Raw genomic sequence first — 230,686 nt, 5'->3', positions numbered from 1 at the left:
TGATCAAAGCGTATTTAGAAAGAATGACTCGTTCTGAAATACTTTTGGTTATGGTTGGAGGAATGGCTACAGTAGCTGGTGGAGTCTTGGCAGCTTATATAGGGTTTTTAGGAGGGGATGACCCTGTTTTAAGATTAGAGTTTGCGAAACATTTATTAGCAGCATCTGTAATGGCGGCACCAGGAGCGATAGTTATTTCGAAATTGCTTTATCCTCAGCAGGAATCAATTAATACAAATATTGAGGTTTCTTCGGAGAAAATTGGGTCTAATATACTCGATGCTATAGCTAATGGAACAACTGAAGGATTAAAATTAGCAGCTAATGTAGGCGCAATGTTATTGGTGTTTGTGGCTTTTATAGCTATGATTAATTTTTGTTTTGATAAACTAGGACATTTTACAGGGTTTAATCAGTTTCTTGCTGAAAACACACCGTATGATACATTTTCTTTAGAATCTATTTTAGGAACTATTTTTGCACCATTGATGTGGTTAATTGGAGTGGCTAAAGAAGATATGATGTTAATGGGGCAACTTTTAGGAATAAAATTAGCGGCTAGTGAGTTTGTGGGATACATACAGCTTGCAGAGCTAAAGAATACAGCAAATACTCTTCATTTTACATATAATAAGTCAGTAATTATGGCTACCTACATGTTATGTGGTTTTGCTAATTTTGCTTCTATCGGCATACAAATAGGTGGTATAGGATCTCTTGCTCCTGGACAACGAAAAACATTGTCGGAGTTTGGGATGAAGGCACTAATTGGGGGTACGATAGCTTCACTTTTGTCTGCTACAATCGCAGGAATGATTATTGGTTAATAGAAAGGGATTTTTTTTGCTGAAACTTCAATGCTAGAATAACTTTTACAAGTATTTCATAATCTAGCTATTAAAAGATTGCTCAATACCTATTTTTCGTATATTTGACGGAATTAGTAGAACTTTAACAAACTCAAAAGAAAGTCAGAAAGGGAATATGAAGCAATATTTGGATCTGGTACGTCACGTACTGGAGAATGGAAATGAAAAAGGAGATAGAACGGGAACAGGAACAAAAAGTGTTTTTGGGTATCAAATGCGATTTGATTTGAGCGAAGGGTTTCCAATGGTAACTACCAAAAAACTTCATTTAAAATCTATAATACATGAGTTATTATGGTTTTTGAAAGGAGATACCAACGTTAAGTATTTGCAGGATAATGGTGTTCGGATTTGGAATGAATGGGCAGATGAAAATGGAGATCTGGGACCTGTATATGGATATCAATGGAGAAACTGGAACGGAGATGAAATTGATCAGATTCAAGAAATTGTAGAAGCTTTAAAAAAGAACCCAGATAGTAGGAGAATGTTGGTTTCTGCATGGAATCCAAGTGTCTTGCCAGATACGTCTAAATCATTTTCTGAGAATGTGGCTAATGGCAAAGCTGCGCTACCACCTTGTCATGCATTTTTTCAGTTTTATGTAGCTAATGGGAAATTATCTTGTCAGTTGTATCAAAGAAGTGCAGATATATTTTTAGGAGTACCTTTTAATATAGCGTCATATGCATTATTTACAATGATGATGGCACAGGTAACTGGATATGAAGCTGGCGAGTTTATACATACATTTGGAGACGCACATATTTATAATAATCATAAAGAGCAATTAGAATTACAGTTGTCTAGAACACCGAGAAATTTACCTACCATAAAGATTAATCCAGAGGTAAAAGATATTTTTGGCTTCGTTTTTGATGACTTCACATTGGAAGACTATAATCCGCACCCACATATTAAAGGTGCAGTTGCAGTTTAACCCCCAAATTTAAACTGAATTACTATGAAGAAACTATTACTTATTATTACAATTTTATGTTCCACCTTCTTGTTTGCTCAGGATAATATTATTCTTTCCAAAGAAAATGCAAATGAAAAGGGGATTACGCCAATATGGCCAAAATGCGATAAATCCAGACAAACACCTATTAAGTGTTTTGATAATAACCTGCGAAAGCATATCATCTCTAATTTTAGATATCCAGAAATTGCCGCTAAAGAAGGCTTGGAAGGTACAGTTACTGTAGAATTTATTATTAATAATAAAGGTAAAGCAGAGGTGATTGATGTAAAAGGTGGGCACAGACACTTGCAGAGAGAAGCTGTTAGGATCGTTAGAGCAATTCCTAAAATGAAACCCGGAAAGTGGGGAAAAAAGCCGATAGCTATAGCATATGAAGTGCCAATTACCTTTATAAAACCTAGTAATTAATATTCCATATTTAACAATGGATTAACTCCTTTATTAGGTAGATACAGCTTAAAAATTATTAAATTTGAGTGTATTCGTAAATCGAATACACTCTTTTTTTATGGTAATTACTGATAATTTGCTTTCTTCCTTGTTAGAGACAAGAGCTCATACAGAAGAAATTTGTTCCCCGCTTCAGATCGAAGATTACGTTGTGCAACCCATCGTTGATGTATCTCCACCGAAATGGCATCTAGGTCATACTACTTGGTTTTTCGAAGAATTTATTCTTACAAGATATTATGCTGATTATAAAAGGTTTCATGAAGACTTTGCCTTTGTATTTAATAGCTATTATGAAAGTATCGGAAAACGAGTAGTGAGAACCAATCGAGGTAATTTATCTCGTCCCACAGTCAATGAGGTATATCAATATAGAGATTATGTCACCAATCACTTGCAGGTACTTCTAGAAAGTATGGAGGATGAAGAATTGAGATCTCTTGTAGAAATTGGAATACATCATGAGAAACAGCACCAAGAGTTATTGCTAACGGATATTAAATTTATTTTAGGTAATAATCCTTTACTTCCAAAATACAGTAGCACTTTTGATGAAAATCCGAATAGCAGTGCTTCTGATAAATATCACCTTATTGCCGAAGGTATTTATGAAATTGGTTATAAAGGAGAAGATTTTTGTTACGATAATGAGTTGGGAGTTCATAAAGTATTTCTAGAAGCATATAAAATAGCACATAATCTAGTTACTAATAAAGAGTACTTGGATTTTATCAATGATAAAGGATATGAGGATAGCCTTTTGTGGCATGCCGAAGCGTGGGACTGGCTTAACACCGAAAAAGTAAAAACCCCTTTGTATTGGCATAAGATTAATGGAGAATATCATCAATATACTTTGCAAGGACTGCAACAATTGGATTTAAATGCTCCAGTGACACATTTATCTTATTATGAAGCTTTTGCGTATGCACAATGGAAAGGAGAACGTTTGCCGACAGAATTCGAATGGGAAGTTGCCCATAAATTATTTGATTGGGGATTGCGATGGGAATGGACAGAAAGCGCCTATTTACCATACCCTAATTATGCTAAAGCTCCAGGAGCACTCGGAGAATATAACGGAAAGTTCATGGTTAATCAAAAAGTACTCCGAGGAGGTTCCATAGCAACTCCTAAAAATCATACAAGACCAACATATCGTAATTTTTTTCACCCACAACTAAGATGGCAATTTAACGGATTGCGATTAGTAAAAAGTAAGTAATTCCCCTTTTACATGAGTTCAAAAGATCAAAGCGTTTTAATGTGTACTTTCGGAAAAGAAGTACACGAAGGATTAACTAGTTTTCCAAAATATCTTTCATCTAAATATTTTTATGATGAAGTTGGTGATAAGCTTTTTCAGAAAATTATGGAATTGCCAGAATATTATCTTACCAATGCCGAGTATGATATTTTTAAATTACATAAAACGAATATTTTAAAGAGTTTTGATCCTTCTAAAAAAGGGTTTGATTTAATTGAACTTGGCGCTGGAGATGGAAAAAAAACTAAAGTGTTATTAAAAGAATTATTGAAAGAGAATTATGATGTAACATATCATCCGATTGATATTAGTAAGCATGCTGTTGATGGATTGGTAGAAAATCTTTCTTTAGAAATACCAGAACTTCAGGTAAAAGGTCAAATAGGAGAGTACTTTGAAGTATTGGATAGGTTGAAACACATAAGTGTACGTAAGAAGGTGATTATGGTTTTAGGTTCTAATATTGGTAATCTCTTGCATCCAAGAGCAATTCAGTTTTTGAAAAAATTGAACGCGGTAATGAATGCTGATGACGAAGTTTTTATTGGATTTGATCAAAAAAAACATCCGCAGAAAGTTTTAGATGCTTATAACGACCAAACAGGTGTAACAGCTGCTTTTAATAAAAATGTCTTAACAAGAATTAATAAGGAACTTGGAGGTAATTTTGATGTTGATGCTTTTATGCATTGGGAAGTATATGATCCCGAAAGTGGTACCGCAAAAAGTTATTTGGTAAGTAAAAAGAAGCAAACAGTAGATATTGATTGTTTAGAACTACAAGTGCATTTTGAAGCTTGGGAAAGTATACATACAGAGATTTCTCAGAAATATGATGATGATACTGTGAAATGGCTAGCAAAAGAATCAGGCTTTGTTATTACTAATGATTTTACGGACGAAAATGAATATTATAAGAACTATGTGTTCAAAAAGTCAGAATAAAAAAAATATAAAATAAGAAAGCTATGAAAGCCATATGGAATAATGAAATAATTGCAGAAAGCAATGACACTAAAGTAATCGAGAACAATCACTACTTTCCTCCTGAGGCAATAAAGAAAGAGTTTTTTAAGCCTAGTGACACACATACCAACTGTCCATGGAAGGGTGTAGCATCTTATTATACCGTTTCTGTAAATGGTAAAGAAAATAAAGATGCCGCTTGGTATTATCCTGAAACTAGTGATTTAGCTAAGCAAATCAAAGGATATGTAGCATTTTGGAAAGGTATTGAGGTTGTAGAGTAATACAACCTCAATTTTATATATTTTAGCTTAAAGTACTAATATGCTATTTTCAGCAGCAGCAAAATCGTTCCACTGATATCCATCAGCTTCTGTTTCATTTGTCCACTCTCCGTCAACCACGTATTTAAATTCAAATTTTTGATCTTTAGGAAGATTTAAAGTTCCTTTAAACGTACCATTTTTCAATTTTTTCAATACAGTAGCTTCTGTGTTCCACTCGTTAAATTCCCCAGCTACAGAAACGCTTGATGCTTCTTTTGCAGGGACAGAAAAAGTAACTTTGCAAATTGGTTTTGACTTTAAGTATTGTTTGGTTATAGCCATAATTCTTGTTTATAATTAATTCTTAGTTAATAAAATTATCTGTTAAATTAATACAAAACATTAAAAAACAAAAGTGTGAAGAGTCAGATTTTCAATAATTTAATCAACAATTAACAATTAAATATTAACGATAACGATGTAGTATTCCGACAAGCTTGTCAATGTCTTCTTTATTATTATAAAAATGAAGACTTATTCTAATACCATTTCCTCTTAGTGAGGTAATGATGTTTTTTTCTTTAAGAGTGTTGTGTAGTTTCTGGTCTCCTTTAATGTTGAAAATCGCACTATTATCATTTCGTTGCTTAGCAACTTTGTCTAATACTCCAAGATCGGTAAAATTATGCTTTGCATAAGTAGATAATTCCTTGATTTTTTCTTCAATTTCTGAAAGTCCAATTTTAGAAAGAAACTGAATTGAATGTTGCAAACTCCCGAAGTTGAATGTGTCTAAATGACCACATTCGTATCTTGATCTAATATTAGTATATGATGGGTCATATGATGAGTTTAACGAAGTTTTTAAATAACTATTTGGGGTTAATTGTTTCAGAACTCCTTCTTTAAAAAGTAAAAAACCATTACCATAGCCTCCTAAAAGCCATTTGTAACCACTACAACCTAAAATATCAACTCCAGATTGTTCAAAATTGAAAACTTTTGTTCCACAAAACTGCGTGCCGTCTGCTATGATAAGAAGGTTTGGATGTTTAATTTTTAGATTTTTTAAAAAATCTAGATCTATGGTAATTCCGTTTATATATTGTACTAAGCTAAAAGCAAAAATATCAGGTGAATATTGAGCAATTGCTTCAGAAATATTTTCTTCTAAAGAGGCATTTATCTCCGCATAGCATACTTCGAATTCTTTACTTTTTACAGAAAAATTAATCGAAGGATAATCTTCATCTAATAACAAAATCTTTTTGTTTTTCTCTAATCCGTTTAAGATAGTATTAAAACCGATAGAAAAATTAGGAGTTAGCACAGTATTTTCTGAAGTGCCACCACAAAAATCTGCAATGGATTTCCTTACGGTATTTAGAAATTGTTCTTGATGATCACGAAACATACTTCCTCCGATCAAAAAATCTAAATCATGCTCCTGTCTATAATCGAGTAAAGAATCATAGAGCAACCCAGAGGAAGCTGTGTTTAAGTAAGTGTTTTGAGATAGTACGGGAAATTCTTTTTGTAAATTCTTCATAAGTTCGTTTAGGGCTTTTTACCAAAACCTTTATATTTACTTTGATATTAATCAAGTGTCACTAAGGTACCATTAAAATGTTTTCAAAAAGAAAAGATACTCCACAAATTGATCCTGTTCAAAAAGAATTATATGAGCATGCGCGTAAAAGAGTTGTTCAAAAGAAAAGACTGTTTCAACACTTTATTGTGTTCTTGGTTGGTTCATTATTTTTAGTGGTATTGAATCTATTAATTGGATTTGGTAAAGAGTATACCTTTTTTGGAATTAACTGGTCCATCGTAGCAGTTATTTGTTGGGCATTCTTATTTGTACTCCATTTTTGTAATGTTTGGTTGTTTCATAAGTTTATGGGAGCTGATTGGACAAGTAATCAAATGGAGCGCTTGATTGCGAAACAAAAAGCAGAAATTGAATTGATTCAAAAAGATGTGGACAAGATGTATCCTAAAGACGAACTGTTGAAAAAGAAAGATGATTTTATTAAACAAGGACAACAAGCTACTATGACCAAAACTATTAGTGCAGAAAAACTTAGTCAAAATATAACAATGATTGCAGCTGCGGGAGAAAATGATGCGCTGGGTAAGGATAATGACTTGGTTTGGCATTTGCCAAATGATTTTAAACGTTTCAAGCAATTAACAACGGGACACCATATTATCATGGGACGAAAAACGTTTGAGTCGTTTCCGAAACTGCTACCAAATCGTGTTCATGTAGTGATTACAAGAAATCCAGAATATAAGCCAGAAGGTGTTATCGTTGTGCATTCTATGGAGGAAGCATTAAAGGTTTCAAAAGATGATCCACAACCATTTATTATTGGTGGAGGAGAGATTTATAAGATAGGATTAGATTATGCAGACAGTATTGAGCTTACACGAGTTCATGGCAAATTTGATGCTGATGCTTTCTTTCCTGAAATAGATCCTGAAATATGGGTTCTAGAAAATAAGGAGCTTCATGGAGCAGATGATCGTCATGAATATGGGTTTACTTACTTAACGTATAAAAAGAAGTAACTCTAACTTGTTTTCCATCCATTTCATAAAGTATATTGAAGATTTACTAGAAGAAGAGGTAAAAGAAAAAAAACCACTCACTGGCGGTGATATTAATCAAGTTTTTTTCCTAGAAACTGGTACGAGAAAACTGGTGCTTAAGCTTAATAGTCTATCCGATTTTCCAAAGATGTTCGAGGCTGAGGCGATCGGACTACAAGAATTAGAAAAAGCAAAAATTTTTAGAGTTCCTAATGTAATACAACATGGATATTATGAGAATACTGCATTTTTATTGCTAGAGTATATTCCAATTGGAAGACCAGTTAAAAGTTTTTGGATGAATTTTGGTGAGCAGTTAGCGTTAATGCACCAAAAAAGTAGACCGTTTTTTGGTTTCGAAAGTGATAATTATATTGGAAGTCTACCTCAGTGTAATACTGATTGTAATTCTGCTGCAGAATTTTATATTACTCAACGATTATATCCACAATTTACCTTAGCATTCCAAAAGGGTTTTTCTTTTCAGAATTTAGATGCTTTCTGTAGCAATATTGAAAAAGAGATTCCAAAACAAGGTTCAAGTCTTATACATGGAGATTTGTGGAATGGAAATTATATAGTGGATTCTGATGGAAATCCATGTTTGATTGATCCTGCAGTTTCGTATGCGCCTAGAGAAATGGATATTGCCATGATGCATCTGTTTGGTGGTTTTGATTCACAATTGTTTCAAACTTATAATGATGTTTTTCCACTTCAGCCAAATTGGAAAGATAGAATACATCTTTGGCAATTGTACTATTTGCTAGTACATCTAAATATTTTTGGAAGTTCTTATTATGATAGAGTGCAACAAATCCTGAAAGTTTATACTTAATTACAATATATTTTACAGAGGTGGTTATAGTTGGTTTGCCTAAAATTATAGATGTTTACTAATAACCACTATTAACATTATACTTACTTTTGTCAAAATTTTAAAATACACAATACATGAACGCATATGTTTTTCCAGGTCAAGGGGCTCAGTTTTCAGGAATGGGGCTGGATTTATATGAAAATTCAGAAGTTGCAAAAGAACTTTTTCATAAAGCCAATGATATTTTAGGTTTTGAGATCACAAAAATCATGTTCGAAGGAACAGCAGAAGAGTTAAAAGAAACGAAAGTGACGCAACCTGCTATTTTTTTACATTCTGTAATTCTTAGTAAGGTGTTAGGTGATGCATTCAAGCCTGATATGGTTGCAGGACATTCTTTAGGTGAGTTTTCAGCATTGGTAGCTAGTGGAGCTCTGAATTTTGAAGATGCATTGCAATTGGTTTCTAAAAGAGCGTTAGCTATGCAAAAGGCTTGTGAATTAAAACCTTCTACTATGGCAGCAGTTTTGGGATTAGAAGATGAGGTTGTAGAAAAAGTATGTGAAGAAATTGAAGGAATTGTAGTCGCAGCAAATTATAACTGTCCAGGTCAATTAGTTATTTCGGGAGAAGTAGAAGCAATAGAAAAGGCTTGTGAAGTACTCAAAGAAAAAGGTGCTAGAAGAGCGTTGGTGTTGCCTGTTGGTGGTGCATTTCACTCACCATTAATGGAACCGGCTAGAGAAGAATTGGCAGCAGCAATTGAAGCTACTAATTTTAGTACACCAACGTGTCCAATTTATCAAAATGTGACTACAACAGCAGTTACAGATCCAGAAGAGATTAAAAAGAATCTGATTGCACAATTAACAGCTCCAGTAAAGTGGACACAAAGTGTAAAGAATATGATGAAAGATGGTGCTACCTCATTTACAGAAGTAGGACCAGGAAAAGTATTGTCTGGGTTAGTAAAAAAAGTAGATCGATCTATGGAAACCATTTCTGCTACGATCTAAAAGAAAAGTTTGAACAAATTCTTAATAAAAACCTCAAAGAGTGACTTTGAGGTTTTTTATTTGATAATAGAATGCTATAGAGAAATCGCTTTGAATTGTGTTTCTAAGTATACTTGTTTCCAGGTACCATTTTCGTATGAACCAACTTTGAAGTTATAGGTATTGTCATCTACATATTCCCACATATCAGTTACCAAAGAATCTCCATATTTATACTGATATAGAATATTTTTCCCATCGATTATTACTGTTCCTTCAGTAAGTCCCCCAAAAACATCAAATTCCCAAAACTTTATAGTCTTGGAAGTCTTATCAAACTTTCTGATACCATGATTCCGCCATCCATATTCGGTTTGTTCTTGGTTTGTAAATCCTTTAGATCTGGCTATCACTAGAGTATTATGTAAATCATACTTAAAAGTTGTTTCCTGTTTAAAAACGCTTCCGTTTCCCCATTTTCCTTCCGCTTTCCACTCCTTGTTTACAAGGTTTTTAAAGGCATCAAGATTAGGTTCTTGTGCTAAAACTAATTGGGGTAGAAAAATGCTACATATAGTAAATAGAATAATTTGATACTTCATAATTAAAAGAGATTTCTAGTACAATATAAATAATTGCTGGGATACTATCTATTAATATGTTTTTAGAGTTTAATCAGGTTATATGCTATTTTAAATTAAAGTAGAAATATGGGTATTAAAGGTTCATCGATTCATGAGAACCATTCGTCTATATTTATTTCGATAAACGGTAAAATGACGGTTAAACGGTGGAATTTTCCCATTCGAAGGTAATAATTGTTGTTCTGTCCAGAGTCGATGATAACATGGGTTTTAAGAATTTACTTTTACATCAACAAAAACCATAAAGCCCTAATAAGATGTCAAATTTCAAATCAATATTCACCTTTATTTTAATAGCCGTTAGCTTCTTAGGATTTGCACAAGACGCTTTTCATAATTTTGGAAATGCACAAATTCATGGTGCTGGAAAAGTGGGATTTCATATAGATGTTATCAACGATGGTGAGTTTAATGATAATAAGGGAAAGGTTGGTTTTTATAGTGAAAATAATTTAACGGTTTCTGGTGACAATAATCCTGTTTTTTATGATGTAGAAATCGATACGAAAGAAGGTTTGTTTTTGGATGTAGCTGTAGGGGTTACTAATTTTCAGGAATTTGTGAATGGTAGAGTCATAACAGATAGAGAGCAGAAAAATATCTCATTGGATTATATAGGAGATGCTCCGTATTTAGGTGAAAGCGATGAACGATATGTTGATGGATATGCTACTTTAAGTGGATTATTAGATTTTTCCTTTCCAGTGGGTGATGATTTTAGATTAAGACCAATAAAAATAGAAAGTGGTGCTGCAACAAATACTTCGAGAGCTGCGTACTTTTTTGAAAATCCAAATACACCTAATTTTTTTACTGAGAGATTTAATACAGAGCAGTATGAAGAATTATTATACGGAGTTAGTATTTTCGAATTTTGGGATTTAGATGGAAATCAAAGTACTAAGGTTACTTTAACATGGGATAGTAATAGTAATATTCCTACTCTTGTAGAAGATGTAGAAGACTTAAGAGTGGTAGGTTGGAGTAAATCACTTAAGAAATGGGTAAACTTAGGGAATACTAATGTGATTGGAGATTTGGATAATGGAGAGATTTCTTCAGACGTAATTATTCCAGATGATTATGAAGTATTAACCTTTGGTTCGTCTAACAGATTACTAGATGGAGATTTAGAAGTTTTTACTGCGGTGTCGCCTAATGGAGATGGATACAATGATACTTTTAGAATTCAGGGTTTATCTCAATTCCCAAATAATGAAGTGTCTATATATAATAGATGGGGAGTATTAGTGTTTCAAAAGAAAGCATATCACGAAAATCAAAACTTTGCTGGTATTTCTGAGGGTAGAGCAACGGTATCGAAAGAATCAAAATTACCAGAAGGAACGTATTACTATGTATTAACTATTGAAGGAGCAAAAGATAGAGCTGGGTATCTGTACATTAATAGATAAGATAATATTTAATTCTACCTTTTATTGTTAAGTATTTTATCGATTTCTTTGAAAGAGTAATTCCCTAAGAGTGTACCATCTGGAGCAATTAAAAACTTGGAAGGTATTTCGGAAACACCGTATTTTCTGGCAATATCTGATAAGAGTACAAAACGATTTTGATTTACAATCTGATGCTTCCAAGTATATCCATATTTATTAGTAACCTTTTCCCAAGACTTTAGATTTTTCTCAAGAGCTACTGTAACTACGGTAAGATCCTTAGAATGTTTGTTATGTAGCGCCACTAGTTCTGGACTTTCTCTTAAGCACGGCGCACACCACGATCCCCAAAAATCCAATAGTACATATTTACCTTGAAGATTTGATAATTTAAAAGGTGTTCCATCTATTAGTTCAGCTTCAAAATCTGGAGCTATATTTCCATTAGAAGCAGCTGTTAATTTGGTGTATGTGTAAAATACCCCAAAAAGTAGGATTCCTCCTAAAAGAATATAGTTGAGCGTCTTTTTCATGAGCTTATCATTTTTTTGGAATCGGATAGCATGTACTATAAATCTTTTATTCAATTTATTTAATAGTGTATACTATCTTTTTTTAACTCTTAAAACAGCATTAGAAATTATAATAACTAATGCTGTTTTTTTAGGTTAGTCTGAAGTATTTAGAATTCCTTAATTTAATTTTCTTTCTTTTAGGATTTCTTCAAGTTCTTTATTGTTTTTAGAATTTTTGATGATTCTATAAATCAAAAAAGCTAAAATAAACATTGGGATCAGTCCCAATGGTTTTTTAGCAAGACTCCATCCTACAATTCCGACTACAAAAATTCCTGCCATAAATCCAATCAATAGGGCATGGAATATTTTAGAATTCTTTAATTTCTTTTTTTCGATTAAAAGTTCTTCATCTGTTAATTTAGAAAGCTCAGTTTTGGTCATTGATAATTTTATGTTTGAATAATCGATATTTCAATTAGAAAATGTATAAAGCAAAATTATTGCTTGTATATTTTTCCGTTTTTCATCACAAAAACTACATTCTCCATTGTTTTGATATCATCTCTAGGATCTTCGTCTACCGCTACAATATCTGCAATAAAATCTGGAGCTATTTGTCCTAATTCTTTGCTCATATTTAATACTTTGGCATTAACAATGGTGGCACATTGAATAGCTGTGATTGCAGGCATACCAGCTTCAACCATATATCCAAATTCTTTTCCATTTTGTCCATGTTTAAAAACTCCTGCATCGGTACCAAATGCAATTTGCACTCCTCGTTTATAAGCTTTTTTAAAGGTATCCTGAATTTTAGGACCTATCTCTAATGCTTTTGGAACAATAATAGCAGGATAATACCCGTCTATTTCTGCTTTTTCGGTTACTTCTTTGCCGGCAGTAATTGTAGGGACCAAATAAGCTTTCTTTTTTTTCATAAGATCCATGGTTTTAGTGCTCATCAGAGTTCCATGTTCTATGGTAGTTACTCCGCCATTCAAGGCACGTTGCATACCCTCATCTCCATGTGCGTGTGCCGCTACATGAAATCCATAATCCTTAGCAGTTTGGCAAATGGCTTTTATTTCTTCTAGTTTAAATTGTGGATTAGAACCACTTTTTGCCACACTTAACACACCTCCTGTAGCAGTAATTTTAATAAGATCTGCTCCATTTTTATAACGTTGTCTCACAGCTTTTTTTGCATCTTCTATACCATTTACAACTCCATCTTTAGGTCCTGGATCTCCCATAATAGTTTTTTTGCTTCCATTCGTGGGATCTCCATGACCACCTGTACTGGAGATAATTTTTCCAGCAGTAAAAATTCGTGGTCCTATAATTTTTTCCTGAGCAATTGCTTTTTTTAAGGAAATATTTACGCCGCTTCCTCCAAGATCTCTTACGGTGGTAAATCCTGCTAACAATGTAGCTTCTGCAAATCCTACCGAGTTGTAAGCAACATCTGCATCATTGTTCGTATAACGCTCTAGATAGGCTTTAGGATTCGATTCACTCTCCATGTGTACGTGCATGTCGATAAGTCCAGGCATTACTGTTTTGTCCTTTAGATTTATAACAATGTCATTGCCTTCTCCTTCTGTATATCCTGTTTCTATTTTGCTGATTTTATTTCCAGATACGATAATAGTTTTTTCGGTAAGTATTTTTCCAGTTTTGGTATCAATTAGTTTTCCACATTGGATATAAGTGTCTTGTGAAAATAGGGTAGTACTTATTATTGCTAAAAGCAATGTGTAAATGAGTTTCATAATCTAAATATGTATAAAAGTTGTTCGTGTATTTATAAGGCAAACAATTTAAAATAAATTAATTTAACCAATATCTAGATTATGATTTCTTTTAGAATTATTGCAGCTCTAAACAGTTATCTCCCATGGAATTCCATGTCGGGTAATGGAGTGTCTTCTTTTAGATAGGTGTTGAACCAGTGAATTACATCTTGATCTCTTTCTTCTCTAAACTGGCTGATACCATGATCTGCTCCTTCATACACTTTTAATCTGTATGGAATTCTGTATTTTTCTAATTCTAGTGCTAATTGTAAGGAGTTTGTGGATTTTACTCTCCAATCAGCATTGCCATGTAATAATAGGATTGGAACTTTAGGAGAAAATTTATCTGCCCATAAAACTGCAGATCTTTTTTCTAGTTCCTCTTTTTTGTTTTGAAGGTAGTTAGGAATTAATTCTTCATACACTCCTTTTTCCATATTAGGACGATCAATAGTTCGTAAATCAGACTTTGCACCTCCTACTACTGCTGCTTTAATGATGTCTGTTTTAGTCAAAGCAATATATGTCATCATTCCACCTCGACTCCAGCCATACATACCTATTCGATTGGTGTCTGCTTTTGGTAATTCTTCGACTACTTTGGTAAGGTTTAAAATATCATTTACATCGCTACCACCAAATTCTTCCATGCCTTCGCTTTTACCAGATCCTCTATAGTTGCATCCGATCACAATATAACCTTCGTTTGCTAATTGGGAGAATATGTAAGCGGCAGGGAGTTTCATTTCACCTCTAAATAACTGTAATGCTCCAAAGTCTCTATTGCCACCACGATTGTAGATAATCACAGGATATTTCCCTTCTTTTTTAGGAATCGCAGCAAAAGCCTGGATTTTTAATCCATCACTGAGATAAGTGATTTCATGCATATCTATATTTTCAAGAAAGTGAACCCTATCTTTGAATGTAGACTTGGTATTGTCAGAATATAAATGAGGATAATCCTGCCAACTGATTTTTTGTTGCTCTATTATTATTGATTCCTGAGAAGAACAGGAGCCAAAATTGAAAACAATTATAAGTAAGGCTAAAATGTATTTTATATTCAAATTATATATCATGTTTTTCTTTAATGACAGATGAAAAGAAATAATATTACAACAAATCCTTACTACTGCAAAAAATAAAAATTGCCATGATTATATTTTTCAAAGTCTAAATCTATTTCAATAATTCTTCCAGATCATTTTCTATATAGTCTGGGATGGTATTAATATCGATGATTTCTTCAGAAAGATGTTGTTTTCTTTCTTGTAGTTGTAATATCTTTTCTTCGATAGTATTTTTGGTAATAAAGCGAGTGACCATTACGTTATTTTTTTGTCCAATACGATGTGCTCGTGCTACTGCTTGTTTTTCGATAAAAGGATTCCACCAAGGATCTAATAGTAACACGTAGGATGCTTTGGTGAGGTTTAACCCAACACCTCCTGCTTTTAGAGAAATAAAGAATAGAGAGATCGAATCATTTTCCTGGAAATCGCAAACTATTTTTTCTCTATCCGAACTTTTGGTCTGACCGGTAAGGCTAACAAAAGAAATGTTTTGAGCCTTACTCCATTCTTTATAAATATCTAAATGGGAAACAAAAGAGCTAAAAATTAATACTTTTTTATTTGATTTTATCAAAGTATCTAGATAGGATATAACATCTTTAAACTTTCCAGAAGGATTTTCGGTTTGAGAATCCACAAGTTTTGGGTGATTAGCTAATTGTCTTAAATTGGTAAGTGTATTGAGTATATGTATTTTGTTTGTTCCCTCGGTATCTATGCCTAATAATAAATTTCTGGCGGCAGATTTCTGAGCTTCATACGCTTTCTCTTGAGCAGGTAACATTTCTGTATAAATAACTTGTTCTGATAGTTCTGGTAAATCTTTAGCAACCTGTTCTTTGGTTCTTCTTAAAATAAATGGTTCTATTAGTAATTTAAGTTCTTCAATTCGTTCTTGGTTTTGATGTTTTTCTATAGGTGTTTTAAAATGATCTTTAAAAAACGGAAAACTACCGAGCATACCAGGATTAATAAATTCCATTTGTGACCAAAGATCGGATAGAGAGTTTTCTATAGGTGTACCGCTTAACGAGATTTTATGTGTTGCTTGTATTTCATTTATAGCTTTAAAGATTTTAGACTCTTTGTTTTTTATTTGCTGACTTTCATCTGTAATGATGTAGTTAAACTGTGTTTTTTGGAGTATGTTAATATCCTTAGATAAAGTTGTATAGGTGGTTAAAATAACATCATAGGTTTCTAAATACGGTGCAACCTTTTTTCGATCACTGCCGGTGTATTTTGTAATGGTTAAGTGAGGTGCGAACTTTAATATTTCCTGAGCCCAATTAAAAACAAGTGATGAGGGCAAAACGATTAAAGCTTTTAGATATGTTTTTATTTCCAAAGGATCACTAAATAAATCTAAACGAACGGTTTGTACAGCATTTGGTTCTGGAGTTAGAAGCTCCTTAGTGAATACTAAGGTTGCTATTGTTTGCAAGGTTTTTCCAAGTCCCATATCATCAGCAAGACAAGCACCTAATTGGTTTTGTTGATGTTTTACCAACCATTTTACGCCTTCTTCTTGGTACGGTCGTAAGGTAGCTTTTAGTTTGGATGATGGTTGATACGTTTCGTCCGGAATTGTATCGATTTCTAATTCTGAAGGAGGAATAATCTCTGTTAATAAGGTATAATTACCCTTGTTTACGAGAATAGTTTCATCTTTTATGGTACTAAAATTCGCTATCTTTTTATATCTGGTCATCCATTCTAAAGGAATGATAAATACAGAAGAATTACTTTCTAATGGGAAAAAGCGATTATTAGCTTTGATGTAAGGAATAAATCTTGAAAAAGGAATCTCTTGATTCCCAATCTGAACTATTCCTTTGATATCGAACCAGTCATTTTTTTTTTATGTTGCAATTCTAATTGATGCGAATCTAGAGTAACCTTTTTGTCGTCGAAATCAGGAAGAGTAATATCGAATCCTTCTAACTCTAACTCCTTATGATTTTTTTGTATCCAATTAAAAATAGCTAAAGGATCATCAGAATTGTCTGTTTCTAATAAGAGATTAGAATTTAGGGTTAATCCTTTTGCAGTCAATCGCGCAATAACTTCTTTTTCTGCTTCTGCATCTCTTTTGGTCTGAGTAATCTGAATTTCTTCATTTGCTCCAAAATGCACATCAGAAGAGGTTTTTTTATTACTATGATAGTCAAAAGCTGCTTCTCCATAATCGAAAACAACTTTCGCAACAAAATTTTCAGTAATAAAATCTTGGATCACTTCTATTTTGTAGGAAGCTATGTTTTTGTGTATCAGTATCTCAAAACCATTTGCAATTACATCTACATTTTTAATTACAGGAAGAATAACTTTATCCAAATACGTTTTAATGTGTTTTTTTGCAATGGTTATTTTTTCTTTACTAAAAAACGGTTTTAATTTATTAGCATTTAAGTTATTGATGTGATAAACCGTTTTGTCAATAGAAATCCAAGAAGGTTCATTTAACAATATTTGAATGCTATGATTTTGCGGAACTATGACACGTTCTTCTTCCTTAAGCGTAAATGCGTAATCGATACCATCTTCTGTTTTCGTGAATTCTAGAATAGGATGTAATGTATTAGCTCCTATCGATAGTCGATGTACTTCAAATGGATCTTTTCTTTGCGCATTATGAATGATTGGATACTCATTTTCAATAACTAAAGCATAGAAAGAGGTAAGCTTATCATGTATGTGGTTAATAACCACATCTTTAATCTTAGGTTCTTTTAGGATATCCGCCAATCCAAAAGTTTTTCTTTTTTTAGCGGGTCTAAATTTTTGTTCTAAAACTGCAACTTTTAAACTGGAGCAGATTTCCAGTAACTGTTCATGAGCCGTTTCTAAATAAGGAATACCAAAGCTGTCTAGAATTGCAGGAGTTGCTTGTTTTTCTACGTACCCAAGACCATTAGGTTTTATAGGTACGATATATGCTTCTGGTAATGGGGGAATTCCTGGTAGATTGGCATGATCAACCAGATTATAACAGATACAAAGTGAATCCATTTTGGGTGGTTTATATGGTTGTATTTAGTTGTTTAAACTAAGGGTGTTGTTATCGTTGGTAGCATAGAATGAAATTTACGCTCCATTCTATCCTACAAGTTAAGTTTATTTTGAGACAAAATCAATTACTGTTTTAGTAATGAAGTCAATTTGTTCGTCATCCAATTCTGTATGCATTGGTAACGAAATTACTTCTTGTACTAACTGATTCGTTACAGGGAAATCATCTTCATTATAGCGATCGTCTAGATAAGCTTTTTGCTTATGTAATGGTATTGGATAATATACACCACAAGGAATTCCAGCTTCGTTTAAATGGTTTACTAAAGCATCACGATCTGCATGGAGCACACGAAGGGTATATTGATGAAATACGTGGCAATTACAAGTATCACAAATAGTATCAACTCCAGTTCCACAGCTATTTCCTTTTACTTTTGGGGTTACGATGTTTTCGATACCTTCAAAAGCTTTACTATATTTTCTAGCAGCTGCTCTTCTTGCATTATTATAAGAGTCTAGATTAGGTAGTTTAGCTCTTAGTACAGTGGCTTGTATAGAATCCAAACGAGAGTTTACTCCAACTACATCATGATGATATCGTTTGTACATACCATGATTTACAATACCTCTTATGGTATGAGCTAATTCATCATCATTGGTAAAGATAGCGCCTCCATCTCCGTAACATCCTAAATTTTTAGAAGGGAAAAAAGAAGTAGAAGAAACATGTCCAATAGTTCCTGTTTTGGCAACTTTTCCATCAGCAAACTTATAACTAGAACCTATCCCTTGGGCGTTATCTTCAATCACATAAAGATTATGTTCATTGGCAATAGCCATAATTTCATCCATATTAGCAGCTTGCCCAAATAAATGAACGGGTACAATTGCTTTTGTATTCGGTGTTATTGCCTTACGAATAGCTTCTGGATTTATATTAAAAGAATCTTCTTCTACATCAACTAAAACAGGTGTAAGCTGCAATAAAGCAATTACTTCTACTGTGGCTGCGAAAGTAAAATCAGCAGTGATTACTTCATCTCCAGGTTTTAAACCTAGTCCCATCATTGCTATTTGCAATGCATCCGTACCATTAGCACAAGGAATTACGTGTTTTACAGCTAAATATTCTTCTAATTCCTTCTGAAAACTATGGACTTCGGGACCATTTATAAAGGCTGCAGATGAGATTACTTCCTGAATCGATGCATCTACACGTTCTTTTATTTGTTCGTATTGACCCTTTAGGTCAACCATTTGAATCTTCTTCATGAGATGTGTTTTGTAACTGGACGAAAGTACAAAATAATGAAGCCACTGCCAATGTGATCATACATTTTGATCCGTTTTTTATTAACGAATAAGCTCAAAATTGAATCCCACTGGCAATAGTCTTTGTATGAATGGCTTACATTTTTACTCCTTTACAAATTTTACTACTTTTTCCTTGTTGACTTGTAATAGATAGATACCTCTGGATAGTGATTGAAGATTATTAGAGATATCATATTTCGAATTTTGATTGGTAGGAATTACAAAATCCTTAATTCTTTTTCCACTTATATCATAAATTGCTAATGTAATTTGATCACTATTGTTGGGATATCCTGTTAGTGTTAAAATAGCGTTGTCTTTAACAGAGTTTGGAGTAATTGTTAAAGATTTTTCTGTTGTTATTGGTGTATTTATTTCTTCAGTATTCATAGATTTATAGACATCTCCAACTACAAATCCAGAAATAATACTTCTTTTAAAATTACCTTCGCTTTCAGAATTTAAAAATAAACTGTAAACCCCATCTTCTAGTCCTTTAGTATTAAAGTAAAAGCTTCCATTCTTTTTGCTAAAGCTAATTAATCGTGGATCATTTTCTTGCGCTACGCCATTTATTTCTGAAGTTTTTATAATCACACCACGAACTTCGGTATTTCTTGGTACTTGTTTGTCTTTTTGCTCTGCGATAATGTCAACTTTTAATATCGGAAATATACCTTTAGGTTGATGTTCTAACTTCATGGTAATTCCATTATTTTGTTTTATGAATGCGGCAAAGCGAGAATCACTTTTTAATTGTTGTTTGTTATTAGCTACAGTGATGATGGTCTTGTGCTCTTCCTGTTGTTGAGGCTTTAATAGTTCAGTCTTTTTTTGATTTTCTGAAGTACTGGTAAATTGAGCCTCAGCGTTTTCGTGAATGATCTCTGCCACTGCAAATGTTGAATTTTTATCAAGTACAATTTGGTCATACTCATTTTCGGAATGGATAATATAGTAATTACTGGTAGTAATATAATTATTAGAGATAGTCGAGTTAAGTGTATTGGGACTTCTTTGGGATCTATTTTGCAAATAGGATTTTACATAAGGCCAACTAAACTGTCCAAAGCTAACATCTAGATGATCAAAAAATGCACGATAATCATTTTTACGGAATACGTATTCTCCACCAGGCCTTAGGGTACTCGAATAAGGTGCCACGCCATCATTAGCTCCTTGTACAGGTAATAAAACACCTCCAGTTAAAGTAAAAGCTGCTCTAGCCAATAGATTAGATCCAGTGAAATATCCAGAAGCACCTAAGATGACAAATTTATCTGGTTCATTATTTTCATTATTGTCTAAATATGGTCGAACCACATCTCTACAATAATAAGTGGTAGAGGTTCTTGCTCCTTCATTAAGCCCTGTTAATCGCCAAGCCCAGTTTAGCCAAGGCATTTGAGAGATATCTGCCAAATATGTTCCCCAATAGGGCGTCCCTAAAGCAAAAACCTGAGATACTTGATTTTTCTTACCATATGCTATCATAGCTGCTTCTGCAGCTTTTCCTCCATTACTATGAGCAATGATAGTTACATCAGAAACATTGTACTTTGCAGTAACGATATCTATGGATTCTGCAAGTAATTCTCCATTAACCCATATACCACCTCCTCTTGTTGTAGCTACAAAAACGGCTTGATAACCTTCTTTATAGGTTTCTTTATAAAAAGAATTATCAAATAAAAATTGATTTTGATTCAGATCAATATAACCATGATTAAATAGGAGAACTTTTCCATTATAATTTGGTGGAGTAGCACCATAATGAATAGTGGATTTAAAAAGAGGTCCTATAAAAAAAGGATTTAGTTGATCTGGTTTTGGTAATTGTACTTCGGTAAAGCTTTGAGCAAATAACAAGGTACTGGTCAATAAGGTAATGAGCGTAATTTTTAATTTCATGGAGTTTGAGTTTGTGTGAATATTAATGTTAAATTAATAAAATTAGATTAATAATATTAACAAAAAATTAATTAAATTATTAAAAAATTAAATTAAATGTATTTTGTAATGATTTATGAAGAATTTCTATTACACTTTTTTGAAAATAGGATTTGACTATTTTTTTATAGGAAAGAGCTGTATTTTAGCAGCAGATAAAAACCTAGACTCTTGAATTTTTTATACAATGTTTTCATAGCTGTATTTAACAGTTTGCTTCCGATCATTGGATTGTTAAGCCCCAAACTCAAATTATTTGTTCAAGGCAGAAAAACAATTTTTGAGGTTTTAGAAAAACGTATAGAATCTGAAGATCAAATTATTTGGTTTCATTGCGCTTCTTTAGGAGAATATGAACAAGGAGTACCTGTTATGGAGGAATTAAAAAAGAAGCACCCAAACTATAAACTTTTGATTACTTTTTTCTCTCCTTCTGGATATGAAATTAAAAAGAATAGTACGTTGGCAGATATTATCACGTATCTACCGATAGATACTAAAAGAAATGCGAAACGGTTCGTTCAATTGGTAAATCCGAAACTTGCTGTTTTTGTGAAGTATGAGTTTTGGCCAAATTATCTGAACGCATTAAAAGTTAATGATACTCCTATTAGTATTATTTCTGCAGCGTTTAGAGAAGATCAGTCATTTTTTAAATGGTATGGAGGTTTTATGAGAAATGCCTTGCAAAAAGTAGAGCACTTTTTTGTGCAAGATACAACATCTAAAAATTTACTTGAAACAGTTGGGTTTACTAATGTTACCATAAGCGGAGATACACGTTTTGATAGAGTTTCTCATCAGATTGAAATGGATAATAAGGTAGATTTTATCTCCAATTTTATTGATAATAGAATTTGTATCGTTATTGGAAGTTCTTGGCCGGAAGATGAGGAAGTGTTTGTTGATTTTATAAATCAAGCTCCAAAAGATGTTTGTTTTATTGTTGCTCCGCACGAAATCAAGGATAGCGGTGTACAGAAATTGAGACAAAAGCTTACATCAAAGACTGTTCTTTTTTCCGAAAAAGAGGGGAAGAGCCTGAAAGAATATTCGATATTTATAATGAATACTATTGGGTATTTATCACGTGTGTATAGTTATGGTGATATCGCTTATGTAGGTGGAGCCATGGGTACTTCAGGATTACATAATATTTTGGAACCTGCTACATTTGGAATACCGATTATAATCGGACAAAATTTTGATAAGTTTAGAGAAGCAAAACAACTTCAGAAATTAGCTGGATTGTTCTCAGTTACAAACACTACAGAGTTTACCAGAATTATGAATGAGCTGATTGATAATAAAAAATTCAGACAGCAAACAGGAATGATCGCTGGTCATTTTATTAATAGTAATACAGGTGCTACTCATACCATAATAGAATACTTAAGTAAGAAACTAGAACAGGCTTAAACCGTTACTGCTTGGCGTAAGTATCTTCTAAACGGAAGCATTTCTTGATACACTTCGATTACTTTTTCTGTAAAACCTGGTTGTAGTACTTCATCTTGTTCCAGTTCATAGGCTACTGCAAATGTTTTCTTCTGCAATAGATTGATATATTCATGATCCATCGCATAACCTTTGGGTGCTTTGGTAAGGTTATTACCGTCATCATATAAATCACCAAACATGTTTTTAAAGCTTTTTTTATTGATAATTTTAATCAATTCTTCTCCATTGTAATCAATCGCTTCTCTAATACTATTTAAAACTTTAGTATCAGGACGCCAAAATCCTCCTGCCAGGACACATTGTGAAAGACCAATCTCTATATAAAAATCTCCTTGTTTAGAAAGCTGATCCAATCCAGCGCCAAAATGATCTTTATAAACAGGCTTGTTAGGATGAAAAAGAAGATTATTATTAATACGGCTAATACCTTTTTTACCAGAAGTCGGAAAATAATCTGGATCAATTTTTATAAGTTTTACTTCTACATCATCCAGCCAATTGATGAAAAAATTTCGTACTTCTTGATACCATTTTCGGTTAGCATCCATCCATTCTTTGTGATTGTTTTTTTGTAATTCTGAAAGAAAATGAAATAAGTCGCTGAAATTCATTATGTTAAAAAAATTAAGAATTTTTGTGAAAACATTACCAAGGTAATAGAAATAGTGGGATTAGAATACCGTTATACCCATATAATAACAACTAAAATTTTTTTATTATGAAAAAAGTAATGTTAGCCTTAGCGTTTTTATTTACTTTAAATGTAATGTTTGTTTCTTGTAGAGATACAAATAAAGAAACAGAAACTACGACTGAAGAAACCAGCGAAGTACAAAAAGAGGTAGAAACTTCTATAGAAGAAGCTAAAAAAGACGCTGCCGAAGTTGAAAAAGAAGTAGAGCAAGCAGTAAAAGAAGCTGGAGAAGAAGTAGAAAAGTCTTTAGAAAAAGCAGTTAAAGAAGACGATTCAAATACAGAAAATGAAGGTGGTGAACAAACATCTTAAAACCTGTTAGAATAAAAGAGACTTACTGAAGTAAGCTAAAAAAGAAAGACCTTTCTAATCGAAAGGTCTTTTTTTATTTTTAGAATAAACCGTTTAATTCTGCATCAATACGGTTAATAATATTTCCGAGATCTTCAGGATTATCTACAAAGTTTAGATGGTCAACATCTACAATAAGTAAATTTCCTTTGTCATAACCATGTGCCCAAGCCTCATAACGCTCATTAAGACGACTTAAATAGTCAATGCTGATAGTGTTTTCGTATTCGCGTCCTCGTTTATGAATTTGGGCCACTAGGTTTGGTATGCTACTTCTTAGATAAATCAACAAGTCTGGACCTTCAACAACACTTTCCATAAGGTCAAATAGTGATCTGTAATTTTCAAAATCACGATTGGTCATTAATCCCATGGCATGAAGGTTAGGTGCAAAGATATATGCATCTTCATAGATCGTTCTGTCTTGTATGATATCTTTTCCGCTTTCTCGTATTTCAAGAATTTGTCTAAAACGACTGTTTAAGAAATAGATTTGTAGGTTAAAAGACCAACGCTCCATTTTGTTGTAAAAATCTTCTAAATAAGGATTTTCTAAAACATCTTCGAATTGAGGTTCCCATCGATAATGTTTGGCCAATAATTTAGTTAGTGTTGTCTTTCCGGCACCAATATTTCCTGCAATGGCTACATGCATAGTTGATTAATTTTTTCGGGGTGTTAGGTCAAAACTGTAAATCGTACTTTGTTGGTAAATATAAAGGATTTCATTAGTAACATGAAACTGTTTTATATGAATTTCTGGAAGATTTATTTTTTCGATTTCTTCCGTCTTCGTGCGATAATAATACAAACCATCTTCTTTTTGAAGAATTAAATCGTTATTAATAATCTTTATATTTTGATATCCTTCGTTTTGTATCTGACGTAATAAGCTTCCATAAATATTATACTGAGTTAAGGTTTGATCCGTAAGAACCCAGCAGTAATTAAAGGTGCTTTGTAACGATTTTGGAAGTTCATTTAGAGGTTGTGTCGTAACCAATGTTTTTTCAGAAACAGTATTGAAAATATCCAGTTGTTGTGTGTTATTATCAAAAATCCAAACACTGTTATCATTGGCTGGAGTCATTAAAGAAACATTTTTAAACTCTGCGATAGTATTAAAATTTACACGATCGATTTCTGATAGATACTTGTCTACTGTAACTAATGTATTCGAGGTTTCATAGAATAATACAATTTTTAAAGGATTTAAAATAGATACTTGGGTAAGTTCACCCAAAATAAAATCACCAAATTGCCATTCTTGATTGTTCCATTTTTTATAAAAAATATTTTCTTTTTGATAATAAATAGCACCAAAAGAATCTACACCTAAAAATATATCCGCATTTAAAGAAATAGAATCGTTAAGGGTGACATTTCTTTGTGCGAAACTGATTTGTATAGATGCAACTAGAATAAAATACAGAAGAATTTTTTTCATGAATCAGCAAAGTACAAAAATAAGACCAGTTTTAACAAACTAACTTATACCCAAAACCTCGTACATTAATAATCTGAATAGCATCATCCTGTTTTAATTTCTTTCTAAGCTTAGTGATAAATACGTCCATGCTTCTACCATTAAAGAAATCATCATCTCCCCATAATTTCTTCAAAATCATAGAACGATCCAATACCTGATTTTTGTTTTTGATTAAATGGAAAAGTAAATGCGCTTCTCTATGAGTTAGCTGATGAGATTCATCCTCGAAAGTGAGTGTTTGTTTCGGGAAATCAAAAGTATACTTACCTACAGTTAGCGCTTCCGAATTTTGTTGTGTTCTGGTTCTGTGCAACAGATTATTAATGCGAACAATTAACTCTTCCATGCTAAAGGGTTTTTTAAGATAATCATTACCGCCAATCGTAAATCCTTCTACCACATCTTGCGTTTGCGATTTTGCAGTAAGAAAAATGATGGGAATCGTATCGTCCTCCAATCTAATTTCTTTTGCCAAAGTAAATCCATCTTTTTTGGGCATCATCACATCTAACACCAATAATTTAGGGGAAATAGAAGAATATAAAGCGTAGGCTTCTTCACCATTTTTAGCGAGATGTACTTTAAAGTTTCTTGTTTCCAAACTTTCCTTTATGATCTGACCTAAAGAAGGTTCATCTTCTGCCAGTACGATTTCAACAATATTATCCATTGGGTAGTGTTATCTTAAAATTAGTATGACCTTGATCTAGTAGTAAAGCAATGGTTCCTTCGTGTTTTTCGATAATGGTTTTCGTATAAAATAAACCAATACCAAATCCTTTTACATCATGGGTATTCCCTTTAGGAACTCGATAAAATTTTTCAAAGATTCTATCTTTCTGAGATTTCGTAAGAGAAGTACCATTATCTTTTATCTCTAAAATAATATTAGGATTGGTGTTTTGTAAAGAAACTTCAATATGATCACCACCATATTTAATAGCATTGTCAATAATATTATTAATAGCATTTTCAAAATGAAATGGATCTACCTTTTTCCAAATATTGTTATGTGAACTCTCAAAATTTATTTCCTTTTCACTAGTATTAGCTTGATATCGACTAATAATAGTTTGCGTTAAATCCACTAAGTTGATTTCTTCAAGGTTTAGTTCCAACTCATCACTATTAAGAGTAGCAGTTTCTAATATTTTTTCTACCATAGTGTTCAGTTTTCCTAACTGATCAGAAGACATTTCTACATATTTTTTTGTTTTTTGTGGATCATTTTCTGTATTAAAATTTTGAATCCCCTCTAGTGCTGCGCTAATAGTAGCGATTGGCGTTTTAAATTCATGAGTAATATTACTAATCAAATCATTTTTTAGTTCTGCCAATTGCTTTTGATGATTAATAATTCTGAGTAGATATAATAAGCATCCAATAACAGCCGCTACCAGAAGAAAAGATAATACGATACCAATCAGGTTTTTCTTTAGGATAGGAAGTGTCGTATTTGTAAAAGACATTTCTAAAGAACTTCCTCTGGGTAAGTAAGAAGATTTCGTTTTGGTAGTTAGATCTGACCTACTTATGATGTCAGGATTGAACACATATGAAGCTCCTCTTTTATCCTGAAATGTAATGCCGTAAGAGATGCCTAGTTTTTTGCGCTGTAATTGATCTGCAATTATAGTATCTAAAGTTTTTAAGTTTAACGAATCTTCACTAATCGAGATAATGATTTTTGAGGTTAATTGTTCGAAAGCTTTTTGTCTGGATGTAAATATCTTAGGTAGGTTTAGCGTATCTGTATATTCTAAAATCTCTAAAGTATCTGGACAAGGACTGTTTTTACAAGGGTTGATACTATTCAAACGATCCATGCTATCTACAGAAATACCTCTGTAAATTTTAATGTCGCTATGATCTAATCCTTCAGAAAAAGTATAACTCTTAAAGTCAACGGTGCCCGAATCTATTTCTTTAAGCAAACTTCTAAAACTATTTTGTTTGAGGAAAGAATTGATATTAGAGGAATCTGAAGAAAACCCAATAGTATTTTTCTCTGCTAAGTCTGTGTAATATTGATCTACAGCATGATCCAAACTTATTTGTACTTCATTGATTAATTGTTGTTTACCAGCAACATAGTTTTTAAAATTCCAGTAAACCTGGATACTTAATGTAACCAGAATTACAAAGACAATAAAGTATAAGATATTTTTATAACGATTCTTTTGCATACCCCAAAAATAGGATTCTTAAATGATATAAAATGAATCGGTTAACACTCGTTAACACTGGTTAACGGTTTTGTTTGCATTAGGTTTTCATCTTTGTGATGTACAAATCATATAAAACTAAAATGTAAATGAAAAAACCGATCGTACTCTTTATTGCGATATTGACGTCAGTAATGATTCAAGCGCAATCCAATTATTATAGAAATGCCAATGGAGATTTGTTTAATGAAGCTGAATTAAAAGAAGCAGAACAAAAAATAGCTGATAAAATTCATAAAATCAGTGAAAAAGCAATTGTGGAAATTGAAATTAAAGATACTAGTTTCAAGAAAGATTCCATTATCCATGATTTTGGTTTTCATGTGAATCTTAATGGTTCGACAACAACGAAAAGTAAGTTACATTCATTAAAGAATAAAAAACTACCATACGCTTCTTTAGTAGGATTATCCGGAGATCGATTGTATACCAATGAATTAGAAGGGAAGCCTACCTTATTAAATTTTTGGTTTACGAAATGCAAACCATGTATTGATGAGATGCCAGAACTAAACCAATTAAAAAAAGAGTACGGAGATCGCATCAATTTTGTAGCGGTTACTTATGAACCTAAAGAAAAAGTTGAAGCATTTTTACAAAAGCACAACTTTGATTTTATTCAGGTAGTTGACGCTCAGGAATATATTGATACTTTAGAAATACAAGCTTTTCCTAAGAATGTACTCCTAGATAAAAACGGAGCTATTAGTCATATCGCAAATGGAATTCCCTATATCAGAGATGAAAATGGAGGGATGAAAATGGGAGAAGCCACAGAATTAAAAAATAAATTAGAAACCCTTTTAAAATAAATAGACATGATAAGACTTATCATTATTATTACCTTATCCGTAATCGGAAGTGTTACTGCTCAAGATTTTCAAGGCATTGCTACCTACAGTACCGATAGGAAATTAGAAATACAATTAGACAGTACGCAAATAAACTCTGAAATGCAGAAGCAAATTCATGAAATGATGCGCAAACAGTTTCAGAAGGAATATACTTTGCGATTTAATAAATCTGCTTCGGTTTATAAAGAAGAAGAAAGTTTAGGAGCACCACAGCCAGCTTCAGGAATGCAAATAATGGTTGCAGGGTCAGGAGCTTCAGATATCTTATATAAGAATACAAAAGATGAAAAGTTTGTTGCGCAGCGAGATATGCTCGGTAAGATGTTTTTGGTAAAAGATACCTTAACTCATTATAACTGGAAACTTGCTAATGAAAACAAAAAAATAGGAAATTATAATTGCTATAAAGCTACAATGACCAGAACTCAGGAAATTATAAGAGAGTTAAGAGTAAATGACGATGAAGAAAAGTCCGAACCAGAAACAAAAGAGATTGAAGTAGTGGTTTGGTATACACCAGAGATTCCTGTGAATAATGGTCCGTCTAATTATTGGGGATTACCAGGATTAATTATGGAAGTGAATGATGGTGATTTACGAATTTTGTGTAATAAAATAGTACTTAATCCCAATAAAAAAATAGAAATTGAAGCACCAACCAAAGGTAAAGAAGTCACCGAAACCAGATTTGAAGAAATCATGAGTAAGAAAATGAAAGAAATGCAAGACAGATTGCCAAGGCGAGATGACGGTAATAGTATAGAAATTAGAATAGGAGGATAATCATATAACATCAATCAAAACAATCAAAAAATGAACAGGATTTCTTTTCTAATGGTTTTATTATACACGTTTTGCGTTCAAGCTCAGGTAACAACCATACCGTTTGAAGAAGACGGACTCGTTTTTATCAAGGTAAAAGTAAATGAGCACGAAGAATATTTGGATTTTGTGTTTGACACAGGAGCGTCTATTGGAGTTTTGGACAGTACTGTAGCAAAATCCCTGAACATAAAATCCAACTATTCTCAGAGCGCACAAGGAGCCAATGGTTCACAAACCTATCATATTGCTACTAATCAAAGCTTAAAGGTAGGGGATGTGGTATTTTCAAATTCAAATCTGGTTCTGGTGGATTTACAAAAGCTTTCTCAGCGATCAGGTAGAAAAATTCAAGGAATTATAGGTTACGATGTTCTAAAACGGTATCAAACGCGTTTCGATTTTCAGGCAAATACAATTATATTATATAAGCAAGAGGATCAAATTTCTGAATTGGATACGTTTACCAAAATTCCAATGAGATTTGATGGTACTCCGATACCACAAATGGAGCTTACTTTTACGCTAAGAGATGGAAGTACGAAAACTGGGAACTTCTTATTCGATAGTGGTGCTAATATGAGCTTATTGTTTAATACACCGTATGCATTACAGCATGATCTTAAAAATCGAACCGGTAAAACAATAAAAGGTAAAGCAAGAGGACTAAATAAATCTACTACTTATACCAAAGGGACTATTGAAAACTTGTCTTTAGAGGATTTTGAGTTCACTGATATTCCGATTGATATTTCAGAAGGAAAGGAAGGTGTTTCTGCTTCTTCTAGTTATACTGGGATTTTAGGAGCCAAAATCATCAACCGATTCGATATGATCTTAGATTATAAAAATCAACTATTCTATCTAAAACCCAATTCAAAATTTAATACACCTTTTGAGTTCCCTACCAGTGGAATTGGCGTTGAAAAAGTGTCGGATAAAATCCTAGTGAGTTATGTGGCAAAGGAAAGTGAGGCATATCAAAAAGGTATTAGAGAAGGTGATGAATTAATCAAGATAGATGGATATGACGGTAAAGAATTGAATGAATGGAAAAAGCATTTAAAACAAGATCAGAAAAAAACAACCATCCAAGTAAAAGATGCAAAAGGCAAAATGTATCAGGTAGTGATTTTACTAAAGCGAATGATCTAAAAGTGAGTAGTTGTTTTTTAGGATTTAATTAACTTTTATGGATTAAACCGTGTAGAGATATCATAGTCTTATCATTTTAAAACTGCCTATTATGAAGACAATAAGTACACTGGTTGCCGTCTTAGTAACCTCATTAACAATCGCACAAGACTTTCAGGGAAAAGCGTATTATTTTAGTAAAACAGGGATGGATATGAATTTTGGCGGACGCCAACTTTCGGAAGATCAGAAAAAAGCAATCGCCGAAAGAATGAAATCTGCTTTCGAAAAAACATTCATACTCACCTTCGATAAAAGTGCTGCTACTTATAAAGAAGAAGCACAATTAGAGACCACAGGTGGAGGTGGAAGATGGGGAGCTATGCTATCAGGTTTTACTTCTAATAATTATTATAAGGATGTAAAAAAAGGAGAGTATTATGATCAAAGAGAATTTTATGGTAAAAACTTCTTGATCAAAGATTCCTTGCAAACCTACCAATGGACCATGGTAAATGAAACCAAAAAAATTGGGAATTATATTTGTTTTAAAGCTGTTACAACTAAGAAGGTTAGTGAAGTTATGGATTGGAGAGCGATGAGACGAAAGGCTAGAGAACTTAGAGATCAAAGAGAAAAGGGATCTGGTGATCAGGCAAATGCAGGTGATGCTCCAGAACGACCAGAAATACCTGATGAGATCGAAGTAGTAGCTTGGTATACTCCCGAAATCCCTATCAGTCAAGGTCCAGGATTGTACTGGGGATTGCCGGGTTTAATTTTAGAAATTCAGGAAGGTAGAACCACATTATTATGTAATAAAATAGTGCTAAATGCAGAGGAAAGAGAAGAAATAAAAGCACCAACAAAAGGGAAAGAAGTTTCGCAAGCCGAGTTTGATGAAATCACGAAAAAGAAAGTCGAAGAAATGATCGAACAATTTAGTACACAACGACCCGGAAGAGGAGGATTTGGCGGAGGAAGAAGAAACTAAATTCTTTAAAAATTAATCAAAAAACATGAAACAAAAGATACTGTTTACCATCTTTTTGGTAGGGATGACTATGTCCGCTCAAAAAGTACAAATCACAGGATTTGTAAAAGATTCTGTGGGAAATCCATTAGAAATGGCTAATGTAATTGCCTACAAAAAATCAGACAATGCCATGACAGCTTATGGTATTACCAATAGTAAAGGAAAATATAGTTTATCCGTACCAGTCAATCAAACCTATCTATTAAAAGTTAGTTTTATAGGGCTTTCTGCAAAAGACAGAACAATTACGATTACTACAGAAGATGAGCAGATAGATTTTCAGATGACTTCCGACGAAAACAGTTTGGATGAGGTAGAAATTGTATATGAAATTCCGGTAGTAGTTAAGGGTGATACGCTGGTGTATAATACCGATTCATTTACTAATGGAAACGAAAAAAAATTAGGAGATGTATTGGATAAGCTTCCTGGAATAGAAGTCAATGATGACGGAGAAATTGAAGTAGAGGGTAAGACAGTGTCTAAAGTAATGGTAGAAGGCAAAGATTTTTTTGATGGTGATTCTAAGCTAGCTACTAAAAACATACCAGCAGATGCATTGGATAAAGTAGAAGTATTACGTAATTATGAAGATGTAGGGCAATTACGTGGATTGAGAAATAACCAAGACCAGGTAGCAATTAACATAAAGCTTAAAGAAGGGAAAAAGAACTTTTGGTTCGGAGATATAACTGCCGGAGCAGGAGTAGGCGACACAGAACGTTATCTGATTAAACCAAAGCTGTTTTATTACAGTCCTAATTACAGTATTAATATACTCACAGATTTTAATGATATCGGAGAAGTTCCTTTTACACGAAGAGATTACTTTAATTTCACAGGTGGATTTAGAAATTTAGGAAGAGTAGGAACATCCTTTAATATTACCAGTGACGATCTAGCTTTTGCTGTTTTACAAAATGATCGGGCAAATGAAATTAATACTAAGTTTGGAGCTGCTAATTTTAGCATGTCCGCTAGTAAAAAATTAGATATCAGTGGATATGGTATTGTGAGTAACACCAAAACGGATCTGATTACTAATACACGAAGAACCTATATTGACGATACACCAGATCCTACAGATAATACGATCGAAGAAACATCCGATGTGGCACAACAAAGAAGTACATTAGGATTATTAAAGCTTAGTGCTAGTTATAAGCCTAGCGAAAATTTTAGATTGGATTATGATATATTCGGAAAATTATCAGATCAGCAAGAAGATGATACCTTTATTTCAGAAAGGGATAATATTTCTGAAGATATCAATGAGCGTTTAGAAAATACTCCTTTTTCGGTACAACAAAACCTAAATGCATATTATACGTTGGATGCTAAAAATATTTTTTCTTTTGAAGCGCAACATTTATTCCAAGAAGAAGATCCTTTTTATAATGCCATACGATCTGAAATACCTTTTAGAGGAGTTTTTACGGCAATCAATGATCCTTTAGATCCAACCTCAGATACTTTTGATCCGCTAGAAGAATCAGACCGATACAATATCAATCAGCAAAAAACTGTACAAACCAATAAGCTAGATGCTAAACTGGATTATTATTATGTACTAAATAAAAAGAGTAATCTAAATTTTACCTTAGGATCTACGCTAAGTACTCAGAATTTTGATTCCTCTATTTTTCAAATCTTAGATAATGGTGATCAGAATACTTTCGATACTGAAGAGTTTTCGAATGATGTAACGTATAACTTTAGAGATATTTTCGCAAGTGCTCATTATAAGTTTATTACTGGTATTTTTACCTTCAATCCAGGAGTGAGTCTTCATAATTATAATCTTAGAGATGAGCAATTAGGTACCACCATTGATCAAAATGAATGGCTGGTGTTACCCGACTTTTTCGCATTGGTGCAGTTTAAGAAAAGTGAAAGCCTTCGTTTTAATTATTCTATTACAGCTAACTATACGGATATTAATAATCTGGCAGAAGGATATGTGTTTAATAATTATAATTCCTTATCACAAGGAAACAGAAATTTAGAGAATGCTTTGTATGATAACTATTCGCTAAACTACTTTAGTTTCAATATGTTTAATTACACCAATATTTTTGCTCGATTGAGTTATAGCAATAGACGAAATCCGATTAAAAATACAAGTGTAATTACTGGAATTAATAGAGTAAATACACCAATTAATTCTAATCTTGCTGATCAGATTCTAACAGCCAATGGTAATTTTACCAGAACTTTTGGTAAGATCAAAGGAAATCTGAGTGCGGTTCTAAGTTGGTCTAGTTTTAATAATATTGTCAATGCGTTGCCTAGTGAGAGTATTAGTCTCACTCAAACCTATCAAACAGAATGGTCTACTAACTTTAGAAAAGGGCCTAACTTTGATTTAGGATATAGTATTACTGTGAATGATTATGATAACAATGGAGCCGAAAGTACTTTCTATACGAGCCGACCATTTGCTCGATTAGATTGGACGTTTGCCAAAGGGTTTTTACTAAAATCATCCTACAGTTATTACAATTATAGCGATACACAAACTACCTTAAATGAATATAGCTTTTGGGATGCAGAATTGTTCTATCAAAAACCCGATAGCAAATGGGAGTATAAGTTTTGGGTAACAAATATTCTTAATACCGAAAGTATCAATCGTGATAGTTTCAACGAACTGTTTAACAGTACTTCTAGCTACGTTGTGCAACCTAGATATTGGTTGCTTAGCGTAAAATATAATTTGTAATCAAATTACTTTAATCATTGTATATGTTGTGCTATGGGTTATCAATTTCCCATAGTACTTCGTATATGTATATCATCATTAATATCATCATCAAAAAACACAAAATCATGAATTTACAAGCATGCACATTACTTCTATTTTTAGGAGTTTCAATAGTTGGTTTTACTCAGGAAACAGCCACTATGACGATTGAACCAGGATTTGAAAATAAGGATCTGCAAGGACTGGTTAACTTTGAAAATCTCTTTTTGGATAAACTTATTTTTGAAGGGAAGCCTATTAAAGGTAAATCATATAGTATCGAAATTATTGAGTATATCAATGGTAAAGAAAGTTCCAGAGAAATACTTTTTGACGGAAGAGAATCTGATATTTTCAATATAAAATCAGAGAAGGAAACATTAAGCTTTTATGCAAAGCTAGATCAAGGAAAACTTAAAGTACAAATGCATGGGAATAGATTTAGAAGTAAAAAAATGTATTATGATCTCAAGGGCAATGCAGACATCTATACGCTTAAGGATTTTTTAGGAAGTAAAGAAACCACAACTATAGACTTAGAAAAGAAACATCCTGTATTGGCTATAATCACTCCAACAGTTCATAAAGATGGTTCTAGTTCCTATTGCGAAGTAGTGCAGTGTGATATTGCTACAGACGAATTGGGGAAACGTTTTAAAATCCCTCATTATTTTATCATGAGTATACAGTTTAGGTAGCATATTGATCTCCTCACACATTTAAAAGATAAAGGTCAGTTGGGTTGAGTATTTTTTGACATGTAAAGGAAGAAAATGTATTGAGATTTTTTGAATCAAAAGAAATTTACGTTTCTTTAAAAAGTGTTTATATAAACATATCTAAGATCACTAAAATCATCATCTCATAAACCATCAACAACATGAAAAAAACTCACCGCGTGTATCCAAATGTATTTTGGGTAGCTATTTTGTTTAGTATCTCATTTTTTTTCTCGTGCACTACTAATAATAACAATATTGATAGTGCTACCGCAGAGATTCAGGTTTCCTTTACTTCAGAACAGTATGAAGAGGCATTGGACGGTAGGCTAATTGTTTTGATTTCAGAACAGATAGAAAAAGAGCCTCGATTTCAGCTAAGAGATGATTCTAAAACCTGTCAAGCTTTTGGGATGGATGTGAATAATTGGAAAGCAGGTGAACCAATGTCTTTTGATACGAAAGCTTTTGGATATCCAATTCGTAGCTTTGCAGAATTACCGTCTGGAGAGTTTTATGTGCAAGTATTATTTCATAAATACGAAACTTTTAACAGGGCAGATGGTCATACGGTTAAATTACCAATGGATAGAGGAGAAGGACAGCAATGGAACAAAGCGCCAGGGAATCTCTATTCCACTCCTCAGAAAATTACGATTACCGATGGGCAATTTCCTGCAATTAGTATACAGTTGGATCAAAAGATACCTCCAATCAAAGCACCAGAGGATACCAAGTATGTAAAACATATAAAAATTAAGAGCAAATTATTAAGTGAGTTTTGGGGTAGAGATATGTATTTGGGAGCACATGTATTGTTACCTGAAGGATGGGAAACACATCCTGATGTAAAATATCCATTGGCGATTATGCACGGGCATTTTCCGAATGATTTTGGAGGATTTCGAATGACTCCTCCCGATGCTGATTTAAAACCAGAATATAGCGAGCGTTTTGATGTCGAAGGCTATAATGTGATGGTACAGCAAGAAGCCTATGATTTTTATAAAACCTGGACAGGTCCTGATTTTCCTAGAGTTATTGCTATTAAAATACAACATCCTACACCGTATTATGACGATTCGTATGCGGTGAATAGCGAAGCACAAGGACCTTATGGAGATGCGATTACCTACGAATTGATCCCACATATCGAAAAACAGTTTAGAGGAATCGGAGAAGGTTGGTCTCGATTTGTGTACGGCGGAAGTACAGGAGGATGGGAATCGCTGGCGGTACAGGTAAAATATCCTAAAGAATATGGAATGTGTTTTGCTGCTTGTCCAGATCCTATCGATTTTAGAGCGTATTGTTTGGTAAATATCTATGAAGACAAAAATGCATATTATAAAGAAGGTGTTTTCAGAAAAACATTAGTGCCCGGTCATCGTGATTATTTGGGTAATGTAGATGCAAGTCTTCGTGATATGAATTATCGAGAACTGGTATTAGGAACTAAAGGTAGATCAGGACAGCAATGGGATATTTGGGAAGCTACCTATTCGCCAATAGATGAGGAAGGCTATCCGAAAAGAATCTGGGATCGTCTTACTGGTGAAATCGATGCTGAAGTTGCTGCGTATTGGAAAGAGAACTTTGATCTGGCGTATATTCTGAAACGAGATTGGGCAAAACACGGTAAAGATTGGGAGAATAAAATTCATTTGTACTGCGGGGATATGGATAATTATTATCTCAATAATGCGGTATATCTAGCCGAGGAAATCTTATCAGAAACAACCGCTCCTTATTATAATGGGGTTGTAGATTATGGAGATAGAGCCGAACATTGCTGGAATGGCGATCACGAAAATGGTAATCATATCAGTAGATTACGATACCATCGCATGTTTATTAAAAAATATGTCGAGAAAGTTGCCAAAGTGGCTCCCAAAGATGCAGATTTAAAAAGTTGGAGGTATTAATCTCTATAAGAATGGTGACGTCAGATCGAGTGTTTTCTGAAATGTAATGGAAGAAAATGTATCGAGATCTTTTCAAAGCTTGGAATTTAACTTTTTCTTGAATAGCGTCTCGATACAATTTTTGCTTCACTATCGTTACTCAAAAACCACTCGACGTGACGAGGTATGTTGATTGATTATTTCCCCAGATCGAATATTCTTAGAATTCAAATCCGTCAATTCGAGTATCCACCAAAAGTTGATGTATCGAGAATAGGATTTGAGTTGAGGTGAATTGAGGCTTTTTGAGTCTTAAAAACTTCTTCTTTGCCAAGTTAGGAAGTTGCTCATAATCGCCATTAATTAAGGCTGTTTTTTTAGCTCTTGACCATTTTTTAATTTGTTTTTCGACGTCAATAGCTAATTGTATGTCTGTAAACTCACAGCTATATACTAACTCTAAAGGTCTTCTATCATGGGTAAAACAACCTTTGTAATAACCAGAATGATGATGAAACAATCTTTGATCCAGATTTGATGTTACTCCTGTATAATATAAGTCATCATTACATTTAAGTATGTATACGTAAGATAGTTTCATGCTATAAATATATACTTTTCGCTTTTTATAACGTCTCGATAGTCCTCCTGAGTCTATCGAAGTATAATTTTTGCTCCACTATTGCTACTCAAAAACCACTCAGCGTGATGTATGGTATACTTTTATATTTTATATGCACTTCACGGAAAACGGGGTAGAGGAGATTATGATAAAGGTATAATTTAGCAACTAAAAATGAACAACCAAATTACAGATCAGATAAAAGCAGACCTTTTAGAGTCTTTTGAGTTTTATGCGAACCCAAAGTATACTGGCTATGATCCGGTACGACCAGTGGCAAAAATTATTTTTTCGGCTCAAGGAGAAATTACATCACCGCCAGACTTAGAGTTTATGGGGTATGGTGGAGGTTCTGAAGGAGAAGCCTTTGATGCCTGTGGAGGATTTAATTTAGAACCATTTTTTCCATTGGATACAGATGGAGAATATTTCGAAGATGATGATGAAGAATTTATTAGTAAATGTTTGCAAAAAGCAGGTGAAGCAGTGTTGGAAAGTTTACAATCTATAGCAACAAGCGAGGCATTTTTAGATATTCCTAAAGAAGGTCCTATTGTGTTTGTACTGAATATAGTAGATCAAAAAAGCAAGGTGATTTGCAGAATCCATCCAGATGGACAAGTAGAATTACCTCCAAAAAAGAACTAAGTTCTTAAGATTGAGTAATACATCTTGCTATATGAATTAATGCAACGTTTCAAAGCAGTGCTTTGAAATCTTTTCACTAATTTTTAATCAATAAGATAGGATGGGAGTGGCCTATCAAAAAGAAATTTGAAAATCAAACCAGCAGCGAGGGCTTGGGGATGAAAAACTGTTTGAGCGGTAGTGAGTTTTTTTCATTCTTGGATGTGGGTGGTGTAGTATTTTCTTAGGTTCTTTTTGTAAGTCTAGACTTTTTTGTTTCTTTTTTTGGCAATGAAAAAAAGAAAAGAAACTATATCAAAGCGTATCGGCGAAAACTTTAGTTAGTAACTTTTTATTTCTTAGCTTCTCAATACATCAGAGGATAAGATCCTTTAAATAGTTAAGTAAGTTACAATTAACTCGGTATTAACGTATTGTTTTGGATCGTCCGTATACATTTGGATGTATAACATTAAATGTGTTTTTTAGATGATTTCAAAAGCAACTTCCATATTTCGATTGATACTTTTCTTATTGGTTACAAGCGCTATGCATAGTCAGGAGGCTAAAAAAGCTCATAAAGATTCCTTGGATGCGGTAGTGAAAAAATACTATGAATTAAATATTAAAATTTTTCAGGCTAATTCGACTCCAAAAGATATTGATAATGTATTCGAGCTTTTTACCGAGGATTTCACCTATGTACATCCAAAATATGGTGGTACGTATACACGCCAAAAACTCTATGACGGATACCTTAAGAATCAAAAAAGTGGAAGATATTTAGGGACCATAGAAGATATAGAAATCTTAAATAAAATTATAGGGCTTAATGCCGTTGTAACTCAAAAGAGATTTGTTGAAAATAAAGATGGTGAAATAAAAAAGGGAAAGCCAGAAATGACGCTTTTTGAATTTAAGAACGGAAAAATTTCTCGAATTTTTGAATATTGGTAATAGGAAACTATGGTAATAACAAATAGTATAGTTAGCTCTAGTATTTTCTAAAATATTATAGAAGAATATAAATTGAATAATGAATAAAGACTAGAGCAAATTATAATCTTTTGCTTAAATGACGGATCAGGAAATTAAAAATAATATTATAGAAAAGGCATTGGAGTATGGAGCACCTTCTGCATATGCTGCCTTGTTTGATGATATGTCTGATACTTTTAGGAATAAATTTATGAACCATATTTCGGATAGAGATTTTGGTCTTCCTATTGTCAAATATGGACATCCGAATGGGTGTTGGGTACTTATAGGAACTAAAGAAATTGCTTGGCAAAATGAACGGTTGTACTTCTTACCAATTGATCAAATAGTAAGATTCTCCATTCCTAAAAAAGAAAAGGAGAAAGCTGCGGAGATTCAACCCAATCGAATGATGAGAAAGTTCGAATTTGAAATTCTTACCATACATACATTAGATGGTGATTCGTATGATATTTGGTTGCATAAAGGGAAGGAGTATTACGGATTTTGGCATATGATGATTCGCTTTTTTGGTTGGAGAAGGAATGATACTAGTCAATCAGTTTGAATATAAAACTAGTTATTTATAAAGAAGTCATAAGTTTCATGTTTAGTTAGATTATTTAGATGCAACCATGTATACGGGATTGGCATAATGTTTGTTGCCAAAAAAGTATTGCTATTGAATTAAATAAACAAAGCATAAAAGGGTGTTTTATTTCAATAGCTTCACTAACCATTATCAAAAACGTATCATGCAGATTATAACAAAAAGGCTAATATGTATTAGCTTTTTGATGCTTTTCTTTGTAATAGAAGGAAGAACTCAGGTTTTAGAACCTTTAGATGAAAAAGATTTTTTTAAAAATCATCAGAAAGAATCCCAAAATCCTATAAAGCTATTAACTTATGAGGATTATTTTTTTAAAACTAAGAAATACTACTGTGCATTTGACAAAATAGAAAAAACAGAAAACTGTTTGAACTCTATCACCTCTAAACAGCTCAAGTTTTATAGAGATTCGAAACGATTACCGATTGCTATCGCAAATAATCATGTTTACTATAAAAAAATCGATAGTCATTCTTCTAGGCAAGTAATTACTTTAGAACCAATAGATAAGAATAGTCTCAAAGAAGTGAAGTTTGAGAATGATAGTATAGAAATGGGGTTTTACCATGATGAAGTAGTTACGAGATCAGGAGATATAATTGTTTTTGAAGGGTATGAAGGTGGAGGAATAGATAAGGTAATACGGTATACTAAGAATCTATCTGTAGCTTATAGTTTTGATACGTATAAAGATATTAATGATGACTATAATGTGTTTTATGATGAAAATGATGATTTGGTCATTTATATTTCTCAAGCTCGGTCTACAAGTAATACGATCATAAAAAAATATACATCTTTAAATAATCAATTGATTATAGATTCGGAAACAGATTTTGGTCAAGGTTGTAATATTTATGATGCGAAAATTGTTGGTGAAAATATCGTATTACTTATCTATGATGATTTAGGCAATAGAAGTTTTATGGTTCTTGATAAGCAACTGAATGCTATAAGTTATTTTGATCTTTCAAAAGGGATTTCGAACGGAGAGTTCATTGTCTTAAAAGATATGGTTTTCTTCAATGCTGGAATGCTAGTTTTTGCATATGATGTATCCAACAATAAGTTTGTTTGGGAGAAAAAACAAAATAATTCCTCAACAGATATTATAAAAACTAAAAATCCTGAAGAATTCAGAGGAGGTAAACTTTTTAATTTAGATAATAATCATATCATATTTTTAGAAGGAGATTATAAAGTAGAACCTTTAAAAAATATTCAAGATATAAAAAATTGTACGTTAACTGTGTTAAATGTTGATAATGGAGATATAAAACAGAAAATACAGTTAGGAGATTTTTCCGGTCAATTAAATGTTATCAATAATTCCAAGAACGTAGCAATCTATGGACATGAAAAAGTAAAGGTTTTTAGAAAAATTTCATTGTTTAAGTGATTTTTTATTTTCTTAATAAAAGAAAATGTTTTAAAGTAACATTTTGCACTAAAAAGATACATATAAAAAGTAAAATACCATTAATATTTAGCATTTCCGAAATAACTCGAAAACACAAATCAATGAAAAAAATACTAATAACGTCACTTGCGATACTGTTCTTGCATTTTTCATATGCTCAGACAAAGGAGAAGTATAATCTTGGATTTGAGGATCATGCTAAAGGCAAATCACTTTCTGATGGATGGATAAAATGGGGTAATTATGAATTGGTAATTGATGCAGATGCTCATTCTGGAAAAAAATCAGGTAAAATTATATCCGATGAATCTGGTAGTTCATTTGGTAGTATAGCATATAGAATTCCCGCAAATTATGAAGGTAAAAAGATAAAGTTGGAAGGCTTTATGAAAATTAGGAATGTCGAAAAAGGATTTGCTGGATTATTGTTACGTGTTGATGGGGATGGATCGTCGTTAGCATTTGATAATATGCAAAACCAGCAAATAACAGGAACTAAAGAATGGGCAAAATATAGCATAACTCTTGATTATCCGAAAGAGGCTGAAAAAATATTCATTGCAGGAATTCTTTCTGGAAGAGGAGAGGCTTGGTTTGATGATTTTACGCTTTCTATAGATGGAAAAAATGTTCAAACACTAAAAGAAGTAGAAAAAGAGTTGCCAAAAGCTAAGCTCGATAAAGAGTTTGATAAAGGTTCTTTGATAGATATCTCTTATGTATCTCCAGAGAAGGTTGATGATTTAGCATTATTAGGAAGAGTTTGGGGGTTTCTAAAATATCATCACCCAGAAATAGCCAAAGGAAACCATAATTGGGATTATGAGCTTTTCAGGTTTTTACCTAAATATATCAAAGCGCAAAATAATTCTGAAAGAGATCAACTTATAATTGACTGGATAGAGTCATTGGGAAAAATAGAATTATGTAAAAAATGCAAGCCTACAAATGAAATAGCAGCACTAAAGCCAGATTTAAAATGGGTGTATAATCAGAGCGATGCCTTAAAAGAAAAACTGTTTTATGTGTATAATAATCGTGCTCAAGGTAAACAATACTATGTGCAAGTTGATCCGAATATTGGAAACGCTATTTTTAAAAATGAAAATCCGTATACAAAAATGACATACCCAGATCAGGGTTTTAGATTGTTATCTGTATATAGATATTGGAATATGATTCATTATTTCTTCCCAAACAAACATTTAATGGATGATGATTGGAATACAAAGCTAGCAGATTATATTCCTAAATTTCTAAATGCAAAAGATGAGTTAGCATATGAGCTGGTAGCTATTCAATTAATTGGAGATATACAGGATACTCATGCAAATATTTGGCGTGGCGCGGATAAGATTAATGAGTGGAAAGGAAATAATTTTTCACCGTTAGCTGTACGTTTTGTAGAAGATAATTTAGTGGTAACTGATTATTATAATCCAGAGCTAAAAGGAGAAACTGGTTTGCAAATAGGAGATATTATCAATAAAATTAATGGTAAGTCGATAAAAGAACTAATTAAAGAAAAATCGAAATATTATCCAGCATCTAATGTTGCCAGTATGCTTAGAGATATATCTGCAGATTTATTACGTTCAAATAAAAATCAGCTTAACGTTGAATTTACAACCGCAGATTCTAAAACGGTTAGCAAATCGATAAAGTTATATCCAAGTGATAGTCTTAATCTCTATCACTGGTATAAACCAAGTAAAGAGAAATCCTATAAAATGCTCGAAAATAATATAGGTTACATAACACTTCAGAATATAAAAGAAGAGGATATACCAGTTATAAAAAGTGAGTTCATTGATACAAAAGGAATTATTATAGATATTAGAAACTATCCTTCCACCTTTGTTCCGTTTAGTTTAGGATCTTATTTTGTTTCTTCTCCTACACCTTTTGTGAAATTTACAAGTGTAAATATTGATAATCCTGGAGAATTTACTTTCACAGATAACTTAAAAGTAGCTAATAGCGGAAAAACATATAAAGGGAAATTGGTAGTGTTGGTAAATGAATTATCACAGAGTCAAGCTGAGTATACTTCAATGGCATTTAGAGCAGGAGATAATACTACTGTTATAGGAAGTACAACAGCAGGAGCTGATGGAAATGTATCTTCGATATTTCTTCCTGGAGGTTTGAAAACTATGATTTCTGGTATCGGAATTCTCTATCCAGATGGAAAAGAAACACAAAGAATTGGCATCGTTCCTGATATAGAGGTAAAACCAACTATCAAAGGGATTAGAGCGGGCAAGGATGAATTGCTAGAAAAAGCGATCGAAGTAATATTAAAACAATAAGTTTATTGTGCTGTGTAGATAATGTCTGATATTGGTAATAATAAAGAATCAAAAAACAAACTTGCAATAAAAGATAAAATCCAGATATTCTTTTTTGGTATGGTTTGGGTTGTGGTATTTGGATATCAATATTTCTATAATTTACCAGGAAAGGAAAAGGACAAAAGGGAGTTTATTCGGTTATATTATGGTGGCATTGTATTTTGGGCTCTTTTCGTAATAGGAGTTATTTATATAATATCAAAAATGTAATGGGAAGTTTGTTTGAAGAAAATAAAAAAGCACTGGAAAAGACCGTTATTTATTTTTCAAGATCACGCAGTCTATTTATAATTATCTTTTGTGTTTTGCTTATTTGTTTCGGCATCTATGTTTTTTTTAAAATCAATTACTTTCTTGCACTAGCACTTTTTATAGGAGCAGCCATAGGAATTCATAGAAATTTAAAATTATATAAAGACCAAAGACCACAACTGATTATTTCTGACAAAGGGATAACAGATAATAAAGGGAAGTTTAAAAGCTGGTCGGCTATTAAAAATGAAGAGATAGTTCCTAAAGCTAGGTTTTATAACGATAGTAGTGGTGACTACCTAACATATGATTATCATAATAGGAACGAGAAAATATCGATTGACGAATTGGATATTGGTATAGGGAAACTAAATTATTTGCTGAGGATTTATAGAAAAAGAAGTCAGAAAAGTTAGAATTAAAAGCTTTGAAAGGTTTTCTATAAATGGAGTAAAAAATAACTTGTGGAACTAAATACAACCTTTTATTCAGAATTATTCTTAGCATAACTTCTTCGTTTATAAATTACATTTCCGATATATCAGCGAATAAAAATAATCGAATTCAAACGTAGATCTGAATCTTTTAGAAAGGGTATGTAGTCTTTGTAAGTTAATAAAGAAAACAAGTTTGATGTAGTCAATATTTTCGTCAAAATGATTTTTTAGAAACTTTGATCATTGAGAGTTATAATAAAATTATAATTGGATCAATTCTGTTTTAACAATATGTTAATCTCCTTCCAAATTAGAAAATGTTTTGGTTTTCTAGTATCTTAGTATAAAAAGTAAGGAATGCTTAGAAATATCGTAGTATTATTTCTGGTAGTAATATGTAGCTCTTGTAATCGGGGAAAACAACAAGAAGAACCTACAAATGAATCAAAGGGATGGCAAGTCGTGTATGTCAATGACGATCAAGGAAATCCTCTATCAGGAAATATTAATGACCTAAAAAAAGCCGTTCGACAAGGATGTGTTGTTCGTGTGGGTTGGGGAATAAAAAATGAGTACAAAAAAGATCGTTTGCGTAGAACTTTTGAAGTAGAACATACTGCAGAAGCACAATTTTTAACGATTTCTGAAGGCCATGTATTTGCGCAACTGGACCGAATTATGGGACAAGCACCTTCTCGAGAGCGTCCTAAAATAAATCTTGTAAAGACTCATTATTGGCATTCTGTACTTGGAACCACAGGAGAAATGACTCAGGTATACCAAGATCATCATGATATAGATAAAAGTGATGAATTTATAGAAGATGTAAAAATGACTTGGTATGTAAATGCAAATGATTGCGACTATAAAGGTAATCCTAATCAATCTTTATATTAAAATCAGAATGCTATGGAAATGATTGTTAGCAAATTCCATCTGATAATTGAAGAAAAAATAAAATATAAGCAGATGAAACAATCGATCATTTTTACGCTTTGTGCTTTCATGTTGTTTTCGTGTAATCAAGCAACAAAAGATACGTCTAATACCACGAAAAATACAGAAGAAGAAAGTATGGAAATCACTTCAAAACAAGGTTTAATTATTAAGAAAAGCACTCAAAGTTTTGATGAAACCTATTCAAAATTAGTAGATATCATAGAAAATAATCCTAACCTTAAGATTATCGCACAATTAGATCATCAGGCAAATGCTGCGTCTGTGGGCTTAACTCTAAATCCAACAAAAATTATCATGTTTGGCAATCCAAAACTAGGCACGCCTCTGATGCAGAGTGCGCAATCTACTGGACTAGATCTTCCGCAGAAAATATTAGTATCGCAAGATGATCATGGTATTGTACAGATATCGTATAACGACCCTCAATACCTACGACAACGTCATGGAATAGAACAGAAAGACGAGGTACTTACTAAAATAAGTGGAGCACTGGATAAAATAACATCTGCAGCAGCAGGATTATAATTTAATTCTGAAGTTTTACTTTAATAGGACCTCCGCTAGAAACGTAGCTTCCTCCAACTTCATCTAGATTGACATTTAGCTCTTCGCTTGTACTTATTTTATTAATATCTACTCGCAATTGATCATAAGTGCTTACTCCTTTGATGTTTACATCAATTTCATCGGATGTATCTAGCTTTACAGTAATGGTTCCGTCATCATTAAGAGGTACTAGTCCATAATTTAATGGTGTGGAAGATTCGCTAGCATATGCTTTCGGGATAATATTGATGTCTTTGATTACAATTATAGATAAGGCAATGGCGATAATGGTAAGAACTACTTTGGTATAAGTATCAGTTTTCATAATTGATATATTTTGTAAGAAAATCATCAAAAACCACACCGAGACGTGGTTTTTGATGATTTATAATACGGTTAGATTAGTAATATACTATTCTCGTAGTAATTTTTTGTCTAAAGATTCGGTTTGTTCTTTAAAATACCATCCTTCTTGTCCATTTGATAGTTTTTGTAAATCAATTTCTAATAATGGATTTACATGATAATTAATGTTTTTTAGTGAATAATGTAAAGAGGTATTTTCATCATTAATAGATGGTTTTATCAATGGAAGATTGAATTTATCCAATCGCATTTCTATGATAATATCTTTATAGTTATTTTCGATAGCAATACGTTTACGTTTAGGATATAAATTACCATCAATATCGTTGGGCATTTGTACCTTGTCTGATAGTGATAAACCAAGTCGATCGATTTCTATGGAGTCTATTTTTAGGAAATCTGCGTTTTGTGAAGTAGCATTGGTTCTTAAGATATTTTGCTGTTTTATATATTCTAAAAGTGATACTTGGAAATAGTACTGATACCTCTTTTTGTTTCCTGAAATTTTAATAACATGCTCAACAGCCTTTCCTTTTTTTATAGTATCATCTGCACAACGAAACATAAGTTTTTTATTGAGCTGTATATCACTAAGAATAGAAATAGTAACCGGTTCCAAGGGCATATAATTTATTTGATCAACTCCTTTACGTATAAGATTTTTTAAAATATTTGATCCTCGCCAAGGTGATTTTTTAAAAATCGAAGAAACAAACAATCCAGCGGATACAATAGGCATTGCTAGAGTACCTAATAATGATGTTGCTACGAACGGTATTTTTAATAAAATAAATTTCAAATATTTATTACTTAATAGTACTCCTTTTAATCGTGTAACAGAAGGATTGAAAAGGTTTTGTTCTAATGCCGCTGCATAAGTACCCTTATTATTAAAAAAGTCAATTTCTTCGATTTGATCGGTGAGTTTTTTTTCAAAATTCAGGAAGTTATCGCTTGCAATAAAAGGTCTGTTGGGTCTAAAGCCGCCTAAACTTTCTTTTAAAGATATTAAAGTACTTAAACGTGCAAAGGCAAAGGAATAGTTTCTTGCTTTCTCTGAGGCAAACCCACCAAAAGCTTCAATTTCACTTCCAGGGAGTTCTATCGTATTAAGAGTTTTGTTAATCGGAAGGATGGCAGCACGATATGCATTCTCATTTTTACCATCCGTATTTAGTGCAAAATCAGCGATCACTTTAAAAACGGTCTGCGCAAATACGTTTTGATTCTCTTTTTTAGTAAGTTTTAGAGTGTTATATACGGTTGCAATATCTAAGGATTTAGATGTTGCTATAGTATTGTCGATTAATTTTTTCAGTTTTTCCAGATCATCTAATTCCAAGTGGATACAAGCTTCGTGATTTAAAGATGAATCTTTGCAATTTTTTTCAATTTCAGCAAGAAAATAGATCATAGGATCTCGAGTTCCTAGAGATATCATGCCATTTTGAAGATTTTTGGTAATCTTATTAAAAGCGGTTGCAATGATTTCTACAGTTAGGTTATGACTCATATCTGTATTAGCATCCAAATATTTGAAGATGGTTTTCCTAAGCTCGAAATTTTCTTGTATATCAATTATTTTATGCTCTTCTTTAATGCTTCCCTGATTGGTGAGTACTCCTAATATACTAGATACATTGCCAAAAAGCTTGCCCAATTCTTTCTTGAAAGAAACTTCGTTTCCCGATTTTTTTACTGGTGAAAAGGCGGATATTTTAAAAGAATGATATTGTTCTTTTCGTACAATAGGATCTACAAATAGGATTAGTCTTTCTTCATTGTTTGTTATTCGTCCAAAATCCTGAAAAGTTCCTATTTTAAAAGCTTCTCGAATGGGTTCGTTATTAAAAGTACCTCCGTCGATATATGGGAAATTAAAAGATTCATAATCTAAAGTATTGTTGTTCTCTTCAGCAAAGTAGCTGTTCTGTGTAAAGGTGTTGTTGTTCTTATGCTGATGACCTACGATTTCCTGTTGTATTTTGCTAAAAGAAGAAGGCCAACTAGTATGCTTTTCGGAATCACCAAATTCTGCTTTGTATCGTTTTAAGATCACGGGTTCAAAGGCAATAGGAAAGGCTCCACAACCAAGTGCTGAAGCCGATATAGTAGCCCACGCACTCCTGTCTGTCATTTTGAAGTGTGTGGGCTGGTTTGGTTTTGGGTTACTGCAAAATTTTAGCCAACGCGAATCGGTTTCTTTGCCGTCTTTTTCAATTGCTGTTTCATCGAAAACAAAATCTATAACTCGCAGTTCTGAGTGATTTTCTGATCCTACAGATTTTAAAAAGTTCTGTTGTAATCGATCCTTATCAGAATTTCCACTGGTATTACCTTTAGAAAAGTCAATTTCAATAGGCAATAAGTTAGTAAGAGAACAAGCAAAAATGACTCTCTTAGGATCTAATAACTGCCTTCTGGAAACATCAACTCCATCAGAAGTCATTAAATAGTTCTTCGTAAGATCTTCTAATAATTTTCGGTCTAATAAAGAGAAAGACTCGTTTGGTTTTATAGGGTTTTTAGAGCGATTTTCGTTATTATATAGTTTTACAGAATCTACTTCTTTAACCCATAGTTTATGCTGGATTTTTTGTGCTAGTTGAAGCGCTTTTAAGGTTTCAAACTTACTTTTGTGTTTTTCTGCTTTAGCGACATCATCGGAGAAGTATTCTTTGATAATTTCATTTAATAAATCCTGTTCGGTAAGCTGGTTATTTACCAATGGAATCATAGAGCGATAATCTATAAGACATTTAAGCATTATTGTTAAAGCAATAGCTCCTGCACTTGCTCCACTCATACCATCTACGATTACCTGATCATAGTCATTATTGTCATTGTCTTTACCATAAAGAACTAATAATTTTAGTGCTTCTGTTAACGCCGCACCAGAAAAAGAGCCTAATGAAACTCCTCCTCCCATCGCTAAACATACACGAAGTGTTTTTCCCATGATTTCTTATGTTATTTGTTATACAAACATTTTATTTTATCACAGATTCGGTGACAAAATTTTCTAGGGGATGTTTAGCAAAAAAAAGCTTACTTAATCTCGATTCATATATCTCGATTTACTAATCTTTTGTTGCATTTGCGGAGCAGGTGGGGTTGTAGGGATATTTACTGGGGATGTTTCAGAGGTGTCTTCATTAGAATGTATATCCGTACTTACATCATCATTATCATTTGGATTGCTAGGGTCAGGAGCTGTATCTGGTGCTTCGGGACTAACAGGAGTGCCTAGTTTCCCTGAGGTTTCGGTAGGAGTAATACCAAATAGCGTACCTGCTGCGGCTTTTAATCTTTCAGTAAATTCCTGAGAGGCAAAACCAGAAATAATAGCAAGACTCATAAAAGATACCATTCCTCTAAATGAAATATATTCATTGTCATAACTTGGATTAGCAGTAGAAGAAATGATAAGATGTGATATAAAAAAGATTAATAATCCAGATATGGCAGCCGTTAAAGGTCTAATAAGATAGGGAATAAATAAATTATCTGGAAAAGATTGTTCTTCTCGGTAAAATTCAAAAATACCTCTTAGATTCGCTAATACACCTCCTAACATTCCTGCTAGAAACATTACAACAAGCATGTCTAGAAAATTAACGTGCTCAACATCTTTCGCGATCTCTTCTTCTTCTTCTTCTTGTTCATCTGGTGTAAGTTTATTCTTCTTTGCATCGGTAGAAACTGCTAAATTTACCCGTGTTTTAGATATGGCTGCTTTGGTAGTATCTCTAATGATTGTATCTATTTCAATGGGTTTCGATGGCATAGGTTGCACAGCAACGGTAGAGGAATCCACAGCATTGTTGTTTGCATTTATTGCTTCTTGTTTGTCTGCCTTCTTATTTTCTTCCTCATCAAAAAAATCTTTATCATATACCAGCACATAAAAGTAACTATACAAAAGTAACACTGAGGTAATAGCTAGTACAACATTGTATAAGATGGTTATTGTCGGTTTCATGAGTATTGGATCAGTATTGAATTTTTACTTAGATTATTTGTGTCTTTTATACTTCATTTTTTTGCTTGACTAAAATTCCATTTAATTCCTGGTTTTAGAATAACATCTTCGTCACCAGTAATTGCGTTAGTTTCTTTCTTTAGGGATACAAAAAGAGTAATACTCGGAATTAAATATGCCTCAGCATATCCACCAAAATCTATACTTTCTGTTATACTATTATGATACGCTTCTGCAGATAAAATTAGTTTTTGTTCATATTTTCTAAGTGCAATTCCACTAATGAATCCGTCATTATCCGTAGCTTGCGGTGTTTGTTCATAACGATACATAATCATTCCATTAATACTCATTCCACTTTTACCGAAATCATATTGACCTACAAGCCAAGCTTGATGTCTATAGGTAACAATGCTGTCGGTTTTAAAAGAGTTATCTCTTGCTCTACCAGCAATAGCATATCCTAGGGCTAGAGAACCTCCAGCTTTTTCCATGTAGCGAGTTTTTGCATTTATGTATGCTTGTTTTAGAGCAGGATTATCTACAACGGTTCCCGCATCATCGGAATTCATAGGTCCTGGATCTGTATCGGGGAGTAGCGCATTATCAATATCTTTTCCTAGTTCTTCATCGAATATAAGATCTTTACTGTCAAATAGTGTAGCTCTTAGTCCTCCAGAAAATAACAAATCGTCAGGGAAATCCATAGAATTTATAGTAGCGATAGAAAATTGGAGATTTGCAAGAAATCTTTTCCCATAACTATTTCTGTATTCTTTTACACTTTTTAGTCTGCCACCAAAAGCGAAATATGGATTGAAATCAAAAGCCAATCCAGGGCTTACTTCATTACCGCTTAAAAAATTACTAGCCAGTTGCGTAATAATTTCTTGAGGAGTACTAGCTCTCATGATAGTTGTAGGATTGGCATCTAGCACCGCGAAAGCAGGACTCTCAGGAACATTGTAATCCAGCTTAAAAGCGTAGGCACCTTGATTATCACCAGGTAATTCGGAATCTTGCGAATACCCAACAAGTGTAATAAAACTTATTAGTAGTAGATAACTTATTCTGTGTCTTTCCATAGGTCAGAAGTTGAAAAGTTATCATTGATAAGATGTTTGAAAATCACATGATTCCCAAATTTTAATTGTTTTCCATCAGAACATTTAGGAACAAGACGCGATGATTGCTTTGTCCATCGATTTTTTCCATCTTGTATCACAGTAATACTAAATTCTCCTCGTAACACATTTGGTATAGAAGAACAAGCATTGATAGACCATGCAAGAGAATCATTTTCTATTTCGTTCGGTTTTTCTAATAGAATAAATTCATCTACACCATCATCACCAGTAATAACATTAAATTTCTCTTTCTTTTCCCATTTCCCGTTTTGAAGTTCCCACAGAACAAAAATTGATCCGGATCTAATTCCGTTATTGGCGGTTACTCTAACTTTTAAAGAGCCACCGTCTGGATCAATTAAACAATAATTTGATTTCGGCATGATGGGTATGGTTTTAAGTTTTTGATATTTTTAAGCGTATTTAGATTTTAAAAAGAAAGAATGCTGTCAATAGTTTTGGTTAAGATGGCAATCTATTGTATCCAAATAGGATAAAGTTATCTTTATAAATCTTACTCTAAAAATACATTAAAACCTTGATATCAGTCACAGGTTAATACCCCTTTTTTTGGTAAAATCCCGTTTTTAATAGTAAAGTTCATTTTGAAGTCAATTAAGCAGATGATTACTACCACTCCGTGATCTGAGTATTGACTTTTGATACCTTTATTTCCACAAATATTGTGTCTACAGTTTTATAACTATGAATACCGTCTTTGCTCTTAGCTATTCTTCTTTTATTTCGTCTAATTTCTCTTTTTATTTTTCTCCATTCTCTATCAGCATCCTTCAATGCTTTCTTGTTGTTAGCTTTCTTGTTTTTATCATTTTCAGTGTTAGAAGAATACGTTGATGTAGTATTTGTATTCTCCATAGTAGTAGCTTGTCCAATAAGATTTTGACCAGACCAAATCAAAGCGATAGTTAATAATATTCTCAGTCTCATAATAGATGGGTTTTTAATTACTTGATTTACAGTTGCTAAATTAATTTATATTATCATTCCAAAACAGAGGGAAAATGTCCCTTTTTGATCAGGAATTATCCCCTAGCACTATAGAACATCTTTAATTTATGTGTATAAACAAAAAAGGATGTCAACTTCTTGACATCCTTTTTTAACTATAATGAATTATTTTTTTACCAACCTGATAGTTGCGATTTATCACTTGTTGTAGGTGGAATTAATACAAAAACTGTATCTACTAATTTAGAAGCAAAGATTTCTTTCTGGTCTTTCATTCTTTGTTTAGTAGTTAGCATCTGCTTTTTGATATCTGCCCATTCTTCATCAGAATATGGTCTCGATGAAATATCTTTTGATGCTGATTCGGACTCCTCTGGAGTTTTTATAATAAGTCTATCTGCAGAAACAGAGTTGTCTTCATTATAAGATCCTTCTTCAATTTTAAGATCAACTTCTTTAATTGATTTTGTGTTGTTTTTGTAATCTTGTCCAAAAGAAAAACCAAAAACACAAAGCATTATAAAAGTAACAGCAATTTTTATTTTCATTTTAATACTTTTTGAAAAATTGATTATCAAGACTAAATATATTTTAAAATGATAACCTTTATTTTAATAATTTAGTATTCGTAGGTCTTCTTATAGTATCCGAAAATATGATCAATTAAAAATGATATAATTCCAAATATATAAAGTGTTGGAGGCTATAAAGTTACGTGAAAATTACGATATAGTTATATCTGAAAAACTTTTTTTACCTGATCTACATAATCAAGCTTTTCCCAAGTAAATAATTCTACCTCTTTTTCAACCTTCCCAGAATAAGGACTTTCAAATACTTTTGTTACAAGTTTAGGTTGCTTACCCATATGTCCGTATGCTGCAGTTTCTTTATAAATTGGATTACGTAGTTTTAAGCGTTCTTCAATAGCAGCCGGTCTCATATCAAAAATGTTAGCTACTTTTTCAGCGATTTCTCCATCAGTAATACCTAAAGTACTAGTTCCGTAGGTGTCAACAAAAATCGAAGTTGGTTCCACCACACCAATAGCATAAGAAACCTGTACTAATACTTCACTAGCTACGCCTGCTGCTACTAAGTTTTTTGCAATATGTCTAGAAGCATACGCTGCAGAACGATCTACTTTACTAGGGTCCTTTCCAGAAAAAGCACCTCCACCATGAGCTCCTTTTCCACCATAGGTATCTACTATGATTTTTCTTCCAGTAAGACCAGTATCTCCATGTGGTCCACCAATTACGAACTTACCTGTTGGATTTATATGATACGTGATCTGATCATTAAATAAATCTTGAACATATTTTGGTAGTTGAGCGATTACTCTAGGAATCAAAATAGATACAATATCATTTTTAATTTTTGCTAGCATCACTTCATCGTCAATATCAAAATCATCGTGTTGAGTAGATACAACAATTGCTACAATACGTTGAGGTACATTGTCATCACTATACTCTATAGTAACCTGACTTTTAGAGTCTGGTCGCAGATAAGGAATTTCAGTGCCTTCTCTTCTTAATTTTGCTAGTTCGATTAAGATTTTGTGTGAAATATCTAAAGCCAACGGCATATAATTTTCCGTTTCCTTAGTAGCGTATCCAAACATCATTCCTTGATCACCTGCACCTTGCTCTTCTTTCGTTTCTCTATCTACTCCTTGGTTAATATCCTGCGATTGTTCATGTATTAAAGAAATAACACCACAAGAATCACCGCTGAACTGATATGCTCCTTTAGTGTATCCTATATCATTAATTACTTCTCTTGCTATTTGTTGTACATCAAGATATGTTTTAGATTTTACCTCTCCAGCAAGAACTACTTGTCCAGTTGTTACTAAAGTTTCACAAGCTACCTTGGAATCCTTATCAAAAGCTAGAAAATTATCTAATAAAGCATCACTAATTTGATCTGCTACTTTATCCGGATGTCCTTCAGATACACTTTCTGAAGTAAATAAATACGCCATTTTTTGTTGTTTTTATAGAATAAACTATAATAAATAAGAAGGATTGCAAGTAAAGAAGCTTTCGATTTGAAATAATATTATATCGAACTGCTTTAGCATTTATTCACTGAATTGATCTAGTCATAGTACAATGTCAGCTCTTTAGGGTTGCAATCAGTCAAATCTATCCCTTTTTTTATTAATTCGGCAAAGGTAAAAAAAATGATAATATTCGAAAGTATTTAACGTATCATTAATTTATTTACAAGAAGAAAAACTTTTAGAGGGTGTTTTTTTAGATCAAAATAATTTTTAAGACAAATTGTTTCTAGTTGAAAAATAATTCTTAGTTTTGCTTCGAAGTTTCTTATACATGTTAGTAAGTTATTAAGAAAGGTGGAGGGAATAGACCCTATGAAACCTTAGCAACCCTTTAGTCATAAAGAAGGTGCTAAATTCTATTCGTCATTTGACGAAAAAGATAACTCAATGCAATTACTATTCTTGTAATTGTTATTTCCTTTCTTTTTAATTTTCCATGCAGCCACTTTAAGTGACTGATGTATTTGAATTTTATCAATTATTTAAAATTTAAAAATAGAAAATTATGAGTGCACAAAAATTTGCAACAGAAGCTTTACACGCAGGTCACGATGTTAAAACTAACGGCGGAACCAGAGCAGTTCCGATCTACCAAACAACATCTTACGTTTTTAATGATGCAGATCATGCTGCTAATTTATTTAACTTATCAGAGCCAGGATTTATTTATACAAGACTAAATAATCCTACAAATGATATTTTAGAACAACGATTGGCAGCTTTAGAAGGAGGTATCGCAGCAGTTGTTACTGCATCAGGAACCGCTGCCATAAATACTACCTTACTTACGCTTCTTAAATCAGGAGATCATATAGTAGCTTCTAGTAGTCTATATGGAGGAACCTATAATCTATTAAATGTAACATTACCAAGATTTGGAATTACTACCACTTTTGTGGATCCTTCGGATGCTGAAAACTTTAAAAATGCCGTTCAGGAAAATACCAGAGTATTCTTTGTAGAATCCTTGGGTAATCCTAAACTAGATGTTCTGGATCTTAAAGCTATTTCTAAAGAAGCAAAAGCTTACAAAGTGCCTTTAATTGTGGATAACACAGTGGCTACACCAGCATTATTAAACCCAATTGAACACGGTGCCAATATTGTAATCCATTCGTTAACAAAATATATCAGTGGTAATGGAACTTCTCTTGGAGGTGTTGTCATAGATGCAGGAACTTTTGATTGGTCAAGTGGGAAATTTCCAGAATTTACCGAGCCTTCCGCAGGATATCATGGTTTAGTATATCATGATACATTGGGAGCTGCAGCTTTTATTGCTAAAATTAGAATAGAAGGCTTGAGGGATCATGGTGCTGCTTTAAGTCCTTTTAACGCATTCCAAATTTTACAAGGTTTAGAAACACTTGAGATTAGAATTAAAAAGCACAGCGAAAATGCATTAGCATTAGCTAAATGGTTACAAGAGCAAGATGAAGTGACTTGGGTAAAATATCCAGGATTGGAGAGCGATACCTATCATGAGCTTGCTAATAAATATCTTCCAAAAGGACAGAGTGGTATTATTACTTTTGGTGTAAAAGGAGGGTTTGATTCTGCTAAAACTGTAGCGAATGAGACTGAGATTTTCTCTTTATTGGCAAATATTGGAGATTCTAAATCTTTAATTATCCATCCAGCAAGCACTACACATCAACAGCTTACTCCAGAACAGCAAGAATCAACAGGAGTTACACAGGATTTGATTAGACTTTCTGTAGGGTTAGAAAATGTAGAAGATTTAAAAACAGATTTAAAAGGAGCCTTTGCAAAAGTAGCTCAAAAAGTTAATTAAGAATCATATATCAGGTTGATGGTTAATTCTTATTCTTTTGAAGATGAATAAGGGTTAGCCATATCAGATGAAGTTACATAATTCTATGCTTCAAAAAGTTCAAATAACGGATTTTATAACAGTAAATGGGCAAAAAGTAGCACAATTTCCTTTGTTCTATGAAGTGTTTGGAAAACCATTGAATACAGCTCCTATAGTTTTAGTAAATCATGCTTTGACTGGGAATTCTAATGTCTGTGGAACAAATGGTTGGTGGAATGGGCTTATAGGATCTGGTAAATGTATCGATATCAATAAATATACAATAATTGCTTTTAATATTCCGGGTAACGGTTATGATGGGGATGAAGATAATTTGATTTCCGATTATCAATTGTTTACTGCGAGAGATATCGCCAGGATTTTTGCTGAAGGGTTAGAACAATTAGATATAAAAACATTGTACGCCGCCATTGGTGGGTCTGTCGGTGGGGGAATAGCATGGGAATTAGCAGCATTGAAGCCAAAGCTGATTAAACATTTAATTCCAGTAGCTACGGATTGGAAATCTACAGATTGGTTAAAAGCAAATTGCTTGGTACAACTACAAATTTTGCAGAATTCTAAGAATCCTGTTTATGATGCTAGATTACATGCCATGTTGATTTATAGATCTCCGGAATCTTTTAAACAGAAATTTGATAGAAGTTTTAATGATGAACAGAAGATGTATAATGTAGAAAGTTGGCTGTTACATCATGGAGAAAAATTAAAGGAACGGTTTACACTTTCAGCATATAAGCAACTCAATTATATTCTAGCTAATATCGATATAACAGAGGGAAGAGGAAGCTTTAGCGATGTGGTAGCTACAATAGCATCTGATATTCATATCATAAGTGTGAATTCAGATGGTTTTTTTACTGCTAGTGAAGATATGGCCACTTTTGAAGAACTTAAAAAGGTGAAAACAAATATTGCACATCACATGATAGATTCAGTGCATGGACATGATGCTTTTTTAATAGAATTTGATCAGCTAGGTGAATTGTTATCTGATGTATTTTAAAATTAATTAGAAAATGAAAATTCTAAAATTTGGAGGAAAATCACTTGCCAATGGAAAAGGAATCCATAAAGTGGTAGATATAATAGAAGATAAGGCAAAGAGTGGAGAAGCTTTGGCTGTTGTACTTTCTGCTAGAGGGAAGTCCACTGATGAGTTGGAAGAAATTTTGGAAAAAGCAGTAAATAATGAAAGCTACCAAGAACAGCTTGCTGCATTCAAAAAATATCAATTGGCAGAGTATGCTAATTTCAATGCAGATATAGAATTTGAAACCTTGGATAAATTATTTGAAGGAGTTTCTTTATTAGGTGATTATAGTAAAAGAATCAAGGATCAAGTATTATCTCAAGGAGAAGTGATTTCTGCTAAATTGCTTACCCATCTGCTGCAGGAAAGAGGTGTAAATGCTAATTTTACAGATAGTAGAGCTTTAATTAAAACGGATGCTACCTTTGGAGAAGCACAACCGCTAGAGAAGTTATCTAAAGAAAATGTGGTGAATCATTTTAAAAAGTATAACGGAGATACAGTAAATATAGTAACTGGTTTTATAGCTTCGAATACGAAGAATGAAACAACTACTTTGGGTAGAAATGGAAGTAATTATACGGCTGCATTATTAGCAAACTATTTAGATGCAGAGGAGTTGCAAAACTTCACCCACGTAAATGGTATTTATACAGCGAACCCAGATCTGGTAGCTGATGCCAAAAAAATAGAAAAGCTATCTTTTACAGAGGCTAATGAATTAGCTTATTTTGGAGCTAATATTTTACATGCAAAAACCATTATTCCTTTAATCGAGAAGGATATTCCATTACGAATTTTAAACACCTTTGATCATAATGATAATGGGACATTAATTACTTCTGAAGCAAGTAAAAAAGGAATTAAATCTTTGTCTGTTTTAGAAAATGTGTCTTTAATTAATTTAGAAGGAAGGGGACTTCTTGGAAAAGTAGGAGTAGATGCTAGAATATTTACAGCGCTTGCTTACAAGAATATAAGTGTAAGTATTATTTCCCAAGGTTCTTCAGAAAGAGGGATAGGATTAGTGGTAGCTTCAGAAAAAGCAGATGAAGCCAAAAAAGTCCTGGAACAAGAATTCGAAGTGGATTTTCAGACACAAGATGTAAATACGATTACGGTAGAGGATGAGGTTTCTGTAATTTCTATTATCGGACAGGATTTAAGTACGTTTCATAGACCATATAATGCACTCATTAAAAATCAGGTTATTCCGTTACTTTTTAATAATACTGTTTCTGGCAATAATGTGAGTCTGGTCGTTTATAAAAAGCAGCTTAATAAGGCTTTAAATGTAATTCATGGAGAGATTTTCGGAGTAACGAAAAAAATTAATATTGCCATTTTTGGTCATGGATTGGTTGGAGGAACCTTAATCAATCAAATTTTAGAGTCTGCGGAGAAAATTAAAAAAAGAAAAAAAATCGACCTTAATATTTTTGCAGTAGCAAATTCCAGAAAGGTGCTTTTGGATCCAAAAGGAGTGGATGCTAATTGGCAATCAAATATAAATGAAGGAATAGCTTATAGTATTCAGGATATAATTGATTTTGCCAACCAATACCATTTAGAAAACTTAATTGCAGTGGATAATACAGCAAGCAAGGAGTTTACTGATAATTACCTGAAGTTAGTAGAGAATGGTTTTGATATCGTGTCTTCTAATAAGATTGCGAATACTTTAAGTTTTGATTTTTATAAAAATTTACGAAGTAAATTAGAACAGTATCAGAAACAATATTTATACGAAACTAATGTAGGGGCAGGTTTGCCTTTAATTGATACGATAAAACTGCTACATTTATCGGGTGAAAATATTACCAGAATTAAAGGTGTTTTTTCGGGATCTCTTAGTTATTTATTTAATACGTTTTCTAAAGAGGATGGAGTATTCAGTGAAGTATTACAAGAGGCAATGGATAAAGGGTTTACAGAGCCAGATCCAAGAGAAGATTTATGTGGAAATGATGTAGGTAGAAAGCTATTGATTTTGGCAAGAGAGTTAGACCTAAGTAATGAGTTTGTAGATATCAATATTCATAATTTGATTCCTGAAAACTTACAAGGCGGTGATGCGAGCAGTTTTTTGAATAAGATAGAAGAGTTAAACCCTGTTTATCAAAAAATAAAAGACGAGCAGCAGCCTAACCATGTTTTACGCTATATTGGTGATTTACATGGTGATTTATTCGAAGAGAAAGGAATTTTAGATGTTACGTTAGTATCCGTACCAGAAAGTAGCGCGTTAGGTCAGGTAAAAGGATCCGACTCTATATTCGAAATTTACACAGAATCTTATGGAGATCAACCGATCGTAATTCAGGGAGCAGGAGCGGGAGCAGCTGTTACTGCTAGAGGAGTTTTTGGTGATATTTTGAGATTAACAGAAAAAGGATAAACTTAGCGAATAAAGAAACTTAAAAATAAAATGAAAATACAACTCAAAAGAATAGATAGCGATTACCATTTCGAATTAAAGAATGAAAGAGGTCATGTGACCTATATTGATAGTAAAGCCGAAGTGGGTGGACATGATCTTGCGCCAAGCCCAATGGAATATGTGTTGATGGGAGTAGCAGGATGTAGTGCTATTGATGTGATTTCTATATTAAAAAAACAACGACAAGAGATTACAGAGTACAGGGCAGAAGTAGATGGAACACGTGTAGCAATAGACGGTGCAAAACCTTTTAAAGAAATTTCGGTAACTGTATTTTTAGAAGGAGAAATCTCGCCAGAAAAGGCAAAAAGAGCTGCTCAGTTATCATTTGAAAAATATTGTTCAGTTTCTAAAACACTAGAACCAACAGCTACAATCAATTATAAAGTTGTAGTGAATAACGAAGAAGTATGAGCTTAAAAAGCCACAATTTTGAAACCCAAGCAATAAGGACTCAAACCGAAAAAACTCAGTTCTTAGAGCATTCTACTCCAATGTATATGACATCGGGATTTGTTTTTGAAGATTCCGAAGAAATGAGAGCTGCATTTGCTGAAGAAAAAGATAGAAACCTATATAGTAGATTTAGTAATCCTAACACAACAGAATTTGTAGATAAAATTTGCAAGCTGGAAGGAGCAGAAGATGGATATGCATTTGCAACTGGAATGGCAGCTGTATTTTCTACGTTTGCAGCATTATTAAATGCTGGCGATCATATCATTTCAGCAAGATCAGTGTTTGGGTCTACCCATTCTCTTTTTACAAAATATCTTCCTAAATGGAATATAGAAACTAGTTATTTTAAGGTTAATGAAGTAAATACGATAGAGGGTCTGATACAGTCTAATACCAAGATTATTTATGCAGAATCTCCAACGAATCCAGGAGTGGACGTTTTGGATTTAGAAGTTTTAGGGGTAATTGCTAAAAAGCATAATTTATTATTGATAATTGATAATTGCTTTGCAACACCTTACTTACAAAACCCAATAAAATTTGGAGCGGATTTAGTAATTCATTCTGCCACAAAATTGATTGATGGTCAAGGTAGAGTTTTAGGTGGTGTAACTGTTGGTAAAAAGGAATTGATTCGGGAGATCTATCTTTTTTCGAGGAATACAGGACCTGCTTTATCTCCTTTTAATGCTTGGGTGTTGTCTAAAAGTCTAGAAACACTAGCGGTTAGAGCGGATCGTCATTGTGGGAATGCATTGAAATTAGCAGAATTCTTAGAAGAACATCCAAAGGTGAATTGGGTGAAGTATCCTTTTTTGAAATCACATCCGCAATATGAAGTAGCCAAAAAACAAATGAAACTTGGAGGCAATATCGTAGCCTTTGAAGTTACGAATGGAGTAGAAGGAGGGAAAACTTTTTTCGACAGTATTCAAATGTGTTCGTTATCTGCGAATTTAGGAGATACTAGAACCATTGTTACCCATCCAGCATCTACTACACATAGTAAATTAGCAACGGAGGATAAACTTTCTGTAGGGATAACAGATGGAATGGTAAGGTGTTCAGTTGGTTTAGAACATATTGATGATATTATCGCGGATATAGAACAAGCCTTGGAAAAGATATAATGGTATAATATTTGGATATTCCAACACTAAAAATATAGTACATTTAACAGATGCTTTTGTGTAATTTAATTTGTTTTCAAAAGAATTTAGTTGGTGTAATTAATTTAGTATGAATAGACTAAATGTTATTAGTTTTTGCTTCCTTGCAGTTCATTTTGTTGCATTATGCACCGGAAGGATGGATGCATTAGCACATGCGAATCTGCAACAACCTTCATTCCAAGAAGCATCTAAAATTCCATTATCGAACTCAGTTTTAACAACAGGAAATTGGTATAAGTTTTATGTGGCTAAGACAGGAGTTCATAAAATCTCATATCAATTTTTGATAGATTTAGGGTTGGATGTTTCTAATATAGATCCAGCCACTATAAAAGTTTATGGTAATGGTGGTTCTATGTTACCGTTAAGAAACAAAGAGAATACTACTTTTGATTTAATAGAGAATCCAATAAAAATTGTTGGAATTAAAGATGGTAAATTATCTAAAGATGCTTACATCTTATTTTATGGTCGTGGTACTAATGAATATAATTCTGATAGTAAAACCCACGTAAATTTATATGATGATAGATCATTTTATTTTATCACTGCAGATGGTAAAAAAGGAAAGCGTATTTCTGAAGCTAAGAATTCAATTAAAAAAGGTGATACGCTCATTACATCTTTTATAGATTATCAGTTTCATGAAATTGATGATTTTAACCTTGGTTTAATGGGGCGAAGATGGTTTGGTAATAAAATGAAAGAAAATGAAGAAAAAAGCTTTTCTTTCCATTTTCCTAATAAAGTAGATACAGCATCTATCCACTATACGTTGATTGCTGCTAACCAGTCCTATAAACCTTCTATACTAGAAATTGAAATTAATGAGAGAGATCTGGAGAAGATTAGCTTTCCATCATCTTCTAATAATGTATTCGCCAGAGAAGGTCGATTGCAAAAAAACTTTAGCACAGATTCAGATTCTATACGTTTTGGTTTAAAGTACTTTGTTAATGAAAAAGCCTTAGGAAAAGCCTTTATAGACTATATAAGTGTGTCTACAGAAAGACTATTGATAAATACGGATAAACCTTTAGAATTTGGAACGCCGCTTTCTCGAAATATAGATAAAATAGCAACAGTACAGCTATCAAATGCTGGTAAGATTGAAGAAGTGTGGGATGTTACAAATCTTTCGGAGCTTACTGCCTATAAAAACCATTCGCTTCAAAATACATTTGATTTTAATATTCGAATGAATCAAGAAAGAAAGTTCGTCTCTGTCTTTTTTAATCATTTTTACACTCCTTTGCTACTAAAAGAATCGAAAGTAGAAAATCAGAATTTAAAAGGGACCATTTTTTTGGATGATACAGGCAAGTTCTTAGATATTGATTATTTGATTATTACCACACACGAGATGTTAGGAGCAGCAAACAAATTAGCAAATTTTCATAGAGTTCATAATGGTCTTAAAGTAAAAGTAGTTTCATTACAAAAAATTTATAATGAGTTTAGTAGTGGAAAAAAAGACATAGGCGCCATTCGGAATTTTATTAGGTATGTGTATAGTAATGCTTCTGAAGAAAATAAAAGAGTTTCTTATGTCTGCCTCATGGGTAATGCTACGATAGATTACAAAAATAAGTTAGAAGGAGTTTCACCTCTTGGAACTTTTAAAAAAAATGATGTTCCTAGTTTTATAAGCTACAATAGTTTTTCTAATACAAGATCATATATTTCAGATGATTTTTTTGTTATGATGGATCCCGAAGAAGGAACGATGCAGTTAAAAGATGACTTGGATATTGTAATAGGGAGAATATTGGTAAACGATGCAAAGGAAGCAGATGAGTTTGTCAATAAATTTATAGGATACCATCAAAAGAGTTCTTTAGGGGATTGGCGAAATGATATACTATTACTTTCTGATGATATCGATAAAAGATGGGAAAGAGGGATTCAGGAAAATCTGGATAAATTGTCGGATTCAATAGTTGTGAAATATCCTTTTTTGAATATTTCGAAGATGTATAGTGATTCATATCTGCAACATACCTCTTTCAGTGGCCAAAAATATCCTAAAGTCACTTCAGATCTAGTGAAAAGAATTCACAGAGGTGCAGCAGTAGTTGATTATTTCGGGCATGCAGAAGAAGAAGGTTTTGGAATTGAATTCTTTTTTACTAAAAAAGAAGCCAGGGAATTAAAAAATATCAATCGACTTCCTTTGTTTATTACTGTTACTTGCTTGGCTACCCGTTTTGATAATCCGCATACAACTTCTGTGGGAGAGTATCTTTTTAAGAATCCGGAAGGAGGAGCAATAGGTTTAATTGCAACAACAAGAGAGATTTTTTTGAGTAGTGGGATTAGAATAAATAATAAAGTTATAAGGTCTTTGTTTTCAGAGAATGGAGCATCATTAAAACCAGCAGAAGCAGTCTTGAAGTTAAAAAATAGTTCACGATTTCATGATAAAAGAAATGTGTTTTTTATTGGTGATCCAGCAATGTCGCTTCAATTGCCTTCTGCTGGAGTTCAAATAACTCATGTTAATAACATACCGATCGATAAGTTTAAAGATACGTTGAAGGTGTTAGATAAAGTAAAAATATCCGGGCAATTGATAAATGATAAAGGAAGAGTTAAGAAAGATTTTAAAGGTAATATACAACTTACAGTTTTCGATAGAGAAAAAGATAGGGAAACATTGGCAAATGATCGAATTAAAGATGCAAAAGGTGATTTGATAAGGATGAATTATAAGAGTCAAGATAAGGTTGTTGTTCGAAGTAATGCAAGAGTTAAAAAAGGACGATTTGATATCAGTTTTGTGTTGCCAAAAGATATGGATGTTGCTGTGGGAACTAGAAAAATAAGTTTATATGCTCAAGAGGATAATACTACAAAAGACTTATTTGGTGTATATGACAAAGTTTTAATGGGAGGTATAAATAATGCTGTAGCAAAAGATGTCAAAAGCCCTAAGGTTAAAATGCTTTTAGGAGGTAAAGAGATTAAAGATATTAATGTTATTACCTCTAATACGAAAATGGAAGTATTTATTAGTGATGAAAGTGGTATAAATCTTTCAGAAGGTCTTGGGCATCAGATAGAATTGATCATTAATGGTGATGAAGAAAAGAGGGTTATTCTTAATAATTCTTTCAAAAATCAAAACGACACTTATAAAAACGGCGTAATAGAATACGCGTTAGAAGATATAAATCCTGGATATCATAGTCTTCGTTTTAAAATATGGGACAACTTCAACAATAGTACCACTATAAAAACAGATATTATTATGATTGATTCAGAGGATTTAAGATAATTTGGTTAATAATCTACTAATCTACTAGGGTTTTTATTAATAATATCATAATTATTTCATTTCTAGTAATTTTTTAAAGTTTTTTGGACTTAATAATAGAATTTTATATCTACATTTGTTTAGTAATCTACTATTCCGATAGGGTAATAGGTTTTAATTAAAAAATGGTTGTAGATCAAATGATATTAGATAAAGTAGCTACGAAAAAAACATCGTACGAAACTGATAGAGCTTCAGAAAAGCCTTTGCGCAGTGTTGCAAAAGCTATTAGCTGGAGAATCGTTGGTACGTTGGATACATTGATAGTTTCTTATGTGTTAACAGGAGAGATCGCTCTAGCTACATCTATCGCATCAATTGATTTTGTGACAAAGATGATATTGTATTTCTTTCATGAAAGAATTTGGAATCGAATCAAATGGGGAAAATAATTGCTATTACAGGAAAAGAGAAATTAAAGATGAACTTTACAGAAAAAGACATAGAAAGATTGAATAATACTTTAAAGGATAAGAGTCCTTTAGAAATTGTTCAATGGGCTGTTTTAAATGCAAAAACACCTGTGGTAACAACTAACTTTAGACCTTATGAAGCCGCCATATTAAATGTATGTGCTCAGGCTTTATCGGATATTCCAGTGATTTGGTGTGATTCAGGTTATAATACACCGAATACATATAGACATGCTGAGGAAGTTATTGAGTTATTGAAATTAAACATTAAACTGTATGTTCCTAAGCAAACTTCTTCTCATAGAGATGTGGTGATGGGGATTCCTGATATCGAGGATCCTAAGCATAAGTTGTTTACCGAACAAGTAAAGCTAGAACCTTTTAAGAGAGCAATGACAGATTTTAAACCAGATGTTTGGTTTACTAACCTGAGAAAAGGACAAACAGCGTTAAGAGATTCACTTGATATTTTGAGTTTGAGTGGAGATGGAGTGCTTAAAGTAAGCCCATTCTACTATTATAGTGATGCAGAGTTAGATGTGTATTTAGAACAGCATAATTTACCAAACGAATTTAAATATTTTGACCCTACCAAAGTGTTAGGAAACAGAGAGTGTGGATTACATACTAATTAATCTGGTGTAGTAGTGTAGGACGTAAAAAAGAAGATTAAAAAACATTATATGGAAGTGATTGAACATATAAAAGAACAAGTTTTGGATAAAAAAGTACTAGGAGTAAATCCTTTGGAAAGTGAAGCAATTTATATTTTTAGAGAAGTAGTTGCTCAGTTCGAGAAGCCTGTATTACTTTTTTCGGGTGGGAAAGATTCTATTACATTAGTGCGACTGGCACAGAAAGCATTTTATCCTGCTAAAATCCCATTTCCTTTATTGCATATTGATACGGGGCATAATTTTCCAGAAACTATCGAATTTAGAGATCGCTTAGCAGAAGAGCTAGGAGTAGAGTTAATTGTGCGTAATGTTCAGGATTCTATTGATCAGGGCAAGGTAGTCGAAGAAAAAGGAAAATACGCTAGCCGTAATAGTTTACAAACTACAACGCTTTTGGATGCTTTAGAAGAATTTAAGTTCGATGCTGCAATCGGTGGTGCTAGGCGTGATGAAGAAAAAGCTAGAGCCAAAGAACGTATTTTTTCTGTAAGAGATGATTTTGGTCAATGGGATGAGAAAAATCAGAGGCCAGAATTGTTCGATCACCTCAATGGCAAAATAGATTTAGGACAAAACGTGAGAGTATTTCCTATAAGTAACTGGACCGAATTAGATGTTTGGAGTTATATCCAGAAGGAAGGGATAGAAATTCCATCGATTTATTTTGCACACAAACGTAAAACGTTTGTTAGAGATGGTATGATATGGTCTGCAGAAGATGATATCGTGCATAGAGAAGAGGATGAACTGGTAGAAGAAAGATTGGTTAGATTTCGTACAGTTGGTGATATGTCATGTACTGCTGCTGTGCTTTCTGATGCAATTACCATCGACAAAGTAGTTGCGGAAATAAGAGAGTCAACAATTTCAGAAAGAGGAGCTCGTATCGATGATAAAAGATCGGAAGCGGCAATGGAAAAAAGAAAACAACAAGGATATTTTTAAAATGAGTTTATAGTTGTTAGTTAATAGTGCTATGTGGCTAGCTAATTATAAAATGGTGATAAAGAATTAAAAAAATATAGGTGATAGTCTTTTTGCTAATCAATATTATAAAATGTAACGATCAACAATTAACTATTAACCTTCAACCAAAAAAGAAATGGACGTACTAAAGATAGCAACAGCAGGAAGTGTAGATGATGGGAAGAGTACTTTGATAGGTCGTATTTTATACGATACAAAATCATTGACTACCGATAAGTTAGAGGCTATAGAAACTAGAAGTAAAGCAAACGGATTTGATTATCTTGATTTTTCATTGGCTACAGATGGATTAGTAGCAGAAAGAGAACAGGGTATTACAATCGATGTTGCTCATATTTACTTTTCAACAAAAACCAAAAGTTATATTATAGCGGATACTCCAGGACATATAGAATATACCAGAAATATGGTTACAGGAGCTTCTACATCCCAAGCTTCTATTATTTTGGTAGACGCTAGAAAAGGAGTAATAGAGCAAACATACCGACATTTTTTTATCAATAATCTGTTAAGGGTTAAAGATGTTATCGTTGCAATTAATAAAATGGATTTGGTTGATTTTTCAAAAGAGAAATATGATGCTGTTAAGTCTGATTTTGAGAAGCTAATTGCTAAAAGTGATTATAAAGAGCAAAATGTTACATTTATTCCTGTTAGTGCTTTACAAGGGGATAATGTTGTTACTAAATCTGAAAATACGCCTTGGTATGATGGTCAAACTTTGTTAGAGCATCTAGAAGAATTAGATGCGCAAGACGTATTTGAAAAAGCAGAGGTGCGTTTCCCTGTACAAACAGTGATTAGACCTAAGAAAGATGAATTCCATGATTTTAGAGGATATGCAGGTAAGTTGTACGGAGGAGATCTTTCGGTTGGAGATGAGGTTACTATTTTACCGTCTTTAACAACGTCTAAAATAAAAGAAATATTCTTTTTTGATCAGCAATTTGATACAGCAGGTAGAGGTAGTTCTTGTACATTAACCTTAGAAGATGATGTAAACGTTAGTCGTGGAGATATGATTGTAAAATCATCAGAACAACCAAAAGTAGAAAAGCAATTATCAGCTACAGTTTGTTGGATGGATAATAAGAATTTAAATCCAGGAACTAATTATTTGATTCAGAGTGGGAGTAGCAGAATTTTAGCAAAAGTGAAGAATATTAGTGGTACAATTGCTACAGATTTTTCTGGAGAAGATACAGAGCAAAATTCATTAAGTCTTAATGAAATTGGGAAGGTTCAGATACAATTAAGTAAGCCTTTGGCTATTGATTCTTATAGTAAGAATAAAGCCTCGGGATCATTTATATTAATAGATTCTCAAACAAACAATACCGCAGGCGTTGGTTTTATAGACTAGTTAAATGGCCAACATTTACAAATAAAGAAACAAGAATTTTTAAGAATTAAAAATTGAATACAAAAGTCATAGGTACGTCTTTTTTTAAGCTTTAAACACGAAAAAAAATGCAAAGTTTTAGAACAGAAATAGAAAACCCAGTTGTCGAAAAAGACATTATAGAATTAGCAAATAAAATTGAGCAATTCCATAAAGGGAAAATCGATGAGGAAAAATTTCGTAGCCTTCGTTTAGCAAGAGGTGTATATGGGCAGCGTCAGGAAGGAGTGCAAATGATTCGTATTAAACTACCTTATGGTAAGGTTTTAAGTAATCAGCTACGAAGAATTTGTGAGGTTTCTGATGAGTATTCTAGAGGTAGATTGCATATTACGACTAGACAAGATATACAAATACACTATGTGGATTTGAATAGGACTCCAGAACTTTGGGCAGAACTAGAAAAAGATGATGTGACCCTTAGAGAAGCTTGCGGTAACACAGTGCGTAATGTTACAGCTTCTGAAACTGCAGGGATTGATCCAAGAGAGCCTTTTGATGTTTGCCCATATGCAGATGCATTGTTTCGTTTCTTTTTAAGAAATCCTATTTGTCAGGAAATGGGGCGTAAATTCAAGGTGTCTTTTTCTGGAACAGAAGAAGATACAGGATTGTCATATATGCATGATTTAGGATTTATTGCTAAGATAGAAAATGGTATAAGAGGATTTAAAGTGATGTTAGCAGGTGGATTAGGGTCACAACCAAGACATGCAGATGAGTTATATAGCTTTTTACCAGCTAACAAAATAATTCCTTTGATGGAAGGAGTGTTAAGAATTTTTGATCGTCATGGTGAGCGTAAAAGTAGAGCCAAAGCGAGAATGAAGTTTTTAGTTAAGAATATTGGCTTAGACGCTTTTAAGGAATTATTAGAGGCAGAGCAAAAAGCTATAGCGCAAAAAACAGTGGAGATAGATGCTGAAAAATATGTAGCATCCGTTCCAGTTGATGTTGAAGCACCTGTGGTAGAAATTAAAGATCAAAAAGCTTTTGATTTATGGAAATCTACCAATGTGATCACACAAAAACAGGATGGATATGTTGCTATTGGAATCAAGGTTTTATTAGGAGATTTCTACACTGATAAGGCAAGATTATTAGCAGATTTAGTAGAAAAATACGCAGCAGGAGAATTAAGGTTATCACTGCGTCAAAATATTTTAATTCCTTTTGTAAAAGAAAATTTAGTGCCTTTCTTCTATCAAGAATTAGAAAAGTTAGGATTTGTTGAAGCAGGTTATAATAAAGCAATTGATATTACTGCATGTCCAGGAACTGATACGTGCAATTTGGGAATAGCAAGTAGTACCGGTATTGCAGAAGAATTAGAAAGAGTTATAAAAACAGAATACCCTCAATATTTAGAAAAAGAGGATCTTGTAATTAAGATCAGTGGATGTATGAATGCCTGTGGACAGCATAATATGGCAAATATTGGTTTCCAAGGGATGTCTGTTAGAACAAAAGATAAGTTAGTAGCGCCAGCGCTTCAAATATTATTGGGTGGAGGAAATCTAGGAGATGGTAAAGGTCGATTTGCAGATAAAGTGGTTAAAGTACCAAGTAGAAGAGGACCAGAGGCTTTACGTAGAATATTAGATGATTTTGAAGCAAATTCGAATGGAAGAAAATTTGTAGAGTATTATGCAAACCAAGGAGAAAAATATTTCTACGATTTTCTAACAGACTTATCAAATGTGGATAATCTTACCCAAGAAGATTTTATCGATTGGGGAAATGAAGAGGAATATGTAAAAGCGATTGGAATTGGAGAATGTGCAGGTGTAGTCATAGACTTAATTGCTACTTTGTTCTTGGAAAGTGAAGAGAAAATTGAAAATGCAAAAGTATCTTTTGAAAACGAAGTCTACTCAGACGCAGTTTACCATGCTTATAGTTCTCTTGTTAACTCTGCAAAAGCCCTATTGTTAGCGGAAAATAAGAAGACAAATACACATGCAGGTATTATCAATCAGTTTGATGAAGAATTTGTGTCAACTGGCAAAATAAATCTAGATGGAACATTCGCAGATTTGATATATCAGATTCAAAGAAATGCACCAAGTAAGGATTTTGCAGTGGATTATATTAAAAATGCAGGGCAATTTTTGCAAAAAGTGCAAGCGTTTAGAGCACTTGAAGTGGAAAATGTATAATATCTTTACATTATAAGAATTTGGGATAATAAATTATGTAAGTAGATGAAAATGAGTAGCAAGATACCAAAGTTAACAGTTGTAGGAGCAGGTCCTGGGGATCCAGATTTAATTACATTAAAAGCTATCAAAGCATTAGCATCAGCAGATGTTGTATTATACGATGCATTGATTAATGAATCTCTTTTAGAATATGCTCCGAATGCCGAAAAAATATTTGTAGGTAAACGAAAAGGGTGTTACGCTTATCAACAAGAACAGATTAATGAATTAATTATTAGTAGAGCAAAAAGTCATGGACATGTCGTTCGATTAAAAGGAGGAGACCCTTTTATTTTTGGACGTGGAGCAGAAGAAATTGATTATGTGCAAGAATTTGGAATTGAAACAAATATGGTTCCTGGGATATCATCATCTCTAGCGGTACCAGCATATCAAGGAATTCCACTGACAAAACGAGGTTCATCCGAGAGTTTTTGGGTGATCACTGGAACAACAAAATCTCATAAATTATCACAGGACGTTTGCCTGGCAGCTAAATCTAATGCGACTGTGGTAATTTTAATGGGAATGAGCAAGTTAAGCGAAATTGTTAGTATCTTTGCAGCCGAAAATAAACAAGAGGTTCCTGTAGCTGTTATCCAGAACGGAACAACTGATAATGAGAGGTTTGGATATGGTTCGATTGGAACTATAGAACAAGTAGTTTCAGAACAAAAATTGTCTTCACCTGCCATTATTGTAATCGGAGAAGTAGTGAAACAAAGAGCTAAATTAGCTTCTATTTGTAAGAATATAAAAGAAGAAATCGTATCTTGATAGTTCAGGATAGCAATAAAGATGAAACGAGTATTGAAAAATTTAATATTTGTTTGAAAAAAGAAAATGTTTAAATTTTTAATACGAGAACAGAGTGGTTACACAGGTTCTCAATTTTATAATTAATTTATTATTGAAATAATTAATAAAATTTAAGCGTGTGAAAGAAAGAAATAATTTATATCCCGTTTTTCTAAAGGTTAGAAATCTCGAAATTCTAATTGTAGGAGGAGGAAATGTGGCCGAAGAAAAACTAACGTTCTTATTAAAATCGAGCCCGGATGCTAAAGTAACAATGGTGTCTCCAATGTATAGAGAAGATACTGTGATTCTGGCAAAAAAGTTCGGAGTAAAAATGATAAAAAAGAAATATCACAGACGTTTTCTGAAAGGAAAACATATAGCAATTGCTACTACAGATGTTCCAAAAGTCAATATACAAGTGTATAAAGATTGTAGGAAAAGAAGTAAATTGGTGAATGTAGCAGACAATCCTCCATACTGTGATTTTTATATGGGAGGTATTGTAACCAAAGGTAATGTGAAAGTGGCTATTTCGACCAACGGAAAGTCACCGACCACAGCCAAAAGACTACGTCAGTTTTTTGAAGAAGTAATTCCAGAAAATATTGATGACTTAGTCAAAAATTTAAATGAATATAGAAAAACAATAAAAGGTGATTTCGAGGAAAAAGTGGAAACACTCAATGAATTTACCAAAGGATTAATAGGAAAAAAAGAAGTTGAACATGATCAAGACTGATATTCTAATCATCGGAGCAGGACCAACAGGTTTATTCACTGTTTTTGAAGCAGGATTATTAAAATTAAAAACACATCTTATCGATGCGTTGCCACAACCAGGTGGTCAATGCTCGGAAATATATCCTAAAAAACCGATTTATGATATTCCTGGATTTCCAGAAATTTTGGCTGGAGATTTAGTAAATAATTTAATGGAGCAGATAAAACCTTTTGAACCAGGTTTTACTTTAGGAGAAAGAGCTGAAACAATTGAGAAATTGGAAGATGATACCTTTTTGGTGACTACCAACAAAGGAACGAAACACAATGCTCCTGTAGTAGCGATTGCTGGAGGATTGGGTTCTTTTGAGCCTCGTAAACCACCAATTCCTAATATTGCGGATTTCGAAGATAAAGGAGTGGCATACATTATTAGAGATCCTGAGGTGTATAGAGACAAAAGAGTAGTAATCGCCGGAGGTGGAGATTCTGCTTTGGATTGGACTATTTTCCTTGCAGATGTGGCAAGTGAGGTTACTTTGGTACACAGAAGGAATGAATTTAGAGGTGCTTTAGATTCTGTAGAAAGAGTAGGTGAATTAACTAAACTGGGTAAAGTAAACTTAATTACCGAAGCCGAAGTAAAAGAAATTAAAGGAGAAGATCACGTTACAGGTGTTGGAATCAAACACAAGACACAAGGAGATATTAATGTAGATACAGATTACTTTATTCCATTATTCGGATTATCACCAAAATTAGGTCCAATTGCAAATTGGGGATTAGAAATAGAAAAGAATGCTATTAAAGTTGATAATTCGTATGATTATCAAACAAATATTCCAGGTATCTATGCTATAGGTGATGTAAATACCTACAGGGGAAAGCTTAAGTTAATACTTTCTGGATTCCATGAAGCTGCCATTATGTGTCAGAGTGCCTATCAAAGAATCTTCCCTGATAAAAAATATGTGATGAAATATACTACAGTAGGTGGAGTAGAAGGATTTGATGGATCTAAAAAAGAAGCCAAAAAAGAGGTAGTAAAAGCAATCGTATAAGACTTATAAATTTCTTTCCTCGTAAGTAATACTGATCATTTTCGGTATATTTACGAGGATTTTTATACCCTTAAAGCAATAATATGTCAGACGTTACTATAAAGATAAAAGATAGAGAAGGAGAAATTCATGAAGTACAAGCTCCTACTGATATGGCAATGAACCTAATGGAGGTGTGTAAAGCTTATGAACTTCCGGTAGAAGGTACTTGTGGCGGAATGGCTATGTGTGCATCTTGTCAATGTTATATTTTATCAGATCATGAGCTTCCAGAAATGGGACAGGATGAGGACTTAATGTTAGCAGAAGCTTTTTATGTAGAGGATAATAGTAGACTTGGATGTCAAATTCCGATCACTCCAGAATTAGATGGATTGGAGATTGAATTAGCTCCAGAATCCTAAAAAAATAGATTAAACTTGCAAAATAAATGGCTATGTCTTTTATTTGTAAACGTTTTACGTAGATACGTCTACGCAGTTCATAAATTTAATTATGTTATCAAGAAAGGTGGAGGGAATAGACCCTATGAAACCTTAGCAACCCTTTATCTGTTAAAGAAGGTGCTACATTCTATTCGTTTCATACGAAATAGATAACAATGATGTATGGCTCAGCCTATTTCCATTTATTTTTCTTGATATAGTGATTATTGTATGATTGATAACCTATTTCTAGTACTGTTATTTTAGTATTAGACAGAATGTTTTTCATATATGGAGATCTTTTTATTGATCAAATTATATATGTAATTATTGGATTTTTAAATGAAGGATATACAAAAAATATTAGAGGAAAGAATCCTTGTGTTGGATGGAGCAATGGGGACTATGCTACAACGTCATAAGTTTACCGAAGAAGATTTTAGAGGCGAAAGGTTTAAGGATTGGAAAGTTCCAGTTCAAGGGAATAATGATTTATTGAGTATTACGCAACCCGAAGCAATTAAAGAAGTACACCGTTTGTATTTTGAAGCTGGTGCGGATATTGTGGAAACCAATACTTTCTCTGGAACAACTATTGCGATGGCAGATTACGAAATGGAAGAATTAGTATATGAATTAAACTTTCAATCTGCCAAGATAGCTAAAGAGGTGGCAGATGAATTTACTGCTAACGAACCTAATAAGCCACGTTTTGTTGCTGGATCTATTGGGCCTACCAATAGAACTGCAAGCATGTCACCAGATGTAAATGATCCTGGTTTTAGAGCGGTCACTTTCGATGAGTTAAGGATAGCATATAAACTACAGGTGGAAGCATTATTAGATGGAGGATCTGATATACTTTTGGTAGAAACTGTTTTTGACACATTGAATGCAAAAGCTGCTCTTTTTGCAATAGAAGAAGTAAAAGACGAAAGAAATATAGAGGTGCCAATTATGGTAAGTGGAACCATAACAGATGCAAGTGGGAGAACACTATCTGGTCAGACAGCGGAGGCATTTTTAATTTCTGTTTCGCATATTCCTTTATTGTCTATAGGATTTAATTGTGCCTTGGGAGCAAATCAGTTAACTCCACATTTAGAGGTGCTATCACAGAAAGCTGATTTTTGGGTGTCAGCACATCCCAATGCAGGATTGCCAAATGCTTTTGGAGAGTATGATGAAACTCCAGAGCAAATGGCAGATCAAATAAAAGAATATTTAGACAAAAATTTGGTAAATATTATTGGAGGATGTTGTGGAACTACTCCAGAGCATATCAAGGCAATTGCAGATATTGCCAAAAAGTATCAACCAAGATCATTAGAAGCAGTGATTTAGATTATGGCGGTAAAGGAAAAAAGAAAATACTTAAAGTTATCCGGACTTGAGCCGATGATTGTTTCGGCTGATACGAACTTTATAAATGTTGGTGAGCGTACTAATGTAGCAGGATCTAGAAAATTTCTTCGTCTCATCAAGGAGGAAAAATTTGATGAAGCACTTGATATTGCCAGACATCAGGTAGAGGGAGGAGCTCAGGTGATCGATATCAATATGGACGATGGTTTGATAGACGGAAAAGAAGCTATGGTAAGGTTCTTGAATCTTATTATGGCAGAACCCGATATTGCCAGAGTGCCAATCATGATTGATAGCTCTAAATGGGATATTTTAGAAGCAGGATTACAAGTCGTGCAAGGGAAATGTGTAGTAAATTCTATCAGTCTAAAAGAAGGAGAAAAAGAGTTTATAGCACATGCCAAAAAAATCAAGAGATATGGAGCAGCAGTAATTATAATGGCTTTTGATGAGGTTGGTCAGGCAGATAATTATGAGCGCCGTATTGAGATCTCTAAAAGATCCTATGATATCCTAGTTAATAAAGTTAATTTTCCTCCAGAGGATATCATATTTGATTTAAATATATTTCCAGTAGCTACTGGAATGGAAGAACATCGTAAAAATGCGATAGATTTTATTGAGGCTACGAGATGGGTAAGAGAAAATTTACCTCATTGTAGTGTCAGTGGTGGAGTTAGTAATGTTTCTTTTTCCTTTAGAGGAAACAACGTGGTTAGAGAAGCCATGCATTCTGTGTTTTTATATCACGCTATTCAGGCAGGAATGAATATGGGGATTGTAAACCCTACAATGCTTGAAGTATACGATGATATACCTAAAGATTTATTGGAATATGTAGAAGATGTGATCTTAGATCGAAGAGAGGATGCAACTGAACGTTTACTTGATTTTGCCGAAACCGTAAAAGGAACTAAAAAAGAACAAACAGTTGATCTTTCCTGGAGAGAAGAACCTTTGCAAGACCGGATAACCAGAGCATTGGTAAAAGGAATTGATCAATACATAGAAGAGGATGTAGAGGAAGCGAGACAAGCAGCCGATAAACCTATTGAGGTAATTGAAGGTAATCTGATGACTGGAATGAACGTGGTTGGAGACTTATTCGGTTCGGGAAAAATGTTTTTACCGCAAGTTGTTAAATCAGCTAGGGTTATGAAAAAAGCAGTTGCTTACTTATTACCGTATATCGAAGAAGAAAAGAAAAACAACCCAAGTTCAGCCGAAGGAAATGGTTCTGCTGGAAAAGTATTAATGGCTACTGTAAAAGGAGATGTTCATGATATTGGTAAGAATATAGTGTCCGTTGTATTAGGGTGTAATAATTATGAGATTGTGGATCTAGGAGTTATGGTACCGCCGGAGAAAATTATTCAGACTGCAATTGATGAAAGTGTTGATATCATTGGATTAAGTGGGTTAATTACTCCGTCTCTGGATGAAATGGTCTTTTTAGCCAAAGAAATGGAACGTAGAAATTTTAAAATTCCATTATTGATTGGAGGAGCAACTACTTCTAAGGCACATACCGCGGTAAAAATAGATCCGCAATATCAAAATGCTGTGGTACATGTAAATGACGCATCAAGAGCAGTTACCGTGGTAGGAGATCTTTTGAATAAAAGAAGTAATCAAAAATATGTAGGTGCATTAAAAGAAGACTATGAGAAATTTAGAGAGAGCTTCTTAAAAAGAACAAAAAAGAAGGAGTACCTATCGATTGAAGATGCAAGAAAAAATAAATATACCATCGACTGGAACACTTCCGAAATTACAGAACCAAATGAGTTAGGGGTTCGGATTATCGAAGAGTTTGATTTAAAAAAGCTAGAGCCATATATTGATTGGACTCCATTTTTTAGGTCTTGGGATCTTCATGGGAAATATCCAGCTATTCTAAATGATGAAATTGTAGGAGAACAAGCTACTTCCTTATTTGCAGACGCGAAGGAATTAATGGGCAAAGTACTTAATGAAAGATTACTAAGTGCAAAAGCAATATTTGGGTTGTTCGAAGCGAATACCATTAATGATGATGATATAGAGGTTAAAACTAATTCTGGAAATTTTGAATTTAGAACTCTTAGACAGCAATTAAAAAAGCATGCAGGTAAACCCAACTTTGCGTTAGCCGACTTTGTAGCTCCAAAAGAATCTAAAAGACAAGATTATATTGGATGTTTCTGCGTTACTACAGGATTTGGGACCAAAGAGCTGGCAGAGGATTTTGAAAAAGAACATGATGATTATAATTCAATTATGATTAAAGCTTTAGCAGATCGTTTGGCCGAAGCTTTCGCAGAATATCTACATGAAAAAGTAAGAAAAGAACATTGGGGATATGCTAAAGAAGAAAAACTGTCTAATGATGAGTTAATTAAAGAAGTTTATAAAGGGATTAGACCTGCACCAGGATATCCCGCTTGTCCGGATCATCTCGAGAAACTAACAATCTGGGAACTATTAAAGGTAAAAGAAAATATAGGAGTTGAACTTACTGAAGGTCTGGCGATGTGGCCGGCAGCTTCGGTTTCGGGATATTACTTTGCTAACCCTGAAGCAAGATATTTTGGTTTGGGAAAAATAAAAGAAGATCAAGTCAAAGATTTTGCTTCAAGAAAAAATATCGACTTCGAGCTGGCAAAAAAGTGGTTAAGTCCTAACCTAGTAGAATAAAAAATACCAAGTAAACAACTAAAACTAAATGAAGGTTACCGATCATATAAAAAAGGCTAAAGGAAAAACATTATTTTCATTTGAATTAATTCCTCCCCAAAAAGGAAAAAGTATCCAAGAATTATATGATAATATAGATCCCTTAATGGAATTTAATCCTCCATTCATAGATGTAACTACATCGAGAGAGGAATTTATCTATATTGATCGCGAAGGTCTCTTGGATAAAAAATTAACAAGGATGCGTCCAGGAACAGTTGGTATTTGTGCATCAATTACACATAAGTATAATGTAGATACAATTCCACACGTACTATGTGGAGGGTTTACAAAGGAGGAAACGGAATATCTTTTGGTGGATTGTCATTATTTAGGTATTGATAATGTAATGGCACTTCGTGGAGATGCGATGAAAGAGGAAAAATATTTTAGTCCAACAAAAGGAGGTCATTGTTATGCAAATGAATTGGTAGAGCAGATTGTAAATATGAATAATGGTCGATTTCTACATGAAGTTATAGAAAGTGATAATCAATCTGACTTTTGTATAGGTGTTGCCGGATATCCAGAAAAGCACATGGAAGCTCCGTCTATGAATGCTGATATAAGAAGATTAAAAGATAAAGTTGATGCTGGTGCTGATTATGTGGTAACCCAAATGTTTTTTGATAATAAAAGGTATTTCGCCTTTGTAGAAAAAGCTAGAGACGCTGGGATTAACGTCCCAATAATACCAGGTATCAAACCTGTAGCGGTAAAAAGACATCTGCAATTATTACCTCAAGTTTTTAAGCTAGACATGCCGGATGAGTTAGTGAGTGCTGTAGAAAGTTGTAAGACTAATAAGCAAGTTCGTGAAGTAGGGATAGAATTCGCAATCCAACAATCGAAAGAATTAATGGAATACGGAGTGCCTGTATTACATTATTATTCAATGGGAAAATCTGATAATATTAAAAAAATAGCAGAAAGCGTATTCTAAAACTATCAAGATTTTGGAAACCTAAAAGTGCTATCTTACATTTGCCACAATGATAAAGCGCATTTGTATAGTATTGATATTGTTGGTGCACTACGTGCAATCACAAGAGGATAAAAAGTATTTTAGTTTTGATGTAAACAACTTTTACGGAACTATTCTAAAACATAATCCAGATATATCTCATTTAATAACAGGACATCCTTCAGGAGTACTACTTTCGGTAAACAGAAAGACCTTTGGTAATAAAGAATGGGAAAGATTATATAACTCACCTGATTATGGACTCTCATTCATATATCAGGATATGGATAATGAGTTTTTGGGTCAAAACTTTGGGGTCTATTTACATTATAACTTTTATTTTTTCAAACGTCTTTTGATGTTTAGATTAGGACAAGGATTAGCCTATACAAATAGTCCATACGATGAAGATGATAATTTTAGAAATGTGGCATACGGATCACATTTCATGAGTTCTACATTTGCAATGCTCAATCTAAAAAAAGAAAACATCTTAGGAGGACTTGGTTTTCAAATGGGATTAGGAGTTATTCATTATTCTAATGCAAATTTTAAAGCACCAAATAAAAGTACAAATACACTAGTGTTTAATGCAGGTTTTAATTACGTGTTAGATTCACAATATCCTGAATATATAGAAAAAGAAAAAGGAGAAGTAAGAGGTTCAGAACCATTAGGATATGGTTTTATATTTAGGAGTGGAATCAACGAAAGTGATGTTGTTGGATCTGGTCAGTTCCCATTTTATACCTTTGCAATTTTTGCAGATAAACGATTGAATAAAAAGAGTAGTTTGCAGCTTGGAGCGGAGTTATTTTTTTCGAAAGCACTGGAACGTTTTATTGATTTTAGATCTACGGGTGATTTCGAAGATGGAACCACAGGTGATGAAGATGCAAAAAGGATAGGGTTATCGTTGGGGCATGAATTAAGAGTAAGTAATATTTCTATATTAACACAATTGGGATATTATGTATATTATCCCTATGATTTTGAAGGACAAGTCTATAACCGTTTTGGATTAAGATATTATGTTAATAAAAATATATTTGGATCAGTTACTGTAAGATCACATGCGGCAAAAGCTGAGGCAGTTGAATTTTCTATTGGTTACAGATTATGAAAAAGATACTTATAATAATATTGATGCTGTTTATTATTTCTTGTGATAGCGAGAACGCTATAGATTGTTTTCAAAGGACAGGAGATTTAGTACGACAAGAAGTTGAGGTTCCAGATTTTTCTAGAATTTTAGTAAATCAGAATGTAGAAATGGTTTTGAAACAAGGAGAACAGACCTCTATAGTAATAGAAACTGGCGATAATTTATTAAATGAGGTTTCTGCTATTGTCGAAGGTGATCGATTAGTGTTAAGTAATACTAATGATTGTAATTTTGTAAGAGATTTTAATCAAACTAAAATTTTTGTAACAGCTCCTAATATTACTGAAATTAGAAGTGCTTCCCAATTTGATATTTCTTCAGATGGAACACTTACCTATCCTCAACTAAGATTACTATCTGAAGACTTTGTGGAAGATAATGAAGGGAGTGTAACCGGCACATTTACAATTATAATTGAAAATCAAAGCTTAATTATTGTAGGGAATAATATTACTTCATTTTTTTTATCTGGCAGTACGAATAATTTGAATGTTAATTTTGCATCTGGTACCGGAAGATTTGAGGGAGAGGATTTGGTTGCTACAAATGTTAGGTTAAGGCATAGAGGAACAAACAAAATTATCGTAAACCCTCAAGAGTCGATAACAGGTGAAATTAGAAGTACTGGAGATGTCATTTCCATAAATCAGCCTCCAGTGGTAGATGTGCAAGAGTTTTTTACAGGAAGACTAATATTTAATTGAAATTTACATACAAAAGGGATTTTTCCCTTTAATTTTTTTCAATAATTTTTGTTAAATTTTGTGATTTTCACTTTGTTTTTTTCTTTTTTATGTATCTTTATTTTCTTTTCAAGAAATTGTAAATCATATATTTACGTTTATTTTTATTGCGTTTTTTTATCATAACTGTGTTACGGTTTTGTAATACAAAATAAATGGTTTTACTGGTTTATAAAATTGATAATATTGCGTAAATTTAATTACCCCGCAGAGCAAACAGTTGAATCTTAACAAAATTGTATGGCCTATAGCGAGGAAACTACTTTTAGAAATTACGTTCATTTACGAGAGAATTATTTACAAAGAGAACTTTACGAAATTGTAAAGAAAGACGAAAAAGTTTTTGATTTCATTCAAGATACTATACTAGATGGTGTTTGGTTTTGGGATTTAAAAGATCCTGACCAAAAATGGATGGATGAAAAATTTTGGAGTATTCTTGGATATACTGCCACCGAAATTCCAAAAGAAAAATCTTTTTGGAAAAAAATAATAATTCAGGAAGATTTAGAAAAGATATTGAAAAGTTTGGATGAGCATCTCGATCAGCCAAATAAACAATATGATCTAGTGGTTAGGTTTACTCATAAGTTAGGACATATAGTTTGGTTGAGATGCAGAGGTATTACTATTTCGGATATCAATGGTGAACCTTTATGGATGATTGGGGTATATGCAGATGTTACTAAATTAGTAAATACAGAATACGAATTACAGCAGCAAGTTGAAAAGTATAAAGATACTATTGAGAGTACCAATTCAGGTTCTTGGGAATGGAATTTGCGAACGGGAAAGGTGGTTTTTGATGAGAGATGGGCTAATACCATGGGATATTCCCTCTCCGAATTACAACCAGTTTCTTTAAATACCTGGGTAGATTTGATGCATCCTTCTGATCATATAAAATCGACAAAGGTATTGCAACAACATTATGAAAAGTTGATACCCTACTATGAGTGCGAAACACGATTGAAACATAAGAATGGAGATTGGATTTGGGCATTGATAAAAGGAAAAATAGTGAGTTGGGATGAAGAAGGTAATCCTGAATTATTAGTAGGAACCCAAGTCGATATCACTGAGAACAAAAAAGCTTTAGAAAAGAATAGATTATTTGTAAGTCAAGCACCAAGCGCAATAGCCATGTTTGACACCAATATGAGATATCTTGCAGCATCTAGCAGGTGGTTTGAAGATTATAATATAGTTGGACAAGATATTATAGGAAAATCTCAATATGAAGTTTTTCCGGATATGAAAGAAAAATGGGAAAGTATTTATAATAAATGCTTAAATGGGGAAACGCTTAGAAAAGACGAAGATTGTTTAGAGAGAAATGAAGGTTGTAATCAATGGATTTCTTGGGAATTACGCCCATGGTACAATAAACAAGGACAGATAGGAGGTTTGTTAAAACATACCTCAGATATATCCAAATTAAAAAAAGCGGAAGAGCTTAGCGAAGAACGAAAAGTTTTTTTAGAAGCAATTTTAGATAGTATCGATGTAGGTGTTGTGTCCTGTGATGATAAAGGTTTGTTAACCTTATTTAATAAAACGGCTAAAAAATGGCATGGATTGCAAGCCAAACCAATTTCTCCTTCGGACTTATCAGAATATTATGGTCTACGAAAACCTGATGGGATTACACCCTTAAAAGAAGAAGAGATTCCTCTTATAAAAGCATTAAGAGGAAATCAGGTGATGGATGATGAAATAGTGATTACATCGACATCTAGCAAACAAAGACATGTTGTAACCAACGGTTCCCAATTGATTGGTGTTAATGGCGAGGTTAGAGGAGCTGTGGTTGCCATGCACGATGTTACGGATAGAAAATTAGCTGAAGAGAAATTAAAAATAAGTGAACAAGCTTTTAGAGGGAATTTTGAAAGTGCGGCGACAGGAATGGCTATTATTGGTCTAGATGGACGATGGATAGAAGTAAATGATGCTGTTTGCAATATGATAGGATATCGAAGGGAAGAATTAACTAACATGACATTCCAAGATATTACCCATCCAGAAGATTTAAATAAAGACTTAGGATTATTGAATAAGCTTCTAAATGGTGAAATATCCTTTTACCATCTAGAAAAGAGATATTTTCATAAGAATGGTAGAGAAGTACACGGATTGCTTTCGGTTTCTTTAGTAAGAGATAAAAAAGAAACACCATTATATTTTATTTCTCAAATAACCGATACCACTCAGAGTGTATATAATCAAAGGAGATTAGAAGATACTTTAGCTAAGTTAAAAGGTATTTTGGAATCGAGTAGTAGAGTTGGAATAATAGGGACCGATGTTTCAGGAATCATAACGACATTTAATAAAGGAGCTGAAAATCTTTTAGGATATGATCGCGAGGAAATGTTATATAAGCAAAGTCCAGTCATTATTCATGATCAGGAAGAAGTAGAATTGGTTGGACGGAAATTGTCGCATGAGTTACATAAAGAAGTAAAAGGTTTTGATGTTTTTATTGAATTAACAAATAAAAAAAAGCATTACACAAAGGAGTGGACATATATTCGGAAAGATGGAACAAGATTTCCTGTGCAGCTTACAGTCACTGCAATCAAAGAAAGGGATAAAACGATAGGTTACTTAGGAGTCGCTACAGATATTAGCGATATAAAAAAGGTTGAAGACGAACTCAAATCCATTTTAGAACTAACGGAAGAACAAAATGAAAGGTTAAGAAATTTTGCTTACATCGTATCTCATAATTTAAAATCTCAATCAGGTAACTTCGAGATGTTACTTGATATTTATACCAAAGAAAATCCCGAAGCTGAAAAATCTGAGGCGATACAACTATTTAAAACGGCTTCTACTCGACTATCAGATACCATAAAACATTTAAACGAGGTAGTACAAATTAATAATTCTATTGGCGAAAATTTGACCTCCAGTAATCTTAAAAAATCCGTAGATGAAGTAGTGAAAACAATATCGGTAATCTCAAAGGACGCTGAAGTTACTATTAATAATAATATATCCGAGGAGTTATGGGTACAAGCTATTCCTGCTTACTTAGATAGTATTATTTTAAATTTTATAACTAATGGGATTCGATACAGATCTAAAAGTCGTGATAGTTATATCAATATAGAAGCTAGGATTCAAGATGATTTTATCGTCATGCTTATAGAAGATAACGGATTAGGAATAGATCTAAAAAAGTATGGTTCTAAGTTATTTGGAATGTATAAAACTTTTCATAACAATGAAGATGCGAGAGGTATTGGACTATTTATCACAAAAAATCAGGTTGAAGCACTTGGTGGAAAAATTAAGGTTAAAAGTAAAGTAGATCAGGGAACTACATTTGAGATTTATCTTAAGAAAGGAAAGCAATTCTAAATTCAGATTGTATTTTTTCTTAAAAAATGGACTTTTTTAAGAAATATGTTGCAAAAATTAGCGAATTATTTAGGGAATATTCAGTAACTTTAAGTGATATTCAACGTTTGCACAATTCCCTCATTCGCTTATAAAAATAAAAATGAACATGACCATGAAATTGACGAGAGTAAAGGATATAGCGCAAGATTCGAATAGAGATCACTATCTAAAGGAAGAACTATATGGCTTAATCAAAACTGATAGTTATATTTTTGATTTTATACAAGAAGCAGCCTTAGATGGGATATGGTTTTGGGATCTATTGGATCCTGATAATGTATGGATGAATCCAAGATATTGGACTCTTTTTGGATATGATCCGGCGACCAAACCCCATAAAACAGATGCTTGGCAAGAAATCGTATTTAAAGAAGATTTAAAAAATATATATGCCAATTTTACTGCGCACGCAGAGGATCCCTCAGTTCCCTATGATCAAATAGTTAGATTTAAACATAAACTAGGACATACCGTATGGGTGCGTTGTAGAGGTGTAATGCTCAGAGATGATCAAGGGAAACCTATTAAAATGCTTGGTGCTCATACCGATATTACTAATATCAAAGAAAAAGAAGAAGAGCTAAGGTTACAGTCCGCTTTTTTTGAACACATTATTGATGGAACTGGATTAGGAACGTGGAAATGGAATGTTAAAACTAGTGAAACTATCCTAAATGAACGCTGGGCAGAGATGATAGGGTATACTTTAGAAGAGCTGAAACCAATCTCTTTAGGAACCTGGTTAGCACACTCTACTAAAGAAGATCAAGATCGATCGAATGAACTTTTAAAAGAACATTTTGAAAAAAGAACTCCATTTTATGAGTGTGAATTTAAAATGAAACACAAAAATGGAGAATGGATTTGGGTTTTAGACAGAGGGAAAGTAGTAAGTTGGGATGAAGAAGGTAACCCAGAATGGATGCTTGGTGCTCATACTGATATTACGGAGATAAAGAAAAAAGAAGAAGAACTAAGGATACAATCGGCCATATTTGAGCATATTATCGATGGGACGGATCTTGGTACTTGGCAGTGGAATCCCGAAACTGGAGAAACTATTTTTAATGAAAGATGGGCAGAAATTATTGGTTATACCTTAGATGAAATTGGACCGATTTCTATAGATACTTGGGTTAAATATACGCACCCTGATGATATTCAAAAGTCAAATACATATCTGGAAGAATATTTCAAAGGAAATACTCCTATATACGAATGTGAAGTAAGGATGAAACACAAAAATGGGGGGTATGTTTGGATATTGACTAAGGGTAAAGTAGTTAGCTGGCATGAAAAAGGAAAACCAGAGTGGGTTTTCGGATCCCACCAAGATATTACAAAGAAAAAGCAAGACTTCGAAAGAAATAGACTTTTTATAGAGCAAGCTCCAAGTGCCATAGCGATGTTTGATAAAAAAATGAACTATTTGGCCGCATCGCAAAAATGGTTTCAGATTTATGATATAGAAGGAGAGGATATTATAGGAAAATCTTATTACACTATCTTTTCAAAGGTTAGCAAGATCAGGAAAATGAATATTGCTAAATGTTTAAAGGGTACGGTAATTAAAAATTATGAGGAAAAAATACATAGAAAAAAGGGAGATTTTGTCTGGTTATCTTGGGAATTGCGACCTTGGTACTCTGATGAAAATGAAATAGGAGGTATTATCATACACGTTTCAGATATTACCAGAATTAAAAAAGAAGAAGAGCTAAAATCTTTGTTAAGAGTAGCAGAAGATCAAAATCGAAGATTGAAAAACTTTGCACATATCGTTTCACATAATCTGAAGTCTCATTCCGGAAATTTTGAGATGTTATTGGATTTATTCTTACAGGAAAATCCAGAGATTAGAGATAATGAAATTATTAGGCTATTTAAAACTGCTTCTTTAAATCTTTCAGATACTATTGCGCATCTAAATGAGGTCGTATTGATTAATACTTCCTTAGATAAAAGTTTGGTTCCAATTGATCTCAAAGAAGCGATAGATGAAGTAATAAGAGGCGTTTCTGCAATCGCAATAGAATCCGAAGTAGCCATAAATAACCAGGTAAATGATAATATAAGAGTGATGGCAGTACCAGCTTACTTAGATAGTATATTACTTAACTTTATAACTAATGGTATTAAGTATAGATCATTAGAGCGAGAAAGTTACCTTACATTAAGTGTTGTAAAAGAAGATAAATATATGGTGTTATCAATTGAAGATAATGGATTAGGTATAGACCTAAGAAAACATCGATCTAAATTATTCGGAATGTATAAAACCTTTCATACCGAAATTAAAAATGCCCGAGGAATTGGATTATTTATAACAAAGAACCAAGTAGAAGCTATTGGTGGTAAAATAGAAGTTAGTAGCGAAGTGGATAGAGGAACAACCTTTAAAATTTATATGAGATATGAGTAAAATAGATATTGCCTGTGTTATAGATGATGATCCAATTTTTGTTTTTGGAATTAAGAAGGTGATGCAACTCATCGACTTTTGCGAAGGAATCTTGGTCTTTAAAAACGGTCAAGAAGCTTTAGATAATCTAAAAGCAATCATTTCTGCCAAAGAACAATTACCGGATATCATATTGTTAGATTTAAATATGCCAATTTTAGATGGTTGGCAATTTTTAGAAGAGTTTATAAAGATTCCTTGTAATAAAAAGATTCTTATTTATGTAGTTTCATCTTCTGTAGATCCAGAGGATGTATTGCGTGCTAAATCTTACGAAAGTGTTAGTGAGTATATTGTAAAACCAATATCAGTAGCAAAACTAAAAGAAGTGCTTTATGATTTTGAAAATGCGACTGGATAAAAAATAGTAAGGTCTAATTCGTTAGCTCTCTAAATAAACTCTCTAGGTTTTTATTTTTTCTCGAAAGCTGCAGGATTTTTAGTTGATTATCATGAGCAAAATCAAAAACTGCTGGCCTCATATCGATTGTAGTATCAAATGTGAGTAAGTATACAAAGCCATGGACATTTTTAACCTGTTTGATATAATCAAATTTGGATAAAAAGGCTTCCTCTACTCTGTAATCAAATTCAACTTCAATGATCTGATCAGTTTGATCCATCATTTCATTTAAGTCTTTATCAGCTACTATTTCACCTTTGTTGATGATAATAACACGATCACACATGGCTTCTACTTCCTGCATAATATGTGTAGAAAGAAAAACTGTTTTTTCTTTGCCTACCGTTTTGATAAGTTCTCTGATTTCTACCAACTGATTTGGATCAAGTCCAGTGGTTGGTTCATCAAGAATTAATACTTTGGGATCATGAAGTAATGCACAAGCCAATCCTACACGTTGGCGATATCCTTTAGATAATTGACTAATTTTTTTATTGGATTCTGGTAGTAAACCAGTTTGTTGTATTACTTCTTCAATTCGAGATGTAGTTACTTTATAAACCTGAGCATTAAAAGCCAAATACTCTCTAACATACATGTCTAAATACAAAGGATTGTGTTCTGGAAGATAGCCTACATTCCTTTGTACATCCATAGATTCTGAATGTATATCAAATCCATTTACTTGTGCTTTTCCAGAGCTAGCATCTAAATAAGTAGTCAGAATTTTCATCATTGTGGATTTTCCAGCACCATTCGGACCTAAAAAGCCAACAATTTCTCCTTGTTTTACCTCAAATGAAATTTCTTTCAAAGCATTTTGCTCATTATATACTTTAGAAATTTTTGAAACTGAAATAGACATAACTTCCCTTTATATTCAAAAGTACATAAAACCTTATTTATTGTATGTAAATCAAATAAAAAAATAAAAAATCAGATCATAACCTTTTGATAATGTTTTGATAAACTTACCTGAGTTACATTTTGTTAAATTTATAATTAAAAGGTATTCAATATGATAGCTAGCAAAATAATAAGGTTTGTACTTAGATTATTTGACAAAATAGTATGTAATGTTCAGCAAGTATTTTTTGCTGTATTCTTTCCTTTTTTCAAGCGAGGTTTATTTAAACACTAACCATTTACCATTTTTTCTTACATAGTATTTTATTCCATTAATGGGCTCTAAGAATCATATTATTTGGGGAGTCACTACTGCTGCAGCTCAAACAGAAGGAGCTTTTGATAAAGATGGAAGGGGTGCTTCTATCTGGGATACATTTACCAAGAATTCCAGAAAAATAAAGGATAAATCCAATAATCAGATTGCTACTAATTTTTACGAACGTTTTGAGGAGGATATTGATGTATGTGTCGATATCGGGTTAAAGATATTTCGCTTTTCTATCTCTTGGTCAAGAATAATTCCTGATGGAACTGGAGCTATTAACGAGAAAGGAATCGAATTTTATAATAAGGTAATAGATTATTGCCTTAAGGTCGGAATAGAGCCTTGGATCACTGCATACCATTGGGATCTACCTCAAAAATTACAAGACAAAGGTGGATGGCGAAATAGGGCGGTAATCGCAGATTATGAAAATTATGTTCGTGTTCTCAAGGATCATTTCTCGGATCGTGTAAAAAATTGGATTCTTGTAAATGAAGCTATAGTATGTATTGGAGCTGGATATTTCCTAGGAATACACGCTCCAGGAAAACGAGGAATTAAAAATTTCAGCGCGAGTATTCATCATATTTTATTAGCACAGGCGAAAGGATTTCATATTTTAAAAACAGATGATAATTTGCTTGTAGGGACTGCGGTAAGTTGTACTAAAATTGAAGCTTATACAGATCAAAAAAGAGATCAAAAAGCCGCACTTAGAATAGATGCATTAATGAATCGTTTATGCATAGAACCTTATCTTGGATTAGGATACCCTAAAAATGAATTACCACTTGTAACTAATATTGAAAAATTCATACAAGAAGGAGATATGGAAATCATGAAAGTGGATTTTGATTTCTGGGGTATTCAAACATATGCTAGAGAAGTAGTGAAAAGTGCATGGTATATTCCTTATTTAGGCTGTGTTTTGGTAAGTCCAAAAAAAAGAAAAGTGCCTGTTTCAGTAATGGGATGGGAAACTCATCCAGAAGGAGCAGAATTTTTTTTAGAACGGTTTTCCAAATACGATTCAGAAAAACCCTTATGGTTATCAGAGTGCGGAATAGCTTTGTCAGATGAAGAAGATGATTCTAAAAGGATAGCTTATTACAAGAAAATTATCATTGGAATGGAAAACGTTATAGCCAAGAAGATTAATTTGAAAGGAATTTTGTTATGGACACTTGTAGATAATTTTGAATGGGCAGAAGGTTATATTCCTAAATTTGGAATTGTAGGTATGGATAAAACTACACTCAACCGAAAAATGAAAAAAACAGCATTTTGGCTTAAAGAGTACTTGTCTAATCAATTTGATTAAATATAAAATTCTGAAGAATGTTTAATTTCCTTAAGAACAAACGTACTGTTTAGAACACCAATATTCTCTATTTTAGAGAGTTTCGACTTTACAAAATCATGATACTCTTCAAGACTTTTGGTATGGATTTTTAATACAAAATCAACCTGTCCAGCCATATGATAACACTCTTGTACTTCATCTAGATTCTGAATTTGTTCTTCAAACTTTTCAATAAATGCCTCATTGTGATAGCGCATAGATACTTGACAAATAGTGGTAATTGATCTGTCAATTAATTTTTTATCCAAAATCGCTACATATTTTTTTATAAATCCTTGTTTTTCCAACCTACGTACTCGTTCATAAACAGGAGAAGGAGTTAAATTTAGAATAGAGGCTATTTCTTTAGCTGTCTTTTTAGAGTCTTTCTGAAGAATTCTAAGAATGGTTAAATCTATTTGGTCTAATTGATCCATAAATGTTGATTAAAAATTACTTTAAATCTATCGTTATCTTATTGTTAAAAGCAAATAATATGTTTAAAAGGTGATATGTCAGTAAAAATTACTTAATTTTTTTAAAATATCAAATATAAACATTGTTATTATTATTTTAGTAAGTAAATAACACTGTAAAGTGTTAAAAAAATTAAGAGGAAAATGGATACAAAAGTTTTAGTAATTGGTGCAAATGGTCAGCTTGGTTCTGTGTTAACCAAAGAGCTTCAGAAAAAATATACCATAGAAAATGTAATTGCTTCTGATCTTGAGCAAAGGGATTCTTATAAAGGAATTTTCGAAGTAATAGATGCTACGAATCAACAAAGAATCCAAGAGGTAGTAGAACGATATAAGATTACTCAGATATATCATTTGGCTGCAATTTTATCGGCCAAAGGAGAAGAAAATCCATTAGCTACCTGGGATATAAATATGAAAACACTTTTTAATGTTCTTGAAGTATCCAGAAAGAATCAAATAGAAAAAGTGTTTTTCCCGAGTTCTATTGCTGTTTTTGGAGAAGGCGCGCCACTAATAAATACTCCAAACGACTCATATCTTAATCCGGCCACTGTATATGGAATGAGCAAGGCTTCAGGAGAAAATTGGGCTCAGTATTACTTTCTTAAATATGGATTAGATGTTAGATCGATTAGATATCCTGGAGTCATAGGATACCAATCATTGCCTGGAGGAGGAACGACTGATTATGCGGTTGATATTTATCATAAAGCGGTAAAAGAAGAAGACTTTAGTTGTTTTTTAAAAGAAGATGCAACCCTTCCTATGATATTTATGGAGGATGCAATAAGAGCTACTTTAGAATTAATGGATGCTCCAAAAGAAAATATTACCGTTAGAACTTCTTATAATATTGCGGGAGTGAGTTTTTCTCCAGAAGAAATTACCGCCGAAATTCGTAAATTATATCCTGATTTTAAGGTTACCTATGAACCAGATTTTAGACAAGAAATTGCAGCAAGATGGCCAAAATCTATAGAAGATACAGCTGCAAGAAAAGATTGGGGATGGCAAGCTAATTATAATCTTAAGAGTATTACTGAGATTATGATCCAAAAATTACAACAGAAGTACAAACAAGGTTCAAGAAATAAAGAAATACTAATGTTTTAGAAATTACTGTTGTTAAAAAATCAAAATAATAAACATAATACAATAACAATATATACATGTTTTCAAATATAAAAGATGACTTACAGAAAGAATTAGATGATATCAAATCAGCTGGTTTATATAAGTCAGAAAGAATAATTACCACACCACAAGGTGCCGAGATCGATACAACGAATACCAAAGATGTTTTAAATTTTTGCGCGAATAACTATCTTGGACTTTCTTCACATCCAGATGTTATCCAAGCTGGTAAAGATGCTATAGATTCTCACGGTTATGGATTATCTTCTGTTCGTTTTATCTGTGGAACTCAAGATATACATAAAGAATTGGAGCGTAAAACTGCAGAGTTTTTAGGAATGGAAGACTGTATTTTATATGCAGCAGCATTCGATGCAAACGGAGGAGTCTTTGAACCAATCCTTACAGCAGAAGATGCAATTATTTCAGACTCTCTAAATCATGCTTCTATTATAGATGGAATTCGTTTGTGTAAAGCAAAGCGATTTAGATACGAACATAATAATATGGTCGATCTCGAAAAGCAATTAAAAGCTGCAGAAGGATCTAGAAGAATATTAATTGTTACAGATGGTTCATTTTCGATGGATGGAACCATCGCACAGTTAGATAAAATATGCGACTTAGCAGATGCGTATCATGCTATGGTAATGATTGATGAATGTCATTCTACTGGTTTTCTTGGAAAAACTGGACGTGGAACCCATGAATATCGAAATGTAATGGGACGTATCGACATCATTACAGGAACCTATGGTAAAGCTCTTGGAGGAGCGTCAGGAGGTTTTACAGCAGCCAGAAAAGAAATTGTAGACATGTTACGTCAACGATCTAGACCTTACCTATTTTCTAATACCGTGGCACCTTCTATTGTTGGAGCATCTATAAAAGTATTAGATCTATTAAGTTCCTCTACGGCCTTAAGAGATAAACTAGAAGAAAATACTAAGTATTTTAGATCAGAAATGACAGCCGCAGGATTTGATATTGTTCCTGGGGATCACCCAATAGTACCAGTAATGTTATACGAAGCAACATTAGCTCAGGAATTTGCAGCAAAATTACTTGATGAAGGAATCTATGTGATTGGATTTTTCTATCCTGTTGTTCCTAAGGAAAAAGCACGTATTAGAGTTCAATTATCAGCTGGACATGATAGAGAACATCTAGAAAAAGCCGTTAAAGCATTTACCAAAGTAGGTAAAGAGCTGGGAGTAATATAATTACTAACGTTTGTTAGTGTTTTAAAACTTAGAAAATTCTTATAATAAAGGTTAGTTTATTTGAAATTTAATAGGAATTACAGGTAAAAAATAAATAATTAATGATAATACCTGTGGATTGATGAAAAAAACTGAAATTTATTTTGTATAGTAATTGTTTTAGCTACTTTAGCAATATAATTAAAACAGAAATGAACAATTTATTTACTTGGAACCGATTTTATTTTTTCTTCTTTTATTTTAAAGGAAGTTCGGGATCGCTATGTAAATAAATAAGTCAAATTTATAAATTAGAATCCCGATGTAGAATCGGGATTTTTTTTTGAACATAAAATTTAAAACGTTTGAGTAAGAGAGTTGCCATACAAGGAATAAAAGGTTCGTATCACCATGGAGTGGCACAGGCATACTTTGGTAATGAGATTGATGTTCACGAATGCATGTCATTTCAGGAGTTAGTGCACAGCTTAGAAAATAAGAAAAGTACCGATGCAGTGATGGCGATCGAAAACTCTATCGCGGGATCAATTATTCCTAATTATGCCTACATTGATGAACATGATTTAACCATTTGTGGAGAATATTTTCAGCCAATTCATCATTGTTTAATGGCATTGGGAAATCAGGAAATTTCTGATATTAAAGAAGTATATTCTCATCCTATGGCTTTGCTTCAGTGTAAAGATTTTTTTCGTAAACACTCTCATATTAAGTTGGTCGAAGATGCCGATACGGCTGATGTGGCCAAAAGAATTCAAGAGCAGAAGTTAAGAGGTATAGCGGCAGTTGCAGGAGAAACCGCAGCTAAAATTTATGATTTGGAAATTTTAGCAAAAAATATTCAAACTATAAAGACAAATAGTACCAGATTTTTTATTCTCAATACAGATGAAAGCTCTGGCTTGGATAGTAAGGAAATCAATAAAGCATCATTAAAATTTCTTACAGATCACAAAAGAGGTAGTTTGGCTACAGTACTTAACGTTATGAGCGATTGCAGACTGAATCTTACTAAAATTCAGTCATTACCAGTTATTGATATGCCATGGAAGTATTCCTTTTTTGTGGATGTAACGTTTGATAAATATGAAGAATATCAAAAAGCTATTTCTATATTAAAGATTATGGCTTTGGAATTAAAAATACTAGGAGAATATAAAAATCAGAACGGATGAGTATTCAAACAGCAAAACGGTTAGAAACGATAGAGGAATATTATTTCTCTAAAAAGTTGCGTGAAGTTAGGGCACTGGCGGCTTCAGGAAAGCCGATTTTAAACATGGCTATTGGAAGTCCTGATTTGGACCCTCCAAAAGAAGTTGTAGAAGCTATACAGACAACAGTATTGCAAGATGGTGCACATAAATACCAGAGTTATCAGGGTGTTCCAGAACTTAGAATGGCTTTTGCCAATTTTTATAATACTAACTATGGAGTAGCATTAAATCCTGAAAATGAGATTTTGCCTTTAATGGGTTCTAAAGAAGGAATTATGCATATTTCATTAGCTTATCTTAATGAAGGTGATCAGGTATTGGTGCCTAATCCTGGATATCCTACCTATACATCTGTTACAAATTTGGTAGGTGCAGAACCATTATTTTATGATCTAAAAGAAGCTAATAATTGGGAACCGGATTTAGAGTTGTTATCAAAAAAGGATCTAAGCAGAGTTAAGATTATGTGGATTAATTACCCTCATATGCCAACAGGAGCTTCGGGTAGTGTAGAGACTCTTAAAAAATTAATTGCTTTTGCAAAAAAGAATCATATACTATTGGTAAACGATAATCCGTATAGCTTTATATTAAACGATAATCCGACTAGCATTTTATCTATAGAAGGTGCGAAAGATGTAGCACTAGAGTTAAATTCTCTAAGTAAGACCTTTAATATGGCTGGATGGCGAGTAGGAGTGGTAACTGGAAGTCAGGATAAAATTGAAGCAATCCTTAAGGTCAAAAGCAATATGGATAGTGGTATGTTTTTAGGTATTCAAAAAGGAGCTATTGCAGCATTGAAACTATCGCATGATTGGTATGATGAGATAAATGCTATCTATAAAGAAAGACGAAAATTAATATGGGAACTAGCTTCATTATTAGGTTGTTCATTTGATAAAACAGCAACCGGAATGTTTGTGTGGGCGAAATTGCCAGAAGGAATCGATGCAGTAGAATTTATTGATCATATATTGTATGAAAACAGTGTGTTTATAACTCCTGGAGATATTTTTGGGAGTAATGGTAAAGGATATATTCGTTTTTCGTTATGCGTTAATAAAGAAAATATAAAAGAAGCAATTGAACGATTTGAGAAAAAACAAACACAATTTGCGAATAATAATATCGTACATCAAAAATCGTAATTTGTATATAGAATGAGGGTATTTGTAATTGGAATAGGGTTAATAGGCGGGTCGTTTGCTATAGATATTAGAGCAGCTTTTAATGAAGCTAAACTCTATGGTGTCGATAAAAATGAGCAGCATTTAGACAAAGCGATTTCTCTAGGAATCATTGATGAAAAATCAACTTTTGATGAATTAGATGAAGCTGATGTGGTAATTGTATCCGTTCCCGTAGATGTTACAGTGAAGCTACTGCCAAAAATTTTGGATAAAATTAATGATGAATGTCTCGTTTTTGATGTAGGTTCTACCAAAAAGAAGTTATGTACTTCGGTAGAAGATCATCCAAAAAGAAGAAATTATTTAGCAGCACACCCCATTGCAGGGACTGAGTTTTCAGGACCGCAAGCAGCGATAGCAAACCTTTATAGAGGAAAAACAAATATCATTTGTGAGGTGGAAAAAACAGCCTTTAAATTGCAAGAACGTGGTATGGAGATTTTTAACAGATTAGGAATGAGAATTCGATATATGGATCCTGCTTCGCATGATAAACATATAGCGTATGTTTCGCATTTATCCCATATTAGTTCGTTTATGCTAGGAAAGACGGTAATTGAAAAGGAAAAAAACGAGAGAGACATATTTGACATGGCAGGTAGTGGTTTTGCCTCTACAGTTCGTTTAGCAAAAAGTTCACCAGAAATGTGGACCCCAATTTTTAGACATAATAAAGAAAATGTCATAGAAACATTAACAGAATATATTGCAAATCTGACGCAGTTTAAAGAATTAATGGAAGAGGATAATTTTGTTGAAATATATAAGGAAATGGAAGATACAAATCATATAAAAGCTATTCTAAAAGGAATATCTTAACAACTATAACCCACGAAAAACGTAAAATTAAAACAGTATAAAAAATAGAAATGGAGAATAAGAAAGAACTTAGAAACTGGTTAGATGCATATAATTTGGATCATCCTTTGGTGATTGGAGGTCCTTGTAGTGCTGAAACTGAAGAGCAAGTAGTGAAAATCGCACATCAACTTAAAGATTCTGACGCAACTGTACTTAGAGCGGGAATCTGGAAACCTCGCACAAGACCAGGAAATTTTGAAGGAGTTGGTGCTTTAGGATTAAAATGGTTACAACGTGCCAAAGAAGAGACAGGGATGAAGATTGCTACCGAAGTGGCAAACCCACATCATGTAGAATTAGCATTAGAGCATGGAGTAGATGTTCTTTGGATAGGGGCAAGAAGTACAGTGTCACCTTTTATTGTTCAGGATATTGCAGATGCTTGTAAAGGAATTGATAATCCAGTATTGATCAAAAATCCTATCAATCCTGATCTTTCGCTATGGTTGGGTGCGGTAGAACGTTTTTATACTGCAGATGTGAAAAATTTAGGAGTAATTCACAGAGGTTTTTCGACCTATGAAAAAACGAAATATAGAAATATTCCTGAATGGCAGATTCCAATTGATCTTCAAAATCGTTTTCCTGATCTTCCATTAATTTTAGATCCTTCTCATATAGCAGGAAGGAGAGATTTGATTTTTGACCTTTCGCAAACAGCACTAGATCTTAATTTTGACGGACTTATAGTAGAAACTCACTATGATCCAGACAATGCATGGAGTGATGCCGCGCAACAAATTACACCAGATACTTTAATTCAGCATATGAAAGATTTAAAAATTCGTAAAGAAGTAGGCGTAGACGAGTCTTACCAGAAGACATTAAGTGAGTTGAGAGCAAAAATCGACGTAGCGGATAATCAACTATTAGATGTGTTATCAAAGAGAATGAAAATTTCTGACGAAATAGGAAAAGCAAAAGCAAAGCAAAATGTAGCGATCCTGCAATCCAAGCGTTGGAATGAAATTTTAGGAAAAATGATTCTTGAAGGAGAAGAAAAAGGATTAAGCGAAGAATTTATTTTAAGAATTTACAAAGCTATTCACCAAGAGTCAATCAATCATCAAAAAAAGGTAGCGAAGTCTTAAATATGAATATTAGCTCTTTGGAATAGAGATTTATTTGCATCTTTGCGTTTATGACAGGAACTGTATATAAATCTACTGGAAGTTGGTATACCGTTAAATCGGAAGAAGGTGCTGTGTACGAATGTCGTATAAAGGGTAAATTTAGGATCAAAGGTATTAAAAGTACCAACCCGGTTTCTGTTGGAGATGTAGTTGATTTTAAGTTGGAAACTAAAAATGACAGAGAGACTGGTGTTATTGAGAATATTAGAGAACGCCGAAATTATATTATCAGAAAATCGGTGAACTTATCCAAACAAACCCACATCATTGCCTCAAACATTGATGTGGTTTTTTTATTAGTTACTCTTAATAATCCTCCAACCTTTACTGCGTTCATAGATCGATTTTTAGTTACTGCAGAAGCGTACGATATCAAGGCTGTGTTGTTGTTTAATAAAATAGATACTTATAACCAGGATGAACTTGTAGAGATAAAATATCTTGCAGCACTATACAGGGAGATAGGATACGATTGTATTGGAATTTCTGCAAAAACTGGCAAGAATGTCGATAAAGTTAAAGAGTTAATGAAAGGAAATACTAGTATGTTTTCTGGTCATAGCGGTGTTGGTAAATCTACATTGGTTAATCTTATAGAGCCCAATTTGTCTTTAAAAACAGCAGAGATTAGTGATCAACATCAACAAGGTCAACATACTACCACTTTCGCAGAGATGTATGATCTTAGTTTCGATGCTAAAATTATCGACACACCTGGTATTAAAGGATTCGGTATTGTAGATATGGAAAAAGAAGAAGTCGGAGATTATTTTCCAGAGTTTTTTGAGCTTAAACAACAATGTAAGTTTAATAATTGTCTTCATATCAATGAACCAAAGTGTGCAGTAAAAGAAGCATTAGAAAATGAAGAAATTGCCTGGTCCCGTTACAAAAGTTATCTACAGATTTTAGAGGGCGAAGATGAGCACTACCGAAAAAATAATTATAACGAAGAATAATTTTTTAAGTTTTTAGGGTAACATTTCCTTCCAATTTGACACATACTATTATGAAAGCAGTAATCCAACGAGTATCGGAAGCTTCTGTTACCGTAAATCAAGAGAAAATCTCAGAAATTAAGTTAGGTCTTTTGGTTTTATTAGGTATAGAAGATGAAGATACAAAAGAGGATATTGATTGGTTATCTGGAAAAATAAGCAGATTAAGAATTTTCGGAGATGATAAAGGTATGATGAATCAGAGTGTTGTAGATGTAGGTGGGAATGCCATAGTAGTAAGTCAATTTACACTATATGCAAGTACAAAGAAAGGAAATAGGCCTAGTTTTATTAAAGCTGCAAAACCAGAGAAAGCAATTCCACTGTATGAAGAATTTGTAAAACAATTCGAAAAAGATTTAGGAAAAAACGTTGGGACTGGTCAATTTGGGGCTGATATGAAGGTATCTCTGCTTAATGATGGACCCGTTACAATCATTATTGATACTAAGAATAAAGAATAATAACTACCCCAGAATAAGATAAATATGTTTCAAAAAATACAACAACTTCTAGTTGTCCTATGTCTATGTGTCTTTTCGGAAATTAATTGTCAAGAAAATTTTGAATTACAGTCGGTACTTTTAGATTCTACCCTTACAGCAAATGCCAACGCTATTGTTAGGTCAGAGGATATCGTGATAGAAATTAATTCGGTTAATTCTGTAGTTGTAAAAACTAGAAGAGTAGTTACTGTTTTAAATAAATACGGTGAAAAATATGCAGATTATTATGAGCCATATGATCCTCAAACGAAAATAAAAAATGTAAAAGCTTTAGTTTATAATTCTTTAGGAGAGGAAATTAAAAAGTTTAAGAGGAAAGATTTTAGTGATCGAAGCATGTATGATGGTTTTTCATTAATTGGAGATAATCGTTATATCTATTTCGATTATACTCCTGTTGATTATCCGTATACTTTAGTTTATCAAAGTGAAGTGGAAACTAAAAATTCAGCTTTTATAGAGCCTTGGGTTCCAATATCTAACTATAATCTTAGTGTTGAAAAAGCTTCATACAAAATTATTAATCCGAAAAAAATTCCGCTTAGAACAAAGGAAAAATCTTTTGAAGGATATCCAATTGAATTACTAAAAGGAGATCAGGAAATATCTTATAAATTATCAAAAGTACCGGCACTTACCAAAGAATATAGAAGTCCTTCCTTCGGAGAGTTGGTTCCTATGGGAAAAGTAACGCTTGGGGATTTTTCTTTAGTCAACGTTGATGGATCTGCTAACGATTGGCAAAGTATGGGAGCATGGCAATACAAGAATTTGGTTTCTGGAAGAGGTGAATTACCGGATTCAGTTATTCAAAAAGTTTCGGAATTAGTAGCTGATGCAAAATCCAATAAAGAAAAAGCAAAACTTATTTATGAATTTGTACAAAGTAAAACCAGATATATCAGTGTACAGTTAGGAATTGGTGGATGGATGCCAATGAAAGCCGAAGATGTAGATCGGTTAGGGTATGGAGATTGTAAAGCACTAACCAATTATACCAAAGCTCTTTTGGAATCTCAGGATATTACTTCTTATTACACCGTGGTATACGGAGATTCTGATAAAAGAGATATAGATGCAGACTTTGCTTCTATGCAAGGTAATCATGCGATATTAAATATTCCTGATGAACAAGGAGATATTTGGTTAGAGTGTACAAGTCAAACCGCTCCATTCAACTTCATTGGTGATTTTACAGATGATAGGAATGTACTTGTTGTTAAGCCCGACGGAGGAGAAATTAAAAGAACAAAAAAATATCAACCGGAAGAAAATACGCTTCATACAAAGGCTACAGTTTTCTTACAAGAAGATGCTTCAATAACTGCAGATGTAGTTTCTACTTCTGAAGGATTGCAATATGATTGGAGATATTTAACTAAGACCAAATCTATAAAAGATCAAAAACTTTATTTTAAGGAATATTGGGATTATATAAACAATTTAAATATCCTGGATGTAGAACTTATCGATGATAAAAATAATATAATCTACCAAGAAAAAGTAAAGATTAATGCTAGAAACTATGCGACTAAGGCGGGTAGTAGGTTGTTAATAATTCCTAATTTTTTCAATAGGATTAAAAGTAAAAAACCTAAGTATGCAAACAGAAAAACACCTTTGGTGATTTCAAGGGGATATGAAGATAAAGACGAATATGAAATTAAAATTCCCGCAGGATATGGTTTTAGTAAGCTTCCAGAGAAAAAAACATTTGAGAGCATTTTTGGGAGTTATTCCTGTAACATTGAGCGTATTGATGAATCAACTCTTAAGTATACCAGAGCTTTAAAGATAAGCGATGGGACATATCCTAAGGAAAAGTATGAAGAATATAGACAGTTTATGTCTAAAATTAGAAATGCAGACAAAACGAAAATAGTACTTAAACAACAATAAAACTAATCAACTAAACATGGGGAAATTATTTAAAATTACAGTAGTCGCTTTACTGTTCATATCTTTGAATTCGTGGGCACAAGAATATAAATTTGGAAAAGTTTCTAAAGAAGAGTTACTAGAAAAATCATATTCATCTGACAGCTCAGCCAATGCAGCAGTGTTATATGAGAGTAAAAAAATACGTTTTGATTTTAATCAACAAAATGGTTTTCAGCTGATCACGGAAGTTTTCAAAAGGGTAAAGCTGTATAATAAAGAAGGGTTTGATTATGCTACTACAGAATTGCTACTTTATAAAAACAATGGAGATAAAGAGAAAATAAGTAATCTTAAGGGAGTAACTTATTCTATTGTAAACGATAGAATCGTTGAAACAAAATTGAAGAAAGATGGGATATTTAAAAATGAGTATTCCGAGAACAGAGACCAGATAAAGTTCACAATGCCATCATTACAAGAAGGATCAGTGATTGAGTACAAGTACAAGATAACATCTCCTTTTGTTTATAGTATAGATAGAATTTATTTACAACGTCAAATTCCAATTAGAAAAATGGATGTAAGTGTAAAAATGCCGGAATTCTTTAATTTTAAAAAGTTGACAACAGGTTATTTGCCAATTAATTTGAAAGAATCCAGTGCGCAAGATGTTATTAATTTAACCTCGAAAAGTAGATCAAGTGGTGTTAGTGCGTTAGGAAGAAATACAAAATATTCTAATAATAATGTTGATTACAGGGTTAATATTAATACAATTAGCTCTGAAAATATACCAGCATTTAAAGTAGAACCTTATTCAGGAAATATTACAAATTATATTTCTTCTATTAATTATGAATTGTCTTATGTGAAATATCCTAATAGTCCAATAGATTATCGGTCTACTACCTGGGAAGACGTGTCTAAGACAATTTATGATAGCCAGAATTTCGGAGCAGAGCTAAAGAAAGTTAATTATTACAAGGATGATGTTGACCAATTACTTGGTGGTGTTTCAAAACCATTGGATAAGGCTATGAAAATTTATGATTTTGTAAAACAAAAAATGTCTTGGAATAAGAGAAGAGGGGTTTTTGTAAATGACGGAGTGAAAAAGGCTTACAAAGAAAGTACCGGAAGTGTTTCTGAGATAAATCTTATGCTAACTTCCATGCTTACATATGCTGGTATAAATGCCAATCCTGTAATTTGTAGTACAAGTGATGTTGCCATCCCTCTATTTCCAACAATCGACGGATTTAATTATGTGATCACGCGAATAAAACTACCAGATGGAGGATTGATATATTTAGATGCTACGGATAAATATGGTATGCCTAATATTTTATCAAAACGCATTATAAAGGGTATGGGAAGGGTGATTGCCAAAAATGGGACTTCAGAAATGGTTGACTTTAGACCAGAAGCTCCATCAGTTATGGCATATCGAGTACAATGTGAGATTGATGATCAAGGAGTAGCAAAGGGAAAAATGAACGTCAACTATAGAGATTATTTAGCACATGATTTTAGAGTAGATAATGGTGCTAAAGATGATCAAAGTAGAGCACAACGTTTTCAAAAAGAATATGGGATATCTGAATTGGATGAGTATACTGTAAAAGGTATGAAAGCTTATGGAAAAGGCATAAGTGAAAAATTTAATTTTATGATAGAAGATCAAATTGAAGCGATAGAAGATGAAATATTCTTTTCACCTTTACTATTTTTGAGGGATAAAGAGAATATATTCAAATCTGATGATAGGAAATACCCTGTAGACTTTGGATATGGTTTTTCTAATAAGTACATGTTGAATATTAAAATACCTGATGGATATACGGTTGCTGAATGTCCTAAAACTTCAGCGTTCAAATTACCAGATAATCTTGGAAAATTCTCATTTAGATCAAATGTTGTAAATGGAATAATACAGGTCGTGGTCGATGAAACGATCACCGCTCCAGTAATACCAGCAAATTATTATCCTGCTATTAAGGAGTTTTATAATCAAGTGATACAAAAAGAAAATGAGCAAATAGTTCTTAAAAAGATATAAAATGAATATTCAAAACGCCCAGAAAGCGGTAGATGATTGGATCAAAAATCATGGAGTTCGCTATTTTAATGAGCTTACTAATATGGCACAACTTACAGAAGAGGTAGGTGAAGTTGCTAGAATTATAGCACGTAGATATGGAGAGCAAAGTGAAAAAGAAAGTGATAAAAATAAGGACCTAGGTGAAGAGCTTGCAGACGTAATGTTTGTAGTTTTATGTCTGGCTAACCAAACAGGAGTGGATCTCCAGGAAGCTTTTGATAAAAAGCTGGATATTAAAACAAAGAGAGATCACGATCGTCATCATAATAACGAGAAATTAAAGTAATGTTTAAAACAATTATATCTTCCAAAAGATATTGGATTACTGTATTGCGTTTAGGACTTATAGCGATGATACTACTTGGTTTTGTTACACATATTATGGAATATGGAGGGATTACCTCTGATACTTTTATGGATGATAAAATCAATAATGGTCGATGGGTGAGATATTTGATATCAAGGGCTGTGGGAGGACTTGCCTACGGGATGATTCAGGGATATTATTTTGAACTAAGAAAACACAAATCAAATCGATAAAATGAATTTGAAATTAAGCCATATTTCGAATATTAAGAATAACAATCTACAAATTACTGGATCGAAAAGCGAAACCAATAGGTTGTTGATTTTACAATCTCTTTATCCAGAAATTGAAATAGATAATATCTCTAATAGTGATGATTCTAGACTAATGAGAGCTGCATTAGCTAGTAATGAGGAACTTATTGATATTCATCATGCAGGTACCGCAATGCGATTTTTAACAGCATACTTTGCCGTAAAAAATGGTCGGACTACAGTGCTTACTGGTAGCAAAAGAATGCAAGAAAGACCAATAAAAATATTGGTAGATGCCTTAAGACAATTAGGATGTGATATCTCCTATGTTAAAAATGAGGGATATCCACCGATAAAAATAGTAGGGAAAAATCCAGAAAGCCATAAAGTTTCACTAGCTGCAAATGTAAGTAGTCAATACATATCAGCTTTAATGCTGATAGCCTCTTCTTTGCCAAATGGATTAGAAATTACTTTGGAAGGAAAAGTAACTTCTGTACCCTATATTAACATGACATTAAGTTTGCTTAAGGATGTTGGGATTAATGGGAGTTTTGAGAATAATATAATTCAAATTGAGCCTTTAAAGATAGTGTCACCAAAAACTGTGGTAGTGGAGTCTGATTGGAGTTCTGCATCTTATTTTTATAGTATTGTTGCCTTGTCAGACTTTGGGAACGTAACTTTAGGAAGTTATAAACAAGATAGTTATCAGGGAGATGCTTCTTTGTCAGAAATATATAAAAGATTAGGTGTTGAAACCACTTTTAAAGACAATAAGATTACTCTTAAAAAGATCAAATCTTTCGATAGTTCCCAGGTCTTAGAATTAGATTTGTCTAATTCTCCTGATATTGCACAAACAATCGCTGTTACCTGTTTTGGTCTAGGAAAAGCTTGTTATCTTACTGGTTTGCATACACTAAAGATTAAAGAAACTGATCGATTAGAAGCATTAAAAGTCGAAATTGAAAAATTAGGAGGTGAGGTATCAATTACTGATGATTCTTTAAGGTTAAATGCTTCTACGTTAATTAATTCTGGTATTGCTATAGATACCTATCACGATCATAGAATGGCTATGGCTTTTGCACCACTAGCTCTAAGAGAATCATTATGTATTAACGATGCGGATGTAGTGTCCAAGTCGTACCCTGATTTTTGGGATGATTTAAAGAAATTAGATTTTAAAGTGCTGTAAATAAAAATATATCTGTTGATTTACTTGACAACCCCTATATCCAGATTGTATATTTGCTGCTCCTAAAAAAGAAACACTAATGAAGTTATCACATTTCAACTTTGACCTTCCAAAAGAATTATTAGCAGAATACCCTTCAGAAAATAGGGATGAAGCACGTTTAATGGTTCTTAATAGAAAAGATCAAACCATAGAGCATAAACAGTTTAAAGATCTAATTGATTATTTTGAACCTAATGATGTTATGGTTTTAAATAATACAAAAGTATTTCCAGCTAGATTATATGGAAATAAAGAAAAGACTGGTGCGAGAATTGAAGTGTTTTTATTAAGAGAATTAAATTCGGAAACTCGCTTGTGGGACGTACTTGTTGATCCAGCACGAAAAATTAGAATAGGGAATAAATTATATTTTGGAGATGATGAAAGTCTAGTTGCTGAAGTTATTGATAATACCACATCTAGAGGACGTACGCTAAGATTTTTGTATGATGGATCCTATGACGAGTTTAGACAAAAACTTACAGACTTAGGAGAAACTCCTCTGCCAAAATATATCAAAAGAGAGGCAGAGCCAGAAGACGAAGAAAGATATCAAACAATTTATGCTAAAAATGAAGGTGCTGTTGCAGCTCCTACTGCTGGATTACACTTTTCTAAACATCTAATGAAGCGTTTGGAAATAAAAGGAGTAGATTTTGCAGAAATTACCTTGCATGTAGGTTTAGGAACTTTTAATCCTGTAGAGGTAGAAGATTTATCTAAGCATAAAATGGATAGTGAAGAAGCTTATATTACAGCAAAGGCTACAGAAACTATTAATCAAGGAATAGCTAATAAGCAAAGAATTTGTGCTGTTGGAACTACAGTAATGAGAGCTTTAGAGAGTTCTGTTTCTTCGGATAAAACTTTAAATGAATTTAGAGGTTGGACGAATAAGTTTATTTTTCCTCCATATGACTTTAGTATAGCAAATAGTATGATAACTAATTTTCATACACCAAAGTCTACTTTGTTAATGATGGTTTCTGCTTTTGCAGGTCATGATTTTATTAAAGAGGCTTATGAGCAAGCAGTGAAAGAAGAATATAAGTTTTATTCGTACGGAGATGCCATGTTGATTCTCTAAGCACAAGCTATTAAATAAGTAAGAAAAAACCTCTGCTTTACATTGATAAGGCAGAGGTTTTTTTATAATATATCCAAAATAATATACTTTTTTCCTAATTCTAAATTAAAGTATGTATTCAAGTAGATGTTGTATAAATCTTAAAATTAATGGGTTATAATGTTTGTTTCATAAAAAATAACTATTTTGCGGCGCTTTTGACAAAAATTACGGTTAAACCGTAATACAAAAGTGGTTGAATATCGAATAATTCGGTTGTTTGTCGAAAAGTGTAAAAGGAGCTAATGGTAGATTCTTCTTTTTTAAAAATTAATCGTTTCTTGCAAGCACCCTAAATCAAAAAACGTTAACCTATGAGCAGAATATTACACATTGTATTTCTTTTCGTAACCCTATTCTCGTTTTCTCAAACTAAAGTTGGTAACCTTCATTATAATGATATCGATGTATTCGAAAATCATGAGTTAATGCTTAATGGTGCTGGAGAAAGAGAAAAATTATATACCATTGGATTATATTTAGATTTTGAAGTGGATGGTGTTGATGATGGACTAATGGTAGCTAATAAGGATGAAAATATGGCTCTTACCATAAAAACTATAGCTGATATTTCTAATGATGAGTTAAAAGAAATTATTAGAAATGGCTTAGAAAGAGCTACAGATGGTAATAGTTATTTGATGGAAGATCAGATTAGAGATTTTATCAAGCTACTTCCAAAAGAAATAAATAAGTACGAGATCTTTAAAATTGTCTATACTAAAGATAAAAAGTTAACTCTTTACAAAAATAAGGAGCGATTAGGAGCTGTAAGAGATTGTTTAGAGTTTAAAAAGGCGCTGTTTAAAATTTGGTTGGGAGAAAATCCAATTGATTCTCAACTAAAAGAGGATTTACTGGGTTCTTTTGATGCAAACCCAATTCTGGGCGAGTGGAAAGCTTATGATAAAAAAACTGGGGTAGCAATTAATATTGTGCAACTTTATATGATTGAAAATAAAGTTTTCGGATCTATTCAGCGAATGTTACGTCAATCAGAAAGAGATGCAGTGTGCTATGAATGTCAGGGAGATGATAAAAACCAACCCGTGGAAGGATTAGTAATTCTGAAAAATTTGAGACTTAAAAATGATCTTAAGTATACCAATGGATTCTTTACCGATATCAAAACTGGTAAAGTATCAGATTGTCAGATCTGGATAGATGAAGATGATTTAGATGTACTTAATGTTAAATATCGTGGTGGTGGCGGAGTACATCAATGGAAACGTGTTAAAACATCCCGTAAAGATAATCGAGAGGATTTTCGAACAGTAAAATTCTAAATTACTACATATCAACCATACTTTTTAAATTGTTTATATCGCTTTCGGTATACACCTATCTTTTACATACTTTTGTAACGAAATGAAACCGAAAAAAAAAGATATAAGAGCGCTTACCAAAGAACAATTACGTCAGTTTTTTGTGGAGAATGGAGATAAAGCGTTTAGAGGGAATCAGGTATATGAATGGTTATGGAATAAAGGAGCTCACAGTTTCGATGAGATGACCAATATTTCTAAATCAACTAGACAGATTTTAGAAGATCACTTTGTAATTAATCATATACGAGTAGATCAAATGCAGCGAAGTACCGATGGTACTATTAAGAATGCGGTAAGACTACACGATGGATTAGTAGTTGAATCTGTTTTAATACCAACTCCTACAAGGACTACGGCTTGTGTTTCATCACAAGTAGGATGTAGTTTAGATTGCCGTTTTTGCGCTACTGCAAGATTAAAAAGAATGCGAAACCTAAATCCAGATGAGATTTATGACCAAGTGGTAGCAATTGATAATGAAAGTAGACTATATCATAATCGACCGCTTTCTAACATTGTATTTATGGGAATGGGAGAGCCTTTAATGAATTACAATAATGTTCTTAAAGCTATAGATAAAATTACATCTTCAGAAGGTCTTGGAATGTCCCCAAAGCGAATTACTCTTTCAACTTCGGGAGTCCCTAAAATGATTAAAAAAATGGCGGATGATGAAGTTAAATTTAAATTAGCGGTGTCACTACATTCTGCAATTGATAGTGTAAGAACCTCCATTATGCCATTTAACGAAAACTTTCCTCTTAAAGATCTAAGAGAAGCCTTGGAATATTGGTATAGCAAAACCAAAAGTAGAATAACCTACGAATATGTGGTATGGAAGGGAATTAATGATGCTAAGAAAGATATAGATGCATTAGTGCAATTTTGTTCATATGTTCCCTGTAAAGTAAATTTAATCGAATATAATCCTATAGATGACGGAGAGTTTCAACAAGCTTCGAATGCCGCTACCGATAATTATATAAAGGCTCTAGAATCGAAAGGGTTTGTCGTAAATGTAAGAAGAAGTAGAGGGAAAGATATCGATGCAGCTTGCGGACAGTTGGCTAATAAATCTTAAATAAACGTTTCATATAAATTATTGATGAAGTGTTTTGATGCTCAATACGGATTATACTATCTTCGCAACTAGTTAACACACAAAATAATCTAACTCGGATTGAAAGTCGTTGAGCAAATAAAACTGCCTATTAGTGATGAGATGGAACTTTTTGAACAAAAGTTTTCTCAATCCATGTATTCTAATGTTGCTTTACTCAATAGAATTACCCATTATATCGTAAATAGAAAAGGAAAACAAATGAGACCAATGTTTGTTTTTCTTGTTGCTAAAATGGTTTCCGGAGGCGAAATCAAAGAACGTACTTACAGGGGAGCTTCAGTTATAGAACTTATACATACAGCAAGTCTTGTTCATGATGATGTGGTAGATGATTCTAATCGTAGAAGAGGTTTTTTCTCGATTAATGCACTTTGGAAGAATAAAATTGCAGTTCTTATAGGAGATTATCTGTTATCAAAGGGAATGTTGGTCTGTATTGATAATAATGATTTTGATTTGTTGAAAATCATTTCTGTTGCGGTAAGAGAAATCGTAGAAGGAGAACTTTTGCAAATTGAAAAAGCTAGAAATCTTGATATTACCGAAGATATCTATTACGAGATTATTAGGCAAAAGACAGCTACATTAATTGCTGCTTGCTGTAGTGTAGGAGCATGTTCTGTAGAGCCAGAATCTGAATCAGTGGAAAAAATGAGAAAATTCGGTGAACTGATTGGAATGGCTTTTCAGATAAAGGATGATCTATTTGATTATGGCGATACGGCTATTGGGAAGCCTACAGGAATAGATATCAAAGAGCAAAAAATGACACTGCCATTGATCTATACTTTAAACCATTGTACAAAAGAGAAGAAGAAATGGCTTATCAACTCTGTTAAAAATCATAATAAGAATAAGAAGCGAGTAAAAGAAGTCATTGACTTTGTAAAGGTTAGTGGAGGGTTAGAATATGCTACCAAAATTATGCATCAATTTAAAGAAGAAGCTTTAACGATCTTGTCAGAGTATCCAGAATCAGAGTATAGGTCTTCACTAGAATTAATGGTTAGCTACGTAATCGATAGGAAGAAATAATCGAAATTCTCTTTATCTTTCTTGGAGTATGATGGTGGTTGCTCCAATTTTTTAATCAAAAATAAAAGTTGGTATTAGTTTTGATGATCAAGGATAATTATAAAATATTTTCCTTGATGAGATACTTTTACGAGTTATTATCGTCTCTCTCAAAGAATATCAAATACATTTAATCTTAAACAATTCGTGTTTTATGAATAGAAAACTATTTTTATACAGTGCTATTATAATAGTGATATCAAGTTGTAGGTCTGTAGAGAAGTATAATAAACAAATAAGTAAGAAACATAGTCCAGAAGAATTAAAAGAAGATGTAGAGTATGCTTATAAAAAACTAAAAAAGTTACATCCAGATGTATACTGGTATATTTCTCAGGAAGAATTAGATGGGAAGGTAAATAAACTAAAGGATGAGCTAACAAAACCCTTAACTACAAAAGAGTTTTATACAGTATTCGCTCCTGTTATTACGAGTATTAAACAAGGACATTTATCTATACAAGCACCTTCAGTTAAGCAAACCAAAGAGTCCATCAAAGAGAAAGGAAAAAGAGATTCTCCTTTTAATTCACTTTCTTTTCAGAGTTCGCAAGATAAGCTTTATGTGAAAAAGGTTTTTAAAGGAGATACTACAATCATAAAAGGATCTGAAGTTATTGCGTTCGAAGATGAAAAAGTAGAAGACCTTTTAGCTTCTTTTAAAACATTTCATGCTAGCGATGGATATAACCAAACTTTCATTCCAAAATTTATAGGTAATCGTTTCGGTTTCTTTTATATGAATACACATAAGCGAAAAGATAGCGTTTTATTGCATTTAAAGTTTAAAGATAGCCTCTATCAAAAGTATATATATGCTAGTTATGATAAAGCGAAGGACTCATCTGTTAAAAGTGATACTATAAAGCAGGTAAAGAAAAAACTAAGTAAATTAGAAAAAAAGAAAGCAAAAGAAGCTCGGAAAAACCTCTACAAGAAAAATAATAAATATGGATATAATAAGCGAACAGATGATTATAACAGGAATTTTAGTTTCTTAAAGTCAAAGAGCGAAACGCCCATTGCCTATATGAAAATAAAGAGCTTTACTAATGGCGGGTATAAAGAGTTTTATAAAGAGAGTTTTGCTAAAATTGATTCTGTAAAATCTACAAACTTAGTAATAGATTTAAGAGGTAATTTGGGAGGGAGATTAACGGAAATTGATGATCTATATTCCTATGTAGCAGATAAAGAATATGTGTTTATAGAAAAATCAAAAATGACCGGAAGGTTAAGTTTTTTATATCCATACTTCCATACGAAATCAATAACAACCAAAACAGCAGCTGCATTATTATCTCCTATGTTAGCAGTGTATCAGCTGTTTAAAGTAAAAAAGGAAAAAGGAGATTCGTACTTTAAATTTAAATATAGTAAATTAAGAGATCCTAAGCCGAATAATTACAAGGGTAAGATTTATGTTTTAATCGACGGTGAAAGTTTTTCCGCTAGCAGTATTTTTTCTACACATTTAAAAGCAACAAAACGAGCAACTTTTGTAGGAGAAGAAACAGGTGGAGCATATAATGGAACCGTTGCTGGAGTGTATGCGCCAATAGAATTACCTAATTCTAAAATAAATATGCGTGTAGGGTTGCTAAAAATTAATGCTCCATATATTATTGAACCAGATGGTTATGGGATTAAACCGGATGTTCCTATAGAAAGTTATGTAACTGCAGAAGATAAAGAACTACAGTGGGTTATAAATGATGTTGAAGAGTCGAAATAAAAATATATTTTTTATTATCTCAGACAACCTTTTTAATTTTTGTTGCGTCTATGTATATAGAAGATCTTAAATAATTGATTTTACTTTGAAAGTTATTCAGTTTTATAAAAGCGAAACACAACTCATTAAGAAAGCTGTAAAGGGGCATCGTGATGCCCAGCATCAGATATATGAAAAGCATGCGTCAAAAATGCTGAGCGTGTGTAGATATTATATAAAAGATATTCATCATGCAGAAGAAGTTATGCTAACTGGATTTCTGAAAGTATTCATGAATTTAAAGAAGTTTAGTTTTCAGGGAAGTTTTGAAGGGTGGATTCGGAGAATTATGATTAATGAGTCTATTTCATTTTTACGAAAGCAAAAGCAATTAGTTTTTACTGAGGATATTTCAATGTATAAGGAAGAGTCCTGGAATAATATACATATAGAACTAGGAGTAGGGCAAATTCAAGAGCTAATTGATAGTCTGCCAGAAGGGTATAAAATGGTGTTTATATTATATGCTGTAGAAGGATATAAACACAATGAGATTGCTGAAATGCTAGATATAAGCATTAGTACATCTAAATCTCAACTCTTTAAAGCAAGAAAAGTGTTACAGCAAAAGTTAAACCAACAAAATATGATTAGTAATGGCGCCGTTAAAATTTGAAGATAATATAAAGGATAAGCTAGAACAGCGCACGATACAACCATCAGATGCGATTTGGGAAAGATTAGATCAAGAGCTTGACGCAAAAAGTGGGCAAAAAAAAGTTAAGAAGTATTGGTGGATGGGTCTAGCTGCTAGTATAGTAGGAGTTTTAATGACCACCACATTTTTTACGAATTCTTCAGATAGTTTAAAACCTTCTAATAATCATATGGTCGAGGTTACAAATGAAAAAAATGATAGTAAACAATCAGAAGATATAGATGTAGTTAATATTGATGCATTAAAAGAAGAGGAAATAATTGCTAATAAAGAGATAACAGAAGCAATTGAGAAAGAAATCAATACTCCAATTACAAAGAAGAATAAAGAAGAAAGAATACAGAATAAAAAATCCCTTCGGTCTACTATTGCTACCATTGAATCTGTACAAAAGGTACATGAAAATTCCGAAGAAGACACAAAAATAGTTATTGCAGAAAAATCAGAAGTTATTACTCATCCAATTAAAGAAATAGAAGAGGCTTTAGAGATAAATAAAGGAGTTATTGACAATAAAGTTTCAGATATAGTTGCACAAGTGGAACAATTGGAACAAAATAATAAAGTGGTTACGGATGAACAGATAGAGGCTTTACTACTAAAAGCTCAGTACGAAATTACTACACAACAAATTTTACAATCTAATACAGTAAATGCTTCCGCACTGCTTCTAGACGTAGAATCAGAATTGGACGAGTCATTTAAAGATCGGGTTTTTGAAGCGCTAAAAACTGGTTTTGAAAAACTTAAAACAACTGTAGCAGAAAGAGATAATTAATATAAACATTCATCAATCAATTCTTACTTATTCCCTCTCATCTTCGAGAGGGAAGAGAGTAAGTCAAATCAATTATTTATGAGAACACTAATTATGTTCGTCGTGATTACGACAATGACACTTAATGCCCAATTTTTAACGGCACAAGAATCAGAAAATGCTGATAAAATAGAGGAATTAAAAAAAGAAAAAGAAGACATAGTGCTTTCTGAAAAGGAAGAGCTTAAAAAAGGAGTGGAAGAGATTAATGAAAGATTGGTAAAAGGCGAAATAACAACTGATGAAGCTCAAGATTTAAAAGAAAGCTTAGCTAAGAAACATGCCTTAAATATTGAAAATAGATTGGCAATTGTGGATAATCAAATAGCATTATTAGAGCGTAATAATACATCATACCTTTCTGATAAAACAAAACTCTCTATAGGTTTTGGTGCTAGAGATCATGATGATGGTGATATTTTGTTTGGAATAAATGTAAAAAATACAAAGAAAGGCAAGAAGAAATATGATAAGCGTACCTATTCAGATTTAGTGGTTGCTTTTGGATTAAACAATGCAATCGTAGAAGATCAATCGCTTGATGATTCGGATTATAAAATTGCGGGAAGTAGATTTTTTGAAATCGGTTTAGCTTGGAAAACAAGAGTTTTTAAGAACTCAAATTTTATGAGAATCAAATATGGAATTTCTTATCAATCTAATGGTCTGAAACCTATAGATAATAGATATTTCGTTGAGAATGGGGATCAGACGGAGTTAGAAGAATTTAGAGTGGAATTAGATAAATCTAAATTTAGAATGGATAACATAGTAGTTCCTGTGCATTTTGAATTTGGTCCTTCTAGAAGAATAGAAACTGACGAAAGATTAAGGTTTTCTACAAGGAAGAAATTTAGAATTGGCTTAGGTGGATATGCTGGTGCAAATATAAGTACACGTCAAAAATTAAAATATAAAGAAAACGGTGAACGTATAAAGGATAAAATCAAAAGAGATTATAATACCAATGACTTAATTTATGGTTTAAGCGGCTATTTCGGTTTCGGAGATATGTCTTTATATGCTAAGTATGATCTGTCTCCAATTTTCGAAAATGCAGCAGTTGATCAGCGAAATGTGTCTTTGGGATTGCGTTTCGACCTTTAGGATTTACTATGATCGGTAAGGTTCTCTATTCAGTTTTCATATTGTAAGAAAAGCAGAGGTACATTTTTAGACCAATTTAAATTTTAAGTGTTAGCCATTTTTTGCGGGAAAAAAGTTATGTGTAATCATAGCTCTTTTTTTTATTTCCATATTGATTAGGGTTTGAGCGTATATAGATTTTATAAGGGATCAAAAATACTCTACTAACTTACTATAGAAAATATTATTGTTTCTTCAATGTTAAATAATGTACAAATTTAACACTATTGTTAAATTATCATTAAAATATAAATCCCTTAATTTGATTACGGTTTTAAAGTAAATGCTTGATTGTAAGTATTTTATGACACTGTTTTTTTTTATTCCTTCGTTAAATAATCTATATTTAAATCGCTCGAAATGTTAAATTTTTGAGTATAAAATTTAAGCTTTGATTATGCGCATGCCCCCTATTCGCAATCCAAAGACCTACTACTTATGCTAAAATATGGTTCAGTGAAGTAATTGTTAACCAAATTTTAGATATGAAAACACAATTCTATTATTTTGCATTTTTTATGCTTTGTAGTCTTGGGCTTATTGCTCAACAAAAACCTCAAAAAGCCAGCTTGTTTGGAAAGGCCGAGTATGTCAGAACCGTGCCTGCTCTATCAAAGATGGATAATATCATTTCAGCCAAAGGAATGATAAAACATGGTCAGGAAAAAAGAAGAGGTAAAAATACCTACGTTCCTGGCAAAGGACTTCCCCTTGCAGGACAAAATGATCCGCTTATGCAGATTCAGCAGAAATCTGCAAGAACCGCTATCTCTACAGAAGTAGCGAACTTCCAATCACACGAAGGGTTTAGTACTCCAACGGATCCTACAGGAGCTATTGGTCCTAATCATTATGTGTACGCATTTAACTCTGGTTTCGGAATTCGTGATAGAGCTGGAAATGTACTTTTAGCAGAAGCTTCTCTAGCGACTATCTTTCCTGGAGAAAGCTTAGGAGATCCAATCGTATTGTATGATAATTACGCAGAGCGTTTTGTTATCATGCAGTTTAGTAATACTCCAAATGGTATTTTAATTGCAGTGGGACAAGGACCAGATCCTGTTAACGACGGGTGGTTTACTTACAGATTTAATACAGGTTCATTCCCTGATTATGAAAAAATATCTATATGGAGTGATGGATATTATATAACTGCTAATAAAGACTCTGGATCTGCAGCTACTAGCGAGGTAGTTTACGCAGTAGAAAGAGATTTAATGTTAGTAGGAGATCCTAACGCTCAATTTGTTGGATTTCCGCTTCCTGGAATCACTACAAGTGGTTTCTATAGCCCTGGAGGATCTAGTGCTACAGGACCTACATTACCTCCTGTTGGAGTAGGACATTCTATCATCTATTTACAGGATGATGGATGGACAGGAGTTTCTCAGGATCACGTAAAAGTATGGACAACAGATGTGGATTGGACAAACGTTGCTAATTCAACTATTTCTCAACCACAAGAAGTTTTAACTGCTCCTTTTGATAGTGTATTTGATGGAGGATCTTTCTCTAATTTACCACAGCCTAGCGGTAATGATATCGATGCATTGCAAGCGACTATGTTATATATGACAACATATAGACGTTTCCCTAGTCATAACTCAATGATTTTTAATTTTGCCGTTGATTTAGATGGTAATGATGATCTTGCAGGTATTCGCTGGTATGAATTTAGACAAACTGCAGATGGTCAACCATGGACTATCTTTCAAGAAGGTACTTATGTGCAGCCAGATGGTTTGAGTGCTTTTTGTGGAAGTATGGCTATGGATGGTCAAGGAAATATTGGATTAGCTTATACAGTGGTAAGTACTTCTGTTTTTCCTTCTATCCGTTATACAGGAAGATTGGCTAGTGATCCAGTAGGAACTATGACATTAGCAGAACAATCTGCAGTAGAAGGTACTCAGGTAGATCCTTCTTTCAGATATGGAGATTATGGTCACATGACTATCGATCCTACAGATGATTTAACATTCTGGCATACGGCTGAGTATTTTGATGGAGGTTTTAGAAAAAACCACGTTGTAGCATTTAATTTACAGCCAGATACTCCAGATACAGAAGCACCAACAGCTCCTACGAATTTAGTAGCTTCTAATACTACAGATGTTTCTACAACAGTTAGCTGGGATGCTTCTACAGACAATATCGGTGTAACGGCTTATGACGTATTCCAAGACGGAACATTAGTTACTACGGTAGCTACGACTTCTGCGGATATAACAGGATTGGCTCCTTCTACATCTTATGATTTTACGGTGGTAGCAAAAGATGCAGCTGGTAATGAGTCTCCTGCTAGTGTAGCGTTATCAGTAACTACAGAAGCTCCAGATACAGAAGCTCCAACAGCTCCTACGAATCTTACATCTTCTAGCACTACTGCTGGACAAACTACACTTAGTTGGGATGCTTCTACAGATAATGTAGGTGTTGCAGAATATGATGTGTTGCAAGATGGTGAGATCGTTGCTACCGTTTCTGATACTACTGTAATAGTTACTGGTTTAGCACCAGAAACAACGTATGAGTTTACTGTTATTGCAAAAGATGCGGCAGGAAACGAGTCGGTAGCTAGTGATCCACTTTCTGTTACTACCCCAGCAGCTTCAGGTTGCTTAGCTGGTTTAGTGCCACCTTACGCAGAAAGTTTTGAAACTGGTTTAGGAGACTGGACTCAGAGCTCTGATGATGACCTAGATTGGACAGTAGATGCAGATGGAACACCATCTAATAGAACGGGGCCTTCTAGTGCCGCTGATGGTTCAAATTACATTTATGTGGAAGCTTCAGGAAACGGAGTAGGATTCCCTAATAAACAAGCAATCATTACTTCTCCATGTATCGACCTTTCAGGAGCTTCTTCTGCTTCTTTCTCGTTCCAATATCACATGTTTGGAGCAAATAACTTTGGGTCATTAGATGTGGAAGCAAGTAATGACGAAGGAGTAACTTGGACAAGTATTTGGAGTAGAAGTGGAAATCAAGGTAATTCTTGGCAGTCTGCAAGTATCGATTTAGCTGCGTATGTAGGTACAGGAGTTCAATTACGATTTAATAGAGTAACTGGTGGTACTTGGAGAGCAGATGCTGCTATCGATGATGTACAAGTAACTGCAGATGGCGGACCTGGAGGATCAGATTGTGCTTCTGGAGACGTAACACTTAGTATCACTTTTGATGATTACCCTCAGGAAACTTCTTGGACACTTACTGACTCCGAAGGAAGTGTTGTAGCTTCTGAAAGCTATACTACTGCTAATCCAGATGGATCAACAGTTACAGAAACAATTTCAGATTTAGGAAATGGAACATATACGTTTACAATTTCTGATTCTTTTGGAGATGGTATCTGTTGTGGATTTGGTAATGGTTCTTATATATTATCAAGTGATTCTGGTGTCATCGCAAGTGGTGGAGAGTTTGGAAGTTCTGAAGCAACTGATTTCTGTGTAGAAGGAGCAGGAGCAAGATTAGATACATATCCATTAGATGATCTTCGTTCTAGTGATGATAAGATATTTACGATTTACCCTAATCCAGCTACAAATGTATTAAACGTTACTGTTGGTAATAGAACTATCGATAATCTTAAAATCTTCTCAATGTATGGTCAATTGGTTAGAGAGATCTCTGATCAAGGAAATAAGAGCCAAATTGATATTAGTAATTTAGCTTCAGGAACATATTTTGTTCGTTTTACTTCTGATAAGGAAGAACTTTTAATAACAAGAAAGTTTGTTATAGCGGAGTAATAATCTATAACGAAGTTATAATTTAGCCAAAGGAGGCTGTCTGAAAAGGCAGCCTTTTTTTATATATGTTAACCAAAGAAAGAGTCTCGAGAATTATATTATTTTTGCTTCATGATTCATAAGTCGACCATAGATGCTGTATTCGAAACTGCCAGATTAGAAGAGGTTATTGGCGATTTTGTGCAACTGAAAAAATCAGGAAGTAATTTTAAGGGATTGAGTCCTTTTAGTGAAGAACGTACACCGTCATTCATGGTATCTCCAGTAAAGCAAATTTGGAAAGATTTCTCTAGTGGTAAAGGAGGAAATGTAGTGGCATTTCTTATGGAGCATGAGCATTTTACCTATCCTGAAGCAATAAAATACTTAGCTAAAAAGTATAATATTGAAGTAGAAGAAACCGAACAAACGGACCAGCAAAAAGAACAGGCAAACGAGCGAGAGAGTATGTACTTGGTGAGCGAGTTTGCTAACGACTTTTTTCAGAATACGTTACATAAAACAGAACAAGGCAAGGCTATCGGTCTGACGTATTTTAAAGAAAGAGGGTTTACCACGGAGACGATGCAGAAATTTGGATTAGGATACTCTCCTGATGTTTGGGATGCATTTACTAAAGAGGCAATTAAAAAAGGCTATAAATTAGAGTTTCTAGAAAAAACAGGGCTTACTATTGTTAAAGAAGAAAAGCAGTTTGATAGATTTAAGGGAAGAGTCATGTTTCCTATTCAATCTATGTCTGGTCGTGTTCTTGGTTTTGGAGGAAGGATTTTAACGAACGAGAAAAAAGCAGCTAAATACCTAAACTCACCAGAAAGTGATATCTATCACAAAAGTAAGGTGCTGTATGGTATCTATCATGCTAAGCAGTCCATAGCCAAAGAGGATAATTGCTTTTTGGTAGAAGGGTATACCGATGTTATTCAGTTTCATCAGACTGGAGTAAAGAATGTAGTTTCTTCATCTGGTACAGCTTTAACTTCAGATCAAATTAGATTGATTAATAGGCTTACTAAAAATATCACGGTCTTATTTGATGGAGATGCTGCTGGTATGAGAGCTTCTATACGAGGAATAGATCTTATTCTCGAGCAAGGAATGAATGTAAAGGTATGTAGCTTTCCTGATGGAGAAGACCCGGATAGTTTTGCGAAGCAAAATACTTTAGATGAACTTACAGCGTACTTAAAGGAAAATGCTCAGGATTTTATTCGATTCAAAGCTTCATTATTGCAAGAAGAATCTAAAACAGATCCGATTAAAAAAGCGGAGTTGGTACGAGATATGGTGGTTAGTATTTCGAGGATTCCGGATGTGATAAAGCGTGAAATCTATGTTCAAGAATGTTCTAGAATCATGGATATTTCTGAAGACGTACTTTTTGATACGTTAGCTCAAATTCGAAATGTTGATAATAAGGAGTCTCGGAAACAAGAAAAAGAAGCTAAAAAACCTCTGGAAGTTGTAGATCAAAAGGTACAAAAGCAACCGAAGGTAAATGAGCTTAATAGTTTAGAAAAAAAGATTATCGAGATTTTACTACTCTATGGTACCCAGGAAGAAGAGTTCGAAGATCTGGTGATGAAAGAAAATGAAGAAGGAGAGTTGTATTTGGAGCCAGAGCTTTATACAACGAAAGTGTTTGAAAAAATATATTTAGATCTTCAGGAAGACGAAATAGAATTTACACAAAGTATCTTCAGAGAAGTATATACAATACTGATAGAAAAGCTAAATCAGGAAGAAGACTTTAAAATAGAGCATTTCATAAATCAAATACCACCAGAAGTAGCTTACGAGATCACCGAAATTATGATGGATGAAGAACGTCATGCATTACATCGATGGTATGATAAAGAAATTCATGTGAAACAGAAAAAACACACTGTTTCTCGATATGTTTCAGATACGATCTTAAACTTACGTAGATTTTTAATTAACCAAAAAATAAATGAGCTTTCACAAGAAGTAAAAGCTCAAAATTTTGAAAATAATCTTAATATTTTAGAGGATATTAGAGATTATCAAACGTTAAAAAAACTATTATATCAAAAACTAAATAGAGTGATTTAATTTATGTGTAATAATCTAGATTGATGTATAAGATCTGCTAAATTATCAACCTTTAATTTTTTTAACAATCTTGTTTTGTAAGTACTTACAGTTTTTTCGTTTATAGATAGAGTGCTTGCAATATCTTTATTACGTTTACCAGAGGATAATAAATTCAATACTTCTATCTCTCTTGAAGAAAGTTTCTTGTATTTAACTACCATATTATTTTCATTGGTATTTCCGTTTGCTAACTGCTGAGTAAGATTATCATTAAGATAAATACCACCTCGCGCAACTCTTTCAATAGCTTTTTTAAGAGTTTTGGTAGCAACGGTCTTGGATAGATATGCAGAAGCTCCAGCCTTTATTGCACTTAGTGCGTACATTTCTTCTGGGTGTGAGCTAAATATAATAACCTTTATTCCAGTAAATTCTTTTTTTATGGTTCGCAAAGCCATAATGCCATTAATCTGAGGCAAGTCTAATTCCATGATTAGTATATCTGGGGTATTAGATTTCAAAATATCATACATTTCATTTCCGTTACTTACTTTTCCGATGATTTCGAAATCCTCAGAGTTTCTAAGTAAAGAAACAATCCCTTTTCTAGTAATAGGATGATGATCTGCGATTAGTACGTTTGTCATTCTTGTTTACAATTGATAAATGTTAATTTTTAATTTTAATGGGGTTAACATCTCTAGGGGTAATTCTGATATTTGTCTTCATGCAAAATTACTAAGAACTACTAGTCGTAAACTTTTTTTTACCAAGTTATCGATAAAATGTTATTTAAATCAGATCAACGGGTATTTCACATACCGGAATTGGGACCATTTTGTGTTGATTTACGGTATTTAGACGAGAATAAATTGTAAAAACTTCTTTTTCTCTGCCAGAAAAATCGTCACTTTTCTTACCTAAATCCTTCATTTTCATAGCCCACTCCAGTTCATCATAACTCGCTCCAATCTGATCCTCATCACTTCTACTATCTCCAAATAAACCATCTGTAGGAGTAGCTTTTTGTATCGATTCGGGTACTTCTAGTACTTTAGCCAATTCATATACTTGACTCTTTAATAAATCTGCAATTGGACTTATATCAACGCCGCCATCACCATATTTAGTATAAAAACCTACACCAAAATCTTCAACTTTATTTCCTGTACCTGCTACTAAGTAGCTATTTATCCCAGCTAGATAATATAAAGTCGTCATTCGTAATCTGGCTCTGGTATTGGCTAACGATAGGTTTAATCGGGCTTCAGAGTCGCCGTTGGGAACCACAGTTTTAAATTCTTCAAAAACTGGAGTAAGATCCACTCTAGTATCAGATACTTTGTCAAAACGTTTTTTTAATTGAGCAATATGTTCTTGAGCTCTGTTTACCTGACTTTGAGCCTGATGTATCGGCATTTCTACGCACAAAACGTTCAATCCTGTTTTAGCACACAAACTTGAAGTTACTGCACTATCAATACCTCCACTAATTCCCACAACAAAACCATCAATATTTGCATTATTAGCATAATCCTTTAACCAGTTTACAATGTGGTCTATTACTTTTTCAGTCTGCATATTCTATTTTTTATAGTAGTGTTAATTTATATCTATGTTACATTTATAAACTATTATTACAGTTACAATATATGATAATAGTAAATTTGCGATATAAAATTAATAAAAAAAGCTAGCGTTAAATAGGAAGAGTAATTATTTGTGTAGATATTATAATATTTGAATGAAGTATAGTAAGTTTTTAAAAATAGTCGCAGTTTTTTGCATAATCATATCTTGTTCTAAAGAAAGTAAAATTGAAAAGGAAATTGCTGCAATACCCGTAAAAATTGGAATAGAACGTTTTGATAGGATTTTTGCAGATGTTACAGAAGAAAATCTAGCATCTGTAAAAGATAAATATCCTTTCTTTTTTCCAGGTGAGAATAATGATAGCATTTGGATTCAAAAGACAAAAGATACATTGCAGATAGAGATTAATCAGGAAGTTGAAAAAGCATTTAGTGATCTTTCCGTAGAAAGAGAGCAATTAGAGTCTTTATTACAGCATATTAAGTATTATTTTCCAGAAGCCACTGTTCCAAGAGTGATTACGATTACTTCTAATGTTAACTATCAAAAAAAAATTATTTTATCGGATGATTTGTTAATCATTTCTTTGGATACCTATTTAGGAGCAGATCATCACTTCTATGGAGGAATTCAAGCGTATTTAAAAGATCGTTTCGTAAGAAGTCAGATATTACCAGATATCGCAACTACCTATGCGAGACAATTGGTAGAGTTGCCAAAAGACAGAACATTTTTGGCAAATATGATTTATTACGGAAAAGAGCTATACTTAAAAGATCTATTTCTTCCTGATTTTTTGGATAGTGAAAAAATGGCGTACACAGAAAGTCAGTTCGATTGGGTGAAAGCTAATGAAGAAGAAATCTGGAGATATTTTATTGATCGACAATTATTATACAGTACTGAAGCAGATTTGTCACCAAGATTTCTTTATCCAGGACCTTTTTCTAAATTTTATTTAGAGGAGATCGATCAAGAATCGCCAGACAGAGTAGGGCAGTATATAGGTTGGAGAATTGTAAATGCGTATATGAAAAATAACAATGTATCTTTGCGCCAATTATTATTAACGGATGCCGAAACAATTTTTAGTGCATCGAAATATAAACCAGCGAGATAATGGCAAATACTCATAAATCCGAAATTAAAATTGAAATTGAACTTGATGAGAATAGGGTTCCTGAAAAATTAAATTGGACAGCAAAAGATGGTGGTGTAGAAAACGAAGAGACAAAGGCATTACTTTTGTCAGTTTGGGACAATAAGAGCAAAGAAAGTCTTCGTATTGATCTATGGACAAAAGATATGCCAGTGGACGAGATGAAGGTGTTTTTTCATCAGACATTGGTGTCTATGAGCGAAACTTTTAATAGAGCAACTCAGGATGAGAAAATGACGGCTACAATGAAGGATTTTTGTGATTATTTTGCGGAAAAACTCGATCTAAAAAGAAAGTAGTTTAGGGTAGATATATGCTAAACTAAGTTAATTATGAAGCGAATAATCTTCGTGTATAATGCTCAATCTGACTCCTGGAGTAAATCCTTGGATTTTGCTCATAAAATTATAAGCCCTTCTACATATAATTGCGGTTTATGTAGCTTAACACATGGAAGTTTTTCTGAAAGAAAAAAATGGAAGATATTTAGAGAGACGACTTCCCATACACTGATTTTTGAATATAAAAATGAGTTTTTGAAACGGTTAGAAAATAACCATAATCAGACGTTTCATTTTCCAGTTATTGTAGAAGAAAATCAGGGTAATTATGACATTCTAATTAGTTCAGATGAGCTAAATAAAATAGGGTCTTTAGACGAATTAATAGAAAAAATGAAAAATAAAATGGGCTAAGAAGAAGCAAGCTGTTGATTGATTTCTTCAATATAATTCAAAACATCATCCTTGCCTAAGCCGTTAGAAGAAGACGTGATAAAATAATTAGGCATCTCCTCCCAATATTTCAGCATTTCGTTGATGTATGCTTCAATGTTTTGCGGTAGTTTCGTTTTCGAAAGTTTATCTGCTTTTGTAAAAATGATTGAAAAAGGTATTTGATTTTCTCCAAGCCATTGCATAAATTCTAAGTCAATCTTTTGGGGCTCATGTCTGCAGTCTACAAGTACAAAAGCTGATACTAATTGCGCGCGCTTCGAAAAATATGCGGTGATAAATTTCTGAAATACCTTTTTTGACGATTTAGAAACTCTTGCATATCCATAGCCAGGTAAATCTACTAAGAACCAGTTTTTGTTTATAACAAAATGATTGATTAGTTGGGTTTTTCCGGGTCTTCCAGAAGTTTTGGCAAGACTCTTTCTACCTGTCAACATATTGATCAAAGAAGACTTTCCAACATTGGATCTTCCTATAAAAGCATATTCTGGCAAATTGTTTTTAGGACATTTTGCCACATCGCTGTTACTCATTACAAATTCAGCGCTGCTAATCTTCATTAGATCCTTGGGATTAGAAATTACGCTCTTGTAACCAAGAATGTAATAGTTTGTTAAATTCTTCTGGGTGTTCCATCATGGCGGCATGACCACACTTATCAATCCAATAAAGATCAGAATCAGGTAATAACCTGTTAAAATCATCTGCAACCTCAGGAGGAGTTACATTATCATTTTTACCCCAAATGATACACGTCGGTGTCTTCATGTTAGGAAGGTCTTTTGCCATGTTATGTCTTATAGCACTTTTAGCAATTGCAAGTGTTCTTATTAATTTGTTACGATCATTTACGGTAGCATAAACCTCGTCTACAATTTCTTTAGTAGCAATTGCTGGGTCATAAAATACATTTTCGGCTTTTGCCTTAATATATTCGTAATCACCACGTTTTGGGTAGCTTTCTCCCATGGCACTTTCGTACAATCCAGAACTACCAGTAATTACCAAGGCTTTTACTTTTTCTGGAAACATTTTGGTGCACAGAAGTCCTATATGACCACCAAGAGAATTACCAAGTAAAATTACTTCGTCATATCCAAGTTGGTCTATAAAATCTCTAAGATATTTGGCAAATGTACCAACACTAGTTTTTATTAAAGGCATTTCATACAGAGGAAGCTCTGGAATCAATACTTTATATCCATTTTTTGGAAAATAATTGCTAACGCCATCAAAGTTGCTTAGTCCACCCATCAATCCGTGTAAAATCACGATTGGCGTGCCTTCCCCAAGCTCTAGATAACTGAATTTTCCGTCTTTTTTTAATTCGTGCTTCATTAATACTTCTTACAAGAATTAAAAGCAAATATAGCATTTTCATAATTAGTTTGAAGATTTTTTATGAATACTGCGACAGTATTTTTTTAGATTTTTTTAATCCTTCATTTTTTTTCTTCCTGAATAGGTCAAAACCAAGAATTTATACCTAAAACGATATTTCATTGATAAGCAAAATAGTAGGGTGAGAGTGTTGAGGTTTGAAGATTTTTGAAGACAACTTATTAACAATGTGGTAGATTGTGGTAAAAAGTGGTAAAATTTTCAATATATTTGACTAATTATAGAAGTAAGAAGGAAAAAGTGGTAAATCTTATAGGTACATACGAGTGTAAAGCTGACGCGAAAGGTCGTTTGATGTTGCCTGTAGCATTTAAAAAACAGCTTTCGTCAATTTTGCAAGAGGGTTTTGTATTAAAACGTTCAGTGTTTCAGTCTTGTTTGGAGCTGTATCCAATGGAAGAATGGAATCTGCTAATGCAAAAAATGAATAAGCTGAATCGCTTTAAAAAAAAGAATAATGATTTTATCCGAAGGTTTACAGCAGGAGTTAAGGTTGTGGAAATTGATGCAACAGGACGTCTTTTGATACCTAAGGATTTAGTGAGTTTTGCTGGGATTACCAAAGAGCTAGTGCTGTCATCCGCTGTTAATATTATTGAGATATGGGATAAGACTCAATACGAAAAAGCAATTGATGATGCCGCTGTTGATTTTGCAGACCTGGCAGAAGAAGTAATGGGATTCGACGATGAAGCAGACGGAATATCATAATCCAGTTTTATTAAAAGAAACTGTAGATGGACTAGATATAAAACCAGATGGGTTATATGTAGATGTAACCTTTGGAGGAGGTGGTCACTCTAGAGAGATTTTGAAAAGACTTGGTCCGAATGGAAAGTTATATGCTTTTGATCAAGATAAAGATGCTTTAACAAATACTATTGATGATGATAGGTTTGTATTGATTAATGAAAATTTTAGGTTCATAAAAAGATTTCTTCGTTTTCATGGGGTTCGCAAAGTTAATGGTGTTTTAGGAGACTTTGGGGTTTCTTCACATCAATTTGATGTGGCTGAAAGAGGTTTTTCAACCAGATTTGAAGCAGATCTTGATATGAGAATGAATCAGGATCACGAATTATCCGCCTATCATGTGATTAATGAATATGATGAGTCGGATTTAAGAATGATGTTTTTGCAATATGGGGAGTTAAGAAATGCTCCAAAATTGGCAAGGGCTATTGTGGGAGCTAGAAATAAGCAGCCTATTAAGACAAGTTTAGAGCTAAAAGAAATATTAAAGCCTTTTATGGTAAAGCATAAGGAGCATAAGATACTTGCTCAGATATACCAGGCTATACGGATAGAGGTGAATCAGGAAATTGAAGTGCTGAAAGAATTTTTAATGCAGACACAGGATATACTAGGTGTTGGCGGGAGAGTGAGTTTTATCTCTTATCATTCTTTAGAAGATAGATTGGTAAAACGATTTATTCGTAATGGGATGTTCGAAGGAGAACCAGAGAAGGACTTGTATGGTAATGTGTCGGTTCCTTTTAAAAGAGTGGGAAAGTTAATCGTTCCTTCCGAAGAGGAGATTAAAATAAATAATCGAGCTAGAAGTGCAAAATTAAGAGTGGCAGAGAGAATTTGATAAAAGGTTATGAAGCAGACAGTGTATGATATATTAAAAGGTAAGTTTTTGATTGCAGATGATGCAATGAAGAATTGGCGTATGCTTCTCTTTCTTTCCTTTTTAGCCATTATTATGATTGCGAGTTCTCACAATGCAGAAAGTAAAGTTCATGAAATTGCTAGGTTAAATAATGAAGTAAGAGAATTGAGAACACAATTTGTAGATGGAAGAACAGAGTTGATGCAGTTAAAAATGGAGTCATCAGTAATTGAAAAGATGACGAAGAAAGGAATTAAAAGACCAACAAGACCACCACAGAAAATAATAGTAAAAGAATAATTTGTTTTGGCAGTAAAAGATAAGAACATATTAAATAGGTTATACTTCATTTCAGGATGTATGTTCATCTTCGCTATTTTGGTGTTGGTAAAACTGGTGAAAACACAATTTGTCGAAGGGGATACATATCGTGCTAAAGGAGAGCAACGAGTTTTTAAAACATTTGATATACCGGCCAATCGAGGTAATTTGTATGATAGTAAAGGGAATTTGTTAGCTACTTCAGTTCCTAAATATGATATTCGATTTGATGCGGTAACGGTAACCGATAAAGATTTTAGAGAAAATATAAATGAGTTGTCTAAGGCCTTGTCTAAAGAATTTGGAAAATCGCCAGAGTATTATGATGATGCATTAAGAAGAGCTCGAGATAATAAGAATAGATATTTCTTAGTGAAAAGGAATTTAGGGTATTCTCAGTATATGAGAGTAAAGAAATTTCCTTTGTTTAAATATGGTGCTAATCGTGGCGGACTGATTGTGGAACAACGTACGATTCGAGAACACCCTATTGGAAAGATAGCCGAGAGAACTGTAGGTTATGAGCGACGAGATGACCAAGGGTATTATACTAGAGTAGGACTCGAAGGTGCTTACGGTCCGTTTTTAAGAGGTAAAGAAGGAAAACGTAAAAAACAAAAAATTGCAAAAAACCAGTGGAAACCTATTGGAGACGCAAATGAAGTAGAACCTCAAGACGGATTTGATGTAATATCTACAATTGATGTAAATGTACAAGATATTACCCATCATGCATTGTTAGCGCAATTAGAAAAGTTTGAGGCTGAACATGGAACAGTTGTAGTAATGGAAACTAAGACTGGTGAGATTAAAGCAATTTCTAATCTAGGTAGGACGAAATCAGGAAAGTACTACGAGAAATTAAATTATGCGGTGGGAGAATCTCATGAACCTGGATCTACCTTTAAGTTAATGGCGATGGTCGCGGCACTAGAAGATAAAGTAATTGACTCTAGTTATGTTGTGGATACAGAGAATGGAAGAGTCCGATTCTATGATCGTGTAGTGAAAGACTCTAAATGGGGAGGATACGGAAAAATTTCTGCTGCTAAAGCTTTCGAGTTATCATCAAATACAGCTTTTGCTAAAATCATAGATGAAAATTATAAAGAAGATCCTAAAAAATTTGTAAACCGATTGATGAATATGGGGTTGCATAAAACATTAGGGTTGTCTATTAAAGGAGAAGGGAAGCCTAAAATACCATATCCAGGTGATAAAGATTGGTACGGAACTACGCTTCCGTGGATGGCTCATGGATATGGGGTTGCCGTAACGCCTTTGCAAACATTAGCATTTTATAATGCGATAGCAAATGATGGGGAGATGGTAAAACCGAGATTTATTAAAGAAGTAAAAGCTTGGGATAAAACTCAAGAAAAATATGATAAAGAAGTTTTGAATCCTGCTATCTGTTCCAAAGAGACTGCTAAAATAGTTCAGGAAATGATGAAGAATGTAGTTATCAGAGGTACAGCTGATAATATACATACAGATAACTTTCAGATAGCTGGGAAAACCGGTACTTGTTGGGGTAATTATGGAAAAGATAAAGAAAGAGAATATATATCCTCTTTTGCTGGATATTTTCCAGCAGAAGATCCGAGGTATTCTTGTATCGTTGTAATTCATAAGCCGAATAAGGAGAAAGGATATTATGGGAATATAGTAGCTGCACCGGTTTTTAAAACTATCGCACTAAAAGTATATAACGATATACCTGTGGTTGATGAAGTAAGTGCAGATATTGTTGGAAGTAAAGAGATAAATGAGAGTTATGAAGGGTATTTTCAAAAAGCAAGAAAGCATAAAACTATAATGCCCAATGTAAAAGGAATGCCAGCAATGGATGTAATTTCTCTTTTAGAAAATATGGGATTAAAAGTTGAAATCAAAGGTTCGGGAACTGTGAAAAGTCAGTCTATAGAACCAGGAACAAAAGTTAAGAACAATCAAACTATTAGGATAGAATTATCGTGATCGAGTTAAAAGATATTTTATATAAGGTACCTATTAATGCTGTTGTTGGAAATACTGCAACAACTATCAATAAGATTGAATTTGATTCTAGAAAAATCAAACAAGATGATGTCTTTGTGGCAATTTCGGGGACGGTTGTTAATGGGCATGATTATATAGAGAAGGCAACTAATAATGGAGCAATCGCAATTATTTGTGAGGAGATGCCAGAGTTTTTGATTGATGGTTTGGTGTATGTTCAAGTAGAGGATACTCAAAAAGCATTAGCAATAATAGCAAATAACTATTTCGGATCTCCGTCTGAGAATTTGAAACTGGTTGGAGTAACAGGGACTAATGGAAAAACTACCATAGCAACCTTATTGTATCAGCTTTTTAAAAAAGCAGGATTTAAAGTTGGGCTTCTTTCAACCGTAAAAATACTAGTGGATGATGTAGAATTTAAGGCTACTCATACAACACCAGATTCGCTTACAATTAATCATTATCTGAAAGAAATGAATGATGCTGGTGTTGAGTATTGTTTTATGGAGGTGAGCTCTCATGGGATTGATCAAAAAAGGACTGAAGGATTGGAATTCGAAGGAGGTATTTTTACGAATCTATCTCATGATCATTTGGACTATCATAACACTTTTAAGGAGTATCGTGATGTTAAGAAACGATTTTTTGACCAGTTAGGTAGTAAAGCTTTTGCTTTAACAAATAAAGATGATAAAAATGGAAGCTTTATGCTTCAGAATACGAAGGCAAAGCAATATTCGTACGCACTTAAATCCTATGCGGATTTTAGAGGGCAAATTCTTGAAAATAGTTTGGGCGGTCTTTTATTAAAAATAAATGATAATGATGTTTGGACAAAATTGATAGGAAGTTTTAATGCGTATAACCTTTTGGCAATTTTTGGAACAGCAGAATTGTTAGGTCTAGAAACCTTAGAGATTTTACAATTACTAAGTGATTTAGAAAGTGTGAGTGGTAGATTTCAGTATTTGATTTCTGATAAAAAAGTAACAGCCATAGTCGATTATGCACATACTCCTGATGCTTTAAAAAATGTCTTGGAGACGATCAATGATATCCGTACCAATAACGAAACATTGATTACAGTAGTTGGTTGTGGAGGAGATAGAGATAAGGCAAAAAGACCTGTAATGGGAAATATTGCAACAGCTCTAAGCAATAAGGTGGTTTTTACAAGTGATAACCCAAGGACTGAAAATCCAGAACAGATTATAGAGGATATAGAAAAAGGAGTGGAGCCACAAAATTATAAGAAAATCATATCCATTACAGATCGTAAACAAGCCATTAGAACTGCTTGTCAATTTGCAGAAGAGAATGATATCATTCTAATAGCTGGAAAAGGTCATGAGACGTATCAGGAGACAAATGGTGAGAGGATTGATTTTAATGATTTTGAAATAGTAAAAGAAGAACTGAAAAAAATAGGAAAATAAATAAACCCTTTTCATTCCAGAGTTATTTGGATGTATTGGAAAGGTATTGATGAGTATGTTATATTATTTGTTTCAATATTTAGAAAATGAATATCGGTTTCCTGGAGCATCTTTGTTCCAGTTTATCACCTTCAGAGCGGCGATGGCGATTATCCTATCGTTATTGATATCTACTATCTATGGTAAACGAATTATCAGTTTCTTAAGAACCAAGCAAATGGGCGAAAGTATTAGGGAATTAGGTTTAGAAGGACAAGCTGAAAAAGCTGGTACTCCAACAATGGGAGGAATTATTATAATCCTTGCTACTGTGGTGCCAGCATTACTTTTTGCTAAAATCGATAATATATACATCATCCTTTTACTGATTACCACCTTGTGGATGGGAGTAATTGGCTTTACAGACGATTATTTAAAGATTAAAAAGAAAGATAAAGAAGGGTTGGCGGGTAAATTTAAAGTAATTGGTCAGGTTGGATTAGGTCTTATTGTTGGTTGCACTATGTATTTCCATGATGATATTACGATAAAGGAAGAGAAGTTAAATTCTGATATCGTTCAAATAGAATCTAGTGAAGAGCAATCAGATTTTAATCCTGCGGTGAAATCTACTAAGACTACAATTCCATTTTCTAAGAATAATGAGTTTGATTATGCTAGTTTGATCACCTGGATCAGTCCGGACTTAGCTAAATATGCGTGGTTGATTTTTATTCCTATTGTAATTATCATAGTAACTGCGGTTTCGAACGGAGCTAATCTCACGGATGGGATAGATGGTTTAGCTGCTGGTTCTTCAGCAATTATAGTACTTACACTAGCACTGTTTGCTTGGGTGTCTGGTAATATCGTTTTTTCAGATTATCTCAATGTAATGTATATACCCAATTCGGGAGAGATGACCATTTACATTGCTGCTTTTGCAGGAGCACTCGTTGGGTTCTTATGGTACAATACGTATCCAGCACAAGTTTTTATGGGAGATACAGGTAGCTTAACAATTGGCGGAATAATCGCGGTAATCGCTATTGCTATTAGAAAGGAACTTTTGATTCCTATCGTTTGTGGAATATTTTTTATAGAAACCCTTTCTGTAATGATGCAGGTAAGTTGGTTTAAGTATACTAGGAAAAAATATGGAGAAGGAAGAAGGATATTTTTGATGTCGCCATTACATCATCATTATCAGAAAAAAGGGATTCATGAGAGTAAAATAGTCGCAAGATTTTGGATTATCGGAATTATTCTGGCAATTGTGGCAGTGATTACTCTTAAAGTAAGGTAGTGTGAAGCGATTAGTTGTTTTAGGAGCAGGAGAAAGTGGTGTAGGAACGGCTATTCTGGGTAAAAAAGAAGGGTATCAGGTTTTTGTTTCTGATAAAGGAAAGATAACTGATCATTATAAAAAGGTTCTTAGAAATTTTGAAATAGAATGGGAAGAAGAAAAGCATACAGAAGATAAAATTCTAAATGCTGATGTAGTCATGAAAAGCCCTGGAATTCCTGATAAAGTGTCTTTAATACAGAAGCTAAATGGATTAGGAATACCAGTGATTTCGGAGATTGAGTTTGCATCACAGTTTACCTCCGCTACTATTGTTGGAATTACAGGTAGTAATGGAAAAACCACCACAACGATGCTTACGCATCATTTGGTAAGTCATGGAGGTTTAGATGTAAACATGGGAGGTAATATTGGAGATAGTTTTGCGAAGCAGGTTGCAGAAAATGATGCTGAATATTATGTGTTAGAGCTAAGTAGTTTTCAGTTAGATGGAATCAAAACATTTGCGCCACATATTGCTGTGTTAACTAATATCACTCCTGATCACTTAGATCGATATGATCACAAATTTGAAAACTATATAGCTTCAAAATTCAGGATTGTAATGAATCAAAATGAAAATGATTATTTCATTTATGATTCCGATGATAAAGTGATTACAAAGTATTTGAAAGAGCATCCTATTCGTTCAAAATTGCTGCCTTTTTCATTAAAGGAAAAAGTAGAGAATGGAGCGTATTTAGAAGAAGATAATATAAAAATAATAATAGACAACAACGAATTAACCATGCCGACAAAAGATTTAGCATTAAAAGGAAATCACAACGTTAAAAATGCTATGGCAGCAGCCACAGTATCGCAATTATTGAAAATAAGAAAGACTACTATAAGAGAGTGTCTAGAAAATTTTCATGGGGTAGAACATAGACTAGAAAATGTCTTAAAAATTAATAACGTTCAGTATGTGAACGATTCCAAAGCGACCAATGTTAACGCTACTTTTTATGCGTTAGATGCTATGAAATCTTCTACGGTTTGGATTGTAGGAGGTGTGGATAAGGGAAATGATTATACAGAGTTGTATCCCCTGGTAAACGAAAAAGTAAAAGCAATTATTTGTTTAGGTGTGGATAATAGCAAAATTATCAATGCTTTTGGTAATTGTGTAGATAATATCATAGAAACGCAATCAATGAAAGATGCTGTTAACATAGCTTATAAGATAGCGGAGCGTAATGAAAATGTATTGTTGTCACCTGCTTGCGCTAGTTTTGATTTGTTTAAAAACTATGAAGATAGAGGAAGGCAATTCAAAGAAGCTGTAAGAGAGTTATAACATTGTTTTACATAAAAGAAATAGAGAATAAGAATTTAGTAGAGTGACCAAAGTTTTAAAAAATATAAAGGGAGATAAAGTTATATGGGCTATCGTAGCCCTGTTGGCATTGTTTTCATTCCTTCCTGTATATAGTGCTAGTAGTAATTTAGCGTATTTGTATGGAGATGGAAATACCTTTGTGTATCTAGTAAAGCATTTTGCACACTTGCTTTTAGGTTTTGGTATTATGTATTGGGTGCATAAAATTCCTTTCCATTATTTTAAAGGGCTTTCTATTATTATGATACCTGTAGTCATAGTATTGTTGTTGTTTACAATGGCTCAAAATAATACTATAGGAGGAGCAAATGCCAGTCGATGGATTCGGTTGCCTTTTGTAGGAGTTACTTTCCAAACATCTACATTAGCTGCGGTAGTCTTAATGGCTTATGTAGCTAGATATCTTTCTAAAATAAAAGATAAAAAAATCAGCTTTAAAGAATCCTTACTTCCATTATGGTTGCCTGTTTTTTTAGTACTAATGTTGATATTACCAGCTAATTTCTCCACAGCTGCAATTATCTTTTCAATGGTAATTATGTTAGTATTTTTAGGTGGCTATCCCATAAGATATATCTCGGTAATATTGGGGTCTGGATTACTGGTGCTTACCTTTTTTATTCTAACAGCAAGGGCATTTCCAGATGCATTTCCGAATAGAGTAGATACATGGGTAAGTAGAGCAGAAAACTTCTTTAATGATAAAGATACTCCTGAGGATTATCAGATAGAGCGCGCTAAAATTGCTATTGCAAGAGGAGGAGTTATCGGAAAGGGACCTGGTAAAAGTGTGCAAAGAAACTTTTTACCACAATCTTCTTCAGATTTTATTTATGCGATTATTATAGAAGAATGGGGATTGATAGGAGGAGTTTTTCTAATGTTCCTGTATTTAATGCTATTGTTCAGGTTGGTAATTGTAGCACATAAGAGTTCGGATATATTCGGAAAACTATTGGTAGTTGGTGTAGGATTGCCCATTGTATTTCAGGCATTGATCAATATGGCTGTTGCTGTAGAGCTTTTTCCAGTTACCGGACAAACACTTCCTTTAGTTAGTAGTGGAGGTACCTCTATATGGATGACTTGTATGGCACTAGGAATGGTGTTAAGTGTAAGTAGTAAAAGAAGTGTTGATATAAATGAAGAGGAGTCTGATCCTATAAATGCAAAAAAAGAAGAATTAACCACAGAAGAAAATCCTTTAGAGGTATTGAGTGAAGCAATATGATAAAGCAACCTAAGATTATATTATCAGGTGGAGGTACAGGAGGACATATTTATCCTGCGATCTCCATAGCTAATGAATTGAAACGTAGGTATCCAGAAGCTTCTATTTTATTTGTTGGGGCTAAAGATCGTATGGAGATGCAAAAAGTTCCAGAAGCAGGGTATCCTATAGAAGGTTTATGGATTAGTGGTATTCAGAGAAAACTATCATTGAGCAATTTGATGTTTCCCTTAAAGTTGATTAGTAGTCTTTGGAAATCAAAAAAGATTATTAAAAAATTTCAGCCAGATGTGGTAATTGGTACTGGAGGTTTTGCTAGTGGGCCTTTATTAAAAATGGCAAATTCTGCAAATATTCCAACGGTACTTCAGGAGCAAAATTCGTTTCCAGGAATTACTAATAAGTGGTTAGCAAAAGGAGCAGATAAAATTTGCGTGGCTTACGATGATATGGATCGGTTTTTTCCGGAAGATAAGATCATCAAAACAGGAAATCCTGTTCGTCAGGATTTGTTGGAAATTGATAGTAAAAGAAATGAAGGGCTCACTACATATAATCTTGATCCAGAAAAGAAAACGATTTTGGTTATTGGAGGAAGTTTAGGAGCCAGAAGAATCAATCAACTTATAGAAAAAGAGTTGACTTTTTTTGATAAAAATGAAATTCAAGTGTTATGGCAATGTGGTAAGCTGTATTATGAGGAGTATAAAAAATATGATAGCACTAAAGGAGTTCAGGTTCATCAGTTTTTGAATACTATGGATTTGGCTTATGCTGCAGCTGATGTAATTGTTTCTAGAGCTGGAGCTAGTTCAGTGTCTGAATTGTGTATCGTAGCAAAACCTACATTGTTTATACCATCTCCAAATGTAGCTGAGGATCATCAAACAAAAAATGCCAATGCAATTGTAAGTCAGAATGGTGCTAAAATGCTTCAGGAAAGTGAGCTTGATGAGAAATTTGAGAAAACGATTACACAGTTATTGTCGTCAGAAGCTATGCAGATAAAGTTGACACATGCTATAAAAAAGCTTGCATTACCAGATGCTACAAAAGATATTGTAAACGAGATTGAATTATTGATAAGAAGGAATTGAGATTAAAGGGATGAATAGAGATTTAAATAGTATACATAACATCTATTTTATTGGTATCGGAGGTATCGGTATGAGTGCCCTTGCAAGATATTTTAAGTTTTTAGGTAAAAATGTAGCTGGGTATGATAAAACGCCAACTCAGATAACTAAAGATCTGGAAGCATTAGGAATTCAAATTCACTTTACGGATGATGTAAGTGTGATTCCGAAACAGTATTTGGAAAAAGAAGAAACACTGGTGGTATATACTCCTGCGATACCAAATGCACATACAGAATTAAATTTCTTTAAGACTCAAAGTTTTTCTATAAAGAAGAGAGCTGAGATTTTGGGATTCATCACGAAGGATCGATATACGTTAGCAGTTGCAGGAACACATGGCAAAACAACCACTACCGGAATTTTAGCACATTTATTAAAAGAAAGTGGAGCAAAAGTGACAGCTTTTTTAGGAGGAATTAGTGAAAACTATAATTCTAATCTAGTGTTAGAAGGAGATGAAGTGATTGTGGTAGAAGCTGATGAATTTGATAGGTCATTTTTGCAATTGTATCCTGATATCGCATCAGTAACATCTATGGATGCAGATCATCTAGATATTTATAAAAAAGCAGATGCTTTAGAAGAGTGTTTTAATGAATTTGCTTCAAAAGTGAAAGATCATATTTTGGTTCGTAATGGATTACCACTTTCAGGGAATACTTTTGGAATCGATGATGACTCTGATTACTGTGCTCAAAATATTAGAATAGAAAACGGCACATATATTTTTGATTTAAAAACACCTTCTCAACTAATTAAGGATTTGCATTTAAACCTGCCAGGTAAACATAACTTGTTAAATGCTATCACAGCCTTTGCTATGGCATTGCTTTATGGCTCCCCAACCACTGCCTTAGCAAAGGCTTTATATAGTTTTAGAGGTGTTCAAAGAAGATTTAGCTATCAGATCAAATCAGATTCGTTAGTGTATGTGGATGATTATGCACACCACCCGACAGAAATAGATGCACTACATCAGGCAATTAGAGAAATGCATCCGGGAAAAGAGGTGTTAGCAATTTTTCAGCCTCACTTATATAGTAGAACACAGGATTTTGGAGCAGACTTCGCAAGGAGTTTAAGTCAGTTTGATCAACTATTATTATTGGATATTTATCCAGCTAGAGAGCTCCCGATAGAAGGAGTAACATCGAAGTGGTTGCTGGAGATGATTGATTTGGAAGATAAAAAAATAGTATCAAAAGAAAGTTTAATTGAAGAAGTTTTAAAAAGCAAAGCTGAAGTTATCACGACAATTGGAGCTGGAGATATTGGAGAAGAAGTTACAAGTATAAAAGAAGCATTGTTAAAGGTATGAAGAAGGTATTGACATATGTAAAATATATTGGACTCATTGGATTGATAGCTTTTCTTTTTGCGTTTACAAGTACCAGAAACGAAAAAAGAAAAATTGAAGGAGTGGAGATAGAATTCATTGAAGAACAGAATCCTTACATAAATGAATTAACGGTTAATAAATTGTTAATACAAAATCAAGTTGGAGTGACGAATGTAGGTAAAGAAATTTTAGTTTTGAATAATGTAGAGAAGGGGCTGGATGCACACAAAATGATTGAAGATTCAGATGTGTATCTCACTGTTAGCGGACAACTTAAGGCACGAATCAAGCAGCGTACACCTATCGCTAGGGTTAACGCAGTCGTTCCTTTTTATGTCGATGTTACAGGTAATACGATGCCATTATCGGATAATTATTCGGCTCACGTACCTCTTGTAAGCAATGTTTCAGAACGAGAAGTTTCAGAAGTTTTTCCATTATTAAGAAAAATTCAGGAAGATGAGTTTTTAAAAAAACATGTAGTAAGTGTTTATCAAAACAATATTGGTAATTATCAATTGGGATTACGAGTATATGATTTTGAAGTTGTTTTTGGAAAAATAGAAAGGTTAAATAGTAAGGTTAAAAATTTTAAGGCATTTTATCAAAAGGCATTAAAAGATAAAAGCCTAGGAAAATATAAGAAAGTTAGTTTGCAGTTTAGGAATCAAGTTGTGTGTACAATAAAATAATGCCAATATGGAAAGAGCAGAAAGTGAAATAGCGGTAGGATTAGATATAGGAACAACAAAGATTGTTGCTATGGTCGGTAGGTATAATGAGTACGGGAAGATGGAAGTATTGGGTGTAGGAAAATCCAAAAGCTTGGGTGTACATCGTGGTGTAGTAAATAATATAACGCAAACAATACAATCTATACAACAAGCTGTACAAGAAGCGGAAAGTGTTTCTGGTGTAAAAATAAATGATGTTACTGTAGGGATAGCAGGGCAGCATATTAGAAGCTTGCAGCACAGTGATTATATCACAAGACCTAATGCAGATGCCGTAATTGATGAAGGTGATATAGACACATTATGTAATCAAGTGCACAAATTAGTGATGTTACCTGGTGAGGAAATATTACATGTACTACCACAAGAATATAAAGTGGATGGTCAGGCTGAAATTAAAGAGCCTGTAGGGATGTATGGAGGACGTTTAGAAGCAAACTTTCATGTAGTAGTCGGTCAGGTTACTTCGATCCGAAATATAGGTAGATGCGTAAAAAGTTCTGGATTAGAACTTTCTGAAGTTACTCTAGAACCTTTGGCTTCAGCAAATGCAGTATTGAGTCAGGAAGAAAAGGAAGCTGGTGTTGCGTTGATAGATATCGGTGGTGGAACTACAGATCTTGCCATTTTTAAAGATGGTATCATTCGTCATACAGCAGTGATTCCGTTTGGTGGAAATGTGATTACTGAAGATATTAAAGAAGGTTGTTCTATTATAGAAAAACAAGCGGAATTACTTAAAATCAAATTTGGGTCTGCTTGGCCCGGAGAAAATAAGGATAACGAGATTGTTTCTATACCTGGATTAAGAGGAAGAGAGCCTAAAGAGATTACATTAAAGAATTTATCAAAGATTATTCACGCACGCGTGGTAGAAATCATTGAACAAGTTTTTTTAGAGATCAAGAATTATGGGCATGAGTCTCCAAAGAAGAAGTTAATTGCAGGGATTGTATTAACAGGTGGAGGGTCACAGTTAAAACACCTAAAGCAACTTGTAGAATATATCACAGGAATGGATACCAGAATAGGATATCCAAACGAACATTTGGCAGGAAATAGTGATCCAGAAACCACAAGTCCTATGTATGCAACAGCAGTAGGATTGGTAATGGATAGTCTTGTGCATATTAAAAAACAGAAAAAAGCAGCGATTAGAGAAGCTGTTGTTGAAGATACGTTGAATACCGAACAAGAAACTACTACCACTACTATTGAAGGAGAAGGTATAGAAGAGGAAAAACCAGTAGTAGATTCGAGGCCAAGAAAAAATATTCTTGAAAAGTGGACGGAGAAATTCAAGGAGTTTCTGGACAACGCTGAGTAGGTTCTAGCGTAAAGAGAATGTCCAGTAGACATTTTTAGTATGGTGTTAGCGTTGAGATGTCATGGAAATTAAAGAAAAATAAAGCTCGGTTTTGAGCTTATAAAATATTAAAAATAAAAGTAAGAGAACAAGAAAATTAGCAGTTATGAGTAACAACGAGGAGTTTGAAAACATTTCTTTTGATTTACCCAAGAATCAATCAAATGTAATAAAAGTTATTGGAGTTGGTGGAGGTGGTAGTAATGCCATTAATCATATGTTCCAACAAGGAATCAAGGGAGTTGATTTCGTTATTTGTAATACGGATGCACAAGCATTGGAAAATAGCCCTATACCAAATAAGATACAATTGGGAGTATCTCTTACTGAAGGATTAGGAGCTGGTGCAAATCCAGAAATTGGAGAGCAATCAGCAGTAGAAAGCTATGAAGAGATTAAGTTAATGTTGGATACGAATACCAAAATGGTATTCATTACTGCTGGAATGGGTGGAGGTACCGGAACAGGAGCAGCTCCTATCATTGCTAAAATGGCGAAAGAATTGGATATTCTTACTGTAGGAATTGTAACGATTCCATTTCAGTTCGAAGGTAAAATGAGAAATGAGCAAGCACAGTTAGGTGTTGAAAAATTACGTTCTCATGTAGATTCTTTAGTGGTAATTAATAATAATAAACTTCGTGAAGTATATGGTAATTTAGGTTTCAAAGCCGGTTTTTCCAAAGCTGATGAAGTATTAGCAACTGCATCTCGAGGAATTGCAGAAGTAATTACGCATCACTATACTCAAAATATCGATTTACGAGATGCTAAAACGGTATTAAGTAATAGTGGAACTGCAATCATGGGGTCTGCGCATGCATCTGGTGCAAAAAGAGCTCATGATGCGATTGTAAAAGCATTAGATTCTCCATTATTAAACGATAATAAAATTACTGGTGCTAAGAATGTACTATTGTTAATTGTTTCTGGTAAAGAAGAAATTACAATCGATGAAATTGGAGAAATTAATGACCATATTCAGCAAGAAGCTGGTCATGGTGCCAATATTATCATGGGAGTTGGTGAAGATGAATCTTTAGAAGATGCCATATCAGTTACTGTAATTGCTACTGGATTTGACGTAGAACAGCAAGATGAAATCGTAAATACAGAAACGAAAAAGATCATCCATACTTTGGAAGAGGAACAGCGTGCGACTACTCAGGATTTAACACCTAAGTCTACATCACGTTCGACTCCGGTTATAAATCCGATACCTCCAAAAGAGGAAGTAAAAGAAGAACCAGCTATTATTAAGCATGAGTTGATAGAGGAGGAGGAAGAAGAAAATATAAGTGAGTCTTTGTTGCTTCCTACAACAGAATTTTTAAAGAACATAGAGGTTGTAGAGCCAGAAGAGGTAAATCCTTTTTCTGTAGATAATGATTTTGTTATTATCAATGCTCAGGAAATCATTAACCAAATCGAGGTAAATGATGCGAATGAGATTGCTGCTGCTGAATCTGAAAAGGAAGATCAATTTACTTTAGCATTTGATATGCCAGTAGGTGGAAATGAAGAACCAAAAGTACAGCAGGAGAGTACTATTTTTGATACTCCAAAGCAAGAGGAAGAAAAACCGATAGTTTTTGATCTTACTGATGATATTTTAGAAGTTGAGGTAAATGAACCAATAGAGGTGGTGCCTACCAGTGAAACTACGGCGGGTGATGTTCGTAGATATAGCCTCGAAGAATATATGGAAGAGGAGAAGAGATTAACTGAAGCTAAACCATTAGCAGAAGTAATTGAAGAAGATCAGGAAGTTATTTTTGAGAAAAAAACTGTAGAGCCTTCTCCAGCAGCGGAGCCTGAGGAAAATGTAGATCCTATAGATCAGCCAATTTCTGAAACTCTAAAAGCTAGAGCGGCAGAGCGTAGAGCGAAAATGAAAGAGTTTAATTATAAGTTTAGAAATAACGCTTCACATATAGATGACATCGAAAAAGAACCAGCATATAAGCGTGCAGGTTTAGATGTAGACTCTCGACCAGAATCTTCAGAATTGTCTAGAACTTCATTAGGAACGGATAGTAATGATGATATTCAATTGAGAAAAAACAATTCTTTTCTTCATGATAATGTAGACTAAGAAATAGAAAATGTTTTTCAGATAAACCGATAATCTAAAATAGATTATCGGTTTATTTTTTATCTTCGCAATCCAAAAGATTAAAACCAGTAATTATGAGTTTACAGGCCAAGGTTATGACTGCCATGAAAGAAGCTATGAAAGCAAAAGATACTAATGCTTTAACTTCATTGCGAGCAATTAAATCTGCTATTTTGTTAGCACAAACAGAGAGTGGAGCAAAAGAAGATTTAAGCGAAGATCAGGAGTTAAAATTGCTTCAAAAACTTGTAAAACAAAGAAAAGATAGTGCTGCAATTTTTACCGAACAAGGAAGAGAAGATTTAGCACAGCCCGAACTTGATCAAGCCAAGGTAATTGAACAATTTTTACCGGAGCAATTAAGTGAGGAAGAAATAGAAAAAGTAATAGTTGATATTATTGCTAAAACAGGTGCAGAAGGAATGAAAGATATGGGTAAAGTTATGGGAATGGCATCTGGACAGTTAACTGGTAAAGCAGACGGTAAAACAATTTCTACTATTGTAAAAGCTAAATTATCTTAAGGATATTTAATAGGCCGTGTGGCGCAACTGAATAGCGCATCAGATTTCGGCTCTGAGGGTTGGGGGTTTGAATCCCTCCACGGTCACATCAGGCACAAAACCTGCAATGAAATTGCAGGTTTTTGTTATTTGGAAAAAACCAAAACGCTAGTTTTGAGGTTTTGGAAAATAACAAAAACTTTAAAGCGTTAGCTTTGCTAGTTTTGTATTTGCAGCAGTGAGTATAATGAGATCGACAAAGTTAATCCAAAAATATAGTTTGAAGTTTTTAAATAAATAAAAAATAAGAACACTAACTCTAGGTTTTTTATTTGGAAGAGTTAGCTTCAGGGGATCAACAAAGCTAATCTCTCCTCTGTCGTATCAAATGGACAAATATGTTTCGCTGACTCTTGTACTTTTTTTGTATGTATTGAAGTGATCTTATACTCAGATCTAATCTGTAGAAAGTTCAATTTTTATTTTGGTAATATTCTTCAAATCAATGGTGATGATGATGCCAGAATCTCCATAACAAATTAAGTGTTCATTTTTTATTTCTGCCTTACAAATGGGATTTGAAAATGTAAAAAAGATAGCCCAATTTAAGATTCCCGATAGAGAAGTAGATGCAATAAATCCTTCATTACCCATGCCACCATCTCCAAAAACAAATTGTTGATTTTGATATTCAAACGCTCCATGAAAAATATCGTATTCAACCCAGATATCATCATTATATTTTTCAAGACTTTCTAAAGTAGTATCACATGTTGGAGACCAATAGCGTTTCGTTTCACCATTATTCGGGTTATAAGTACTGTAGGCATTTGCCATGATGATATCTCCTTCTCCCATGATGATAGCATCATATCCAGGCAAGTATCCTTGTTTCCATTTTTCTTGTATTTTCGGGTGCATCGTATATTCTAATTCGTTAAAGTCTATTTGTTCTATTTCTTTCAAAAAAGCTTTGGGTAAACGTTCTAAAAACTGTTTGAGTTCGGCCACTTTTTCAATTACAATATTATCGTTGTTTAAGGTGTTAAGTTCGATTTTTTCTGTTTCCATAGGCTGTAACTCTTCGTTAAAAGAACTACACAACTGATATTTAAAATGGATAACTTCATTGCCAATTTCAATACTAACTAAAGCCGTTAAAAAGTGAGGTTTTATCGTAACGTTAGACCATTGGTAATCATCAAAATCTAATTCTAGTCGCCATTGTCTATTTGCTTCCCAAGTTGCATATTCAAAATAATGTTCAATAGGCAGTGGATGATAAAATTCATTTTCTTCTAAAATCTGTTCGTATGCTGGAACAATAGCATCTTTAATTAAAGGAAATTGTTCTCGTAGCAAGGAGTTGATTTCCTGATAAAACAGACTTTCTTTTACTAATGCTAATGCTGACATGTTAAATTGTTTTAGTCCAGCTTTTATATACCCAATCATTATCCGTTAAAAGCTGATGCTCTTCACAATCAAAAGTTTCCTGAACAGAAAAAATATCACCTCGATCCATAGCCTCTTTTGTCCAGATGGCAAATAAATCTGTTTTATCGTGTAATGATTTTAATTGTTCTTTTATCTTTTTAAAGCAATAGATACCACCAAACATCCCATTGCCATAAGGACTATAATTCGAATATTTACAACTTAAACACGTATTGATATAAATATGTGCTGGTAATTGGTTTTGTAAAGCTATCAAAGCATCTTCCATCCATTCCAGCTTCTTTTCTACAGTAAATTTTCCAAAAGAAGTATGTAATGTCAAACTATTTAATTCATGGTCTAATCCATCGATGGTAGTATCATCACCTACTACTATATAGGCATCTAGATTTTCTTCAAATAGTTCTTTTGAGGTAGTGTTGTAGAGTTTTATGGGTATTGTAATTAAGAATGAACAATTTGTAACATCTCCAGAACCATCTGAAAACATCTGATAATCGAATTTTTCATGATCAATTTTATCAGCGGTTAATTGATCAAAATCAGGTCCGTCAAAATTGATACCTCTAATAGTGGTTACCATCTCACTACCATCAGATTTTATGACGATCTGTTCTGTTCCTCTTTTATCTTGGTATGTAGTTTTGTAATGTCTCATATCTGCTATTTTTCAATTGTAAAAGAAAAACCAATGTCTTTGACGGTGTGAGATGTGTCTGCTGAAACAGCTTTACACTGAAATTCGAACGTAGCTTCTTCCATACCATCTTGTAATGTAAAGCCTCCTAGAATAGTAATAGCATAAATGCCATTTGCTATTTGTATTTTTTGTCGAACTCCTAATTCGGTAGCTTCTTTTAAACGATGTAAACCGCCATCTTTTGTCCAATTCTTTAAATAGGGTACTGTTACCATACAAATTTCATTATGAATAACTTCAAGGATGTATCCTGTTTTTTCGAATACTAACAGACTTGTATCTTCTGTAAACACAGAAGGTTCATGATCGATGTTAAAAAAAATAGTATACGGTTGATTTATAATACCACCCATCGGAATCATAACTCCTTTTTGAACTGCTACTTCAGCACTTTCATTCGTAGTAAATTCGTTTATAAGATCGTCACCCAAATGATGATCATTTTTAAAACGTAGTAAATTGGTAGGATCTGTGAGAAAAAAATAATCCCAAGTATCATTTAAACATTCCGTAAATTTTATCATAGTTTATCTTAATTAAAACTCGGGCGTTACTTTGCCATTTTTTTGAATTCCTTTTAATATCCAGAATATTGCTGATTTTAAAATATTAACGTTTGTATGGGTAATCTCTTTTTTAATTTTGCGAACTTCATCTACTTCTAATCTTGGATAGGATACTGTATAACGCCCTTCTTCTTCCTGCTGCTGAATAACTACTGATTCTTTGGCTTTGGGCATCTGCACCTCTATCATTGATTCATCTAATTTATGAATCGTAGCTTTCGGAAAATATCCTTTTAATTCTGTAATTAATTGATCCATAGATTATTATTTATATCCATAAATGGTAAAAACATCTTTTTCTTGCTCAAAAGGGATATTCAGTTTATGTAGTAATTGATGTATTTCTTCTGTTTCATCTAGAATTTTTGGCGATACCAAACGACCTTGAGGTATTTGATGAGTTCCCCTTATTTCTAACCATTCGATGGTAAAAAAAAGAGGTAATCCTTCTTCCCAAAAACTAGACCAGTCACCTTGATATTTTGGAGGGCTAGGAAAATCATGAAATGTAAATTGAGCCTTATCCCACTGAATTAATTTTTCGTTATAAGCAGGTGGAAAAGGTAATGTGGCTATACCCTCTTGCAGTTCTAACCATTTGGTATCATTCATTACAGAAGATAGATTTTTACGAGTTACAATTGTTGCTACTTGTTCCTTTAGTTTTATAATATCGATATCGTTTTCTGTGAGATATTTATATTTTTCATAGAGGTTGAACCCTAGCGCATCAACTGTTCTGTACAAGTCATTATTCCTATCATTATTTTCCATTAATCAAAATGATTATTTACTACTCCTGATAATCTAGTATTTTATAACTCACATTTTCAGACTCTATATATGTCTTTACATCTTCCAGGTATTTCCAAATAAAACCTCCTTCATGCCTACAAATGTAAATTCCATCATTTTCAAAAGTGATACTAATATTCGGCATCTTTCCTGTGTTGTCAGTCTTTCTGAAATCCCAAAACAGCTTATTGTCAAACTCATATTTTTTATCAAATAAGTTGTTCTGTTCTAATAATAGTTGAACTTCAGAAATTTGTTTCTGATGCAATTTCACTATTATTTTATATTCGAATCCCATGAATTAATCTCCCAAAGCTTTTAGTGTTATTCCTTTATCTGAAAAATGAGCGATCTTCCTTCTAAAGTCCTGAATGACTTTGGTTTTTTCTTTATCCATATTTGATTCAGTAGTAAGGTTAGTATCTATCATCTGAATGATCATCTTTAGATGTGCTACTTTTAATAGGGTATCTCCATAAGGATCTATAAAAATTCCGGTTTGCTGGGTAAACTCTATAAATATAGATTCCAATTGGGCATATTCAGTATCATTTATCCCAAATTGATATTCATTCGTATCTATTCTATGAAAATCTAGTGCCATACTTATCGAGTAAAGACATTTCGAATTCCGTCAAAAATTTTCCAACAAGTATCTTTGTCCAAACCTTTTGGATGTTCCACTTTCCAATGTCCCATACTTGCTCTTAAGGTATTGTACATACTGAATAATTGATATACTAATTCCTTTGAAATGGTTTTTTTATCCGCATAATAATGTTCTATAGCTCGTAGGGCTTCTATGAATTTTTCAATTCGTTTTTCTTCTACATCAGCACTCATTCTGAATAAGGTATCTAATCCGTTTTGCGAATTATATTCTTTACGTATTAATTTTTTCGCTTCTTCTACTGTCATTTCCTGATCAATTTATATGCTAGTATGCTAGTTATTAGTAGCCCAATAATGGATAACAATCCGTATACTTCTTTTGCTTGCTCATGATATACGATACCTTCTTCTGAAAAGTAGGTATCGTTTGCATCGTATGGAAGTTTGGCTTTTTCGATATACATCCATATACAGAACGCTGTAATACTTCCTAGAATGAATGTGAATATGTAACCTATAGTTTTTTTGTTCATTTTAAGGGTAGTTTTTATCTCAGTTGCTTCTCTATTTTTTAATCTTTATTCGCAATTCAGATTGATATTGAATTCCATTTTGATCTATGCGTACATTCCATTTACAAATTGGAAATACATCGCTATTATTTCGTTCCACTGTTCCCTTAGCTACAAGATCATCTCGATTTCCAAACTCATCTTCATCTTCCATATATACCATAATCTTCATGCCTTCTTTTAGTTGGATGGTATTTCCTAATGTATCAATTGCCTTATCCGTTTTGGACAATAAAATTAGATCTGGAGTAACCATCTCGTTAAAATCTATAGGTAATTTGGGTTGATTCATTTTATCTGATTTGAAATTCTTTTATCCAACACTCAATTGCTTCATTCAACTTTATGTAATCAGTATCATATTGTACTGACATTGGCAACAATCCTAATTCTTTGGCTTTATCTGTTTTGTAATAGTCTTCTAATTCAATTTTTTTATACTCCAGATACATTACTAGGCATTTTAGTTGCTCATTCGTAAATAAAGAAAATCGCTCTTTGTGAAATCTTCTATATTCGATATCCGTGGTTTCTTTACAAATGGTGGTAAAGGATAGCAGAAAATCATCTATATCTGGTGTATCACTCATTGATATAATTTCTTGATTGATCAAATCTTCTTCTTCATTTTTGTAAACACCTAATGCTAATAATAGATATTTTGGGATATGAAAATGCAATCCTTTAGCATCAAAAAATGATAAAGAGCTACTGCATTCATACATGCTTTTGATCGAGATAGTATTCCAATCTAATAGTTCATCTTTTCGTCTCAGTTTTTTGCATTCTGTTTCACTTAATCGATCATCGTGTCCTTGTGCTTCCCAGAGACCAATACCATCTTCGAGTTTTACATTTTTAAAAGCATGTTTTATTTTATGTACTAGTTCATGTTTTTTAACCATACTACTAATTGCTGAGATCGTAAAAACTGATTTGATCTAACTATTCATATTTTACAGCTATCTTATTTTCTCCCCATCTTTTGTTTCGTTCAATAGAAATTAGCTTTCCCTTGCTGTCATACCGATAGCTTTCTAAGATTTTTTTATCCAATGTTTCTTGTATCAAATTACCATGATCGTCATAAATGAAACCTAGATCTTGATCGGAGTAACTAGATCGATGATTAATTTTAATCTTTTTAATTCTATTGTCAGTATCATAATCATAGGTTAGATAGGTGTGTTTACGCTCTTTATTACTCCATTTTTTTACTTCACTTACTTTATGGATTTGATTATGTTCGTTGTATTCTAAAATGATTTTACTCCGTTTGCTTTGTATGATTTCTGATAGTAATCCTTTGTCGTTGTACTGATATTCTAATACTTTGGTTTTATTATAGACTTGATTGGAATTGATCTTTTGTATAGAGCATCTTACCAACTTATGTTCATCATATTCATATGTAGCAATGCGATACACTTTTTTAGTGCCAAAATTTCGATTCTTTTTTTCGATTAATTGTCCGTTATCGTTGTATACATATACAGTATCATCGGTTTCTGTTAAGAACCCATGTTTGTCGTATTTATAGAGATCTTTGTCTCCAAAATGATACTCATCTCCATCGGCAATATCATTAGGGCACACTTCTTTATATCCTGTTTTCAACCCTAATTCGTTGTAGTAGACGTTCAAGGAACAAAGTACAATTCCGGCATCTACATATCTCTGCGTATATAGGTAAGTAGGGAAGGTCTCTATTGAAATTTCAATTCTTCCAATAACCTCACCACTATAGATAATTTCTTCTACTTCTTTGGGCAATCCATAAGGAGTAGACTTTTTATTTTGTAGGCTAATGATTTTTCGCAGTTCTCCCTGATGATTGTAAAAGTAAATAGAGTCGTTTTGCTTTTTTATAGCAATACTATCGTTTTCAAAACGTATGATATCATTTTGTGCTGCACTATTTGTAATAGAGAGCAACAACATAAGAATCAAGCTTATTTTATATAATATATTTCTTGTCATAATGATATCAAGGTTTATACATCTGTACTGTTTTGAATTCTTTTTGATCATTAAGAATTAATTCTAGCCCCATAAAATTCCATATTCCCGCAGAATTCACTTTGTGATCCTTTGGAAACAAGATGTGATAATATTCTTTGCTAAAATCATTGTATCCGAGGTTATCATCGATCTTAAACTCCAGTTGTAGTTCTTTTTTTAATTGATCAACTGAAATAGTACTACTTTTTCCCATAGCATTGATTACCTTTTGATAATTAGTGATAGTTAACTCTCTATCTTTAATTTTCTTTTTAAGAAAATTGGAATCCAAATAATTTACATATACTACTCCTGTTAGCAGTATTGTTGAAATGGCAAATAAGATTGTTAGTAATTTAAACTTCATTTTTTCCTTTTTTGCTAGTTAACCAATCTGTTATTTTTTGAAATTCTACGGAAGAAAGTTGCTCACCATACACTTCTCTTATAGTTTCTCCAGCTTGCACTTTTTGATACTGAATAGCAAATTGATGATCTGTTGAATTATAGTTTATATATACCATTGGCAAACGGCATCGTTCGTCATAATTTTTACCTAAGGAAAGTCCTAAAGCGTTATGTGATTGACTTGGATAATACATATTCCAAAATCCTAATGTTTTAAACGTATATATCAGATCTAATAAGGGTTGAAATTTTTTATTTTCAACTTCAATCCATAGTGAACACCATTTTACCATGGTTTCCCATTGTACGAGTCGATCTTCGGACTTCATTCCGTTGATGATTTCCGTATAGCGTTCCCTGATATTCATAATTACCTTTGTTTTTGCTTTTTCCAGCGATATGGATTTTCCATTACTAAGCTAAATGATGTCAAATGAAAATCATTAGTGTCTAAATCTTCTAGATCATCTACATTATCAAAAGTTAATTCTATACCACTATTCAATCGCAATAGCACTCCCAGTTCATCTGTTTTCTTTTTAAAGTCAATATGGTGTCGGTTTAGTTCAGTCATCATATACATAAGGTTTAATTTATCGATATCTTCAAAAACCCATTTGTTAAGTTGTATTTGATGACTGCTTTCTAATTTACCTTCATACCAATGATCAGAAAATATGAGATATAATTCTTTATTTTTAAAATGTAGTTCGATACCTCCATAGGTCCAAATGTTTACTTTTTCCGTTAGGAAATCAGCATCATAATCATCTGGATCCGGGAAATTATGGATAATCCATTCTTTGGTTTGTCCTAATTGTAAACAATCGAATTTTCCAGTTTTAAAAAACTCTAACAGATCTATTTCTATGGGTGTTGGTAATTGCATGTCTCTTAAAGCATCAATATTATTCTTTTGTACTAAAGTAAGCATAGCACTTATATCGGTGAAATAGTCAATCAATATTCGCTGAGGATGAATTGATATCTGCGGATTGAAATCCTATTCTAATTTATGATGTCGATCTCCCCAAATGTAAAATGGTGATCTGGGAACTCCCATAAAAACCGCTATTTCTGGTTTCTCTAACTGATCTAAAAAGGCTTCATCTTCAATATTATTACCAGATAGATTTACTTCTTTGATACTCGACAATTTGTTTAAAACATCAACCTTTTTAAGTTCATTGGCATGTAAATTAAGAAGCTCTAAATTTTGTAAATGTTTTAATCCTTCTATATTTTCCAAATAATTTCCGGATAGATCTAATACTCTCAATTTTTGTAATGATTTTAAACTTTTTAGATGATGTAAAGAGGAATCACTAAGGTCTAGCTGTTCTAAATTTGGAGTTCCATCAAATGCATCCTCTGATATAGTGTCACCATTACATTGAATACATAATATTTTTAGTTTCGGTAAATTTTTTAAATGTATTTTAGAAGTATTTTCAATTTTTAAATGTTCTAAATTCGGAAAATGTGCTAATGAGTAAATTTCATAATCCGGTATTACTTCTAATTTCAATGTTTTTAAAGATGGAATAGAAGGTAAGGTATTTACATCAATACTTTCTCCTACTTCTAAATATTCTAGTTGCTGTAGGGTGCTCATATTGGAAATCTTACAATCTCCTAAAAGAGTTAAACTTGTTAGTTGTTTTAGAAACGCTGTATCAATAAATTCATAGCTATCACTTCCACTAAAACTTAGTTCTTTAATGTTTTGTAACGCTTTTAGCGAAAGAGTAATAGTTTCAGTCAGTTCAGGTTCAATACTCACCCAAACAAAGAGTTTGGATAGGCTCGATAAACTCAAAATGTTTTGCAAAGCTTGTAGAGATGTTACTTCCCAAAGCCTTAAGGATTCTAACGCGGTAAAGTCCTTAATAACTTCAATATTCTCAACATTATCTTCATCAATGTCTAATCTTTTTAATTGATGTTTTAAAGGGCTTAATTTTTTAAAATCTCGTAAGCCCTTTTGATGTGGATCTATCGAAAATCCTAATTGCTCTAATGCGCTAAAATGTTTTAGTACTGAACTATCTGTAAATCCAGATTGCTCAAATCGTATCGTTTTTATTTGAGAAGCTATGGGAATGAAATCTTCCAAAAAAACAGAACTATAATGAAATACTAACTTATCTACATTTGAAAAGTAAATTAGAGCATCGTTCATATGACTCACATATTGAGAAAAGCTGATGCTTTGTATATATGGAGCTAAGGATAGAAGGTTGTTTATATCGAATATTGCTTTTTCATTCTCATGATTTTCTCCCACAGTACATTCTTTAATACGAAATGTAGTAGCTGTATCTATAGGAAGTTTTTGATCAATAATTCTGGTTTTAGAATCCATCTCTAACACTTCTAAATAAGGCAATTGTACAAGACTTGCAATACTTCCTATTTGAGAACCATTCAGGTGAATTCCATGAATACCTTCTACTATTGGAAGGAAAAAATCAATATCCTCGAATTCCATTTTGGTAAGTGACAACCAGGTAAAGTTTCTGTCGGCTTGAGGTGTATAGATGACATCTTTTTCAGACGGTTTGATCTTTACATTCGTTAAGCGTAAATCATATAGTTTAGGAAATAAATTGACCTCGTAGAAATTATGAAGTGTGCAATTGGTAATAAACACATTATCTAATTTATGAGCTAATGGAAAAAACATGCTTAGGTGTCTTACTTCCATATTAAGTAGGTTTACTTGCCGTAAATACCCATCGAAATTTTCATGATCAGTACGAGGGTATAATTTATCTAGATCATTAATGACTACATTATCTAATGTAAGATTGCACAACCCTTTAAAAGAATACATAGCCACTATATTATGAACCGTACAATTAATTAGTTTAATGGTATGTAAATGCTCTGATAGTGGGTACAACACATTAATATTTTCAATAACTATGTCTTGTATGACCAGTTCGCGTAGGGTTTGATCTTTTTGCCAAACCCTATAGGTATGCATCTGATCTTCCTTTTTATAATCATATTTTTCTAAAGTAATCCCTAATTGTTCTTCTATATACTGTACTGGGTTGTTCATTTGTTATTTCGAATGTAATATTGGGTTCTCTTTTAGTATCCTAAGTCATCAGACACGAATTCAGCTTTTACATTGCTGCAAATTACCGTGCCATGTAATCCTTCCATACTATCAATTTCAACTTCAATTCCATCTTGATGATTCCGAAAATCGAGTTGGAGTATGATGTTGTTTTGAGTATAACCCTTTAATTCGTTTTCTTTTATACCACATAATGTTAGTTTCATTTTCTTGTTTACATGAGTGAGCTCAATTACTAAGATGATGTCGTTATTTTGTTCTTGAAATGCTACAATCTTATCATAATGACAAGCAGGAAACATTTTTGTTATTTTGATTACTTCTAAGGCTCCTTCAATAGAAGTTAAAGGAGAAAAAAGTAGCTGAGCTTTGATATTACCAATTATTGATTTTTCATACTGTACACTCATATACACTTCTAAGACATTCTTTTCTATAGATTTTAACGTAATGATAAAAGATTGATTTTGAGAATCTCTCGCCATCAATATATCAAAGTTGTTATACGTCAAAACCTCTTCAGATTCATACGTTAAGTGATATGCATCTTGTACTTTGAAACAATCTAAAACTTTTATGTTGCTTTCTTTTGTCAATTGCTTTTTATTTTAAAATAAAGCTCTATTCTTCCTCTTTAAATTCACTTAGCATTAATTGGTATGCAGCTTCTATTCTTTCTTTTTCTTCTTCATTATAAGTGTCTAAACTCACGGTTAGTTCTCTAGCTTTATCTAAAGGAATATTCTGATTCGTTTGCACGAAAGCTACGCATCCTAAAAAGGAAACTCCTTTGTTTTTTAATTCTGAAACTTTTTCAGAAAGAGATTTTACATCTTTATATCTGTATGCGGCGGCTTCTTTTTTTATGTCTTCTAAATTCATGAATTAATATGTATTGGTAATGGTTAATACAAAAGCATTCCTAAATCAGTCCAATTATCATCTTCCGAAACGGTATACTCGAAATCAAAAATTCGAGAACCATCATTTTGCATTTGATGTAGTCTTTTGGTTGCTTTTTCTAAATCATCTACATAGATATCAGTTTTAAAGCCTTTGTATTTGGTTTCAAAACCTCTATCTGCTTTTTTTATAATTACTATATGCGCTACGCATACTTCACGAAGTTTTTCTTTAAAATATGCTTCGACATCATTAAAGCGCATTGTTCGTAAATCAACTTCTTCCGACTGAATGACAAAATGATATTTACAGATGCTTCTAAACTTGTAGAAAGCATAACTAATATCTGTCCAGCAAAGTCTGCTTACTTCTGGATTAGACAAGGTATACATAGCAATATCCTTCTCAGGATAAACGATAGTATGATTGTTTTTAATGGTATCCCAATTTACTTTTAAGTTTTCATTTAATACTTCTACTATCCTTCCAAAACCTATTCGATGCTTTCCTTCATAAAATATAAAACATACGTTTTTACACAACTTTCCTTTAAATATCTCTTTATTGACAATAGAAATTTTGGTCATCACCCCTTTTTCTCCGGGTTGAACGGTGTCCTGATTTACATAGATTTGCTGCCCAGTAGTTATATGATCTGGATATTCATTAAATTTTATATGAGGTCGATAGCCCGATGATACAGCATTTTTTCTACCACTTTCATCAGGATGGAAAAACTTCAATTCTGCAATGAAATCAGTAGTAGAAAAAACAGTCGTATCTTTTATTCTAAAAGAAATGTGTTTAAGATCAAAGATCTGAAAATCATGTATAATCCAATCTTTATGTTCAACACTCCAATTATAAGCATCCAGTTTTTCTGTTATATCATCTAATAATTCTCCAATAACAAAATTATTTACCAGTTCCTCAAATTCGGTTATAATACCGAGTAATTCAGTATCAAAAGAATGAGAAAGTATGATTCCTTGTACTAGGTTATCCGTACGGCTTTCTACTTTAATTTCTGCCTTCTGTTGTTTCGTTATGTCTTGGATGATTAACTTCATTTCTTACAAAACCTTGATGCATACAATTTTAATTTTTCTTGCATGTCTTCATGTAATATTTCCATACTAAAGTTCTTTGTTCCTTCTAATTTAATCATGGTTTTGTCCATAGATTCATCACAGGTATAGATATAGGTTTCATAATATTCATCAGACAATTGTTCGTTTACAAACATCTCTACTTTGAAGGTTACCTTACCATTATCTGGATTGGATACTATTTGGTGTTCAGAATAGGTCATTGCACAACCAGAACCACAAGAAATCACAAAGGAATTATTGGTTTTTTTAGAAGATATTAAAGTAATATTTTGATCATTATAAGAAAACGTATCTGTATACATATTTTCTTTTACACTTCCTCTTCGTGTATTGATGCCTGTGAATTGATAATCTATCTTTATGATTTGCTCTGTTATATCTGTAGTTATATAAATCTCATCAAATGTTGTTTGTATGGTTGCGGTATTGGGTATTGTTGGGCAGCTTTGCAATTTTTTTAATGCTAAGGTGTCTGTTGAAAACCATGTCCTCAAAAATCCAAGATGTTTCTCTGAACATTGATATCCTAATTTTAACTGAGTTAATATTTTACAGTTAAGATTACTTCTGTTTTCATTTGCTTTCCCATCCCATTCGCATTCATTTCCGATAAAAGTTGTAACGTAGCCTAAAGCAGCTCTTTCGGGTTCGGTAATTCTCCCAAGGTATTCATTGTTTAAAACAATGGTGTTAATGTCTGTTCCTAGCGCTTCATCATACAATGTTTCTCTCCATAAAACTTTTATTTTTTGATTGGTGAATTGTTCAGCATTGATTTTTTTGAATGAGATCAAAAATGGTTTTGTGTACGTGATTTCGGGATCTCCTGCTTCTTCTAGGATTTTTAATTCCCATTTGATTTCTAATGTATCTCCTGTAGCAAGTTGAGAAATACCATCAATAGTGTAGCATATGTCTGTCGTATCCTTATTTTTCTTTGCTAAAAAATACCAGTAATCATAATTATCATCAAAGCTTATAAAGTTAATTGTATCAGTATAGGTTTTACCTAATTCAAGATATTCGTTTGGTCTCAGTTTGCTAGATAAGAGGGTAAGACTATCTTCTTTTTTTTCTGGTTCCTCATTGGTCAAGCTATCATTTTTTGTTTGTTCTTTTGTTAACTCTGTATTAGAGGTTTTTTTTTCAGAAGTTTCAGAATTGTCTTTGCAGGCATTCAGACAAATGCATAAAGCAATGATGGTAGGAAAAAGTATTTGTAATTTTATGTTCATGTTTCTTTATTTATATCCATAGATTTTTAATTCAGCTTTAGATGTTTCATATTCAAATAGCTTCCCTTCTTGAAGCTTTTGTTCTAATTCTTCAATATTTTGAAATTCAGTTTTTAATGAAATTAATATCCATTCAATCTCTCTCAATTCGAAAACACCCCAATATTCTTCTATATATTTTTCTTTAATCAAATTATTAGAGTTAGGTATGGAGAATGTTCTAATTTTAGCATCTAAAAGTAGTTTCACTGTACACTCAAATTGAAAATTTATTCCCTTCAATATAGCGAATAAAGCTTTCCATTTTGTTGTATTCATAAAGCTTGCTTTTAGAGCAATTTCTCTTTCTAATTTTTGTTGGTGTTTTTCAGCTTTCAATCTTTTAGTCATTTAAAAACTTCTAGTGTTTGGAGAAGACGTATTCTTATTTCAGTTTTATTTGTCCCTTGAAACAGTCTGTTTCTCCATGGATTTCATCTTTACTGTAATATTTTGTTCTGTATATAAAGGAAGTTTCATTTATCCAATAAAACTCTTTAATAACACAATGGTCATCAATCAGATCAAATTCAGTTAGATATTCAAATTCTCCTTTGACTTTTCTTTGAAAAAAGTAGGAGATACATTCTTGTCCACCAAAGATTCCATTTAAACGAAGCGTTTTTTGAGGTGAATGTACAAAGTAATCTGGGTTTCCAATAGTTCCTTCTGTTTCACCAGTTTTAATCGAAAACGTTCTATCACTTGTATGTCCTCCTTCTAATACTAATATATCATATGCTGGATAATATCCAGACCATCCTTTTGAAAAGCCAATTTCCTCAGAGAAGAATTCATTTAGTATAAGCTTTTGTCCGTTACTAATGGTGATACTTTTGATTTGATCTTCTCTTTTGTAGTCCTCATTCTCAAATTGTGATACCCATTCTACTCGATTCTTTAATATCGTTTTAATCGAATCTAAATCACCAATCTTTTTGGATTTTTCAATTGGTTTTGAAGCCTTTTTAAACAATTCATCATATTCGGTTTTAGGTATTCTTGATGAGTTAATAATGGCATCGTTTTCATTTTTTTTTAGGTATCCATCAAAAACAAACCCTTCTTTTTCGTGAGTGTCAGTTTCTTTAGATATGATATAAGGGTAGTTACTATACTTTATTTTAATCCATTTTCCAGTGATTTCTATTCCATTATCGATAATGGTCATTTCTTTATCTGTATCAGCTATTTTCTGCACTATAACTCCATAGGGAATCTTAGCCATTTTTTTTGCAGATAATTTATTGCTGGAACGTACATTTAATCCACTTTTTGCAGTGACGAAATAATAATCTTGTGCGTTTCCACTCACAAAGAATAGTATTAATAGTGTAATCGCAAATACTCTTATAAATATCATTTTATCTAATAACATATCATTCTTTATAAAACGAATCGATCAAGTCGAACATTTCTTGTCGAGTTGGATCTTCAGGAAATTTTTTGTTTAAAATTTCATGGAAAAATAGTTTATAATCAGAAACTAGTTCATTAAAATCTTCATTAGTCAATTGATCAAAATCTTTTATACTATCAGGAAATGCTCGCGACAAAATTTGGTCATAAATATCTTCTTCTGGCATATGTTTTTGCCAATCGTCTCCTGTGTTTTCCCAAATACTAATCAATCCTAATAGACGTAATGGATCACCTCCTGCAAATTGCCTTGTACCTTTAATAGCCCAAAAATCAAAATTCTCTTCATCCGCATGTGGAAGCACAAATATTTTATAACCTTTGGATTTTACAATGCTTAGTGCCAAATTATATGTATTCATAGCATCTGCTATTTTGCAACCTTTTTCCATTACTAGTTATTTAATCTCGTTTACTATTAACACTGTACTTCACCTGTTTTTAGATTAATCGTTCGTGCTTTTGCATAGGATACCTCCATGTTTTCAAGATCCCAAGTTACATCTACACTAAAAAGTAATACAGAACAATTTTCATTGTCACTACTTTTTCCAATGATAGTGCCTTTAGCATCTTTTAAAACCACAGTAACTTCAGAACTTGTGCCTCCATCGCCAGGCATGGTAGATGAAAAAATATTCGGTTCTTTAGTAATAACTAATTGATACTTCCCATCAGGACTGTAATACGTTCTAACTTCTTTTAAAGCTCTATATTGGTTATAGATCAGCCAAGACGCAGTAAGCAACAAAAAAATCACTAAGAATGGTAGATTTTTCTTATTTAGTTTCATAATACTCGAAAGACTGTTTAAGGTTATATTTTCTTATAATTTCCTTTTCCCAAGAAAGGTACTCCTCTTTAAAATCATTGAAATCACTTGGGATTCCTTTTAACCAATACATATGACCATGAAGACAATTCATAGCCCAATGGTATTCTAATTCATGTCCTAAAAGCTCTACTTCGGTGCGAGATTGAGGAGCTTTTTTTAAAAAAGAAGCATCTAATTTTTCCTGAGCTTCGGCATACGTAACTTTTCCATATTGTACCATAATATGTTTAATCAGTTCGCAGAAAGAGTAATGGTTAAAGATTACAATCTCTTCCTCATCTTCAAATCTCAAGTTATCCTTTGGATGTTCCGATTTCATAATGCTGCCGCTTCTTTAAAAATGTACGCTACTACTTTTCCGTTTTGGTGTGTAATGTTTCCTATGATATTTTCATCTTTTAGTTTTAATTGTAATTGGTTTGCATATGTGTTTTCTATTTCCTTTGCAATAAAATCCACTTGTATAGCATCATTAGATGCTAGTTTCCAATTATAGGTTCCTATTTTGTGATTAGATTCTTTATTACAAGAGGATATTTCCATTTCGGATATATGTATTTGTGTTTCTTCGAATTGAAGTATTAAATAGATTTCACTTCCAGCGCAAGGGTTATCATCTGGAGTTTCCTCATAGATAACACCGACTTTTGCGATCAATTTTTTATGTAAATGATTTTTCATTTTCTGGGAAAATCCAAAAGAAAAACATAGGCCTAATAATATGGTTAAGAGGAAGTTTTTATTTTTCGTAATAGTATATAATAGATTCATTTTTCTTGTTGATATTGTTTTAGTATAATTCGATTTCCCAATCCTCGTACGGAGGTGCTACTTTAAAATTAGGATCACAATAGGATCGAATATAGTCTACAGCTCTTTTTTCAGCATATTTTGCGTTTAGTACGGTACCTTCTGAATCTAATTCAATAACATTAGCGAATATCGCATATGCTTGTTCTATAGCGCTTGGTTCTTCTCCATATAATTTAAGGTAATCAATATCTTTCAATTGATAATGCGTGCCGCTTGCCATAAAATATGCAAAGGTTCGTAAAGCTCCACTAAAGGATTGACTTAACTTCATTTTTTAATTTCTTTATAGATTTTTCCATCAAATTTTAGGACCACATCTTTCTGAGAAAGAATAGAATCAATTGGATTGCATTCTCCATTTTTATCTTCAGCAAAAATGCGTTGTGTATTCTTAGTTTTAATTACTAAATCAAAAAGCTCATTAGTTGTAACGTTGTCAACAACCAATGAATTATCGATTATGTTGAATTGAGCATGACACGAATTAAGATTTACTTCTCCCGTACTTTCGTAAATGGTATAATTATCCAATATTTTTTGGATACCAAAATCATCTTTCATGAAAAGAGATAATGTGGAGGTATTATAAGGATTTGGTTGTGATTGTGTTCTGTGTTTTAGTAGAACACCAAAAGCACTTTTTGATTCGGATAATTTATAATGTGTCGTATCTATAGAAATACCATCAATAAATACAGCATCCGAAAACCAGCCATTTGTTTCTGAACTTTCAAAAAAATTATGAGTAACCTTGCCATTTTTAGGGTTTACAATAACAATATGACTGTTTAATCCATACGCTTCATCGTCATCATCGTATTCTTCAGCAAGCTCAGATAGCACCATAATAAGCTCGTTAATGTTAGCGGAACTAATTTTCGTTCCTTCTAAATGCACTCTAGGTTTTTCTAATCCTAATTGTTGTACTACTTTTTCAAAAAGTTCAGATTCTTGTGATGTTGTATTAACCGAGTTTGTTACTACTGGTTTAATATTACCATTTTCAGTTATTTCAAAAACTTCGATGGTTTCTTTCTTTTCATCCATCCAATCTATATAGGTGGTAGTGATGATGTTGTTTTCAATTTTTGACTTTCTTTGAAAAGCTCCTTCAGCAGTTTCATCATAAGCGATTACTTTAGCATCTATGATGTTTCCATCTATATTATAATTAATGAGCTGCGATTCCATTTCATTTTCTCCCTTAAAAATGACAATCACTGCCGAGTAAAATTCTTCTGAAAATTCTAGTTTGTAAGAAGGAGTAGCTTTATAATTATATCCTTCTTTATAAAAATTAGGATATATTTTATAGAGTTGTAAAGCCGCTACTTCTTCTTTAGTATAAATCTTGAAATCATCCTTATAGCTGTCAAAGGTTGTACTATCAACAATGGGTGTTTTTCTTATAGACAAATTTTTGATAATGCTATGGAAAGTGGGATCTGTAAATGATTTTTGTATAGTTGTTATGGGGGCTTTTTCCACGAGTGTGTCTTTAACTTCACTCTCGGTTTTTGTTTTTTCTTTTGGTTCATCCGTACAACCTAATATTAGAAATATGAATAGTATATAAATAGTTTTCATCGTATATGGTTGTTTACTGAATTGGTTTCTCTTGCTTTTATTTAAATTACATTTTTATTTCTAGAAATTATGTTTTATCATATCTGTTTTCGATACATATCCATTCTCATAATAATCTAGCTTTCCACAAATGCTTGTATTCGTGTTTTTACAATCTGTCATTGTAAATATCGCAAGTTTGTATTGCGGATACATGGATAAATCTTCAACGATCATACCTCCAAGATCTTCTTCATTATCTATGAAATATGCTGTTCCAGAATCTCCAAAAGCTAGAGGATTCCAATTTTTATAGTATGTATAAAAACGCAAGGAATACTGAAAACTATCTTTAAAATCTGTTTTTTGGTGATATTCTATTAAATTTTGTCTCACCACCTTTTTAATAGCCTTGTGTAAACTATCTTTTTCTTCAACAGCGTGTTTCACCAAATATAAATCTGGATATACTTTAGATTGAATAAATTCCATGTTCACAAAAAACATTCGATGGATAACAAAACTTAGGCATATGAATACAACTATCGATGATATTATGGTTACTCTTAGTTTTTTTGCAAAACACCATTTTAATAATCGATACACTAAAAACAGAGATGTCATGATTAGTGCGATCACAAATAAAATGAGTATTATTTCCATCTGATGCTTCTTTGTTTTAGTGCTTTTTCGCTTTATTCTGATCTAATACTAAGGTTTCGATTTTATCTACTATTTCTAGTCTGTTTTTGCTTTCAAAAGAAAATTCTGGCATTAAATTTCCTGGTACTTTTTCAGTTATTTTCTTTTTAGTATTGTACTTTTCAATAAGTTGATAAACTTCCAAAATATAGCTGCCATTAAGATCACCTTTTGGATACCATATCAACTCTATGTTTTTATTAGTTTGTGTATTAGAAATCGATAATAAAGTTGAACTCGAAAACTCATACAAACAATTTTCTTCATTAATATCTTGCTCGTAAAACAAATTCCAATGTACTTTCCATCCTGCTGGGATTCTTAGAGGTTGTAATTTCATATCACTATTTTTAATCCCAAACACGCATCGAAAGTCCGCAATAACCAGTGGCTATATCTAAAACATCATCGGCTCCATCCTGGATAGATAGGTTGTCAGGATTTTCTGTTTTTATTTGGTTTAATAATGCTACAACTTTGTTTTGTGTTCCTCCATTATTTTTATAATTCATCAAAATATCACGAACTTCTTGCGTAAAAGCATTCCCTTGTTTAATATGTTCCAAGAGTATTTTTTTAAGTTGTTCTGTATTCATTTTTTTAGATGACATCTATTACTTTTTCTAATAAAAAGTGGGTGCCTGCCACAATCAATGCGATAAAAAAGAGCAATACCACTCGAACTAACAGAGCGTTCTTATTATTTTGTAATTTCTTTTTTGGATAAAAAATATCGAACAGGATGAAAAAGAGTGCTATAACGATACCCACAGCAAGTCCTACATAAAATAACCCTAAATTATAGAAGATGTATAGTATATATCCTATTCCTTCTTTTGTAATGTTAAAAGGTCCGACAAGAATTCTCATATAACAAATACCTAACATTATGGATATAATTGTCCAAAAAATGTATGCTATTATTTGTTTAAATATCTTCATTAATTGATGTATAGGTAATTTTTCAATCTTTTGTAAAAACGATTTAATAATTGCACATTATTATAAGTTAATCTAGGTTAAGTTATTACTTTACATACAATTGTTTGCAGTTCTTCAAAAACCTTTTTCTGAGAAGGAGCAAGAATAATATCTTTTATTTTTCCCGTCAGTATTTCAATAATATCTCTTCTTACTTTCACACTTTTTCCAAAATATGCGTGCATCATTTTGTTTGGTATAATATAGTTAATTTTAACTTCATTAGTGTTTGTTAAGTAGAGTTTAATAGCATGCATTGCACTTTTTTTGATTACAATGCATTGCGCCATTTGTCCATTTGAATCTCTCCGTACTTCCCAAGAGTCGTATTCTTTTGTAGCACTAAGTGTGGATATCGTCTTTATAACTTCATACAAAGCATCTAAAGAAATGTATTCGTTTGTGGTTGTAATTATTTTTTCCATTTTGAGTTTATTTTAATAATGCATTTCGATTAGGTTTCCATCTAAATCATAGTTGAATCTAAAGTTGGTGTCTCCATCTTTAGGTTTTAGATTCACGTGGTATTCTGTTTTAGAAGCATCTCCATTTTTAGGAAACTTTATAAAAGCTATGTTTAGCAAAGGGTTTTTAATGCCTTTTTCGTTTTGCAATTGGATACTGGATTTTTCGACCAATTCGCCTAGTTTTGGTAGATTGATTTTGTTATTTAATTGAAACATAAAGTCTGCTGCCTTACTTCCTTCTGGTACTTCTAAGGATATTTCAGAGTTTTGTTTCCAAGTAGCTTGTAATAAATTCCATTGTCCCATTTTTAAGGATTCTGGTGCTTTAGTAACTGTAACACTTACAATATTTCCAACAGCTGTATTATGGGTGATAGATAGTTCGGTGAAATAAGCATTGTTGCCAAATTTGTCTTTCAATTCTTTTTCTATGGCAGCAAAACCTTTTTTATCAGCAGTATATTCATCTCCAGATCCACAAGAGATGATTATTATTAGTATAGAAATGATGATAGCTGCATTGTGTATAACTTTCATAGTAGTGTTATTTTAGGTTAACACTGCTAAAAGTATAGTGTAGAGTTGCATTAAAAAATAGAGAATCTATTTTCGCTGCTTTAGAATCTATAAGTGTGGATTTTTATAAAAAATCTGTAAATGTGAGGTGTTAACTTTTATTCCAGCGTAAGAATAGCTCTAGGAACTGTTCTTTTTTTCGAGTGGATACTGGTATCTTTTTTCCGTTTTTCAGATAGATAACACCTGACTTATCATATTTGTCGATAAAATTTAAATTAACAATAAATGATTGATGTGGTCTGGTGAAATGAGTTTGCAAAAGACGCTCCTCAAACTCTTTTAACGTTTTAGAAACCACATATTTTTTGTTATTGTTACAATAGAAAGTGGTGTATCCTTTATCTGATTCACAAAACAAAAGTTCTTCTAGATTTATAACTTGAAAGCTATCGTGTAACGAAAGTATAATTTTGGAGTACTCATTTTTTAAAGCATCTTTGGCAATTTTTAACTGTTCTTTTTGGGTATTGATGGGCAGTTTAGTAACTTTCTCTAGTGCTATTTCCAATTCTTCGATGTCAACAGGTTTTAGCAGATAATCTACAGCTCCAAATTTTAAGGCTTGTAATGCATGTTCTTCAAACGCAGTAATAAAAATAACTTTAAATGACAAGTTTTCCGTCTGGGTTAGGAAATCAAAACCAGTGCCGTCTGTAAGGTTAATATCTAGAAAAACCAGTTCTGGCTTACAGGCATTTGCTACAACTACAGCATCTTTTACAGATCCGCATTCTCCAATGACTTCTACAGGTGTTTCGATAAGTTGCAATAGATTTAATAAGCCTTTTCTGATAAATTCTTTATCTTCTATAATTAGTGCTTTCATAAGTCTATTACTGTTTTATAAGGTATAACCAAAATAACGATTGTTCCTTGCTCATTATATTTCTTTCGATCTTCTATCACTACTGAACCTCGTTTTTTGAATTCTTTGGAGAGCATCTTCAATCGTTCAGAGGTTATGGCAGTGGATACTGAATTTTTATGTTGGTTTGTACTTGGTTCTTTTGCATCGATTCCTATCCCATTATCTATAATTTTGCAAATCAAATCTTCATCTTTATACAATATCTCTACTTCAATGATTCTTTTCTCAGGTTGATTCTCAAAAGCATGTTCGATTGCATTTTCTACAAATGGTTGAATTAACATTGGTGGAATTTGAAATTCAGAGGTATCAATGGTGTCCTCAACATGTATACTATATTGGAATAAAGAATTTTCTAGATTTTGAAGCGCCAAATAGTTTTCTACAGCTTTTAATTCTTCTGAAAGGGAGACTGTTTTTTCTCTAGAGTTTTCTAAGATGAGTCTCATTAGTTTAGAAAACTTAGATAGATAAGTAATTGATTTTTTTTCTTCTTTATCCAAAATCATCCCTTGCAAGACAGACAAAGAATTAAAAATAAAATGAGGAGTCATCTGAGATCTTAATAATTTTTGCTCGATTAGGATGTTTTGATTTTTAGCATTTACATGTCTCAATTTCAAAATGAAGATAATACTTCCTAAAACGATGGATATTAATAGGATGATGATAATCGCGATAAAAGAATTTCGTTGCGATTTCTCTAAATCGTTGGTGGTGGTTTTTACAGTTTGCGTAAGCTTGAGTTCTCTTTTTTCAGCGGATTCTAATTCGTTTTTATATTTGTATTCATACTCTATTTCTGTCATCTTCTGAATATTTTCTCTGTTATAAAGACTATCATCGAGTACTTTTAGTTGTTGGTTGCTGATATACGCTTTTTCGTGCTGTTCTAATTCTTTGTTTATTTTGGAAAGTAATTCATAAGCATTTCTTTCATGAATTAAGAATTTATATTTTTGAGATAGTTGAGCTCCTTTTTCGGCATTAGTTAAGGCTAACTTGTATTTTTTCATATAGTAATATACCAGAGACATACCAATGTAAGATTCAGTCAAATCATATTGCTTTTGGCTAATCGTAGTTATTTTCTGTGCTTCCTGAAAATTAGCTAAAGCCTTTGGATAGTTTTTAATTCCTATATAAGCATGTCCTAACCCATTAAGACTAATTGCTAACTGTTCATTATTTTTAATCGTTCTGCTAAATTCAATAACCTCTGTGAAATAAGGGATTGAGTTCGCAAACTCTTTTTTATCAATAAAGATAGCGGCTATATTATTTTTAATAGCATAAATACTTCTGGTATCACTATTACTATTTTTTATTGCCAGTGCCTGATTGTAAAAATTTAATGCCTTATCATACAATTTCTGTTGCCTATAAATGTTACCAATGTTATTAAAAGACTTGAAAATGCTGCTGTAATCTTTATTTTTTTCGGCAATTTCTAAGGATTTGTTTTGGTATTCTAGGGCAAGAGGGTAATTTCCTTGATCTTGATATACAATGGCAATTGCATTTAAACAAGTAATGATACCATATTGATTCTTGGTATTGGTATATAGCTGCAATGCTTCTTGAAAATTGGTAAGCGCTTCTTCGTTTTTTCCAGTACTGGAAAAAATACTACCAATATTATAAAGATAATTCGCTAGATTTTTTTTCTCACCAAGTTTCTGATCTATTTCTAAAGCTTTTTCAAAATATTCTAAAGCCGGTTGAAGGTTTCCTCTGTAGTTATTTAAAACTCCCATCGCATTATAACAACCCGCTAATCCTCTTAAATCACCTATTGCCGTATATAGTTCTATAGCTTTTTCATAATTTCCAATAGCTATTTGGTAATTACTTCGTTCCATATAGGTGATTCCCTTCATATAAAAACTACGAGCTTTTCCTTTTGTGGATTGTATTTCGTCGGCTAGTTTTCCAGCTAATTCAGCATATTCTAAAGATGTAGTTGGGTTGTTTCGATAGTTATAATAGGCTAGATTATTTAGTATTCTTACACGAATTGTATCTTTTTGAAGATGAATTTTTAATTCATTTTTCAGACTATCAATAACGTTTTGTTGGGCTTGTATGCTTTTTGGAATAGATACAAGCAGTAAAAACAAAAAGATAATCTTGTAATAAGAATACATAAGTTGTAGATCGTAGTTTTTAAAAATCCTTGAAAATAAAAATACACATAATCTAAATAGCATGGTTGATTTACGTCTATTCCAAATAGAAACAGCTTTTTAGGATACACTAAAAGTTGATTCCCGAACGATTAATTCTGTTTTGATTTCGATAGTTTTTTTTACAATAATATCGTTATCATTTTCATTTTCAATTTCCTGAATGAGATATTTTGTTGCCGTTTTTCCAATAGTATTTCCTGGTTGATTTACTGTGGTAAGATTGGGCTTGATTATGGTTGCGTTTCTAGAATTGCTAAAACCAACAACGGCAATATCCTCAGGGATTTTAATATTAAACTTATTCAGAGTTTGTATGACACCAATAGCAGCACTATCCGTTATGGCGAAAATTGCATCGGGTCTTTTTTTAATACTCAATAAAATATTAGCCATTCTTTTTCCTTGTGTTAAAGAGATGTCATCAACACTAATGATTATTTTTTCATCAACTTCTATTTGATGTTCTTTTAAAGCTCTTAAATATCCTGCATATCTTTTTTCTGAAGTATATGAGAATTCTCTTTCTTTAATGATTGCAATTCTTTTCTTACCTATATTAATGAGATGTTCCACAGCATTAAAAGCAGCTTCTTCATCATTGATGGTAATCTGAGTACAAGGAATTTTATCAGAGACTTTATCGAATAAAATAAGTGGAAGTGTATCTATAATAGGTAAGATATTTCCAATATCTCTGGTCATTTTTGTTAAAGACGCTAATATACCATCTACGCCAAACTGTATCATGGTATGGAACATTTCATTTTGTTTATTGACATCATCGTTGGATTCTGAGATAATAACACGGTATCCTTGTAATGAAGCTTGTTCTAGAATACCTCTAACGATTGTTGCAGTAAAATAATGAGTAATGTTAGGTACAATTACACCAATGATATTTGATTTATGTTTTCTAAATCCTTTAGCGAAAATGTTAGGGATGTAGTTTTTGGATTGTGCAAGCTGTTTCACTTTGACTTTAGTTTCTTCACTTATATCAGGATGGTCATTTAGCGCTCTAGAAACTGTAGAAATGGAGAGGTTTAAAGCCTGCGCTAACATTTTCATGGTGGTGATTTCTTTTTTCATAATGTGGAATTCATGGAATCAAAATGCAAACGTTTGCGAAAACGTTTGCATACAAAAATGATAATTTTTTAGTCTTTTTTATAAGATTATAGCAATAAATTTAAATCATATTTCACATAAACACATTTATAATGAAAAAAGCTATCACTTTATTACTGTGTGCATTTAGCACAATAGTAGTATTCTCGCAAACAGAGATTTCAGGAACTGTTACAGATAACGCAGGTGTGCCTCTTTTAGGAGCGAACATCACTATTTTAGATAGTAATTCAGGAACTGTATCAGATTTTGATGGAAAATTCAGTTTTTCTACAAATCTTACCGGTTCAAAGAAAATACAGGTTTCTTTTTTGGGGTTTAAAACCTATACAGAATCCATTGAGCTTAATGGAACACCAATAATACTTCAAATTACCTTACAAGAGGGTAATACCCTAGATGAAGTTGTACTTACTGCCTCTTCTACGTTTAGATCACAAAAGCAGGCACCTTTATCCATTAGCTCTAAAGGAATAGAAGAAATCACAAAGTTATCAGCCAATAGCCAGGCAGATATCTTAAGAGATGTACCAGGTATTACTGCAGAAGGTGGAGGAGGAGAAACCGCGACGAACTTATTCGTAAGAGGACTTCCTTCTGGAGGTCAGTATGTATTTAATCCATTGCAGTATGATGGAATGCCACTAATCAGCACCTTTGGTTTAAATTCTTCCGCACATGATGTATATGCTAGACCTGATATCGGTTTCAAAGGAGTAGAATTTGTACGTGGTGGTGCTGCCGTACTATACGGTGCTGGATCGGTTGCTGGTATTATAAACTATACAAGTAAAACAGGGGATACGAATGATGAAACTTTAATTAATGTTGAATATGGAAATAGGGGAAGACTAAAAACAGACTTTTATACTGGAGGAAGATTAGGTGGAGAAGATTCTAATACTTATTACGCCTTTACAGGTTTTGTAAGAAAAGATAATGGTCCTATTGAAACTGGATTGGATACCAGAGGAGTGCAGTTTAGAGCGAATATTAAAAAGAAATTTAATAATGGTTCTTTTACAGTGCATGGACAATTTATCAATGATAGAGCACAGTTCTTTTTACCATTGCCGCTACAAGGAGGATCTAGAGAGCGTATTAGAGGAAATGACGGAGATGAAGTAGAACAACTTTTATCAGGAGAACTAGCGAATACTTCTTTTCTAACACCAGGAGGCGTATATCAAAGTCCTATCGATGATGGTGTTTTTACTCGCGGAGGATATCTTTTAGCAGATTTTAATTATAACCTAACCGATAATTTGAAGTTTAAAGCGAAAGCAAAGTATGCTAATTATCAGCACAATTTTGCTTTATATGTAGGAGGTAATGGTAATTTCGGAAATCCAATCACATTGGATAATTATGTGGCTGAAGTTGCTCCTGGCAACACAGGTTTTGATGCTACTTATCAAGGTGGATCTGGAGAGCAGATTAATGGAACCGATTTGGTGGTAGAAAACCTACACGTAGATCGTTTACGACCGATGACCGATTATTCAGGAGAAGCAAACTTAATACTGAAATCAGGCGATGGAAATCATACTTTTACATTAGGTACTTTTCTGGGAAGAACGGAAGCCGAAGATGTGAATTTTCAATACAGAGTACTTTCTGAATTTAATAATAATCCACGATTGGTAAATTTAAGTTATACCGAAGCAGGAGGAGGTAATGTGATTTATTCTGATGGAGGGTTGTATAACAGAATAGGTATGACTGCCAATAATTTTCTAACTCAAAGTAGAACTGCTTTTTATTTTACTGATGAAATGGTATTTGATAAATGGCGTTTTGATGTTGGACTTCGTATCGAAAATACAAAAGGTACTTTTAGAAGAGGAGGATTAGAAGAAACACAGGTATACGAGGATCCTGAGTTAACAGCAGATTTACAAAATGTAAGTTTTGCAGATGGTAGTTTTACAACTGGTGAAATTGATGATACAGCTTGGGCGATTTCTTTAGCTGGATTATATGAGTTGACAGAATCTACTAATCTGTATGCGAATTTTTCTAGAGGATTCTTCTTTCCACAGCAAAGAGGTTTTGCACCTACACCAGGTATTAGAGATACGAATTATGAAGCAGAAACTATTATTCAAGGAGAGTTAGGAGCTAAGTTTGGAACAGGCGCTTTTTCTGGTTCGGTAGCTGGTTACTTTGTCAACCTCAGTGATCGTATCAGAATTGATCAAGCCATATCTGGAGGACAATTAGTAGACCAAGCCAGAAGTGAACAAACAACGAGGACTTTTGGATTAGAAGCTACAGGGCAATACAGATTAATAGATGATCTTACTATTAATGCGACACTTACCTATCAGAATCATGAGATTACTAAAAATGAAACAACAGACTTAGTAAATAATACTACATCTACTATTAATGAAGGAAATGAAATCGGTAGACAACCTAACTTTTTAGGAAGTTTGGGAGTCAATTATGATAATTCCAAGATTGACGCCAATTTTACCTTAAATCATACGGGTGCTAAATTTACCGATGATTCTAATAACGTAGAACTAGATGCTATTTCTATAGTAAGAATTGGAGGAGGGTATACTTTCGAAACGCAAAATACGAACTCTATAAGAGTTGGACTTTCTGTATTTAATTTGTTCGATAGTGATGGACTGACTGAAGGTAATCCTAGAGCGGGAATAGCTGGGCAATCGGCAGATGGGGAATTTTTCTTTGGAAGGCCTATTCTACCACGTAGATTTTTCCTAACCGCTACCTATAGTTTTTAAACCATTTAATGAATTTATGATAACTAAGACATCACTTGTAGCTCACTGCAAGTGATGCACTTTTATTAATCCACAAGAATTGTTATGAAACCATTAGAGAAAAAAGCAATTGAAGTTTTGAACAAAAACTGGAAAGGTAACTTTAGTATACCATGCGAGAATTTATATCCTTTTCAGTGGTTTTGGGATTCCGGTTTAATTGCAATTGGCTTTGCGCATTTTGATATGTCCAAAGCGGAAAAAGAAATTTTTACATTACTAGACGCGCAGTGGGATAATGGTTTTATTCCGCATATCGTTTTTCATAGTGAAACGGATTCGTATTTTCCTGGAGCTGATTTTCATCACTCAAGTTTGCATCCACAAGCATCCAAAAAATATAAAACCACAGGGATGACCCAACCTCCGGTAACAGGATTTGTATTGGAGGAATTATATAGAATTAGTTCTGATAAAGAAGCGACTCTTAATTTTATAAAGACGGTTATTGATAAAGTATATTTTAATCATGAATATTTTTATAATAACAGAGATCCTAAAGATGAAGGATTAATTTATATATACCATAATTGGGAATCAGGAACAGATAATTCTCCGATCTGGGATGATATTTGGGAGACTATGAATCCTCCAGAGTACACTTTTGAAAGAAGAGACACTACACATGTAGATGCATCACAAAGACCTTCGAAGAGAGAATATGATCACTATTTACATATTATAGAAATAGCAAAAGAGCATAACTATAATGACCAAAAAATTGCAGAGCTATCGCCATTTTTGGTACAGGATCCACTATTCAATGCTTTATTAATAAAATCTAATGAGTCCTTAATTAAGTTATATCATCTTATAGAGAATAATGAGGAAAAAATTAAACAATTACATAACTGGCAGAGCAAGGCGATACATTCATTCAATACAAAATTATTTGATGAAGAAGTTGGGGCATATATACATTATGATCTAAGGAATGAAAAGCCTCTTAAATATTTGTCTTCATCGTCATTCTCACCTCTGTTTGCAGGTATTCCGAATAAGCAAAGAGCTACTTCTATGATCAAGTTAATGCTGGATAAATTTGGAGGTGATCATCAATATTTATGCGCTTCTTTTGATCCCACTAGTGATCGGTTTAATCCTAAGAAATATTGGAGAGGACCTGTGTGGATAAATCTAAATTGGATGTTATATCGTGGGGTATCAGAATATGAATATGTTGATGTTGCGGAGCGTATCAAAAAGGATAGCATTGAAATCATAGAAAAGAATGGATTCTATGAATATTTTGATTCTAGAAAAGAAATCCATGAAAAAGAAAATGCAGGATATGGCGGTAACAATTTTTCTTGGAGCGCGGCATTGCTTATTGATTTAATTCGTTCGTAAAGATCATTGAAATTAAAAATGGGAAAATGTTAGATTTTTCAAAAGACTATATACTAGAAAATGATACGGTAAGATTGTCTCCGTTACAAAAGAAACATGTAAAGGAGCTTTCTGTGCAATCAAACGATCCTGATATCTGGACTTATTTGTTAGAAAAAGGAAGAAGTTTTGAGCAATTAGAAGTATATGTTTCTCAGGCTTTAGAGAATAGAAAGGTCTCAAAAGAGTATCCGTTTATAGTATATGATAAAATCCAAGGTAGATCGGCAGGAACAACTAGATTGTATGATTATTCCGAACAGTTAAAGATCATCAAATTGGGGCATACATGGTATGGTAAAGATTTTAGAGGGACTACGGTAAATAAGAACAGTAAGTATCTGTTACTAGAATTTATTTTTGAAAATTTAGAAGTAGAGCGTGTTGGATTTGGTGTGCATGAAGAAAATCAAGTAAGCCTATCTGCATTAAAAAGTTTAGGTTGCATAGAAGAAGGGGTGTTACGAAATTTTATCCCTTCTTTAGACGGAACAGGAAGAACTGATATTGTTTTATTGAGTATTTTGAAAAGTGAATGGATGCATTCTATAAAACCTGAATTACGTAAGAAGTTAAATATAAAAGCATAAACTTATGAATTATATAGATTACATCATTATAGTTGTTTATTTACTGGCTTTTTTGGGAATAGGATACTTTTTTAAGGAAAATAAGAATTCTAAGGATTACTTTCTAGGAGGACAATCCATGAGTTGGTTTCCTCTTAGTTTGTCTACGATGGCCACACAGTTGTCCGCCATTAGTTTTATTTCTGCGCCAGCATTTGTGGGTTTAAAAGAAGGAGGAGGATTGCAATGGTTAACATATGAGTTTGGAGTTCCATTAGCAATGGCTTTTTTGTTGGTTGCTATCATCCCTTCATTATATAATTCTGGTATTGTTAGCGTTTATGAATTTTTAGAAAAACGTTTTGATGCTTCATCCAGATTGTTAATAAGTTTTGTATTTCAGATAAGCAGGTCAGTCGCAACTGGTGTTATGGTGTATACCATGGCACTTATCTTACAGGCTACGATAGGGATTGATTTCTGGATTTCTGTATTGTTAATTGGTATCATAACAATGATTTATTCGTTTCAAGGAGGAATGAAAGCTGTGATTTGGGGAGATGTCATACAGATGTGTATTTTGTTTTTTGGGATCATTGTTTGTTTAATATATGGTATAAGCGAATTAGGAGGTTTCGAAAACTTCTTAACTCATGTCGATAAGGATAGGCTAACTGCAGTTGACTTCTCGAAATGGGGTTTCAATAATGCCGATAAAAATGACGAATTTGGTTTTTGGCCTATGGTGATAGGAGGGATCTTTTTATATGCTTCTTATTATGGGACAGACCAAACACAATCTCAGCGATTACTATCTGCTAAAGGGATGCCTACTATAAAAAGATTATTATTGGCTAATGGATTACTTCGGTTTCCAGTTACACTTACGTATTGCTTAATGGGATTGGTTCTAGGAACTTTATTGATCCAAGATATAGGTTTTCAGGAGCTAATGGATGTTGTCTATCAAGATAACATCAGTAGTTTAGAAGGGAAGCGTGCAGATCTAATGGTACCAGTATTTATTATAAAATATCTTCCTAATGGTATTATAGGAATTCTAATTGTGGCCATTATGTCTGCAGCCATGTCATCTTTAAGTTCTACTGTAAATTCATTATCGGCAGTCACTTTAGAAGACTTTATAAAAAGGTTTAAGCCAGATATGCCAGATAAGAAATATGTTACGTATTCTAGATTGCTCTCAGTTTTCTGGGGATTGGTATGCTTGTTTTTTGCATTTTTTGCTGGAAACATTGAAGGTACGGTAATCGAAGTGATTAATAAGATTAGTTCTATATTCTATGGACCTATTTTGGCAGCATTTATATTAGCAATTCTTACGAAAAAGACGCACGCAATTGGAGCTAATATTGGTATTGTAGCAGGGGTGCTTTTTAATATGTTGCTGTGGTTATATGTGCCTGAAGTATTTTGGTTTTGGTGGAATGCGATAGGTTGTATTGTTACTATCGTTGTTGGATATACTTTAAGCTTGGTGATAAATGGAACCCAAAAAGAAGGTTTAAAGGTTGTATTCTACAAAGAAGGGAAACGTGAAGTTATCATACTTTTAGTGTATTTTGTAATTATATGTCTTTTAGCATTATCTATTGTTAAGATTTTAAGCTAATTTGTTTACTATGAAGATAGTTTTAGCACCAGATAAATTTAAAAATTCACTAACAGCTATGGAATTTTGCTTGGCTGTAGAAAGAGGTATTAAATCAGTTAAATCAGATGTAGATATTGTAAAATTACCATTAGCTGACGGCGGAGATGGCACGATAGAGGTGGTGAACTATTATTTAAACGGAGAAACGGTAACCATAGAAGTAAATGATCCTTTTTTTAAGCCTATAAAAGCATCCTATTTATATTCAGAAACTAGCCAAACTGCATTTATCGAAATGGCAGAAGCTTCAGGAATGAAGTTATTGAAAGAAGAACAGTTTGATTGTAAAAATGCAACGACTTATGGTACTGGAGAAATGATTTTAGATGTCATAAATAAAGGAGCGACTAAGGTGATTTTAGGATTAGGAGGCAGTGCTACAAATGATTGCGGTATTGGTATGGCGGCTGCTCTTGGATATCAATTTTTAGATAAAAAGAATCAACCACTACAACCAATTGGAGCGAATTTATCTAAAATAGCATCGATCAATACAGATGGGGTTACACCTAAATTAAGTCACGTACAATTTCAGATTGCTTGTGATGTAACAAATCCATTGTATGGAAAAAATGGAGCCGCATTTACTTATGCTGCGCAAAAAGGAGCAAATTCACAGGATATTGAAATGTTAGATAAAGGATTACAAGACTTTTCGGTAGTGTTACGTGCTGTTTTTAATGTAGAACCACAATCTGTACAAGGAGCTGGTGCCGCTGGTGGAATGGGAATTGCGTCTAAAGTATTTTTAAAAGGAACCTTAGAACCTGGTATTGAGTTAATCAAAAAACTTGCAGGATTTAATGAAAAAATAGAGGATGCAGATTGGATCATTTCTGGAGAAGGGAAGTTAGATGATCAAACACTATTAGGTAAAACAATTCAAGGAGTTACTACGGCAGCAAAAGATAAAAATATTAAAGTAGCAGTTTTTTGTGGCATAATTGAACTAAATGAAGATAATGTCACCAATTTCAATATTTCGTATGTAGATGAAGTCATAAAATATGCTACAGGAATAAAAGATGCAATGAGTAATGCAGATCACTATTTAGAAGAAATCGCTAAAAAGTTTATGAGTAAATTTTAGGAAGATAGAAGAAACCGTACTCTTTTATAAAGAAGTCTGTTGGTGATTTTTATATAGGTACTTAGTTGAATATTTATTCAATGTTAGGGAATACAATTTTTACACTTACCTGTTAAGAGTAAGGCTGCAGATTCTATATTGTACTTATAAACTTCAGGAATGGAAATACTAATGGGCAAACACTCAGTTTTACCACATTCATTACATTGAAAATGTGGATGAATATCCGAAGGATTTGTATGTGAGCAATGAGTCAATGCATACCATCTAAGTCCATCTTTTCCAATAAAGGAATGCAAAGTACCTTCAATTTCTAGACGATCTAGAATGCGGTATACAGTGGATTTATTCATTTCGGTTTTGAATTGCTCCACCAATGCTATCGTAGAGATAGCAGTTTCGCACTGATCAAAAGCGTGAAGTAATCTATTCACAGATTTAGTTTTTCTAACTACTCCCATAGAAACAAATTTATCGCAACTAAGTTGCACTAGCAAATTTTTTTTGATTACTTTTGCGACTTGGTTGCAATAATGTATGTTTGATTTGTGTGCATTCGCAGCTGAAAAGTCAACTTTTAAAGATATTCTTTGGACTTATTTATATATGTATCGAATCGAAAAAATAAACTATTCCGACTGGCTTGGAGTTACGACAAGTAGTCTTTGTGCAGTGCATTGTACATTAACTCCTTTGTTTTTTGCTACCAGACCAATTTTGGAGAGTACACTCGATAAGCATGGTCATGGAGCCGGTTTCTGGACATTACTGGATTATCTTTTTTTAGGGTTAAGTTTAATAGCGGTTTGGTATTCTGCTAGGAATACCACTCATAGAGTAATTAAATGGATTTTTTGGGCAGCATGGAGTGTTTTTACAATTGGACTTCTATCCGAGCTTTTCCATATATCATACGGAAAATGGTTGATGTATGTTGGATCTTTTACATTAATAGGAATGCATTTGTATAATCTTTTTAATGTTAAAAAAGTAAAGCATGAAAGTACTTCCAAAAAGTTGTAGCCCCTCTAGTATTGTCAATAAATACAGACAAGTTACATTTATTATAATTTTTAAATTCCTGAGTGTTTAAAATTCTAAACACTCAGGAATTTAGTTTTTATGGTATGTCGATTATGTTTACTCTTACCTTATTTAGTATGATAAATCAAGCTTTGCAGATACCTTTAATTCTTTTAGATCATTTTATTCTTTGATAAATAATGAACTTTTACCTGATACTTTAATTAAATATTGACCTGATGGTAATTCCGAGAGCTCTAACCTTTCCTCTTCATCAGATGCTATTATTGATTTTCTCTTTTTTCCTGAAAGATCATACACGATTATAGATTCTCCAGATTTTACTCCAGAAATAGTTAAAAAGTCGCTAGTAGGATTTGGAAAAATCGTTAAGTTTAAACTCTGAGTAAATCTTTTTTCACATTCTAATTCTAGAATTAATTTTGGAGGATTGGTATTTTCCTTTGAAGAAAAGGAAACGTCGTTTCCACCTTTTTGTTTTATAATAAGAGATATAGTCTTTCCTGGGGTGATATTGGATAGCGTCCATTGGTAGGACTTTTTTAATTTATAAAGCGTATTAAGAGACCCCAATTTTGTTTTTATATTCGGTTTATTAGTAGTAGAAAGAGTTGTTTCTTTCCAATTGTTTGAATCTCCTTGATAGACTTCGATCAATCCATTTCCACTATCCGAGGATACAGTAAGCTCTAGTTTAGCGCTTTTTACCTTTTGTTTTGTAGAAGAAGGAAACGAAAACTTAAGATAGGAAACTCTTCTACTATCTTCTACTCGAAGTTCTCTCTTGTTATATCGAGCAGTGCCTTGGAGATAAGCGTCTTCTGAAGCTTTTAAAACTAAAGCATTATTGCAATCTTCTTCTTCATTCTCATCTCCGCCAGTATTATTTGCGTCAGAACCATCTAATACTACAGGATAGAAAGTATCACCGATGGGAGCTTGGTTTCGTAATAATCGTGGTTCTGAATACTGATCAAAAACGAATACTTTATCATCACCACTAAAGCGTTCTGAATTTCCTCTTCCACGGGTTATATTATTAAAAACTATATTGTTTGGACCTGGTTTTTTATGTCCATATTTTGATCCACCAGAGGCAAAAGCTGCCCATGATCTCCATCTTAAACTGGTAATCGTATTGTTTTCTACTAGATTATAACCCTTGTCACCATTATGAAAATTAACATCTACTTCTATCTTACATTGAGTTACTACATTATACTTAGCATTTTGCTGAATAGTAAAATGTCTAATCCTTCTTACTTTCTCGTAGGCAAAAAGGTTATAATCTCCACGGATATCATAGTATCCATTACCTCCACCACCTTTATTGTAACAGGCGTCTATAGTATTATTTCTGCAGGTGATGTGATTTCCCCATATCTCTAGAGGATCTGAGCCAGAATTTTTAAACGTACAATTATCGATCCAGCAGTTTTTGGATTTGCGGGTCATTCGAACAAAAGAAACGTACATGTTTTTTTCTCCTGCGGGATCATTACTAAAACAACGACTCCCACAATAACGATTAAGATCTACATTGCGATCATCGAAAAGTGTTATGGATTTAGGAGGTATATATTCGAAAGTTAAATCCTCTAAACCAGATTTTTGGATATCATCAAATGTGAAGACTTGCTCATCATTGTCACGTCTTGATCTAACGGTAACTTCTAGTAATACTTCATTTTTGTTTTCACCTCTTAATATTACATTTGATTTTAGATGTATTGGACGATCTATTGAATAAGTTCCCTTTTTTAATAAAATAACACTAGGCGTTCCATTAGTCTCTATATCATCAATAGCGTCTTGGATGCCTTCAGAATCTGTTGGAGTTAATAAAATCTTTATGGGTAATGTATTTCTTAGTGGAATTCCACCCTCAACACCCGCTTTTTGCCATTCTCGCATAAACGGATATTTTGGATCATTTCTGGAATTATCGAATGTAACCGCAGGATCTCCGATAGATTTTTGGCTATAAATTTTTACAGTCGGTAGAATTAGTATTATGATGGCACATGCCAACATAACATAATGGAGATTAGTTTTTTTCATGAGTTAAGTTTTAAATGTTTAAGTGTAGTAGTTTTTGTTTCTCTTTCTATTGTTAGTTATTAAGAAATGAGAAAAACAGAGAAATGAAACAATGGTATTCGTAAGTTGTTTTACTACTTTTTATATAGTACAAACAAGTAGTTAACATCAGTACAGATATATTATTCAAAGACTTTTTTGAATATCAAGATGTAGAAAATAATTAATACCGTTTCTAAGATATAATGTCTGGAAAGAGTAAACTTCTAAAAATTAGAAGTCTGTAAAAATAATTCTTAAAATAATAAGCAGAAACGAAGATGGTCTGTTAATTGGGCAGTATCGTTTATATTCTATTGATATCAATCAAGTAGAAGATTTATATCATTTTATTGGATCATAAGCGTCTTGATGCGAATTATAATAAGAGTACTTTTTGATGTGAAATTTTTTGCGAGTTAAGTTCATTTTTTCGAATTTAAGAAGGTTAATAGGTTGGGAGGGAACCAATTTTTGATAGGTTTAAAATTAGTGTATTTGCCTTTTTATCAAATACATAAAATTATCCATCACTTGTTCTTTTTTAACCTCTTGTTTTTTATCTCTTAGAATGTAATGAAGATATGGTGTTCTAAATGTTTAGAATGAACTTATAAAATAATTAACGATTGAAACATGTTAATCGGGGAATGTAAGCGAATGATTTAAATTCCTGAGCATTTTCCGCTCAGGAATTAATGTGAGTCTTTATAACGCTTCTTGTATGTCTATAAGTAAAGAATAAGAAGGTACATAGTTTTGAACTTTTTCAAAATTTATAGTAGTTTTTGATTTCTTTTGTACTAATACGTTTTTGAAATAGCCTTTGCAGCTCCCATTTTCTGAAGTCTCTGTATAATTGGTTCCATAAATAACATCTACTCTGTGAATTCCTTCAGGGATGTTTTTTACTTTATGGAATTGAGAAGGCTTTAAGTGAACTGTTCTAATCGTTTCTGATGTTTTTGTGTTTACAATATAAATAAGAGCTTCAGTAATGTCATTGGTTTTGATTTTTAGGTAATTATCTAAGCCTTTATCATATTTTGATTGTTTATTAATACAGGTAGGTTCTGGATCAGATAAAGTAATGTTGTTTGCTATCTCGTTACCAATAGTTACACTATTAAATGCTAGTATTGCACATAAAAATGGTAACAGAAGTAAGGCTTTAATTTTTTTGATGGTTAGTTGATTACTTTTTTTAATCATGATTACATTTTTTAATTAATAAATAAATGGAGTAAATAATCGGACCAAAGATTTTACTAATGAAAAATAACTCCTCGTTAAACTAAATCCTTAGTTCTAAAAGACAAATATAACTAAATTTTTAGTTTGAACTAATTTTTTAGTTTAAAAAAATGAGCGATAATGTATTTTCGTAAATATTTTAATTGCTTATCTGAGGATAGGAGCAGCGTGAGATATAAACCTCCGTTAAGCTTATAAATAAAAAATCCATACTAGAATTAGTATGGATTTTATTTGGAGATATAAAGTATTGTTGGGAAAAATCGGTATTTGGTTCTTTAATCATTCGAACTTCCATTTCGATATTTATCCATACGATCGATATCATATTTTTCGAACTTTCTTTTTAGTAACCACAAGGGACGTTCTAGTGTTAGTTCCCATTCAAATATTTTTTTGAACATTGTTTTTACTTTTTCAGGGTAAACATTCACTAGATTCTTTTGTTCTGAGATATCATTAGATAGATCGTAGAGTTCTGCCAATCTATCGGGATATCGAATCAGTTTAAAATCACCTTCTCTTAATACAGCTCTAACATCTTTTTTCCAGTATAATTCTTTATGAGGTCTAGCTGTTTCCTTTTCATTTATAACAAAAGGAAGTAGATCAACGCCATCAATATCAGTAAGGTCTTTAATATTTCCTCCACCTGCTTTATAAAAGGTAGGTAATAAATCTAAAGTACTAACAGGATAATGATAGTGCTTGCCTCTTTTAATTTTATCTGGCCAGCTTAAAACAAAAGGTACTCTTAAACCTCCTTCTAAGTGATTTGATTTTGTCCCACTTAATGGCCTGTTATCAGAAGCATTTTTGTCGGTAGGTCCACCGTTATCATTAGAAAATACTACAATGGTATTTTGATCTAAACCAAGTTCCTTTAGTTTATCCAAAACTCTACCACAGGCTCTATCCATAGCTAGTGTCATTGCAGCAAGTTCCTTTCTTTTTCCGGTAAGATTAGGAAATTTTGCTAAGTCTCCTTTTGTTGCTTCCATTGGTGTATGTACAGCATTAAAAGATAACATCACGAAAAAGGGCTTATTTTTGTTAGCCTCAATAAAGTTTATAGTTTCATCTGCCAAAGCATCTGTTACATAGGTTTGAGGTTCTTCATAACTTCTAAAACCACGTTCTATTTTTTTGTCGTGATGAATGCCAGCTAAATTATCATATTTGAAATAGCTCCGGTCTCCACCTCTAAAACCATAGAACACATCGAATCCTCTTTTTAATGGATGATATCGATCTGCATCTCCTAGATGCCATTTTCCAAATAACGCATTGGTATATCCAAGTCTTTTCAAATAATCTGCCATGGTTACTTGATCCAAAGGTAATCCCATGTCGTCACCTAATAAAGCAGAGTTTTCGCTCATATATCCTGGCACGTTGATTTCTTCATATCCAAATCTTTGTTGATATTTCCCAGTGATAAGACCAGCTCTAGAAGGTCCACAAGTAGCGTCGGTTACATACCCTTGAGAAAAAACAACTCCTTTTTTTGCCAGTTTATCTAAGTTTGGTGTTTTCATGACCTTACTCCCTTGAAAACCAAAATCAGCGTACCCAGCGTCATCTGCAAAAAATAATATGATGTTTGGTTTTTTTTGCGCTTCGATCAATTGTATCGATAAAATGGCAATTAAAAAAAAGAACTTGTACTTCATGTAGCAATTATTAAATTTTGAAATTTACAACGTTTTTTGGTTTTGGTGATATGTAAAATGTTAACTTAAAAAAGTTCGACATAGCTTGTGTATAACCTGAAAGCTGTTGATTTTAGTATTTTTACAATTATTGGGAGCAAAATAAAAATAACGATGATTTGTAATGAAAATACTCGCTTCAGGTATGATTTCCTCTTCCAAAGAGAAAATGAACTTAGTTGAGTCACTATGCCGAACTTTTACAGAATTATTTAATTAATAGTCTTTTAGAAATAGTACGAGTACCGTTTTGTATTTTCAAAAAGTAAATACCTTCTTTCAATCTGCTCACATCTAGAACAACTTCATTTTCTGTAATTGATTGAGGTGTTAAAACGACACTACCAATCATACTAATAACGGTTACTTTTGTATTAGTTTCATCAAAATCATCCAATTCTATTGTTACAATATCTTCTGCAGGGTTTGGATATATCTCAATATTTGATTCATTAATTCGCGATGTTGTAGATTTAACAGGAACTAGTTTCCATTGGGTTCGATTATTAATCTCAGTATTAGGTCTTAGTTCTATTACACTATTGTTTTTATTTGTTTTAGGTCTTAGGTATTTCCCAGAAGCTCTATTACGTAAAAAAACAAAACTGTTATTAGAAGGTATTTCTTTCCATTGTGTCCATGCACCAGTAAATGTATTGGGTTGTTGCTCTAAAATGTTTCCATCCTCTCCGTTCGCTCCTTTTGGTCTAAAATATTTTTTTGTTTTAACATTTTGGAAATAGAACCAACCATTATCACCATTTACTTTTTTCCATTTCACCCAGTTACTAATATTACGTGCAGGAGATAACTTGATTTCCGAACCGTTTTGATTATTAACAGCTCTAAGCTTTTTACCTGTTGCTCTATGTACAATGAAAAACTCTCCTGTAGGGTTAGGAACGTCATCTGTAGGATTAACTATTACGCTTACGGATGCTTCAGTTTTTTCCGCTTCATCATCATAAGCGATCACTCTTATGTTTCGATTTCCTTCAGCAGCATTTGTATAGGTGAATTGATATGGAGCACTTGTTTTTGTATCTAACAGTTGATTGCCATCATAGAATTCTACTTTAGAAATACTTCCATCAGCATCTGAAGCTTCCGCTCTAATGATAATTTCATCTCCGAAATCGAATTGTTGATTAGCGTTAGGACTTGTAATTGTAAGTTCTGGAGGAGTGTTGTTATCAGCGTTAGTTTTGTTCCAAACTCTAATGTAATCAACATACATAGATTCAGGTAATTCTCCTAATTGCTGTCTTGCTCTCTCTGCTAAAGTCTGTAATCTTTGATTGTTTGGATAATCGCCTTGTGGATCAAATGAGGTAAATGCATTACCACCAAAGTCTACAAATGGTACTCTCATACCTAAAGACATAATTACTCGTAACGGCAATTTACCCCAATGTGTATTTTTCAAAGTTTTTCCAACTTTTTTACCATCTACAAAGAAATGAATTTCATCACGCGTAATTTCACAACCATAGGTATGCCAACCTTTGCGAGGATCAAAACCCAGAGGGTATTTGTTTAATTGCTCGTCAGGGTTTTGTTTCGGTCTTACCCATCTTCTTCCGTTACCATTTTTGAAAGCAATGTGTAGGTTAGATTCTGTGTCTTCTACACCATCCTGAACTCCATTATAAAAATCGTGTTGTTGTAATTCCTGGATATCAATCTCAGTATAAATTACACCATCTTCTGCAGGGTTGTTATCAAAGAATTTGCTGTACAACCAAAAGGCTGGACATAATCCTCTTGATTTATCAATACCACCATTAAAAGGATGTGGATCTGCATTGTCAATATCAGCTCCTCTAATAACAGCTTCAATATATCCTTCGAAATTTGGAGGCAATGATTGTTTAGACTGAAGACATCCTGCATTGTAGAATTTACCATTTACAGCAATGGATGTTCCATTAGGATTTACTCCATTGTATCGTGCTGTGATTTTAGCCGAACCTCTATTAAAATAATCTCCTCTGGATACATTAGAGCTATTAGTTAAATTCCAAGCCGCAATGTTGGGTAAGTTATTATTTTGTTCCCATTTTCCGGACCAATTGATACCACCGCTATTAAACTCATCAGACATGTCTTCTATTAAGGTAAATACATCATCAGGATTAGTAGTAATTAATGGTTGCCCGTTTGTTGGAGGATTATTATCTGTAGAATTAATAGTAATAATTACTGATTCTTCAGCTTTTTCTCCTTGATCATCATAAGCGATGACTCTTATATTTCTGTTTCCTTGGGGAGCTCCTGTATACGTAAATTCATAAGGAATAGCCGTTTTGGATCCTAATAATTGATTACCATCATAGAATTCTACTTTGGCGATACTTCCATCAGCATCAGAGGCTTCTGTAGTTATGATTACTTCTTCTCCTTGCTCGAATTGCTGATTTGAAGAAGGACTTGTAATTGCAAGTTCTGGAGGAGTATTTGTATTAGAACTTGTTTTGTTCCATACTCTTACATAATCAACATACATGGATTCAGGCAATTCTCCCAACTGTTTTCTAGCTCTTTCTGCAAGAGTTTTTAGACGTTGATTATTTGGATATTCTCCTTGTGGATCAAATGAAGTGAATGCATTTCCTCCGAAATCTACAAATGGTACTCTCATACCTAACGATAGAATTACTCGTAAAGGTAACTTACCCCAATGAGTGTTTTTTAAAGTTTTACCGACTTTTTTTCCATCTACAAAGAAATGAATTTCGTCACGTGTAATTTCGCATCCATAGGTATGCCAATCCTCACGAGGATCAAAGCCAAGAGGATATTTGTTTAATTGTTCATCAGGATTTTGTTTTGGTCTTACCCATCTTCTTCCGTTACCATTTTTAAAAGCGATATGTAAGTTAGATTCTGTGTCTTCAACACCATCCTGAACACCATCATAGAAATCATGTTGTTGTAACTCTTGTATATCGATTTCTGTGTAAACAACTCCTCCATCAGCAGGGTTGTTATCAAAGAATTTGCTGTATAACCAAAAGGCTGGACATAATCCTCTTGATTTATCAATACCGCCATTAAAAGGGTGTGGATCTGGATTGTCGATATCGGCTCCTCTAATAACAGCTTCAATATATCCTTCAAAATTAGGAGGCAATGATTGTTTAGATTGAAGACATCCGGCATTGTAAAATTTACCATTTACAGCAATGGATGTTCCATCAGGATTTACCCCATTATATCGTGCGGTAATTTTAGCAGAACCTCTATCGAAATAGTCTCCTTGTGATACGTTGGAGCTGTTGGTTAAATTCCATGCAGCAATGTTTGGGAGGTTATTATTTTGTTCCCATTTTCCAGACCAATTAATACCTCCAGTTTCAAATTCATCAGACATATCATCCACTAAGGTAAATACATCATTGGCATTAGTAGTTATTGCCGGTTGTTGCCCATATAATTGTAATATAAGCAGGCATAACAGCATCGTTGTAATAACATTTTTTTTCATTTTGTTGGTTGAGTTTGCGTTAAATATTAGCGCACAAATCTAAATCAACTATAACGTTATAGTGAGTTCCCAATTAACCAGTTATTACATTATTTTAACCCCTTTGTATTTTTGACTATTTTAATTGGTGTGAAGGAGTTTTTAAGTCTTCTATTGATTTAAAAAATTAATAAGTGTAGAATTTAAAAACAGTTTGACTTCTATATGGATCTTCTGGATACGTTATGCTTTTAGGGGCGTTATCCAGATTTGGAGCATTCGGATATCTATGAGTTTCACAACAGAATCCAGTAAATTTTCCATATTGATCTCCGTTTTCGCGTTTTAATTTATCCGAAATATAATATCCTGTATAAAATTGCATTCCTGGTTCTGTGGTGGAAATATCCAATGCTCTTTTGTTGGATGGGTGAAAAAAAGTAGCCACTTTATGAAGTAAAAAATTATTATCAAATAGATAATAATGGTCATATCCTTTTTCCAAAAACTTCATAGCATCTCCTAATAGTTTTTCTTCCCTAAAATCTCCAGGTTCTTGGTTTAATAAAATTTTATTTCCGTTTGCAATCCCAAAAGTATCTAGTTCTAAAATATGATCTGAATTAATCTGTACTTTATGATTAGCAATATCTTCTTTAAAACCAGATAGATTAAAATAGGTATGATTCGTTAAAGATATTGGAGTAGTTTTATCGGTTTCCGCATAGTAAGAAATGCTTAGTTCATTTATATTATTTAGCTCAAATCTCACTTCAATATTTAAGTTGCCTGGATATCCTTGCTCCAAATGATAACTTTTTAATTTCATTGTTACACAGGAGCTATTTTTATTAGCTTCATAGGATGCTTGCCATATTTTTTTATCAAATCCATTAGTTCCTCCATGTAAATGATTTCCTCTGTCGTTTTCTGGTAAGTTGTATATATTTCCTTCTAATTTGAAACTACTTTTTTCAATTCTAGAAGCGCATCTTCCTATAGTGGCTCCGAAATAAGGATTATTAATTAAATATTCTTCTGAGAAATAGTTTTTTACAGAGTCAAAACCGCAGGTTATTTCTTCCAGATTCCCTTTGTGATCCGGAGTGATGATCGAGGTTATGGTTGCGCCATAGTTTGTTATTTTAATAGAAACATTGTTGTCATTTGACATTTCAAATAAATAGATTTCTCTACCTTCTCTGAAACCAATTATGTTTTTTTCGATACGCATTTTGACTAGTTTAATTGTACTTTAGAAAAATTGACGTTTAAATAATATCTCGAAGATGTATATCGGTAATAATTTTAATCTACAACTGTAGCTTAATATTTGTTTTTTCAATGATACTAGGAATACTAATTAGATCGGATTAAAGAGTTAACTTAATGCAGTTAAAGGTTAATTTATGAGCTTTGGGGTCTATCGGCAATAATTACCTTCGTTGGATGTATTATTTTGAATATAAATTTTTCAAAAGAAAAACCACACAAAATGTTTATTCATGAGATTACTTCATCTTATCATAATATTAGTACTACTTATTAGTTGTAAACAAAAAGAAACTGTAGAAAAAGATATCCAACAAAATACAAGGCCGAATATTTTGTTTATCGCGATAGATGATCTTCGTCCAGAACTTGGGTGTTATGGATCTGATATTGCTATTACACCAAATATAGACGCTTTAGCTGCTAATGGATTACGTTTTAATAAGGCTTATACACAACAGGCTATTTGCAGTCCTTCTAGAGCAAGTCTGATGACAGGTGCTAGACCAGAGACGATTGGTGTCATAGAAAATTATGCCTATTTCAGGGATTTAAATCCTGATATCGTTACATTACCACAACATTTTAAAAACAATGGATATGAAACTATTCAAATAGGTAAGATTTATCATAAACCATCATTTAGTGACGCTAAACTTTCTTGGAGTAAGGAACCTGCAACGGAAAGAATGAAGTTTAAAAGAGAAATAACACCTGGAGGTTTTGCGCTTTTTGAAAACCAAAAAATGTATCAGGAAAACAAAGCTGATATGATTGCAAAATACGGTAAAGATGCTGCTAGTAAGGGTCTAGGAAAAGGACCAGCATATGAAAAAGCTGATGTTCCGGATTATTTTTATGAAGATGGGTATAATGCCTTATTAGCGACAGAAACCCTTGAAGAATTGAAGGGAAAAAGTCATGAAAAACCTTTCTTTTTGGGAGTTGGTTTTAAAAAGCCTCACTTAGATTGGTTGGCTCCCAAAAAATATTGGGATATGTATGACCCAGAAAAAATTAAACTTTCTGCACAGACTAAAGGTCCTGAAAATGGTGCAGAGATGGGATTACATCCATCATTCGAATTACGAGTGAGAAGTGGTATCCCTAAAAAAGGAAAGATTAATGACTCGTTAGCCCGAGTATTAAAGCATGCATATCTAAGTTCTGTTACCTATATCGACGCTCAAGTAGGTAAAGTAATTCAAACTTTAGAAGAACTAGGCTTAAGAGAAAACACTATTATTTTGCTATGGAGTGATCATGGATGGCATTTGGGAGAGATGGGAATTTGGGGTAAAGCTACCAATTATGAAATATCCACACGAGTTCCTATGATTATAAGTTCACCTAATATGCTAGATAGTAGTAAGGGGAGATCCACGGAAGCATTGGTAGAGTTAGTAGATATGTACCCCACCCTTGTGGAGTTAGCAGGTTTAGAAAATCCCGAACATCTAGAAGGACAGAGTTTTGTTCCACTAATAAATAATCCTAACAGATCATGGAAAAAAGCAGCCTTTAGTCAGTTTCCTTCTCCAGCTTTACGAGAATGGGCTGCCAATCCACTATCGCAAGGTATGAGAGAAACATATTTTGGTCCTTTGATTATTGATGTAGAGGAACGTATTAAAAAACAACAAAAAGAAAAATGGGATAGAACACTATTTGAGGAGAATCTTATGGGGTATTCTATGAGAACTCAAAAGTACCGATTAATCGCATGGAAGGATTACAAGGACAAGAATAAAGCTCCAATATTCGTGGAATTGTATGATCATATAAATGATCCTGAAGAAACCATGAATATCGCTATGGAAAACCCAGAAACTGTTTCAGTACTATTAAAGCAACTGGAAGCAGGGTGGAAAGGAAACCAAGCTAATGAATGATGAAGGGTAAAAACATCGAACGAACATCTCTGATAATTTGAAATAGATCCATACATTTGAGAGCTAAATTGAAGTTTTGATATAGAAATATGAAACTACAATTGTTTGATATTCAAAAAATCAAATATGAAATAAACCATGATAATAAGGTAATATCCATAGAAATGATTATTGGTGAATTCCATCTGACAATTGAAGAAAAATAAAATATAAACAGATGAAATTGAAATTATTTTTTGGTCTAATATGTATGTCTCTTTTATTTGTGTGTCTTCAAACAAGCTGTAAAAGAAAGACAAAAGATTCTGATATAGACCGTTCTTCAGAGATAAAAAATCAAACAGATGATTATCAACATCTAGATTTAATTACCGATTTGCCTGAAAATGTTACCATTCCTAAAGGAATGAAGTGGATTCCTGGAGGAATTTTTTATCAAGGTGCGGTAGATAGCGATATAATGGCAATGAATCATGAAAAACCTAGACATAAAGTTGCTATACACGGTTTTTTTATGGATTCTGTAGAGGTTACTAATGCCCAATTTAAAAAGTTCGTCGAAGAAACTGGATATATAACACTTGCCGAACGACCAGTGGATTGGGAGGAATTGAAACTACAATTGCCTCCAAATACTCCAAAACCTCACGATTCTGTTTTACAGCCTGGTTCTCTAGTATTTAAAAAAACAAAATCATCGGTTACAAATTTTAGGAATTATTCTCAATGGTGGTATTGGAAAATTGGAGCGAACTGGAAACATCCGTCTGGTCCTAATAGTTCTATTGATGGTAAAGACAAACATCCAGTGGTACATATTGCTTTAGAAGATGCACAAGCATATTGCGAATGGGCGAACAGACGCTTACCTACAGAAGCTGAATGGGAGTATGCTGCGCGAGGTGGAAAGGAGAATATGATTTTTTTCTGGGGAAATGATAAATCAAAGTTAACAGCGTATGCAAATACTTGGACAGGAGAATTTCCTGTTTACAATGATCGTGCTGATGGGGCAGAACATCTAATGGAAGCAGGGAAGTATCCTTCTAATGAATATGGTTTATATGATATGGCAGGGAATGTCTGGGAATGGACAGAAGATTGGTATAATACTGAATATTACAAGAGTTTTGGCGATCAAGATCTTTCGATTAACCCGAAAGGAGCTATAAAACCTTTAAATCCTTCGAATCCCTATGCTTCTGAAAAAGTTATAAGAGGTGGATCTTTTCTATGTAGTGATTCCTATTGCGCTAGTTATAGATTATCAGCAAGAATGAATGCTGCTCCAGATTCTTCTACAGATCACATAGGATTTAGAACTGTGGTTAGTATAGATCAACTTTTGTCTGGAACAAATTAGTAAAGTTCTATGTGGATATATCATAAAACACCTTACTAGAGACATTAATAGTTATAGTTTTATTGATATTTTTATAACGTTTTTAATTGTTTTTTAACGGTTGAATTATCAACTTCTCAAAGAAAGATAAGATAGTGCTTGCTTGAGGTAAATGAATTTCATTAGCTGTTACATTTTTGAAATAATTTTACACAATAATTAATTGCAATGTCGACTTGCTCAAAATCTTATTTAACACAAACTTATATTAACTAAAGTCGTAAGTACAGAAAAAACTTTTCATAGCAAAGTGTAGAGAATGTACAATTCTTAACACTGATTACTTTCCTTGTTTATAAATGATCATATTTAAAAACTTGATTTTCAAATTAATATGAATTTGAAATAGACAATCTATGCTTTGTTTAAAGATTTGCGACACAAAATTTTGAAATGATGAATATCAAATCAATTATACAAAAAACTTGCTTTTTAATTATCTTTTTAGGACTCGCTAGTTGTTCATTTGATAATATAGAAGAATACGAATCTCAAGAAACTATTAGTCAAGATTTAGATGGAGATAAAAGTCCGCCAAATTTTAATTCAGGAAATTTTTATACACCTCCACCACCGAATATAAAAAGAGTGCGATTTGATGGTAGTACGAGTGCAGAACTAAATCTTTTTATCAATCGAAATAAAAAAGACGGAGCAATTATAGAAATTCCACGGAACACTTATACTTGGGGTAAAGTTGTACTGAAATCCAATATACATTTAGAAATTGCTGCTGGTACCATTATTAAACCAGATATGAATAGGGGAGCTATTTTTAATATTGGAGCAAGTAAAAATGGTGCTCGTCTAGAGAATGTTAGTATCGTTGGTAAAGGAGGTAGATTTACCATAGATATGTGTGATGCTAGATTTACGAACCAATTTATAGCGGCAGCCCGAGTTGGGAGGGTAGACAATTTTAAATTATCACGTTTTAATATTAAAGATCGTAGAAGTATTTTAAACTCAATTCTTATGATCCATGTTTCTGGTGCATCTGAAAGAAAACCTGGAGCTAAAAATGGAATCATTGAAAACATAAGTCAAACCGGTTCTCATACAGGTTATGGGTTAGTTCAGACCTACAATTGCAGTAATATATTATTTAAAAACCTTCGATGTGAAGGAGGAATTACATTACGATTAGAGACAGATGATAGATCCATGAAAAATGATGTTAAAAATGGAACAAAAGATGGAGGTGTGGAAGATATTTTTGCAGATGGTATTCATAATAGTAGAGGTTTGTCTTCTTTGATGTTGTCTCCTCATTTTGCACAGAATGGAAAAGTGAAGGCTAGACGAATTACCAGTACAAGTTCTGGTTTTACTATTAGATATGACGAAGGAACACTAGCTATTTTTGATTCACAAAGAGCATTTCCTCTTACAGATGCAGGAAGAACGCAGTTCCAAGATTTCGTAAAAGCTCAGTTTGCAGGATTTACCGGTAGAGCTTTTAGAGAAAATGCTTTTAAACGTAATAATGGCACACAATGGGCAGTGAATTTATCACCAGAAATTTTAGATTATCCTAATAGATCGGGTTATATCACCAGTCAAATAGGAAATTTGAAAGCTGGGAAGTTTGAAAATCCAACTGCAAGTAAAGTGGTAGCTAATTATGGAACCAAAGCTAAGCTAAAACAAAAGCACTTAAAGTTTGTTCCTTGCAATCAGTGGAATAAGATGACAGATCCAGGAGCCAGCTATGGGTTATTTAAAGGATTTGAATACATAGGTCCTTCTGCTGGAATAAGTATAGGTGATGGAGTGAGAATAACTGGACAGAAATGGAATAATTTTCCAGATGGATTTATTCAGAATGTAAATGATAGTACACAACCTAAATGTGCTAATAGCCCAAGTAGTATTCAAGCAGCTACAGGAAACTATCCAGATTGTAATTAAAGTAGAGTTTATGTAAATGACAAAAAGGCTGTTTAAAAAATTTAGACAGCCTTTTTTATTACTGGAATATTCTGAACTATATCAAAAATACTTTCATAAAACTTGAATAATAGAACAAGTTTAAGATGATGATGACTTTCTTTGCAGTTTACTATGAATTTCTTCTAAGGTCATATTTTTGGTTTCTGGTAAAAATTTATAGAGAATAATCAAACCTATACATACGATAACGGCATAAAATATGAAGATGGTGCTAGCTCCCATATTGCTTAGTTGCCATGGAAAAAAGAATTGTACTAACGCACTTACCGTGCTAGATACTAAAGCAAATAATGGTATTGCAATTCCACGCAAATGTATTGGGAAAATTTCTGAAAACAATACCCACATAATAGGACCAATCGAAAAATTGAAGGCAGCTACAAAACTTAAAATACCTAATAATATTAACAGTACGTTTAAGTGTGCAGATTCTTTTAATAAACTACCCGAATTATCACGTGCAGCAGCTACACCTATAACTTCTTTGATAGCTTCTTTGAATTCGATATCACTAGTATATTCTTTTCCAATTAATACTTGTAATTTTTCTGTTTCCGGAATGTTACCCATTTTAGCTACCGACTCTTCTGTAATCGTATATGTTGCCTGATTAAAACCGTAAGCACACATTCCTAAACTTATAATAATCCAACAGAGACCACCAATAACCAAAGGACGTCTTCCAATTCTATCAATTAACACTAAAGAAAAAATGGTGGCTAATAGTCCTATAATACCTAGCCATATAGCACTAGCAAATGCGCCATCGGTTCCTAATCCAAGCTGCTCGAACATCGTAGAGGCATACGTCATAATCGCATTTATACCTGTGGACTGCTGCACTATGGCCAAAGTAAGACCAATGATTAAAATGACTCTCATAGGCTTACCAAAAATCTCTGATAATTGAGATCCTACAGATCTGTTTGTATTAGAAATAGCTACACTTTCTTTCATTTCAATAACATGACTTTCGATTTCTTCTGCTTGGTATACTTTTAATAAAGACTTTTTTGCTTCTTCGATTCTATTTTTATAAATCAACCAAGCAGGGCTTTTTGGAATTTTAAATAATAATACAAACCACAACAAGGCTGGGATAATTTCAATACCTAGCATCCAACGCCATCCTGTTTCATTTAACTGTATGGTCTGCACCCATTCAGCGTCTGAAGACATTTGTTGTAAAATCCAATAATTGATAAAATATGCTGCAGAGAATCCTATTCCTATATTAATTTGCAGCATAGAGACCAATTTACCTCTCTGATCTGCTGGTGCAATTTCTCCCATATACATGGATGCCAATGTTATAGAACTAAAGGCTAAACCTCCTAAAAATCGAGCAGCAAAAAGGGTAGTAAAAGAAGTTGCCAAAGCCGATCCAATAGCAGAAATGATATAAAGCAAGGCTATTATCTGTAAGGTGGTTTTTCTTCCGTATTTATTGCTAGACCATGCTGATAAGGGTAACGCAATTAACACTCCTAATCCAGGTCCAAAACCTATGGCGCCTACTTCCCATTCATTTAAATTAAATTCTGAAGTAATAAACTTAAATCCTCCTGAGATAAGTGCGGCATCCAAACCAAACACAAATCCTCCTAATGCCACAATTGTCGCATAGATATAAGCATTTCTTTTTTGCTTACTCATAATTAGTTTTTTGTAAAAAGTTTTATTTATTCTCGTTTTTGCCAAACGCGAACATAATCTATTTTATAATCCACAATTCCGTCCTCTTTCTGATTTGCAGGACTGTTTGCTTCTAATTCTTCTTTACTTTTAGGATATCCATGCCAATGAAAAATCTCCATATCTAACCACAAATGTATAGGAACGGTAGCTACATATCCTTTATAATTTTTATCAACTTCTCTATTGGCTATTGCCCAATCCGTTACTTGTGCTGCACTGACTTTAGAAATTAACTTTCCGTCGACATAATAGGTAATTCCTTTTTCATTCCATTCAAAACCATAGACATGAAAATCTTCAGCCATTCTAAAACCAAGATCTTTATGCTCTGTATAGGTAGGTTTTCCCTTTAGATGTTTCCAATCACGAATAGACCACCATAATTCACTATCTAGATGTTGTTTTTCTGGTCCAATTCCATCACCAAAGGACTCGAAAAAATCCATTTCTATCTTATTACCTGTGGACCAAAATGCACTGGTAACCTGAGTATCTGCTGATTTACTCCGAATTTCAATATATCCGTATTTAAATTCTCGTCTACCAATAAAACAGGCGGTGGTAATATTTTCATAAGGCATGGGATCACCAAAAAAAGGAACTCGTATTTCATCACTAAAAGGGAAGTTAGGTTCCCATCGTATTTCAAGGTTTAAAATACCATCCTCTAAACGATAATTTCGACCAGAAAACTGCGAAGGAGCTCTTCCTTTCCAAACCTTTTTGTTGGGTTTGTCAGGGTGTTTATAAAATGGTTTTCCATCTTTAAACTTCCCGACGATATACCACTTTTCTTCGTCAATTTCCGTGTCGTTAAATTCATCACTTACCTCAGTATTTAATGACCAATTCCCCTTATTTTCCAGATCAGATAATGGAAATACAGTTTGATTTTGGGCATAAATACTGTAAGTTAAACCTACCCATAAAACACTAAGTACTTTTGTTTTCATTGATCTTATTTGCTTTCTGAGATATGTAAAAGCAACACTCCCTTAGAAGAGAGTTTAAAGTTCGCATCTAATTCCTGACCATTAAGCATATTTTTTATACTGAAAAAAGTATTGTTATCATCACTAATTTTTAAATCAGAGGTGGTTTTTCCTAGATTGATAATCGTCATGATATATCCTTCTCCCTTCGGATTTTCTATAATTCTCCATGTACAAGTTTTGTTATTCGTGCCATTATTTTCAGAAAGTTTGATGTTAGATATTTTATCAGTAACCGAAATCATGGCTAATTTTTTAAAACTATCAAGATTGTTTTCTTCTGTATAAATAAGTTTTCCAGTACCTGAGGATAATTGCTTGTTGCGTAACTGCCCATATTCGTTTTTTGATAAACTGTTTGAACTGTCTATAATAATAGTTCCTCCTTGGTCTAAATAGCTTTGTAGCGCATCAAATTCTTTGTCGGTTACAAATTCAGTTTTGTAGACAGCTATAACATCCCAGTTAGAGTGATCTTGTTTTGTAATGATCTTTTCAGTGGCAAAACCAATTGCTAACCCTTCGAAGTACAAAGATTCATATAATTCAGAATGTTCTGTCATATGATGTTTTTTATTGATAGCCGATGTTTCGGAATGGAATAGTCGTAATGGTCTTCTTTGATCTCGTAATGCTAGTATTTCTTCAGAAAAACTATTTAAATCATACATCACCTGAGAAACTTCATTTACTACATGAGGCTGCATATTTGCAGAACCCGCATAAGAACCTGCTAATGCTGGATCAAAAAAGTTTAGTTCTCCTTCTAATCGATCTTCTGGAGAACCATCTGCATCTCGCGCCCAAAACCAGGACATACTAGCATCCATTCCATGTAATGTTGCTAACCAAAAACTACTACGCACATAATCAATTGGAGTATCTAATTCTCTCCATCCTGAGGTGGATAAAAAATGCCCCTCAGAATTGATATGAATTTTGTTAGGAGAAACAGATTCCTGGAAATCATATGAATGTGCCAATTCACTCCAGTAGTAGGCATATTTTTCTTCCCACTTTTCTGGTTTTTTAGATCTATAATTTCTTCCTCCAGTAATTTTAGCATCGTCACCGATCATAGAAGTTAATTCTGTTAAGGCCTCGTAATCGATTCCATGAGAACGATAATCATCTACAAACAGTTTTGCCATGATTTTTATATGCGTATCAGCCTCAGGGTTTACGGATCGTAATTCATTTTGTAAAAAAGTAAACCACTCAATTCCTCTATCCATATTATATCGACACCAATCATACCATAATGGAGTGCCACGTTTTGCTTTATCCATTGGAATTTCGACTGTAATTTCTTCAAAACTATTGAAATTACTTTCCCAATTCGTATTTAGTGTTTTGATGTCATTCTTATATTTTTCTGAAAGCCAACTTCTAAATTTATTTAGTGTATAGCTAGAAATTGAATTCATTTCAAGGAATTTGTATGTCCAATGTCCTTTTTCGGAAAACCAATGAGGTTCGTTAGATAAAATATATCCTAGGTCGGTTACTTTTTTACCTTTAGTAACTTCTCCGGTTTTTTTTATGACTTTACTCCAAACTTCTCTTAACAGCGGATTGTCAACATCAAATCCTGTAAATAATGATCTACCTTTTTCAATTTCTGGTTCTTTTTTCTTCATCCAATCAGGAACTCCCATGTTCCAGAGTAGTAGGAAACCAATGTTTGTATCTGGAACTTCAGTGATATAGCTCAATAACTTTTCATCAAAAGTTCCATCTTCATTAAGCATATAGGGGTTACTTGGTCTATCCTTATTTACTTCGTATAAATGACTCCCAGTATGATAAATTGCTCCTAAATGATCATTATAAATATTGGTATCTGTCAATGGCGCTCCAACAGTTTTAGAAAAGTAATCATGCAAAAAAATGGGTCTACCTTTATTTACTAACCTGTTGTCTTCTACTGTAATATTTTGCCAATCTATTTTTTGAGCTGCCTTTCTTGTTATAGTACCATCTAAAAGGTCATTCAAATTTTTAATTCCAATATCTAATATTTCAATTACCTTTTTTCTTTCAAAATCAGGCAATTCATCGGCTAGTTTTACTTTGTCGGTTTCATATTTTTCATAATACCCAAAAAGTTTTTCTACCTCATCATTATTAGTTTCATCCCAATTAGCAAACTTTAGAAATTCTTTAGCAAACCACAAAGTTGTTTCTTCTCGAGTAACATCTATTGCTTTGCTTTTGGCTTTATCCATTAACTTTTCGAGTATTTCTATTTTACTCACTGCTTCTTTTTCATATGTGATTTCCTGTTGCTTACAATTGGAAAAAGAGATTAGTAAAATAAAGAGCGCGTATTTTGTTAAGGCTTTAGGTATTGTTGGTATAAGTATTCTGAAATATGGCACTTTATAGTTGTTTGGCTGTTATGGGAAATAGTTCTTTTAAGAAAAAAAAATCTAAACAAGTTTAATTAATTTTCTATTGTTAAAAATAATGACAGAAACATAAAACGTAACAACGATAATGTCTCTGCCATTATTACAACTCTAGATTACTAACAAAACAATAAAACTTTTAATTTAAAAGATTCGGGTTTTCGTCTACAATTACCTGTGGTAAAGGAGAAAAGTAATTATCTGTACTTAAGCTTCCGCTTATTGTATTCACCTCTTGAAGCAGTGTTCCATCACTTGTCGTAGAAGTTGATGGAGTTCTGTTGGATAAAGCCTGTTCCACACGTTGCATCCTTACCAAATCATTCCATCTTAGATATTCTCCAGTAAATTCCCATTTTCTTTCGGTAAAGGCTAATTCTGCTAGATCTCCTGTAGTAATATCAACATAGGTTAATCCTGGTATTTCGTTTCCTTCTAGATCCAATTGTGGAACAGGACTTGTAACTGGTGTGTTAAATGGTAATCCAGCTGCGCGTCTTCTCACCATATTCAGAGCTTCCCAGGAATCTGTTGTTATATTTCCTGATCTTCCTGAGGCTTCTGCATAGGTTAAAAGGATCTCTGCGTAGCGCATATAAAAATCGTTTCGTTCTGTAAAGTGCCAAGCTCCTGTCATTGGTAAATCTCCTGCAGGACCTGTTATTTTTGCCAAAATAGGGCTTTTCTGAAGCGTAAGATTCTTCCAATCTATATCCATTCTATAGGTAGCATCTTTTCTAGCTCCCTCAGGAAAATCTTCGAAAAATTTGATTTCTCCATAAGTTTCATCCCATCCTCTAAAAGGTGCTTCTCCAGGATAACCAACTCGATTAAATTTTAAGTTTCTAATTCTTGCACTGTTGTTGTAGGCAATGGTAAATAGAGATTCTGTATTAAATCTATTTTCTAATTTCCACAGATCCTGAAAGTTTTCTACTAAATCAAATCCATGCGCACTACTATCGTCAATAACTTTTTTGGCCATTTCTGCAGCGAGCATATATTTTGATGAGTCATTTAATGGAAAACCAGCCCAATCCAAATAGAATCTTGCTAACAATGCTCTTGCAGAGCCTTTGTTTACTCTTGTTGCTCCGCTGATACCTGCAGATGCAAGTGCTGCATTAATCATCGGTAATCTAGATTCAGCTTCTAGTAAATCTTCTTCAATTTGCATGAAAACCTCTAAGCGCGAAGAGGCGCTTACATTTGCTTCTGGAAGTCTTGATAAAGCTAGCGGAAGCTTTTCATGCGTTCTGGCAAGGTGATAATATGCCATCCCCCTTAGAAAATAAACTTCACCTAATAATCGTGAAAGTTCATCTTGATCTACAGTGTCAAAACCTTGTAAAGCGTCTACTCTGGATAAGATAATATTAGTGTTATTAATAATATTATACATTCCTCTCCAGTTATTTAATAATCTAGCATTGGTAGCACTTACGTTACGTTGGTCAAACTCTCTAAAGTCTCCTTTATTTAATCCAGAATGTGTCGTAATATCATCACCAGCCCAACTTGGCGAGTAAAAGGTTGTAAAAACTGCTGCTGTTCTTACTAAGCCATATAGGCCAAAAACACTGGATTCTAATTCACTTAAGTTTGCAAAAGATTCTGGTGGAACATTAAACTCGGTAAGATCAGGATCTAAATCTGCACAAGAATTTGTCATTCCTATAGATATCATTAGTAGCGTTGCTATAAAGAATCTTGTATAGTGATTTGTTCTTTTATCTTTTTTCATTTTTCATTTTTTAAAATTAAAAATCAAATTTTACTCCTAGTGTGTATGATCTGGGAGTTGGTATTGCTCCAATATTAATACCGGATCCAACATCGGTATTTGCTGAAGATGGATTACCTGGTCTTGATGTAACTTCTGGATCGTAACCACTATAATCTGTTATGATTGCCAGATTTTGACCGCCAACATAAAATTTAGTTCTTACTCCAAATAAATCTGGTATTGTATATCCTATCGTGAGATTGCTTAATCTAATATAATCCCCATCTTCTACAAACTGACTAGAATTTAGTAGTGGATTACTTCCTAATCTTGGGATATCGGTTTCATTATCAGGTGTCCATGCATTAAGAGCATTAAAAGATAAGTTATCTCTAAAAGCTCCTCGCTGACCATTAATAGCTCCCTCTACTAGATTGAATACTTTAAAACCATGTGCTCCTTGGATAAAGACATTTACATCCCAGTTTTTATATGTAAATGTATTATTAAGACCCCAAGTTGTTTTAGGAATACCACTTCCTAGTGGTTGTAAAACGGGTCTGTTATTTTCATCTAAAACATATCTGGCATCACCAGGACGGAATAGAGGAGTACCATTAGGTCTGGTCGGGATATTATCTGTGCTTTTCCAGGTGCCTAAAAATACAAATCCGTAGAACTGTCCTAAAGGCAATCCTTCTCTAATGACATTAATAGGGTTAGTAGTACCATCTATTGATTGAATATTTCCAACAATCTGCTCTTGGCCATCATTGAGGGCAATAACTTCGTTTTCTACGTGAGAAAGAGCTAGACTAGAGTTCCAGATAAAGTCTTTTTGAACGATAATATCTCCAGATAAAGTAATATCAAACCCTTCGTTTCTTACTTCACCAACATTATTAGAAAAATTAATATTAGAATTCGGAAGTTGACTTACCAATAGAAGATCTCTAGTGTTTTTTATAAAATAATCAAATGACAATGAAAACCTGTTAGATAAACCTACATCAAGACCTGCATTCCATTGTTCGGTAGTTTCCCAAGTAATATTTGGATTTGCGGCTCTTGAAAATCTATTTCCGATTACCGCAGTAACACCATCGAAGGTTACTGCAGGAAATACATTCACAACACCTGCCTGATTAGCAAGTGGAGAAATAAACTGACTTCCTACTTCACCCCAACTTACTCTAAGTTTTAGATTATTAAACTTACTATCCTCTATCAATTTGTTAAAACCATAGGCTAAAGATACAGATGGAAAATATCCAGTTCTATTATCTCTAAGAAATCTAGAGGATTGATCTACTCTTAGAGAAGCAGTTAGGTATAGATCATCATTATAACTATAAGTTGCTCTACCTAAAAAAGATTGGATAGCTGTTTGTCCCCCTCCGTTACTAAATCGTTGATCATCTGGATTCCCCTCATCTCCACCCACAAAGAAACCAGGTATCGATACATCAACTGTGCTGTAAGAGTTGCTTTCAGAACGAGAACCTTGGAATTCATATACAGCAGTAGCATCTATAGCATGATTTCCAAAATCATTTTTGTAATTAAGGATGTTGCTAACTTGGTGATTAGTGATTCTTGTGTTATTGAAGTTTACTGTAGTGTGTCCAACGGCATCCGTTGTAGAATTATCTCCATCAACGATAAAAGATTGTAAGGTATTGGTAATAGTTGCTAATCCCACTACCATATTGTAGGTGAAATGATCAGAGATTTTGTATTTGAAATCAATATTAGCGTTTAGTCGGTCAGAAATAAATTCTCGATTACTTCTATTGAGGGCAGCAATCGGATTTGGTCTGTTGTTCGCAAAAGAATTTAGAGATTCTATATTGTACCCTCCATTTATACCATCATTACCACTGAAAATAGGAGTCGTAGGATCATAAGTGATTGCTCTGGTTAATAAACTACCAGTAACTCGGTCAAAAGAATTCGGATTGTTTATGTCTGTTTCCCTGCTACCAAAAAGATTTACTCCTAGGGATACTCTATCAGAAATATTAGTTTTAATATTAGATCTTAATGAATATCTTTCATAGTCATTAGTGATCACAACTCCATCTTGATCTACATAATTACCTGATAAAAAATAGTTGAATTTATCAGATCCACCACTAACAGATAGTTGTGTATTTGTTCCAAAAGCTTCTCTCAGAATTGCATCTTCGTAGTCAATTGGATTCGCAGCAAAATTAGCTACTTCCGCATCTGTAAAAATAGGATCATTTCCGTTAAGTACACGCTGCTCATTTTTGAAACGTGCAAATTGTTCAGAATTCAGTCTGTCTATGGATCTCGAAACTTCGGATAATGTCGTAAATGTTTCTAGGCTTATTTTAGTTTTACCTTTCCCTTTTTTGGTTGTTACTAAAATTACTCCGTTAGATCCACGAGAACCATAAATTGCTAACGCAGAAGCATCTTTTAAAACATTAATGGAGGCAATATCTGCAGGATTAATACTTTGTAAATTTCCTCCAAAAACACCGTCAATTACTACTAGGGGAGCATTGTTTCCAGTCACGGAATTTACTCCTCGTACCCTAACTTTTATTTGAGAGCCTGGAATCCCACTAGATTTTTGAATCGATACTCCAGAAACTCTACCTTGTAGTGCTTCTTCTGGACGAGAAAGTGGTTGATTTTCAAAAGATTCTGATTTTAAAGTAGAAAATGATCCTGATAAATCCTTTCTTCTGGCAGAACCATAACCTACCACAACTACATCATCTAATACTTCAGAATCTGATTTTAGTTTTATCGAGATGATTTTTTGTTCTCCAACAAGAATTCTCTGAGTTTCATATCCTAAATAAGAAATAATTAAGACATCACTAATAGATGCCGAAATACTAAATTTACCATCAAAATCAGATACCACTCCTTTATCTGTACCTTCAATCAAAATATTCACTCCTGGCACAGGAATATCTCCTTCATCTACTATCGACCCCTCAATTAATTCTTGAGAATACGTAGTTAACATCCCCAAAAAAAGTATAAAAAATAAACTAGCAAAAGCATTTTTAGCTGATGCGTTAGATGTAATGTTCATAATATATGTATTACTTTATCAAAATGAGTTATTGTGTTTTTATATTATTTTCCCTAAAAAAGTAAAGAATACGGATAAAGATATATTTGGCCTGATATGATCTTTATTTTACTATAATTTTACTTTTTCTAAACACAAGACAAGATTAAATCATTAGAAGAAAACTTGATTAGCATTTTTTAACCCACTTATGCATTATTTTAACCTTGTTCTTATTTTTGCAATTTTAGATAGTGATTTGTGAGTTATTTGTATGATTTTTAACAAAAAAATATTGATATAATTAAACTTTTAGTTTTAATCAGTTCGTAACTTTGTAGCTTACTTATTATTTGAAAAAGTCATATTTCTTTCTCTTTACGTGTAACCCCCAAACAATCAACGTATTCATAATTTATTTTAGTCATGAAACTTACTTATAAAGAAAATGATCTTATGCCGGATAAATCTTTTCTAATCAGAAGAGATACGATTCCTTGTTTAGAGCCAGATTGGCACTTTCATAAAGAGTTAGAACTTATTTATTTTTTAAAGAGCTCCGGAACAAGATATGTTGGCAATTCGATACATCATTTTAATCCTGGAGATTTATACTTAATAGGCAGTAATCTTCCTCATCTATTCAGGAATAATAGTGAGTATTATTCTGAAGATTCGGTAACAGAAAGCGTGGATGTAATTGTTGTGAAATTCGAAGCTGACTTTTTGGGTAGTGATTTTATGGAGTTAACTGAAATGAAAAAGATTAAATCTCTTTTGTATCATTCCAATAGAGGACTCAAATTTTCTGTCGAGGAGAACAGTAAAGTTCAAAATCTTTTTTTGGATTTGGTGGCGAGTGATGGTGTATTTCGCATTACTAAGATTTTAGAAATATTAAATATTTTATCAGAAAAAGAAAATCATCAGTTTTTATGTGGAGAAACACAGGCAGCCTTTTTCCGAAGAGAAGAAAAACAAAAAATTGCTAAAATCATTTCTTATCTGACGACAAACTATCATAAAAAAATAGAATTACAGGAAATAGCTTCTATCGCGCATATGGCTCCTAATTCATTTTGTAGATATTTTAAAAAACAAACACATAAATCGTTTTCCCAATATCTAAATGAAATAAGAATTATCAATGCCTGTAAATTATTAATAGAAGGAAAACTTCAAATTACTACCATTTGTTACCAATCAGGATTTAATACAATTACAAATTTTAATAGACAGTTTAAAAGTATCATGGGAGTAACTCCTTCAGAATATCAAAAGCAGTATCATACTTTTTAATATTCTTGAAACAGTATTGATATTTAGTTTGATCTCTTATAATCAGTAGGTTATAATTGTTTGGTGTGGATTAGGTTTTTGAAATTGAATTTTACCAAAAGTTGAAATGTTCAACAGGGTAAAATAATGTATGTGAAGGATAAGATCAACCTGTTCGGATTGTTTGATATCCATTTAATTTGTTAAAATTTAAAATAATACTCAAAAGATCATAATGAGATTTCGAGTATCCTAATTTTTAAGCACTAAATTCAAATTAAATAATCTACAACAATTAATATAGTGAAGATTAAATCAATAGAAAGTTTTGTTCTCGTTGATACTCTAAAAGAAAGCTTTTCTTTTTCGCAATGGGAGTATTCAGAAAGGCGTATATGTATAGTAAAAATTACCTCTGATTCTGGTCATGTGGGTTGGGGCGAAGGGTATGGACCAGCGAATGTTCTAAAAGCTGGTATCGATTATCTAGCTCCTTATCTAATAGGAAAAAATCCTTTAGAAACGGAAACCTTATGGGATCTAATGTATCGAAGAACCTTAGATTATGCCAGAAAAGGAATTTTCGTTGCTGCAATTAGTGCTATTGATGTTGCTTTGTGGGATCTTAAAGGTAAAATTTTAGAACTACCGGTATATACGTTGTTAGGTGGTAAGAAGAGAGATTTTATTACGCCATATGCAACAGGCTTGTATTTTACAAATAACAATAATCTAACGGAGTCTCTTTCAATAGAAGCAAAGCAATACGCAGATCTTGGGTATAAAGCGATTAAAATGAAAGTAGGCTTTACTATTGAAAAAGATATAGAACATGTTAAGGCAGTCAGAGAGGCCATTGGTCCAGATATAGCCTTAATGATTGATGCTAATCATGCTTATAATTTAAAAGAAGCAATACAATTAGCACTGGCAGTGGAGCAATATAATATAAGTTGGTTTGAAGAACCACTTTCTCCAGAATATTATGGGCAGTTTGAGGAATTAAGAAAAAGAACTTCAATTCCCATAGCTGCAGGAGAATGTGAATATTTACGTTATGGTTTTCAAACGCTTTTAGACGCTAAAGCAATTGATGTCTTACAGCCAGATATTTGTGCAGCGGGAGGACTTACAGAAGCGAAGAGAATTGCCACATTAGCATCGGTTTATGGAATTGAAATTGTTCCACATACATGGGGAAGTGGAATTGCTTTTGCAGCAGCATTGCATTTTATTATGAACTTAGATATTATTCCTGGTCGTTTACGAGAACCAAGATTTTACATAGAACATGATCGAACGGAAAATTTATTAAGAGAAGAGTTAACGAATAATTCTATAATTTTCGATAATGGAATCATAAAACAAGATGAGAATATTGTTGGTTTAGGCTTTACAATTAATGAAGAAGTAATTGAAAAATATACAATAGAAAAGACACATGGACTTTGGACATAAAAAATTATATATCAACGGAGAACTGATTAATGCTACAGATAATAAGAGTTTTGATGTAGTTTCTCCTTTAGATGAAACCACTGTAGCTACCTTAAGTTGGGCGACAAAAGTAGATACACTAAAAACGATAGATGCAGCTCAAAAAGGATTTCTGTATTGGTCTAAATTATCAGTTGAAGACCGCGAAGAGTGGATTTTAAAATTACGAGATAAAATTTTGGAAAAGTCGGAGGTTCTTAGAGAGATGATGATGTATGAAATGGGTAAAAGTTGGAAAGGTTCTGAAGAAGATATTAATAGTATCACGAACTCTTTAGCATTCTACTCAGAAGAGATCAAGAATAAAATTGATATTCCAATTGCTGATAAAGAAGGTACTCATGCACATAAAATAATTCATCAACCTGTAGGAGTAGTGGTTGCTTTTTTAGCGTATAATTTTCCATTATTGAATTTAGGGTTTAAACTCGGTCCGGCATTAGCCGCTGGATGCAGTATTATTTTAAAACCTTCTGAGTTTTCTCCACTCTCAGCATACATGATTGGAGAAATTTGTGAAGAAATTGATTTCCCGAAAGGGGTCATCAATGTCATATGTGGTGATGTAGAGGATGTCGGGATTCCATTATGCGAGAGTACTATCCCGAAATTAATTACGATGATTGGTTCTACGGAAACAGCTCAGAAATTAATGGAACAGAGTAGTAAAACATCCATCAAGCGTTTCAGTATGGAGTGTGGCGGTAATGCTCCTTTTGTGGTGTTTGCAGATGCTGATATTGATAAAGCTGTATCTGATGGAGTAGCCTTAAAATTTGGGAATAGCGGTCAGGTATGTGTAGCACCAAATAGATTTTATATTGAAGATTCCGTTTTTGAAAAATTTGTAGAAAAATTTGTTCAGCAAGTTAAAGAAATAGGAATTGGTTATGGTAAAGATGAAGAGGCTACAGTTTTAATGGGACCTCTAGCGAATAAGCAGTCTCTAAAAAAGGTGAGTGATATCGTAAAAGTGGCACGAGAAGAAGGCGGTGAATTATTATATGGAGGCGACAGAGTAGAAAGAGAGGGGTACTATTATGAACCTACAGTTATAGCTTTTGAAAATAATGAAGCAAAAATATTACAACAAGAAATTTTCGGACCAGTAGCATTTATCACTTCTTTTTCTTCAATAAAAGAAAGTATTACGTTAGCAAATAGTGTGGATGTTGGTCTTGCTTCTTATGTATACTCATCGAATGAGAATACACTTCGTCAATTCACGGAAGAACTGGAATTTGGAGAGGTTCACCTCAATGGATTCAAATATGATATCTACCTTCCTCACGGAGGAATAAAAAATAGTGGAATCGGGGTTGATTGTTCTGTGTTTGCACTAGATGATTATTTGATTAGAAAGAGAGTTACTAAACAACTGTAAAAATGAATTTACCAGAACAATTTGTAAGTTGTGATTGGGGTACCTCTAATTTTAGAATAAGGCTGGTGGATTCAGAAGATTTAGCAATAATCCAAGAACACAAGACAAATTTAGGAGTAAGCAAATTGTATCAACAATCTCTGAACCAGAAGGAAGTATCACGAGAAGATTTTTTTAGAAATTACTTATTGGAACAGTTGGATGTATTTACTGAGCTACCTAAGGATGATATATTGATCATAGCTTCTGGAATGATAACTTCCTCTATAGGAATGAAAGCGTTGCCATATGCATCAGTTCCGCAATCATTTAATGGAGCAAATATCAATTGTTCTTTGTTTTCATTAGATCATAAGATCCAAACATTGTTAATATCTGGAATTCAAACAGAATCGGATGTCATGAGAGGTGAAGAAGCTCAAGCAATTGGAATTATAGATTATATATCAGATGCGTCCGAAGGGGTAATTATTTTACCAGGAACGCATTCTAAGCATATTAGATTTTCTGGAGATGATATTATTGATTTTTCCACTTTCATGAGCGGAGAGCTTTTTGAAATTTTAAGTACGACAGGTTTATTATCATTATCAGTAAAAAATACCGAGTGGGATCCAAAGTTCTCTGGGATTTTTCTAGAAGGAGTACAAAAAGGAATAAACGATGAATTTATGAAAGCGCTTTTTTCTATTAGAGGTAGTGATATATTGAAGAGTACTTCAAAGGAAATGAATTTTTATTTTCTCTCCGGATTGATTATAGGTAGCGAGCTTTCTTACCTAAAGAAAAATGATCAAAAAATCTTTTTGGGTGCCTCAGGAATGCTTCGAGAGCTTTATTTGCTTGCGTTGGTTTCCAATTTGCCACCTGAGAGATTTACTTGTTTTAGACCAGAAATTATAGATAATGCACTATTAATAGGGCAAAAAAAAATAGCACAGTCTTATGCTTGATCAAAAATTTTCTTGGGAAAGATTTGAAAGTACACCAATCGTTGGGATTCTTCGCGGTTACTCTTTAGATACTGTCATGAATATTATGCCTGTATATAAAGAAAGCGGATTTTCTACAGTAGAAATTACCATGAACTCACCTAACGCAACCAGCACAATTAAGGAGTTGCTCGATAGTTTTCCGGAATTGAATATTGGAGCAGGTACAGTTTGTACCATGAAAGAATTAGAAGAAGCTTTACAAGTAGGAGCACAGTTTATTGTTACTCCTATTACAAATGAAGAAGTGATTACAACATGTGTAACTGAAAAAATCCCTGTGTTCCCTGGAGCCTTTACACCAACAGAAATTTATAAAGCATGGAGTTTAGGAGCTGATATGGTAAAAATATTTCCTGCCACTCAACTCGGGACTCAGTTTATAAAAGACGTAAAAGGACCTTTGAAGGAGATTAAATTATTGCCTACTGGAGGTGTTTCTAAGAATAATATAGCAGATTTCTTTGCAATAGGATGCCAAGGTGTAGGGATGGGAAGTTCTCTTTTTGATAAGAAGGCTATTGCTCATAATGATTTGAAGTTTTTAGCACGGCATTTTAAGGAAATTAAAGGGATGATAAAACGATAATAGTATGAATTCTAATATATATAGGATTTTAATTTGTTTATGGATCGTAACATGGAATACTTCATGTAAAAGAAGTGTGCAGGTTGAGGTTAATAATCAAAATATTATAGAATCATCCAAGAGTGATCGACCTAATATTGTATTAATTTTATGTGATGATCTTGGATATTCTGATGTAGGATTCAATGGTTCTGAGGATATTAAAACACCAGAATTAGATGCTTTGGCCAGCAATGGAATCATTTTTTCATCGGCTTATGTAGCACATCCTTTTTGCGGTCCTAGTAGAGCAGCATTGATGACAGGAAGATACCCACATCAAATAGGTTCTCAGTATAACTTACCAAGAGCACATAATAATGCAGAAAAAGGAATTTCATTGCAAGAAACTTTTATTAGTAAAGTACTTCAGCAAGCAGGATATTATACAGGGGCTATTGGTAAATGGCATCTTGGAACTATAACTAAATATCATCCTAACAATAGGGGTTTTGATGACTTTTATGGTTTTTTAGGAGGAGGACATAATTATTTTCCAGAGCAATTTAAAGCAGCATATCAAGAACAGAAGGATGCTGGTAATACAGAAATTTGGGATTATATTACGCCTTTAGAATATAATGGAGCCGAAGTTGATGAAAATGAGTACATCACCGATGCATTATCTCGTGAAGCATCAAAATTTGTAAACAAAGCTTCAGAGAAAGAATCCCCTTTCTTTCTGTATCTTTCTTATAATGCTCCACATACTCCTTTAGAAGCTAAAGAAGAAGATTTGAAAGTATATGCTCATATCAAAGATGAAAAAAGAAAGACCTATGCTGCTATGGTACATGCCGTTGATAGAGGAGTAGGACAGCTAATAAATACTTTAGAAAAAACCGAACAATTAGAAAATACGCTTATTGTATTCCTAAGTGATAATGGAGGTAGGACAGATCAAGGTGGAAATAATTTTCCGTTAAGAGGAAGAAAAGGAAATACATCTGAAGGAGGAATTCGTGTTCCCATGTTTTTTCATTGGCCAAAAAAAATAACAAAAGGGAAGACTTTTGATTATCCAGTATCTGCTTTAGACTTTTATCCTACATTCGCAGGATTAGCCAAGATAGAATTGCCTGATCACAAAATAGTGGACGGAAAAGATATATGGAGTGATCTGATCGTAGGGGGAAATCCTAGAAAAGGAGCACCGATTCTTACACTTAGACATAGAAAAACAAGCAATGAGGTAGGAGTTCGTTTAGATCATTGGAAAGCATATAAACCTGAACGTGCTCCTTGGAAATTGTATGATATCGAAAAAGATATTGGAGAAGAGAATGATATCAGTAATCAACATCCCGATATACTAAAGGAATTGATTGAAAAATCAAATGAATGGGCAAAAACACATTCGGATCCCGAATGGTTTCATGATGAGGAAACTGAAGAAAATTGGTATAAAATGAAAATGCCAAAGTTTGAAGAAACTTTTAAACTGAATTAACACCTAATTACAAGTAGATTAAACCAACTTAATAAAGTATAAACCTTACAATGATGAATATTGATTTGGAAATAGAGAAAAGAGATGAATTAAAATCTGTGGGAAGCCCATTTAACAAAATGAGAGCCTTAGAAGTAACAGATTGTGAATGGACGGACGGTTTCTGGGGAAGTAAGTTTGATAAATTGTATGAGACAATGCTACCGTATATGGGAGAGGTATTATGTGGAGATATTGGTCATGCATTGAATAACTTTAAAATAGCGGCAGGAAAACAAACAGGAAAACACCAAGGGATGTTCTGGCATGATGGAGACTTCTATAAGTTTTTAGAGGCAGAAGCATATGTTTATGCTAAAACTAAAGACCATAAGTTATTAGAAAAATTGGATGAATATATTCAAATCATTGGCGATGCACAGGAAGAAGACGGATATATTCATACATATGTGCAAACTACTGATGGAGTTGATCGATTCGAAAATAGAAAATATCATGAGATGTACAATATAGGTCATCTTTTGATCAGTGCTTGTGTTCATTTTAAAGCAACTCAACAAAGAAGTTTATTAGATATAGCTATAAAACAAGCGGATCTGTTGTGCACCATTTTTATGCCAGAAACAAAACATTATGGGCGTTTTGGGTTTAACCAAACGCAGATAATGGGATTGGTAGAACTGTATAGGATTACCAAAGAGGAAAAATACTTGAGCCTGGCAAAACGCTTTATTGATAATAGAGGAAAATATGAAGTAGAACATCACTCTACTACCGAAGGATATCCAATTGGCGATATGGTACAAGAAAGAACACCCTTAAGAGAGGCTACAGAAGCTGTGGGGCATGCTGTTCTTGCCTTGTACTACTATGCTGGAGCTGCTGATGTATATGCAGAAACTGGAGAAAAAGCTCTAATTGATGCGTTGGATCGATTATGGGAAAATGTGACCGGTAAAAAAATGTATGTTACTGGAGCTGTTGGTCAAGCGCATTATGGAGCTTCTACCAATCTGGATATGATCGAAGAAGGTTTTATCGATGAATATATGATGCCTAATATGACCGCATACAATGAAACCTGTGCCAATCTCTGTAACGCCATGTTCAGTTATCGAATGCTACAAATTCATGGAGCATCGAAATATGCTGATATTATCGAGTTAGTTTTATATAATAGTGCGTTATCAGGGATAGGCATAGAAGGGAAAGATTATTTTTATGCAAATCCGCTTCGTATGATTCATAATACCAGAGATTATCAAGCGCATGAAAATATTACAGAAACACCCTATAGAAAACCATATTTAGATTGTTTTTGTTGTCCCCCAAATTTAGTAAGAACACTGGCCAAACTTTCTGGATGGGCTTATAGTCTTACAGATAATGGAGTATCGGTAAATTTATTCGGAGGGAATCATTTGAATACTGCTATGATTGATGGATCCAAGATTATACTGAAACAAGATACAGAGTACCCATGGAAAGGTATTGTGAAAATTACTGTCGAAGAATGTAAGACGACTGATTTTGAAATAAAAATCAGAATTCCGATTTGGGCAACTGGAAGTACTTTAAAAGTTAATGGTGAAACGGTGACCATAGATGTTGTTCCTGGAAAATATGCAGTAGTAAATCGCGCATGGAAAGCAGGTGATGTGATCGTTTTAGATATGCCAATGGAAATCACTTTTGTAGAAGGTCATCCGCGTATAGAAGAAATTCGTAATCAAATAGCGATAAAAAGAGGTCCGATCGTTTATTGTATAGAATCTCCTGATCTACCTGAGAATACTAGTATTTTAGATGTTTATATAAAAGGAAGTGAAGATTTTAAAGCAAATCATAGAGAAGATTTCTTGGGAGGAGTGACAACTATAGAAGGTGAAATTTTGATTCGCTCAGATAAATCAAATGATATTTATAATGTGGTAAAACGACCTGATTGGACTACTTACAAAGCTCAACTGGTTCCTTATTTCGCTTGGAGCAATAGGGGACAGGCGGAAATGACTGTGTTTATGCCAGTGGTTTGGAGCTAGAATATAGATTTAAGTGAATTATAGGGGTTTGGTTCATGAGAATTGAAAAGCCTACAATGCAGTTGTAGGTTTTTTTAAATAGAACAATTTTCTCCTTTTTTCTTTAGAAAAGGAAAAAATCATATTTGTATTCTATATTTGTTATATACTAAAATTAGATTGCCATTTCTATATGGAAATCTTTTACATCTGACTAGAGATGATCGTAGTAACAAATCTCAATTGTAATGACTCATAAAAATAATACTCGTTTTCTTATAGTATTTCTATTCCTAGTAACACTCATAACTGCACAAGAAAAAGCGGTTCCTGTATTTAAAGACGGCGAAGCACAAATTGTAGAAGCTTTTAATAATCCTGGAAAGTGGATTCGTCATGATTTATGGGTGCCTACAGAATTTGATACCGACGGTGATGGAGCCTTAGATAGAATGCATGTCTCGGTAACACGTCCATATCAAACGGAAGAAGAAGGATTAAAGTTGCCTGTTATTTATGTGTCTAGTCCTTATTTTGCAGGAGTAGCTGCTAATGCAGAAGGGTTGTTTTGGGATGTACAGCATGAACTTGGAGCGCAACCAAAACCAAGAACGCATGTAGAGGTTGTAAGAAGAGGACAAAGACCAATCATTTCCAATTCACATATTCATAAATGGGTTCCAAGAGGATATATTGTAGTACATTCTTCTTCTCCAGGAACAGGATTATCACAAGGAGCTCCTACCGTAGGAGGCGATAATGAATCCTTAGCTCCAAAAGCAGTGATTGATTGGTTGTGTGGTCGTATTGACGGATTTTCAGAACCAGTAGGAGGAAAGAAGGTAAAGGCATATTGGTCTACAGGAAAAGTGGGGATGACGGGAACTTCTTATAATGGAACAATTCCTTTAGCAGCGGCAACTACGGGAGTAAAAGGTTTAGAAGCTATTATTCCTGTTGCACCTAATACTTCTTATTATCATTACTATAGATCTAATGGATTAGTACGTTCTCCAGGTGGGTATTTAGGAGAAGATATTGATGTATTATATGATTTTATTCATAGTGGAGATGAATCGAAACGTCCTTATAATAATAAGACAGTGCGAGATACGGAGATGAAAAATGGGATGGATAGAATAACAGGTGATTATAATGATTTTTGGGCTGGCAGAGATTACTTAAATCATATGAAACCTATGAAAGCTGCACTATTAATGTCACATGGTTTTAATGATTGGAATGTAATGCCAGAACATAGTTATAGAATCTATAAGAAAGCAAAAGAAATGGGAATTCCTTCTCAGATCTATTATCATCAGAATGGACATGGCGGTCCACCACCAATGACGATGATGAATAAATGGTTTACTAGATATTTACATGGAGTAGAAAATGAAGTCGAAAAAGATGCACGCGCCTGGATTGTTAGAGAAAACGATCCACAGGATAAACCAACACCCTATAAAGAATATCCTAATCCTGAAGCTATGGATGTAACCTTTTTTCCAAATGCTGGAGGTAAAGAAACTGGTATGTTAAGTGCGACTAAACCAAGTAAACAAGGCTTGGAAAAGTTAATTGATAACTATAATTTCTCTGGGGATTCGTTAGCAATGATACCATCATCTAATCACCGTTTACTATATACAACGCCAATACTAAAAGAAGATATTCACATATCTGGAACTTGTAAAGTAAACATAAAACTTGCTAGTAGTAAAGAAGCGGCAAATCTTTCTGTTTGGTTGGTATCCCTCCCATGGAAAAAGAAAACTAGAAAAATTACAAATAATATCATTACCCGTGGTTGGGCAGATCCGCAAAATCATAAATCCTTAACGGATAGTGAATCTCTTAAGCCAGGAGCATTTTATGAATTGTCTTTTGAACTACAACCAGATGATCAAATCATTAAAAAGGGACAGCAAATTGGATTCATGATTTTTTCTAGTGATAGTCAGTTTACTTTATTGCCAGAACCAGGAACAGAACTTACCATTGATATCGATAAAACATCTATTACCATTCCTATTGTTGGAGGTGCTGAAGCATTTGAAAATGCAGTAAAATAAGTATAGATTGATTTTAATGAATCCATCAAGTAGTTAATGTTAGTTTGGATAATATTAGAAATGGATTGATACTAAGGGAAATATTGTTTTAGTATATCTACCTAGCAATAACTTTTACTTCTGTAAACGATTTAATGCGTTGATAAATAGAAGTATGGTAATGAAAAACTCCCTCATATACTAACTACGTCTTTTTTTATCCTAGATACGTCATAAATATATTTTTGTTTGCATCTACATTTGTAAAACTTATTTAGATCAAATAAAAATAATAATGTTATTCGATACTCAAACGAACTTGACCGTTGATCAAAAAGTTGATCATTTTTTCGATGCGCAATCGAAATATACTTACGAAAATTATATTCATAAGGCTTTACAATACGTAATGTCTTTCTTGGATAGAGATCATTTTTATCCGGGAGAAATATGTGATTTTGAGGAAAAAAAACACTTGTTGTCTTCTGATAATAATGAAACACTTTCGATCACTCAGGCATTAGAAGAAATCAAGGAATTGTATTTAGATCATACCATTGCCTTTCATCATCCAAGTTATGTAGCACATTTAAATTGTCCTGTCTTGCTACCTGCCTTAGTTGGCGATTTGATAGCTTCTTCAGTAAATACTGCAATTGAAACCTGGGATCAGAGTATTTCCGCAACTTATATAGAACAGGAAATGATTCGATGGATTTGTAATAAAATGAATTTACCTTCTACATCAGACGGAGTGTTTACTAGTGGAGGTACACAATCCAATTTTATGGCATTATTGATAGCTAGAGATGATTATGCTTTTAGGCATTTTGGACTGAATCTAAAAGAGAATGGCTGGTCAGATGAGGTATCTAAGTTTCGATTTTTTTGTTCGGATAAAGCACATTTTAGCATTAAAAAGAATGCAGCATTAATGGGAATGGGATATGACGCAGTAATTCCAGTGAGTACTGATGAGAAAATGAAGATGAAACCAGAAGCATTAGTACAGGCAATTGAAAAGGAAAAACAATTAGGAAATATACCTGTAGCAGTTGTAGCAACAGTAGGAACTACTGATTTTGGAAGTTTTGACCCGATTGATATCATTGCTAAAATTGCCAAAGAATATGACATATGGTTTCATGTAGATGGAGCCTATGGTGGTAGTTATGTGTTAACTGAAACGCATCGCCATCTTCTAAAGGGAATAGAACATGCAAATTCTGTAACTATAGATTTTCATAAAACCATGTTTCAGCCAGTTTGTTCCAGTGCCTTTTTAGTAAATGACACGAAATATTTTAAATATGTTTCGTACTACGCAGATTATCTAAACCCATTAGAGCATAGAGATTTGGAATGTCCAAATCTGATAGAAAAGTCTATTCAAACAACTAGAAGATTTGATGCGCTGAAACTCTGGTTTACCCTAAAGATGACAGGCGAGAAAAACATTGGAGCTTTTCTAGAAAAAGTACATTATCTGGCACTCGATCTCTATTACAGTATTAAGGATGACCCATATTTTGAGCTTATCCATAAACCAGAACTAAGCACATTGGTATTTAGATTTAAAGATCCTGAAATTGAATTGGATAGTACGTTAGATACCATCAATTTATATATCAAAAATACTTTATTCAAATCAGGTCAAGCTTCTGTAGCAAGTACAAAATTTGACCAGAAAATCTATTTGAAGTTTACATTATTAAATCCGAAAAGTACCATTGATGATCTGTTGTATATCATTAAAATGATTAAGGAAACAGGACTGAGTTACCTAGCAGAAAAGTCATCATTAATTGAAAAGTAACATGAAGAAAGAAGGAAAGATATTCGATTTTATAGCCGTTGGAGTAGGTCCTATGAATTTAGGTTTGGCATGTTTAACAGATCCTATTTCTGAATTGGATGGTTTGTTCCTAGATAAAAAAGAACAATTTGATTGGCATCCAGGAATGATGCTTCAGGATACTACATTGCAGATTCCTTTTATGGCAGATTTGGTAACCTTAGCAGATCCAACCAATCCTTTTAGTTTTCTAAATTATATCAAAGAACAGGGTAGAATCTACTCGTTTTATATTCGTGAAAACTTTTTGTTGTTACGAAAAGAATACAATCAATATTGTCAATGGGCGATAGGTAAATTATCGAATGTTCAGTTTTCAACAGAAGTATTAGAAATTGCATATAGCGAAAAAGAAAAATGTTATACCGTATTTTCTAAATGCACAAAGACAAACGGTAGAAAAGTTTTCAAAACCAAAAGAATCGTATTAGGTACGGGCACTAGTCCTTATGTGCCAGATTGCTGTAAGATTTTAAAAAATGAAGCGATTCATTCTAGTGCGTATCTTCCAAATAAAGAAAAGTTACAATCCAAAAAATCGATAACTGTTGTAGGCAGTGGGCAGAGTGCAGCTGAGATTTTTTATGATTTATTACAGGAAATTGATGATAAAGGTTATGAATTAAATTGGATTACAAGATCTCCTAGATTTTTCCCGTTGGAATATTCCAAATTAACCTTAGAAATGACTTCTCCGGAGTATGTGGATTATTTCTATAATCTATCAGGTGCTAAGCGGAATCAATTGATTAAAAATCAAAAACACTTATATAAAGGAATCAATCAGGATCTTATTGCAGCTATTTTTGATATGATCTATACCAAAAGAGTTGTAGAAGGTAATATTAACATCAATCTACGTACTAATTCTGAGTTAAAATGTGCTGTTTATGATGATACATTAAACAAATTTTATATAGAAATACATCAACACGAACAGGATAAGTACTATAAACATACTACAGAAGGATTAGTACTTGCGACAGGATATCAGTATCAATTACCACAATTTATTGAGGGTATTAAGGATCGAATTCGATGGGACGAACAAGGAAGATATGATGTACATCGTAATTATGCTATTGATCACCAAGCAAGCGAAATCTTTGTGCAAAATGCAGAACTACATACTCATGGTTTTGTTACTCCAGATTTAGGTATGGCTGCGTATCGTAATTCCTATATCATCAAGGAACTGACTGGTACAGATTATTACCCGATTGAAAAACGTATCGCATTTCAGCAGTTCGAAGTAACGGAAGATGAAGAAATTATGATGGAAAGATCATTGTTATCCTAATGTATAATTAGATGAAGAATTTCTTAATCATAATGACATTGGTAGCTGTAGTAAGTGATTATTTGTTGCATCCGTTTTATCCACAGTTTTTTGAAGCTCGGTTTGGAGTTAAAAATCCAGAGCTGGTAGGATATTATTTTGCAGCGATTTGTTTTATGGTGATGATTGCATTTCCGTTCTGGGCATATGTTTCTAAAAGAGTAGCAGAGCTTCATATTCTAGTATATACCCAGTGTATTGCTGGAATTTTAGCGCTCTGTTGTTATGCAACTGATTCTTACGTCAATTTCTGGATCATCTCATTAGTGATGGTGCTGTTTAAGGGAAGTTATTTATTAGTCTATCCGTATATCCTTAAAATTATTTCAAAAACAGAACATCCAACTACTATAGGAATATTATCAGTAGTGGTACATCTTGGCGGGATATTAGGAGCTGTTATTGGTGGAGCTACAGTAGATTTTATAAATGCGAGTTATATATTTTTAATTATGGCACTTGGAGATTTTATCCAAATGGGTATGAGTGCTTTTCTTTTAAGAAGTAAAAAATATAACACTACTAAAATTTCTGATCCAGAAAATACTAATACAGAAACTAAAAAGAAGGTAATCCCAAAAGGATTTATATTAAAAATAGGAATCATTACGATGGTTCTATATTTCAGTGACTTTTTGATAAGACCTTTTTTTGTAAGCTATTGGGAAAGTATATCCTCACAGAATTCCAAATTGATTTCTGGAATGATGTATGCGATACCCGGATTTGTAGCCCTAATCGCTTTATGGATTAATACAAAAGGAAAGCAATTAGAAAACAAATTTGGAGCAATAATTCCAATATTAATGCTTGGTATTCTTGGACTTTTGTTACAAGGAATTCCTGATATGGTGACCGTAATTATCGGTAGAATTATTTATGGTTGGGCTATTTTTCAAGGAGTTGTGAAATTTGATGTATTGCTTTTTGAATTTAGTACACCAGATTCTTATGCCATGGATTATAGTAAAGTTCACTTTTTTCAAAATTTGGGCGTATTGCTGTCTTCTTTTTCTGTAGGTCTATTAGTAGAATATAACGGATTACAAATTCCATTTATAGTAGCGCTTGGTGGTTTTGTGATTACCTTATTATTGTACTATTTCATTTTTAAAACAGGTGTAAAACAGACTTCTGAATTACTCCTAAAATCATAAGATATTCTAAATGGAAAAATTAGAAAACCATATTCTACATTCATATCACAGCATTTACTCAAAGTTCTTTTCCGATTTTGGAACCATAGAAATACGACCTTTCCGGTTATCTGAAGATTCAGAAACTCTCCAAGAATGGGTAAATATGGATTATGCATTTTTTTGGGGAATGCAAGGATATACACTACAACAAGTAAGGCAAGAATATGCTCGATTGATGGAGCCAGAACATTATGATGTCTTTGTAGGTGTATTTCAAGGGAAACCAATCTTTGTATTAGAACGATATAACCCTAAAGAAGATATCATACATACGTTATATCCATCACAACATGGGGACTGCGGGATTCATATTATTGTGGCTCCGCCACATGTTAAGATTCCAAATTTTACTTGGTATTTGTTCACTGCCATCATGGAGTTTGTTTTTAAAGATCCCAACGTTGACAGAATACTAGTAGAACCTGATATCCGTAATAAAAAGATGTTTGCCCTATGCCAGCGCATAGGTTTTCAGTTAGATAAAATTATTGAACTCCCAAACAAAACTGCGCAACTCGCATTTTTAACAAGGGAATCATTTGACAAAATGAAGTCAATTTCAAAAATAAATAAGAGAAGTGCTATGAATACACTAGACAATGCCGTTTCACCCCAACAATCAATAGCTCACTTACAACCAGAAGTATGGAATAAAGTGAATACTCTTTTTGTAACGAAAGCCATTACAGAATTTAGCCATGAACTTTTGATACAACCTGTTGTTTTAGAACGGCTAGAAAATGGCTGGAATAGTTATATATTAAAAACAGATAATCCTACCATACAATACCAGTTTAATGCAAAACCACTCGCATTAAATCACCTTTGGATTCGTTCAGAGTCCATTAAAAAATACAATGAGAGCGAATCTGTTAGTATCGATGGAATTCTGTTTATTAAAGAATTTAGAAAACAGTTGGGTATAAAAGATACTCAAATGCCAGTATATCTTGAAGAAATCATAAGTACGCTGTACGGAAGCGCATTTAAATTTTTAAAAGGAAATCCAACTTCAGAAGAGCTTGCTACCTCAGATTTTCAAACTGTCGAACAGTCCATGACCGAGGGGCATCCTGGTTTTGTCGCTAATAATGGGCGTATTGGTTTTGATAGTAGTGATTTTAGGTCGTACGCTCCTGAAGCTGGAAATTCTTTTTCATTACTTTGGTTAGCAGGTCATAAAAGTAGAGCGGTGTATGCAGGCATACACGCATTACCCTACGAAACTCTAATACAACAAGAGTTAGATGCGGATACCATCCGAGTATTTAAAGAAACAATACAAAACAAAGGTTTTGATCCAGAAGACTATTTCTTCATTCCGATGCACCCTTGGCAATGGTTTAATAAGTTAGCCAATATATTTTCACCAGAGATTGCAACAGGAAATTTAATTTGTTTAGGATACGGTCCAGATCAATATCTAGCACAGCAATCCATTAGAACCTTATTTAATAATACCAATCCCAAAAAGTTCTATACCAAAACAGCACTTTCCATTTTAAACATGGGATTCATGAGAGGACTTCCTTTATATTATTTGGGTACAGCTCCTAAAATGGCAGTTTGGTTAGAAGAGTTGTTATATGAAGATCCATATATTCAGGAAACCGGTTTTAGAATGCTCAGCGAAATTGCCTCTGTAAGTTATGTAAACCCTTATTTCGAAGAATTTGGACCACACAATGATTACAATAAAATGTTAGCATCGCTTTGGCGAGAAAGTCCAGCAGCAAATATTACAGAAAAGGAACAAGCCATGACCATGGCAGCTTTCCTACATGTCGATCACATAGGGGAAGCATTACTGCCAAAGATTATTCAAAAGTCTGGATTGTCAATCGGAGGATGGCTAGAAAAGTATTTGAAAGCGTATTTGAGCCCACTTTTACATTGCTTTTATCATTTCGATTTGGTGTTTATGCCACATGGAGAGAATATTATCATGGTTTTAGAAGATCATATTCCTGTAAAAGCATTTTTAAAAGATATTACCGAAGAGGCTTGCATTTTAAGTCCAGATGTAATACTACCAGACCATCTAAAACGCATGTACGCTCCAGTACCAGAAGACGTGAAACTATTATCTGTTTTTACAGATATATTCGATGGTTTTTTCAGGTTTATGTCACAAATATTAGAAGCACATGCGGATTTCGAGGAAACAGAATTTTGGAAAGTTGTTGCTCAGGTAATTCAGGAATATCAAGACCGTTATCCAGAAAAAGAAGCAAAGTTTCAGCAATATGACTTGTTCGCTCCAGAGTTTCACTTATCCTGTTTGAATAGATTACAACTAAACAATCATAAACAGATGATTGATTTAGATGATCCTGTCGCTTTACTTCAGTTTGCTGGTAAATTGAAAAATCCAATTGCAGCCTATAGAAAAGATTTAGTTAATGTCATCTCATAATTCACTTTATATTATGAACAATATAGGAACCATTCAAAATATCGTGTTCTCTAGGACGATAGAAAATTTTGGAACTATACATCTACGTTATTTAGATTTTGATAGCGACATTAATACGATCCATCAATGGGTAACGAATCCCTATGCCAAGTATTGGGGAATGCTGGATAGTACATTGGCTGAAGTTCAGTCGGAATATGAAACACTGGTTTCCAGAAAGGATTATGATGTATTTGTAGGTGTTTACAATGGAGTTCCCATCTTTTTAATGGAAAAATACAAGGCATCTACCGATCGAGTTGCAGAACATTATGCTGTTAAAGACACAGATTATGGGATGCACATTTTGGTTGCGCCCTCAGAAGAAAAGATTACAGGATTTACCTGGAATGTTTTTAGTACGGTGCTTGAATATTTTTTTCAATTACCCGAAGTGGAAAGAGTAGTTGTGGAACCAGATGTCAGAAATGAAAAGATTCATAGGCTTAATAAGAAAGCAGGGTTTGTTTATCAAAAAGAAATAGAATTGCCTGAAAAAACTGCCGCCTTAGCTTTTTGCGAAGCCGAAGATTATAAAATAGCGAAAAAAGCTCTGCACGAAAATAATAATCCAATGACCAACTTACATACCAACCAACTAGAAACCTCAGATACTCACCTTAATCCAACTACTTGGACCAAAGTAAACAGCGTTTTAGTGGCCAAAGCGATTAGTGAATTTGCCCACGAATTACTTTTAAAACCAGTTCAGCAAACTAATCATAGTCAACTTAATACCTATCAACTGCAAGCTGATAATCCATCTATTGTTTATGAATTTAAAGCCAAAATATACGCACTAGATCATTGGGATGTGGATGCACAATCTATCATTAAGAAAGTCGATCATAAACAAATGCCTATTGATGCATTAAAATTTGTAGTAGACTTTGTATATACCTTGGAAATACCAAAACACCTGTTACCAGTATACTTAGAAGAAATCTCTAGTACACTTTCTAGTGCTGCTTATAAAGAAGTGAATAGTACTTTTTCTGCTAAAGAATTGGTCAATAATTCCTTTCAAGTTATCGAACATGCGATGACAGAAGGCCACCCTTGTTTTGTAGCTAATAATGGTAGAATAGGTTTTGATCATCAGGATTATCTGCAATACTCTCCAGAAGCAGATACACCTTTTAAAATCTATTGGATAGCGGGGCATAAGAGTAAAACTACTTTTACCTCAGTAGATTCATACGAGTATAAAACTTTTATAAAAGAAGAACTTGGAATACAATTAATAGCAAAATTTAATACCAAATTAGAGTCTTTAGGATTAGATACAAGCTCTTATATTTTTATTCCTGTGCATCCATGGCAATGGAATAATAAGATACTTCAAGTATTTGCTGCAGATATAGCAAATCAAAATTTGGTGTTTTTAGGAGAAGGTGAGGATTATTTTTCTGCACAACAATCCATCAGGACATTGTATAATAAAAGTAATCCTGAAAAGATGTATACCAAAACGTCCTTATCGATCTTAAATATGGGGTTTATGCGTGGACTTTCGCCTTCTTACATGCAAAGCACACCGCATATAACCACTTGGATAACTGATTTGTTGGAGAAAGACCAATATTTAGAAAAACAGGGTTTCACAATGCTAGGTGAAGTAGCTACCGTAGGTTTTCAAAATACCTATTATGAATTATTAGGCAAAACAAATGCCCATAATAAAATGTTATCTGCTTTATGGCGAGAAAGTCCGCATAGCAAAATACACGAGAATCAACAATTAATGACTATGGCAGCGTTACTTCATAAGGATTCGCTTGGCAACTCTTTAATTGTAGCATTGATCAATGCTGCTTCTTGTGAGGTTAACCTTTGGGTCAGAAAATATTTAAGTGCTTATCTGTCGCCTTTATTACACTGTTTTTATGAATATGGTTTCGTTTTTATGCCTCATGGCGAAAACATTATTATGGTATTAGAAAATCATCTTCCTGTAAAAATTTTGATGAAAGATATCACAGAAGAAGTTATTGTTTTTAACCCAGAATTGGAATTGCCTAATAAGGTAAAACGATTGTATACCGAGACTTCTGATAAGATGAAAATCTTAAGCATTTTTACAGATGTCTTTGATTGCTTTTTTAGGTTTTTGGCTCCTATTTTGGAAAAAGAGTTATCATTTCTAGAAGAAGATTTTTGGAAAGAAGTTGCATTATGTATTCATTCTTATCAAGAAGAGCATCCAGAATTACAATCCAAGTTTGATAGGTATGATCTTTTTGTACCAGAATTTGATAGGTGTTGTCTCAATAGATTACAGCTTAAAAACACGCAACAAATGCTGAATCTTGCAGATCCAATGGCAAGTTTAATCTTAGAAGGAACCTTAGAAAATCCCATAGCTCAGTTTAAGAACATAGATCACTTAAGGGGCAAAGAAGAAGTTGCTATAGTGTAACCCATTTTAATGTATTTAAAATTTTAACAGAAATCCAAACAAACTACCATGGAACTACAAAAAAAGACATCACAAGCGACACTAAAAAACAATAGGATTTTAGCTATTGATTTTGGGAGAGGATTTAGTGTAATTGCCATGATAATGGTACATACCTTATGGATTCATGCTCAACAAAATGTTCAGTTAGATACTTTTTTAGGACATTTTATTCATTTTGTAGGAAGAGGTACACCAGTTTTTCTAATAACAATGGGTGTGTCTTTTATGATCTCTAGAAATCAGAGTATTCAAAGTGCTGTAAAACGTGGAATATTAATTCTTGGAGTAGCTTATTTAATGAATTTTCTCAAGTTTCTCGTTCCCATTTTGATTGGGCTTATGCCAGATAGTTTTATAGCTGCATATGGCTGGGAAAATCCCCTGGATATTGAAAAATATGTGTATCTCTTACTAACAGGCGATATCTTACAATTAGCAGGAATATCCTTATTGATATTGGCATTTGTAAGAGCTTATTTTAAAAATAAATTTTTGATTTTAGGATTGGCTATTATAATTGCTTTTTTATCTGTAGAATTAAGAGAATTTCAATCAGGAATAGTAGGATTAAGCTATATTACTCAATTGTTGTGGAGTGATGGATACTGGGTGTATTTCTCTGTATTTCCTTGGATTTCATTTATACTATTAGGAATGTTTTTTGGACAATGGTATATAGAAATGGACTATGATCAAAATAAGTTATTTAAGAGAATGTTTATAGGCGGTATCATCTGCATACTCGTTGGAGCGCCTTTAGTGTTTATAAATGAAGAGTATCATTTCAATGATTTTTTCCATTTAGGACCAGGAGGAGTTATTTACCTTACAGGTTGGAACTTTGCGGTATTGTCTTTATTTCATTGGTTGCTTGCAAAAACTAAAAACAATTGGGTAAATAGAACCTTTTATTATTGTAGTAAGCATGTTACCTCGTTATATTTGATTCAATGGGTTTTAATTTGTTGGGGGATGATGTTTTTTGGGTTTCAAAGTATGAATGAATTGGATACAATTCTATTAATGCCATTGTTTATGGGACTAACATTTACGATACACTTCATTTTTATCAAATTGAAAAAAAATCTTACATCTAATAGGTATTTCTTTAAACGAAAATTATCCGTAGAGAGTTAGTAATTTAGGAAAAGTGTAAGGATAGAATAATAGTTAAGATAAATTATTTTCAGAAGATAATTTTGTTCTATATTTTTTAGGGGTCATGCCTTCTATTTTTTTGAAAGCAGCGGTAAAATGAGTAGAGTTTTTATACCCTACTAATTCTGAAATCTCGTAGATCGGTTTTTTGCTATGAAGTAGTAATTGTCGAGCCCTATTCATTCTTAATTCCGTAGCATATTCAAAGATTGTTTTGCCAAACAGCTCTTTAAATTCCTTTTTAAGGATGAAATCATTAATACCCACTCGTCTAGATAAGTCATGAATAGAGTATTGCTTAGACAGATCGGAGCTGATCAAATGCTGAATATTATAAAGCTTTTTAACAATATGATCAGTAGCAGTAATGTGATTAGTTTTAGGTTTCTTAGAAGTATCTTCCAGTTTTAAGGCAACAAGTTCGAGTACTTTGGATTCAAGGAATAATCGCTTTAATAATCCGTTTCGTTTGTCTATTAAAATTTCGGTAAGAATGTTCTGGGTTTTGGAGCATAATGGTTTTAAAAAATTCTCTTTTAGTTTTAATAAAGAGTGTGTTTCCAGAATATTGTATTCTTCATCTAATCGATGTCTTTTGATAAACTCTTTGCTCATTCTTACTTTAACTTCTTTCAATCGTTTCCTTTTGTGATAGGAAACACTTCCTTTTATATGTTCTAAATACAATAGATAACATTCTTGACTTTCATAGATTAGATCTTTTGATATACCGTCGATTTTGATGATTTGTTCTCCTTCAATCAAAAAAGACATTTCTAAAAAATCGCTTGAAGTAGCACCTTCGATGTGCAAGTCCTTTTCAAATAAAACATCAAAAATTGTGATAGATAATCCTTCAAATTTATGTTTTAGAAAATACCCAACACCATAGTCCTTTAAAAACTGAAATTTTTTAGAGCTAATTCCGCAGCGATCATAGGTGTTTATAAGCTCAGAAACAGTATATAAAGTATTCGTTTTTTGAGCATTGTCCATCTCTTTATAAGTCAAATTATTTTTACGTCTTTTTTTATCCATAATGCGTCATTTTTCTCTTCCCTTAGATCCTAATTTTGCATTCTAAATTTATTTAGACTAATTATAAATAGTTATTATTTGGGTCGCTAAAATAGATAAAAAATCGTTACAGTCAGTGGTTATTTTAAAAAGAAAAATTAATGTCTTTTTAATGCTTTTGGTTACACTTTGTTGTCAAAGTCAAGCATTACTTAAGGGAGTGGTCATAGATGAAAAATCCCAACCAATACCCGAAGCTTCTATACGTGTTTTGGAGTTAAATAATATTGGTACTACCACTAATTTTGATGGGAAATTTAATCTGTCGATTCCAGAGGGTTATTATACTTTACAGACTAGTTTTATTGGTTTTGAAACAAACTTATTAGAGGTAAGAGTTGATGCTAATGAAGAAAGATTTATTCGTATTGTTCTAAAGGAAAACATAGAAGAGCTTAACGATGTCATTGTTAAGTCTAAAACTGCGGGTCAGAAAGCAAAAGAAAAGGCTTTTGAAGTAGAAGTGATTGAAATTAAGGAGCTTAAAAACACTAGCGCGGATATCAATTCGATTTTAAATACGATCCCTGGTGTTAATGTGCGACAACGTGGTGGTTTAGGTTCAGCTTTTGATTTTTCATTAAATGGTTTGTCAGGAAAACAGGTAAAATTCTTTATAGATGGAATTCCCATTGAAAATTTCGGAAGTTCTTTATCATTAAATAATTTTTCTGCCACTCTGATAGAAAGAGCAGAAATTTATAAAGGTGTTGTTCCTATTCATTTAGGAGCTGACGCCTTAGGTGGTGCTGTAAATATTATAACCAATAGAAGAAGAAAGGATTTTCTTGATGTATCGTATGATGTTGGTTCTTTCAACACGCATCGAGCAACAATTAATGCGCAACATTACAGTAAAAAAGGATGGATGTTTCAGCTATCATCTTTTTATAACCATTCTGATAATAATTATACGATTGATGATATCGAAGTAAGAGACGAATTAGGTAATGATACAGGAATTAGACGTGATGACGTAGAACGATTTCATGATGCCTATAATTCTCAGATGATTACGGTTAAGACCGGAATGTTAGAAAAATCATTTGCAGATCGATTGATCTTGGGATTTACTGCTTCAGCTAATGAAAATGAAATACAACATCCTATAGATCCACAAAACCCATTTGGAGAGGTGTTCTCAGAAAATGATATTGTTTCTGGATCTATTGAGTATGAAAAAAACAATCTTCTTAAAGATAGGTTGAGGTTAAAAATCTACGGATCCATTACTAGAAATAGAGAGAAAGTGGTAGATACTTCATCAAGAAAGTACGATTGGTTTGGAAATTTTATTGAACGCGGTGATCAAACTTTAGGAGAATTTGAAGCTAGTAAAACCTTATTCGAGTTTAAAGATAATCTTCATTTGATAAATGCTTTAGCTAGTTATAATTTAAGTGATAATCATTCCGTAAGTCTTAATTACACCAAGAATTATATAAGACGTAAAGGAGAGGACGAAGCACGAACAGGAAGAATAGCATTTCAAGATCCTCACATTGTAAATAAAAATATTGTAGGGCTTTCTTATGATTTCAATTTACTAGAAAATAGATGGAAAACAGCCATTTTTTCTAAAGGATATCTCCTGAATTCAGAAGGAATTGTAGAGGATCTTTTTGCCAGTACTGAGGAAGAACGCTTTGCCAAATTTGAAAATACGTTTGAAGAGTTAGGATACGGTTTAGCAACGACTTTTAAGATTGTACCTGATTTTCAGATCAAAGGTTCTTTTGAACGAACATTTAGAATTCCTGAAGGATATGAAGTTTTTGGAGATGGATTTTTATTAAAGTCTAACCCTACATTATTACCAGAAGAAAGTTACAATGTCAATCTAGGTGCTCTTTTTAATACAGAAATTAATAAACTCAAGCTCCAGTTGGATAGTAATATCTTTTTTAGAGATGCTAAAAATTTTATTGCCATAAGATCTGAAGGTATCTTCTCGAGATATTATAATACTGCTGATGCCAGAAGTACGGGAATTGAAGGAGAAATTAGAATGCTGTATAATAATTTTTTCTTTTTAGATCTCAACGCTACTTACCAAAACATTATTGATCAAAACGCGGGAGAAAATGCAGGTGTTGATTTTTTAAAAAATCAACGTATCGCCAATATCCCTTATCTATTCGGCAATGCTCGAATAGGAGGTAGATTCAAAAACGTATTTGCTACAAAAGATCAATTCAATATCTCATGGAATACATACTACGTGCATGAATACCCACTTACTTCTTTTGTAGAAGGGAATCCAGAGGATAGAGATATTATTCCGGAGCAACTGTCACATAATTTAGAGTTGGGATATTCTTTCAAAGATGGCAGGTATAACCTATCGGTACTGACAAGAAACATCACAGATGCTAAGATCTACGACAATTTCGAGATTCAGCAACCTGGAAGAGCTTTCTACGTGAAACTACGATACTATATATCAAACTAAAATAATTTTTAAACATCAAAATCATATACAATGAAAACAATAAAATGGATACAAAGTGCAATGCTAGTCGTAGCAATTGCTATGATTGCTACTTCTTGTAGTAGTGATGATAATGGAGGTACGATTACTGATCCAGATCCGGATCCAGTAGCTGTATCAAAATATGTAGTGGGATTTGAAGCATTTCCTGTAGGTGATGCGAGTCCTGTAGATTATATTTTGGAATTACCTTCTTTAGAGTCTTTAACTACTGGAGAAATTTCTGTAGAAGGACAAGGAATCCCTTTAAGAGGATGGAGATTTTTTCATGGAGCTGGTAATACTGTTTTTACAGCAGGATATTCTGATGATGATAAATGTATCGCATATCAGCTAGATGAAAATGGAGATTTGGTAGAAAAAGCAAATTTTGCTTTTCAGTCAACACTAGATAATTATGCTGCCATAGATGATAATACGTTAATTGCTGTAGAACTTACCTATGGTGGGCTTTCAGATAAGCGTTTTCACATCGTAAATGCAGAGACAGGACTTTTAGAAGAAATAAAAGAGCATCCAATAGATATTGATATGGGTGATGGAACTGCAACAAATCCAGGATCTATTCCTTGGGTTACAGGAATGGTGCTTAGAGATGGGAAGTTATTTGTTTCATATCATAAATGGTTAGCAGATGGATCATTTATTACTCCAGATGTGGATCGTGCTTATGTGGCGGTATATAGCTATCCAGCATTCGAATTAGAAAAGATAATCGAGGATGATAGAACGAGCCCAATCGGTGTTAATGGTCATAGTACAGGAATCGAGCAAACAGAAAATGGAGATATCTATTCTTTTTCAACTTCTGCATTGAGTGCTGGTTTTACAGCAGCTTCAAAACCTTCTGGTATTTTAAGAATTAAAAATGGAGAAACAGAATTCGATTCGGATTATTTCTTCAATGTAGAAGAAGCTGTTAATGGAGGAAAGATATTCTGGATGGACTATGTAGGTAACGGAAAAGCAATTGCAAGAATTATTCTAGATGATACCAATGGAGCCGGAGAATGGGGAGCATTTTTTAAGAAAGATGTTTTCAAAATGGTAGTTATTGATTTGGTAAATCAGACGGTTACTGATGTAGCTGGAGTACCAACACATGGTCATCGTTATACTTCTCCAATGTTTGTAGAAGATGGAAAAGCGTATATCAGTAGCTCTACCGATACAGAGACGTATGTATATATCGTGGATCCAGAAACGGCTACCGCTACGCAAGGAGCAAAAGTTTTAGGTCTTGGACTTAAAGGAATATTTAAAATAAGTAACTAATTAACTCAACTGTGATTCGTACTGGGTACTAAGAAATGTATGTGCATTAATGTTAAGACAACTATCCGAATAATAGTGTTTTTAGGTTTCGATAGATTGTCTTTGAAGGTAACTATGTTTTGTTTGCAAACCTTTTTAAAAACCCCAATAACTAGTTATCGTTTTTTAGCTATCCAGTATGATTTCATTCATCTATAAATGACTAATAAAAAGAAAAATAACAGGAGAAAGAGAATATTACAAATCCATAAAATACTTGGACTAACAACAGGTCTGGTGCTTTTTGTTGTTTCTATTACCGGTTGTTTATGGGTTTTTAAAGAAGAAATAGAAAGCTTTTATGACGATTATAAATATGTAAACGTTCAGGATCAAGATTTTTTGGTAGCATCTGAGATCAAGAAGATAGCTGAAAAAATTATACCGAATAGAACTATTCATGGAGTTGTATACGGCCAACCAGATGAAGCAATAGAGGTGGTGTTTTACGAATCAGAACCAGAAGTATTTTATCAGAGTGTGTATCTGAATCCTTATTCAGGAGCGTTTATCAAAAGAGTAGATAATGATGCAGGTTTTTTTGGCTTTGTCCTAAAAGGTCACTTACGATTATGGTTACCAGATGCGATCGGCTCTAGAGTAGTATCCTATTCCGTTTTACTATTTCTAGTTATTATTATCAGCGGACTTATCCTTTGGTGGCCAAGAAACAAGAAAAATTGGCGACAAAGATTACGATTTGATTGGAATAAAAATACTAGATGGAAGCGTAAGAATTTTGATCTACATACCGTTGTAGGCTTTTATGTATCCTCCTTTGGATTGATACTGGCATTTACTGGATGTGTCATGGCATTTAATTGGTTTTATTTCATTGCTTATAAGGCTTCGGGAGGTTCTAATGATCCAAGGTTTGTGATCCCAGAAAGTGAGCAAGTCATAGCATCAACCATAGCATCTAGCTACCCTTATGATCAATTGATTCCTATCTTGAAAAAAAAATACGAAGATGCTCATAGTTTTGAATTGCACTATCCAGAAAATGACACCACTTCTGTTTTGGTTGAGGTAAGTAATTCCAAAGGATTGTATTACAATATGGATTATCTATTCTTTGATCAGTATACGCTTAAAGAAATGGAAACGCCAAGTATTTATGGAAAATATAAAAATGCCAGTTTTGCTGATAAGGTAATTCGTATGAATTATGACATTCATATTGGGGCAATTGGTGGACTAGCAGGTAAAATCATTGCGTTTTTGTCTAGTTTACTTTGTGCCTCTTTACCAGTAAGTGGAGTGTTGTTATGGTATGGTAGAAAATATAAAAAGAAAAAGAAGCATAATCCCTCTTTGGTCATTACATAAGATTCTTAGATACGTAAATACAAGAATATTCTATTTCAGAAAATATCTATAAAGAATCTACATGTGGATATTGCTGATCATATTCGGTTTTTAAACGGATCATCTTTTTAAAAAATAACGCATTTTCCTTGTGTGTACGATTGTTTCTGAAATGGACAAATTTGCCCTGTGCGTGTATGCTAATACCGTTAGTTTTGTAAAGATAAAATTGATAATAAGGAATAACCCAAGTGTAATTTTGTAACCCTTTGGTAATAGCGATCAAAATTCCATACGGACGTAATTCGATATTGCCGTAATTGAGATCAGAAACTGAATTAAGGATCTTTCTCAAGTTAGGGCTAACTTCTTCTATGATCATTCGTTTAGATCCAATGCCGCCCATTTTGATTGATTGTAATATAGAAAAGGGTTTTCCAACCAGATCATTAATGAGCTCCTTATTTTTTTTATTTTTATAGGTAGTTTCTAATAACATTTGTGATTATTCCTTATGCTGGTAATTAGTAATGGTTTATACTGTTGGAACACCTTTCAGGCGTTTTTCAATTTTCTTTTTCTTTACGGTTAACAGCTTCATAATATCCATCAATTTAGCATCCTTTGTTTTTTTATAAATTTCGTTGATTGCCAAAATCAATGTCTTTGCTTCTCTAGAGGCTTTTACTCTATCACTGGTAGTCATATTACTCATCTTTCTACCTTCAAATTCCAATGCTTTCTCTATTAATTCCATATTTTTCTTATAAAGATAAAAAATGTTTAACTTTTTATAAAAATTATTAAACAAGATTAACGTTTGTTTATTAACTAGTTTTGTTTTGTTTTAGAAAGACGGATGGATAATACTTAAAATACGCTGGATAGTATCTTTAAATTTATCTAAATAAATAGGTAGTATTTCAGGAATACTTTAAATTAGAATCCTAACAATATTTTGCAAGAAAAGTAAAATGAAAGTTCCAAGTAATATAGGTTTGGTTTTGTCTGGAGGAGGTTTCAGAGGTTTAGCACACATAGGTGCGATTAAAGCAATTGAAGAGGCTGGTATATTTCCTAATTTTGTTTCTGGAACTAGTGCAGGAGCAATAGTAGGAGCATTGTATGCTGCAGGAAATTCAGTTCCTGGGATCAAAGACTTTTTTAACAAAACACCGGTTTTTAAACTCAATAGATTCACAAGAAGAAAACCTGGTTTTTTGGATTCAGAGAAATATTATGATGACCTTATAAATCATTTTGTAGATAATACATTCGAAAGTTTAGAAAAGAAACTTTTTGTAACAGCTACAGATTTGGTAGAAGGACGGGTAAGCGTATTTAGTACTGGAGAATTGATAAAGCCAATACTTGCATCGGCAGCTTTTCCAGGTGTTTTTTCTCCCGTTATGATAGATGGACATCTGTATTCTGATGGAGGGATTTTGGATAATTTTCCGATAGCACCTATTATGGATATATGTGATATGATCATAGGTATTGATGTTTCTCCAATTAGAAAACCAAAGATTACGGATTTTAAGCATGCGCATAATGTCATGCAAAGAGCCTATTACTTACGTGCAATGCCTAATTCGGAAGCAAAGTTGACAAAATGTGATATTATTATACATCCAAAGAAAATAAGTAATCATGGAGTATTCAATACAAGTAATTTAGATCAGGTTTTTGAAATCGGATATGAAGAAGCTAAAAAGCAACTAGATCGTTATTTTGAGAATCAAAAATTATTTTAATCATTGTGATTGAGGAATTAAATAATAGTTATTCGCACCTTTTCGAAAAGGAGCTGTTAGAAGAAATCAATAAGGTAGCTATAGCCAAAGAAGTTCATGAGGGCACAGAACTGATACGATCTGGGAGCTATATCAAATCAATGCCGTTAATCATTCATGGAGCTATTAAAATTTTGAGAGAAGATCAAGATGGAGATGAGTTACTTTTATATTTTTTAGAAAAAGGAGATACTTGCGCAATGACATTATCTTGTTGCATTGGACATCACAGGAGCGAAATTAAAGCAATTGCCGAAATGGACTCCAAGTTGGTGATGATCCCAGTAGAAAAAATGGAAGAATGGACAACGAAGTATAAGTCCTGGAGGAATTTTGTGTTCGAGAGCTATCATAAGAGATTAATGGAAGCTATTGAAACGATTGATAGTATTGCATTTTTAAAAATGGATGAACGATTACTCAAGTATCTAAAAGATAAAACTAAGATTAGTAATGATCCTCTTATAAGTACTACGCATCAACAGATTGCTTATGATCTTCATTCTTCTCGTGTTGTCATTTCCAGACTATTAAAAAAAATGGAAAAAGAAGGTATTATCAAATTGAATCGAAATAGTATTGAAATTTTAGAGGCTTAAATCGTGTAACTTTTGTTACTTGATACTAATGAAGAGATCCCTATTTTAGCCAAATACGGTTCAAGAAGTTTTAATAACGATTATGATAAGAATATTAAGTTTTCTATTGCTATTGTATGTTTCTACATCTTGTGCACAACAAAATGCAAGCAATACAGGAGAAGATTCTAATCCTATACACTCTGAAAAAGTTGTGGTTATAGATATATCTGTAATACAAAAAGAAGTGCTAGGAAAAAATGTACAGTTTATAGATATCCGTACTCCCCAAGAGTATCAAGAGGGTTTTATAGATGATGCTGTAAATATTAGTTTTTCGGATAAAGAAAATTTCGCATCTAAATTTGAAAACTTAAATAAGAACGAGCCGGTTTATATCTATTGTTATTCTGGCTGGCGAAGTCACCGGGCGGCTAAATTATTGATTACTTTGGGTTTTGAAAAAGTTTATGATTTTAAAGGAGGGTATAAGGCTTGGACCGAAAACACAAAAAGATAATCTTAGCTTGATAGTGAAGGAATTCTTACCTTAGTAAAAAACCAACAGATTGATTTCAGAAGCTATAGATAGGTATTTTCCGAGACTGGCCACAATGCCAGAATTAAAAAAAGAGCTTGTTGAAATCAGTCAGATTCATAGATTCGAAGCTGGTACTGTTATCTTAAAACAAGGATCATACATAAAAGTGATCCCATTACTTATTTCTGGTTTAGCTAAAGTGTTTAAGGAAGAACCAGAAGAAGGTAATGAAGTTTTATTGTACTATATTAAACCGGGAGAAAGCTGTGTGATGTCTGTTACGACATTAGTCAAAAACCAAACTAGCCAGGTAAAAGCAGTCATCGAAGAGGATTCCGAAGTAGTAATCATTCCTGCAGAACAAGCACTTGCAATAGCAAAGAAGTATCCGAAATGGAATGAATTTATCTATGACCTGTTTAATTTAAAGTTTGAAGAACTATTACAAGTGATTGAAATACTCACTTTTTCCAAAAAAGATAAACGATTACTAGAATACTTAAAGAAAGAAGCGAAATTAAAAGAACGTAGAATATTACATACTACGCATCAACAAATTGCTTATGATTTAGGATCCTCAAGAGAAGTAATATCCAGATTACTCAAAAAATTAGAACAAGAAGGTTTTATTCATCTAAAACAAGGAGCAATAGAAATAGTCGATTACACTTAATTAAGAAGGATCTTTTTGTAAAACCAATGTGGTCATAGATCGAAGGTCGTGTACATTTGTAGACTTTAGTGGTTCTAAGAAAGACAATGAGTGTTTTTTCATAAGATTTGACAATATTTCCCTAGTTAGTAAAAAACGATAAGATTCATCGCCTAAAAGGTAGACTCCATCGTTTATGGGAGTTATTTTATCTTCTATTCCAATATCGGAAGTCATACGAATAAATAGTGTTCCAAAAGGTTTCAGTACTCTTATAAGCTCAGAGAACATAGCCTCGAATTGTGTTAGATCATGTGCAAAATGAAGAACTGCACTGCAAATAATATGATCGAAGTAATCATTTTTAAACTTTAGTTGTTCTAAAGCGCAAACATCCATTTTTTTACTCCATTTTGGATACACACTTCTTATATAATCAATCGATTCTATTTCTTTATCTACGGCGTATAAATTGTATTCATTATTATAAAACCAATGCAAGTTTCTTCCGCTTCCACATCCTGCATCTAATATCTTATCGGTTTTATGATATCGTTCTTTAAGTATTTGATCCAATAAGTAGATATCAATATTTCCTAAGGTGGTTTGTAATTTTTGGACAGCCATTATAAAATAGTTTGTGTTGTAACAATTGTCACAGCTTTTGTGTTTCTGCTTCTCTAAGTTTGTAATGTAAATATGGATAAAAAAATAGAAATATAATCATAACTCGAGAATACATGAAGTTACACAAGGGAGTAAAACTTTTGATAGTTTGTGTTTTGTGTATAAGCATTATTACAATAGTTACACTTCTAATAGAACTTCTAAACGCTCATTAAAATATAATACTATGAAAAAGAATATGGGAAATACAGATAGGATCATAAGATTTATAGTTGTAATAGCAATTGCATTACTATATTATTTTGGGATTATTCGAGGTACATTAGCCTATGTTTTATTAGCATTTGGTGGAATACTTTTAGTGACTGGCTTTGTAAGTATTTGTCCGTTATATTCAATCGTTGGACTTAATACTTGTAAGGTGAAGAACTAAGCTTAACGTTCTGATTATTAATTTATGAAATCTGACTTTTCACTGAGGAGTCAGATTTCTTTTTATGCAGAAGTATTAGTTTTTATATAGAATTTAGTGTAAGTTAATTGTATTAAAAATACTCAAAACCGCACTCATGAAACTGGATTATAAGGATTTTGTATATGTTATTATTCAAGGGATATTATTTATATGCTATCTCTTAAACCCTAAAGTGATCAATTTCGATTGTGCATCTTTATTATATATATTAGGACTTTTATTACTTGGTATTGGGATGGTTATTATTGCATATGCCTTGTTTCAGCTTCGAGACAGTTTATCTCCTTTTCCTTCGCCCAGAACAGATGCAAAACTTATTCGAACAGGGCTTTATAAATTTATTAGACATCCAATTTATACAGGAATATTATGTGTGGTATTTGGCTACGCATTATATACGTGTTCTTCGTTTAAAGTAATAATATCTTTTA

Annotated in this window: 206 protein-coding genes, 1 tRNA gene, 1 pseudogene and 2 riboswitches (2 of these 210 only partly in view); of the genes and pseudogenes, 125 read left to right on the top strand and 83 right to left on the bottom strand. The window is 33.1% G+C overall.

All coding sequences use genetic code 11. From position 1 onward, the window contains the following. The 6 genes from ACWNT5_RS01310 to ACWNT5_RS01285 form a co-directional block, all read left to right on the top strand. Positions 1 to 827, top strand: partial view of a NupC/NupG family nucleoside CNT transporter gene (locus tag ACWNT5_RS01310; protein ID WP_456516388.1) — the 3' portion only. Its footprint begins 877 nt before the window's first position; 827 of the gene's 1,704 nt are visible here — the last part of the coding sequence; its start codon lies off the left edge, out of view; it ends in the stop codon at positions 825 to 827. Positions 828 to 984: 157 nt separating this feature from the next. Beyond that, positions 985 to 1,809, top strand: coding sequence for a thymidylate synthase (locus tag ACWNT5_RS01305; RefSeq protein WP_299603295.1), 825 nt, complete (start codon positions 985 to 987; stop codon positions 1,807 to 1,809). Between the two features lie 24 nt (positions 1,810 to 1,833). Further along, positions 1,834 to 2,262 carry an energy transducer TonB gene (locus ACWNT5_RS01300; RefSeq protein ID WP_299603292.1) on the top strand — a complete coding sequence of 143 codons (429 nt, stop codon included), beginning with the start codon at positions 1,834 to 1,836 and terminating at the stop codon, positions 2,260 to 2,262. A 100-nt stretch (positions 2,263 to 2,362) separates the two neighbouring features. Further along, positions 2,363 to 3,529 carry an ergothioneine biosynthesis protein EgtB gene (egtB, locus tag ACWNT5_RS01295; RefSeq protein WP_456516699.1) on the top strand — a complete coding sequence of 389 codons (1,167 nt, stop codon included), beginning with the start codon at positions 2,363 to 2,365 and terminating at the stop codon, positions 3,527 to 3,529. A 12-nt stretch (positions 3,530 to 3,541) separates the two neighbouring features. Continuing rightward, complete coding sequence (locus ACWNT5_RS01290; RefSeq protein WP_299895167.1) at positions 3,542 to 4,516, top strand: L-histidine N(alpha)-methyltransferase; 975 nt, start codon at positions 3,542 to 3,544, stop codon at positions 4,514 to 4,516. A 23-nt stretch (positions 4,517 to 4,539) separates the two neighbouring features. Further along, positions 4,540 to 4,821: a DUF427 domain-containing protein gene (locus tag ACWNT5_RS01285; protein WP_299895169.1), complete on the top strand. Its 282-nt coding sequence runs from the start codon at positions 4,540 to 4,542 to the stop codon at positions 4,819 to 4,821. Positions 4,822 to 4,848: 27 nt separating this feature from the next. On the opposite strand, the gene ACWNT5_RS01280 is transcribed toward ACWNT5_RS01285, so the two are convergent. Continuing rightward, positions 4,849 to 5,145 (bottom strand): isoamylase early set domain-containing protein, encoded by a 297-nt coding sequence (locus ACWNT5_RS01280; RefSeq protein ID WP_299603284.1) that lies wholly within the window; start codon positions 5,143 to 5,145, stop codon positions 4,849 to 4,851. Between the two features lie 124 nt (positions 5,146 to 5,269). Then, on the bottom strand, positions 5,270 to 6,352 hold the full coding sequence (locus tag ACWNT5_RS01275) for an aminotransferase class V-fold PLP-dependent enzyme (protein ID WP_456516387.1): 1,083 nt from the start codon (positions 6,350 to 6,352) through the stop codon (positions 5,270 to 5,272). Between the two features lie 77 nt (positions 6,353 to 6,429). On the opposite strand from ACWNT5_RS01275, the gene ACWNT5_RS01270 reads away from it, so the two are divergent. From ACWNT5_RS01270 to fabD, 3 genes are all read left to right on the top strand, one after another. Then, positions 6,430 to 7,377: a dihydrofolate reductase gene (locus ACWNT5_RS01270; protein WP_456516386.1), complete on the top strand. Its 948-nt coding sequence runs from the start codon at positions 6,430 to 6,432 to the stop codon at positions 7,375 to 7,377. Between the two features lie 7 nt (positions 7,378 to 7,384). Continuing rightward, entirely contained in the window at positions 7,385 to 8,236 is an 852-nt protein-coding gene (locus tag ACWNT5_RS01265; RefSeq protein ID WP_456516385.1) for a fructosamine kinase family protein, read from the top strand. A gap of 116 nt (positions 8,237 to 8,352) precedes the next feature. Beyond that, positions 8,353 to 9,234 (top strand): ACP S-malonyltransferase, encoded by an 882-nt coding sequence (gene fabD / locus ACWNT5_RS01260; RefSeq protein WP_299603272.1) that lies wholly within the window; start codon positions 8,353 to 8,355, stop codon positions 9,232 to 9,234. A 74-nt stretch (positions 9,235 to 9,308) separates the two neighbouring features. Here the strand turns inward: fabD and ACWNT5_RS01255 are convergent, their stop codons facing one another. Continuing rightward, positions 9,309 to 9,815 carry a hypothetical protein gene (locus ACWNT5_RS01255; RefSeq protein WP_456516384.1) on the bottom strand — a complete coding sequence of 169 codons (507 nt, stop codon included), beginning with the start codon at positions 9,813 to 9,815 and terminating at the stop codon, positions 9,309 to 9,311. A 299-nt stretch (positions 9,816 to 10,114) separates the two neighbouring features. Between ACWNT5_RS01255 and ACWNT5_RS01250 the strand changes: the two genes are divergently transcribed. Then, positions 10,115 to 11,272 (top strand): gliding motility-associated C-terminal domain-containing protein, encoded by a 1,158-nt coding sequence (locus tag ACWNT5_RS01250; RefSeq protein WP_456516383.1) that lies wholly within the window; start codon positions 10,115 to 10,117, stop codon positions 11,270 to 11,272. Positions 11,273 to 11,286: 14 nt separating this feature from the next. On the opposite strand, the gene ACWNT5_RS01245 is transcribed toward ACWNT5_RS01250, so the two are convergent. The 8 genes from ACWNT5_RS01245 to ACWNT5_RS01210 all read right to left on the bottom strand — a co-directional run bounded on the left by ACWNT5_RS01245 (position 11,287) and on the right by ACWNT5_RS01210 (position 20,884). Beyond that, positions 11,287 to 11,787, bottom strand: coding sequence for a peroxiredoxin family protein (locus ACWNT5_RS01245; RefSeq protein WP_456516382.1), 501 nt, complete (start codon positions 11,785 to 11,787; stop codon positions 11,287 to 11,289). 159 nt (positions 11,788 to 11,946) lie between these two features. Further along, a complete protein-coding gene (locus ACWNT5_RS01240; RefSeq protein WP_299603261.1) occupies positions 11,947 to 12,213 on the bottom strand; it encodes a hypothetical protein in 267 nt (88 codons plus the stop codon). A gap of 56 nt (positions 12,214 to 12,269) precedes the next feature. Beyond that, positions 12,270 to 13,544 (bottom strand): amidohydrolase family protein, encoded by a 1,275-nt coding sequence (locus tag ACWNT5_RS01235; protein ID WP_456516381.1) that lies wholly within the window; start codon positions 13,542 to 13,544, stop codon positions 12,270 to 12,272. 116 nt (positions 13,545 to 13,660) lie between these two features. After that, entirely contained in the window at positions 13,661 to 14,638 is a 978-nt protein-coding gene (locus ACWNT5_RS01230) for an alpha/beta hydrolase family protein (RefSeq protein WP_456516380.1), read from the bottom strand. 112 nt (positions 14,639 to 14,750) lie between these two features. Next, positions 14,751 to 16,355: a DEAD/DEAH box helicase gene (locus tag ACWNT5_RS01225; RefSeq protein ID WP_456516379.1), complete on the bottom strand. Its 1,605-nt coding sequence runs from the start codon at positions 16,353 to 16,355 to the stop codon at positions 14,751 to 14,753. Positions 16,356 to 16,471: 116 nt separating this feature from the next. Continuing rightward, positions 16,472 to 17,656 (bottom strand): hypothetical protein, encoded by a 1,185-nt coding sequence (locus tag ACWNT5_RS01220; RefSeq protein ID WP_456516378.1) that lies wholly within the window; start codon positions 17,654 to 17,656, stop codon positions 16,472 to 16,474. A gap of 105 nt (positions 17,657 to 17,761) precedes the next feature. Continuing rightward, positions 17,762 to 18,931: a DegT/DnrJ/EryC1/StrS family aminotransferase gene (locus ACWNT5_RS01215; protein ID WP_456516377.1), complete on the bottom strand. Its 1,170-nt coding sequence runs from the start codon at positions 18,929 to 18,931 to the stop codon at positions 17,762 to 17,764. 144 nt (positions 18,932 to 19,075) lie between these two features. Next, positions 19,076 to 20,884 (bottom strand): T9SS type A sorting domain-containing protein, encoded by a 1,809-nt coding sequence (locus ACWNT5_RS01210; RefSeq protein ID WP_456516376.1) that lies wholly within the window; start codon positions 20,882 to 20,884, stop codon positions 19,076 to 19,078. A gap of 210 nt (positions 20,885 to 21,094) precedes the next feature. Between ACWNT5_RS01210 and ACWNT5_RS01205 the strand changes: the two genes are divergently transcribed. Further along, a complete protein-coding gene (locus ACWNT5_RS01205; protein WP_456516375.1) occupies positions 21,095 to 22,342 on the top strand; it encodes a 3-deoxy-D-manno-octulosonic acid transferase in 1,248 nt (415 codons plus the stop codon). Here ACWNT5_RS01205 and ACWNT5_RS01200 read toward each other — a convergent pair. Continuing rightward, positions 22,339 to 22,995 (bottom strand): DUF2461 domain-containing protein, encoded by a 657-nt coding sequence (locus ACWNT5_RS01200; RefSeq protein ID WP_299603244.1) that lies wholly within the window; start codon positions 22,993 to 22,995, stop codon positions 22,339 to 22,341. The two genes, ACWNT5_RS01205 and ACWNT5_RS01200, sit on opposite strands and share 4 nt — an antisense overlap. Positions 22,996 to 23,102: 107 nt before the next feature. On the opposite strand from ACWNT5_RS01200, the gene ACWNT5_RS01195 reads away from it, so the two are divergent. After that, on the top strand, positions 23,103 to 23,390 hold the full coding sequence (locus ACWNT5_RS01195) for a hypothetical protein (protein WP_299603242.1): 288 nt from the start codon (positions 23,103 to 23,105) through the stop codon (positions 23,388 to 23,390). Between the two features lie 79 nt (positions 23,391 to 23,469). On the opposite strand, the gene ACWNT5_RS01190 is transcribed toward ACWNT5_RS01195, so the two are convergent. Genes ACWNT5_RS01190 through ACWNT5_RS01175 form a run of 4 tightly spaced genes read right to left on the bottom strand, consistent with a single transcriptional unit; the run spans position 23,470 to position 27,104 of the window. After that, entirely contained in the window at positions 23,470 to 24,084 is a 615-nt protein-coding gene (locus ACWNT5_RS01190; RefSeq protein ID WP_219006751.1) for a deoxynucleoside kinase, read from the bottom strand. A gap of 6 nt (positions 24,085 to 24,090) precedes the next feature. Beyond that, a complete protein-coding gene (locus tag ACWNT5_RS01185; RefSeq protein ID WP_456516374.1) occupies positions 24,091 to 24,876 on the bottom strand; it encodes a hypothetical protein in 786 nt (261 codons plus the stop codon). 31 nt (positions 24,877 to 24,907) lie between these two features. After that, positions 24,908 to 25,588, bottom strand: coding sequence for a response regulator transcription factor (locus ACWNT5_RS01180; RefSeq protein ID WP_299603231.1), 681 nt, complete (start codon positions 25,586 to 25,588; stop codon positions 24,908 to 24,910). Then, on the bottom strand, positions 25,581 to 27,104 hold the full coding sequence (locus tag ACWNT5_RS01175) for a sensor histidine kinase (RefSeq protein ID WP_299603229.1): 1,524 nt from the start codon (positions 27,102 to 27,104) through the stop codon (positions 25,581 to 25,583). The genes ACWNT5_RS01180 and ACWNT5_RS01175 overlap by 8 nt, the downstream gene beginning before the upstream one ends. A 128-nt stretch (positions 27,105 to 27,232) precedes the next feature. Here ACWNT5_RS01175 and ACWNT5_RS01170 point away from each other — a divergent pair, with 128 nt between their 5' ends. The 7 genes from ACWNT5_RS01170 to ACWNT5_RS01140 all read left to right on the top strand — a co-directional run bounded on the left by ACWNT5_RS01170 (position 27,233) and on the right by ACWNT5_RS01140 (position 36,376). Further along, positions 27,233 to 27,955, top strand: coding sequence for a TlpA family protein disulfide reductase (locus ACWNT5_RS01170; protein WP_456516373.1), 723 nt, complete (start codon positions 27,233 to 27,235; stop codon positions 27,953 to 27,955). Between the two features lie 6 nt (positions 27,956 to 27,961). Beyond that, positions 27,962 to 28,780 (top strand): GLPGLI family protein, encoded by an 819-nt coding sequence (locus ACWNT5_RS01165; RefSeq protein ID WP_456516372.1) that lies wholly within the window; start codon positions 27,962 to 27,964, stop codon positions 28,778 to 28,780. Between the two features lie 30 nt (positions 28,781 to 28,810). Then, a complete protein-coding gene (locus tag ACWNT5_RS01160) occupies positions 28,811 to 29,974 on the top strand; it encodes an aspartyl protease family protein (RefSeq protein WP_456516371.1) in 1,164 nt (387 codons plus the stop codon). A gap of 91 nt (positions 29,975 to 30,065) precedes the next feature. After that, entirely contained in the window at positions 30,066 to 30,947 is an 882-nt protein-coding gene (locus ACWNT5_RS01155; protein WP_456516370.1) for a GLPGLI family protein, read from the top strand. Positions 30,948 to 30,972: 25 nt separating this feature from the next. Further along, the gene (locus ACWNT5_RS01150; RefSeq protein ID WP_456516369.1) at positions 30,973 to 33,711 is read left to right on the top strand and encodes a carboxypeptidase-like regulatory domain-containing protein; all 2,739 of its coding nucleotides are present in this window, start codon (positions 30,973 to 30,975) and stop codon (positions 33,709 to 33,711) included. Positions 33,712 to 33,818: 107 nt separating this feature from the next. Continuing rightward, positions 33,819 to 34,430, top strand: coding sequence for a hypothetical protein (locus ACWNT5_RS01145; protein ID WP_299603217.1), 612 nt, complete (start codon positions 33,819 to 33,821; stop codon positions 34,428 to 34,430). Between the two features lie 182 nt (positions 34,431 to 34,612). Then, entirely contained in the window at positions 34,613 to 36,376 is a 1,764-nt protein-coding gene (locus ACWNT5_RS01140; RefSeq protein WP_299603214.1) for an alpha/beta hydrolase-fold protein, read from the top strand. 295 nt (positions 36,377 to 36,671) lie between these two features. Here ACWNT5_RS01140 and ACWNT5_RS01135 read toward each other — a convergent pair. Then, positions 36,672 to 36,956: pseudogene (locus ACWNT5_RS01135) on the bottom strand (GIY-YIG nuclease family protein); the annotation flags it as partial. A gap of 195 nt (positions 36,957 to 37,151) precedes the next feature. Between ACWNT5_RS01135 and ACWNT5_RS01130 the strand changes: the two are divergent. The 8 genes from ACWNT5_RS01130 to ACWNT5_RS01095 all read left to right on the top strand — a co-directional run bounded on the left by ACWNT5_RS01130 (position 37,152) and on the right by ACWNT5_RS01095 (position 45,143). Beyond that, complete coding sequence (locus ACWNT5_RS01130; protein WP_456516368.1) at positions 37,152 to 37,625, top strand: hypothetical protein; 474 nt, start codon at positions 37,152 to 37,154, stop codon at positions 37,623 to 37,625. Positions 37,626 to 38,093: 468 nt separating this feature from the next. Further along, positions 38,094 to 38,561, top strand: coding sequence for a nuclear transport factor 2 family protein (locus ACWNT5_RS01125; RefSeq protein WP_456516367.1), 468 nt, complete (start codon positions 38,094 to 38,096; stop codon positions 38,559 to 38,561). A 118-nt stretch (positions 38,562 to 38,679) separates the two neighbouring features. Continuing rightward, entirely contained in the window at positions 38,680 to 39,150 is a 471-nt protein-coding gene (locus tag ACWNT5_RS01120) for a hypothetical protein (RefSeq protein ID WP_456516366.1), read from the top strand. Positions 39,151 to 39,337: 187 nt separating this feature from the next. Then, the gene (locus tag ACWNT5_RS01115; protein WP_456516365.1) at positions 39,338 to 40,594 is read left to right on the top strand and encodes a hypothetical protein; all 1,257 of its coding nucleotides are present in this window, start codon (positions 39,338 to 39,340) and stop codon (positions 40,592 to 40,594) included. 122 nt (positions 40,595 to 40,716) lie between these two features. Continuing rightward, complete coding sequence (locus ACWNT5_RS01110; protein WP_456516364.1) at positions 40,717 to 42,927, top strand: S41 family peptidase; 2,211 nt, start codon at positions 40,717 to 40,719, stop codon at positions 42,925 to 42,927. A gap of 251 nt (positions 42,928 to 43,178) precedes the next feature. Continuing rightward, positions 43,179 to 43,637, top strand: coding sequence for a hypothetical protein (locus ACWNT5_RS01105; RefSeq protein WP_456516363.1), 459 nt, complete (start codon positions 43,179 to 43,181; stop codon positions 43,635 to 43,637). 378 nt (positions 43,638 to 44,015) lie between these two features. Further along, a complete protein-coding gene (locus ACWNT5_RS01100; RefSeq protein WP_456516362.1) occupies positions 44,016 to 44,555 on the top strand; it encodes a hypothetical protein in 540 nt (179 codons plus the stop codon). Positions 44,556 to 44,627: 72 nt separating this feature from the next. Then, positions 44,628 to 45,143, top strand: a complete 516-nt coding sequence (locus ACWNT5_RS01095; protein WP_456516361.1) for a DUF302 domain-containing protein — start codon at positions 44,628 to 44,630, stop codon at positions 45,141 to 45,143. A gap of 1 nt (position 45,144) precedes the next feature. Here the strand turns inward: ACWNT5_RS01095 and ACWNT5_RS01090 are convergent, their stop codons facing one another. From ACWNT5_RS01090 to metK, 8 genes are all read right to left on the bottom strand, one after another. Further along, entirely contained in the window at positions 45,145 to 45,489 is a 345-nt protein-coding gene (locus ACWNT5_RS01090) for a hypothetical protein (protein ID WP_299603187.1), read from the bottom strand. Positions 45,490 to 45,576: 87 nt separating this feature from the next. Further along, a complete protein-coding gene (locus tag ACWNT5_RS01085) occupies positions 45,577 to 48,489 on the bottom strand; it encodes a patatin-like phospholipase family protein (protein ID WP_456516360.1) in 2,913 nt (970 codons plus the stop codon). 93 nt (positions 48,490 to 48,582) lie between these two features. Continuing rightward, the gene (locus ACWNT5_RS01080; protein WP_456516359.1) at positions 48,583 to 49,512 is read right to left on the bottom strand and encodes a hypothetical protein; all 930 of its coding nucleotides are present in this window, start codon (positions 49,510 to 49,512) and stop codon (positions 48,583 to 48,585) included. A 53-nt stretch (positions 49,513 to 49,565) separates the two neighbouring features. Continuing rightward, positions 49,566 to 50,597, bottom strand: coding sequence for a hypothetical protein (locus ACWNT5_RS01075; protein WP_456516358.1), 1,032 nt, complete (start codon positions 50,595 to 50,597; stop codon positions 49,566 to 49,568). Beyond that, positions 50,579 to 51,022, bottom strand: coding sequence for a hypothetical protein (locus tag ACWNT5_RS01070; RefSeq protein ID WP_299603176.1), 444 nt, complete (start codon positions 51,020 to 51,022; stop codon positions 50,579 to 50,581). The genes ACWNT5_RS01075 and ACWNT5_RS01070 overlap by 19 nt, the downstream gene beginning before the upstream one ends. A 247-nt stretch (positions 51,023 to 51,269) precedes the next feature. Beyond that, positions 51,270 to 51,587, bottom strand: a complete 318-nt coding sequence (locus ACWNT5_RS01065) for a hypothetical protein (RefSeq protein ID WP_456516357.1) — start codon at positions 51,585 to 51,587, stop codon at positions 51,270 to 51,272. Positions 51,588 to 51,781: 194 nt separating this feature from the next. Further along, positions 51,782 to 52,156 carry a hypothetical protein gene (locus ACWNT5_RS01060; protein WP_456516356.1) on the bottom strand — a complete coding sequence of 125 codons (375 nt, stop codon included), beginning with the start codon at positions 52,154 to 52,156 and terminating at the stop codon, positions 51,782 to 51,784. Positions 52,157 to 52,341: 185 nt separating this feature from the next. Then, entirely contained in the window at positions 52,342 to 53,598 is a 1,257-nt protein-coding gene (gene metK, locus ACWNT5_RS01055; RefSeq protein ID WP_299603168.1) for a methionine adenosyltransferase, read from the bottom strand. Between the two features lie 360 nt (positions 53,599 to 53,958). Beyond that, a riboswitch (SAM riboswitch) is annotated at positions 53,959 to 54,065 on the top strand. Between the two features lie 119 nt (positions 54,066 to 54,184). Here metK and ACWNT5_RS01050 point away from each other — a divergent pair. From ACWNT5_RS01050 to ACWNT5_RS00940, 23 genes are all read left to right on the top strand, one after another. Then, on the top strand, positions 54,185 to 55,474 hold the full coding sequence (locus ACWNT5_RS01050) for an O-acetylhomoserine aminocarboxypropyltransferase/cysteine synthase family protein (protein ID WP_299603165.1): 1,290 nt from the start codon (positions 54,185 to 54,187) through the stop codon (positions 55,472 to 55,474). Positions 55,475 to 55,541: 67 nt separating this feature from the next. Further along, positions 55,542 to 56,522 (top strand): alpha/beta fold hydrolase, encoded by a 981-nt coding sequence (locus ACWNT5_RS01045; RefSeq protein WP_456516355.1) that lies wholly within the window; start codon positions 55,542 to 55,544, stop codon positions 56,520 to 56,522. 13 nt (positions 56,523 to 56,535) lie between these two features. Next, positions 56,536 to 58,947 carry a bifunctional aspartate kinase/homoserine dehydrogenase I gene (gene thrA, locus ACWNT5_RS01040; RefSeq protein WP_456516354.1) on the top strand — a complete coding sequence of 804 codons (2,412 nt, stop codon included), beginning with the start codon at positions 56,536 to 56,538 and terminating at the stop codon, positions 58,945 to 58,947. 30 nt (positions 58,948 to 58,977) lie between these two features. Further along, positions 58,978 to 59,403, top strand: a complete 426-nt coding sequence (locus tag ACWNT5_RS01035) for an OsmC family protein (protein WP_299603157.1) — start codon at positions 58,978 to 58,980, stop codon at positions 59,401 to 59,403. After that, the gene (locus tag ACWNT5_RS01030) at positions 59,400 to 60,578 is read left to right on the top strand and encodes a trans-sulfuration enzyme family protein (RefSeq protein WP_456516353.1); all 1,179 of its coding nucleotides are present in this window, start codon (positions 59,400 to 59,402) and stop codon (positions 60,576 to 60,578) included. The genes ACWNT5_RS01035 and ACWNT5_RS01030 overlap by 4 nt, the downstream gene beginning before the upstream one ends. 109 nt (positions 60,579 to 60,687) lie before the next feature. Next, positions 60,688 to 63,897, top strand: coding sequence for a type IX secretion system sortase PorU (gene porU / locus ACWNT5_RS01025; RefSeq protein ID WP_456516352.1), 3,210 nt, complete (start codon positions 60,688 to 60,690; stop codon positions 63,895 to 63,897). 164 nt (positions 63,898 to 64,061) lie between these two features. Next, positions 64,062 to 64,328, top strand: coding sequence for a DUF2061 domain-containing protein (locus ACWNT5_RS01020; RefSeq protein ID WP_299603149.1), 267 nt, complete (start codon positions 64,062 to 64,064; stop codon positions 64,326 to 64,328). Between the two features lie 29 nt (positions 64,329 to 64,357). Then, positions 64,358 to 64,984, top strand: a complete 627-nt coding sequence (locus ACWNT5_RS01015; protein WP_456516698.1) for a phosphoadenosine phosphosulfate reductase domain-containing protein — start codon at positions 64,358 to 64,360, stop codon at positions 64,982 to 64,984. Positions 64,985 to 65,032: 48 nt separating this feature from the next. Further along, positions 65,033 to 65,971: a sulfate adenylyltransferase subunit CysD gene (gene cysD / locus ACWNT5_RS01010; RefSeq protein WP_456516351.1), complete on the top strand. Its 939-nt coding sequence runs from the start codon at positions 65,033 to 65,035 to the stop codon at positions 65,969 to 65,971. 157 nt (positions 65,972 to 66,128) lie between these two features. After that, positions 66,129 to 67,376, top strand: a complete 1,248-nt coding sequence (locus ACWNT5_RS01005; RefSeq protein WP_456516350.1) for a sulfate adenylyltransferase subunit 1 — start codon at positions 66,129 to 66,131, stop codon at positions 67,374 to 67,376. A gap of 107 nt (positions 67,377 to 67,483) precedes the next feature. After that, on the top strand, positions 67,484 to 69,574 hold the full coding sequence (locus ACWNT5_RS01000; RefSeq protein ID WP_456516349.1) for a HEPN domain-containing protein: 2,091 nt from the start codon (positions 67,484 to 67,486) through the stop codon (positions 69,572 to 69,574). Between the two features lie 51 nt (positions 69,575 to 69,625). Further along, positions 69,626 to 70,393, top strand: a complete 768-nt coding sequence (gene cobA, locus ACWNT5_RS00995; RefSeq protein WP_456516348.1) for a uroporphyrinogen-III C-methyltransferase — start codon at positions 69,626 to 69,628, stop codon at positions 70,391 to 70,393. A 160-nt stretch (positions 70,394 to 70,553) separates the two neighbouring features. Further along, complete coding sequence (locus ACWNT5_RS00990; protein ID WP_456516347.1) at positions 70,554 to 71,156, top strand: precorrin-2 dehydrogenase/sirohydrochlorin ferrochelatase family protein; 603 nt, start codon at positions 70,554 to 70,556, stop codon at positions 71,154 to 71,156. Beyond that, the gene (locus ACWNT5_RS00985; RefSeq protein WP_299603136.1) at positions 71,143 to 72,198 is read left to right on the top strand and encodes an NAD(P)/FAD-dependent oxidoreductase; all 1,056 of its coding nucleotides are present in this window, start codon (positions 71,143 to 71,145) and stop codon (positions 72,196 to 72,198) included. The genes ACWNT5_RS00990 and ACWNT5_RS00985 overlap by 14 nt, the downstream gene beginning before the upstream one ends. 83 nt (positions 72,199 to 72,281) lie before the next feature. Beyond that, positions 72,282 to 72,602: a 2Fe-2S iron-sulfur cluster-binding protein gene (locus ACWNT5_RS00980; protein WP_219006710.1), complete on the top strand. Its 321-nt coding sequence runs from the start codon at positions 72,282 to 72,284 to the stop codon at positions 72,600 to 72,602. A 91-nt stretch (positions 72,603 to 72,693) separates the two neighbouring features. Further along, positions 72,694 to 72,800: riboswitch (SAM riboswitch) on the top strand. Positions 72,801 to 72,965: 165 nt separating this feature from the next. Next, positions 72,966 to 73,967, top strand: a complete 1,002-nt coding sequence (locus ACWNT5_RS00975; protein ID WP_299603129.1) for a homocysteine S-methyltransferase family protein — start codon at positions 72,966 to 72,968, stop codon at positions 73,965 to 73,967. Positions 73,968 to 73,970: 3 nt separating this feature from the next. Then, positions 73,971 to 76,664, top strand: a complete 2,694-nt coding sequence (gene metH, locus ACWNT5_RS00970) for a methionine synthase (protein ID WP_456516346.1) — start codon at positions 73,971 to 73,973, stop codon at positions 76,662 to 76,664. A 28-nt stretch (positions 76,665 to 76,692) separates the two neighbouring features. Beyond that, entirely contained in the window at positions 76,693 to 77,646 is a 954-nt protein-coding gene (gene metF, locus ACWNT5_RS00965) for a methylenetetrahydrofolate reductase [NAD(P)H] (RefSeq protein ID WP_456516345.1), read from the top strand. Between the two features lie 49 nt (positions 77,647 to 77,695). After that, entirely contained in the window at positions 77,696 to 78,790 is a 1,095-nt protein-coding gene (locus tag ACWNT5_RS00960) for an acyloxyacyl hydrolase (protein ID WP_456516344.1), read from the top strand. Next, positions 78,787 to 79,536 (top strand): head GIN domain-containing protein, encoded by a 750-nt coding sequence (locus ACWNT5_RS00955; RefSeq protein WP_299603122.1) that lies wholly within the window; start codon positions 78,787 to 78,789, stop codon positions 79,534 to 79,536. Before ACWNT5_RS00960 ends, ACWNT5_RS00955 begins: the two co-directional genes overlap by 4 nt. A 279-nt stretch (positions 79,537 to 79,815) precedes the next feature. Beyond that, positions 79,816 to 82,944, top strand: a complete 3,129-nt coding sequence (locus ACWNT5_RS00950; RefSeq protein ID WP_456516343.1) for a PAS domain S-box protein — start codon at positions 79,816 to 79,818, stop codon at positions 82,942 to 82,944. 154 nt (positions 82,945 to 83,098) lie between these two features. Continuing rightward, positions 83,099 to 85,408 carry a PAS domain-containing protein gene (locus tag ACWNT5_RS00945; protein WP_456516342.1) on the top strand — a complete coding sequence of 770 codons (2,310 nt, stop codon included), beginning with the start codon at positions 83,099 to 83,101 and terminating at the stop codon, positions 85,406 to 85,408. Next, positions 85,401 to 85,808 carry a response regulator gene (locus ACWNT5_RS00940; protein WP_299603113.1) on the top strand — a complete coding sequence of 136 codons (408 nt, stop codon included), beginning with the start codon at positions 85,401 to 85,403 and terminating at the stop codon, positions 85,806 to 85,808. The genes ACWNT5_RS00945 and ACWNT5_RS00940 overlap by 8 nt, the downstream gene beginning before the upstream one ends. A 13-nt stretch (positions 85,809 to 85,821) precedes the next feature. Here ACWNT5_RS00940 and gldA read toward each other — a convergent pair whose 3' ends face one another. Beyond that, positions 85,822 to 86,715 carry a gliding motility-associated ABC transporter ATP-binding subunit GldA gene (gene gldA / locus ACWNT5_RS00935; RefSeq protein ID WP_456516341.1) on the bottom strand — a complete coding sequence of 298 codons (894 nt, stop codon included), beginning with the start codon at positions 86,713 to 86,715 and terminating at the stop codon, positions 85,822 to 85,824. A 316-nt stretch (positions 86,716 to 87,031) separates the two neighbouring features. Here gldA and ACWNT5_RS00930 point away from each other — a divergent pair, with 316 nt between their 5' ends. Beyond that, the gene (locus tag ACWNT5_RS00930; protein ID WP_456516340.1) at positions 87,032 to 88,345 is read left to right on the top strand and encodes a glycoside hydrolase family 1 protein; all 1,314 of its coding nucleotides are present in this window, start codon (positions 87,032 to 87,034) and stop codon (positions 88,343 to 88,345) included. On the opposite strand, the gene ACWNT5_RS00925 is transcribed toward ACWNT5_RS00930, so the two are convergent. Next, on the bottom strand, positions 88,342 to 88,803 hold the full coding sequence (locus ACWNT5_RS00925; protein WP_299895380.1) for an Lrp/AsnC family transcriptional regulator: 462 nt from the start codon (positions 88,801 to 88,803) through the stop codon (positions 88,342 to 88,344). The genes ACWNT5_RS00930 and ACWNT5_RS00925 overlap by 4 nt on opposite strands. Before the next feature lie 183 nt (positions 88,804 to 88,986). Here ACWNT5_RS00925 and ACWNT5_RS00920 point away from each other — a divergent pair, with 183 nt between their 5' ends. From ACWNT5_RS00920 to dnaG, 23 genes are all read left to right on the top strand, one after another. Continuing rightward, a complete protein-coding gene (locus tag ACWNT5_RS00920; RefSeq protein ID WP_456516339.1) occupies positions 88,987 to 89,961 on the top strand; it encodes an NAD-dependent epimerase/dehydratase family protein in 975 nt (324 codons plus the stop codon). 56 nt (positions 89,962 to 90,017) lie between these two features. Beyond that, the gene (gene kbl / locus ACWNT5_RS00915) at positions 90,018 to 91,205 is read left to right on the top strand and encodes a glycine C-acetyltransferase (RefSeq protein WP_456516338.1); all 1,188 of its coding nucleotides are present in this window, start codon (positions 90,018 to 90,020) and stop codon (positions 91,203 to 91,205) included. Positions 91,206 to 91,549: 344 nt separating this feature from the next. Then, on the top strand, positions 91,550 to 92,380 hold the full coding sequence (locus tag ACWNT5_RS00910; RefSeq protein ID WP_299895385.1) for a prephenate dehydratase: 831 nt from the start codon (positions 91,550 to 91,552) through the stop codon (positions 92,378 to 92,380). After that, positions 92,377 to 93,573, top strand: coding sequence for a pyridoxal phosphate-dependent aminotransferase (locus ACWNT5_RS00905; RefSeq protein ID WP_456516337.1), 1,197 nt, complete (start codon positions 92,377 to 92,379; stop codon positions 93,571 to 93,573). Before ACWNT5_RS00910 ends, ACWNT5_RS00905 begins: the two co-directional genes overlap by 4 nt. 12 nt (positions 93,574 to 93,585) lie before the next feature. Then, positions 93,586 to 94,434 (top strand): prephenate dehydrogenase, encoded by an 849-nt coding sequence (locus tag ACWNT5_RS00900; protein WP_456516336.1) that lies wholly within the window; start codon positions 93,586 to 93,588, stop codon positions 94,432 to 94,434. Between the two features lie 50 nt (positions 94,435 to 94,484). Next, entirely contained in the window at positions 94,485 to 95,567 is a 1,083-nt protein-coding gene (locus tag ACWNT5_RS00895; RefSeq protein ID WP_299603086.1) for a bifunctional 3-deoxy-7-phosphoheptulonate synthase/chorismate mutase type II, read from the top strand. Between the two features lie 50 nt (positions 95,568 to 95,617). Next, on the top strand, positions 95,618 to 96,568 hold the full coding sequence (rsgA, locus tag ACWNT5_RS00890) for a ribosome small subunit-dependent GTPase A (protein WP_299895393.1): 951 nt from the start codon (positions 95,618 to 95,620) through the stop codon (positions 96,566 to 96,568). 50 nt (positions 96,569 to 96,618) lie between these two features. Then, positions 96,619 to 97,071: a D-aminoacyl-tRNA deacylase gene (gene dtd, locus ACWNT5_RS00885; RefSeq protein WP_299603080.1), complete on the top strand. Its 453-nt coding sequence runs from the start codon at positions 96,619 to 96,621 to the stop codon at positions 97,069 to 97,071. Positions 97,072 to 97,095: 24 nt separating this feature from the next. After that, positions 97,096 to 99,012 (top strand): DUF3857 domain-containing protein, encoded by a 1,917-nt coding sequence (locus tag ACWNT5_RS00880; protein ID WP_456516335.1) that lies wholly within the window; start codon positions 97,096 to 97,098, stop codon positions 99,010 to 99,012. Positions 99,013 to 99,028: 16 nt separating this feature from the next. Continuing rightward, positions 99,029 to 101,053, top strand: coding sequence for a transglutaminase domain-containing protein (locus ACWNT5_RS00875; RefSeq protein ID WP_456516334.1), 2,025 nt, complete (start codon positions 99,029 to 99,031; stop codon positions 101,051 to 101,053). 1 nt (position 101,054) lies between these two features. Continuing rightward, a complete protein-coding gene (locus ACWNT5_RS00870; protein WP_299603073.1) occupies positions 101,055 to 101,381 on the top strand; it encodes a nucleotide pyrophosphohydrolase in 327 nt (108 codons plus the stop codon). Further along, complete coding sequence (locus tag ACWNT5_RS00865; protein ID WP_299603070.1) at positions 101,381 to 101,635, top strand: hypothetical protein; 255 nt, start codon at positions 101,381 to 101,383, stop codon at positions 101,633 to 101,635. The genes ACWNT5_RS00870 and ACWNT5_RS00865 overlap by 1 nt, the downstream gene beginning before the upstream one ends. Before the next feature lies 1 nt (position 101,636). Further along, positions 101,637 to 102,857, top strand: a complete 1,221-nt coding sequence (locus ACWNT5_RS00860; RefSeq protein WP_456516333.1) for a 3-phosphoshikimate 1-carboxyvinyltransferase — start codon at positions 101,637 to 101,639, stop codon at positions 102,855 to 102,857. Between the two features lie 79 nt (positions 102,858 to 102,936). Continuing rightward, positions 102,937 to 103,986, top strand: coding sequence for a tRNA preQ1(34) S-adenosylmethionine ribosyltransferase-isomerase QueA (gene queA, locus ACWNT5_RS00855; protein WP_299603064.1), 1,050 nt, complete (start codon positions 102,937 to 102,939; stop codon positions 103,984 to 103,986). A 353-nt stretch (positions 103,987 to 104,339) separates the two neighbouring features. Beyond that, positions 104,340 to 105,311, top strand: coding sequence for a chalcone isomerase family protein (locus tag ACWNT5_RS00850; protein WP_456516332.1), 972 nt, complete (start codon positions 104,340 to 104,342; stop codon positions 105,309 to 105,311). Between the two features lie 82 nt (positions 105,312 to 105,393). After that, complete coding sequence (gene rlmN / locus ACWNT5_RS00845) at positions 105,394 to 106,434, top strand: 23S rRNA (adenine(2503)-C(2))-methyltransferase RlmN (RefSeq protein ID WP_456516331.1); 1,041 nt, start codon at positions 105,394 to 105,396, stop codon at positions 106,432 to 106,434. 99 nt (positions 106,435 to 106,533) lie between these two features. Next, complete coding sequence (locus ACWNT5_RS00840) at positions 106,534 to 107,511, top strand: polyprenyl synthetase family protein (protein WP_299603055.1); 978 nt, start codon at positions 106,534 to 106,536, stop codon at positions 107,509 to 107,511. A gap of 193 nt (positions 107,512 to 107,704) precedes the next feature. Then, positions 107,705 to 109,285 carry a S41 family peptidase gene (locus ACWNT5_RS00835; protein ID WP_456516330.1) on the top strand — a complete coding sequence of 527 codons (1,581 nt, stop codon included), beginning with the start codon at positions 107,705 to 107,707 and terminating at the stop codon, positions 109,283 to 109,285. 85 nt (positions 109,286 to 109,370) lie between these two features. Next, positions 109,371 to 109,940: an RNA polymerase sigma factor gene (locus ACWNT5_RS00830; RefSeq protein WP_456516329.1), complete on the top strand. Its 570-nt coding sequence runs from the start codon at positions 109,371 to 109,373 to the stop codon at positions 109,938 to 109,940. Beyond that, on the top strand, positions 109,921 to 110,760 hold the full coding sequence (locus ACWNT5_RS00825) for a hypothetical protein (protein WP_456516328.1): 840 nt from the start codon (positions 109,921 to 109,923) through the stop codon (positions 110,758 to 110,760). The genes ACWNT5_RS00830 and ACWNT5_RS00825 overlap by 20 nt, the downstream gene beginning before the upstream one ends. Before the next feature lie 78 nt (positions 110,761 to 110,838). Further along, positions 110,839 to 111,906 (top strand): hypothetical protein, encoded by a 1,068-nt coding sequence (locus ACWNT5_RS00820; protein WP_456516327.1) that lies wholly within the window; start codon positions 110,839 to 110,841, stop codon positions 111,904 to 111,906. Between the two features lie 524 nt (positions 111,907 to 112,430). After that, entirely contained in the window at positions 112,431 to 115,703 is a 3,273-nt protein-coding gene (locus tag ACWNT5_RS00815) for a fibronectin type III domain-containing protein (protein WP_456516326.1), read from the top strand. Between the two features lie 111 nt (positions 115,704 to 115,814). Further along, the gene (dnaG, locus tag ACWNT5_RS00810; protein WP_456516325.1) at positions 115,815 to 117,776 is read left to right on the top strand and encodes a DNA primase; all 1,962 of its coding nucleotides are present in this window, start codon (positions 115,815 to 115,817) and stop codon (positions 117,774 to 117,776) included. Here the strand turns inward: dnaG and ACWNT5_RS00805 are convergent. Further along, the gene (locus ACWNT5_RS00805; RefSeq protein WP_091407582.1) at positions 117,773 to 118,405 is read right to left on the bottom strand and encodes a response regulator; all 633 of its coding nucleotides are present in this window, start codon (positions 118,403 to 118,405) and stop codon (positions 117,773 to 117,775) included. The genes dnaG and ACWNT5_RS00805 overlap by 4 nt on opposite strands. A gap of 145 nt (positions 118,406 to 118,550) precedes the next feature. Beyond that, positions 118,551 to 119,339, bottom strand: coding sequence for an NAD(+) synthase (gene nadE / locus ACWNT5_RS00800; RefSeq protein ID WP_456516324.1), 789 nt, complete (start codon positions 119,337 to 119,339; stop codon positions 118,551 to 118,553). Positions 119,340 to 119,502: 163 nt separating this feature from the next. On the opposite strand from nadE, the gene gldB reads away from it, so the two are divergent. Genes gldB through ACWNT5_RS00785 form a run of 3 tightly spaced genes read left to right on the top strand, consistent with a single transcriptional unit; the run spans position 119,503 to position 121,205 of the window. Then, positions 119,503 to 120,471, top strand: coding sequence for a gliding motility lipoprotein GldB (gldB, locus tag ACWNT5_RS00795; RefSeq protein ID WP_456516323.1), 969 nt, complete (start codon positions 119,503 to 119,505; stop codon positions 120,469 to 120,471). Next, complete coding sequence (gene gldC / locus ACWNT5_RS00790; RefSeq protein ID WP_456516322.1) at positions 120,471 to 120,809, top strand: gliding motility protein GldC; 339 nt, start codon at positions 120,471 to 120,473, stop codon at positions 120,807 to 120,809. Before gldB ends, gldC begins: the two co-directional genes overlap by 1 nt. A 33-nt stretch (positions 120,810 to 120,842) precedes the next feature. Next, on the top strand, positions 120,843 to 121,205 hold the full coding sequence (locus ACWNT5_RS00785) for a GTPase (protein ID WP_456516321.1): 363 nt from the start codon (positions 120,843 to 120,845) through the stop codon (positions 121,203 to 121,205). On the opposite strand, the gene yihA is transcribed toward ACWNT5_RS00785, so the two are convergent. Together yihA and ACWNT5_RS00775 are read right to left on the bottom strand one after the other, a co-directional pair. Further along, positions 121,202 to 121,807 (bottom strand): ribosome biogenesis GTP-binding protein YihA/YsxC, encoded by a 606-nt coding sequence (yihA, locus tag ACWNT5_RS00780; RefSeq protein WP_456516320.1) that lies wholly within the window; start codon positions 121,805 to 121,807, stop codon positions 121,202 to 121,204. The genes ACWNT5_RS00785 and yihA overlap by 4 nt on opposite strands. 13 nt (positions 121,808 to 121,820) lie before the next feature. Then, positions 121,821 to 122,585, bottom strand: a complete 765-nt coding sequence (locus tag ACWNT5_RS00775) for an alpha/beta fold hydrolase (protein ID WP_299603025.1) — start codon at positions 122,583 to 122,585, stop codon at positions 121,821 to 121,823. Between the two features lie 303 nt (positions 122,586 to 122,888). Between ACWNT5_RS00775 and mraZ the strand changes: the two genes are divergently transcribed. The 15 genes from mraZ to ACWNT5_RS00700 all read left to right on the top strand — a co-directional run bounded on the left by mraZ (position 122,889) and on the right by ACWNT5_RS00700 (position 139,222). Then, positions 122,889 to 123,359, top strand: coding sequence for a division/cell wall cluster transcriptional repressor MraZ (gene mraZ / locus ACWNT5_RS00770; RefSeq protein ID WP_299604649.1), 471 nt, complete (start codon positions 122,889 to 122,891; stop codon positions 123,357 to 123,359). Next, a complete protein-coding gene (rsmH, locus tag ACWNT5_RS00765; protein WP_456516319.1) occupies positions 123,337 to 124,242 on the top strand; it encodes a 16S rRNA (cytosine(1402)-N(4))-methyltransferase RsmH in 906 nt (301 codons plus the stop codon). Before mraZ ends, rsmH begins: the two co-directional genes overlap by 23 nt. Before the next feature lie 9 nt (positions 124,243 to 124,251). Then, positions 124,252 to 124,563, top strand: a complete 312-nt coding sequence (locus ACWNT5_RS00760; RefSeq protein ID WP_299603019.1) for an FtsL-like putative cell division protein — start codon at positions 124,252 to 124,254, stop codon at positions 124,561 to 124,563. A gap of 60 nt (positions 124,564 to 124,623) precedes the next feature. Next, positions 124,624 to 126,564 carry a penicillin-binding protein gene (locus tag ACWNT5_RS00755; RefSeq protein WP_456516697.1) on the top strand — a complete coding sequence of 647 codons (1,941 nt, stop codon included), beginning with the start codon at positions 124,624 to 124,626 and terminating at the stop codon, positions 126,562 to 126,564. After that, positions 126,561 to 128,024 carry a UDP-N-acetylmuramoyl-L-alanyl-D-glutamate--2,6-diaminopimelate ligase gene (locus tag ACWNT5_RS00750; RefSeq protein WP_299895435.1) on the top strand — a complete coding sequence of 488 codons (1,464 nt, stop codon included), beginning with the start codon at positions 126,561 to 126,563 and terminating at the stop codon, positions 128,022 to 128,024. The genes ACWNT5_RS00755 and ACWNT5_RS00750 overlap by 4 nt, the downstream gene beginning before the upstream one ends. Positions 128,025 to 128,079: 55 nt before the next feature. Further along, on the top strand, positions 128,080 to 129,309 hold the full coding sequence (gene mraY, locus ACWNT5_RS00745) for a phospho-N-acetylmuramoyl-pentapeptide-transferase (protein ID WP_456516696.1): 1,230 nt from the start codon (positions 128,080 to 128,082) through the stop codon (positions 129,307 to 129,309). A 1-nt stretch (position 129,310) separates the two neighbouring features. Then, positions 129,311 to 130,645: a UDP-N-acetylmuramoyl-L-alanine--D-glutamate ligase gene (gene murD / locus ACWNT5_RS00740; protein WP_456516318.1), complete on the top strand. Its 1,335-nt coding sequence runs from the start codon at positions 129,311 to 129,313 to the stop codon at positions 130,643 to 130,645. Between the two features lie 43 nt (positions 130,646 to 130,688). Next, the gene (locus tag ACWNT5_RS00735; protein WP_456516317.1) at positions 130,689 to 131,918 is read left to right on the top strand and encodes an FtsW/RodA/SpoVE family cell cycle protein; all 1,230 of its coding nucleotides are present in this window, start codon (positions 130,689 to 130,691) and stop codon (positions 131,916 to 131,918) included. Next, positions 131,915 to 133,015: an undecaprenyldiphospho-muramoylpentapeptide beta-N-acetylglucosaminyltransferase gene (gene murG / locus ACWNT5_RS00730; protein ID WP_456516316.1), complete on the top strand. Its 1,101-nt coding sequence runs from the start codon at positions 131,915 to 131,917 to the stop codon at positions 133,013 to 133,015. The genes ACWNT5_RS00735 and murG overlap by 4 nt, the downstream gene beginning before the upstream one ends. Before the next feature lie 10 nt (positions 133,016 to 133,025). After that, a complete protein-coding gene (gene murC / locus ACWNT5_RS00725) occupies positions 133,026 to 134,375 on the top strand; it encodes a UDP-N-acetylmuramate--L-alanine ligase (protein WP_299603004.1) in 1,350 nt (449 codons plus the stop codon). Beyond that, entirely contained in the window at positions 134,372 to 135,088 is a 717-nt protein-coding gene (locus ACWNT5_RS00720; RefSeq protein WP_299603001.1) for a cell division protein FtsQ/DivIB, read from the top strand. The genes murC and ACWNT5_RS00720 overlap by 4 nt, the downstream gene beginning before the upstream one ends. A gap of 7 nt (positions 135,089 to 135,095) precedes the next feature. Next, positions 135,096 to 136,457 (top strand): cell division protein FtsA, encoded by a 1,362-nt coding sequence (gene ftsA, locus ACWNT5_RS00715; RefSeq protein WP_299603000.1) that lies wholly within the window; start codon positions 135,096 to 135,098, stop codon positions 136,455 to 136,457. Positions 136,458 to 136,602: 145 nt separating this feature from the next. After that, positions 136,603 to 138,591 (top strand): cell division protein FtsZ, encoded by a 1,989-nt coding sequence (ftsZ, locus tag ACWNT5_RS00710; protein ID WP_299602998.1) that lies wholly within the window; start codon positions 136,603 to 136,605, stop codon positions 138,589 to 138,591. Positions 138,592 to 138,686: 95 nt separating this feature from the next. Continuing rightward, on the top strand, positions 138,687 to 139,136 hold the full coding sequence (locus ACWNT5_RS00705; protein ID WP_299602995.1) for a GatB/YqeY domain-containing protein: 450 nt from the start codon (positions 138,687 to 138,689) through the stop codon (positions 139,134 to 139,136). 12 nt (positions 139,137 to 139,148) lie between these two features. Continuing rightward, a tRNA-Arg gene (locus ACWNT5_RS00700) sits at positions 139,149 to 139,222 on the top strand. Positions 139,223 to 139,571: 349 nt separating this feature from the next. On the opposite strand, the gene ACWNT5_RS00695 is transcribed toward ACWNT5_RS00700, so the two are convergent. The 29 genes from ACWNT5_RS00695 to ACWNT5_RS00555 all read right to left on the bottom strand — a co-directional run bounded on the left by ACWNT5_RS00695 (position 139,572) and on the right by ACWNT5_RS00555 (position 157,729). Then, positions 139,572 to 140,531, bottom strand: a complete 960-nt coding sequence (locus ACWNT5_RS00695; protein WP_456516315.1) for a hypothetical protein — start codon at positions 140,529 to 140,531, stop codon at positions 139,572 to 139,574. Between the two features lies 1 nt (position 140,532). Next, positions 140,533 to 141,231, bottom strand: coding sequence for a DUF6304 family protein (locus ACWNT5_RS00690; RefSeq protein ID WP_456516314.1), 699 nt, complete (start codon positions 141,229 to 141,231; stop codon positions 140,533 to 140,535). Between the two features lie 5 nt (positions 141,232 to 141,236). After that, positions 141,237 to 141,797 (bottom strand): hypothetical protein, encoded by a 561-nt coding sequence (locus tag ACWNT5_RS00685; RefSeq protein WP_456516313.1) that lies wholly within the window; start codon positions 141,795 to 141,797, stop codon positions 141,237 to 141,239. A gap of 12 nt (positions 141,798 to 141,809) precedes the next feature. After that, positions 141,810 to 142,097: a hypothetical protein gene (locus tag ACWNT5_RS00680; RefSeq protein WP_456516312.1), complete on the bottom strand. Its 288-nt coding sequence runs from the start codon at positions 142,095 to 142,097 to the stop codon at positions 141,810 to 141,812. Between the two features lie 6 nt (positions 142,098 to 142,103). Continuing rightward, complete coding sequence (locus ACWNT5_RS00675; protein ID WP_456516311.1) at positions 142,104 to 142,613, bottom strand: DUF6678 family protein; 510 nt, start codon at positions 142,611 to 142,613, stop codon at positions 142,104 to 142,106. Positions 142,614 to 142,632: 19 nt separating this feature from the next. Further along, positions 142,633 to 142,902, bottom strand: a complete 270-nt coding sequence (locus ACWNT5_RS00670) for a hypothetical protein (RefSeq protein ID WP_456516310.1) — start codon at positions 142,900 to 142,902, stop codon at positions 142,633 to 142,635. Positions 142,903 to 142,935: 33 nt separating this feature from the next. Beyond that, complete coding sequence (locus ACWNT5_RS00665; protein ID WP_456516309.1) at positions 142,936 to 143,238, bottom strand: hypothetical protein; 303 nt, start codon at positions 143,236 to 143,238, stop codon at positions 142,936 to 142,938. Between the two features lie 2 nt (positions 143,239 to 143,240). Further along, complete coding sequence (locus ACWNT5_RS00660; RefSeq protein WP_456516308.1) at positions 143,241 to 143,552, bottom strand: hypothetical protein; 312 nt, start codon at positions 143,550 to 143,552, stop codon at positions 143,241 to 143,243. Further along, entirely contained in the window at positions 143,549 to 143,779 is a 231-nt protein-coding gene (locus tag ACWNT5_RS00655) for a hypothetical protein (RefSeq protein WP_456516307.1), read from the bottom strand. Before ACWNT5_RS00655 ends, ACWNT5_RS00660 begins: the two co-directional genes overlap by 4 nt. Before the next feature lie 31 nt (positions 143,780 to 143,810). Then, positions 143,811 to 144,110, bottom strand: coding sequence for a hypothetical protein (locus ACWNT5_RS00650; protein WP_456516306.1), 300 nt, complete (start codon positions 144,108 to 144,110; stop codon positions 143,811 to 143,813). Between the two features lies 1 nt (position 144,111). Continuing rightward, positions 144,112 to 144,723, bottom strand: a complete 612-nt coding sequence (locus tag ACWNT5_RS00645) for a DUF6714 family protein (RefSeq protein WP_456516305.1) — start codon at positions 144,721 to 144,723, stop codon at positions 144,112 to 144,114. 40 nt (positions 144,724 to 144,763) lie between these two features. Beyond that, positions 144,764 to 145,798 carry an RHS repeat domain-containing protein gene (locus ACWNT5_RS00640; protein ID WP_456516304.1) on the bottom strand — a complete coding sequence of 345 codons (1,035 nt, stop codon included), beginning with the start codon at positions 145,796 to 145,798 and terminating at the stop codon, positions 144,764 to 144,766. A 7-nt stretch (positions 145,799 to 145,805) separates the two neighbouring features. After that, entirely contained in the window at positions 145,806 to 146,186 is a 381-nt protein-coding gene (locus ACWNT5_RS00635; RefSeq protein WP_456516303.1) for a hypothetical protein, read from the bottom strand. Then, positions 146,176 to 146,595: a hypothetical protein gene (locus tag ACWNT5_RS00630; RefSeq protein WP_299602970.1), complete on the bottom strand. Its 420-nt coding sequence runs from the start codon at positions 146,593 to 146,595 to the stop codon at positions 146,176 to 146,178. The genes ACWNT5_RS00635 and ACWNT5_RS00630 overlap by 11 nt, the downstream gene beginning before the upstream one ends. Positions 146,596 to 146,597: 2 nt before the next feature. Then, complete coding sequence (locus tag ACWNT5_RS00625; RefSeq protein ID WP_299602968.1) at positions 146,598 to 147,161, bottom strand: hypothetical protein; 564 nt, start codon at positions 147,159 to 147,161, stop codon at positions 146,598 to 146,600. A gap of 69 nt (positions 147,162 to 147,230) precedes the next feature. Next, the gene (locus ACWNT5_RS00620; protein ID WP_456516302.1) at positions 147,231 to 149,294 is read right to left on the bottom strand and encodes a leucine-rich repeat domain-containing protein; all 2,064 of its coding nucleotides are present in this window, start codon (positions 149,292 to 149,294) and stop codon (positions 147,231 to 147,233) included. Between the two features lie 32 nt (positions 149,295 to 149,326). After that, entirely contained in the window at positions 149,327 to 149,911 is a 585-nt protein-coding gene (locus ACWNT5_RS00615) for an Imm50 family immunity protein (protein ID WP_456516301.1), read from the bottom strand. 25 nt (positions 149,912 to 149,936) lie between these two features. After that, positions 149,937 to 150,197: a hypothetical protein gene (locus ACWNT5_RS00610; RefSeq protein ID WP_299602962.1), complete on the bottom strand. Its 261-nt coding sequence runs from the start codon at positions 150,195 to 150,197 to the stop codon at positions 149,937 to 149,939. A 23-nt stretch (positions 150,198 to 150,220) separates the two neighbouring features. Then, complete coding sequence (locus ACWNT5_RS00605) at positions 150,221 to 151,288, bottom strand: hypothetical protein (protein ID WP_299602961.1); 1,068 nt, start codon at positions 151,286 to 151,288, stop codon at positions 150,221 to 150,223. Next, positions 151,285 to 152,565, bottom strand: coding sequence for a hypothetical protein (locus ACWNT5_RS00600; RefSeq protein ID WP_299602959.1), 1,281 nt, complete (start codon positions 152,563 to 152,565; stop codon positions 151,285 to 151,287). Before ACWNT5_RS00600 ends, ACWNT5_RS00605 begins: the two co-directional genes overlap by 4 nt. Positions 152,566 to 152,571: 6 nt before the next feature. Continuing rightward, positions 152,572 to 152,943, bottom strand: coding sequence for a DUF6678 family protein (locus ACWNT5_RS00595; protein ID WP_299602956.1), 372 nt, complete (start codon positions 152,941 to 152,943; stop codon positions 152,572 to 152,574). Positions 152,944 to 152,989: 46 nt separating this feature from the next. Further along, positions 152,990 to 153,982: an SH3 domain-containing protein gene (locus ACWNT5_RS00590; RefSeq protein ID WP_456516300.1), complete on the bottom strand. Its 993-nt coding sequence runs from the start codon at positions 153,980 to 153,982 to the stop codon at positions 152,990 to 152,992. Position 153,983: 1 nt separating this feature from the next. Next, the gene (locus ACWNT5_RS00585; RefSeq protein WP_299602951.1) at positions 153,984 to 154,415 is read right to left on the bottom strand and encodes a hypothetical protein; all 432 of its coding nucleotides are present in this window, start codon (positions 154,413 to 154,415) and stop codon (positions 153,984 to 153,986) included. A gap of 26 nt (positions 154,416 to 154,441) precedes the next feature. Next, positions 154,442 to 154,816 carry a hypothetical protein gene (locus ACWNT5_RS00580; protein ID WP_299602949.1) on the bottom strand — a complete coding sequence of 125 codons (375 nt, stop codon included), beginning with the start codon at positions 154,814 to 154,816 and terminating at the stop codon, positions 154,442 to 154,444. After that, positions 154,803 to 155,177 carry a hypothetical protein gene (locus ACWNT5_RS00575; RefSeq protein WP_299602947.1) on the bottom strand — a complete coding sequence of 125 codons (375 nt, stop codon included), beginning with the start codon at positions 155,175 to 155,177 and terminating at the stop codon, positions 154,803 to 154,805. The genes ACWNT5_RS00580 and ACWNT5_RS00575 overlap by 14 nt, the downstream gene beginning before the upstream one ends. Next, on the bottom strand, positions 155,174 to 155,539 hold the full coding sequence (locus tag ACWNT5_RS00570) for a hypothetical protein (RefSeq protein ID WP_299602944.1): 366 nt from the start codon (positions 155,537 to 155,539) through the stop codon (positions 155,174 to 155,176). Before ACWNT5_RS00570 ends, ACWNT5_RS00575 begins: the two co-directional genes overlap by 4 nt. Before the next feature lie 109 nt (positions 155,540 to 155,648). Further along, positions 155,649 to 155,942, bottom strand: coding sequence for a DUF7677 family protein (locus tag ACWNT5_RS00565; protein ID WP_299602941.1), 294 nt, complete (start codon positions 155,940 to 155,942; stop codon positions 155,649 to 155,651). Then, positions 155,939 to 157,258: a PA3715 family protein gene (locus ACWNT5_RS00560; RefSeq protein ID WP_299602939.1), complete on the bottom strand. Its 1,320-nt coding sequence runs from the start codon at positions 157,256 to 157,258 to the stop codon at positions 155,939 to 155,941. Before ACWNT5_RS00560 ends, ACWNT5_RS00565 begins: the two co-directional genes overlap by 4 nt. Before the next feature lie 60 nt (positions 157,259 to 157,318). Then, a complete protein-coding gene (locus ACWNT5_RS00555; RefSeq protein WP_299602936.1) occupies positions 157,319 to 157,729 on the bottom strand; it encodes a hypothetical protein in 411 nt (136 codons plus the stop codon). A 40-nt stretch (positions 157,730 to 157,769) separates the two neighbouring features. Here ACWNT5_RS00555 and ACWNT5_RS00550 point away from each other — a divergent pair, with 40 nt between their 5' ends. After that, entirely contained in the window at positions 157,770 to 157,904 is a 135-nt protein-coding gene (locus ACWNT5_RS00550) for a hypothetical protein (protein WP_456516299.1), read from the top strand. Between the two features lie 12 nt (positions 157,905 to 157,916). On the opposite strand, the gene ACWNT5_RS00545 is transcribed toward ACWNT5_RS00550, so the two are convergent. The 8 genes from ACWNT5_RS00545 to ACWNT5_RS00510 form a co-directional block, all read right to left on the bottom strand. After that, positions 157,917 to 158,279 carry a hypothetical protein gene (locus ACWNT5_RS00545; protein ID WP_299602931.1) on the bottom strand — a complete coding sequence of 121 codons (363 nt, stop codon included), beginning with the start codon at positions 158,277 to 158,279 and terminating at the stop codon, positions 157,917 to 157,919. A gap of 10 nt (positions 158,280 to 158,289) precedes the next feature. Beyond that, the gene (locus ACWNT5_RS00540; RefSeq protein WP_299602928.1) at positions 158,290 to 158,550 is read right to left on the bottom strand and encodes a hypothetical protein; all 261 of its coding nucleotides are present in this window, start codon (positions 158,548 to 158,550) and stop codon (positions 158,290 to 158,292) included. Beyond that, positions 158,540 to 158,809, bottom strand: coding sequence for a hypothetical protein (locus ACWNT5_RS00535; protein WP_299602925.1), 270 nt, complete (start codon positions 158,807 to 158,809; stop codon positions 158,540 to 158,542). Before ACWNT5_RS00535 ends, ACWNT5_RS00540 begins: the two co-directional genes overlap by 11 nt. Positions 158,810 to 158,958: 149 nt before the next feature. Beyond that, positions 158,959 to 159,345: a hypothetical protein gene (locus ACWNT5_RS00530; protein WP_299602922.1), complete on the bottom strand. Its 387-nt coding sequence runs from the start codon at positions 159,343 to 159,345 to the stop codon at positions 158,959 to 158,961. 12 nt (positions 159,346 to 159,357) lie between these two features. Next, positions 159,358 to 159,924 carry a hypothetical protein gene (locus ACWNT5_RS00525; protein ID WP_456516298.1) on the bottom strand — a complete coding sequence of 189 codons (567 nt, stop codon included), beginning with the start codon at positions 159,922 to 159,924 and terminating at the stop codon, positions 159,358 to 159,360. Between the two features lie 130 nt (positions 159,925 to 160,054). Then, positions 160,055 to 160,792: a LytR/AlgR family response regulator transcription factor gene (locus tag ACWNT5_RS00520; RefSeq protein ID WP_299602916.1), complete on the bottom strand. Its 738-nt coding sequence runs from the start codon at positions 160,790 to 160,792 to the stop codon at positions 160,055 to 160,057. Then, positions 160,789 to 162,954: a tetratricopeptide repeat protein gene (locus tag ACWNT5_RS00515; RefSeq protein ID WP_456516297.1), complete on the bottom strand. Its 2,166-nt coding sequence runs from the start codon at positions 162,952 to 162,954 to the stop codon at positions 160,789 to 160,791. Before ACWNT5_RS00515 ends, ACWNT5_RS00520 begins: the two co-directional genes overlap by 4 nt. Before the next feature lie 126 nt (positions 162,955 to 163,080). Next, on the bottom strand, positions 163,081 to 164,112 hold the full coding sequence (locus ACWNT5_RS00510) for a LacI family DNA-binding transcriptional regulator (protein ID WP_299602910.1): 1,032 nt from the start codon (positions 164,110 to 164,112) through the stop codon (positions 163,081 to 163,083). Between the two features lie 131 nt (positions 164,113 to 164,243). On the opposite strand from ACWNT5_RS00510, the gene ACWNT5_RS00505 reads away from it, so the two are divergent. From ACWNT5_RS00505 to ACWNT5_RS00485, 5 genes are all read left to right on the top strand, one after another. After that, positions 164,244 to 166,907: a TonB-dependent receptor gene (locus ACWNT5_RS00505; protein ID WP_456516296.1), complete on the top strand. Its 2,664-nt coding sequence runs from the start codon at positions 164,244 to 164,246 to the stop codon at positions 166,905 to 166,907. Between the two features lie 84 nt (positions 166,908 to 166,991). Next, the gene (locus tag ACWNT5_RS00500; protein ID WP_299602905.1) at positions 166,992 to 168,296 is read left to right on the top strand and encodes an MGH1-like glycoside hydrolase domain-containing protein; all 1,305 of its coding nucleotides are present in this window, start codon (positions 166,992 to 166,994) and stop codon (positions 168,294 to 168,296) included. A gap of 26 nt (positions 168,297 to 168,322) precedes the next feature. Further along, positions 168,323 to 168,925 carry a GNAT family N-acetyltransferase gene (locus tag ACWNT5_RS00495; RefSeq protein WP_299602903.1) on the top strand — a complete coding sequence of 201 codons (603 nt, stop codon included), beginning with the start codon at positions 168,323 to 168,325 and terminating at the stop codon, positions 168,923 to 168,925. A 4-nt stretch (positions 168,926 to 168,929) separates the two neighbouring features. After that, on the top strand, positions 168,930 to 170,537 hold the full coding sequence (locus tag ACWNT5_RS00490) for a sodium:solute symporter (protein ID WP_299602901.1): 1,608 nt from the start codon (positions 168,930 to 168,932) through the stop codon (positions 170,535 to 170,537). A 10-nt stretch (positions 170,538 to 170,547) separates the two neighbouring features. Beyond that, positions 170,548 to 171,669, top strand: coding sequence for a glycerate kinase (locus ACWNT5_RS00485; protein ID WP_299602899.1), 1,122 nt, complete (start codon positions 170,548 to 170,550; stop codon positions 171,667 to 171,669). 83 nt (positions 171,670 to 171,752) lie between these two features. On the opposite strand, the gene ACWNT5_RS00480 is transcribed toward ACWNT5_RS00485, so the two are convergent. Further along, entirely contained in the window at positions 171,753 to 172,103 is a 351-nt protein-coding gene (locus ACWNT5_RS00480) for a Fur family transcriptional regulator (RefSeq protein ID WP_456516295.1), read from the bottom strand. A gap of 103 nt (positions 172,104 to 172,206) precedes the next feature. Between ACWNT5_RS00480 and ACWNT5_RS00475 the strand changes: the two genes are divergently transcribed. Beyond that, on the top strand, positions 172,207 to 172,692 hold the full coding sequence (locus ACWNT5_RS00475) for a MerC domain-containing protein (RefSeq protein WP_299602894.1): 486 nt from the start codon (positions 172,207 to 172,209) through the stop codon (positions 172,690 to 172,692). Positions 172,693 to 172,875: 183 nt separating this feature from the next. On the opposite strand, the gene ACWNT5_RS00470 is transcribed toward ACWNT5_RS00475, so the two are convergent. The 5 genes from ACWNT5_RS00470 to ACWNT5_RS00450 all read right to left on the bottom strand — a co-directional run bounded on the left by ACWNT5_RS00470 (position 172,876) and on the right by ACWNT5_RS00450 (position 182,458). Further along, the gene (locus ACWNT5_RS00470; protein ID WP_456516294.1) at positions 172,876 to 174,774 is read right to left on the bottom strand and encodes a CBM96 family carbohydrate-binding protein; all 1,899 of its coding nucleotides are present in this window, start codon (positions 174,772 to 174,774) and stop codon (positions 172,876 to 172,878) included. 726 nt (positions 174,775 to 175,500) lie between these two features. After that, a complete protein-coding gene (locus tag ACWNT5_RS00465; protein WP_456516293.1) occupies positions 175,501 to 176,004 on the bottom strand; it encodes a hypothetical protein in 504 nt (167 codons plus the stop codon). Between the two features lie 320 nt (positions 176,005 to 176,324). Further along, entirely contained in the window at positions 176,325 to 177,719 is a 1,395-nt protein-coding gene (locus ACWNT5_RS00460) for a sulfatase-like hydrolase/transferase (RefSeq protein WP_299602886.1), read from the bottom strand. Between the two features lie 247 nt (positions 177,720 to 177,966). Further along, positions 177,967 to 181,245 carry an Ig-like domain-containing protein gene (locus ACWNT5_RS00455; protein WP_456516292.1) on the bottom strand — a complete coding sequence of 1,093 codons (3,279 nt, stop codon included), beginning with the start codon at positions 181,243 to 181,245 and terminating at the stop codon, positions 177,967 to 177,969. A gap of 166 nt (positions 181,246 to 181,411) precedes the next feature. Continuing rightward, the gene (locus tag ACWNT5_RS00450) at positions 181,412 to 182,458 is read right to left on the bottom strand and encodes an aldose epimerase family protein (protein ID WP_299602881.1); all 1,047 of its coding nucleotides are present in this window, start codon (positions 182,456 to 182,458) and stop codon (positions 181,412 to 181,414) included. A 271-nt stretch (positions 182,459 to 182,729) separates the two neighbouring features. Between ACWNT5_RS00450 and ACWNT5_RS00445 the strand changes: the two genes are divergently transcribed. The 3 genes from ACWNT5_RS00445 (at position 182,730) to ACWNT5_RS00435 (ending at position 187,701) form a co-directional block, all read left to right on the top strand. After that, a complete protein-coding gene (locus ACWNT5_RS00445; protein WP_456516291.1) occupies positions 182,730 to 184,388 on the top strand; it encodes a sulfatase in 1,659 nt (552 codons plus the stop codon). Between the two features lie 217 nt (positions 184,389 to 184,605). Next, complete coding sequence (locus ACWNT5_RS00440) at positions 184,606 to 185,751, top strand: formylglycine-generating enzyme family protein (RefSeq protein WP_299602877.1); 1,146 nt, start codon at positions 184,606 to 184,608, stop codon at positions 185,749 to 185,751. Between the two features lie 435 nt (positions 185,752 to 186,186). Then, positions 186,187 to 187,701: a hypothetical protein gene (locus tag ACWNT5_RS00435; RefSeq protein WP_299602875.1), complete on the top strand. Its 1,515-nt coding sequence runs from the start codon at positions 186,187 to 186,189 to the stop codon at positions 187,699 to 187,701. Between the two features lie 120 nt (positions 187,702 to 187,821). Here ACWNT5_RS00435 and ACWNT5_RS00430 read toward each other — a convergent pair whose 3' ends face one another. The 5 genes from ACWNT5_RS00430 to ACWNT5_RS00410 form a co-directional block, all read right to left on the bottom strand. Then, positions 187,822 to 189,399, bottom strand: coding sequence for an MFS transporter (locus ACWNT5_RS00430; protein ID WP_456516290.1), 1,578 nt, complete (start codon positions 189,397 to 189,399; stop codon positions 187,822 to 187,824). Positions 189,400 to 189,425: 26 nt separating this feature from the next. Further along, positions 189,426 to 190,394, bottom strand: coding sequence for a family 16 glycosylhydrolase (locus ACWNT5_RS00425; RefSeq protein ID WP_299602871.1), 969 nt, complete (start codon positions 190,392 to 190,394; stop codon positions 189,426 to 189,428). Positions 190,395 to 190,399: 5 nt separating this feature from the next. After that, a complete protein-coding gene (locus ACWNT5_RS00420; RefSeq protein ID WP_456516289.1) occupies positions 190,400 to 192,814 on the bottom strand; it encodes a hypothetical protein in 2,415 nt (804 codons plus the stop codon). 169 nt (positions 192,815 to 192,983) lie between these two features. Next, complete coding sequence (locus ACWNT5_RS00415; RefSeq protein WP_456516288.1) at positions 192,984 to 194,588, bottom strand: RagB/SusD family nutrient uptake outer membrane protein; 1,605 nt, start codon at positions 194,586 to 194,588, stop codon at positions 192,984 to 192,986. Positions 194,589 to 194,604: 16 nt separating this feature from the next. Beyond that, a complete protein-coding gene (locus ACWNT5_RS00410) occupies positions 194,605 to 197,646 on the bottom strand; it encodes a SusC/RagA family TonB-linked outer membrane protein (RefSeq protein ID WP_456516287.1) in 3,042 nt (1,013 codons plus the stop codon). Between the two features lie 405 nt (positions 197,647 to 198,051). Here ACWNT5_RS00410 and ACWNT5_RS00405 point away from each other — a divergent pair, with 405 nt between their 5' ends. From ACWNT5_RS00405 to ACWNT5_RS00340, 14 genes are all read left to right on the top strand, one after another. Then, entirely contained in the window at positions 198,052 to 198,924 is an 873-nt protein-coding gene (locus ACWNT5_RS00405) for an AraC family transcriptional regulator (protein WP_299602862.1), read from the top strand. A 282-nt stretch (positions 198,925 to 199,206) separates the two neighbouring features. Next, complete coding sequence (locus ACWNT5_RS00400) at positions 199,207 to 200,361, top strand: mandelate racemase/muconate lactonizing enzyme family protein (protein WP_456516286.1); 1,155 nt, start codon at positions 199,207 to 199,209, stop codon at positions 200,359 to 200,361. Then, positions 200,345 to 201,784 carry an aldehyde dehydrogenase family protein gene (locus ACWNT5_RS00395; protein ID WP_456516285.1) on the top strand — a complete coding sequence of 480 codons (1,440 nt, stop codon included), beginning with the start codon at positions 200,345 to 200,347 and terminating at the stop codon, positions 201,782 to 201,784. The genes ACWNT5_RS00400 and ACWNT5_RS00395 overlap by 17 nt, the downstream gene beginning before the upstream one ends. 2 nt (positions 201,785 to 201,786) lie before the next feature. After that, positions 201,787 to 202,737 (top strand): 2-dehydro-3-deoxygalactonokinase, encoded by a 951-nt coding sequence (locus ACWNT5_RS00390; RefSeq protein ID WP_456516284.1) that lies wholly within the window; start codon positions 201,787 to 201,789, stop codon positions 202,735 to 202,737. After that, positions 202,730 to 203,365, top strand: coding sequence for a bifunctional 4-hydroxy-2-oxoglutarate aldolase/2-dehydro-3-deoxy-phosphogluconate aldolase (locus tag ACWNT5_RS00385; RefSeq protein WP_456516283.1), 636 nt, complete (start codon positions 202,730 to 202,732; stop codon positions 203,363 to 203,365). The genes ACWNT5_RS00390 and ACWNT5_RS00385 overlap by 8 nt, the downstream gene beginning before the upstream one ends. A gap of 4 nt (positions 203,366 to 203,369) precedes the next feature. Continuing rightward, on the top strand, positions 203,370 to 204,854 hold the full coding sequence (locus ACWNT5_RS00380) for a sulfatase family protein (RefSeq protein ID WP_456516282.1): 1,485 nt from the start codon (positions 203,370 to 203,372) through the stop codon (positions 204,852 to 204,854). A 53-nt stretch (positions 204,855 to 204,907) separates the two neighbouring features. Beyond that, the gene (locus ACWNT5_RS00375; RefSeq protein ID WP_456516281.1) at positions 204,908 to 206,896 is read left to right on the top strand and encodes a glycoside hydrolase family 127 protein; all 1,989 of its coding nucleotides are present in this window, start codon (positions 204,908 to 204,910) and stop codon (positions 206,894 to 206,896) included. A gap of 227 nt (positions 206,897 to 207,123) precedes the next feature. After that, positions 207,124 to 208,950: a Xaa-Pro dipeptidyl-peptidase gene (locus ACWNT5_RS00370; RefSeq protein WP_456516280.1), complete on the top strand. Its 1,827-nt coding sequence runs from the start codon at positions 207,124 to 207,126 to the stop codon at positions 208,948 to 208,950. A gap of 274 nt (positions 208,951 to 209,224) precedes the next feature. Continuing rightward, positions 209,225 to 210,745, top strand: a complete 1,521-nt coding sequence (locus ACWNT5_RS00365; RefSeq protein WP_456516279.1) for a pyridoxal phosphate-dependent decarboxylase family protein — start codon at positions 209,225 to 209,227, stop codon at positions 210,743 to 210,745. Position 210,746: 1 nt separating this feature from the next. After that, a complete protein-coding gene (locus ACWNT5_RS00360; protein ID WP_456516278.1) occupies positions 210,747 to 212,084 on the top strand; it encodes a lysine N(6)-hydroxylase/L-ornithine N(5)-oxygenase family protein in 1,338 nt (445 codons plus the stop codon). A gap of 11 nt (positions 212,085 to 212,095) precedes the next feature. Continuing rightward, positions 212,096 to 213,280 (top strand): MFS transporter, encoded by a 1,185-nt coding sequence (locus ACWNT5_RS00355; RefSeq protein WP_456516277.1) that lies wholly within the window; start codon positions 212,096 to 212,098, stop codon positions 213,278 to 213,280. A 10-nt stretch (positions 213,281 to 213,290) separates the two neighbouring features. After that, positions 213,291 to 215,738 (top strand): GNAT family N-acetyltransferase, encoded by a 2,448-nt coding sequence (locus tag ACWNT5_RS00350; RefSeq protein ID WP_456516276.1) that lies wholly within the window; start codon positions 213,291 to 213,293, stop codon positions 215,736 to 215,738. Between the two features lie 13 nt (positions 215,739 to 215,751). Then, positions 215,752 to 218,196, top strand: coding sequence for a GNAT family N-acetyltransferase (locus tag ACWNT5_RS00345; RefSeq protein WP_456516275.1), 2,445 nt, complete (start codon positions 215,752 to 215,754; stop codon positions 218,194 to 218,196). 48 nt (positions 218,197 to 218,244) lie between these two features. Beyond that, positions 218,245 to 219,375, top strand: coding sequence for a heparan-alpha-glucosaminide N-acetyltransferase domain-containing protein (locus ACWNT5_RS00340; protein ID WP_456516274.1), 1,131 nt, complete (start codon positions 218,245 to 218,247; stop codon positions 219,373 to 219,375). Between the two features lie 33 nt (positions 219,376 to 219,408). On the opposite strand, the gene ACWNT5_RS00335 is transcribed toward ACWNT5_RS00340, so the two are convergent. After that, positions 219,409 to 220,434: a helix-turn-helix transcriptional regulator gene (locus tag ACWNT5_RS00335; RefSeq protein ID WP_456516273.1), complete on the bottom strand. Its 1,026-nt coding sequence runs from the start codon at positions 220,432 to 220,434 to the stop codon at positions 219,409 to 219,411. A 151-nt stretch (positions 220,435 to 220,585) separates the two neighbouring features. On the opposite strand from ACWNT5_RS00335, the gene ACWNT5_RS00330 reads away from it, so the two are divergent. From ACWNT5_RS00330 to ACWNT5_RS00320, 3 genes are all read left to right on the top strand, one after another. Beyond that, positions 220,586 to 222,925, top strand: coding sequence for a TonB-dependent receptor (locus tag ACWNT5_RS00330; protein ID WP_456516272.1), 2,340 nt, complete (start codon positions 220,586 to 220,588; stop codon positions 222,923 to 222,925). Between the two features lie 30 nt (positions 222,926 to 222,955). Then, a complete protein-coding gene (locus tag ACWNT5_RS00325; RefSeq protein WP_299602833.1) occupies positions 222,956 to 224,239 on the top strand; it encodes a DUF4374 domain-containing protein in 1,284 nt (427 codons plus the stop codon). A 198-nt stretch (positions 224,240 to 224,437) separates the two neighbouring features. After that, positions 224,438 to 225,607: a PepSY-associated TM helix domain-containing protein gene (locus tag ACWNT5_RS00320; protein WP_299602831.1), complete on the top strand. Its 1,170-nt coding sequence runs from the start codon at positions 224,438 to 224,440 to the stop codon at positions 225,605 to 225,607. 46 nt (positions 225,608 to 225,653) lie between these two features. Here the strand turns inward: ACWNT5_RS00320 and ACWNT5_RS00315 are convergent, their stop codons facing one another. Further along, positions 225,654 to 226,085, bottom strand: a complete 432-nt coding sequence (locus ACWNT5_RS00315; RefSeq protein WP_299602829.1) for a hypothetical protein — start codon at positions 226,083 to 226,085, stop codon at positions 225,654 to 225,656. 36 nt (positions 226,086 to 226,121) lie between these two features. Beyond that, complete coding sequence (locus tag ACWNT5_RS00310) at positions 226,122 to 226,343, bottom strand: hypothetical protein (protein ID WP_299602827.1); 222 nt, start codon at positions 226,341 to 226,343, stop codon at positions 226,122 to 226,124. 217 nt (positions 226,344 to 226,560) lie between these two features. Here ACWNT5_RS00310 and ACWNT5_RS00305 point away from each other — a divergent pair, with 217 nt between their 5' ends. The 4 genes from ACWNT5_RS00305 to ACWNT5_RS00290 all read left to right on the top strand — a co-directional run bounded on the left by ACWNT5_RS00305 (position 226,561) and on the right by ACWNT5_RS00290 (position 229,174). Beyond that, the gene (locus tag ACWNT5_RS00305; protein WP_299602825.1) at positions 226,561 to 227,343 is read left to right on the top strand and encodes a patatin-like phospholipase family protein; all 783 of its coding nucleotides are present in this window, start codon (positions 226,561 to 226,563) and stop codon (positions 227,341 to 227,343) included. A gap of 5 nt (positions 227,344 to 227,348) precedes the next feature. Next, positions 227,349 to 227,981 (top strand): Crp/Fnr family transcriptional regulator, encoded by a 633-nt coding sequence (locus tag ACWNT5_RS00300; RefSeq protein ID WP_343911892.1) that lies wholly within the window; start codon positions 227,349 to 227,351, stop codon positions 227,979 to 227,981. Positions 227,982 to 228,063: 82 nt separating this feature from the next. Continuing rightward, positions 228,064 to 228,480: a rhodanese-like domain-containing protein gene (locus ACWNT5_RS00295; protein WP_456516271.1), complete on the top strand. Its 417-nt coding sequence runs from the start codon at positions 228,064 to 228,066 to the stop codon at positions 228,478 to 228,480. 49 nt (positions 228,481 to 228,529) lie between these two features. Then, the gene (locus tag ACWNT5_RS00290) at positions 228,530 to 229,174 is read left to right on the top strand and encodes a Crp/Fnr family transcriptional regulator (protein ID WP_456516270.1); all 645 of its coding nucleotides are present in this window, start codon (positions 228,530 to 228,532) and stop codon (positions 229,172 to 229,174) included. Here ACWNT5_RS00290 and ACWNT5_RS00285 read toward each other — a convergent pair whose 3' ends face one another. Continuing rightward, entirely contained in the window at positions 229,175 to 229,780 is a 606-nt protein-coding gene (locus tag ACWNT5_RS00285) for a class I SAM-dependent methyltransferase (RefSeq protein WP_456516269.1), read from the bottom strand. 226 nt (positions 229,781 to 230,006) lie between these two features. Here ACWNT5_RS00285 and ACWNT5_RS00280 point away from each other — a divergent pair, with 226 nt between their 5' ends. Then, entirely contained in the window at positions 230,007 to 230,213 is a 207-nt protein-coding gene (locus ACWNT5_RS00280) for a YgaP family membrane protein (RefSeq protein ID WP_456516268.1), read from the top strand. Positions 230,214 to 230,349: 136 nt separating this feature from the next. Next, positions 230,350 to 230,686, top strand: partial view of a methyltransferase family protein gene (locus tag ACWNT5_RS00275; protein WP_299602817.1) — the 5' portion only. It continues 137 nt past the right edge of the window; 337 of the gene's 474 nt are visible here — the first part of the coding sequence; its start codon is at positions 230,350 to 230,352; its stop codon lies beyond the right edge, outside the window.

The sequence above is a fragment of the Aquimarina sp. 433 genome (assembly GCF_054054605.1).
This window is presented reverse-complemented; position numbering and strand designations above follow the sequence as displayed.

Excerpts from the sequence above, each read along its gene's own strand:
- ACWNT5_RS00760 (WP_299603019.1), top strand. The coding sequence starts at position 124,252 with ATGAAGCAGACAGTGTATGATATATTAAAAGGTAAGTTTTTGATTGCA.
- ACWNT5_RS00315 (WP_299602829.1), bottom strand. The coding sequence starts at position 226,085 with ATGTTATTAGAAACTACCTATAAAAATAAAAAAAATAAGGAGCTCATT.
- ACWNT5_RS00495 (WP_299602903.1), top strand. The coding sequence starts at position 168,323 with ATGTTAGATTTTTCAAAAGACTATATACTAGAAAATGATACGGTAAGA.
- ACWNT5_RS00350 (WP_456516276.1), top strand. The coding sequence starts at position 213,291 with ATGGAAAAATTAGAAAACCATATTCTACATTCATATCACAGCATTTAC.
- dnaG (WP_456516325.1), top strand. The coding sequence starts at position 115,815 with ATGATTCATAAGTCGACCATAGATGCTGTATTCGAAACTGCCAGATTA.
- ACWNT5_RS00950 (WP_456516343.1), top strand. The coding sequence starts at position 79,816 with ATGGCCTATAGCGAGGAAACTACTTTTAGAAATTACGTTCATTTACGA.
- ACWNT5_RS01070 (WP_299603176.1), bottom strand. The coding sequence starts at position 51,022 with ATGCCGAAATCAAATTATTGTTTAATTGATCCAGACGGTGGCTCTTTA.
- ACWNT5_RS00405 (WP_299602862.1), top strand. The coding sequence starts at position 198,052 with ATGAAACTTACTTATAAAGAAAATGATCTTATGCCGGATAAATCTTTT.
- ACWNT5_RS01100 (WP_456516362.1), top strand. The coding sequence starts at position 44,016 with ATGCTTAGAAATATCGTAGTATTATTTCTGGTAGTAATATGTAGCTCT.
- ACWNT5_RS00530 (WP_299602922.1), bottom strand. The coding sequence starts at position 159,345 with ATGGAAAAAATAATTACAACCACAAACGAATACATTTCTTTAGATGCT.
- ACWNT5_RS01250 (WP_456516383.1), top strand. The coding sequence starts at position 10,115 with ATGTCAAATTTCAAATCAATATTCACCTTTATTTTAATAGCCGTTAGC.
- murG (WP_456516316.1), top strand. The coding sequence starts at position 131,915 with ATGATAAAGCAACCTAAGATTATATTATCAGGTGGAGGTACAGGAGGA.
- ACWNT5_RS00920 (WP_456516339.1), top strand. The coding sequence starts at position 88,987 with ATGGATACAAAAGTTTTAGTAATTGGTGCAAATGGTCAGCTTGGTTCT.
- ACWNT5_RS00460 (WP_299602886.1), bottom strand. The coding sequence starts at position 177,719 with ATGAAGTACAAGTTCTTTTTTTTAATTGCCATTTTATCGATACAATTG.
- ACWNT5_RS00510 (WP_299602910.1), bottom strand. The coding sequence starts at position 164,112 with ATGAAAAAAGAAATCACCACCATGAAAATGTTAGCGCAGGCTTTAAAC.
- ACWNT5_RS00555 (WP_299602936.1), bottom strand. The coding sequence starts at position 157,729 with ATGGAATTTATTCAATCTAAAGTATATCCAGATTTATATTTGGTGAAA.
- ACWNT5_RS01140 (WP_299603214.1), top strand. The coding sequence starts at position 34,613 with ATGAAAAAAACTCACCGCGTGTATCCAAATGTATTTTGGGTAGCTATT.
- dtd (WP_299603080.1), top strand. The coding sequence starts at position 96,619 with ATGAAAGCAGTAATCCAACGAGTATCGGAAGCTTCTGTTACCGTAAAT.
- ACWNT5_RS00330 (WP_456516272.1), top strand. The coding sequence starts at position 220,586 with ATGCTTTTGGTTACACTTTGTTGTCAAAGTCAAGCATTACTTAAGGGA.
- murC (WP_299603004.1), top strand. The coding sequence starts at position 133,026 with ATGAATAGAGATTTAAATAGTATACATAACATCTATTTTATTGGTATC.
- ACWNT5_RS00815 (WP_456516326.1), top strand. The coding sequence starts at position 112,431 with ATGAAAACACAATTCTATTATTTTGCATTTTTTATGCTTTGTAGTCTT.
- ACWNT5_RS00695 (WP_456516315.1), bottom strand. The coding sequence starts at position 140,531 with ATGTCAGCATTAGCATTAGTAAAAGAAAGTCTGTTTTATCAGGAAATC.
- cobA (WP_456516348.1), top strand. The coding sequence starts at position 69,626 with ATGAGTAGCAAGATACCAAAGTTAACAGTTGTAGGAGCAGGTCCTGGG.
- ACWNT5_RS00500 (WP_299602905.1), top strand. The coding sequence starts at position 166,992 with ATGAAACCATTAGAGAAAAAAGCAATTGAAGTTTTGAACAAAAACTGG.
- ACWNT5_RS00445 (WP_456516291.1), top strand. The coding sequence starts at position 182,730 with ATGAGATTACTTCATCTTATCATAATATTAGTACTACTTATTAGTTGT.
- ACWNT5_RS01155 (WP_456516370.1), top strand. The coding sequence starts at position 30,066 with ATGAAGACAATAAGTACACTGGTTGCCGTCTTAGTAACCTCATTAACA.
- ACWNT5_RS00465 (WP_456516293.1), bottom strand. The coding sequence starts at position 176,004 with ATGATTAAAAAAAGTAATCAACTAACCATCAAAAAAATTAAAGCCTTA.
- ACWNT5_RS00450 (WP_299602881.1), bottom strand. The coding sequence starts at position 182,458 with ATGCGTATCGAAAAAAACATAATTGGTTTCAGAGAAGGTAGAGAAATC.
- ACWNT5_RS01175 (WP_299603229.1), bottom strand. The coding sequence starts at position 27,104 with ATGCAAAAGAATCGTTATAAAAATATCTTATACTTTATTGTCTTTGTA.
- queA (WP_299603064.1), top strand. The coding sequence starts at position 102,937 with ATGAAGTTATCACATTTCAACTTTGACCTTCCAAAAGAATTATTAGCA.
- ACWNT5_RS01125 (WP_456516367.1), top strand. The coding sequence starts at position 38,094 with ATGATTTCAAAAGCAACTTCCATATTTCGATTGATACTTTTCTTATTG.
- ACWNT5_RS00360 (WP_456516278.1), top strand. The coding sequence starts at position 210,747 with ATGAAGAAAGAAGGAAAGATATTCGATTTTATAGCCGTTGGAGTAGGT.
- rsgA (WP_299895393.1), top strand. The coding sequence starts at position 95,618 with ATGACAGGAACTGTATATAAATCTACTGGAAGTTGGTATACCGTTAAA.
- ACWNT5_RS00320 (WP_299602831.1), top strand. The coding sequence starts at position 224,438 with ATGACTAATAAAAAGAAAAATAACAGGAGAAAGAGAATATTACAAATC.
- ACWNT5_RS00305 (WP_299602825.1), top strand. The coding sequence starts at position 226,561 with ATGAAAGTTCCAAGTAATATAGGTTTGGTTTTGTCTGGAGGAGGTTTC.
- ACWNT5_RS00755 (WP_456516697.1), top strand. The coding sequence starts at position 124,624 with ATGTTCATCTTCGCTATTTTGGTGTTGGTAAAACTGGTGAAAACACAA.
- ACWNT5_RS00785 (WP_456516321.1), top strand. The coding sequence starts at position 120,843 with ATGAAGCGAATAATCTTCGTGTATAATGCTCAATCTGACTCCTGGAGT.
- ACWNT5_RS00280 (WP_456516268.1), top strand. The coding sequence starts at position 230,007 with ATGAAAAAGAATATGGGAAATACAGATAGGATCATAAGATTTATAGTT.
- ACWNT5_RS00410 (WP_456516287.1), bottom strand. The coding sequence starts at position 197,646 with ATGAACATTACATCTAACGCATCAGCTAAAAATGCTTTTGCTAGTTTA.
- ACWNT5_RS00525 (WP_456516298.1), bottom strand. The coding sequence starts at position 159,924 with ATGAAAGTTATACACAATGCAGCTATCATCATTTCTATACTAATAATA.
- ACWNT5_RS01130 (WP_456516368.1), top strand. The coding sequence starts at position 37,152 with ATGAACAACCAAATTACAGATCAGATAAAAGCAGACCTTTTAGAGTCT.
- ACWNT5_RS01120 (WP_456516366.1), top strand. The coding sequence starts at position 38,680 with ATGACGGATCAGGAAATTAAAAATAATATTATAGAAAAGGCATTGGAG.
- ACWNT5_RS00640 (WP_456516304.1), bottom strand. The coding sequence starts at position 145,798 with ATGACAAGAAATATATTATATAAAATAAGCTTGATTCTTATGTTGTTG.
- ACWNT5_RS00655 (WP_456516307.1), bottom strand. The coding sequence starts at position 143,779 with ATGAACAAAAAAACTATAGGTTACATATTCACATTCATTCTAGGAAGT.
- ACWNT5_RS00435 (WP_299602875.1), top strand. The coding sequence starts at position 186,187 with ATGAATATCAAATCAATTATACAAAAAACTTGCTTTTTAATTATCTTT.
- ACWNT5_RS00490 (WP_299602901.1), top strand. The coding sequence starts at position 168,930 with ATGAATTATATAGATTACATCATTATAGTTGTTTATTTACTGGCTTTT.
- thrA (WP_456516354.1), top strand. The coding sequence starts at position 56,536 with ATGAAAATTCTAAAATTTGGAGGAAAATCACTTGCCAATGGAAAAGGA.
- ACWNT5_RS00485 (WP_299602899.1), top strand. The coding sequence starts at position 170,548 with ATGAAGATAGTTTTAGCACCAGATAAATTTAAAAATTCACTAACAGCT.
- ACWNT5_RS00940 (WP_299603113.1), top strand. The coding sequence starts at position 85,401 with ATGAGTAAAATAGATATTGCCTGTGTTATAGATGATGATCCAATTTTT.
- cysD (WP_456516351.1), top strand. The coding sequence starts at position 65,033 with ATGGAAGTGATTGAACATATAAAAGAACAAGTTTTGGATAAAAAAGTA.
- ACWNT5_RS00545 (WP_299602931.1), bottom strand. The coding sequence starts at position 158,279 with ATGAAATTACAACCTCTAAGAATCCCAGCAGGATGGAAAGTACATTGG.
- rlmN (WP_456516331.1), top strand. The coding sequence starts at position 105,394 with ATGAAACCGAAAAAAAAAGATATAAGAGCGCTTACCAAAGAACAATTA.
- metF (WP_456516345.1), top strand. The coding sequence starts at position 76,693 with ATGAAGGTTACCGATCATATAAAAAAGGCTAAAGGAAAAACATTATTT.
- ACWNT5_RS00860 (WP_456516333.1), top strand. The coding sequence starts at position 101,637 with ATGAATTTGAAATTAAGCCATATTTCGAATATTAAGAATAACAATCTA.
- ACWNT5_RS00820 (WP_456516327.1), top strand. The coding sequence starts at position 110,839 with ATGAGAACACTAATTATGTTCGTCGTGATTACGACAATGACACTTAAT.
- ACWNT5_RS00685 (WP_456516313.1), bottom strand. The coding sequence starts at position 141,797 with ATGATAAAATTTACGGAATGTTTAAATGATACTTGGGATTATTTTTTT.
- ACWNT5_RS00355 (WP_456516277.1), top strand. The coding sequence starts at position 212,096 with ATGAAGAATTTCTTAATCATAATGACATTGGTAGCTGTAGTAAGTGAT.
- ACWNT5_RS00825 (WP_456516328.1), top strand. The coding sequence starts at position 109,921 with ATGGCGCCGTTAAAATTTGAAGATAATATAAAGGATAAGCTAGAACAG.
- ACWNT5_RS00395 (WP_456516285.1), top strand. The coding sequence starts at position 200,345 with ATGGACTTTGGACATAAAAAATTATATATCAACGGAGAACTGATTAAT.
- ACWNT5_RS00520 (WP_299602916.1), bottom strand. The coding sequence starts at position 160,792 with ATGAAAGCACTAATTATAGAAGATAAAGAATTTATCAGAAAAGGCTTA.
- ACWNT5_RS00925 (WP_299895380.1), bottom strand. The coding sequence starts at position 88,803 with ATGGATCAATTAGACCAAATAGATTTAACCATTCTTAGAATTCTTCAG.
- ACWNT5_RS00345 (WP_456516275.1), top strand. The coding sequence starts at position 215,752 with ATGAACAATATAGGAACCATTCAAAATATCGTGTTCTCTAGGACGATA.
- ACWNT5_RS00600 (WP_299602959.1), bottom strand. The coding sequence starts at position 152,565 with ATGAACATAAAATTACAAATACTTTTTCCTACCATCATTGCTTTATGC.
- fabD (WP_299603272.1), top strand. The coding sequence starts at position 8,353 with ATGAACGCATATGTTTTTCCAGGTCAAGGGGCTCAGTTTTCAGGAATG.
- ACWNT5_RS00470 (WP_456516294.1), bottom strand. The coding sequence starts at position 174,774 with ATGAAAAAAACTAATCTCCATTATGTTATGTTGGCATGTGCCATCATA.
- ACWNT5_RS00365 (WP_456516279.1), top strand. The coding sequence starts at position 209,225 with ATGTTATTCGATACTCAAACGAACTTGACCGTTGATCAAAAAGTTGAT.
- gldA (WP_456516341.1), bottom strand. The coding sequence starts at position 86,715 with ATGTCTATTTCAGTTTCAAAAATTTCTAAAGTATATAATGAGCAAAAT.
- ACWNT5_RS01285 (WP_299895169.1), top strand. The coding sequence starts at position 4,540 with ATGAAAGCCATATGGAATAATGAAATAATTGCAGAAAGCAATGACACT.
- ACWNT5_RS01235 (WP_456516381.1), bottom strand. The coding sequence starts at position 13,544 with ATGAAACTCATTTACACATTGCTTTTAGCAATAATAAGTACTACCCTA.
- ACWNT5_RS00850 (WP_456516332.1), top strand. The coding sequence starts at position 104,340 with ATGAGCAGAATATTACACATTGTATTTCTTTTCGTAACCCTATTCTCG.
- ACWNT5_RS01210 (WP_456516376.1), bottom strand. The coding sequence starts at position 20,884 with ATGAAATTAAAAATTACGCTCATTACCTTATTGACCAGTACCTTGTTA.
- ACWNT5_RS00665 (WP_456516309.1), bottom strand. The coding sequence starts at position 143,238 with ATGGCACTAGATTTTCATAGAATAGATACGAATGAATATCAATTTGGG.
- ACWNT5_RS00985 (WP_299603136.1), top strand. The coding sequence starts at position 71,143 with ATGATCAAGACTGATATTCTAATCATCGGAGCAGGACCAACAGGTTTA.
- ACWNT5_RS00295 (WP_456516271.1), top strand. The coding sequence starts at position 228,064 with ATGATAAGAATATTAAGTTTTCTATTGCTATTGTATGTTTCTACATCT.
- ACWNT5_RS00385 (WP_456516283.1), top strand. The coding sequence starts at position 202,730 with ATGCTTGATCAAAAATTTTCTTGGGAAAGATTTGAAAGTACACCAATC.
- ACWNT5_RS00720 (WP_299603001.1), top strand. The coding sequence starts at position 134,372 with ATGAAGAAGGTATTGACATATGTAAAATATATTGGACTCATTGGATTG.
- egtB (WP_456516699.1), top strand. The coding sequence starts at position 2,363 with ATGGTAATTACTGATAATTTGCTTTCTTCCTTGTTAGAGACAAGAGCT.
- ACWNT5_RS00310 (WP_299602827.1), bottom strand. The coding sequence starts at position 226,343 with ATGGAATTAATAGAGAAAGCATTGGAATTTGAAGGTAGAAAGATGAGT.
- ACWNT5_RS00425 (WP_299602871.1), bottom strand. The coding sequence starts at position 190,394 with ATGAAAACAAAAGTACTTAGTGTTTTATGGGTAGGTTTAACTTACAGT.
- ACWNT5_RS01200 (WP_299603244.1), bottom strand. The coding sequence starts at position 22,995 with ATGAATTTCAGCGACTTATTTCATTTTCTTTCAGAATTACAAAAAAAC.
- ACWNT5_RS00390 (WP_456516284.1), top strand. The coding sequence starts at position 201,787 with ATGAATTTACCAGAACAATTTGTAAGTTGTGATTGGGGTACCTCTAAT.
- ACWNT5_RS00610 (WP_299602962.1), bottom strand. The coding sequence starts at position 150,197 with ATGAATTTAGAAGACATAAAAAAAGAAGCCGCCGCATACAGATATAAA.
- ACWNT5_RS00955 (WP_299603122.1), top strand. The coding sequence starts at position 78,787 with ATGAAAAAGATACTTATAATAATATTGATGCTGTTTATTATTTCTTGT.
- ACWNT5_RS00430 (WP_456516290.1), bottom strand. The coding sequence starts at position 189,399 with ATGAGTAAGCAAAAAAGAAATGCTTATATCTATGCGACAATTGTGGCA.
- ACWNT5_RS00980 (WP_219006710.1), top strand. The coding sequence starts at position 72,282 with ATGTCAGACGTTACTATAAAGATAAAAGATAGAGAAGGAGAAATTCAT.
- ACWNT5_RS01060 (WP_456516356.1), bottom strand. The coding sequence starts at position 52,156 with ATGAAAATAAAAATTGCTGTTACTTTTATAATGCTTTGTGTTTTTGGT.
- ACWNT5_RS00690 (WP_456516314.1), bottom strand. The coding sequence starts at position 141,231 with ATGAGACATTACAAAACTACATACCAAGATAAAAGAGGAACAGAACAG.
- ACWNT5_RS01030 (WP_456516353.1), top strand. The coding sequence starts at position 59,400 with ATGAGCTTAAAAAGCCACAATTTTGAAACCCAAGCAATAAGGACTCAA.
- kbl (WP_456516338.1), top strand. The coding sequence starts at position 90,018 with ATGTTTTCAAATATAAAAGATGACTTACAGAAAGAATTAGATGATATC.
- ACWNT5_RS00570 (WP_299602944.1), bottom strand. The coding sequence starts at position 155,539 with ATGAAAAATCATTTACATAAAAAATTGATCGCAAAAGTCGGTGTTATC.
- yihA (WP_456516320.1), bottom strand. The coding sequence starts at position 121,807 with ATGAAGATTAGCAGCGCTGAATTTGTAATGAGTAACAGCGATGTGGCA.
- ACWNT5_RS00580 (WP_299602949.1), bottom strand. The coding sequence starts at position 154,816 with ATGAAACTAAATAAGAAAAATCTACCATTCTTAGTGATTTTTTTGTTG.
- ftsA (WP_299603000.1), top strand. The coding sequence starts at position 135,096 with ATGGAAAGAGCAGAAAGTGAAATAGCGGTAGGATTAGATATAGGAACA.
- ACWNT5_RS00380 (WP_456516282.1), top strand. The coding sequence starts at position 203,370 with ATGAATTCTAATATATATAGGATTTTAATTTGTTTATGGATCGTAACA.
- ACWNT5_RS01150 (WP_456516369.1), top strand. The coding sequence starts at position 30,973 with ATGAAACAAAAGATACTGTTTACCATCTTTTTGGTAGGGATGACTATG.
- ACWNT5_RS01095 (WP_456516361.1), top strand. The coding sequence starts at position 44,628 with ATGAAACAATCGATCATTTTTACGCTTTGTGCTTTCATGTTGTTTTCG.
- ACWNT5_RS00930 (WP_456516340.1), top strand. The coding sequence starts at position 87,032 with ATGGGCTCTAAGAATCATATTATTTGGGGAGTCACTACTGCTGCAGCT.
- ACWNT5_RS01165 (WP_456516372.1), top strand. The coding sequence starts at position 27,962 with ATGATAAGACTTATCATTATTATTACCTTATCCGTAATCGGAAGTGTT.
- ACWNT5_RS00415 (WP_456516288.1), bottom strand. The coding sequence starts at position 194,588 with ATGAAAAAAGATAAAAGAACAAATCACTATACAAGATTCTTTATAGCA.
- ACWNT5_RS00560 (WP_299602939.1), bottom strand. The coding sequence starts at position 157,258 with ATGAAAACTATTTATATACTATTCATATTTCTAATATTAGGTTGTACG.
- ACWNT5_RS00340 (WP_456516274.1), top strand. The coding sequence starts at position 218,245 with ATGGAACTACAAAAAAAGACATCACAAGCGACACTAAAAAACAATAGG.
- metK (WP_299603168.1), bottom strand. The coding sequence starts at position 53,598 with ATGGCGTATTTATTTACTTCAGAAAGTGTATCTGAAGGACATCCGGAT.
- ACWNT5_RS01305 (WP_299603295.1), top strand. The coding sequence starts at position 985 with ATGAAGCAATATTTGGATCTGGTACGTCACGTACTGGAGAATGGAAAT.
- ACWNT5_RS01090 (WP_299603187.1), bottom strand. The coding sequence starts at position 45,489 with ATGAAAACTGATACTTATACCAAAGTAGTTCTTACCATTATCGCCATT.
- ACWNT5_RS00575 (WP_299602947.1), bottom strand. The coding sequence starts at position 155,177 with ATGAAATCGGAACATCCAAAGGATAACTTGAGATTTGAAGATGAGGAA.
- ACWNT5_RS00805 (WP_091407582.1), bottom strand. The coding sequence starts at position 118,405 with ATGACAAACGTACTAATCGCAGATCATCATCCTATTACTAGAAAAGGG.
- ACWNT5_RS01080 (WP_456516359.1), bottom strand. The coding sequence starts at position 49,512 with ATGAAACCGACAATAACCATCTTATACAATGTTGTACTAGCTATTACC.
- ACWNT5_RS01270 (WP_456516386.1), top strand. The coding sequence starts at position 6,430 with ATGTTTTCAAAAAGAAAAGATACTCCACAAATTGATCCTGTTCAAAAA.
- ACWNT5_RS00630 (WP_299602970.1), bottom strand. The coding sequence starts at position 146,595 with ATGAATATCAGGGAACGCTATACGGAAATCATCAACGGAATGAAGTCC.
- ACWNT5_RS01170 (WP_456516373.1), top strand. The coding sequence starts at position 27,233 with ATGAAAAAACCGATCGTACTCTTTATTGCGATATTGACGTCAGTAATG.
- ACWNT5_RS01075 (WP_456516358.1), bottom strand. The coding sequence starts at position 50,597 with ATGGAAAGACACAGAATAAGTTATCTACTACTAATAAGTTTTATTACA.
- ACWNT5_RS00455 (WP_456516292.1), bottom strand. The coding sequence starts at position 181,245 with ATGAAAAAAAATGTTATTACAACGATGCTGTTATGCCTGCTTATATTA.
- ACWNT5_RS01015 (WP_456516698.1), top strand. The coding sequence starts at position 64,358 with ATGAACTTTACAGAAAAAGACATAGAAAGATTGAATAATACTTTAAAG.
- ACWNT5_RS01275 (WP_456516387.1), bottom strand. The coding sequence starts at position 6,352 with ATGAAGAATTTACAAAAAGAATTTCCCGTACTATCTCAAAACACTTAC.
- ACWNT5_RS00625 (WP_299602968.1), bottom strand. The coding sequence starts at position 147,161 with ATGCTTACTTTAGTACAAAAGAATAATATTGATGCTTTAAGAGACATG.
- ACWNT5_RS00960 (WP_456516344.1), top strand. The coding sequence starts at position 77,696 with ATGATAAAGCGCATTTGTATAGTATTGATATTGTTGGTGCACTACGTG.
- porU (WP_456516352.1), top strand. The coding sequence starts at position 60,688 with ATGAATAGACTAAATGTTATTAGTTTTTGCTTCCTTGCAGTTCATTTT.
- ACWNT5_RS00540 (WP_299602928.1), bottom strand. The coding sequence starts at position 158,550 with ATGTCATCTAAAAAAATGAATACAGAACAACTTAAAAAAATACTCTTG.
- ACWNT5_RS00565 (WP_299602941.1), bottom strand. The coding sequence starts at position 155,942 with ATGAAGTTAAGTCAATCCTTTAGTGGAGCTTTACGAACCTTTGCATAT.
- ACWNT5_RS00865 (WP_299603070.1), top strand. The coding sequence starts at position 101,381 with ATGTTTAAAACAATTATATCTTCCAAAAGATATTGGATTACTGTATTG.
- ACWNT5_RS01050 (WP_299603165.1), top strand. The coding sequence starts at position 54,185 with ATGAGTGCACAAAAATTTGCAACAGAAGCTTTACACGCAGGTCACGAT.
- ACWNT5_RS01000 (WP_456516349.1), top strand. The coding sequence starts at position 67,484 with ATGCAAAGTTTTAGAACAGAAATAGAAAACCCAGTTGTCGAAAAAGAC.
- ACWNT5_RS00285 (WP_456516269.1), bottom strand. The coding sequence starts at position 229,780 with ATGGCTGTCCAAAAATTACAAACCACCTTAGGAAATATTGATATCTAC.
- ACWNT5_RS01160 (WP_456516371.1), top strand. The coding sequence starts at position 28,811 with ATGAACAGGATTTCTTTTCTAATGGTTTTATTATACACGTTTTGCGTT.
- ACWNT5_RS01005 (WP_456516350.1), top strand. The coding sequence starts at position 66,129 with ATGGACGTACTAAAGATAGCAACAGCAGGAAGTGTAGATGATGGGAAG.
- ACWNT5_RS00375 (WP_456516281.1), top strand. The coding sequence starts at position 204,908 with ATGAATATTGATTTGGAAATAGAGAAAAGAGATGAATTAAAATCTGTG.
- ACWNT5_RS01280 (WP_299603284.1), bottom strand. The coding sequence starts at position 5,145 with ATGGCTATAACCAAACAATACTTAAAGTCAAAACCAATTTGCAAAGTT.
- metH (WP_456516346.1), top strand. The coding sequence starts at position 73,971 with ATGGCGGTAAAGGAAAAAAGAAAATACTTAAAGTTATCCGGACTTGAG.
- ACWNT5_RS00895 (WP_299603086.1), top strand. The coding sequence starts at position 94,485 with ATGGAGAATAAGAAAGAACTTAGAAACTGGTTAGATGCATATAATTTG.
- ACWNT5_RS00325 (WP_299602833.1), top strand. The coding sequence starts at position 222,956 with ATGAAAACAATAAAATGGATACAAAGTGCAATGCTAGTCGTAGCAATT.
- ACWNT5_RS01185 (WP_456516374.1), bottom strand. The coding sequence starts at position 24,876 with ATGAAAAAAATTCTTCTGTATTTTATTCTAGTTGCATCTATACAAATC.
- ACWNT5_RS01215 (WP_456516377.1), bottom strand. The coding sequence starts at position 18,931 with ATGAAGAAGATTCAAATGGTTGACCTAAAGGGTCAATACGAACAAATA.
- ACWNT5_RS00645 (WP_456516305.1), bottom strand. The coding sequence starts at position 144,723 with ATGGTTAAAAAACATGAACTAGTACATAAAATAAAACATGCTTTTAAA.
- ACWNT5_RS00870 (WP_299603073.1), top strand. The coding sequence starts at position 101,055 with ATGAATATTCAAAACGCCCAGAAAGCGGTAGATGATTGGATCAAAAAT.
- ftsZ (WP_299602998.1), top strand. The coding sequence starts at position 136,603 with ATGAGTAACAACGAGGAGTTTGAAAACATTTCTTTTGATTTACCCAAG.
- ACWNT5_RS01195 (WP_299603242.1), top strand. The coding sequence starts at position 23,103 with ATGAAAAAAGTAATGTTAGCCTTAGCGTTTTTATTTACTTTAAATGTA.
- ACWNT5_RS00590 (WP_456516300.1), bottom strand. The coding sequence starts at position 153,982 with ATGTTATTAGATAAAATGATATTTATAAGAGTATTTGCGATTACACTA.
- ACWNT5_RS00535 (WP_299602925.1), bottom strand. The coding sequence starts at position 158,809 with ATGAGAATTCTTGTCGGACCTTTTAACATTACAAAAGAAGGAATAGGA.
- ACWNT5_RS01045 (WP_456516355.1), top strand. The coding sequence starts at position 55,542 with ATGAAGTTACATAATTCTATGCTTCAAAAAGTTCAAATAACGGATTTT.
- ACWNT5_RS00775 (WP_299603025.1), bottom strand. The coding sequence starts at position 122,585 with ATGAAGCACGAATTAAAAAAAGACGGAAAATTCAGTTATCTAGAGCTT.
- ACWNT5_RS01300 (WP_299603292.1), top strand. The coding sequence starts at position 1,834 with ATGAAGAAACTATTACTTATTATTACAATTTTATGTTCCACCTTCTTG.
- gldB (WP_456516323.1), top strand. The coding sequence starts at position 119,503 with ATGAAGTATAGTAAGTTTTTAAAAATAGTCGCAGTTTTTTGCATAATC.
- ACWNT5_RS00900 (WP_456516336.1), top strand. The coding sequence starts at position 93,586 with ATGAGGGTATTTGTAATTGGAATAGGGTTAATAGGCGGGTCGTTTGCT.
- ACWNT5_RS00605 (WP_299602961.1), bottom strand. The coding sequence starts at position 151,288 with ATGAAGTTAATCATCCAAGACATAACGAAACAACAGAAGGCAGAAATT.
- ACWNT5_RS00475 (WP_299602894.1), top strand. The coding sequence starts at position 172,207 with ATGTTTGATTTGTGTGCATTCGCAGCTGAAAAGTCAACTTTTAAAGAT.
- ACWNT5_RS01105 (WP_456516363.1), top strand. The coding sequence starts at position 43,179 with ATGGGAAGTTTGTTTGAAGAAAATAAAAAAGCACTGGAAAAGACCGTT.
- ACWNT5_RS01240 (WP_299603261.1), bottom strand. The coding sequence starts at position 12,213 with ATGACCAAAACTGAGCTTTCTAAATTAACAGATGAAGAACTTTTAATC.
- ACWNT5_RS00875 (WP_456516334.1), top strand. The coding sequence starts at position 99,029 with ATGGGGAAATTATTTAAAATTACAGTAGTCGCTTTACTGTTCATATCT.
- ACWNT5_RS00505 (WP_456516296.1), top strand. The coding sequence starts at position 164,244 with ATGAAAAAAGCTATCACTTTATTACTGTGTGCATTTAGCACAATAGTA.
- ACWNT5_RS00660 (WP_456516308.1), bottom strand. The coding sequence starts at position 143,552 with ATGACAGTAGAAGAAGCGAAAAAATTAATACGTAAAGAATATAATTCG.
- nadE (WP_456516324.1), bottom strand. The coding sequence starts at position 119,339 with ATGCAGACTGAAAAAGTAATAGACCACATTGTAAACTGGTTAAAGGAT.
- ACWNT5_RS00675 (WP_456516311.1), bottom strand. The coding sequence starts at position 142,613 with ATGGAAAATAATGATAGGAATAATGACTTGTACAGAACAGTTGATGCG.
- ACWNT5_RS00975 (WP_299603129.1), top strand. The coding sequence starts at position 72,966 with ATGAAGGATATACAAAAAATATTAGAGGAAAGAATCCTTGTGTTGGAT.
- ACWNT5_RS01115 (WP_456516365.1), top strand. The coding sequence starts at position 39,338 with ATGCAGATTATAACAAAAAGGCTAATATGTATTAGCTTTTTGATGCTT.
- ACWNT5_RS01290 (WP_299895167.1), top strand. The coding sequence starts at position 3,542 with ATGAGTTCAAAAGATCAAAGCGTTTTAATGTGTACTTTCGGAAAAGAA.
- ACWNT5_RS00905 (WP_456516337.1), top strand. The coding sequence starts at position 92,377 with ATGAGTATTCAAACAGCAAAACGGTTAGAAACGATAGAGGAATATTAT.
- rsmH (WP_456516319.1), top strand. The coding sequence starts at position 123,337 with ATGAAGCAGACGGAATATCATAATCCAGTTTTATTAAAAGAAACTGTA.
- mraY (WP_456516696.1), top strand. The coding sequence starts at position 128,080 with ATGTTATATTATTTGTTTCAATATTTAGAAAATGAATATCGGTTTCCT.
- ACWNT5_RS01020 (WP_299603149.1), top strand. The coding sequence starts at position 64,062 with ATGGTTGTAGATCAAATGATATTAGATAAAGTAGCTACGAAAAAAACA.
- ACWNT5_RS01180 (WP_299603231.1), bottom strand. The coding sequence starts at position 25,588 with ATGGATAATATTGTTGAAATCGTACTGGCAGAAGATGAACCTTCTTTA.
- ACWNT5_RS01255 (WP_456516384.1), bottom strand. The coding sequence starts at position 9,815 with ATGAAGTATCAAATTATTCTATTTACTATATGTAGCATTTTTCTACCC.
- ACWNT5_RS01065 (WP_456516357.1), bottom strand. The coding sequence starts at position 51,587 with ATGAGACTGAGAATATTATTAACTATCGCTTTGATTTGGTCTGGTCAA.
- ACWNT5_RS00585 (WP_299602951.1), bottom strand. The coding sequence starts at position 154,415 with ATGGAAAAAGGTTGCAAAATAGCAGATGCTATGAATACATATAATTTG.
- ACWNT5_RS00835 (WP_456516330.1), top strand. The coding sequence starts at position 107,705 with ATGAATAGAAAACTATTTTTATACAGTGCTATTATAATAGTGATATCA.
- ACWNT5_RS01085 (WP_456516360.1), bottom strand. The coding sequence starts at position 48,489 with ATGGGAAAAACACTTCGTGTATGTTTAGCGATGGGAGGAGGAGTTTCA.
- ACWNT5_RS00945 (WP_456516342.1), top strand. The coding sequence starts at position 83,099 with ATGAAATTGACGAGAGTAAAGGATATAGCGCAAGATTCGAATAGAGAT.
- ACWNT5_RS01145 (WP_299603217.1), top strand. The coding sequence starts at position 33,819 with ATGAATTTACAAGCATGCACATTACTTCTATTTTTAGGAGTTTCAATA.
- ACWNT5_RS01110 (WP_456516364.1), top strand. The coding sequence starts at position 40,717 with ATGAAAAAAATACTAATAACGTCACTTGCGATACTGTTCTTGCATTTT.
- ACWNT5_RS01190 (WP_219006751.1), bottom strand. The coding sequence starts at position 24,084 with ATGCATGTAGCCATTGCAGGAAATATTGGTGCCGGAAAGACAACACTA.
- ACWNT5_RS00680 (WP_456516312.1), bottom strand. The coding sequence starts at position 142,097 with ATGGATCAATTAATTACAGAATTAAAAGGATATTTTCCGAAAGCTACG.
- ACWNT5_RS00620 (WP_456516302.1), bottom strand. The coding sequence starts at position 149,294 with ATGAACAACCCAGTACAGTATATAGAAGAACAATTAGGGATTACTTTA.
- ACWNT5_RS00550 (WP_456516299.1), top strand. The coding sequence starts at position 157,770 with ATGAATACAACTATCGATGATATTATGGTTACTCTTAGTTTTTTTGCA.
- ACWNT5_RS00705 (WP_299602995.1), top strand. The coding sequence starts at position 138,687 with ATGAGTTTACAGGCCAAGGTTATGACTGCCATGAAAGAAGCTATGAAA.
- ACWNT5_RS00370 (WP_456516280.1), top strand. The coding sequence starts at position 207,124 with ATGACTCATAAAAATAATACTCGTTTTCTTATAGTATTTCTATTCCTA.
- ACWNT5_RS00650 (WP_456516306.1), bottom strand. The coding sequence starts at position 144,110 with ATGAATCAACCCAAATTACCTATAGATTTTAACGAGATGGTTACTCCA.
- ACWNT5_RS00880 (WP_456516335.1), top strand. The coding sequence starts at position 97,096 with ATGTTTCAAAAAATACAACAACTTCTAGTTGTCCTATGTCTATGTGTC.
- ACWNT5_RS00440 (WP_299602877.1), top strand. The coding sequence starts at position 184,606 with ATGAAATTGAAATTATTTTTTGGTCTAATATGTATGTCTCTTTTATTT.
- ACWNT5_RS00635 (WP_456516303.1), bottom strand. The coding sequence starts at position 146,186 with ATGAAGTTTAAATTACTAACAATCTTATTTGCCATTTCAACAATACTG.
- ACWNT5_RS00335 (WP_456516273.1), bottom strand. The coding sequence starts at position 220,434 with ATGGATAAAAAAAGACGTAAAAATAATTTGACTTATAAAGAGATGGAC.
- gldC (WP_456516322.1), top strand. The coding sequence starts at position 120,471 with ATGGCAAATACTCATAAATCCGAAATTAAAATTGAAATTGAACTTGAT.
- ACWNT5_RS01225 (WP_456516379.1), bottom strand. The coding sequence starts at position 16,355 with ATGACCAGATATAAAAAGATAGCGAATTTTAGTACCATAAAAGATGAA.
- ACWNT5_RS01035 (WP_299603157.1), top strand. The coding sequence starts at position 58,978 with ATGAAAATACAACTCAAAAGAATAGATAGCGATTACCATTTCGAATTA.
- ACWNT5_RS01245 (WP_456516382.1), bottom strand. The coding sequence starts at position 11,787 with ATGAAAAAGACGCTCAACTATATTCTTTTAGGAGGAATCCTACTTTTT.
- ACWNT5_RS01220 (WP_456516378.1), bottom strand. The coding sequence starts at position 17,656 with ATGGATTCACTTTGTATCTGTTATAATCTGGTTGATCATGCCAATCTA.